Raw genomic sequence first — 226357 nt, forward strand, 5'->3', positions numbered from 1 at the left:
TCGGCATTTTCTGAAACGGGCCGTCGAATCCGTCGAGGCGAAGCGGCTTCTCGAGCGCATTGGCTTGCAGCTGTCCGCTTTGGGCCCCAATGCCGAGCTGCGCGAATACGTGATGGATGAATACCTGGTCCTGTACCTTGTGTCCGATGGCGATCCAGGTGATGCGGGCATTGTTCAGTTGTTGGCGATCAAGCACCACAGGCAGCTCGGCTTCGATTGGCCAACCCGCTAACCCATCATCGCCGCAGCCGCCTTGATCGCTTCGCGCACGCGCCCATAGGTGCCGCAGCGGCACACGTTCTCGATCGCGTCGATGTCCGCGTCGGTGGGGTTGCGGGTGCGCCGCAGCAGGTCGACCGCCGCCATGATCTGGCCTGGCTGGCAGAAGCCGCATTGCGGCACGTCGAGGTTCATCCAGGCCTGCTGCACCGGATGCAGCGTGTTGCCGTTGGCCAGGCCCTCGATGGTCGTGACCTGCCGGCCGCGCACGTCGGCGACCCGCGTGGAGCAGGTGGTGACCGCCTTGCCGTCCACGTGGCAGGTGCAGGCCTTGCACACGTTGATGCCGCAGCCGTACTTCGGGCCGGTGATGCCGAGCTTGTCGCGCAGCACCCAGAGCAGGGCCATGTCGTCAGGCGCCTCGACGTCGACGTTGCCGCCGTTCACCTTGAAAGATTGCACAGGCATGGCGGGCTCCTCAGTGGGGTACCGGCACGACGACCGGCGTGGGCAGCTTGCCCGGGGGGATGGGGGTGAAATCGACGGGGAAGTTCAGCGGAAAACTCCGCGGCTTCTTGCCGGTGGCGCGCGCATAGGCGTTGGCGATCGCGCCCGAGCTGGCCGACAGGCCCACCTCGCCCAGGCCGCCGATCGCCTCGCCGCTCGTGGGGGGCATGATGATGACCTTCACGTCCTTCGGGTAGTTCTTCATGCGCGCGAAGTGGTACTGCGAGTAGCTGCCTTCCAGCGGCAGGCCGTTCTGGATGTGCAGGCCGGCCGTCAGCACGATGGAGATCGACTCGCACAGGCCGCCCTGCATCTGCGCCTCGATGCCCGAGGGGTTGATGGGGGTGCCGACGTCGATCGCGATGGTGGCGCGGGTCACCTTGAGGTCGGTGGGCACGCGCGCGTCGAGCTCGACGATGCAGGCGGTGAAGGACTTCGACTCCTGGTGCACGCCCACGCCCTGTGCGAAGCCCGCCGGCATGGCCTTGCCCCATTGCGCCGCCTCGGCCACGGCCTTGAGCACCGCGCGTGCGCGCGGCAGGCGCAGGTATTCGAGGCGGAAGGCGACGGGGTCCTTGTGCAGCGCCCTGGCCATCTCGTCGACCAGGATCTCCTCCACCATGCGCGAGGGCTGGATGTGCACCGAGCGGTAGGAGCAGGTGTTGATGTCCATCGCGACCGGCGTCAGCAGCTTGGTGGTGACGCCGAAGTTGTACGGCGAGCTGACCATGGTCTTGAACATGACCTGCTCGATGGCGAAGTTGCCCACCGTCTGCGGAAATCCGTTGGGCAGCGCGATGGCCGCGGCGCCCAGCATCTCGCCGAAACCGTGGCGCGTATCGAGCCGCACGCCCGCGATGCGCTGCTCGAAGGAGATGACCTGGCCCAGCAGCATCGTGGCGCGCGCCCGATGGAACATGGGCGGCCGCACGCGGCCGTGGCGCATGTCGTCGGTGCGGTGGTACATCAGGCGGCAGGGCCGGCCCAGCGCCTTGGAGATCTGTACTGCTTGCAGCGTCGCGTCCCAGAACAGCCGCCGCCCGAAGGAGCCGCCGGAGGGCACCGCATGCACCTTGACCTTGTCCAGCGGCAGGCCCAGGTCGGCGGCCACCGCCTGCTGCGTGACGATCGGGCTCTGCAGGCCGGACCAGATCTCGGCGCGGTCGGCGCGCACGTCGGCAATGGCGCATTCTGTTTCCATCGGGCAGTGCGAGACCGCCGCGAACTCGAACTCGCCCTCGACCGTCAACGCGCCCAGCGGCGGCAGCAGGAAGGGCAGCAGCGCGGATTTGAGCTTCTGCTGGATGCTGGCGTTGGACTCGCCGGCGACCGGGCCCGCGGTCCAGGTGACGTCGAGCGCGTTCACCGCGGCCCAGGCCTGCCCGAAGGTCTCGGCCATCACCGCCACGCCGGGCGGCGTGGGCACGATGCCGTTGGTGGCGGGAATCGGCGCGATGCCCAGCACGCCGGGCATGCCCATCACCGCGGTCGTGTTGTTGATGCGCACGAACTGGCCGTTGATGGTGGGCGGCCGGCACACCATGGTCGGCTTCGCGTCGGGCACGGCCTGGTCGAGCGTGAACTTCTTGCGTCCGGTCACGATGTCCAGCGCGTCCAGCCGCGTCACGCGCTGGCCGACCACCGCGCTGGCGGAGCCCGCGGCCAGCCCGCCGATCAGCGGCATGCCCGCATGCAGCGAGCGCACGCTCGAGGAGCCTCCGGTGAGCTGGTTGTACATCAGCTCCGGGCTGGCGTCGGCGGAGCCCACCTCGATCGCGTTCAGCGGCAGGCCCAGCTTGTCGGCCAGCATCATCGCGGCGGCGGTGGCGATGCCCTGGCCCGACTCGAAGCGCGGCAGCTCCAGCCGGACGCGGCCGTTCGCAAGCTTGCTCACCTTGACCAGCGGCATGGTCGGCAGCGCCGTCACCGTCACCGCATCGCCGATGTCGACCAGGTCGGTCGTGTCGGGCGGGGTCATCGGCAGTATCGCGGCCCGGGCCGACGAAGGGGCCGCGAGGCCGCCGAGCCCCGCGGCGGCCGAGATCAGCGGCGCGGAGGCCGCATATCCCAGCAGGTCGCGCCGGCGCATGCCGGGCGGTTCGTCATGAGAGGGCGCAGGCGTGGGGCCCGCGCCGGATTCGGGATGTTCCATCCTTGTCTCCAGTCTTATGGTTGTGTGGCGAACGGGAGTCAATATGTCATGATCGCCGCGACAAAAATGTCTTTTCAAAGACATTACTTACGGATGTGTTCGCCGGCCTTCCCACGCAGGCCCCGGTGTGCACGGAGGAGCGAGCAAGCAACAGGCGAGCGAGGCAAGCACGTATGTCGTCGAAGGCCATGGAGACCATGCTCCGCGAGAGCTTGTGGGCGCAGACCCTGGCGGCCGAGGAACTCGACCGCGTGGTGCGCGAGTCGTACGAGCGCGAGGTGCCGGCCGGCGGTTTCGTGATGCGCCGCGGCGAGCCCGCGGACCTCTGGCTCGGCGTCATCGAGGGCCTGGTGAAGATGTCGCTCTCGCTGGCCGATGGCCGCGTCTCCACATTCACCGGCGTGACCTCCGGCGGCTGGGCCGGCGAAGGCTCGCTGCTGAAACCCGGCCCCTGGCGCTACGACGGCGTGGCCATGCGTCCGACGCGCGTGGCCTGCGTGCCGCGCCATACCTTCGAACGCCTGGTGTCGACGAACCTCGAGTTCGACCGGTTCCTGCTGTCGCACATCAATGCGCGCCTGAGCCTGTTCATCGGACTCATGGAGTTCGACCGCCTGCTGGGCCCCGACGCGCGCATTGCACGCTGCCTGGCCAGCCTGTTCGACCCGATCCTCTATCCGCAGGCGAGCAGCTTCGTACGCCTGACCCAGGACGAGATCGGCCTCCTGTCCGCGGTCTCGCGCCAGCGCGCCAACCGGGCGCTGCATGCGCTCGAGCGCGCAGGCCTGCTGCGGGTGGAGCACGGCGGCGTGGAGGTGATCGATCTTGAAGGCCTGCGCAACTACCTTGGTGAAGGGAGCTCCTAGCGCAGCCGGCGGTATCCGGGTTTATCCTCGTTTTTTGGTTATGGATCAAAACTACATTGGTTATCTTCAATAACCTTTGTGGCCGACGGTGCCGCCGGCCGAGGAGACCAGCATGGATCACATCGTGTCATCGTCCTGGCGGTCGGCATGGGCCGCGGTGGGTGCGGCCGCATTGCTCGCGGCCTGCGGCGGAGGTGGCGGCGGCGGGAGCGGCGGCTTTGCATTCCTGCCGATCGTTCCGGCCGCGCCGGCGGCACCGCCGCCTGCGCCACCCGCACCGCCGCCCGCGGCCTCGCGGGAGGCGAGGCCCGGCACGCTGCAGTCGTGCAGCGACCTCGCGAGCAAGGCCGCCTTCAATGGCACGGCCTACACCAGCATCACTTCCGTGGCGGCCGGCACCCTCACGGTGGCGGGCGTGGGCACACCCACGCCGGCGCACTGCCTGGTGCAGGGAAAGATGAACGAGCGCAGCAGCAGCGTCGACGGCCGCACCTATGCGATCGGCTTCGAGATGCGCCTGCCGGTCGACTGGAACGGGCGCTTCTTCTACCAGGCCAACGGCGGGCTCGACGGAAGCGTGGTGCCGGCCACGGGCGGCGTCGGGGGCGGGTCGCCCACGACCACGGCGCTGCACATGGGCTTTGCCGTGATCAGCTCCGATGCGGGCCACTCGGGCGCGCAGAACCCGGTCTTCGGCATCGATCCGCAGGCGCGCCTGGACTACGGCTACAACGCCGTCGCGCAGCTCACGCCGATGGCCAAGAACCTGATCGCCAAGGCCTATGGCCGCGCGGCCGACCGCTCCTACTTCGGCGGCTGCTCGAACGGCGGCCGCCATGCGATGGTGGCGGCCGCGCGCTCCGCCAACGATTACGACGGCATCCTGGCCGGCAATCCCGGCTTCAACCTGCCGAAGGCCGCGGTCGCGCAGCTCTACGGCGTGCAGCAGTACGTGCAGGTGACGACCGCCAACACGCCGGCCGGCAAGCCGGACCTGCAGACGGCCTTCACGCAGGCGGAGATGGACACGGTCGCCGGCGCCGTGCGGGCCAAGTGCGACGCGCTCGACGGCGCAACCGATGGCATCGTCGCGAACGTGCAGGCCTGCAAGACGGCCTTCAAGCTGGCCACCGACGTGCCCACCTGCAGCGGCGCGCGCGACGGCAGCTGCCTCACGGCGGCGCAGAAGACCGTGCTCGACAACGTCTTCGGCGGTGCGCGCAACACCGCGGGCGCCGCGCTCTACAACGGCTTTCCGTATGACGCGGGCATCAACGGCGCCGATTGGCGGCAATGGAAGTTCTCCAACTCGCAGAACCTGGACACGGCCGCGGTCGGCTTCGTGTTCAGCTCGCCGCCGCTGGGCACGAGCCGCCCCTCGGGCATCGACTTTGCGCTGGGCTTCAGCATGGACGCCGATGCGCCGGGCATCTTCGCGACCACGGCGCTCTACACCGAGTCGGCCATGTCCTTCATGACGCCGCCGAACCCGGGCAACCTCGCGGTGCTGCGCGACCGCGGCAGCAAGCTCATGGTCTACCACGGCACCAGCGACGCGGTGTTCTCGTCGGACGACACGACGCGCTGGTACGACGAACTGCGCGCGGCCAATGGCGGCGATGCCTCCGGCTTTGCGCGCTTCTTCCCGGTGCCCGGCATGAACCACTGCGGGCGAGGCCCGGCCACGGACCAGTTCGACATGCTGACGCCGCTGGTGGCCTGGGTGGAGAAGGGCAAGGCGCCGGATGCCGTGGTCGCCGCCGCGCGCGGTGCGGGGGCCAACGTGGTCAACACGGAACTGCCCGCCGGCTGGTCGGCCACCCGCACGCGGCCCCTGTGCCCGTACCCGAAGGTGGCGACCTACGTGGGCGGCGATCTCGAATCGGCTGCCAGCTTCGCCTGCAAGTAGGCGGGCCTACACGCGAAGCAACCCGCGAAAGCCCCTGGCCGCGTAGTACGACTGCGCGCCGTTGTGATAGACGAACACCCGGCCATAGCGCCGGTCGCCGAAGAGGGCGCCGCCGAGCGCCCGGATCTCCGGCGGTGCCTGGATCCAGCTCGAGGTCTTGAGGTCGAACTCGCCGAGCGCCTGCAGGTCCCGGTACTGTTCTTCGGTGAGAAGCTCGATGCCCATCGCGGCGGCCATCTCGACCGCGCCGCTCTTTGGCTTGTGTTCCTTGCGGGCGTCGAGCGCTTCGCGGTCGTAGCAGAGGCTGCGGCGGCCGCCGGGGGTCTCCACGGAACAATCGCAGAAGCTGAGGCGGCCGGTCTTCCTGTCCTGGCCGATGAGGTCGGGTTCCCCGCCCGTGGCCTCCATCTCGCGCAGCGACTTCAGCGCGCCGGGATGGGCCTCGAGCCTGGCTTGCACGTCGGCCCAGGCGATGGCCTTGTGCCGGTGCATGTTCTTCTCGAAGCGGGTCTTCAGGGCCTGGAGCAGCGCTTCCCGTTCTTGCGCCTTCATGGTTCTTGAATGAGTGCGTTGGGGTTGGTTGCAGGTCTGCCTTGCGCGTGACAGTTTGCCAGATGACATGCGCGGCCCGCGGGATTAAGCTTTTGCCCCGCGCAGGAAATCGCTTGCGATGGAGGTCTCGCCATGACCAGTCCAGCCCGTTCGTTGCTCCGCACTCCGGCACCGGGGAAAGAGATCGATCTTCCGGCCAGGATGGTGGGCGAGGGGTTCCAGATTGCCGCCCGCTCGCAGAAGACCTACGTCGCCACGGGCGCGCCCGTGGTCTTCTTCGACGTCCTCTCCGACAACGGCGAGCGCATCGGCATGGCCAATGCGATCCTCGAGCCGCGTTCCGAGGCCGTGGCGGGCATCGGGCATGTCTGCGTGACGCTGAGCGAGGCGCACGCTTCCGTGGAGCTGCTGACGCAGGTCGCCGATGTCCTGGTCGACTACGCCCTCGATTCGGGCCTGCGCGAAGTCATGATCGTGGTGCCGCAATCGCATGCAGATTCGGTCGAGGCGTGCTGCAGGCTCGACCCGGTCTCGTCCGGCGCAACGCACCTCGGGCACGGCGTCGAGGGGCAGGTCTACATGTATCGACGGTAGCGGGGCACCTGCGGGATTTCACCAAGGCCCTGCGGCGGCTGGCGCGGCGCATACTTGCCGCAGCGCCGCTCGCCGGCCCCTCCGGGGCTCCGGGCGACTGTCAGGAGGCACGCCTTGCAGCGAACCGACATTGCGAACCCGGCCTATTTCCACAAGGTCGTCGATTGCCAGTACGCCTGCCCGGCGCACACCCCCGTCCCCGAATACATCCGCATGATCGCGCAGCGCCGCTACGGCGACGCCTACATGGTCAACTGGGTGTCCAACGTCTTTCCCGGCATCCTGGGGCGCACCTGCGACCGGCCTTGCGAGCCGGCCTGCCGGCGCGGGCGGGTGGAGGAAAGTAACTCAAAGAATCCTGAGCCGGTGGCGATCTGCCGGCTCAAGCGCGTGGCGGCCGACATGAAGGAGGACGTGCGCGCGCGCATGCCCAAGCCCGCGCCCGGCAACGGCAAGCGCATCGCCTGCGTGGGCGCGGGGCCGGCCTCGCTCACCGTCGCGCGCGACCTGGCGCCGCTGGGCTACGAGGTGACGGTGTTCGACGAGGAGGCCAAGGCCGGCGGCTTCATCCGCACCCAGATCCCGCGCTTTCGGCTGCCGGAGTCGGTGATCGACGAGGAGACCGGCTACATCCTGGACCTGGGCGTCGAGTTCCGCGGCGGCGAGCGCATCGGCTCGATGAAGGCGCTGATGGCCGAGGGGTGGGACGCGATCTTCGTCGGCTGCGGTGCGCCGCGCGGGCGCGACCTGGACATTCCCGGGCGCCGGGAAGCGGCGGCCGCCATCCACATCGGCATCGACTGGCTCAATTCCGTGTCCTTCGGCCACGTGAGCCGCATCGGCCGGCGCGTGATCGTGCTGGGCGGCGGCAACACGGCGATGGACTGCTGCCGCTCGGCCCGGCGCCTGGGCGGCAGCGACGTGAAGGTGATCGTGCGCAGCGGCTTCGACGACATGAAGGCCTCGCCCTGGGAGAAGGAAGACGCGCAGCACGAAGGCATTCCGATCATCGACTTCCATGTGCCCAAGGCCTTTGTCCACGACGAGGGCCGGCTGCTGGGCATGACCTTCGAGCGGGTCCGCGCCGAGTACGACGCGCAGGGCCGCCGCACGCTGGTGCCCACCGGCGAGCCCGATGCCTGGTTCGAATGCGACGAGGTGCTGGTGGCGGTGGGTCAGGAGAACGCCTTTCCGTGGATCGAGCGCGACTGCGGCCTCGCCTTCGACACCTCGGGCCTGCCCGTGCTCGACAAGAACACCTTCCAGTCGACGGTGCCCCATGTGCTGTTCGGCGGCGATGCGGCCTTCGGCCCCAAGAACATCATCACGGCCGTGGCCCACGGCCACGAGGCGGCGGTGTCGATCGACCGGCTGCTGCGCGCCGAGCCGGTGTATGTGCGCCCGGCGCCCATGACCAACCTGGTGTCGCAGAAGATGGGCATCCACGAGTGGAGCTACGACAACGACACCTCCAACGACCTGCGCTACAAGGTGCCGTGGGCCAAGGCCGAGAAGGCGCTGGCCAGCATCGCGGTGGAGGTGGAACTGGGCTTCGACGCCGCCACCGCCTTCAAGGAGGCCGAGCGCTGCCTGAACTGCGATGTGCAGACGGTGTTCACCGAATCCGCCTGCATCGAATGCGATGCCTGCGTGGACATCTGCCCGATGGACTGCATCAGCTTCACCACCAACGGCGACGAGGCGGATCTGCGCCAGCGGCTCAAGGCGCCGGCGCTCAACCTGGCGCAGGACCTGTATGTTTCGGGCGGGCTCAAGACGGGCCGGGTGATGGTCAAGGACGAGGACGTCTGCCTGCACTGCGGCCTGTGCGCCGAGCGTTGCCCCACGGGCGCCTGGGACATGCAGAAGTTCCTGCTGAAGATGACACCTGCGGGGCAGGGGGCCACTGCATGAGCGCCATTCCACAAATTGAGGCGGTCAACGATTTCGTCATCAAGTTCGCCAACGTCAACGGCTCGGGATCGGCCTCGGCCAACGAGCTGTTCGCCAAGGCCATCCTGCGCATGGGCGTGCCGGTGAGCCCGCGCAACATCTTCCCGAGCAACATCCAGGGCCTGCCGACCTGGTACGAGGTGCGCGTGACCGAAGACGGCCACCTGGGCCGGCGCGGCGGCACCGACATGATGGTGGCGATGAACCCGCAGACCTGGGACGCCGACGTGGCCGAGCTGGAGCCCGGCGGCTACCTGTTCTACGACAGCACGCGGCCGCTGCCGCCCTCGAAGTTCCGCAGCGACGTCCGCGTGATCGGCATGCCGCTGACCGAGATCTGCAACGCCGTCTACCAGGACCCGCGGCAGCGCCAGCTGTTCAAGAACATCGTCTACGTGGGCGCGCTGGCCATCCTGCTGGGCATCGATCCGGAAGTGGTCGAGAAGCTGTTCGGCGAGCAGTACAAGGGCAAGGAAAAATTGCTCGCCTCCAACGTGCAGGCGCTGCACCTGGGCTGCGACTTCGCGCGCGAGAACCTCGAGCCGCTGGGCCTCAGGGTGCGGCGCGCCGACCGGGTGGGCGACCGCATCTTCGTGGACGGCAACAGCGCCGCGGCGCTGGGCTGCGTGTACGGCGGCGCCACGGTGGCGGCCTGGTATCCGATCACGCCGTCGTCCTCGGTGGCCGAGGCCTTCCAGAAGTACTGCGCCAAATTCCGCGTGGACCCGGCCACCGGGCAGCACCGCTTTGCCATCGTGCAGGCGGAGGACGAGCTGGCTTCCATCGGCATGGTGGTCGGCGCGGGCTGGAACGGCGCACGCGCCTTCACGGCGACCTCGGGGCCCGGCATCTCGCTGATGGCCGAGTTCATCGGCCTGGCCTACTTTGCCGAGATCCCGGTCACGCTCATCAACGTGCAGCGCGGCGGCCCATCGACGGGCATGCCCACGCGCACGCAGCAGGCCGACATCCTGGCCTGCGCCTATGCCTCGCACGGCGACACCAAGCACGTGCTGCTGTTTCCGGAAGACCCGCACGAGTGCTTCGAGCATGCGGCGGCGGCGCTGGACCTGGCCGACCGGCTGCAGACGCCGGTGTTCCTGATGACGGACCTGGACATCGGCATGAACCAGCGCCTGTGCGCGCCCTTTGCCTGGGACGACAGCCAGGCCTACGACCGCGGCAAGCTCATGAGCGCCGAGGAGCTCGAGGCCGGCCGCGACTTCGGCCGCTACAAGGACGTGGACGGCGACGGCATCCCCTGGCGTACGCTGCCGGGCACGCACCCGAGCAAGGGCAGCTACTTCACCCGCGGCACCACGCGCGATGCCTATGCCCGGTACTCGGAGCGCGGGCCGGACTACATCTACAACATGGAGCGGCTGCTGAAGAAGTTCGCGACCGCGGCCGCGCTGGTGCCGCAGCCGGTGCTGCGCCCGGCCGCCGAAAAGACCGACCTGGGCGTGATCTATTTCGGTTCGACCAGCCCGTCGATGCACGAGGCGCTGCAGGCACTGGAAGCACGCGGCATCCACCTCGATGCGCTGCGGCTGCGCGCCTTTCCGTTTCCGCAGAGCGTGGTGCAGTTCCTCGCGCAGCACCGGCAGGTGTTCGTGGTCGAGCAGAACCGCGATGCGCAGATGCGCAGCCTGCTGGTCAACGAGCTGGACATCGATCCCGCCCGGCTGGTGCGGGTGCTGCATTTCGACGGCACGCCCATCACGGCGCGCTTCATCGTCCAGGCCATCAGCACGCATGTGCAGGAGACGCAAGCCTCTGGCACGAAGGAATCGGCATGACCTACCTCGCCAAGCCCCGGCTGCACCATCCGACGCTGGCCACCAACAAGGTCGGCTACACGCGGCGCGACTACGAGGGCAAGATCTCCACGCTGTGCGCCGGCTGCGGACACGACTCCATCTCCGCCGCCATCATCGAGGCCTGCTGGGAGCTGGACATCGAGCCGCACCGCGTGGCCAAGCTCTCGGGCATCGGCTGCAGCTCCAAGACGCCGGACTACTTCCTGGGCGCCTCGCACGGCTTCAACACGGTGCACGGCCGCATGCCCAGCGTGCTGACCGGCGCCAACCTGGCCAACCGCGACCTGCTGTACCTGGGCGTCTCGGGCGACGGCGATTCGGCGTCCATCGGCCTGGGCCAGTTCGCCCACGCGATGCGGCGCGGCGTGCGCATGGCCTACATCGTGGAGAACAACGGCGTCTACGGCCTGACCAAGGGCCAGTTCTCGGCCACGGCCGACCAGGGCTCCAGGAGCAAGAAGGGCGTGGTCAACAGCGACAGCCCGGTGGACCTGGTGGCCATGGCGCTGCAGCTGGGCGCGAGCTACGTGGGGCGGGGCTTCTCGGGCAACAAGGCGCAGCTGGTGCCGCTCATCAAGGGGGCGATCAGCCACGGCGGCGCCGCCTTCATCGACGTGATCAGCCCCTGCGTCGCCTTCAACAACCACCCGGGCAGCACCAAGAGCTACGACTACGTGCGCGAGCACAACGAGGCGGTCAGCCGCATCGACTTCATCAGCGGGCGGGAAGAGATCACCGTCGACATGGCGCCGGGCGAAGTGATGGACGTGCGCCAGCACGACGGCACCCTGCTGCGCCTGCGCAGCCTGCATCCGGGCTACGACCCCGGCGACCGCCATGCCGCCATGGCCCACATGCAGCGGCACCAGGAGATGGGCGAGGTGGTGACCGGGCTGCTCTTCGTCGATCCGCTGGCCAGCGACCTGCACACGGCGCTCAACACCAGCGACCGGCCGCTCAATGCGCTGGGCCCGGCCGAGCTGTGCCCCGGCGCCGAGGCGCTCGCGCGGCTCAACGCGTCCTTGCGCTGAGCGGCGTCCGGCGGCACCATTGGGTTCCTTTCCGGAGGGCGCACCATGGCCGAGCGCACCGTTTTCCAATCCATCTCGCGCAAGCACGTGATCAGCCTGGGTCCGCAGGCCAGCGCGCGCGACGCCGCGTGCGTGATGACGCGCGCCAACTGCGGCAGCGTGCTCGTGCTGGAACTGCCCGACATCCTGCTGGGCATCCTGACCGAGCGCGACTTGATGACCCGCGTGCTGGCGCGGGGGCTCGACCCCGACCGAACGACGGTGCGCGAGGTCATGACGCCCAACCCGATCTGCGTGCCGCCCGAAACGCCGGTGTCCGACGCCGTGGTGCTGATGCTCGAACGGGGCTTTCGCCACCTGCCGCTGGTGGCGGGAACGAAGATCCTGGGCGTGTTCTCGGTGCGCGACGCGCTGCCGCGGGAGCTCGGCACGGCGGTCAGCCTGACGGAGTTCCGCGAGCAGGTGAACGACGCGCTGGGGTAAGGTGGAGGATGGCGTCCCGTCCGGATCAACCTCCTGCGGTGGTGTCGCCATCGAAAGCCTTCCCCACATGCTGAATCCCCTTCGTTCCGACTGCCAACTTGGACAACGGTTGGCGTCGCAGTACGGCATCGACGCCGTGCAGTCACTCGTGAGCAGGTCGCGCCGCGGCTGCGAGCTGGGCGTCGCCCGGATGCGCTATGAGTTGCCGCATCTGTTCGTGCTCGCGCCTCTCCCGCTCGAGAACGCATTCCTGCTCAGCGTGGAGATCAATCCGGGCGGCAGCCGGCGCATCGTCCGTGACGGCAAATCCCGGCAACTGGGCCTGCAGCAGGAGGGCGCCTTTCACATTGCCGATCTTTCGCAGCACGCCTCGGCCTACGTGAGCAGCCCGTTCCATTCGATGTTCTTCCACCTGCCGCGCGCAACCATCGATGCGTTCACCGAAGAAATGGAGATGCCGCGTGTCGATCGGCTGGACTGCGCCGCCGGCACGCTGGACCCGGTGGTCGCCCATCTGGGCCGGGCCATGCTGCCGGTGCTGATGCATCCGCAGGATGCGAGCCGGCTGTTCGTGGAACACCTGGCGCTGGCACTGAAGGCGCACGTGGTGCATGTCTACGGCGGCGCGGCCGGGCCGGCGCCCGTGCACACCCGAGGCCTCGCGCCGTGGCAAGAGCGCCGCGCCAAGGACTTTCTCGTGGCGCACCTCGCAGGGGACGTATCGCTGGGCGACGCGGCGCGCGAATGTGCGCTGTCGCGCAGCCACTTCAGCAAGGCGTTCAAGCAGACGACGGGGCAGACGCCGCATGCATGGCTTGTAGCGCAGCGCGTGCAAGCGGCGCGTCGGCTGCTGGGGCAGCCGCATCTTCCGATTGCCGAGATTGCCACGGCCTGCGGTTTTTCCGATCAGAGCCACCTGACGCGGGTTTTCACCGCGCACACAGGCACATCTCCGGCGCGGTGGCGGCGCCTGAACGCGGGCTGATTCGCGCGCCGGCCAAGGCCGGTCAGGCCGACCTTGGCAGCAGCGCCGGAACCAGCTGCCGGTTCAGCTGCTTCACCCACCACTGGAGCGCCTTTCCCTTGGCGCCGGTCTTCCATGCGAGCCAGAAGGCCTCGGGTGCGCGCGGCTCTTCGGTCTGCAGCTCGACGAGCGTGCCGCGCTTCAGGTCGCCCTCGATGCAGGCGCGCGGTAAGAATCCGTGTCCCAGGCCCGCGGCCTGGCAGGCGATCTTCGCGGCCATGCTTGGTACGGCGACGTGGTGCTGGCCGGCAAGCAGCCCCACGGTGCGGTCGGAAAGGGTGCGCGCGCTGTCGCTCACCACGATGGCGTTGCACTCCAGCAGGTCGCCGCGCTGCAGCGGCCGGCCCAGGCGCGTGAGCGGATGCGTGGGCGCCACGCAGAAAGCGAAGTCGAGGCTTCCCACCATCACCGCCTGGTAACCCCCGCCGGCCGGCCCTTCGCCCGCGGCCACGACGATGTCGGCGCGTCCTTCGCGCAATGCCTCCCAGCTGCCGGTGAGCGCCTCGCACCCGATGCGCAGCCGCGTGCCGCAGCGCAGCGCCTCGAACGCGCGAATGTCGTCGATCAGCGCCTGTGTGGGAATCAGCGAGTCGTGCACCAGCCGCAGCTCCGATTCGAACCCGGTGGCGATCTGCCGCATGCGCGACTCGAGGTCGCCGGCGGCGCCAAGCAGCCAGCGGCCTTCCTTGAGCATTTCTTCGCCGGCCGCGGTGAGCGTCACGCGCGGGCCGTTGCGCACGAACAGCAGCATGCCCAACTGCTCCTCGAGCTTGCCCACCGCGTACGAGATGGTGGAGGGCACCTTGTTCAGGCGCGCGGCGGCGCCTGCGAATGAGCCGTGGCGAGCGATGGCGTCCACGAGTTCGATGGCTTCGAGACTGAGCTTGAGCACGGCTGGTCCTTGGAAATGAATCATCGAAAAATTCGATGATTGACGGCTAAAAGTTTCGTCAACAGGCCTCGATGAAAGAAAGATGATTCAGCCATGCATCGGGGATTCTTCTCCGAAGCGATTGTGAATCACATCGAACCAAACGACCATCAAGGACCCCAATCATGTTGGAAATTCGCAGCGCCAATGACCGCGGACTTGCAGACTTCGGCTGGCTCAAGTCCCGCCACACCTTCTCTTTCGGCCACTACCACGACCCGGAGCAGGAAGGCTTCTCCGACCTGCTGGTGATCAACGACGACCGCGTGCATCCGGGCCGCGGCTTCGGCACCCATCCACACCGCGACATGGAAATCTTCTCGTACGTGCTCGACGGCGCGCTCGAGCACAAGGACTCGATGGGCACCGGCTCGGTCATCCGCCCGGGCGACGTTCAGATGATGAGCGCCGGTACCGGCGTGCGCCACAGCGAGTTCAATTCCTCCTCCACCGATCCGCTGCACTTCCTGCAGATCTGGATCGTGCCCAACGCCAAGGGCGTAGCGCCCCGCTACCAGCAAGTGCACTTCGCACCCGAGGAAAAGCGCGGCCGGCTGCGGCTGATCGTCTCGCCGGAGGGCGCCGGCGGCTCGCTTGCCGTGCACCAGGACGCCCGCGTCTACGCCGGCCTGTTCGACGGCGATGAAGCCGCCTCGCTCGCGCTCGGCCCCGATCGCCATGCCTATGTGCATGTGGCACGTGGCAGCGTGGAAGTGAACGGCCAGCGGCTGGGCGAGGGCGACGGCGCGCGGGCGCGCGGCGAGCAGCGGCTCGAGCTGGCGCGCGGCGAGGGCGCCGAGGTGCTGGTGTTCGACCTGCGCCCGAAAGAGTTGCCTTCCTTCTGACATTGCGCGTGCGCCCCTTGGCGGCGCGGACGCAAATGTCCAAACGGCCTCACTAATCGACAAGACATGCATCGGCGCTGAAACGACGATGCATGGCAACGCAAGACCCAATTTCTTTCACCAACTCACGGAGAGTCCCATGTCCATCAAAGCCACCCCCACCGCCGGCGCCAAGCTGCTCACCCCCACCGACCACACGCTGGTGATGATCGACTTCCAGTCGCAGATGGCCTTTGCCACGCACTCGATCGACGCGGTGAACCTGCGCAACAACGCGGCCCTCGTGGCCCATGCGGCGGCCGGCTTCAAGGTGTCGACCATCCTCACGACCGTGGCCGAGAAGAGTTTTTCGGGCCCGATGTTCAGCGAGATCACCGACGCCTTCCCGGGCCAGAAGATGCTCGACCGCACCTCGATGAACACCTGGGAAGACGCGGCCGTGATCGAGCGCATCAACGAGATCGGCAAGAAGCGCATCGTGCTCTCGGGCCTGTGGACCGGCGTGTGCATCGTCGGGCCGGCGCTGTCGGCCATCGACCAGGGCTTCGAGGTGTTCGTGATCGCCGACGCCTGCGGCGACGTCTCGGCCGAGGCGCACAACCGCGCGATGGACCGCATGGTGCAGGCCGGCGCGCAGCCGATGACCTCGCTGCAATACCTGCTCGAGCTGCAGCGCGACTGGGCCCGCACGGACACCTATGAAATGACCACCGGCATCGCAAAGAAGTTCGGCGGCGCCTACGGCCTGGGCGTAACCTACGCCAAGACCATGTTCGGCGCGCACGAAGGCTGATCGCCGCGGTGACCAAGATGAAGCCCTATGTCCTGTCGCTCGCGCTCGGCCTGCTGGTCGGCGTGATCTACGCACTGTTCCAGGTGCGTTCGCCGGCGCCGCCGGTCATCGCCCTGGTCGGGCTTCTCGGGATCCTGCTCGGCGAGCAGATCCCGCCGCTCATCAAGAGCGTGATCAAGCCCGAGGCGGCCGCCACCTCGTGGCTGCAGCACCAGGTCAAGCCGCATGTGTTCGGCGAACTGCCGCAGTGCGCCAAGGGCGAGGCCGGCGCCGCGGCCGGAAGGAAGGCATGAGCGATTCATTCGACGAACAGCGCCGGCGCCTTTGCCTCGGTACGCTTGGCGCCGCTCTTGCCGGTACGGCAATGGCCCAATCCAACCCCTCAAGGACACCCGACATGGCAGGCACCACCGCCCCCCACCTGATCCTGCACAACGGCCGCTTCACCACGCTGGACCGCGCCAACCCCGTGGCCGACGCCGTGGCCATCAAGGACGGCCGCTTCACCCGCGTGGGCCGCGCGCAGGACATCCTGCCGCTCGCGGACGGCGGCACCCGCGTGATCGACCTGCAAGGCAGGCGCGTGCTGCCGGGCCTCATCGACAACCACCTGCACATCATCCGCGGCGGCCTCAATTTCAACCTCGAACTGCGCTGGGACGGCGTGCGCAGCCTGGCCGATGCCATGGGCATGCTCAAGCGCCAGGTCGCGATCACGCCCGCGCCGCAGTGGGTGCGCGTGGTGGGCGGCTTCACGGAGCACCAGTTCGCCGAAAAGCGCCTGCCGACCATCGAGGAGCTCAACGCCGTGGCGCCCGACACGCCGGTGTTCCTGCTACACCTGTACGACCGCGCGCTGCTCAACGGCGCCGCGCTGCGCGCCGTCGGCTACACCAAGGACACGCCCGCGCCGCCCGGCGGCGAGATCGTGCGCGACGCAGCCGGCAACCCCACGGGCCTGCTGCTGGCCAAACCCAATGCGTCGATCCTCTATGCGACCCTGGCCAAGGGCCCGAAGCTGCCCTTCGAATACCAGCTCAATTCCACGCGCCACTTCATGCGCGAGCTCAACCGGCTGGGCGTGACCGGTGCCATCGACGCGGGCGGCGGCTTCCAGAATTTTCCCGAGGACTACCAGGTGATCCAGCAGCTGGCCGATGCCGGCCAGCTCACCATCCGCCTGGCCTACAACCTGTTCACGCAGAAGCCCAAGCAGGAGAAGGAAGACTTCCTCCACTGGACCGCCACCTCGAAGTACAAGCAGGGCGACGACTACTTCCGCCACAACGGCGCGGGCGAGATGCTGGTGTTCTCGGCCGCCGACTTCGAGGACTTCCGCCAGCCGCGCCCCGACATGGCGCCCGAGATGGAGGGCGATCTCGAAGAGGTGGTGCGCGTGCTGGTGCAGAACAAGTGGCCGTGGCGCCTGCATGCCACCTACGACGAGACCATCGACCGCGCGCTCGACGTGTTCGAGAAGGTGAACCGCGACACGCCGCTCGCCGGCCTGAACTGGTTCTTCGACCATTGCGAAACCATTTCGGAAAAATCGATCGACCGCATCGCCGCGCTGGGCGGCGGCATCGCGGTGCAGCACCGCATGGCCTACCAGGGCGAATACTTCGTCGAGCGCTACGGCGCCGGCGCGGCCGAGGCCACGCCGCCGGTCAAGCGCATGCTCGAGAAGGGCGTGAAGGTGTCGGCCGGCACCGATGCGACGCGCGTCGCCTCGTACAACCCGTGGGTGTCGCTGTCGTGGCTGGTCACGGGCAAGACGGTGGGCGGCATGCAGCTCTACCCGCAGCGCAACTGCCTGGACCGCGAGGCCGCGCTGCGCATGTGGACCGAGAACGTGACCTGGTTCTCCAACGAGGTCGGCAAGAAGGGCCGCATCGAAGCCGGCATGCTCGCCGACCTCGTGGTGCCCGACCGCGACTTCTTCGCCTGCCCGGAATCGGAGATTGCCGACACCACCGCGCTCCTGACCATGGTCGGCGGCAAGGTGGTCTATGGCGCCGGCCCGTTCGCAGCGCACGACGAAGGCGCGCCGCCGCCGGCCATGCCCGACTGGTCGCCGGTGCGCCGCTTCGGCGGCTACGCCGGCTGGGGCGATGCCGAGGGCGCGCCGCTGCAGAAGGCCATGCGCCACGCGGCCATGTCCTGCGCCTGCGCCAACGACTGCAACGTGCACGGCCACCAGCATGCGACGGCCTGGAGCAGCAAGCTGCCGATCGCCGACCTCAAGAGCTTCTGGGGCGCGCTCGGCTGCGCCTGCTGGGCGGTGTGATGCGCTGGACCATTTCACCCGCCGTGCGCTGGCTCGCCTTGCTGCTGCTGTGCGCGGCCTATCTTCAGGGCGGGCTCAACAAGGCCATGGACTTCAACGCGGCCATCGCCGAGATGAACCACTTCGGCCTCTCGCCCGCAGGGCCCCTGGCCGCCGCGGTGATCGTGCTGGAGCTCGGCGCGGCCGCGTTCATCCTCACGGGCTTTCATCGCTGGCTCGGCGCGCTGGCGCTCGCGGGCTTCACCTTGATGGCGACCTTCGTCGCGCTGCGCTTCTGGGAGATGCCGCAGCCCGAGCGCTTCATGGCGGCCAATTCCTTCTTCGAGCACCTGGGGCTGGTCGGCGGCTTCGTGCTGGTGGCCTGGCACGACCTGAAGGAGCGAGCGAATGGCTGATCTCGCAGGTGCCGCCGATGCCGCGAAGCCGAGCAGCAGCTTCGCACCGCTGCGCCAGCCGGTCTTTGCCGTGCTGTGGGCGGCCACCGTGCTCGGCAACATCGGCAGCTTCATGCGCGACGTGGCGAGCTCCTGGCTCGTGACCGACCTGTCGGCCAGCCCCACGGCGGTGGCGCTGATCCAGACCGCGGCCACGCTGCCGATCTTCCTGCTCGCGATTCCAGCCGGGGTGCTGTCCGACATCCTCGACCGCCGGCGTTTCCTGATCTTCGTGCAGCTAGTGCTGGCGGGCGTGAGCGGCACGCTGCTGGTGCTCTCGCACACCGGCGCGCTCACCGTCGAGTACCTGATCGCGCTGACCTTCGTCGGCGGCATCGGCGCCGCGCTCATGGGGCCGACCTGGCAGTCGATCGTGCCCGAGCTGGTGCCGCGCGCCGACCTCAAGAACGCGGTGGCGCTGAACTCGCTGGGCATCAATATTGCGCGCTCCATCGGGCCGGCCGCGGGCGGCCTGATCCTCGCGAGCTTCGGCGCCGCCCTGACCTATGGCGCCGACGTGCTCAGCTATGTGTTCGTGATCGCGGCGCTGCTGTGGTGGAAGCGTCCGGCGGCCGCCGACAGCGGGCTGTCGGAGAACTTCCTGGGCGCCTTCCGCGCCGGCCTGCGCTACACGCGCGCCAGCCGCGAGCTGCACCGCGTGCTGCTGCGCGCGGCGGTGTTCTTCCTGTTCGCCAGTTCGGTGTGGGCGCTGCTGCCGCTGGTGGCGCGACAGATGCTGGGCGGCAGTGCCGGCTTCTACGGCATCCTGCTGGGCGCCGTGGGTGCGGGCGCCATCGGCGGCGCGCTGGTGATGCCGCGGCTGCGCGCGGGCTTCAATGCCGACGGCATGCTGCTGCTGGCCTCGCTGCTGACCGCCGGCGTGATGGGCAGCCTGGTGTTCGCGCCGCCGCAGTGGCTCGCAGTGTTGTTGCTGCTGGTGCTGGGCCTGGGCTGGATCATCGCGCTCACCACGCTCAATGGCGTGGCGCAGTCGATCCTGCCGAACTGGGTGCGCGGGCGCGGCCTGGCCGTGTACCTCACGGTGTTCAACGGCGCAATGGCGGCCGGCAGCCTGGGCTGGGGCCTGGTGGCGCAGGAGATCGGCGTGCCGTACACGCTGGTGGCGGGCGCTGCCGGGCTGGTGGTCGTGGCCCTGCTGTTCCACCGTGCACGCCTGCCCACCGGCGATTCGGACCTGCAGGCCTCGAACCACTGGCCCGAGCCACTGGTGGCCGAGCCTGTCGCGCACGACCGCGGTCCCGTGATGGTGCAGGTCGAGTACCGCATCCGCAAGGAAGACCGCCCGGCGTTCCTGGACGCGATGAAGCGGCTGTCGCTCGAGCGCCGCCGCGACGGCGCCTACGCATGGGGCGTGACCGAGCACACCAGCGACCCCGAGCGCGTGATGGAGTGGTTCCTGGTCGAGTCCTGGGCCGAGCACCTGCGCCAGCACCACCGCGTGTCGCATGCCGACGCCGACCTGCAGAACGAAGCCGTGCGCTTTCACATCGGGCCCGGCAGGCCCGAGGTCCACCACTTCCTGTCTCTCTGATTTCCTTCTTCTCCCTTTCTTTTCATCAAACTGGAAAAACCATGACCACACTCACCCTGCGCGACGGCACCGAGCTCTACTACAAGGACTGGGGCTCGGGCCAGCCCATCCTCTTCAGCCACGGCTGGCCGCTGAGCGCCGACATGTGGGACGCCCAGATGCTGTTCTTCGCCGAACGCGGCTACCGCGCGATCGCCTTCGACCGGCGCGGCTTCGGCCGCTCCAGCCAGCCGTGGACCGGCTACGACTACGACACCTTCGCCGACGACATCGCGGAGCTGGTCGAGACGCTCGACCTCAAGGACGTGGTGCTCGTGGGCTTCTCGATGGGCGGCGGCGACGTGGCGCGCTACATCGCGCGCAAGGGCAGCGCACGCGTGGCGAAGCTCGCGCTCATCAGCGCCGTGACGCCGCTGTTCATGAAGACGCCCGACCATCCGGTGGGCCCGGATGCCTCGCTCTTCGCCGGCATCCGCGCCGGGCTGGCCGCGGACCGTCCGCAGTTCCTCGACGACTTCAGCACGCTCTTCTACGGCACCAACCGCCCCGGTGCGAAGGTCTCGCAAGGCATCTTCAAGCAGACGCTGCAGATCGCGCTGCAGGCCTCGGCCAAGGCCACCATCGACTGCGTGACCGCGTTCTCCGAAACCGACTTCCGCCCCGACATGGCGAAGATCGACGTGCCCACGCTCGTGATTCACGGCGGCGACGACCAGGTCGTGCCCCTGGAGGCCACGGGCAAGCTCGCGGCCGAGATGATCAAGGGCAGCCAGCTCAAGGTCTATGCCGGTGCGCCGCACGCCACCTGCACCACGCACAAGGACCAGGTGAACGCCGACCTGCTGGCGTTCATCCAGGCCTGAGCGTTCGGCGGACGCGGGCATGCAAGGCGCCTACGGCGATCTCCTGGGGCGGTACTTCGAGCTGCCTTGCGCGCCCGCCCTCGTCATGCTGCCGGCGCCGACGACGCCCTTCGTCGCCACGCGCATCACCTGCCTGCCCGACCAGCTGGGCATGAAGCAGGAGATCCCGCCGCAGGACGCCTTTGCCGTGACCCTGCACCTTGCCGGTGTGAGCCACCACGAGCTCTGGGTGCGGGGCCGGCCTTCGGTGGTGCGCGGCTATGCGCCCGGGGCGATCAGCATCGTCGACCTGCGCGACGAGGTGGCGAGCTACCTGGGCAGTCCGCTGGATGCCCTTCACTTCTACGTGCCGCGCGCGCTGGTGGATGCCGTGACCGATGCGGCGGGCCTGGCGCGCGTGAGCGGCATTGCCTGCATGCCGGGGCTGGTCGATCCAGTGATGGAAAACCTGGGTGCGGCGGTGCTGGCCTTGCTCGAGCGGCCGCAGCGCGCAAGCTCGGCGACGAGCGAGCACCTGGCGATCGCGATCTGTGCGCACCTGGTCCATCGCTTCGGAAGCACGGCCGACGGCGATGCGGCCGCGTCCTTGGCGCCGCGGCATTCGCGGTGCATGCACTGAACGCCACCCCTTTCCATTCGAGACCCTTCTCATGACCACGCCTTCTTCACCCTCCGTCCAAGACAACCCGTCCAAGCACCGTTTCGAATTCGAATCGCAAGGCGAGCGCGCGGTCGCGATCTACAGCCTGGCGGGCGACGTCATCACCTTCATCCACACGCTGGTGCCCGAGGCGCTGCAAGGCCAGGGCGTGGCCCGGCAGCTGGTACTCGCGGGCCTGGCTTCCGCGCGCGAACGGGGCCTGCGCGTCATTCCGCAATGCCCGGTGTTCGCGGCCTACATGCGCTCGCATCCCGAGACGCACGACCTGCTGGCCGACGAAGGCCGCGCGCTGCTGGGCCTCTGAGCCGGCCGGGCCGGAGCTTCTTCAGTGGTGGGGGCCGGGCACTTCGGCGGCCTCGCCCTCGTGGGTGGCGCGCTGGAGCAGCACGGCGCAGGCCGCCAGCACCGGCGGAACCACGAAGCACCAGACATTCAGCTGGCTGTAGATGAGCGCGGCGGCGGCGCAGCCCGTGGCGAACACCGCGACGCTGGCGGCCATGCGCCGCAGCCGGGCGCGCGCCACGGCGGCTTCTTCCGGCGCCAGGCCGCGCAGCAGGTCGGCGATGTCGATCATCACCTGCGTGGTCGTGCCGGTCATGAGCGTGGTCGGCGGGGCGCTGCCCAGATGCAGCCGGTGCACGGCGTTCTGGATCGCCATGGCCGACACCAGCGACATGCCGGTGAGCATCGCGAGGCCGCTGTCGCTGTCCTTGAACGGGCCGTAGCAGATGGCAAAGGCCGCGCCCGCCGCCAGCAGCAGCGTCTTGAGCACCAGCATCGTGCGCAGCACCGGCAAGCCCAGGGCGGGCAGCCCGTGGCCGAGCCATCGCGCGAGCACCACCACGGCGCAGAACACCGGCAGCGCCACCAGCTTGGTCAGCGCGCCCGAGGTGCCATGCACCAGCGCCGCGCCGATGGTCACGAAGTTGCCCGTGACATGGGCCGTGAACAGGCCCTGCAGCGCCAGGAAGCCGGCAGTGTCCACGAAGCCGCCGTTGAGGCTCATGAGCAGGGGGAGGGAGGGTTTCATGAAGTGACCTTCGCGTGAGGAGGAGGAAAGAGGCGGGAATGCGCGGCCCATGGTGCGTCATTTCGCACGCACCGTCTTGTCGGCTTGGCGGCTGCTTTGCACATTCGTGCGCACCCGGTGCATTCAAGGCGGGCGACTCTTGTTCAAGACACGGGCGAGCCGGCGCGGTACACATCCCGTCGAGACATCCCGCAGCAAGAATTCCAATGACCCACCCCCACAGCCGACCCCCGACCCTGACCACCGCGGGCGGCGCGCCCGTCGCGGACAGCCAGCACTCGATCACCGCGGGCCCGCGCGGGCCGATCCTGCGGCAGGACTACCAGATGAGCGAGAAGCTGGCCTACCTGGCGCGCGAACGCATTCCGGAACGGGTGCTGCATGCCAAGGGCGCGGCCGCCTTCGGCACGCTGCGCATCACGGGCGACGTCTCGCGCCACACGCGCGCACGGGTGCTGCAGCCGGGGCAGTGCACGCCCGTGCTGGTCCGCTTCTCTGGGCTGACGGGCGAGCAGGGCTGCGCGGACGCCGAGCGCGACCTGCGCGGCTTCGCCATCAAGGCGTACACCGAGGAAGGCAACTGGGACCTGGTCGGCAGCCACCTGCCGGTCGCCTGCATCCGCGATCCGCAGAAATTTCCCGACCTGGTGCGGGCGCTGAAGCGGCATCCGGTGCGGCATGTGCGCTCGCCCACGGCGATCTGGGATTTCTGGTCGCTGTCGCCCGAGAGCCTGCACCAGATCGTGATGCTGTTCTCCGACCGCGGCCTGCCGGCGGGCTTTCGCCACATGCACGGCTATGGCGCGCATGCCTTCGGGCTGGTCAACGCGGCCGGCGAGCGGGTCTGGATCAAGTTCCATCTGCGCACGCTGCAGGGCATCCGGTGCCTGACCAATGGGGAAGCCCGCGAGCTGATCGCCGACGACCGCGAAAGCGCGCAGCGCGATCTGTTCGACGCCATTGAACGAGGCGAGCTCCCGCGCTGGCTGCTGCAGGTCCAGCTGATGAGCGAGGCAGAGGCAGCGCAGTTGCCGTTCAACCCGTTCGATGCAACCAAGGTCTGGCCGCAGCGGGATTTTCCGCTCGTCGAAGTCGGCGTGGTCGAACTCGACGCGAACCCCGACAACTACTTTGCGCAGGTCGAGCAAGCCACCTTCAATCCCGCCAACATCGTGCCCGGCATCTGCTTCTCGCCCGACAAGCTGCTGCAGGGGCGGCTGCTGGCCTATGCCGACGCGCAGCGCTACCGCGTGGGGACGCACCACGAGGCCCTGCCGGTGAACCGGCCCCGGTCGCCGGTGCACACCTATCACGCCGACGGCGCGATGCGCCTGGACGTTCCCGCCCGCACCGATGCCTACTACGAGCCGAACTCGTTCGGAGGACCGCGCCCTGACCGCACGCTGGCCGAGCCGCCACTGCCCCTGGAAGGCGATGCCATGCGCTTCGATGACCGCCAAGGGCTTGGAGACCACGCACAGGCGGCGGCCCTGTACCGCAGCATGGACGAGGGCCAGAGACAGCGGCTGTTCGAGAACATCGCCAGCTCGATGGCGGGTGTGCCCGAGCTGATCCAGCGGCGCCAGGTCGCGCACTTCCGGCTCGTCGACGCCTCGCTGGGCGAGGGCGTGGCCGGCCGGCTCGGTCTCTAGCGCGGCTGAGGGCGATCCCTAGTTTTCAACCCGCATCCTGCGCCGCCAGATGCCTGGCGGGACCCCGGAATGCCGGGAGAAAACGCGGGTGAAGTGGCTTTGATCGGCAAAGCCGCAGGCCGCGGCAATCTCGGCGAGCGAGGTATCGACGTCCATGAGAAGTGCGCGCGCGTGCTCCAGCCGCTGCGCGATCAGCCATTGATGGGGTGTGTGGCCGGTGGTCTCGCGAAAGGCATGAATGAAATAGCTGCGTGAAAGCCCGCACGCGTCGGCGATCTCGGTGATGGAAATGCGGCCGTCGATCCTGTTGCGCAGCATCTCCTTGGCGCGTGCCTCGTGCGAGCGCGAGAGGATCCGATTCGTTCTCGGCTCGGTCGTGGCTGCGCCGCCGTAGGTTTCGACGAGATAGCTCGTCATGGCAACGCTCAGCTGTTCGACGAACAGCATGCTTGCGCGTGCGGGGTCCTCGAGTGCCGGCGCCAGGGCTTCTGCGAGATTGAGCAGCACCTCGTCCCGCACGCCGGCGACATGGGCGAGGCTGCCGACGCGCTTGCCCGGTTTTTCCTCGATGGCCCGTTCGAGGCTGGCCTGCGATATCTCGAGCAGCACGAAATCGAAAGGACGCTGGATGTCGGCACGATAACGTTCGGCGAAACCGCGAATGTAGATCGATCCCCTGTCGAAATCGTGGCACGAGGCATGCCGCCCGGCCACGATGCGCCGGCTGTGGCCATCGCGCATCGAGATGCCGAGCAGCACGCCGCGAGCGCTGGGCTCCGTCTCCACCTGGTGAAGTTGATGCGTATCCATCGTCTTGCGAAGGATTGCGACGCCGTTCGCACAGAGGCCCTGATCCCGTTGAAGGTGGCCGGACATGCACCCCAGCGTGTCTTTGGGGACAGGACCGAGGCGCTGTGACGGAGAAGCTTCCTGTACCGACGGGGACATATGCCTGCTTTGTGCGAAATTATTCATGCCGTGCGGCAGGCCGGGTGGGCCTTCAGGGTCGCGTTCTTGAATGGGGAAACCGCTGCGAGGACGCCGCAAAGCGGCCGATGCTACTCCTCGATTGTCCCGCCCGCAGATGGACCGCTCGCCGATCCCGGCGCCGCCTGCGCCAGGTGGCCGCCCACCGTCGAGAGCAGGCTGCGCAGCCAGCGATGCGCGCCCTGGTGCTGTGAGCGCTCGTGCCACAGCTGGTAGAAGCGCATGCGCGGAAATCCTTCGGGGGCCGCCACGCTCACCACCGGCAGGCTGCGCGTGAACTGCTCGGCAAAGTGGCGCGCGGTGGTGAACACGAGGTCGCTCTCGGCCACCAGGTAGGGCGCCATGGCGTAGTAGGGCACGAAGACGCGCGCATCGCGGGTTTGCCGCAGCCCGGCCAGGTGGCTGTCGACCACCGCGCGATGCGACTTGGCAAACGGCGTGGGCACCACGTGGGCGGCTGCCAGGTAGCGCTGCAGCGTCATCGCGCCTGGTGCGGCCAGCGGGTTGCCCGGACTCATCATGCAGACCAGCTCGTCCTCGATCAGCAGCGACAGGTGCATGCGCTCGGGCGGCAGCGGCCAGTTGCCGATCACGATGTCGAGCTCGCCCTGCGCCAGTGCGCGCTCGTAGTCGTAGCCGGGCGTCAGCGGATGGATCAGCAGGCGCGCCTGCGGCGCCTCGGCGCGAAAGCGCGCCACCACCTCGGCCATGAAGCTGGCGGCCAGGTAGTCCGGCGTGGCGATGGTGAAGGTCATGGTGCTGGCACCGGGCTCGAAGCGCTCCGGCCCGGCCAGCATGCGATCGATCTCGCCCAGCACCTCGCGTGCGCTCTCGCGCAACTGCAGCGCCCGCGCGGTGGGCACCATGCCGCCGCGCTCGCGCACCAGGATCGGATCGCCGAAGGCGTCGCGCAGGCGCCGCAGCGCTGCGCTGATGGCCGGCTGCGTCTGGTTCATGCGTACCGCGGCGCGCGAGACGCTGCGCTCAGCCACCAGTGCCGCCAGCACGCGCAGCAGGTGGATGTCGACAAGGTCCTGGCTTCTCGTCATTTGTCTTCTAGGGGTTCGACCGGATGGCGCGCCTTGCTGGGGCACGACCTATCGCGCTGGTTTATGCCGCACATTCCGCGCACCGTGCGCGCGCCGGGGCCATTGTGCCTACAGTGGCCCCGCAGGCGGCGTTCCCTTTTGGCGGAGCGGTCCGCAACGCCCCACATCCAGGACCGAGGAGATACGCATGACATCCACCGCAGCGGCAGCACCCGTTCGGCTTTCCGCCGCCCCGTCCGAACTGGACGGGGTCTACCGCAAGATCATCTGGCGGCTCATCCCCTTCCTGATGCTGCTGTGGGTGCTGGCCTGGATCGACCGGGTCAACATCGGGTTCATCAAGCTGACCATGCTCGACGAGCTCCAATGGAACGAGGCGATGTACGGCCTGGGCGCGGGCATCTTCTTCCTGGGCTACTTCTTCTTCGAGGTGCCCAGCAACCTGCTCCTGCAGCGCATCGGGGCCAAGAAGACCATCATGCGCATCACGATCGGCTGGGGCCTGACCTCGATCGCCACGATGTTCGTGAAGACGCCGGAGATGTTCTATTTCCTGCGCTTCGTGCTGGGGGTGTTCGAGGCCGGCTTCTACCCCGGCATCATCCTCTACCTGACCTACTGGTTCCCCAATGACCGGCGCGCCAAGGCCTTCGGCATGTTCATGTCGGCCTCGGCCTTCGCTGGCGTGATCGGCGGCCCGATGGCCGGCACCATCATGACCGGCATGCATGGCCTGAACGGCTGGTCGGGCTGGCAGTGGGTGCTGCTGCTGGAGGGCATTCCCTCGGTCGTCGCGGGCTTCGTCACCTATTTCTACCTGACCGACCGGCCCGAGCAGGCCCATTGGCTCACGGCACGCGAGCGCCAGCTGGTGCATGAAGACCTGGAGCGCGACGGCCGCTCGCTGGGCCAGCGCGAACACGGCATGCTGGCCTCGCTCAGGAGCGGGCGCATCTGGCTCCTGATCCTGATCTTCTTCTGCATCATCGCCGCCAATTCCTCGCTGACCTTCTACGGCCCCACGCTGGTCAAGGAAGTGGGTTTCACCAGCCCGGTGGCGGTGGGCTGGATCATGGCCGTGGCCTACCTGTGCGGCGCCGCCGGCATGATCTGGAACGGCTTCCACTCCGACAAGCAGCAGGAATCGCGCTGGCACTGCGGCCTGGCCGCTGCACTGGGCGCGGTGTCGCTGCTGGGTGTCGCGCTCTTCCTGGGGCACAGCGCGCTGGCGGTGCTGGTGGGCCTCACCTTGGCCATTGTCGGCACCATGAGCGCCATCCCGGTGTTCTGGCAGATGCCCAACCGCTTCCTGGCCGGCACCGCGGCGGCCGGCGGCGTGGCGCTGATCAACTCCATCGCCAACCTGGCCGGCTTCGGCGCACCCTGGATGCTGGGCCTGATCAAGACCTCCACGGGCAGCCTCTCGTCAGGCCTCTACGTGGTGGCGGCAATCGAGATCTGCGCCACCTTGCTGATCCTGGCCTGCGTGCCCGCCTACCGCAAGCAGCCGGCCGCCGCAGCAGCCGCCCCCGCACGTTGAGAACCAACCGATGACCCTCACCGCCACCCGCCTGAACCTGGCCGCGCTCAACGACATGGACCGCGACGCTTTCGTCGCCGCCGTCGGCCCGGCCTTCGAGAACGCCCCCTGGATCGCGCAGGCCGCCTGGACGCGCAGGCCCTTCGCCAGCATCGATGCGCTGCATGGCGCCATGCTCGACGTGGTTCGCCAAGCGCCCCAGGAGCACCGCCTCGCCTTCCTGCGCGGCCACCCGGAACTGGCCGGCCGCGAGGCCCGGGCCGGCACCATGACGGCCGAGTCCGTCGGCGAGCAGCGCAGCGCAGGCCTCGACGCGCTCAGCCGCGAAGAGCTGGGCGAGATGCAGCGCCTGAACCGCAGCTACCGCGAGCGCCATGGCTTTCCTTTCATCATCGCCGTGCGCCGCAATACCAAGGAGCAGATATTCGAGGCGCTGCGCATGCGTGCGGCGGCGAGCACAGAGGCCGAGCACCGTGCCGCGCTCGAGCAGATCGGCTTCATCACCCGCGGGCGCATCGACGCCCTGGTGGACGGCTGAGGCCTTGTCGCCAGCCCCCCTTCACAACGACAGGAGACAACCATGGCGAATCAAGTCGTATCCCATCCCGCGCGCAGGCAGTTCGCGCTCTCGGGCCTGGCCCTGGGCGCGGCGACGATCGCGTCGCGCGGGGCGCTGGCGCAACAGCCGAATGCCGCGCCGGCCGGCCCTGCCCGGGCCAGCGGTCCCATCGTGCTGCACGGCGTGAGCCCGCGCCTGACGGTGCACGCGCTGGACACCTTCCACGGCGCGGCCGCCACCGGCCTGCGCATCGACTTCTCCCGCCTGGAAGGTGGCAGCTACAAGCTGCTGCGCAGTACCGTCATGAACGCCAACGGCCGCTCCGACGATCCGCTGCTGATCGGCGAGAGCTACCAGGCGGGCGACTACGAGCTGCTGCTGCACGTGGACGACTACTTTGCCGGCAGGAAGGCCGTGCTGCCCATGCCGCCTTTCCTGACGAAGCTGCCGGTGCGCATCCGCGTCGCCAACGTTGCCGAGCGCATCCACCTGCCGATCCAGTTCGGCCCCTGGAGCTACACCTATTCGCGCGGAAGCTGAGCGCATCGCATTCACGACAGAGGACACGACATGACCGGCATCTCGACGCATGTGCTCGACATCACCAACGGCCGGCCCCTGGCGGGCCTGCAGGTGGAGCTCTACGACATGGCGACCCATCCGCCCACGCGGCTGAACAGCACCCGCACCAACGCCGACGGCCGCACCGATGCGCCCGTGCTCGCCGCCAAGGATGCGCGCACCGGCCACTTCGAACTGCGCTTCCACGTCGGCGATCGCTTCAAGGCCGCCGACGGGCTCTCGGACGTGGTGCCCGTGCGCTTTTCCATCTTCGACGCCGCGCAGCACTACCACGTGCCGATGCTGTGCGCACCCTGGTTCTTTTCAATGTATCGCGGCAGCTGATCGCCGCAGGAGTTCCGACCGATGTCTCAGCCCGATCCCAACGCAGAAAAATACATGCTTGACGCCATCCGCCTGGCCATGCGGAACGTGCGCGAGCGCAGGACCTGGCCCTTCGGTGCCGTGCTGGTGCGCGAAGGCAAGGTGCTGGCCCGGGCCGTCAACGAGGTCGACGCCCTGTGCGACCCCACGGCCCACGCCGAGATGCAGGCCGTGCGCATGGCGGCCAAGGCGCAGGGCGGCACGGACCTGTCGGGCAGCGTCGTGTACGCCAGCGGCTACCCGTGTCCCATGTGCCTGACGGCCATGTTCCTGGCCGGCGTGAAGGAGGTCTGCTACGCCTACTCCAACGAGGACGGCGAACCGCACGACCTCTCGGCCGAACGCGGCTACCTGGAGATCGCGCGGCCGATCGAGCTGCGCGAGATGCCCGTGCGATCGCTGCCCGTGCGCGACGAAGGCGAGGACCTGTACGACGCCTGGTCACGCGCGACGCGCTGACATGCTCGCGGCCGCCAAGGCCGAGGCGTTCCCGGGCTCGAGACTCGAGGCCGTGGGAGCTACCATCGCGTCGTCGTTCAAACGGCCGCTTCAAGGAGAGGTCCATGCGTTCCATCGCGAAAGTCACGAGCCAGCTCTTCAAGGTTCCCCTCGCTGAAGTCCTGACGGACGCCAAGCACGGCGCGCACACCCATTTCGAACTGGTGACTGCAACGGTGGTGCTTTCGGATGGCAGCCGGGGCACGGGCTACACCTACACCGGCGGCAAGGGAGGACATGCGATCAAGGCCATGATCGACCACGACCTGGCGCCCGCGATGATCGGCATGGACGCGGCGGATGTCGAAGGCATCCACGATTTCAGCCAGTGGCATGTGCACTATGTCGGCCGCGGCGGCATCGCGTCGTTCGCGATCTCCGCGATCGACATCGCGCTCTGGGACCTGCGCGGCAAGGCGGCAGGCCAGCCGCTCTGGCAACTGGCGGGCGGCGCTGCGGACACCTGCAACGCCTACTGCGGGGGCATCGACCTGGCGTTCCCGCTCGAGAAGCTGCTGGACAACGTGCGCGGCTATCTCGCCAAGGGTGCCGGCGGCGTCAAGATCAAGATCGGCCGCCCGAACCTCGATGAAGACATCGAGCGCATCCGCGCGGTGCGGCAGCTGATCGGCGACGGCATGGCCTTGATGGTGGATGCCAACTACGCGATGAGCGTGGACCAGGCCATCGCTGCGGCCGAGCGCATCAAGCCCTTCGATGTCCTGTGGTTCGAGGAGCCGACCATTCCGGACGACTACCGGGGCTATGCGCGCATCGCGGCCGCGACCGGCGTTCCGTTGGCAATGGGCGAGAACCTGCACACGATCCATGAATTCGATCATGCGTTCGAGCAGGCGCGGCTCTCCTTCATCCAGCCGGACGCCTCGAACTGCGGCGGCATCACGGGCTGGCTGAAGGTGGCCGAGCGCTCGCGCCGCCACGGGATCCCGGTGTGCTCGCATGGCATGCAGGAGTTGCATGTGAGCTTGCTGGCGGCGCAGCCGAACGCAGGCTGGCTGGAGATCCACAGTTTTCCGATCGACGAGTACACGATGCGGCCGCTGGTCCTTGAAAACCATCGCGCCGTGGCACCGGACGAGCCGGGCGTCGGGGTGGACTTCGACTGGGCGAAACTTGCGCCGTACCTGGTTGATCCGTCCCGGGGCTCTTCGTGAAAACTGCGGCGAGGCCGCGTACCAGCGCCACCCTCAGCTGCGGTACGGACGAATGTGATCCAGTTCGGATTCGATGACCCCGCGCACGACTTCCTTGAAGGCTGACACAAGCCGGGAATGAGGCGCATCGGGCGCAAGCAGGAGCGCAAGGCGCACGGTGATGGCAGGCTTGAAGGGCCGCACCTCGAAATCGAGATTGCGCTGCTCATCGAGCGCCGCCAGCGGATTGATCACGCTCACGCCCAGGCCCGCAGCGACCAGCGAGCAGACGGAGGCGCCCAGGTCGGACTCCAGCACCGTCCGGGTCTTGACGCCTGCGGCGGCCAATACCTGGTCGATGCGTTCCCTCGGGCCGCTGCCCAGCGGGAACGAGATGAAGGCTTCGCCGTCCAGGTCCGAGGCACGAACCTGCCTGGCCCGCGCCAGGCGATGTTCCCTGGGAAGCAGCGCGACGCAATCCATGCCCAGCAGCGTTTCGACGCGCATGCCGGGCGGATCATCGCCATACAGGATGGCGAGGCCCAGGTCGCACAGGCCCGAGCTCACCCAGGTGTCGACGGTCGCGGCCGCGCCGGAGTGGATCGTGACGAGCGTCTCGGGGTGCTCGCGCTTGAACCGGACGACCGCCTGGCTGAGGACGCCTCCGGCAATTCGCGCCATGGCGGCCACCGCCAGGCGGTCGCCGCCGAACGTCCGGATGTTCGATGCCGCGGACTCCAGGCCCTGCAGTCCGGCGAAGGCCTTCTCGACTTCCTGGAAGAAGCGTTTGCCTTCGAGCGAAGGCGCCAGGCGCGTGCCGCTGCGTTCGAAAAGCGCAAACCCGATGATCGCTTCCAGCTGCGAAACAAGGCGGCTCACCTGGGGCTGCGAGGTGTGAAGCCGCCGCGAGGCTTCGGTCATCGACCCCGTCTGCACGACCACCCGGAAGGCCTCGATGTGCTTCAAGGTCATGCGTCGGCTGCTCATATCAATATTGTATGGTGCACTGTTGAGTACGCATTTGCAGTATTGGTCGCCCAAAAGAATACTTGCGTCCATGCCTGACAGAACCCTGCACTTTGCCGACGCCGGACTGCCGCGCAGTCCATGCGCGGCTGGCGCCGTGGTGGACCTGCGCAGCGACACCGTGACGCTGCCGACCCCGTCGATGTACGCCCGCATGCAAACAGCCGCGCTGGGAGACGACGGCCTGGACGGCGACCCGACCGTGCGCGCGCTCGAGGCACTGGCGGCCAGCATGCTGGGCAAGGAATCTGCCCTGTATGTACCGACCGCCACGATGGGCAACCTCCTGGCCGTGCTGTCGCAGGCGGAGCGCCGGTCGCAGGTCGTGCTCGAGGAGTTCGCACACATGTTCGTTTCCGAGCGCGGCGGCGCGGTGTTCAGCGGCGTGACCTATACCGGCATTCCGGGCGTGGCTGGCGCAATGGACCTGGAGAGCCTGGCGCTGGTGCTGAAGTCGTCCGGCGAATTGCGCACGGATCTGGTCTGCATGGAAACGACGCACGGCAACGCGGGAGGAGCGGTGCTGCCGCTGGACCACATGCAGGCGGTCTGGAAGGCATCCAGCGAGGCCGGAGTGCGCGTCCACCTCGATGGCGCCCGGCTCTTCAATGCCGCCGTGGCGCTGAACGTCGATCCAGCCGCGATCGCGTGCTGCGCCGACACGGTGACCCTCTGCCTTTCCAAGGGCCTGAGCGCGCCTGCAGGCGCGGTGCTCGCCGGCCCGTCCGCCACCATGGCCAGCGCCAGACGGCTGCGCAAGATGCTCGGGGGCACGCAGCGCCAGATCGGCGTGGTTGCCGCCGCGGGACTGGACGCCCTGGAAACCATGCCCGGCCGGCTCGCGCAAGACCATGCTTTGGCGTCGTGCCTGAGCGAGGCATTGCGCGCCGTGTTGCCCGGCTCCGTCGGTATCAGCACGCCGCCCACCAACATCGTCTTCGTCGACGTGCCCGAGGCCGCAGCCGACAGTCTCGCCTGGGCGGAGGCACTCAAGGAATGCGATGTCCTGGTCCGCCCGTGGGGTCCGCGCCGGATCCGGCTCGTGACGCACCGCCATATCGACGCGGCCTGCGTGGATGCCGCCGCCACCGGATTCCGGCGTGCCGCGCAATCGCTGCTTGCCTGAATGCGTTCTCGCAAGGACGCGCCTCCCTTCGAACACATCGCGTACTACCAGGAGCCTTGACCATGCCTTCCATCTGCCGCCGGGACTTTGTCGCCTCTGCCTTCCTGATGGCCGCCGGCCTGGGGAGCGGCCGCGCATTTGCCAGCGGCTTTCCCAGCCGGCCCATCCGCCTGATCGTGCCGTACGGGCCCGGAGGCGGTTCCGATTTTGTCGCGCGCCTGATTGCCCAGAAACTGACCGAAACGGCGGGGTGGAATGTCGTCGTGGACAACAAGGCCGGGGCCTCGGGGCTGATCGGCACCGATGCCGCGGCCAAGAGCGCCGCGGACGGCTACACCTTGTTCCTTGCGGACGCCGCGCACGCCACCAATGCCGCGGTACAGCCCAAATTGCCCTTTGATCCGATCAAGGATTTCTCGCCGCTCACGCTCGTGGGCTCTTCGCCGCAACTGCTGGTGGCGCATCCGTCGCTTCCGGCCAACTCCCTGCGCGAACTGATCGCGCTGCCGCGTGCCCGAGTGCGCGAATACGGCGTCGGAACACCAGGGCAGGGGTCCGTGCCCCACCTGCTGTGCGAGACGCTCAAGCGCAAGACGGGCATGGAGCTGGTGCACGTGCCCTACAAGGGCGGCAGCGCCGCCTTGACCGATGCCGTCGGCGGGCAGGTTGCCATGGTGATCAATTCCGTGCCGGCTTGCATGCCGCACATCGAAGCGAAGAGGCTCAAGGTTCTTGCCATTGCCAGCGCGACGCGGCATCCGAAATTGCCGGACGTGCAGACCTTCTCCGAAAGCGTGCCGGGCATGGTGGGAGGCGCCTGGTATGGCGTGATGGCACCTGCCGGGGTGCCCGCGGATCTGCTGCAGCAGCTGAACGCGGCCGTCGACAAGGTGCTGGAACTGCCGGAAGTCAGGGCCCGGCTGGAAAGCTCGTTCGTGGATTCCATGCCCCGCGGGCCGCAGGCGTTCTCCAAGTACCTGAGCGAAGAAATCGCGCGCTGGAAATCGGTCGTGAAAGAGACGGGGGTCACGGTCAACAGTTGAGGCTCTTCGGGTGTTGCTTTGCTGCCCAAGGCGGCGGCAAGTGCATGGTGCTGTCAGCTTGCTGACATGCCAGCCTGCAGGTTCGGGGCCTGTGTTAGCACTTGACCTTAACTAAATTCGGTACTAGATCTACTCTTCAGGCACTCGAAGATCGCCATGCCGACCATCTCCAACATCAAGTCAATCTCATACCTGAAAAGCCATGCCGCTCAAATCTCCGAGGATCTGGAGATGAACGGCACGCCCTTCTTCATCACCCAGAATGGCGAGGCCTGCATGGTGATTGAAAGCGTCAAGCAGTTTCAGGAAAAAGAATCGCTGATCGCCGCCTTGAAGATCATTGCCTTGGGTGAGAAAGAGCGCATGAAGGGCAAAGGTATTTCCGCTGCCGAATCCCGTGCGCAACTGGCCGCAGCTCGCCAACGCCGCAAGTAGTGGCTATCTTCATTCTTCGCGATACCCAGGAGGACACTTTCGTCTATGCCGTTGCGGGACATCGGCAAGACTATCCAACGCTCTTGATGAAGCGCCTTCTGAGGATTTGAAGGGAATGGATTCGAGCTGCCTCCCGCGCAGCGATCATCAACAAGCCATGGCGATCACTGGCCTCTCGACTCCGAACTGGTCGCCGATAAAGAACCAGCTGGTCACCGGCCCTCTGCATACGCATCACGACAAGGCCAAGCGCGACTTGCTGGAGCGCAGGGCAAATCGAGGCCTGTAGACTTCGCCGCCATGTTTCGTCTACGGTTGTCGTTCGCCTTTGCGGTTCTTGTTGCACTGGTGTGCTGCCAGGCCGCCTTTGTCTACTGGGGCTCCAATCGCGTCAACGAATACGCCGCACACAGCCGGCTGACGAGCGACATTCTTTCCGAGCTCCTCGAGATTTCAGCCAACAAGCAAAGGCTGCGCGTGTGGGCCTCGCAGCGGCTCATGAATGCGGAGGCGACCTCGGCGGTGCGGGACCAGCTGCTCGAGCGGATGCGGACCGGCGCTGCGCGGCTGGACGCCATGTCCCGCCTGCACCTGGACTCGTGGCGGAAGCTGTCCTCGCGGGAGGACATCGCCGTGCCGCAAGAGGTTCTCCAGCTGGTCGAGATCAGCAAGCTGCTGGACGGCAACATCCTCGAGGTGCAGGCGCAGCTTCAGGACTTGCAGCCGCTGTCGCCCGGCGCGGAATTCCCGAATGTCTGGCGGCAGGTGGCGCAGGTCTTCGACATGACCCAGGGCCGCGACCTTCGCGAGCTGCTCAACGGTGCCATCGAAGGACAGCGCAAGGCGGTTCCCATTGCCCGTGCCGCAACCGAGCGGGGCCTGGACCGGCTGCGGCAGCAGGCGATTGCGATGGCGATCATCGCCCTTGTCGCAGCGGTGCTGTGGGCGCTGCATCTGCGCGGTCGCCTCAAGCGCCCCCTGGAGCTGCTGCTGCAAGGCACGCGGGCCCTGCAGTCCGGTTCGCTCGAGCACCGCATCGACCTTGCATCGGGCGACGAATTCGAAGTGGTGGCGCGCCATTTCAACCAGATGGCCGCGGAACTTCAGCAGCATCGCCAGCAGGCCGACGAAGCCCGCCGGCGCCTGGAAGACGCGGTCCAGGACCGGACGCGGGAATTGCAGTCGGCGCACGACACGCTCCAGCTCCTGGACCATCGGCGGCGGCAGCTCTTCGTCGACCTCAGCCATGAGCTGCGGACACCGGCGACGGCGATTCGCGGAGAGGCGGAGATCACGCTTCGCGGCGGCGACAAGCCGGCCGAGGAGTACCGCCATGCCCTGAAACGCATCGTCGGCACCGTTCAGCAGTTGACCAAGGTGATTGGCGATCTGCTCCTGATCGCGCGGGCCGAAGCCGACCAGCTGGTGATCCAGCCGTCCCCCTTGGATCTCTCGATGCTGCTGAGCGAGGTCGTGGAACAGGGCGAGGCCCTGGCGGCGCTGCATGGGGCCGCGCTGACCTGCGAGCCCGTGGTGGAAACGGTCATGGTTCGCGCAGACGGCGACCGGCTGCGCCAGGCGGTGATGATCGTCTTGGACAACGCCATCCGCTATTCCCGTCCGGACGGCAAGGTGCGTCTGGGCTGCCACGTTGCCGCAGACGAAGTCGCCATCGTGGTCCGCGACCACGGCATCGGCATCGGCGAAGACGAGTTGCCCCGGGTGTTCGAGCGCTTCGTCCGCGGCCAGCGGGCACGCGCGCACCGGGCGGATGGCAGCGGCATCGGCCTTTCCATCGCGCAGGCCATCGTCAAGGCTCATCGCGGGCACATCGAGATCCAGAGCTGGCCCGAGGAAGGGACTGAAGTTCGCATCGTTCTTGCACGCCTGCCGATCCACGAATTCGAGGCCAGTGCCCTGCAGCCATGAACAGAAGCATCCTGATTGTCGAAGACGATCCCCGTGTCGCCGATTTCCTGGTCCGCGGGCTGAAGGCGGAAGGCTTTGCGGTGACGCATGCCCGCACCGGTCCGCAGGGGCTGGAGCTGGCGCGCCGCGGAGACCTCGCGCTTTTGATCCTCGATCTGATGCTGCCGGGCATCAACGGCCTGGAGCTGTGCCAGACCTTCCGCGCCGAGGGCGGCCAGACGCCGGTGCTGATGCTGACCGCCATGAGCACGACCGAAGACAAGGTGAACGGCCTGCGCCTCGGCGCCGACGACTACCTGACCAAGCCCTTCGACTTCGAGGAACTGCTCGCGCGCATCGAGGCGCTGCTGCGCCGCGGCCGGGACCTCAGGCCGCGGGTCACGACCTTGCGGGTGGCCAACCTGGTGCTGGACCGCGAACGCATGCGCGTGGAGCGCGCGGGGCAGCCGATCACGCTGACGGCCAAGGAACTGGCATTTCTCGAGCTGCTCATGAGCGCACCCGGGCGGGTGTACAGCCGCGAACGCATCCTGGCCAATGTCTGGGGCACGCACGAGGATCCGCTCACCAATATCGTGGATGTCTACGTGCGGCGACTTCGCATGAAGATCGACGGCGACCACGCGGTGCAGCTGCTGCAGACCGTGCGCGGCCTCGGATACCGCATCAGCGAGACGGCGGGCTAGCCAGGCCGTTCATTCGGCGTTCATCTTGTGTTCGACACACGTTCATCGCCGCCGCGATGGATGTTCATTCGCCCCTCGAACAATGAGTCCTGTGTTTAACCACTTGCATGAATGGACTCTTCGATGATCCCGCGTTTTTCCAAGCTTCTTCCCGCTGCCGCTGTGTTGGCGCTTTGCATGTCGACCTCCGTGTTGGCACAGACGGCCGCGAGCGCAAGTTGTGTTCCCGCCAGCGAACCCCAGATCGAGGCACTGTTCGATCGCTGGAATGCCTCCCTCGCCACGCAGGATCCCGACAAGGTGGTGGCCAACTACGCTCCTGACGGCGTGCTGCTGGCCACGGTGTCGAACCAGCCGCGCACCAGTCCGGTCGAAATCCGCGACTACTTCGTCAAGTTCCTCAAGGGGGCGCCGCAAGGCAAGATCGATTCGCGCACGATCCGGGTCGGCTGCAATGTCGCGCAGGACATCGGCACCTACACCTTCAAGTTCAAGGACGGCAAGGCGGTGCACGCCCGCTACACCTATGTGTACGAATGGCTCAACGGCCAGTGGCTGATTGCGCACCATCACTCGTCGGCAATGCCCGAGAGCATTGCGGCGAAGTAAAAAGGGGGGCGCCCACGGTGGGGCGCGCGTCGTCGCTGCCGTGCTAAGCCGGCGCCGCGCCCTGGGTCGCCGTATAGACGGCATACAACGACTGGCTGGCCGCCATGAACAGGCGGTTGCGCTTGGGACCACCGAAGCAGATGTTGCCGCAGACCTCCGGCAGCCGGATGCGACCGATCAGCCGGCCTTGCGGCGTCCATACCGTGACGCCGTTGTAGCCCACGCTGCGGCCGGCGTTGCTGGAGCACCAGAGGTTGCCGTCGACGTCGGCACGCACGCCGTCGGGGCCGCACTTCACGCCATCGATCGTGAAGTTGCCAAAGAGCTTGCCGTTGTGGAGCTTGTTGTCGGTACCGACGTCGAACACGTACATGTCGCCCTTGCCGCCGGCGACGGTGTCGCCCGGCCCCTGCCCGGTGCTGACGACATAGAGCTTCTTGAAGTCGGGCGAGAAGCACAGGCCGTTCGGGTCCGGCACCAGGTCTTCGCCGGCGACCTGCGTGAGCGTTCCGCTCTTGTCGAGGCGGTAGACCGCAGTCGGCAGTTCGCGCTTGTAGAAGCCGATCTCCGGCGGCTGCCCGAGCCTGGGGTTCAGCCGGCCGGCCTTGTTCGCGGGTCCGCCCGCGGCATCGACCGTGCCCTCGTAGAGCTGGGCGCCGTAGGGCGGGTCGGTGAACCAGTAGCTGCCGTCGGGATGCGGGACGACGTCGTTGGGCGAGTTGAGCCGCTTGCCGTTGAAGCTCGACGCGAGGACGGTCACCGAGCCGTCGAGCTCGTAGCGCACCACGCGCCGCGTCAGATGCTCGCAGGACAGCTGCCTTCCCTGGTAGTCGAAGGAGTTGCCGTTGCTGTTGTTGGACGGCGAGCGGAACACGCTGACATGGCCGTCGTCCTCGCTCCATCGCAGTTGGCGATTGTTCGGGATGTCGCTCCAGACCAGAAAGCGGCCGACCGAATTCCATGCCGGTCCTTCGGACCACAACGCGCCGGTCCATAGCCGCTGGATCGGGGCGTTGGGCTGGCGCAGGCCATCGAACACCGGATCGACGGTGAGCACATCGGGATCGGTGAAGTAGGTGGTGGGAGCCCCGCGCGCACTGAAGTCGCGCGGCGGCTGGGTGATGGTGCTCTGCGGCGCCGCCGGGCCGCCCGCGGCGGCCTGTGCATGCGCCCATCGCGGCAGGACGATGGAGGCGCCTACCGCGGCGCCCACGCCGCGAAGAAGCCGGCGGCGTAGTACCGAACTGTTCACTACGAAATCGATTTTTTCCTGTGCCACAACCCACTCCATGAAACCGATGGAAGAAGCGTTGGAGAACGCGAGTTCGCAAAGCCGGTCGCATGCTACGAAAGGAGCGGGCATCGATCTGCTCGAACTCGATCGCCGCCGGCTCAAGCATGGCCACCGCGCAGAGGTCGAAAAGGTCACGAGCCTTGGCCTGATCGCCACGATGCCACATTTTCTTGGCGATGATCTCGGCGGACGTCTCCACACGAATCGGACGCCCATCGTACTCAGCAATCTCAAAGTTCGGCACGGTCAGCGGAGCGCCGACGACAACATCAATCTCTCCGTCCGGGAACTGAAGCTTGATGAACTCGGCGTTCTCCTCGTACTCGCTTGTGCAGCGTGCCGAAGTGATCGCGGTGCGCAAAATAGCTCAGAGGCGAGCGAGTTCCGCCACGGCGGCGGCGAAAGCCTGGGGCGCCTCCTGGGGCAGGTTGTGCCCGATCCCGCCGCTGACCACGCGATGTTCGTACCTGCCCGAGAACTTCCCGGCGTAGGCGCTCGCCTCAGGATGCGGTGCACCGTTGGCATCGCCTTCGAAAGTGATCGTGGGGACGGTGATGACCGGGGCCTTGGCGAGCCGGTTCTCCAGGTCGTCGTACTTCGATTCGCCTTCGGCCAGGCCGAGCCGCCAGCGGTAGTTGTGGATCACGACGGCGACATGGTCCGGGTTCTCCAGGGCAGCAGCGCTGCGGTCGAAGGTGGCATCGTCGAAGGCCCATCTGGGAGAAGCGATCTGCCAGATCAGTTTCGAGAAGTCGTGCCGGTTCTTCTCGTAGCCGGCACGGCCGCGCTCGGTGGCGAAGTAGTACTGGTACCACCACTGCAGTTCGGCTTTCGGTGGCAAAGGAGCCTTGCCCGACTCCCTGTTGCCGATCAGATAACCGCTGACGGAGACAAGGGCCTTGACGCGCTCCGGCCACAAGGCTGCGAGGATGCAGGCCGTCCGAGCGCCCCAATCGCAGCCGCCGACAGTGGCCTGCTGGATCTTCAGCGCATCCATCAACGCAATGATGTCAACGGCCAGCACCGCCTGTTGACCGTTGCGAGGCGTCTCGCTGGAAATGAATTGCGTCGTGCCATAGCCGCGCACATACGGGACGATGACTCTGTACCCCTGCGAGGCCAGGATCGGCGCAACCTCGGCATAGGTATGGATGTCGTAGGGCCAGCCATGCAAAAGCAGGATCGGTGCGCCGTTCGCAGGCCCCAGTTCCGCATAGCCGATGTTCAGCACGCCGGCCTCGATGCTCTTGAGTGGCTCGAGGCGCTTGAGCGGCCTCGACGCGGCGCGCGTCTGTGCGAAAGCTGGAACGCCTGCCGCGAACTGGGAGGTAACGACACCGATGGCCGCTTTCTCCAGAAATGAGCGGCGGGGCAATTTGTTTGGATCGGACATCGGGAAATCCTGGTGGGTGAAGAAGGGTTCTCCCCTGGATCGGGAGTGCGGTGTTGCGCAAGCTCAACGCGTGCGGCGGTCCGCGCGCACCAGTTCGAGCACCGCGTCCGCAAACGCCCCTGGCGCCTCTTGCGGCAGGTTGTGTCCCGCCCCCGGTATCACGCGGTGTGTGCGTGGCCCGGTGAACTTCGCCGCCTGGGCCGAACCGTCGGTCGGGCCATGGGCGCTGTCGTCGGAGCCGTCCAGTGTCACCGTCCGCACCGGTATCGCGGGCAGCGATGCAAGCCTGCGATCGATCTCGGCATAGGCGGGGTCTCCCTTGACTGCGCCGAATCGGTGGCGGAACGAATGGATGGAGACATCGACGTGGTCGGGGTTGTCGAACGATCCGGCGGTGCGCGCAAAGGTCGCGTCGTCGAAGCGCCAGGTCGGGGACCACTGCTTCCAGAAGAACCGGTTCATCTCGCGGCGGTACTTTGTGTAGCCGGCGCGCCCTCTCTCGGTCTGGAAGTAGAACTGCCACCAGAGCGGAATCTCGCTTTCGGGCAGCGCCGGAACCAATGCCGCGGACGGTTCCGTGAAGGCATAGCCGTTGCCCGACACCAAGCCCGCGCAGCGCTCGGGCCAGAGGGCGGCCACGGCGCTGGCCGCCTTGCCGCCCCAGTCGTATCCCGCCAGCACCGCACGCGGCAACGCCAATGCATCGAGCAGCGCCAGCAGGTCCGCGCCGAATGCCGCGAATTCGCCCGAACGCAGCGTGCCTGCATTCAGGAAGCGCGTGGGGCCGAAGCCGCGCAGATAGGGAACGATCACGCGGCAACCCGCGGACGCGAGGAGGGGGGCGACCTCCGCGTACGCCTCGATGTCATACGGGAAACCGTGAAGCAGCACCACCGCGGGGCCGTCTGCCGGGCCTGCTTCGCAGTAGGCGATGTTCAGGACGCCGGCATCGACGTTCTTCAAGCGGCCCAGTGCGAGGGCGGGGAATCCGATGCCCTTCGCGAATGCCACGCTGCCGCCCAGCGCCAGGCCCAGTCCAGCGATGCCCGCACCCGCCACCGCGCCGCGCAGCAGTCCGCGCCGCACGAAGTCCATGCGGTCGTCCATGCGGGTCGGGGTTACTGAATCCGTCATCTGAATCTTTCCGTGCGTGTGTGAGGATCTTGATAGCCGCTTCGATCGTAGGTTTGAGCAGGGAGGGCTACTAGCCACGTGCGGGGCTGCACCGTGTTGAGCGACGGACATCAATCGGTTCGATGGCGTGATCCGAGCCGCTGGTCGCGACCGCAAGACAGCCTTGGCCGGTATGTACTTTCCAGCGCCAAGGTTTGTCGTGCGCAGGACTGCCGACAGCGCAGCGATGCCCTAACATCGCCTCCCGCCGCCGATCCAGCAAGCCCTCGAGTACAAGAACCATGAAGAAGCTCATCGCCGCCGCCATCACACTCGCCACGGCGTTCGTCACGTCGCTCGCGGCACATGGGCAGGATGCCCCGCTGGATCCCGACACGGGCCTGCCGTTGTCGCCGCCTTTCGATTTCCCCGAGCGGGGACCGGCCGCACCATTCTGGGCGAAGCGCCTCACCGGTTACTTCAAGACATCCGACGGAATCAGGCTGCGCTACAGCGTGCTCCTGCCGAAGGCATCGGGCAGGTTCCCCGTCATCTTGAGCATCAACGGGTACGACGCCGGCTCGATCGGAGGAACGCCCTATCTCCAGTACAAGACATCGATGTCCATCGAACTCGACAGGCGGCTTGTCGACGCCGGCTATGCGGTGATGGGCGTCAACGCCGCGGGCAGCGGATGCTCCGCAGGCCCGCTGGAGTACACGCGGCCACAGCTCGGAAGACACGGCGCCGAGGCCGTCGAGTTCGCGGCGTCGCAAGCGTGGTCCAACGCCAAGGTCGGCATGGTCAACTGGTCGTACGGTGGTTCTTCCCAACTGGCGACGGCGCAGCACCGGCCGCCGCACCTTCGGGCCATCGTGCCCGGCATGGTGTTGACGGACTTCCGCGACGCCTTGATGCCCGGCGGCGTGCCGGCGCCCGGCTTCATCACGCCGCTGCGCGGCTCCATGCGCGCCTACTGGGAGAAGGTGGTCGCGCAGACGGCAAGGGAAGAGGGCGATGCCGCCTGCCTGGCGCAGATCCCGAAGAACCTCGCGGCCGAAGACACGAACTCCGTGATGCACCTGTTCCTGTCGCATCCCTTGCGGGACGAGGGCATGAAGAGCTTCGACCTGGCGCCGCATGCCGACCGCGTGCAGGTTCCCGTGCTGTCGCTCGAAGCGTTCCAGGACCAGGCCATCACGCCGCGCAGCGGCTACTACCAGTCCCGGCTCGATCCCGCCAGGCTGTGGTCGGTGCAGACCAACGGCCGGCACGACATGTACCTGGCCGCGGATTTCCAGGCGATGGCCGTGCGTTTTCTCGACCGCTTCGTCAAGGGAGAGAACAACGGATTCGAGCGTGACACACCACGCACCACCGTATGGATGGAAAGCTCCGAAGCAGGCGGCAACGCACTGGAGCGGCGCGTTTCCGCCAGGGCCCGCTGGGTGGTGCAAAGAGGCTCGATCCGCAGCGATGACCTGGCCGTCAAGGCGTTCCACCTGGGTGCGGGCCAGACCCTCGCCGATGCCCCTGGCTCCGGCGCTGCCGATAGCTTCGACTACCCGGGCGCCGGTGTGGCCGTCAACGACATTGCGGGAAGCAGCTTCTGGGGCCCGCTGCCTGGCGACTGGAAGACCACGGGCGTGGCCTACACATCGCCGCCATTGGATGAGGACATGATGGTCTACGGACCGGGCAGCGCCGACCTCTGGGTCACGGCCGGCGCCGGCGACGCCGACCTGCAGGTCACCGTCACGGAACTCCGGCCGGACGGGCAGGAGATCTATGTCCAGCGCGGCTGGCTGCGCTTGTCGAACCGCGCCCTGGACACGGCGCGCTCGACCCCGCTGTTGCCCGTTCGGCTCGAACGGCCGGAGCAGCCGATGCCGCTGCTGCCGGGCCGGCCGGTCCTCGCCCGCGTCGAGATCCACAAGATGGGCCACTACTTTCGCGCCGGCTCGCGGCTGCGGATCTGGATCGACACGCCCGCACAGACCGGTGGCCTGGTGTTCGACACCTTCACGCAGAAGCAGCGCGTCCATGTGCTGCACAACGCCAGGTACGACTCCGTGGTGCGGCTCGGCGTGCTGAAGGACGTGAAGGGACCTGCAGGCTATCCGGCGTGCGGCGAGACGATCCTGCAGCCGTGCCGGCCGGACCCGCTGGCCATTCGCTGAGCACGGACAGATGTCCATGCCCTACAACCCGGCGCTCGACGGCGTTCGCGCGCTGTCCATCCTCGCGGTCGTGCTGTTTCACTGCGAAGTCCCCGGTGCGCGCGGCGGCTTTATCGGGCTGGACGTTTTTTTCGTTCTTTCCGGCTATCTCATCACTTCGCTGCTGACGGCGGAATACCGTCATGGCGGCATCGAGATCGGCCGCTTCTATGCGCGCCGGGCGTTGCGCTTGTATCCGACGCTGCTGCTCATGGTTGCGGTCTACGTGGGGCTGGCCCCCATCCTCTGGCCGGCGGACGATCGCTGGCTGTCCGCCGTGCTCGCCGCACTCTACGTCTACGACTATGCGCTGGCCTTCCGGGAGCTGGCCTACACCATCGGCCACACATGGTCCCTCGGCGTGGAAGAAAAGTTCTACCTGCTGTGGCCTCTCGTGCTGCCGCTCTTTCTGCGAACGCGGCGTCCGGTCGGATGGCTGGTGTCGGCATTTTTGGCAGTGACTGCATGGCGGTATTTCGTGGCCATGAACTGGACCTGGCAGCAGGCGTATTTCCGTTTCGACACGCGAATGAGCGGCATCCTGCTCGGGGCCATTGCGGCACTGGCCCATTTCAAGGTGTCGAAGCACGCGCTCGCCATGGCTTGCATGGCGCTGCTGGTCCTGATCGCCCTGCCTTCGCTGCCGACGAGCGACCAGGTCCAGGCGGTCACGCTGCGCATCACATCGGCGGAGTTGTCGGCCTTCGTGCTGATCTGCTTTGCCGCAGAACATGGGCGAGCGGCATTCCTCGCGTCGCGGCCCATGGCCTACATCGGCAGGCTGTCCTATGGCATCTATCTCTGGCACTTCCCCTTGGCTTTGCTGCTGCGCAGTACGCAGCCGTTGTGGATCACGCTGAGCGCGACCCTTGCGTTCTCGTTCACGATGGCGGCGATCTGCCTGCATCTGGTGGACACGCCTCTGAAGAGATGGCGCCAGAAGGCATGGCCCTTCAGGCCAGCGCCATGCCACCGTCGACCTTCAGGTTGACGCCCGTGACGAACACGCTGTCGTCGCTCGCCAGGAACAGCGCCGCTTGCGCCAGGTCATTCGGCTGGCCCAGGCGACCCAACGGGATCGCTGCCGCCATGCGCTGGTCGAAATCAGGCCGTGCGGATTCCGTGATGCCCAGCTTTGCGAGGATCGGCGTGTCGACCGGGCCGGGGCTCAGCACGTTGACCCGGATGCGGCGGTCCTTGAGCTCGAGTGCCCAGTTGCGTGCAAAGGCCTCGATGGCGGCCTTGCTGCCGGCGTAGACCGCGTGGTTGTCCATCACCTTGCTGCCGGCGATCGAGCTCGTGAGGATGATCGAGCCGCCGTCGCGCATGAACGGCAGTGCCTTGGTCACGCCGAAGAACACCGCGCGTGTATTGGTGGCGAACTGCGCGTCGTAGTTGTCCACGGTCACGGCAGAGGACGGCTCGAGAATCGCCGTTCCCGCATTCGCCACATAGATGTCGATGGCGCCGAACCGTGCCTTCACCGCGGCGAGCAGGCGGTCGTGCATTGCAAGGTCGGCCACGTCGCCGACGAAGCCCATCGCGTCCGGACCGATGCGCGCCAATGCCGTGTCCACGGCGTCCTGGCGGCGTCCTACGACGACGACGCGGGCGCCTTCCGCCGCGAAAGCCTGGGCGCACGCCAGGCCGATGCCGCTGTTGCCTCCGGTGATCACCGCCACTTTGCCAGAGAGCTTTTGCATGATGCTTTTCCTTGTTCAACGAAGAGAGTAGCCTTCAATCTAGGTTGTTCACCTGCACTTCAGTAGTGGGCAAGAATGAAAACACTTGTGCCCCGGAGTCTTCAATGAATGTTCTCGACCAGGCGCCCGGATTGGTGGCCTTTGCCAGCGCCGTGGAGGCCGGCTCGTTCAGTGCGGCCGCGCGGACGCTGGGGACGTCGCCCTCGGCGGTCTCCAAGAGTGTGGCGCGGCTGGAGCAGCGCTTCGGCGTGCGGCTCTTCCAGCGCTCCACGCGGATGCTGTCGCTCACGCAGGAGGGCGCTGCGTACTACGAGCGCATCGCGCCGCTGCTGCGCGCGCTCGACCAGGCCGGCGACGCGATGCGGCCCGCCGGCATTGCGCAGGGCGTGCTGCGCATCACGGCGCCCGGAGACCTCGGGCGCATCCTGCTGGAGCCGGTGATCGGCAGGTTCCTGCCCAGGCACCCGGAGCTGAAGCTCGAGATGAGCCTTGCCGACCGCCATGTCGACCTGATCCGCGAGGGCTACGACATCGCCATTCGCGCGGGGCAGGTGGCCGACTCCGACCTCACGGCGCGGCGCCTTGCCGACCTGCCGCTCGTGCTGGTGGCGTCGCCCGTGTATCTGGCGCGCCGCGGCACGCCCGATTCGATCGAGGCCCTGCACAGCCACGCGCACGTGCGCTACATGCTGGGCGGCAAGGCGTTTCCGATCCGCTTTGCCGATGGCAGCGTGTTGAACCCGGCCGGCGTATTCGACACGGACAACAGCGTCGCGCTGCGCATCGCGGCACTTGGCGACCTGGGCATCGTGCAGATCCTGCGCCTGTTCGTGCAGGACGACATCGACGCCGGCCGGCTGGTGCCCGTGCTGCCGTCGCAGCCGTTGCCGCTCGTGACCGTCTCGGCCCTGCATGCCTTCGGGCGCCAGGCGCCGGCGCGTGCGCGGCTTTTCATCGAGTTCCTTGCGGCGGAACTCGAAGGGTTGTCCTGAGGCAGGGGCGCCTTAGAGACCCAGCGCCCTTGCCACGCCCGCCCCATAGGCCGCATCGGCCTTGGCGCAGTTGCCGATGTGGCGGCGCTTGATGAACCCGGGCGCATCGCCCATGGCGCGCGCCGTGTTGTCGAACAGCACCTGCTGCTGCGCCGGCGTCATCAGGCGGAACAGGTCGCCGGGCTGCTTGTAGTAGTCGGCATCGTCCTCGCGGAAATTCCAGAAGTCCGCATCGCCGCGCAGCTTGAGCGGCGGCTCGCGGTAGCCGGGCTGCTCCTGCCACTGGCCGAAGCTGTTGGGCTCGTAGTGCGGCGCGGCGCCGTAGTTGCCGTCCACCCGGATCGCGCCGTCGCGGTGGTTGCTGTGCACCGGGCAGCGCGCGGCGTTCACCGGGATCTGGTGGTGGTTCACGCCCAGGCGGTAGCGCTGCGCATCCGAATAGGCGAAGAGGCGCGCCTGCAGCATCTTGTCGGGCGACACGCCGATGCCGGGCACCAGGTTGCTGGGCGCGAACGCGCTCTGCTCCACGTCGGCGAAGAAGTTCGCGGGATTGCGGTTCAGCTCCATCACGCCCACCTCGATCAGCGGGTAGTCCTTCTTGGGCCAGACCTTGGTCAGGTCGAAGGGGTGGTAGGGCACCTTCTCTGCATCGGCTTCGGGCATCACCTGCACGGAGAGCGTCCACCTGGGGAAGTCGCCGCCCTCGATGGCTTCGAACAGGTCGCGCTGGTGGCTCTCGCGGTCGCCGCCGACCAGGGCCGCGGCCTCGGCATCGGTGAGGTTCTTGATGCCCTGCTGCGTCCGGAAGTGGAACTTGACCCAGAAGCGCTCGTCCTGCGCATTGACGAAGCTGTAGGTGTGCGAGCCGAAGCCGTGCATGTGGCGGTAGCTGGCCGGGATGCCGCGGTCGCTCATCACGATGGTGACCTGGTGCAGCGCCTCGGGCAGCAGCGTCCAGAAGTCCCAGTTGTTGGTGGCGCTGCGCAGGTTGGTGCGGGGGTCGCGCTTGACGGCCTTGTTCAGGTCCGGAAACTTGCGCGGGTCGCGCAGGAAGAACACGGGCGTGTTGTTGCCCACCAGGTCCCAGTTGCCTTCTTCCGTATAGAACTTGAGCGCGAAGCCGCGGATGTCGCGTTCGGCATCGGCCGCGCCGCGCTCGCCGGCCACCGTGGTGAAGCGCGCGAACATCTCGGTCTTCTTGCCCACGGCGCTGAAGAGCTTGGCGCGGGTGTACTGCGTGATGTCGTGCGTGACGGTGAAGCTGCCGAAGGCGCCGGAGCCCTTGGCGTGCATGCGGCGCTCCGGGATGACCTCGCGGTTGAAGTTGGCGAGCTTTTCGAGCAGCCACACGTCCTGCATCAGCAGCGGGCCGCGCGCGCCGGCCGTGAGGCTGTTCTGGTTGTCGGGCACGGGGGCGCCGAAGGCGGTGGTCAGGGAGGTTTTGCGCGGGGTGTCGGATGAATCGCTCATGGAGGGGCTTTCTCAACGCAGGGAAGGGGAGCGCCGATGGAGCGCGGCGCCGGTCTGTGAGTTCCTAGGCGGCGACTGCAACGATGCTCGTGATGCCGTTGCGGGCCATCTTCGCATAGGGACAAAATCTTTCCGTGCTGCGCACCAGTTCTTCGGCCACGCATTTCTCGACGTCGGGCAAATGGATCCGCACATCGGCGGTGAGCACGAAGAGTCCGTCGACGGGGTCGCGCCCGAAAACGACGGACGCCTCCACGGTGGCGTCATGAACCGGAATCTTCTTCTTCGCGGCCAGCAGGTTCAACGCCCCATGGAAGCATGCGGCATAGGCCGCCGCGAACAGCTGCTCCGGGTTGGTGCCGCCACCGCCGCCTCCCAGCGCGGCCGGAAGCCGAAGCTCCAGGTTCAGGTTGCCGTCGTCGGAGCGCGCCACGCCCGAGGCCCGTCCGTGCTCCGCTTCGCCGCCGCTCACCGTGACGACGGTCGAATAGATCGGCTCGAATTCCTGCCCCTTGTACCTGTCGAGCAGCGTGACGGGAGGCGGTTGCAGCGGGCTGGATTGCGCGGCTTGTGCTGCAGAAACTGGGGTTGTATCTCTCGGCGTGGGCATTCCGGGCTTCTGTTCAATGGTGTTGCGCAAGAGCACGCTCAGGCGGCAGGGGCTTCGAGTTCGAAAGCCGCACTGATGATGAGACCCAGCTCGTCGCCGATCATCGGGAGCGCGGCGGTCACGCCGTAGTCGCTGCGGCGGATGCGGCCCCGGATGTCGAAGCCGACCGTGTAGACCTGCTTTGCCGGATTCATGCCGGCGCCGACGAAGCTCACGTCGAATGTGGCGTTGCGCGTCACGCCGTGCAGGGCGAGGGCGCCGGCCACCTGGAATGAATTCGCAGCCAGGGAAAGCGGCGCGGCAAAGTCGAAGGAGACCAACGGAAACCGCTCGGCGTCCAGCCAGTCTCGGCTTTTGAGTTCGCCATCCAGGATGGGGCTCGTGGTCCTCACGTTGGCGACGGGCACGGACACCGCGAGCCGCGTGTCGCTGCCGTGTGCCGACAGCGGAATGTCGAGCGTGCCGCAAGGGCCCGTGAATTCGCCGAAATAGGTCGAGATGCCGAAGTGCGACACCCTGAACAGCACCTGCGAATGTGCGGGATCGACGACGTAGCGTCCGCGGCTGATGTCGGCCAGGTTCGTCGAGGCGAGTGTGGAGAGTACGGAGCTGTCGGGCATGGCGTCATCAGGATGGGAGAGGAGGGCCGTGGGGCAGGAACCCCCGGCCGCATCCCGATGTGGCCGAAGGTGGTCTTTGTGTCAGCGTGCCGGCTTGGGCAGCGCGAACCAGGCTTCGAAGCCGAGCGCGCCGATGCGCGGGTTGGGGCCCGGCACTAGCGTTTCGTCCTTCAGCTCCGCACCGAAGTAGCGCGCGTGCACGTCCTGGACGACCTTGCGCGGATCGCTGGTCTTGGCGAGAAAGCGCTGCACCAGGTCGGACAGGCGAACGCGCTCGGGGCCGGCAATCTCGACCACGCCATTCACCGGCTTGCCCAGGGTGTAGTCGGCCACGGCAGTTGCGACGTCGTCCGATGCGATCGGCTGCACGAAGGCCGGCGAGAGGCGCACGGTGTCGCCGTCGGTGCCCGACTGCGCAATGCCGCCGAGGAATTCGAAGAACTGCGTCGAATGGACGATGGTGTAGGGAATCTTCGATTCGCGGATCAGCTTTTCCTGCGCGATCTTGCCGCGGAAGTAGCCGCTTTCGGAGAGGCGGTCGGTGCCGACCACCGACAGCGCGACGTGGTGCTTCACGCCGGCCACGGCTTCCGCGGCCAGGAGGTTGCGCCCCGAGGTCTCGAAGAATTCGAGCACGGCCTTGTCCTCGAACGAAGGCGAGTTGGCCACGTCCAGCACCACCTGCGCGCCCTTGAGGGCCTCGGCCAGGCCTTCGCCGGTGATGGTGTTGACGCCCGATGCGGGCGATGCGGCAACGACCTCATGGCCGGCTTCGCGCAGCTTGCTGACGACCTTGGAGCCGATGAGGCCCGAGCCGCCGATGACGACGATCTTCATGGTGATTTCCTTTGGCCCGCAAGGGGCTGGTTGGTTGGCGAAGGTGGTTCCCGGCGGCGCGGATCAGGCGAGCTTTGCCTTGTCCAGGCCGAAGACCTTGTCCGAGGCGCCGGGCACGCTCTTGAAGCCGATGTTCAGGCGGCTCCATGCGTTGGTGGACATGATGAGGAAAGTGAGGTCGGAGATTTCCTTCTCCGACAGCTGCGTGCGCACGCGCTCGTAGATGTCGTCGGGCACGCCTTGCTCGGGCAGCCTGGTCAGCACCTCGGTCCAGGCCAGCGCCGCACGTTCGCGCGGAATGAACAGCGTCGATTCGCGCCATGCGGCCAGGTGGTACAGGCGCAGCTCGCGCTCGCCCTGGATCCTGGCCTGCTTGACGTGCATGTCCAGGCAGAACGCGCAGCCGTTGAGTTGCGAGGTGCGGATCGACACCAGGTTGCGGATCGGCTCTTCGATGGCGCCTTCCTTGATCGCGTTGAGGAACTCGACGAACTTCTTGAAGAGTTCGGGCGATTGCTCGACATAGTTGACACGTTGGGTCACGACTAACTCCTGGAATGGGTGGCGGATGCCTGGACTCGGAACGGCTGAGTCATCCGTCTTGCGAAGACCGCGCAGACAGGAGGTAGCGTAGGTTGGAGAAGGTGCCGCCGGTAGCCATGTGCGGGGCTTCACGGTGTTGCCCAACGCGCAACAATCCGGCCAGGGACTCGGCATGTTTCCGAAATGGCACCAGCCGAAGGCGAAATCCGGCGCGGCTGCGTCCTAGAATTTTTTGGACGCTTGCGGCAATGCGGCGTCCTCCATTCACTTTCGGAAAGTCCATCAAATGATCAAGCACATCACCGTCATGACGGCCGCCTTCCTGGCCGCGGCGAGCGTCTTCGCGCAATCGGCGGAGAACCAGGCCGTCACCGACAGCAAGCCCCAGGTGCGGGCCCAGGCCAGGGTGGCGGCCAAGGCGCCAGGCAGGGCCGCCGTGGCCTCGGGCGACACGGTCAAGACCGCCGAAGGCGGCGCAATCGGAACCGACACGGCCGCCATTGCCGGCGAGAAGCGCCACCAGACGCGCGATACGCGCAAGCCGAATCGCCGCAAGCCCGTTCCCGGCGGCACGCCCGAGTGAAGCTGCGAATCGCCTGAGGCCCATCGCAGGAAGCCCGCCAGTCACTCACTGGCGGGCTTCGTCGCATGGGACCTTCAGGGGGCACTGGCTGCCGCAAGGGCGCGGCCGCGGACCATGTCTTCGATTGCGCGCAGCACATCGGCCGGCTCTGCGCGCTTCCGGATGTCCTCCTCGATGTGGGCGAAACGGATGCGGCCATCCTCATCGATCACATAGGTCGCCGGAACCGGCAACACCCACAGGCCGTTGCCGTTCAGGACGGGAATGTCGGTGCCCACCGAGCCGTAGAAGCTGACGAGCTCGGGCGGGAGCGTGAAGGCCAGCTCGAAGCCGCTGGCGGCTTCGAGGTTGGAATCGCTGAGCACGGTGAACGTGAACTGGTTGTCCTCGGCCGTACGCATCGAATGGTCGGGCGTCTGCGGCGAGATCGCCAGGAGCGTGGCGCCGAGCCGCGCCAGGTCGTCCGCCCGCTGGTGCCAGGCCCGCAGCTGGAGGCTGCAGTAGCCGCACCAGCCGCCGCGGTAGAACACCAGCACGAGCGGGCCCTTGCGCCATTCGTCCGACAGTCGGACCAGGCGGCCGGCACCGTCCGGCAGGGTCGCGTCGGGCGCAAGGTCGCCGGCGCGCTTGGCACGGGCGGCGATGCCCGTGGCGTCGAACACCGCATCGGCGGCGCTGTCAGACGAGCTTGTGGTCGACATAGCACCATCTCCAGGATTCGCCGGGCTCCGCGGACTGAATGACCGCATGGCCGGTTTCGTGGAAGTGGCCGGTCGCGTGCTTTCCCTGCGAGGAGTCGCAACATCCGACGTGGCCGCAACTGAGGCACATGCGCAGGTGGACCCAGCGGCCGCCGGAACGCAGGCATTCCTCGCAACCTGTGGTGGTTGGCGTGACCGGGCGGACCTGCTCCAGGTGGGGGCAGCCGGCGGTCATGCGCACACCTTTGCATGCAAGGGGGTGAGGGGGGCGGAATTTTTCATGGCGTTTGCAGGTTGTGTATCTACAGATCGAGCCGGATCGCGCCATTGCTGACATAGCGCGAGAAATTCTGGAAGGGAATGGCCGCCTGGCCGCGGTAGTTTTCGTCCTGCCAGCTGAAGACCGTGTCCATCCGCGAGACCTCGATCTCCACGAGGCCCCGGCGCACTTCGAGCTCGGCGCCGTCGCCTTCGCTGTACTCCACCAGCCCGACCACTTCGGCGTTCAGCGTGGTGGCCAGGTTGTCGCGGATCCGTTCGTTCAGGCGCATCAATTGATCGGGCGCGCTGTGCGCGCGCTCGGTGCGTGGCGCCAGGCCTTCCTCCATCACGAGGGCCGCATGCACGCCCTCGTCGGCATGCATCCGGCGAACGAAGGCCGTCAGGTTTTCGAAGCCGTGCAGCCCGACCTTCGTGCCGATGGCCCAGCGCAGCATCACGAAGTGGTACGCGTCGGCAATGGAGCGCCGGCCCGTGAGCCATTCGCGGCCTTCGAGCTGCGCGTCGAGCCGCCCAAGGTACTCGCGCACGTGGCCGCGCGCCGTGGCGGCCAGCTGCGCCGCCAGGCCGTCGTCCGGCAGATAGCGCTCGGGAAAGAAGATCGGCCTGAACGCCTTGTGCACATCGGAGTTCAGGAAGCCGAGCCAGCGCATGACCTCCGCCCGCGCGCGCGGCGAACCGTCGCCCGCCAGCTGCAGCTGCGGATGCAGGTCCGCGAGGTAGCCGAGGATGGCGACGTTCTCGCTCAGCGTGAAGTCGCCGTGCACGAGCAGCGGCACCACGCCGGCCGGGTTGAGCGCCAGGTACTCCGGCATCTTGATGCTGCGGCGGTCCATGCGCACCGCCTCGTAGGGCTGGCCGGACCACTCGAGCACGATGTGGTCGGCCAGTGCGCTGGCTCCGGGCATGTAGAAGAGTTTCATGGCAGAGGTCCTGTGTACTTGTGCCGGCCCCCTGTTGCAGGAAGCAAGGGATGCCTTCCACCCGCCGCGTCGCTGTGTTGCTGGTCGGATTTACGCGGGGACACCGCGCCGACGTGAGTCTGTCCCGTGCACGAACGGGTGGAAAGTGCACGCCTCATTACAGCCGCCTCGGCGATCTGACACCCGTCATCTTCGTTGCGGCGGGTGGAATGCAACCGGTGGGTTATTTCACTGGAATGAAGAACTCGGCACCCTTGTTCTTCACGAGCATGACGACGAACTTCGCAGGCTTGGTCTTGCTCGCGTTGCGGCCGACGGTGTGGATGTCGTCGGGGCCTTCGTAGAAGGTGTCGCCGGCCTTCAGCGTCACTTCCGTGCCGCCCTTCACGCCCATCACGATCGAGCCTTCGAGCACGTAGACGTAGCTGTGGGCGTCGTGGCGATGCACCGGATCGACGGCGCCCGGCGGATAGTCCACCGTGATCATCAGCACTTCCTTGCCGGGGATGTCCTTCATCTCCTGGGTCATCAGCGGCGTCACCTTGGCGTCCTTGGGCGTGCCGTGCGAAGCGGCGTTCTGGGCCGTTGCTGCGCCCGCGGCGAACAGCAGTGTCAGTCCGATGCTTCTTGCAATCTTGATCATGGTCTTGCCTTCTTTGATGCGATGGATGAATCGTAGGATCGGGTGGCACGGCGCGGTAGGCCTGTGCGATGGATCACGGTGTTGTCCGCAAGGCACCAATCGCGCCTTGGCTGTGCAGCCCGCGTTCAGGCCGGTGGCTCGCCTTCCACGGGCTCGAAGCGCGCTCCGCCTTCGAGGGTGCGGTGAACGGGGCATCGCTGCGCCATGTCGAGCAGCTGTGTGCGTTGCGCCTCGGTGATGGCGCCGTCGATCGACACCCGCCGGCTGAAGACGTCGGGCGGGGAGATTGCCTTGTCCTTGCAGTGGTTGACCGCGGTGCGGATGCGCGTGACCGGCCAGCCCTTGCTGTCGGCGTAGTGGCGCAGCGTCATGGTCGTGCAGGCGGCGAGCGCGGACGACAGCAGGTTGTAGGGCGTCGGGCCCGAACCGAGCCCGCCCACCGTCTCGGGTTCGTCCGCGAGCCAGCGCGAGCCGCCCGAGCGCAGCGCGAGCTGGAATTTTCCGAGGCCCGTTTCTTCTGCCTCAGCGTCCGCCGCAACCGGGCGGCCGGCGGGCGGTTCGGGCAGGTAGCGGTCCGCCCAGGTTGCGATGAGGCGCGCGACCTGCTCGGCGTCCTCGCGCTTCGACAGCAGGTGGTCCGCATCGTCGAGCGAGACGAAGCTCTTGGGATGCCTCGCTGCCAGAAAGATGCGCGTGGCGTTCTCGATGTCGACCGTGTGGTCCTGCGGCGCATGGAGCAGCAGCAGCGGCCGGTGCAGGGCCGCGATGCGCGCCCCCGGGTCATGCGTGCGCAGGTCGTCCACGAAGGCCTTGCCGACCGCCATCGGCCGTCCGATCACCTGGACCAGCGCCTGTCCCTCGGTCTGGAGGCGCGCAAGACCCGCGGGGTCCAGCAGGTGCAGCACCTGCGCCACATCGAACGGCGCGGCAATGGTCGCGATGGCGTGCGCGCCCGCAATGCGGTCCGCCGCAGCGAGCATGGCGGAGCCGCCGAGGCTGTGGCCGATGAGCAGGCGGGGCGGCATGCCGGCGGCCTCCATGGCGCTGGCGGCCGACACCAGGTCCTGCACGTTCAGCGAGAAGCTCGCGTCGGCGAAATTCCCCTCGCTGCCGCCCAGCCCGGTGAAGTCGAAGCGCAGCACCCCGATCCCCACGCTGGCCAGCGTCCGCGCGATGCGCACGGCCGCGAGGTTGTTCTTGCCGCAGGTGAAGCAGTGCGCGAACAGCGCCCAACCCCGCGGGATGCCCTCCGGCATTTCGAGGCTGCCCGACAGGCGGTGTCCGTTCCGGTTGAGGAATTCGAAGGGGCGGGTAGGCACGGAGCGTGTTCCTGGCGCTCAGGCTTCGAGCGCGGTCGAGTCGCGCCAGCACAGCGCCGAGAGCACGGCGCCTTCGCCGTCGATCTCGAACTCTTCGGGCAGCGGCCCGTCGATGCGTTCCAGTTGCACGGCGTCCGCCAGCCGCTCGCGCAGGTCGCGCGCCCACCGGCTGCCATGGGCCATCCAGGCGGGGCTGATCTCGTCGCCGTCTGGCGAGGGTTCCAGCAGCACGATGACGCGCAGCATGGGCTCGTCCGCCGCGCGGATCGCCCACAGGCGCCGCACGGCGGGCTGTTCTGCGTACCAGCGGGCAAGTGCGCTCGACGTGGCGCAGCCCGGTGGGGTGGCTTCGAGGGAAGAGGCCAGCGAGAGTCTCATGGCGTACCCCGGCTTACTGCGGCATGCTGCGCTCGGCGTCCAGCGCGGCTTGCACGCCGGCGTCGGCGTCCATCATCCGGGCGAAGCGCGCGAGGTTGTCCAGGCCCTGCATGTCGACCTTCTTGGCCGCCGACCAGCGCGAGAGCACGAACAGGTACGGGTCCGCGATGGACCGTTCGCCAGTCAGCCAGTCGCGCCCCTCGAGCTGGCCGTCCAGCCGCGCGAGGTATTCGCGCACATGGCCGCGCGCGTTGTCCGCAAGGAGGGGCGCCATCGCCGCGTCTTTGAGGAAGCGCTGCGGCGTGAAGATCGGCTTGAACGCCTTGTGCACGTCCGAGTTGAGAAAGCCCAGCCAGCGCATGACCTCGGCGCGCGCTCGCGGCGAGCCGTCGCCCAGCAGGCGCGCCTCGGGGTACAGGTCGGCCAGGTAGCCGAGGATGGCGACGTTCTCGGTGAGCGAGAGATCGCCGTGCGCCAGCAGCGGCACCGTGCCGCCCGGATTGATGGCAAGGTAGTCGGGCGACTTGATGCTGTCCAGGCTCATGCGAACCGGCTCGTGGTCGGCGCCGATCCACTGGAGAACGATCAGGTCGGCGAGGGAGCAGGCGCCGGGCATGTGATAGAGCTTCATGAGAGATTCCGTTAGATCGATGCGACGATGCTAGGCAGGCGTGCGCAGCAGCGGTAGGCATGCGCCGGGGCGCACCGTGTTGCCGCGGGCGCACCAATCGCGGGGCGGCGCGCCGATGCATTGGTGCGCGCAGGGCAACACCGCGGTCACGCCCCGGCACCTGGCGCCGCCGGCAGGGCGCTCCTACGATCCCCGGTGAACCCGACACCTGGAGCACGCATGCCATCGACCGAACACGGCGAGTCCGACGGCGACGCCGGCCTCCTGCGCCATTCACTGGCCGATGTGCACGGCCCGGCCCACCGACAGCCCCAGCACGCACATCGCCAGGCACAGCACCAGGCAGGCCGCGAGCGGCATCGTCCAGTTGCCCGCGGCTTCGTGCAGGAAGCCGACCAAGGTCGGGCCGACAGCCGCCAGCAGGTAGCCGATGCATTGCGACATGCCCGAGAGCGACGCGGCGAGCTGCTGGCTGCCCGCGCGCAGTCCGACGAAGGCCAGGCTCAGGATCAATGCCGATCCCATGCCCATGCCGAAGGCGAAGATCCACAGCGGCGTCAAGGCGGGCAGGGCCAGCAGGCCCGCCAGGCCGCAGGCACTGAGTGCGGGCGACGCGAAGGCGATCCAGCGCTGGTCGGGCATCCGGTGCAGCAGCGGCATCAGCAGCAGCGCAGGCACGGCCCCCGCCAGCTGCATCCACCCATGCAGCGTGCCGGCGCGGGCGCTCGAGAAGCCGACCTCCTGGAGGATCGAAGGCAGCCAGGCAATCGCCGCGAAGTAGATGAAGCAGGTGAGGCCCAGGTACCCCGCCACCTGCCAGGCCAGCGAGGCCTTCCACACCGACGGCCCCCGCGCACCCGTGGCAAGGCCGGGCGCCGACACCGTGCGAAAGCGCAGTTGCGGCAACCACAGCAACGCAGCGACGAGCGGCAGCACGGCCACGGTGCCCAGCGAGGCGGGCCACCCGGCACCCAGCGCATGGTCCAGCGGCACGGCCACGGCCGATGCGATGCCGGCGGCGGCGATCATTGCCAGTGCATAGCAGGCCGTGAGCTTCGCCACATGGCGAGGAAAGTCCCTTTTGAGCAAGCTGGGCAGCAGCACGTTGGCGACGGCAATCGCCCCCCCGATCACGCAGGTGCCCGCGAAAAGTGCCGACACCGTGCCGGCCGAGCGCACGCCGATGCCGGCGACCAGCAGGGCCAGCGACGCGAAGAGCACGCGCTCCAGGCCGAACCGGTGCGCCAGTGGCGCCGCCAGCGGCGACACCAGGGCGAACGCGAGCAGCGGCAGGGTGGTCAGCAGGCCGGCTTGCGAGGCGTTGAGCGCAAAGCTTTCGCGCACGGGTTCGAGCAGGGGCCCGAGCGTGGTGATCGGTGCCCTGAGGCTGGCTGCGATGAGCAGGATGCCGGCGATGAGGAGCGCGGCGCGGGGTGAGGAATCTGCCGTTTGTGAGGAATGCATGGAGGTCCGAAGTAATGCGCAATGCCACCGATGAATCTAGTGTCGATGCGCGGATTCGAATGCCTGCAGGCCGACTGAATATGCGCAAATCCGGTCAAGATGAACGCCTGAGCACGCATCGCCAAGGCGCCTGGACCTTCGAATTCGACAAGATGGAGGCGCGCGTTGCCGCCGTGCGGATTCGCACCGAGGCGCTCGCGGAGGGATTGCCGGCGCACCAGCATCCGCAGGGGCAGCTGGCGATGGTGTTGCGCGGCACCGTGGCCTGCGAAGTGCCGGGTGCGCTGTGGATGGCACCGCTGCACGGTGGCTTGTGGATCCCCGGGGGCGTGCCCCACAGCCTGCGCGTTTCGGCGGAGGGGAATGTCTGCTTTCTGTTCGTGGAAGATGCCGCCGCGGCCATGCCGAAGACCTGCTGCTCGTTGAGCGTCAGCCCCTTGCTGCGCGAGCTCATTCTTTACCTGGCCGCCTTGCCCGAGGGCGCGCAGCGCGAGCCGCAGGCGCTGCGGCTGCATGCCGTGCTGCTGGACCAGCTGGCGCGCATGCCGACCGAAGCCATGCACCTGCCGGTGTCGGAGGAGCCGCGCCTGCGCCGCCTGATCGATGCGCTCATGCGCGACCCGGCGGACCGCACCACCGCAGCGCAGTGGGCCTCGCGCCTGGCCATGAGCGAGCGGACCCTGACCCGCCTCGTGCAGCTTGAAACGGGCATGTCCTTCGGCCGCTGGAGCCAGCGCCTGCGGCTGATCGTGGCGCTGCAGTGGCTCACGTCGGGCCTTTCGGTGCAGCAGGTGGCCCATGGCCTGGGCTACGACTCGGTGAGCGCCTTCATCGCCATGTTCAGGAAGGCCATGGGCCAGCCGCCCGCGCGCTATCTTGCGCGGCGCCGCTAGAACCTGCGCGCGTACCGCAGCTGAATGAAGTTCTCGCCGGGGTTCGGGTGCTTGATGCCGGCGTTCGAGAAATGCTCGAGGCGCAACGCGATCTCGTGCTGCCGTTGCGCGCCGAAGCTGCGGCCGACCGCCAGGTGGGTGCTGAAGTTGAAGCTCGTCGAAAAGCTCTTCTGCCGGGTCCTGTAGACCGACGAGGTGGCGGTCACCCCCACCCCGGTTTCGAAGAACCACGGCGAAGCGCCATCCGCGGGGCGATAGCGCAGCACGGGAATCAACGCGAACTGCGACAGGTGCGAAAGCCCTGCCCGGTCCGTCGACTGGATCTGCCAGTACGCGTAGGAGGCTTCCAGATAGCTGCGGAGCTCGCCCGGGCCCAGCTGCCATCGGTAGGGGAGGTCCCAGGTCAGCCCCGCGGTCAGCGTGCGGGTCCCGTGCGCCGAGCCGAACTGGGTGAAGAGAGAGGAGGGTGGGTGCAACGGCGTGTCGGCGCGCGCCACCTGCGAAATGCAGGCGCCGATGCCGAGAAGGACCAGGGCCGCGCCATGTCGCTTGCGGCGCAGTTGCGGCAGCCGGAGGTTGAGGCGGAAAGTTCGATCGGACATTTGATTTGCGGATGCATCGAGCGGCAAGGGCCTCGCGGCGGCGTCGAATGCATGAAAGGCTCAGAGGTTCAGGGGCGATGCATGCCGGCCGATGGCGAGGCCCGGCCCACGGTGAATGCAAGCGCGGCATCGACAGGCGCAGCCGCCGGCGCATCTGCGGGCGTTTCGAAGCGCCCGCCAAGGCGATTGCCCGCCGGGTCTTCGAGGGTGCCGCGCGCGATGAGCCGGTATTCGCCTGCGCGCCATGGGGCATGCGGCGTGAACGTCCAGGTGCGCTCGCCGTCTTTCAGCCGGGCTTGGCCACTCACGCGCCGGCCCTGCGGGTCCGCGATTGCGATGTAGTCGGCGTCCCGGCCATCGATGGCGCCATCCAGCGTCACGACGAGCGCCTGCCTCGATGCGGCGCGCACGGACGACAGGCGCCATGCCGACACCGCCGGACCGCTCGTGTCCGCGGGCCCGACGCGCCAGTGCTGGATGGGACGGCCGTCCAGCGTCAAGCTCACATCGTCCCCGTCGACCAGGATCGGCCCCAGGACCTCACGCGCGTTCAGGCCCGTCTTGACGCGGCCTGGATGCATCAGCACGGTCAGGATCCGGCCGTCGGGCGACCAGAGTTCCTGCTCGAGAAACGGTTGCACGAGCGGCTTTCCGTCGGGGCGCAGCAGCGCGAGCCTTGGCAGCACCGGGCCTTCGATCCGCGCCGCGAACTCGATGGACAGGCGCAGCAGGTTCGCCGGCACCTGGCCGGCGGACGGCTGGACGCGCACCCTTTGCGCAGCCGCGGTGGATGGCGTGGGTGGCGCGGCGTGCGAGGCGCCCAGCGCCACGGCGAGCGCCGCGGCGCCGCACAGTCGGCAAAGACGCACGGCTTACTCCGACGCCTTGATCAGGTCCGGGAAGCCTTCGTCCTTCAGCAGCATGTCCTGCCGCGGCTTGATGTTCTGCAGCTGGAAGTTGTCGCCCTTGAAGCTGTACTCCGCGAAGGCGTATTCCGAGACATGGTCGGTCAGCCGGAAGCTCAGTTCCTTGCCGATGGACACGAGCTGCAGCGCGTCCTTCTCGAGCCGGCGGCGCACGACCACGAACGATTTGTCGTCCAGGTTGTCCAGCCGCAGCGTGCCGGCCAGCGGCGCCTGCATCACCTCGACGCCCGCGAGCTGCCCGAAGGGCACCTGCTTGTCCATGCCGGGCCGCGAACCCGTGGCCTCCAGCTGCGACACGGGAATGACGTTGGACACGCGGTCGAAATTGGCCAGCAGCAGGAAGTCTTCGGTCTTGCCCTGCTCGGTGCGCGAGTAGGAGACCATGTCGGCCGGCGTGTTGCCGTAGCCGAGTTCGGCGACGGTCTTGCCGCGGATATGCGCACCGTCCTTCAGGTCGTCCAGCGGGATCGTCACGAGCGGCGTGCAGGTGTAGGCGGCCACCAGGTAGCTCTTGCCGCCCCAGCTCGCGAAGCTCATCGCACGGATCGGGGCGCGGGTCTCGATCAGGTTGTGGCCCGCGTGGTAAATCTCCACCGAGGTGATCGACTGCTTCGCGTCGAAGGGGTACTTCACGCGGCGCAGCGTCGAGGCGAAGTCCTGGTTGGAGAGGCCGGCCACGAAGAGTTCGCCTTCGCGCCACTTCATGTCGGTGACGGTGAAGCTGCGCTCGGGCGTCTCTTTCCAGAAGCTGTAGTCCGAGGTGGGCGCGTCGCGCAGCGCGACCGACGTCGAGGCCGCCGCCTTCAGGTCGACGCGGCGCGCCTTCTTGTCGCTGGTGACCAGGATGAGCGCCGGCGTCTTCGCGGCGCCGTAGCTCACAGCCACGTACACCTGCGCGGTGCCGGGCCGCACGACCATGTCCTCGACCCTGACCTTGGCGCCGCCCACCTGGGCCGAGAGCAGGCTCTCCAGGTCGAGGATGTTGAACGCCGTGCCCGCCGGCTGCTGCTGCGCCGCCGGCAGCGAGATCGCGTGGACGCGGGCGGCTTTCCAGTCGGCAACGAACAATACGTTGCCGGGGCCCGCGGCAAGGCGCGAGATGGACTTCACATCCGCCGCGGCGGCGTTGAGGGAAGCGCCGAGGCCGCAGGCCAGGGCGATGGTGATGGTGCGCAGACGCATGGGGGTTCCTTGAAGGGTGGGATGGACCCCATCGATCCTAGGAACGGCCGGCCCTCGGCGGTAGGCATGCGCGAGGGATCACGGCGTTGTCTGCAAGGCACCAATGCGTTCTCGGCCAGGCGCTCTTCAAAGGCTCGGCAGGGGCTTACCAGAGGCTCTCGAGCAGCGCGTCGAGCTTGAGGCTCGCGTTGTTGCCCAGGTCGGCCACTTCGTTGGGATAGTTCTTCTTCAGCAGCCGGGCCACCTCCGGCAGCTTTGCCTTGTCGAGGTCGAAGGCGCCGATGCGGTCCGGCAGGCCGAGCGCGCTGACCACGCCCGCGATCCGGTCGGCCAGCTGCGTGGCGGCATCCGCCTGCGCCGTGCGTGCACCGAAGATCTCGAGCTTGTCGCCGTAAAAATCTGCACAGGCGCGGATGACGGGCGCCAGGGTGATGCAGGAGGTCGCGCTGTGCGGCAGGCCGAAGGTGCCGCCCAGGATGTGGCCGATGCGGTGGCTGAGGCCGTAGATGACCGAGGCCGGCGAGAAGTAGCACTGCCAGGCCGCCAGCTGCAGCTGCAGCAGGTCGTCGGGCGTCACCAGCGCCTTGTCCAGCGCCTCGCGCGTCGCCATGGCGGGCGGCCACTTCTGCAGCACCTTCAGGAATCGCTCCAGGCCGCTGGCCGCCATGATCGCGTGCGGGTGCTCCTTCGTCACCTTGCGCATGCCCTCCACCGCATGGTCCATGCCCTTGATGGCGGAGGACAGCAGCAGCGCGCGCGGCGTGCCGGACACGAGCACGGGGTCGATCACCACCACCTTGGGCACCGTCTCGCGCACCGCGTAGCTGCGCTTGAATTTCTCCGGACCGTCCGTCTCGGTGATGCCGAAGTAGTGGGAGAACTCGGAGCCCGACAGCGTTGTCGGCAAGGCCGCGATGGGCAGGTAGCGCCCGGTCTTCTCATGGTGCAGGTGCGACACCGCCTTGGCCGCGTCGAGCACCGATCCGCCCCCCAGCGCCACGATCGACTCGGCCCCTGCGTGAAGGCAGGCGTCCAGGCCGCCTTGCACCGCCACGTCGGGCACGTGCGCCGGCAATTCCATGAAGCTGCCCACCGACTGCTTCAGGTTGGGCCGCACGCAATCCTGGTAGAGCTTTGTCAGCGGCTCGACGGTGAACGTCATCGGCCGATGGATGCCGTGGTCGCCGAGCCGTGCCACGGCGCCTTGCAGGATGTGCTGGCCCCAGAAAATGCCGTCTTGCGGCAAGCAATTCAAGTGATTCATCTCGATCGGCCTTGTGGAAGTCAGGGCCGACAAGATAGGTCCTCCACCCGCCGCTCACAAGCCGCTCTTTGCCAGACACAGCGTCCATGTCCGTGGACGACGCCGCTGCGCCCGGCGCACGCTTCACTCGAAGCTGCGGGGATGGTCGAATGCCGTGACCACCGGCATTTCCACAGCGAGAAAATCGACCAGCGAACGCACCGCGGGCAGCAGGCCGGTGCGAAACGGAATCAGCGCCGAGATGCGCGCATCGGCCGCCGACCAGTCGGGCAGCAGTTGCTGCAGGGTCCCGTCCCGGAGCTCCGACCTGCAGATGTAGCCCGGAAGCGCAGCGATGCCCAGGCTGGCGCAGGCCGCCTCCTTCAGCGCGACCATGTTGTTGCTCTGGAAGCGCGGGTCGATGGGCATGGCGAGCTCTTCGCCGTGCGGCCCTTTCAGCTGCCACTGCAACGGACCATTGCGCACCATCGCAACGCTCGCGTGCTGGCCAAGGTCCGCGGGGCTCTCGGGCACACCGCTTTGCGCGAGGTACCCCGGGCTTGCGAACAGGTACCAGGGAACATCGGCCAGCGCGCGCTGCACCAGCGTGGAGTTCTGGAGCGATCCCGTGTGCCCGCGTATCGCCAGATCGAAGCCTTCGCCCACCATGTCCACGTAGCGGTCGGTCGCGATCTCGACGATGCGCACCTTGGGATACCGGTTCAGGAAGACGGGAAGAATCTCGCGCAGCGCGAACTGCGCAATCTCCACGGCCGTGGTCAGCCGAATCACGCCGCTGGGTTCGGCCAGGCGCTGGCGCACCGCCTCCTCGGCCACGTCGGAGCTGTGCAGCATCGCGACCGCATACTGGTAGAACTCCTTGCCGATGTCGGTCATGCCGAACTGGCGGGACGTTCGGTTGAGCAGGCGCACGCCCAGGTAACTCTCGAGCTCCTGGACGCGATGGCTCAGCGTCGACTTCGGCAGGCGAAGCGCCGACCCGGCGGCCGTGAAGCCTCCGCGGTCGACGACTTGGACGAAATAGAAGACATCCTTCAGGTCCAGCATCGCAATCCTGGTGAGAGAGCAGGGAGGCCGCCCGGCATACGCAGCGACAGCGCTGCCGCCGAGGATAGCGCTGCGGCTCCCCGTTCGCTATCCCGGTCTCAGGCGGCTTCCGGCACCGGCTGCGCCACGCGCAGCGACCGCGCCACCGTGGCGACGCGCCGGCCCTGGTAGGTCGCGACGGCCAGGTCCTCGGCGCCGGGCATCACCGAATCGCGGTTGGAGACGTGGGTCGCACCGTAGGGCGTGCCCGCCGCGAACATGGCCGGATCGGCATAGCCGAGCGGCACGATGATCAGGCCCAGGTGCGCCATCGGGCCGTAGAGCGACAGCAGCGTCGCCTCGTTGCCGCCGTGCCTGGAAGAGGTCGAGCCGAACACCGAGCCGGCCTTGCCGTTGAGCTTGCCCTGGAACCAGAGGCCGCCGAGCGAATCGATGTAGGCCTTGAGCTCGGCGGCAATGGAGCCGAAGCGCGTCGGCGTGCCGAAGACGATGGCGTCGGCCCAATCGGCGTCCGCCTCGGTCGGGGCTTCGTACTTGGCGTTCATCTCGCTGGCCCGCTCGGACCACTCGGGCACCTGGCGCATGACCTCGGGTGCGACGAACTCCCGCGCGCGGCGAAGGCGCACTTCCGCGCCTTCGGCCATGGCGCCTTGGGCGACGGCCTTGGCAAGAAGCTCGGTGGAGCTGTTGCGGGAATAGAAAGCGATGAGGACCTTGGGTTTGGACATGGGTTGGCCTGTGTTGGAGAAAAAAAGGTGGAAGGTGTCTTGCGTGCCGTCAGACGGCAATGGGCTCCAGGCGCGCAAGCAGTTCGTCCTTGCGCTCGCGCAGCCATGGCGGCAGCTGGAACTCGGCGCCGAAGTGGCCGGGTTCTTCGTCGATGGCAAAGCCGATGTCGGTGGTGGCCGCCTCGAACATCACGCCGCCCGGCATCTTGAAATACATCGAGCGGAAGTAGTTGCGGTTGACCGATTCGGAGGTGTCGATGTGGCCCATCGACATCAGCTTCTCCTTGATCTGCATCTGCTGCTCGACGTTGTCCACCGCGAAGGCCACATGGTGGATCGTGCCCTCACCGTAGATCGACGAGCCCTGCAGGCGGTCCGGCTCGTGCACGAACTCGACGATGGTGCCGGGCTTGCCGTCGGCGGCTTCGAAGCGGTGGTGCGGGCCGGACTGGCCGGCATAGTGGAAGTCCAGCGCCTCCTTCATGAAGATGATGGATTCATCGACCTCGCGCAGCGACAGCGTGATGCTGTGCACGCCCCGGATCGCGAACTCCGCCGGAATGTCGTGCGCAATGCAGGGCGGACGCGTGTCGTTGCCGGAGGCCACCAGATCGAATTCGATGCCGCAGGGGTGCTGGAAGCGTTGGCGCTGCTCGCCGAAGCGCTCGACCACGGCCTTGTCGAAGACCACGCCGCGGGCGCCGAAGCGTTCGCGCCAGAAATCCAGCGACCCCGTGGGAACCGAGTAGTTGATGACCTTGATCTGGCCCGAGCCGCGGCGCCCCTTCACGCCTTTCTGCTTGAAGGGGAACGAGGTGACCAGCGTGCCGGCATCGCCCTGCGCATTGCCGTAGTAGAGGTGGTAGACCGGCTCGTCGCCGTCCAGCAGAACGGTTTTCTTGACCAGGCTCTGGCCCAGCAGCTTCACGTAGAAATCCACGTCTTCCTGTGCGCCGCTGACGCACGCGGTCAGGTGGTGAAAGCCTTTGATGATCGACATGTGAGTACCCTTGTATGGATGTGGTTGGTGGTTATTGGGCGAACGACGCGAATTGCTCGACCGGCGTTTTCTCCAGGGCCATGCGGTTCTCCGGCATGCCGTTGTTGGCCCAGCCCATCGACATGCCGGCAATCACCATCTCGTCCTGGGGAATGCCGAGTTCCGCGCGCAGCAAGTGGTGCTGCAGCGACCAGATCTGCTGCGGGCAGGTGTCCAGGCCCCGGCCCTTGGCGGCCAGCATGACGTTCTGCAGGAAGCAGCCGTAGCAGAGAAAGCTGGCCCATTCGAGGCGGCGGTCCATCGTGAAGATGATCCCGACCGGCGCATCGAAGAACAGGAACTGGCGCTCCACGTCGCGCAGGCGGCCGGCCTTGTCGCTGCGGTGCACGCCTTGCGCATCGCCGAGCTGGCCGCGGAAGGTGTTGAAGCGCGTGCCGTACGGTTCGTGCAGCGGCTGGGGAAAGAAGGGGTATTCCGGCGCCAGCGTGGCATGGTTGGCGCGGAACTCCGCCACGGCAGCCCGGGTGACGCGGTCGCGCGTTTCGCCGGTCACCACATAGCAGCGCCAGGGCTGCGTGTTGCTCGAGCTGGGCGCATGGCTCGCGGTCGACAGGATGTCTTTCACCGTGTCGATGGGAACGGGGCGATCGAGAAAGCCGCGCTTGCTGCGTCGATCCCGGATGAGGTTATCGATGAAAGGTGCCGCATTCATTTCCAGAATCTCCATCAGTAGGTTGGCTGACACGGTTGTCTCTTGAAGTCTTGTTATTGGGTTCACGCGATCTCGTGAACGCTGGGGAAATCGTAGGGAGGCGGCTGGCGCCTGAGAAGCCGTTGCTTCTTGCACGCACGGTCCGGAAATCGCGAACGATCGGGTGTTTCATTTCCCCTGCCGGGCCATGTGCGGGCACGCGGGCGGCGGGTCACCGATGAAGGTGCGCGCCGACCAGAGCTCGGGAAAAGGAATCTCGTCCATCGTGGGCACGAGCCACGCAACGCCTTCGGTGCCGAAGTAGGCCGGCCGCGCACCGAAGGTTCGCCGCGTCGCCATCAGGTGGCGGAATTTCCAGTTGCAGAAGCCCTCGGCGATGTCGGCCAGGGTCTCGCCGAGCTGCTGGAGCTCGATGTTCGCGTTGGGGTCGGCGTAGATCTGGCGCCAGACCTCTTCGACCTCCTTGCGGGGCGTGTAGGGCGCGGCCAGGTCGCGCGCCAGCAATTCGGCCGGCACGCCCAGCCCCCGGCGCCGGAGGAAGGCGAGCACGTCGTCGTACAGGCTGGGTTCGGCCAGCGCCTTGTTGAGCTGTTCCCAGCGATGGGGCTGGGGCTCGAAATGCTGCAGGTGCTCGGCCTGCTTGATGCCCAGCAGATAGACCATCTGCCGGTAGGTCCAGCCTTGCAGCGCCGTGTCCTTGCCGTGCGTGGCGACCGCGCGTGAAAGGATCGCGAGCAGGTCGTTCGGCGTCATCCAGTCGATCGAGCGCCAGATGGCGTCCAGCGGCGCATGGTGCGCAACGACGCGTTGCAACGTGCGCCAGGCCTGCGGGAGGTCGTCGGCCCGCAGGAACGCCTGGGCCGACTGGATCTCCTTGATGATGAGCATCCAGTAGAGCTCGGACACCTGCACATGCACGATCCAGGCGTGCTCGCCCGGGTGGTCGCTGACGGTACGCTGCAGCGAGTGCAAGGTGTCGGTCTGCATCCATGCGCTGTAGGGTGTCTGGCCGGACGCGGGGCGTTCGATGGCCGCAAGGGTGGGGGTGTTGCTCATGGTGTGCTCCTGGTGGTAGGGGGATGCGTCGATGTGCCGGTGTGCATGAGGCCTTCGATCTGCTGTGCGATCTGCAGCAGGGCGCCGTCGCGGCCAGGCTTCGCCACGATCTGCAGCCCGGCGGGCAGGCGGCCGTCGCGGGCGGCAAGGGGAATCGAGATGGCCGGGAACCCCGCGACGTTGAAAGGCGCCGTGTAGGTCATCAGCGCCTCGCGCACGGTGCCCGACCAATGGCCGATATCGATCGATGCCTGATTCACCTGCGGCGCGGTGCAGGGGCAGGTCGGCAGCACGAGGTAGTCGAGCTGCGACATGGCGCGATGCAGCCGGGCGGTGAAGTCGCGCCGCGCCTGCTGCGCGCGCGCGTAGTCGCCCAGCGTGATGCTCTTGGCGCGCTCGAGCCGCTCGATGGTTTCGCGGCCGTAGTGGGTAGCGATGCGATCGGCGGCGTTGCGGCGGAAGTGCTCGACGCCGCCCTCGGTGAGGACGATGTGCGCAAAGGCTTCGAAGACGCCGTCGAACGGTCCGGGCGCATCGACGGTCGTGCACGCAAGGAATTCTCCGAGCTTCGCAACCGCGGTGTCGAACGCGGACGCGACTTCGGCGCTCGGCGGCACGGGCGCGATCTCGCGCACCACCCCGAGGCGCGCAGATGGAGAAGCGGCGTGCTGCGGCATTTCGATGTGGAATGCGCCCGCCAGCAGCGCGACGTCGTCGACCGTCGCGCCAAGAAAGCCCGGGTGGTCCAGCGTCGGTGCCAGTGCAAAGATGCCGCGCGTGGGCAGTGCGCCGAAGCTCGGCTTGAAGCCGACGACCCCGCACAGCGCCGCCGGGATCCGCACCGATCCGCCGGTGTCCGTGCCAAGGCCGGCCGCCACGGCGCCACAGGCAATCGCCGCGGCCGCGCCGCCGCTGGAGCCGCCGGGAATGCGCGTGCGGTCCAGCGGGTTCAAGGTATCGCCGAAGGTGGCGCTGGCCGTGGTCACGCCCCATGCGAACTCATGCGTGGCCGTCTTGCCGACGGGAATGGCGCCGCGCTCGATCAGCGCGCGCACCACGTCGGCGTCGGCGTCCGGAAGGTGCCCCAGGTAGGCGGCCGAGCCGTAGCTGGTTTCGATGCCTTGGGTGTCGATCAGGTCCTTGACGCCGATGGCCAGCCCTTCCAGCGGCCGTTGCCGGCCTTGCGCATAGCGCCTGTCGCTTTCTGCCGCGGCGGCCAGCGCGCCGTCCCGGTCGATCGCGGCGAAGGCGCGCAGGTCGCGCTTGCTGGCCTGTGCGGCCTCGAGTGCCTGCTCGATCAGGGCCACGGCCGTGATGCGCCGGGCGGCCAGGGCGTCGAGCGCGTGGCGCAGGCTGGATGCGGAAGGGACCACGGGAGATGGCGGGCGATCGGCGTTCAAGGTTTTTCTCCGGGCTCGGAAAGCCATGGGGCGGCCGCACCCGCCATCACGGCGTGGCGGGTGAGGAAACGAGAGTGGAAGGCGCAGCGGCTTCGCTGCGCCGCGCGGGACCTCAGGCCGGAACTTCGGACCGGCAGTCCGCCATGGCATCCATGTAGCGGGAATGCGGCATCGAATCGAGCGACGCCTGGATCGCTTCCTTGCACAGGGAAGGCCGCCTGGCCAGCACATCGGCATAGCGCGCGACATGGGGAAGCGCATCCCACATCGACCCCAGGCCGAGATAGTTCAGGCGCACCAGGTTGACGCCCCAGAACGCATCGGCCAGGGAGAAGGCGTTTCCGTTCAGGCAGGCGAACGAACCTGCGGCCAGGTCGCGCTCCAGGCCGATCAGCAGTTGCCTCGTCTGCTCGCGCGCGGCGCGTTGGAAGGCCGGATCGCGGCACACTTTCTTGCCGCCGCTTTCCTTCACGATCTTGGCGCGGTAGGCCGCCACCAGCTCGGGCTCGCCGGCGTTGTCGGCAATCAGGCGCTCCAGCGCCATGACCTTGTAGTCGTAGACCGTCTGCATCGAAGCCTTGAGCGCTTCGGGCCGCAGATCCGCATCCGGATGAAAGCCGTAGAGCAGCGCGCCGTTCGCAATCCTGTCGACGATGCCGACCTGGCGCATCACCTCGGCGCGCGCATCGGGTGCATCGGGAACGAGCTGGACCGGCTCGTGCGATACGCTGTCGAGGTAGATGCAGATGCGCTGCGAATCGGCGAGCACGCGGCCGGTGTCGTAGTCGACGAGCAATGGCACCACGCAGGGATCGAAGCCTTCCGTTTCGACCGATGTCCGTCCGCTGTAGCCGCTGACGTATTCGCTGTGGAGCTCGCGCGCGGCAACCAGGCGCAGGCGGATGTAGGCGGGGCTGTAGTGTTCGGCCGCCACCAATCCGTCGCTTTCCATGGTGCTCAGGATCCGCATGTCGTTGGAGCGGTACGAGAACGCCTTCTCGTGCAGCACCGTGCGCACCTTCTGCGAGCACAGCGAGCTTGCCGCATGGAAGAGCTCGAAGCGGGGTTCCGAACGGCCGCCCACGATGGTGGCGCGGGCGGGGTCCGCCAGGGTGGCACGCGCGGCGGCGGCCATTTGGATCAGGGAGGCACGACTCGTCATCACATTCCTCATCTGCCTGCGCGGCAGGCACACCAGCCAACAATCAATGAGCGGTTTTGCGTTCGATCCGGTTCAGGAAGAACGTAGGCAAATCGTAGGGAGGCGAGGGGTGGTTGAGAAGGCGTCGGACCTTGTACGCACGGTCCCGGAATGCCGAACGATAAAGGGAGCGGCTCAGCGGCGGGCGGCCTGGCCGTCTTCGGGAATCAGCGGCACCCAGCCGCGCTGGCCGTGCACGCGCACCAGCCACTCGCGGATGCCGGCAAAGCGCGCCATGTCGTAGCCGCCCTGGCCGGCCAGCGAAACGTAGGCCGAGAGTGCGAGGTCGGCCACGGTGTAGTGATCGCCGACGAGCCATGCATGGCCGAGCAGCCACTGCTCCAGCTTTTCGAGGCCTGCGTACCCCTCGGCCTGGAGCCGCTCGATGTCCTGCTGCCTTTCATGCGCAAGGCCGTGCAAGTGGAGCACGCGCGGGACGGCAATGGCCTTCTGGAGGTCGGCCTGCTCGAAGAAGAGCCAGCCCGTGACTTCCGCTCGCGGATACGGATCGTCGGGAAGGTAGGGCGTGCCTTGGGCAAGATGCAGCAGGATCGCGCCCGATTCGACGATGGGGCGCCCATCGTCGAGCACGAGCACCGGCACGCGTGAGAAACGGCTGATCTGGCGAAACGCGGATTCGCGCGTCTCGCCTTTCTGCAGGTCGAGCGTGACGCGGTCGTACGCCAGGCCCAGCTGGCTCAGCAGGATGCGGATCTTCCACGAGTTGCCCGACAGGCGGCTGTCATAGAGACGCAGCATGGTTGACTCCGTCAAGTGGTGGCCCGCGAAGGCCGTCCGCGGATTTTCGCTGGAGAAAGCCGTTGCCGCTACCGAGGCGCCGGAAAGTTCAGCGCGGCTGCAGATGAAGGGCCAGGAAGGCTGCGGTCCTGCCGTTGGCCAGGGCCGCCGCTTCGGCGTCGTAGGCGATGCCGCGGTGCCGTGCAAAGGCGTGGCCGCGATCCGGGTAGCTGTAGACCTGCACCTGCGGGCGCCCCTTCAAGGCAGCCGATATCTCCCGTTGTGCGTCGGCCGGGATGTATTCGTCTTTTTCCGCGAGGTGAACGCTCAGCGGGCTGGCGATCTGGTCCGCTTCCCGGAGGTACTTGTCGGCGTTGCCGGGGTAGTAGGCCACCACTGCGTCGGGGCCCACGCGTGCGGCCGTGAGGAAGGCCAGCAGGCCGCCGAGGCAGTAGCCGACCACGCCGACTTTGCTCGTGGCGTCCGGCATGGCACGGGCGACCTGCAGGGCGGCGGCGATGTCGTTCACACCGGCATCGAGATCGAAGGCGTTGTACAGCGCCAGGGCCCGCGCGCGTTCCGCTTCCGTGCGGTCGGTGAGGTCGACGCCCGGCGCGATTCGCCAGAACAGGTCGGGGCAGATGGCCAGATAGCCTTGCGCCGCGAGTTCGTCGCAGGACTGGCGCATGTCGGCATTGACTCCGAAGACTTCGTGAATGACGACGATGGCTGGCGCGGGAAGTTTCTGCGGACGGGCGACGTACGCGGTGAAGCTGCCGCGGGTGGTGGTGATTTGCAGCGGGTCGTGCATTGCTTTTCCTTGGATGCCTGCTCAGGCGCTGAGCCAGAGCGCGACGTTGCGCACGTACTGCTTCGTGGAGCGAAGCGCTTCGGAGAAGCGGATGATTCCATCGCCGGCCGGTTCCGCCACGAAGGAAGGACAACCGGCCGAAGGGTCCCAGTTGTAGTCGGCGAAATGATGAAAGGTCGACTGCGCGATGGCCCGACCACCGTGCTCGGAGCGCTCGAACGCGACCGCGATGTTGTAGCGCCTGCCGGACACCGAGCTCTGCCCTTCCATGACGACGCGGCAACTCGAATCGCCGGGCGGTACGCCGACCGTGCCTTCATGCGGATGCGCGGGCAGGTACTGGATCACACCCGTGGCCGAGCGCCTGTCGCGCATCACCGGGTGAATGCTGCCGACCGATCGGATGCGCTGGTAGTCGCCGTTCGCGCCCGAGTGGTAGTTGGGCCACGAGATGGCTCCCGAGAACGGGTTGTCGACGCATTGGCGATTCGTATCGGGCTCGCAGTTGCGGCTGTGGAAGTGATGCGCGGCGCCGACGCCGCTCAGGTTGCATATCGAACTGCCCAAGTCCATGTGGTCGCGCGTGACCATGAGGCCGCCGCCGCGACGGCGGAATCGGCTGATGCTTGCGCAATCTTCCGGTGTCAGGCCGTCGCCGGTGTCGACGGCAAAGAGCCAGAGCTGGTCGAAGTCCGATTCATCCAGCGTCGACAGCACGGGGTCGGGAGCCGCGCGCGGCGCGCGGTCGCGGGCGGTCACCCGGAAGGCGGGCCGACCGTCGTCGTCCTGCAGCTGCGAGAGAAACGAACTCAGGCGACTGAAGCGCGCAATGTTCCAGTCGTCCGGGTCTCCTTCGATGGTGGTTTGCAGCAATAGATTCAGCATGGTGCAAGTTCGAGGTCGGTCAGTCGTGTGCGTGGTTCAGCTCTTGAGGAAGGTGAGCAGGTCCGCATTGATCTTGTCCTGCATCGTGGCGGTGAGCCCGTGCGGCGCACCGGGGTAGTAGATCGCCCTGGCGCCCTTGATCAGCTGCACGGACTTCTTCGCCGAGTCGTGGATGGGCACGATCTGGTCGTCCTCGCCGTGCATGACCAGGGTGGGCACATCGATCTTCTTCAGGTCTTCGGTGAAGTCGGTTTCGGAGAAGGCCTTGATGCACTCGTAGGAGTTCTTCTGCCCGCATTGCATGCTCCAGAGCCAGAACTGGTCCAGGATGCCCTGCGACACCTTCGCGCCCGGGCGGTTGGCGCCGAAGAACGGGATGGCGAACTCCTTGTAGAACTGCGAGCGGTCGCCGGCGACCCCGGCGCGAAGGCCGTCGAACACTTCGATCGCCAGGCCTTCGGGATTCGCCGCGGACTTGAGCATGACCGGCGGCACTGCGCCGATGAGCACAGCCTTGACCACGCGCTTGCTGCCGTGGCGCCCGATGTAGCGCGCCACCTCGCCGCCGCCGGTGGAGTGGCCGACCATCGTGACCTTCTTCAGGTCGAGCGCCTCAAACAGAACCGCGAGGTCGTCGGCATAGCCGTTCATGTCGTTGCCCGACGAAGACTGGCTCGAGCGGCCGTGCCCGCGTCGGTCGTGCGCGATGACGCGAAAGCCGTTGCGCGCCAGGAAGAGCATCTGTCCGTCCCATGCGTCGGCGTTGAGCGGCCAGCCGTGGGAGAAGGTGACGACGGGACCTTCGCCCCAGTCCTTGTAGTAGATCTGCGTGCCGTCGGGGGTGGTGATGGTGCTGCCAGTCCTCGAGGGGCTCGGAGTTTGGGTCGGCCGGATGCGGGTTGCTGCGCCGGCTGCGTCCTGCATGCCGAAAGCGAGGGTGCCGGTGGCGACGGCAGCGCCAGTCGCAATCAGGTGTCGGCGCGAAGGATTCTGTGTGGTCTTCATGGTTTCCTGCGGTTGAAATTGAAACGTCGGACCACGGTGCGCGAGCGCTGCGTCAGAGCCCGTGGAACGATTGAAATGCTAGGTTCGTCGAAGGCGAGGGGGTAGGCCTGCGCAGGGACTCACGCTGTTGTCGCCTCGGCACCAATCCCGGCGTCGGCGTGCAGCTTCGGGCTGAGGTCGGTGAGGCAGTCCAGGTCGGCGGCCCGGATCTTCGAGGTCATGAAGTCGATGAACACGCGCATGCGCGAAGGCAGGTGCTGCCGGCTCAGGTAGCAGATGTAGTGACCGCTGTCGTCGGGTGCGTACTGTGTCAGGCACGGGACCAGCGCACCCATTCTCAGCGCCTCGCAGGCTAGGTAGCCCGGCAGCTGGGCGATGCCGTGGCCGTCGAGCACGGCCTGCAGCACCAGGTCCGCGTCGTTGTAGGTGAGCTTGGCCTGTGGCACGAGCTTGCGTGGATGGCCCCCGACCTTGAACTCCCACTCGAAGATGCGACCGGATGAAAAGCGGAAGTTGATGCACTCGTGCTGGGCCAGGGCTTCCATGCTGTCGGGCAGTCCGTGGGCCGCTTGGTAGGCGGGGGAGGCGCACAGCAGCAGCTGCATCGGGATGATCTGCTTGGCGATGATCTGGGCGTCTTCCATGCGGCCGTTGCGAAACGCGATGTCGACACGGTCGGAGGTGAAGTCGGTCGGCTTGTCGTTCAGCAACAGGTCGATGGTGACCTCTGGGTAGGTCGCGCGAAATTCGCCCAGCAGGGGTGCGACGACCCGGCGGCCGAACCCGACTGCGGCGTTGATGCGCAGATGCCCGCGGGGCGGGCCTTGCCGCAGGTCACGCATTTCTTCCACGGCCTGGACGATCCGGTCGACCCCGGTGTGGCAATTGGCGTAGAAGAGGTCGCCTTCGCGCGTGAGCGTGGTGCTTCGCGTGGTGCGCAGGAAGAGCCGGACGTTCAGCTGGTCTTCCAGCTTCTGGACGCTGCGGCTCACGGCCGAGCGACCGATGCCCAGCCGGTCGGCGGCCCGTGCGAAGCTGCCTTCCGTGACGACGGCGATGAAGGCGACCACCCCGGCATAGCTGGTGGCGAAGCTGGAGGCCAGCGGATCCGCGCGTGGCGCGAGGGGGATGGAAGAGGGCGAAGGGAGGGCAGAGGTTGTCATGAGTCGGCTTCTCGGTTCGAGGGATCGGGAGTCCCGGATCCCCCATGAAAGCGAAGTGGTCACTCTGCGCGCAAAGCGGTGCCGGGGCCAGTTAAGCCCTGTCAATGTTTGTTATGGCCGGCTATCCGGCGCCGTACGCATGCGACGGATGCGGCCGTGGAGTCTTTCAGTTCCGGGAGAGTGCGCTGCGCAGTGCGCGGGCTTGCGCAAGGCCGGGGTGCTCGCCCCGAGGTGCCGCGCGCGCGCAGACCTCGTCCAGCAGGTCGAGGGCGTCCTTCGCCTTGCCCCGGCGAACCCACAGCTGGGAGGCGCTGATCGCCGCACGAAATTCCCATCCCAGCGCGCCTTGCTGCCTGGCGGTGCCGATGGCACGCAGGTAGAACGCCTCGGCTTCATCGTCGAGGCCGCGCTGCTCGCAACGCCGGCCCGCAGCGCGCCAGGTCTCGGCCGCGCTCCATTGGCCGTGCCCGGCACCGGCGCGCGCGATCGTCTCGTCGTCGATCCAGTCGGCGCAGAAGGTCACCAGCATTTCCTTGCGTGGCGCGTCGAAATCGTCGAGTTGCTGCGCGACTCGGCGAACATGGCGGTCCCGGTCGTCCGCGGTGCGCGCCTGCAGGCCCAGCGCATAGCAGTGTGCCCACTGGTGCCAGTACGCCAGCCCTCTGCGCTGGGCCTCGTCCAGCAGCATGCGAACCCATTTGCGCGCCAGTTCCAGCTCGCCCGACCAGAGGGCGACGGGGCATGTGCCGAACAGCGCGAAGCACAGAGACAGCGCATTGCCCCCGGCCTCGGCGAGAGCCACCGCTCGGGTGGCGGTAGCCATGGCCTTCGCCGCATCGCCCTGGAGCCAGAGCGTGCGGGCCAGCAAGGCATTCGATGCGACGGCGGCATCGACCTGGAACAAGTTGACGGGCGTCTGGCGCACGGTGCTGCCCACAAGGATCGCCGCCTGGGCGCCGGCACTCGCCGCAGAAAAATCCCCGCAGAAGTGACTCGCCAGCGCGGTCATTCGGTGCGCCAGGTTGAGCGCGGCGGGGTCGGGCGTCGATTGCGCGAATTCGAACAGCACCTGCGAGTGGTGCAACGCGGCCGCATACTCGCCGCGGATCGCATGCAGCACGCAGATGCCCCAGCGGGCCTGAAGCTCCAGCACGACCGAGCTGGCCGACATGGCGACAGCAAGCGCCCGATCGTAGGCGGCGCCCATTTCCGGTACCGGTCCCCGTGTGTGCCACAGCGCATTGCCCAGTGCGATCTGCAGCCAGGCCTCTGTCTCCGTGCCCGTGCCCGGCTGTTGCGCGAGGCACGCGAGCGCGGCGATGACCCGGTCACGGTACTCCTCGACCTGCGAGACGTGAAACCACAGGGGCGCCGAAGCGATGGTGAGCGCGGCGCCGGTCTCCCAATCGTCCTGCTGCGCCAGGCAGTCGTCCAACGCACTGCGCACGTCGTCCAGCCGGTGCGCGTAGCGCGCGTTCCAGGCCTGCACGGTGAGTTCGCCCGAATCCGAGGTCGCGGCGCCCATCAGCTCGCGCATGAAGAGCGCATGGCGCCGCCGCATTGCCGGGCCTTCATCGGTTTGCGCGAGAAGCGCGGCGGCGTAGCTTCGCGTCGTGTCGAGCAGCCGGTAGGGCGCGATGGCGTCGCTGTTGTCGAACGACACCAGCGACTTGTTCGCCAGCGAGATCAATGCATCGAACGCCACTTCGGAGTCCATGTCCGCCCGGGTGACGCTCAGCGCCGACTCGACATCGAAGCGCCCCCGGAAGACCGAGAGCCGCCGGAAGAGCCGCAGTTCCGCATCGTCCAGCAGCGCGATGCTCCAGTCCAGCGCCGCCGCGAGCGTGCTGTGCCGGGGCAGGACGGCCCTGCTGCCCGCGGAATAGAGCCGCATGTGGTCATTCAGCCGGAACGCAAGATCGCCGATCGGCTGCACGCCCAGGCGTGCAGCCACCAGTTCGATGGCGAGCGGGATGCCGTCCACCTGCCGGGCGACTGCGGCGAGCAGCCGGCCATCGGAATCCTCGAACGCGCGGGCACCCACGGCCTTCGCACGCTCGACCAGCAGTTCGACCGCCGGCGACGCCATGGCTTCGGCCAGGTCGGCACACTGCGCGTCGGGCACCGCGAGCGGCGACAGCCGCTCGACGTGTTCTCCCTCGATGCGAATGGCCTCCCGGCTGGTTGCGAGGACGCGCAGGTCGGGCAGGGCGCCGAGCAGTTCGGCGATGAGCGGCGCCAGTGCGTCCAGCATGTGCTCGCAGTTGTCGATCAGCAGGAGCACATCGCGGTCCGCCAGCCTCTGGAGGATGGCCCGCGTCGTGTCGGGGGTGTCCGGCGGCGCGCCGAGCGACCGGGCCACCGTGCTCGCCAGATGGGCCTGCGAGACCAGCGGCGAGAGATCGATGAAGGCCAATTGCATGGCCGTGCGTTCAGCATGGCAATCGGCCGCATGGATGGCGACACGGGTCTTCCCGATGCCGCCGGCGCCGACGATGGTGACCAGCCGGCGCGTGGCGAGCGCCGCCAGCACGCGCGCCATGTCGGCGTCGCGGCCCACAAGCCGGGTGAGGCGCTCCGGCAGCTTCGCGAACGCCAGGGCCGCCGCCCCCGGCCGATCCTCGGTCGGCATGCCGACCTGTTCGCGAAAAACCGTTCCATTGAACCGGTAGCCGCGCAGGGGAATGTTCGAAATCCATTCCTTGCAGTTGTCCCCGTCTTGCGGCTCCCCCAAGGCCTTGCGGAGCGCGGAGATGTGGACCCGCACACTGGACTCCTCGACCACCACCCCGGCCCAGACGGTGGCGAGCAGCTCGTCCTTGCCCACGACTTCGCCCACGCGCCTGAGCAGTTGCAGCAGCAGTTCGAACGAGCGGGAGCCCAGGCGCACGCTCTGCCCGAGTCTTTCGAGCCGGCGCTGGGCCTCCCAGACGATGAACGCGCCAAAGCGCCAGCGGACCTCGCTCGGCCCCTGCGACGCGCCGGCATGCGCCTGCGATGACGTGGAGCGCGCCGCGATGCCGTACATGTCACCCACTCGTCAGCCCTCGCAACGCCCGCGCCGCGGGCAGGCCCGTGCGGCGTCGGACGGCGACGACCCGCTTGCTCGCGTTGGGAAATGCCTCGAGCGCAGATTTTTTCATTCGATGATCCAGTCAAGAAGATGAAGGCCGCAGCCATTCGGGCCGCACGAGATACAAGACGGCCGGACGCCGGGTTTTGTGACAGGGGCCGCGATCCGGGCCTTGCATGGGCAGCAATCGCCGCCGTCGGCGATGTCGGGCGATTGCATGCGATGAGGGGTTGTTCAGGAACCCGGTCCGGGTGAACGAAGCGTCCTGAGATCACGAACGATGTGCCGCGGCCGGCCCTGGCCGATTGGTGTTCCGCCGGCAACACGGTGCGCCACCGCAGCGCCCTTCTGCGAGGAGATGCGGCTGCCTACGATCGGTGCCATCGCGAAGAACCAGAGAACAACATCGTTCATCACCGAGGCCCCCTGCCGCGATGAATCCGGGGTGGCCGCATCAAGAAGCACGGATTCCTCGTGGAGCTTTATCACACCAGGGGCGCGCAAGCCGCCCTTCAGACCCCGCACGACGTTCGAGCCGCTACGAGCTTGCGCTGTACGACCCGGGACCGGGCGCTGGCCGTCATCTCGCACGAACTCAGGCAGCCCCTGAATGTCATTCAGATGAACGCCTGCCTGCTGCAGCGCCTGCCCGCATCCGCGGAGCCCTCGCAACTGCAGGGCATCGCCCAGGCGATGCAGCGCGCCATCGAAAGCCAGAAGCGGCTCATCGACGACCTGCTCGATTTCTCGCGCCTGCGAACCGGCAAGCTGGCGCTGCGCCGCGCGGAGGTCGACTTCGGCGCACTCGCGCTGGACCTTGTCGCCGCATTCGGTGCGCGCTGGCCTTCGGGACGCTTGCGCGCCCAGATGCAGGCGGCCGATCCGTTGATCTGCCATGCCGACCCGGTGCGGCTGGAGCAGGTCGTGGGCAACCTGCTGGACAACGCGATGAAGTTCTCGCCCGCCGGCGCAGAGGTTCAGGTGCGCCTGTCCTCCGAGGATGGCTTTGCCCGGCTTGCGGTGGCGGACACCGGCTGCGGCATCGCGCGCGAGTTCCTGCCGCATGTCTTCGGCATGTTCTGCCAGGCCGGCACCGGGGAGGGTGGCTCGCGAGGTGGGCTGGGCATCGGCCTCGCGCTGGTCCACAGCCTTGCAGTCGCTCATGGAGGTTTCGTGAAGGCGACCTCCGCGGGGCTGGGACGCGGCGCCGAGTTCAACGTGTGGCTTCCTCTTCATCGACGCGCCTGACGGCGTGCCGCACATTGATGCCCGGCATGCAACACGGCAGTACCTCTTGCATGCCTACCGCAACCGAGATGCGAAACCTAGCATTCGAACCGTGCCGCGATGTTCGCGAACCGGAGCCCAGCCGTCCTGAGGCCAGGGCCATGGCGCCCTCGAGGAGTCACCATGACGCAGCGCATTCATCCCCTTGCGCAACCGGGCGCATCGCGCCGCACCCTCAAGGCACGCGCGCAGGCCGTGCAGGCAGCCGCGGACGCCGCGCCGCGAGGCGCGATCGACCGGGTCTGGAGCGCCGCATACATGAGCATCTCGCTGCTGGCCATCGTGGCCGCCTGCGCAATTGCGGGCGGTGAGGCGGCGAACGCGGAGCTCCGTTTTGCCACCGTGGCCACGAGTGCGCCGCCGCTCGTGCGATGCATCCCGCATGGCGCGCGAAATTTTCAAATCAGGCCATCCATTCAACAAAGGAAATCAGCATGAAAAATCTCTCCAGTCTTGCACGCGCATTCACAGCCATCGGCATCCTGGCGCTGCACCTGTCGGCACCTGCAGGCGCGGCCACATCGGGCGCGCCGGCAAAGCCCACTGTCGTGCTGGTCCACGGCGCCTTCGCCGAATCGGCCAGCTGGAACGAGGTGGTGCGCGACCTTCGTGCGCGCAGCTTTCCCGTTGTCGCGGCCGCCAATCCGCTGCGCGGCGTGAAGTCCGACGCGGACTATGTGGCTGCCCTCGTGGGGTCGATCCCCGGGCCGGTCGTGCTGGTCGGGCATTCGTACGGCGGCTTGGTGATTTCCGCTGCGGCGATTGGAAAGCCCAATGTCCAGGCCCTGGTCTTCGTGGCTGCGTTCGCCCCCGAAGTGGGCGAATCGGCGGCCGACCTGTCGGGCAAGTTTCCCGGCAGCACGCTCGGCTCGGCGCTGGCGGCGCCGGTGCTCCTGCCGGACGGCGCCAAGGACCTCTACATCCTGCAGGACAAGTTCGGCAAGCAATTCGCCGAAGACGTGCCGCCGGCGCTCGCCCGGTTAATGGCCGTGTCGCAGCGCCCCATCACAGAGGGCGCCCTGGGCGAAGCGTCGCCTGCCGCCGCCTGGAAGAACCTGCCCTCCTGGTTCATCTACGGCGACCGCGACAAGAACATTCCGGCTGCCGCGCAGGCCTTCATGGCCGAGCGTGCCAAGTCGATGAAGACGGTCGTGGTCAAGGGCGCTTCCCACGTGGTCATGATCTCGCGGCCGAAGCTGGTGGCCCTGCTGATCGTCGAAGCCGCTGACGCGGTCGCGGTCGCGACGGCAATGCCCTGAATGACTTCGGCGCGTCGGTCCCCAGGGGTGCCGTGGTGTTGTCCTTGGTGCATCCGGATCCTTAACAAGGCTTGACACGGTTTAACTGGCGACGCGATCGCCAACTGCACAGACTTCCACCCATGACTTCCAGAAGGACTTGAAGCCCATGACCGCGCCGACCCAGGCCAGGCCGATCCATGTGGCGGTCGCGCACCGCGACCCCTACGTGGCCGCCGGCATCGCATCGCTGCTGCGCTCCCGTGCCGGCTTCGTCGTTCAATCAGGCCTCACCGACGTCGATGGCGGCGGTGCCGTCGATGTGCTCGTCACGGACTACGCAACCGGCGTTCACAAGACGGCGAATGTCCCGCCCGGCCCGGGCGGCTCCGCGCCGGGATCCTTCCTCGTGGTCACGGACCAGAGCACCGGGTGGCAGATACGCCGCGCCGTGGATGCGGGCGTGCGCGGCTACCTTCTGCACGATTGTTCGGCCGAGGAACTGTCGGAGGCGGTGCGCTGCGTTGCAGAGGGACGCAGGTACCTGTCTTGTCCCGTGGCCGACCAGTTGCTAGACAACCTCTCGTCTGCCGTGCCAACCGCGCGCGAACTCGAAGTGCTCCGGCTTATGGCGCAGGGCCTGGCGAACAAGGACATCGGCCGGCGACTCGGCATCGGCGAAGGCACCGTCAAGGCCCATGTGAAGGCGATCCTGCGCAAGCTCCGGAAGCCGACGCGGGTTGCCGCGATCGGCGAAGCCTTTCGCTGCGGACTGCTTCTGGAGGCATCGCCATGACCGGTTCCCTCGATCTGTACGTGCGCGTATGCCATGGCGACCCGCTCGCCATGGCCGGTCTCGTCTCGCTCATCGGCGAGGAACCGGGTTTTCAGGTGCAGGCGGAGAACGAGCCCGGCGAGGGCATGGCGGATGTGGTCGTGGCTGACCATGCCTGCGCGCTGAACCTGCTCGCTTCGGCTTCGGCAGTGGATCAGCCGGGGGTGGCAGGCGGCTTTCGCATGCCGCGCGTCATCGTCTTGACGCGGCGGGACAAGGAGGGGGAGGTCATGCGGGCGATCGCCAGCGGGGCGCACGGCTATGTGCGCCAGGACGCGGATCCGGCCGAGCTGATGGATGCCATTCGCCACGTGGCTCGGGGGGGCTCTCTCTATCTATGCAAGGGCACGAAGGCGCTCATCAGGCACGGCAAGCCGTGCGTGGGCTTCACCGCCCGGGAGGAGGACGTGCTGCGCTACCTGGTGAAAGGCGATTGCAACAAGGGAATCGCCCGCGAGCTGGACATTTCCGCCAATACCGTCAAGGCACACGTCGCCCGGATCTGCGAGAAGCTGCACGTGGGCTCGAGGGCGCAAGTCGCCGCCAAGGCGACGCAGCGCGGGCTGGTCCGTGTCTGAGATTCGCCGGTGGCGCTTCGGCGCCTTCGCGCTGTGGGAGGCCGAGCCAAGGCTCGAGCGCGACGGGCAGCCGGTGCGGCTTGGATCGCGCGCCATCGGCCTGCTGGTCGCACTCTTGGAGCGCGCCGGCGAAGTGATCAGCAAGGACGAGCTCCTCGCGGCGGTCTGGCCGGACACGGTGGTCGAAGAGGCGAGCGTTCGAGTCCATATGTCGATCCTGCGCAAGGCCCTGGGTCCACCCGGAGCTCAGGACGGGTGCCTGGAATGGATTGCCAACATCCCACTGCGCGGCTATCGCTTCCTGGGGCGGGTGCACTGCGAGTTCTTGCCGTCCGCCATCGCCGTGCAGGTGGCTCATGCGTCGCTGCGGGATGCTCCCGCAGCGTTGCCCGCTCGCCTCGCCAAGCTCGTGGGGCGCGAGGTGGAGGTCGAGCGCCTGCTCGGCATGCTTGCGGCGAGCAGGCTCGTCACGGTCGCGGGGCCCGGCGGCGTGGGCAAGACCAGCGTTGCCATCTGCGTCGCAGCACGCTACCGGGAACGGCAGCAAGCCCAGCTTGGTTTCGTCGATCTCGCACCCCTGACATCGCAGGACCACGTGCTGACGACGATGGCGCGCGCCATCGGCGTGCGAGGCGGCGTGCCGGACATCGAGGAAGCCATCGTCCAGCGCCTCGAAGGCCAGGCGATGCTGCTGCTCGTGGACAACTGCGAGCATGTCATCGAGAGGCTGTCGCCGCTCCTGGGCAGGTTCCTGGCGGCGTTGCCCGGGCTGCAGGTTCTTGCAACCAGCCGCGAGGTGCTGCGCGTGGGAGGCGAGCATGTCTTTCGCCTGGCGCCCCTGGCGGTCCACCAGTCCCAGCCCGGCTCCCTGGCGCTTGCGTTGCGCTCGCCGGCGGTGCAGTTGCTCGTCGAGAGAGCCCAGGCCGCGGGCGCCCGCGGATTCGACGACGCGAGCAGCGGTCCGCTGACCAGGATCTGCCAACAGGTGGACGGAATCCCGCTGGCGATCGAGCTGGTCGCGGCCCGCCTGGGGGCCCAGCCCGTGAGCGAGCTGGCATTCAGGCTCGACGATCACATGCGCCTGCATTCGACGGCCAGGCGGGCTGCGCTGGCAAGACAACGCACGCTGGCTGCGACGCTGGACTGGAGCATTGGCCTGCTGGGCGCCGCCGAGCTGCTTCTGTTTCGCAGGTTGTCGGTGTTCCGCGCCTACTTCGGCGTCGCAGCGGCGCTGAGCGTGGCAGCCAGTGCGCTGGACCCCGACGTGGCGTCCGACGCGTTGCTGAGCCTGGCCAGCAAGTCGCTCGTCGTGTACGACACCGACCAGGCCGCGGACTCGCCCTACCGCCTGCTCGACACCACCCGCAGCTATGCGCATGCTCTGCTCGTGCGGGCGGGCGAGCGAGACGCGGTATCGAAAAGCCATGCCCTTTTCATGCTGGACCTCATGGGCCTTGCCACCGCGGACCTCGCTTTGCTGGACGCCGATGCCTGGACCCAGCGCTACCGCGGCTGCCTGGACGACGTTCGTGCAGCTCTGGATGCCTGCATCGGCCACCACGACGACATGACGATCGCGGGCGCGCTCACCGTCGCATCGGCGCCGCTCTGGTTCCGCTTGTCCGAGGTCAGCGAATACCGGGATCGCGTTCGCGCGGCGCTGGACCATGTCGATGTGCTGAAGGTACCCGACCGCCTGACGGCCGGACGGCTGGAGATCGCGCTCTACAACGCCTTGTGGCACACCGGCGGCACGGTGCCGGAGATGACACAGGCGTGCGAGCGGGCGCTGGATTGCGCATTGGAACTGAAGGTGAAGACACTCGAATTCCAGGCTCGGTGGGGCCTTTGCGCGCTGAACATCACGCGCGGCGCGTACACACCGGCGTTGCGGCATGCCGAGATCCTGAGAGAGTTTGCGAGCCACTCGACCAACGCCGTGACGCGCAACCTGTCGCACCGGATGCTGGCGCTCGCCAATCACTTCTGCGGCGCGTTCGCCGAGGCCAGGGTGCAGGCCGAAGCAGCGGCGGACGTGGACGACGCGACCCGGCGCAACCATGCCAACGCGTTCCAGCCCGACGCGCGCACCACCGCAATGGCCATTCTTGCCAGGACGCTGTGGATCCAGGGCGAGAGCCGTCTTGCCATGGCCACCGCCATCCGGTGCATGGAGGAGGCTGAGGCGCTGGGACACACGCTGTCGCTATGCGTTGCCCTCTTCTGGATCTGTCCGATGGCCATATGGGCCCTCGAACAACGGGCGGCCCGCGCCTGGATCGACACGATGCTGCAGCAGACCCGGTCCAAGGGCTTCGCCTACTGGCATGACTGGGCGCTTTGCTACGACGACGCCATGAAGATCGGCGAGGTCGACGACGCCGGCGCGCACATCGACGCCGTCGCGGCAAAGGTCCTGGCCATGGACGAGCCCCGCAGGGAGATGATGGTCACGTTCTGCGACCAGTGGGTGGATGATGACCTGGTTGCTCGCGCGACGCGGGGCGAAGGGCAGTGGAGTGCCGCCGAGGTTTGCCGCGCTGCCGGGCGGCGCAAGGAGCTGCGGGGCGACGATGCCGAAGCCGAGGCGCTTTATCTGCAGGCCCACGCCCTTGCGCGCTCGCAAGGCGCACTCGCCTGGGAACTGCGTGCAGCGGGTGCGCTGGAGGAACTGCGCGCCGGGGCAGCTCAGCGATGAACCGGCCGTGCGCCGGGCCGGCGGACCCGTGCCAGTGCGGCGCGCTTTTCCCAGGCGACGGCGCCTTGTTGCCTCGCAGTTTCCGTTGCCCGGAGGTAGAAAGCGTCCGCCTCGTCGGGTGCAGCGTTCTGCTCCGCGCGCCAGCCGGCAGCGCGCCAGACCTCGGCGGCGACCCAAGGACTCTCTCCGCGCGAGACGCGCTCGATCATCTCGTCGTCGACCCAGTCGATGCAGAAGGTCGCGAGCATCTCCCTGTGGGGTGCGTCATAGGTCGCGAGCTGGCCGGCCACTTCACGCACGTAAAGATCCCGGTCCGGCGCGATGCCCAACTGCAGGCCCTGGGAGAACCACTCGGCATAGCGCAGCCAGCCCACCAGGCCCTTGCGCCGCGCTTCGTCCGTCATCAAGTGAATCCATTGGGCGGCAAGCTCGAGTTCGCCGGCCCACAGCGCGACCGGGCAGGCACCATACAGCGCGGAACACAGGGAGACGGATTTTCCGGCCGCTTGCGCTCGGTCCACCGCGTCGCTGGCTTCTTCCAGGGCCCGGGCCGTTTCCCCTTGCACCCAGAGGGTTCGGCTCAGCATGGCTTTCGCCGCAACGATGGCGTTGACCCCCACCATGTTGGCCCGGGCATGGCCGAGGCCGCCACCAACGCGCACGGAAGCTTCGCTGTGCATCCTCGCCACATCGAAGTGGCCGCAAAAGTGGTTGGCCATCGCCATCACGCGGTGCGCGAGATTGAGTGCGGCGGGGTCGGACCAGGATCGCGCTGCCGCCATCAGCGTGTGCGCCTGGTCCAGCGCCGCCGAATACTCGCCGCGGAACATGTCGTGCGTGCACCGCCCCCAACGGGCTTGCAGTTCCAGTACGGGGATCTTGACGGCAAGCGCGCCGGCCAGGGCCTGGTCTGCGGCGGCACCCAACTCGGGTGTGGACCTGCCGGTGTGGAGCAGGGCGCTGACCAGCGCGGTGTTCAGCCAGGTCGCCGTTTCCGTGTCGCGCGTGGGTTGACGATCAACCAGCGCCAGCGCCGCGGAGACCCGGTCGCGATATTCGACGACCTGGGCCAGGTGAAACCACAACGGCGCGGAAGCCGTCACCAGCGAGGCGGCCATCTTCGCGTCGGGCTGCTGCGTCAGGCAGACTTCGAGCGCAAAGCGCACGTCGTCCAGGCGGTGTGCATAACGGCCGGCCCAGGCCTGCTCGGTCAGGTCGGAGAGTTCCGCCGCCGCTGCCTTCATGAGATCGCGCATGAGGACCGCATGGCGCCGCAGCAATGCCGGCCGTTCATCGCTCTGGGCGAGAAGCGCAGCTGCATAGCTTCGCGTCGTGTCCAGAAGCTTGTAGGGCGCGACAGCGTCGTTGCTGTCGAAGAAGACAAGCGACTTGTTGACCAGCGAGATCAGTGCGTCGAATGCCACCTCGGCGTCCATGCCGCCGGCGCTCACGCCTAGCGCGGCTTCCACATCGAAGCGCCCCCGAAACACCGACAACCAGCGAAAGAGCCGCAGCTCTGTATCGCTCAGAAGCGCGATGCTCCAGTCGAGCGCCGCGGCGAGCGTTCGGTGCCGTGCGAGCGCGGCGCGGCTGAAGGCATAGAGGCGCATGTGGTCGTCCAGCCTGCGCGCCAGATCGACGACCGGCTGCACGCCCAGGCGCGCGGCCACCAGTTCGATGGCCAGAGGGATGCCGTCGACCTGCCTGGTGATCTGGGCCAGCAGGGGGCCATGCGATTCATCGAACGCACCCGCACCCGCGGCCTTGGCGCGCTCGACGAGCAATTCCACGGAGGGCCAGTGCAGCGCCTGCGTGAGCGAGATCTGCTCGGCGTCCGGAATTGCGAGCGCCGGCAGCCGAAAGACGTACTCGCCCGTCACGCGCAGCGCCTCGCGGCTCGTCGCCAGGATGCGCAGGCCGGGCAGCACGGAAAGCAAGCCGGCGATCGGCAGCGCCAGGGAGTCCACCACATGCTCGCAGTTGTCGATCAACAGGAGCACAGCGCGCGCCATCAGGCGTTGCGTGATGGCGCCGACGATGTCGGGCAGGTCGGCGGGCACCCCCACGGCGCGCGCCAGGGTGCCGAGCACGTGGTCCTGGGAGATCAGCGACGACAGATCGACAAAGGCGATCTCCGCGCCGTGCCTGTGCTGATGGCTCTCCGCGGCGTGGATCGCGAGACGGGTCTTGCCGATGCCACCCGTGCCCACGATCGTGACCAGCCGGTGGGTATCGAGCGCTTCGAGAACGCTCGCCACATCGGCTTCGCGGCCGACGAGTTCGGTCAGCCGAACCGGCAGTGGGGTGAAACCGGGGTCGGCCAGCGGGGCTGCGGGCCTGGCCGGGATGCCGGGCGCCTCGCGCCGAACACGTCCATTGAAGCGATAGCCGCGCAGCGGAACATTGGAGATCCACTCCTTGCATTCGTCGCTCTCGCCGGGCTCGCCCAGCGCCTTGCGAAGCGTGGACATATGGACGCGCACGCTGGCCTCTTCGACGACGACGCCACCCCAGACCGTCGCGAGCAGGTCATCCTTGCCCACGAATTCGCCGGCCCGCTTGATCAGCTGCAGCAGCAGATCGAAAGAGCGTGGCCCCAGCCGCACGGGCTCGCCGGAGCGCTCGAACCGGCGCTGCGCCTCCCAGACAACGAACACGCCGAAGTACCACCGGACTTCGGCCGACGCCAGGTCAGATGGCTCCTCCGACTGCGCTTGCATGATGAGTCTGCGTACCGGCCGTCTCACGTCGCCGGGAGCTGGGCACGGGCGGCGCAAGGTTGTTGACCGGGCAGGCGGATCGGGTGGACGGTTTCCATGCGTTGAGACTTGAGTTTCTGGCCGAGATCGTAGCTCGGCATTGCGCGGCATCGGGCGCTAGTCCCTGCAGTCCATAAGTCATCGGGGCACGCAGCCGCCCGAAGCCACCAGTGGCGACCCGTTATCGCAGCGTCTTCAGGTACTTGACGAGTTCCGCAACTTCACCAGGATCGGGAACCCCCGCGAAGGGCATCCTGTTGCCCGGCACGGCTTGCTGCGGATCGCTCAGGAAGGCCGCCAGCGATTTGTCGTCCCAGGTGAGCTGTGCGTTCTTCATGGCTCGGCTGTAGCCGAACCCCGGCGACGAGCCGGCCTTTCGGCCCACCACGCCCGCAAGCGGCGGCCCGATGGCGGCTGCGCCTTGCGCCGCGTGGCATGCCGCGCATGTCGTCCAGGTCTTGGGCGGTGGCACGGCCGATTGGCCATGCGCCATGTTCAAGAAAGCCGCGGCGCAAGCGGCAAGAAGGCGTGTTCGCATGTCGGGCCCTCTCAAAGCATGCGCGGTTGCCTGGCGTAGCGCACCAGGTCGTCGCCCAGGCGCAGCGCCAGTGCCGCGAGCGGACCGGTCGGGTTGTAGCCCGCGTTGTGCGCGTACACGGATGCGCCGACCACGAAGAGGTTCTGCGCGTCCCAGTGCTGCAGGTGGGGCGAGACCACGCTCGTCGACGGGTCCGCGCCCATGACGGTGCCGCCGGTGGTGTGCGTCGTCTGGTACTGCCGTGCGTCGAAGTCGCCGCGCCGGGGTTGCGCAGCGCCGACCGTCGTGGCACCCATGGCGCGCGCGATGCCGGCGGCCTTGTTCGTGACGTATTCGCTCATGCGATGGTCGTTCTCGTGGAAGTTGAAGGTCATGCGCAACAGCGGCGAGCCATAGGCGTCGCGGTACGTCGGGTCGAGATCGAGGTAGTTCCGGCTGTGCGGGTAGTTGCTGCCGTGCACCGCGACGTTGAAGGCGTGCGCGTACCAGTCGGCGTTGGCCTGCTTCCAGGCCGATCCCCAGCGCGGCGTTCCGGCCGGATGGAGCCGGGCATTGATGGGGCGCCCGTTCGTCACGTTCGAGTAGATGTAGCCACCGCCGAAGAAGCCGAGCCCGGCATGGTCGAAGTTGTCGCCGTTGAACTCGTCCACCACCATCTGCGAGGCGCCCGAGGCCATGAACGGATTGATGAAGCGGTCCTTGAAGAACACCGGCACCGACGACATCACTTGGTAGCAGAAGTTCTTGCCGACCACGCCCTCGCCCGTCTTCGGGTCGTAGGGGCGCCCGATGCCGCTCGTGAGCAGCAGCTTGGTGTTGGTCATGGTGAAGCCCGACAGCACGACGACATCGGCCGGCTGCTCGTACATTTGCGCGGTCTGCAGATCGATGAACTGCACGGCCGTCACGCGCCTGGCGTGCTTGTCGTAGACGAGGCCGGTCACCTGCGAATGGAGCCGGATCTCGAAATTGCGCTGTTTCCGCAGCAAGGGGTACAGCAACACCGCCGGACTGGCCTTGGCGTTGGCTTCGCAGAAAAAGCGCTCGCAGTGGCCGCAGTACTGGCATGGCGCAAGGCTTGCGCCATCGGGGTTGGTGTAGGCGCGCGGTGAGTTGGCCGCGGGCAGCGGGAACGGCTTGTAGCCAAGGCTTTGCGCGGCGGCCTTGAAGATGCGGCCCGACTCGAGGATCTCGAGCGGCGGCTGCGGAAAGTCGCGTTGCCGGGGCGCCTCGAAAGGGTTGCCGCCGTCGATCAGCCGTCCGCCCACATTGCCGGCCTGCCCCGCGATGCCGAAGAGCTGCTCGAACAGGTCGTGGTAGGGCTCCATCTCGGCGTAGCTGATGCCCCAGTCTTGCACCATCATCTCGCGCGGAATCGCGGCTTTGCCGTAGCGGGACTCGAGGCGGGTGCGCAGGGCCGGGTCGTACTCGGCCCAACGCCAGGTCTGGCCGTTCCAGTGGTTCGCCGCACCGCCCATGCCTTCGCCCGGGAGGAAGGCTTCCATGCGGCGCACGGGCAACGCGCTCTCGCTGGTGGCGTGGCGCAGGGTGTAGGTTTCGTTGGCCCAGTTCTGCACCAGGCCGTTGCGCACGCCCCAACGCAATTCGTCGCGCTGGTTGGGCAGTGTGGCGGCTGCGCTGCCCGCGAGATCGCCGCCGCGCTCGAGCACCAGCACGTCGATGCCGGAGTCCATCATCTGCCGCGCCGCCAGGCCCGCGGTGAGGCCTCCGCCGACGAAGACGACGGCGCGTTTGGGAAGTTTGTGAGTCATGGGTGTGGGGCCTTCAGCTGAAGTCCTCGATCGATTGCGGCTTGGCTGCGCCGGGGAAGGGCAGGCCGCGGAACTGGACCACGTTGCGTCCGTGAAAAGCGGGCAGGCCGGGGAAGCCCACGGCGCGCCAGAAAGTCTTGTCGCGGTTGCCTCCGTACATCGGGTCGGCAAAGCAGGCCTGGACGAACAGCGGATAGAAGAAGTCGTTGAACCATGCGCCGAGCGCAAAGCGCTCGTCGTCCATCTGGCCAGCTGCGACCTCCTGCAGCAGGGCGTCGAGCGGGCCGGCCTCGAGCTGCTCGACGGCCTTGCCCGTGCGTTGCCGGGCCTCGCGACGCAGCACCGCGAGGCCGGCCTTGAAGTGCTGCTCGGGGGTGAGGGGCGACTGGTAGCCGTGCTGCGGTTTGCCGGGGCGCCAGGGGCCCTGCCGATAGAGCTGGTCGCCACGCCCCCAGCCGCCAGCGAGCTGACGATCGATGTAGAGATGCAAGCCGCAGTCGACACCGTTCGGTGTCATCGCATCGGCTGGGCACATCACGTTGACGAGGGCCTCGACGCAGGCGGCTTCCTGTGGGCCCAGCGACAGGTAGCCCGAGGGGTGGGCGTCGTCGGTGGGGCGGGCTGCGCTGCCCTGCTGCGCCGAAGCGAGCGGGCTGGCGAGGCCACCGAGCAGTGCGGGCGCCGCGAGTGCGGCGACGCTGGATGCGCCGCCGATCTGGCGCAGGAAGAGCCGCCGTGCGGGCGGTTCTTGGTCATTCAAGGACATGGGGGTCTTTCTTCGGGGGGCAGGGTTCGTGCAGGCGCGCCGCTCAGAAGGGCTCGTACTTCGCGGCACCCACTGTTTCTGTCGGCGTGATCGGCGTGAGGTCCAGGGGCTCTTGTGGCGCCGGATACGAAATATCGAGTGAGTGGAACGGGCTTGCGACCGGGGCCTCGGTGGTTGCGGCGGGAAGCGCGACAGCAATGGCCGGCTGGATCGCATAGATCGAGATCGAGGTCGCGAGACTGGTCAGCAGTGCCGCAAGAATGATTCTTTTCGTCATCAACTACTCCTGATAATTTGAGGGAGCCATCGAGCGGAAAAACCGTTGAAGGCGGATGAACAGCCAGGGCGTGCGATGAGAAAAGATGGTTCGCGCGTTCTGCATCTGTCGCACTCAAATCTAGGTTCCGGCCGGCCGGTGCGGTAGGCCTGTCGAGAGAAACGCCGCAGTGAGCCAACGGCATCAATGGCGGCGCGGCGTCGCTTCAGTACGAGCGAAAGCGCGGCCTGCAAGCGTATGGCTGCGCCACCGCGGCATGGCGGGAAGCAACTCGAAGTGGGAAGGGAAGGGAGGGGAGGGACTGCGAGGCGCAGCCATCAATGGCGAGGAAAGGCTGAGCTCCCGGCAACCATCACGCAGAAGCAGCAGGCAAGCAAGCAGCCCGCGGCAGCGCCACAGGCGGTGCCGCGGGCTGCAAAGGCTCAGGAGAGGTTCGCCTTGTCCAAGCCGAAGGCCTTGTCGGACGAGCCGGGCACGGTCTGGAACGCGACGTTCACGCGGTTCCATGCGTTGATGGCCATGACGCTGAAGCTCAGGTCCGAAAGCTCCTTTTCCGACAGCTGCGTGCGCACGCGCTCGTAGATGTCGTCGGGCACGCCGTGTTCGGGCAGCCTGGTCAGCACTTCGGTCCAGGCCAGCGCCGCACGCTCGCGCGGAACGAACAGCGTCGATTCGCGCCATGCGGCCAGGTGGTGAATGCGCAGCTCGCGTTCGCCATGGATCCTGGCCTCCTTGATGTGCATGTCCAGGCAGAACGCGCAGCCGTTGATCTGCGACGCGCGGATCGCGACAAGGTCCCGGATCGATTGTTCGATGGTGCCGCTGTCCACGAGCGTGCTGAACTCGATCAGCTTCTTGAAGAGCTCGGGCGATTGCTTGATGTAGTTGAGACGGTTGGTCATGTGTGCTCCGGCCTCAGTGCGGCTGAGGTACCCGTTCGCGGAGGCCGCGAGAGAGGAGAGAGGGGAAAAAAAGATCCTGGGCACCGGCGATGCGGTGCGCGTTCAGAAGTCCCAGATGATCGGAACCCAGCGAAAGATGTCGCCTTCCGCCGCCACCCGGCCGATGGAGGGGAAGGGCAGGTGGGCGGCCACCAGCAGTCCGCGGCTTTGCACCAGTTCGCGGAACAGGGCGAGGCGAACGCGGGTCGCCTCCTCGGGGTCGTGTTCGAAGCCGTTCTGCCAGTCGGGGTGGTCGAATGCGACCGGGAACATGGCATCGCCCGCGAACATCAGGCGCTCGTTGCCCGACACCAGGTCGACCACGCTGTGCCCCGGGGTGTGGCCGCCGGTACGGCGGACCACCACACCCGGCGCCACCTCGCGCCGCTCCTCGAAGATCTGCAGCCGGTCGCGGTATTCCTTGTAGAAGCTCTTGGCGGTCGAACGCAGCACCTCGGGCACCGGATTCGGCATCACCGTGCGGGAGAAGTCGGGCGACATCCAGAAGTCGACTTCGGCCTTGGCCACGTGGATGCGCACATCCGGACGCAGGCGTTCCTTGATGCCGGGAACGAGCAGCCCGCCCACATGGTCCATGTGCATGTGGGTGATGATCACGTCGGTGATGGACTCGAGCTCGATGCCGGCCGCAGCCAGCCGCTGGGGAAACTGCCCGGCCCTCGGAAAGCCCGGGAACTGCCCACCCAGGCCCGCGTCGATGAGGATGGTCTGGTCGCCGCTGCGGGCCACCATCACGTTCAGCGGCCAGTCGTACTTGTCGGGCGGCATGAACATCTGGCCGAGCCAGTTGGCCAGGTCCGCCGGATCGGCGTTGGTGGCCATCGTCGTGGTGGGCAGCGGCAAGGGGCCGTCGCTGACCACCATCGCGTCGATGTCGCCGATGCGCAGCGCGTAACGGGAGGGCACCAGGTCTTTGGGCTTCTCGCTCGTGGGTTGCAAGGTGTCATCAGTGAGGAACATGGCGGAATCTCCAAGAATGCGGCCCGGTTGCGCGGGCCAAACCAGCCGGGCGACTGGCAGCAAGTTGCCGTTCAACACCGAAGGGTTGTCGGGCTCGGATCACGGCTGAGTGCCGTATGCCATTGATCGTAGGGAGGCGGGGCGCGAGCCGGTAGGCCTGCAAAAGGACTCACGGTGGTGCCCGATATGCACCAAACGCGCGGGAGATCGAGGGGCGAGCCTCGCGTCGCAGGTCGCGCCCACACACCTCAACGCGTATCAACCGCGAATGAGGTCGGCCGCCGTGCGATCCCTTCGATCGCGCGCCTGGAGTTTCTTGCGTAGCCGCTTGATTGGCACATCGACCAGGTGCAGGCAGATAGCGGCCAGCGGGAACGACACGAGGATCACCTCACCCAGAAGCACCCACGGGGGCAGCGAGCGTTCGAAGTCGATGATGTCGATGAACAAGAAGTGCCAGAGGTAGATGCCGTAGGACAGGCGGCCGATGTAGATCATCGGCCGCGACGCCAGGAACGGCGTGTCGCGGTGCTCCGCGAGGTGGCAGACGAGCACGAAGGCCGCGAGCTCCGCGAGGGTGATCCGCAAGGTCACCCCCTCCGTGATGCGGACGAAGGGCAAGGACGGAAGAGCGACGGTCAGCGCGAGGCCGATGCAGGCGATGACGACGGTCGGCCGCGACATCTTCAGGCGGGCCAGCGCCGCGATGGCGCCCAGCACAATGCCGGTCACATGCGTGTCGAAGCTGAAGTACGCCTGCTTCCATCCCCAGTTCAAGGCTACGAAGTAACGCCACGCGGTCAGCACGGCGAACGCTGCCAGCAGCCACGCGACCGGACGGCGCGCCCGCAGCAGCAGCGGCAGCAGCAAGGGCCACAGCAGGTAGAACTTCTCCTCGACGCCCAGCGACCAGACGTGCCCGATGGTCGACGGCGGATTCCAGAAGGCGAGCGCGTAGTCCATCAGGTAGGTGCCCGTGAGCCCGGCGACCAACCATCTGTCGTCCTTCGGCCAGAGCCAGGGAGCGAGTGCGAGATAGACCAGCACCAGCAGCAGCAGCGTCGGGTAGAGCCTCAGCGCGCGCCGCGCGTAGAACCTGCCGATGTCGATGCCGCCGTGGCGGTGCTCCGCCAGGAGCAGCGTCGTGATCAGGTAGCCGGAGAGAACGAAGAACACGTCCAGGCCGGCGAACCCGCCGCCGGCGCCGGGGATGAGGCAGTGAAAGCAGACGACCAGGAGGATCGAGACCGCCCGAAGGCCATCGAGCGCGGGGTTGTACGGCATCGGTGCGGCCTCCGCTCAGGGACCGGCCACCGGATCCGGCCGGCACGGCTGCAGCATCACCTTTCCGCATTCTGGATAAGCCGGCGGGCCCTTCACGTCATTCAATACACCGAGGCGAACCAGCGAGTCGTACTTTGCGTTGTGCAATACGTGAACTCGCTGCTTCTGCGTGAAGGTGTCGAACACCAGGCCACCGGTCTGCGACGGCGTGTCGATCCAGATGCGCAGCCGCGAACCCTTGCGGAAGTAGTGGCCCATCTTGTTGATCTCGACGCGGGCGAAGACCAGCTGTCCGGGCAGCAGCGGCATCAGCTGGTCGGCGCGCTCGAGGTGGATCGGCAGCAGCGGTGTCGAGCGCTCGGTGTCGAGGGTGCGGTTCGACAGGCGCAGCCAGCCGCGCTGCACGTAGGTCTCCTGTCCGTCGGGTCGCAGTTCGGTGACGGTGACCTGGATGTCCGCATCCCCGCCGGTGGCGGCGACCCACAGGTCCGCGCTGCCCGGTCCATAGACCATCGTGTCATTTGCCAGCGGCGCCGACGTGTAGGCCAGGCTGGTCGTCTTCCAGTTGTCGGGCAAGGGCCCCCAGAAGGAGTTGGCGACGATGTCATTGACGGCGACGCCGGCACCCGGGTAATCGAAGCCATCGGCCGGGCCGGAACCGGCCTTGTCGGCGAGCACGCCGCCGGTGCCGAGATGGAACTCCTTGAGCAGCAGGTCGCTGGCGCGGATCGATGGCTTCTGCAGCACCCAGCGCGCTTGCGGGGAAGCCAGCCGATCGAGCGGAGCACCGTCTGTGTCGAAGGTTTCCATCCACACGGTCGTGCGCGGCGTGTCGCGCTCGAATCCATTGTCCGTTCCCTTGACGAAACGGTCGAGGAAACGCAAGGCCAGGGTCTGGAAGGCCGAGGCCAGGTACAGGTCGTGCCGGCCGTTCGACTGGACCAGCCACAGCTTGGTGCGATCGAGCTTCGTCTGGTAGTGCCCGCTGCGAGGCGTGATGGCCTGGTCCTGGAAAGCTTCGAGCGACAGCACCGGCACATTGACGCGATCGGCATGGCGGGCCAGGTCGAAGGTGTCGAGGTAGTCGTCGCGCAGCGGATGCGACACGAAGAGGTTCATCACCGAGTTCGTGTCCTCGGCCGCGAGGTTCTTCTGGATCTGCTTCAGGCAGTTCTCGTCGCCTTCTTCCTTTGCGGTCTGCGTGACCAGCTGGCTCCAGTAGGTGCGGAAGATCACGCGGAACGGTGTGAGGAACCCTGGCGCCGGCACGCCGCCGGGGCTCATCGCGTCGCGGTAGTCCGTCAACACCATGCCAGGCACGATGGCGCGCAGATGCGGTGGCCGGTTCTGCGCGGTTGCCAGTTGAGAAGACCCGCTGTAGGACGCACCGACCATGCCTACCTTGCCGTCGGACCAGGCCTGTGCGGCCGCAAACTCGACGGCTTCGGCGCCGTGCCGGCCGAGCTGCGGCCGGGTGTATTCGAGGCGGCCTTCGGAGCAGCCGGTGCCCGCGGTGCTGACGCCCATCACCGCGTAGCCGGCCTCGATGAGCCGCTTGTCGAAGGCCACGGACATCGAGGTCTGGTTCTTCAGGTAGGCCGAGCCGCCGATCGAGCCGGCGTCATAACCGTTGAGGGTCAGGGCCACGGGGAATTTGCCCGTCGCCTTGGGCAGCAGCGCGGTGTAGCGCAGCTTGACGCCGTCGGAGGTGGTGATGTCGCCGCTGATGCGCTTGGCCCAGAAGGGCGCAAGCTGTCCATCCGCGGGGAAGGCGAACCCCGGTGATGCCAGCAGGCCGGTCTCGGGGTCGAATTTGGGCTCTTGACCCTGCGCCGCGGCGCAAGCAACTGCGAACGCGAGTGCCGCTGCGAATGCTTTTTTTCATTGTTCGATGTCCTCAGGCGAGATGACGATTTTTTTCCCTGAGGGTCGCGGCGCATGGCGCGCCGTGCTGTTTCCCACAGGCCATCAACCGGGCGACGGACTCAGCGGATGCCCTGGCCCGCGAGGCTTTCCGGCGTCCAGTTGCCATCGGGCTCCAGTGTAGTTGGGAAGCGGATGCCGGACGCGCCGGGCCAGAGGTTCACGTAGTACGCCCCTTCCGCCAGGTCGTAGTGCCCGGCAGTGATCGAGACCGGAGCGGCCGCGTCATAAGCTTGGGTCAGGTAGGCGAAACCAGCGCGCCAAAGTTGGCCCTTGCCGTCGTACTGGTCGCTGGCCAGGACGTGCCAGCTGTCCTCGTCCACGTAGAAAGTGCGGCGGGAGTACACATGCCTGGCGCCCGGCTTGCGCGTGGCCTCGACCAACCACACGCGGTGCAGCTCCCAACGCACGACTTGCGGGTTGATGAACTTCGGCAGGAACACCTCGTCGGGCTTCGTGTTGTAGATGAAGCGGTAGGCGTTGTATGGAACGTAAAGCTCCTTCTTGCCGACGAGCTTCCAATCGAAGCGATCCATCTTGCCGTTGAAGAGGTAAACGTCGTCCTGGGTCGAGATGCCTCCCGTGCCGCCGTTGGGCGTGTCGTAGGCCATTTCCGGCGCCTGGCGCACGCGGCGCTGGCCGGGCAGATAAAGCCAGTAGCGCCGCTCATCGAACGAATAGTCGGCAGGCTCGTGATGAACGATCGCGTTCCCCACCTGATTCGGCGGAAACGTGAAAGCGAGACGTGAGCGGTAGTAGAGAGGCGATGCGGGCACGCGGGTGTCGTCGTGGTATGGAAAATCCATCAACCACGAGGCCTTCACCAGCGGCTGCACCGTGCCACCCCGGTTGGCGAAGTAGGAACTGAACTCCGGCATCGCGAGCGAGGCACCAAGGTAGCGCAGCAAGTGGTTCAGCATCACCTCGTTGCCATTGGCAGGAATCGGGAAGGGCACGCCGCCGCGCGCGCCGGTCGCACCCAGGCCGTCGTCGGTGAGCTTGGCACGCGTCGCGTTCGCCAACGTGTTGTCGAGCATGGCCTTCGGGAAAGCCACGGTCCGATGGGTCGGATAGACCTCGAGGCGGAAGTCGGGATGCGCCTTGAGCAGTGCCTTCGCACCTTCGCTCAGCCGCTCGGCGTGTCGGTCCATGTTCCCGGCATCGATCGAGAACAGCGGCTTCTCTTCGGCGAAGGGATCGGGCCGCAGGTTGCTGCTCTTGTCAAAGCTGGCCGGCACCGCCGTCAGTCCGCCGGTGTAGGTCGGGATCGTGCCTTCCTTGTTTCCGGCCTTCTGGGCGCCGGTGCCGGTAAGCTCGTTGCCGAGGCGCTTTGCCTCTTCGGGCGATACGGCCGCATGGGCCGAGGCGAAGCACAGGCACAACGCGCCCGCAGTGATCAGGGACTTCAATGGAGAGTTCACGGCTTGTTGTCTTCGCGGCAATGCTTCATAGCGACGTTTTGAAAGTGAAGAAGACGGCACCGCGGTCCTTCAGCAGGGCCGTGCCGCCGTTGGCCACCGAGGCCGCCCCCGTGGCGTCGGTGACGTACCTGCCGAAGTAGCCGACGTACTTCAGCTCAAGGCTGTGCCGGCCGGAAAGGTCGAGCGCGAGGCCTGCCGACCAGCTGCCGGCACCCTGGTTGCCGCCGCCGGTCACCGCCGAGTTGCCCCGCAGGCCGCGCGAGTAGCTGAGCGGCATCGACAGGTTGGCACCGGGCAGCACCTGGTACCAGGTCGGCGTCAGGTTGATCGCAAAGCCGATGGCCGTCTTGTCGACGCGGTCGATCTCGGTGTAGCCGTCGCGGCCCTTGAAGAGGCTTGCACCCTGTGTCACCGATGCCCATCGGTTCCAGGTCAGTTCGGTCGACCAACCGAGGGAGTCGAACAGCGGAGTCGGTCCGGTGGAGCCCATCGCGTTGAGCACCGCATGCCAGGTGTTGCCGCGCGCGCCGGGCACCTGGCCGGGCGCCGGGTAGCCCGCCGACGAGGCAACGGTGGCAACGTCGCTCGACAGCGGCATGTTGCGCCGATAGTTGAGGTCGAAGCCGACGCTTGCGCCCCCTATGTCCTTGGCCAGGCTGAAACCGTACAGCTTGATGTCGCTGGCAAAGGCCAACAGGTATTCGTTCGTGCCCGTATTGAGGATCACCTGCGGCAGGCGATCGGAGAAGTTGCGCACATAGAAGCCCATGGTGCCGTCGAGCCACTGCGGGCTCCAGCGCGTCGCCAAGCCCCAGTCGCCGCGGCCGCGCGGGGTGATGTCGCGGCCGCGCAAGACGCGCGTGTTGCCGAGGATCAGCGATTCCCCGCCGAATTGCATGGCGTCGCTGGCGCCGAGGTAGGTGCCTGCCTCCGCTCCCCGCGACTGTTCCCATTTCAGGAAGTACTGCGCCGCGAACGACAGCTCGGGCGTGGCCTGCACCGACGTCGACAGCTGCGTCAGCGGACGGAAGAGTTCCTTGGCCTCGATGCCCGGGCTCGACAAAGCCTTCGCGCCGTCGAGGGGTGACTGCGCATAACCCACGCCGTGGGTCGCGCCGCCGCCAAGCAGCGCCTCCCCCCAGGTCACCACATGGCGACCGGCGCGCGCGCTGACCGGTACACCCCCGAGATCGAAAGTACCGAACACGAAGGCATCGAGAAATTCGCCCGACGGGCCCGCGTAGTAGCGCTTGGCATAAGGGCTGAGGCCCGTCGCCGGCGTACCGTTCTTGAGATGGTTCGAGGTGCCGACGCTGGTGTTGTCGAAACCACCGCGGTAAGCCTGGTCGTACCAGCCGGATGCGCTCACGCGTGCGCCGAAACGCTTGCGGTAGACGAAGTCCATCTCGGACAGCAGGTCGACGCGGTTGTTGACGGTGCTGTTGCGGCCGAAATTCCGGTCGCCGTCGTCGGCGTTCTGGTTGAGCAGGATCGCCGGGGCCTGGCGTTCGACACGGCGGCCGAGGTTGTAGCGTGTCGTCAGGTCGACACGCAGTTCGATCTCCTCGTTGCCGGTGGCGATGCTGCCGGCCATCACACCGGGTGCGAATCCCGCGAAGAGAGCCGCCAGCGTGGCTGGCCGCTTCGGTCCGCGAAGGGGCGCACGCGCCTTTACATCGGTTCTTGTCATTCTTGCCTTCGATACTGCTGCGGGTCGCTTCAAGAGAATCCAAGCTTCGCTTGCGGCGGGCGCGCGTGCGCCAGCGCGGCATTCTCTTCGTCGGCAGGCGCTTTCGCAACTGTCGCCGAGCAGCCTGGCACGCTCCTGATACCGACCTGGGCGACCTGGTGGCTCGCGCCGCGCGAGGTGAAGGGCAGTGGAGTGTGACGAGCATTGGCGCCGTTCACCCGAAGTGAACGGCTTAACGGCCGGGCGTCTTCTGCAGAGGGCAGGCCGTCCCCAAGATTCCGGGATTCACATCCCGAGAGACAAACAATGAAGCGCCTGTTCACGATCGCGATGGCGGCCCTCGCCGCACTTCCCGCGTTCGCCGAGTGCCCCGACAAGTCGATCACCATCGTGGTGCCACTCGCTGCCGGAGGGCCGACCGACAAGGTGGCGCACGACTTCGCCGAAGCGATCCGCAAGCCGCTGGGCAATGTCGATGCGGCCATGGCCGAGGAGCCTCTATGCCACACTTTGCATTCCACCAAGTGATCAAGCCCGTGACACGTCGAATTGATTCCTACAGCATCAGGTTGTTCGTGGCGGCGGCGCGCGCCGGCTCCATCGTGCGTGCCGCTGCCGCGGAGAACATCGCACCTTCGGCCTTGAGCCGCAGGATCGCGGATCTGGAGCATGCATTCGGGACGCCGCTGCTCGTGCGCTCGCCGCGCGGCATCGCGCTGACCGACGCAGGCCGGCTGGTGCTGGCGCGGGGCGAACGCCTCGACGACGAGCTTCAGGCCTTGTTGCGCGAGGTGCAGAGCGAAGGCGGCGAAGTGCGGGGCAGGGTGCGCCTACATGCCAACATGTCTTCCGTGATCGGGTTCCTGCCCGAGCGCCTGCACCGCTTCATGGAGGCATACCCGGGCGTGGAGGTCGCGCTGCACGAGGAAGACACGCGCGACGTGCTGCGCGCCTGTCTGGACGACCGGGCCGATGTCGGCGTGGGCGTCGATGTCGCGGTGCCGGCGGGCATGGATGCCTGGCGCTTCGCCTCCGACCCCTTGCTCGTGGTGCTTCCCTCGGGGCATGAACTGGCGGACCTGGAGGCCATCACGTTCGCGCGTGCGCTCGAATTTCCTTTGGTGGGCGTTCACCAGGGCGGCGCGATGGACCGGTCCCTGAACGAACGCGCCGCAGCATTGGGCGGGCGCTTCAACCCGAAGGTGACGGTCAGCAGCTTCGACGCCGTCTGCCGCATGGTGGAGGCAGGCCTGGGCATCGCGGTGGTGCCTCGAAGTGCCGTGACGGCGTATGCGGGAGTCGACCGCTTTGCCCGGCGCCCGCTCGCGGAAGAATGGGCCGACCGCGTCCTGAACATCTACGCCCTGCGCAAGACGCCGCAGCCTCGCGCAGTGGCGGCGCTCATCGAGAGCCTGCAAGGGTAATCACCGATCTCGCGGATGGCGAGATCCCCTGTGCCGAGCGAGCGCTTTATGGCGCTGCGATGGCCGGCCAACATCGGGCCATGCCAGCCTCCTCGCCAGCCGCCGCCAGTGCAGAAAGCCTCCGGTTCGACCCGCGCATCCTCTTCCTGAGCTGTTCCCCACGCATGGTCGAGCTGGGTTTGCAGGGAGAACCCCTCGAACTCGCCGACGCGTCGCCGTTGCGTGACGATGTGTCGACCGACGAGATCACGCCGCTGCCGATCCTCACGCACTACGACGACAAGCTGGGGCGCTATCCCTACACCGGCTTCAAGGCGGGCGAGGCATTCCCCATCGGCACCGATGCCATCCGCGCGTCGGGCATCGAGGTCGTGGTCGCGGGCAGGCGCTATGGCAAGGGCTCGTCGCGCGAGCACAGCCCGACCGCCGAGAAGGCGGCCGGCGTGCGGCTGGTCGTCGCCGAAAGCTTCGAGCGCCTGTACCGGCAGAACGCCGACAACATCGGCCTGTTCACCTCGACCGACTTCGGCCTGGTCGCGCGCATCCGGGCGGGCGAGGCGATTCCGGTCGAAGACCTGGTGGCCGGCCGCGACGCGCTGGCCGCGGCGATTCTCAAGAGCGGCGGGCTGCTGCGCTTCGGCCAGCAGTTCATGCGCGACATCACGGTGCCGCCCGATGCGCAAGACGCGCGCCCGCGCACGCTGTTCGAGAAAATCGTGGCGCGCCATGCGCTTGCCACCGAGCTGACGCAGGCGCATCCCGCGCCGGGCGACGGTGCCTTCGTGCGCGCGGACCTGCGCTTCATCCACGAGTACTACACCGGCATGGCCGCGCACATGCTGCACGCCACCTTCGGCCGTTCGCTGGTGCTGCACGACGCCGGTTCCATCGTCGTCTTCGAAGACCACACGTCCTATGTCGCGGAGAGCCCCGCGCACGTACGTGGCGGCCTGGTGCCGAATGTGCATCGCTTGGTCGAGGCGCAGCGCGAGTTCGCTGCCGCCTATGGCTTGCGCTCGCACCGCACGCTGACGGAAGAACAGGCTGCGAAGGACGACGGCACCAACGTGGCCGGCATTTCGCACGCCATGGTGGCGGAACACTATGCGCTGCCGGGCCAACTGGTGGTGGGCACGGATTCACACACGCCGCACAGCGGCGCGCTGGGGTGCGTGGCCTTCGGCGTGGGAACCACGGACATAGCGAACGCCTTCGTGACGGGAGCGGTGCGGCTGACGGTGCCGCAGTCCCTGAAGATCGTGCTCGATGGCTTGCTGGTCCCGGGCGTGACCGCGAAAGACGTCGTGCTGCATCTGCTGGCGCTGCCCTTCGTGCGCGATGGTGGCGGTGTCGGCAAGGTGTTCGAGTTCACGGGCGAGGTGGTGCGGCGCATGACGACTGACGAGCGCGCCACGCTCACCAACATGACGGCGGAACTCGGCGGCTTCACCGGCCTGGTCACTCCCGATGCGGAGACCGTGCGCTTCCTGCGCGAGCGCCGCGGCATCGACTTCGAAGTCGAGCCCTGGATGCGCAGCGACGACGGCGCGGCCTACGCCAGAACGCTCCACGTCGACTGCACGCAGATTCCCCCCATGGTCGCGGCACCGGGCGATCCGGGCAACGGCCTGCCGCTCATGGCGCTCGGCGAGCGGGTGCGCATCGACATCGCCTACGGCGGCTCGTGCACGGCCGGCAAGCGCGAGGATTTCGACCACTACCACGCGGTGCTCCGGTGGGCGGCGGACCGCGGGCTCAAAGTGGCGCCCGGCGTGGAGCTGTATCTCCAGTTCGGAACCACCGCGGTGCGCGACCACTGCATTGCAGCGGGGTACATGGATGCGTTCGAACGCGTAGGCGCCCGCATGCTTCAGCCCTCCTGCGGCGCTTGCGGCAACTGCGGACCGGGTGGTTCGGTGCGCGCCGACCAGGTCACCGTGAGTGCCATCAACCGCAACTTCCCCGGCCGGGGCGGCCCCGGAAAGGTCTGGCTCGCCAGCCCGCCCACGGTGGCGGCCAGCGCGATTGCGGGCGAACTCGTTTCGTTCGCCGAGCTTCAGGCGCGCCATCCATGAATTCCAACAAAGCGAGAGAGACAAACCCATGCGTGCACATTCCCTCCGGGAAGCCATTTCCCTTTCTTTAGCGGCGGCGCTGCTTGCCACTTCATTGTTCGCCGCGGCGCAATCCTCGAATGCCGATCGGCCGATACGGATCGTCGTTCCGCTCGCCGCGGGGTCGACGGTCGATGCGGTCGCCCGCGCGGTCGCGCCGGCCTTCGGGCGCGCGACCGGCCATCCGGTCGTGGTGGAGAACGTCGTCGGCGCCGGCGGCATTCAGGGTACGGCCCAGATCGTGAAGGCACCCAAGGACGGGCTCACGCTCGGCATGGTGTCGTCCAACCATGTCATCAATCCAGGCATCTACAAGACGATTCCCTACGACAGCATGAAGGACATCACGCCCATCGCGGTACTGGCCACCGTGCCGGTCGTGCTGGTGGTGAACAACGCGCTTCCGGTGAAGAGCGTGAAGGAACTGCTGGCCTATGCGAAGGGCAATCCCGGCAAGCTCAACTACGGGTCCGCCGGCAACGGGAGCGTGCTCCACCTGGCGGGGGAACTGATGGTGAGCGAGACCGGCATCGACATGAAGCACGTGCCCTACCGCGGCACCGGACCGCTCATCACCGACCTGATGGGCGGCCAGGTGCAGCTCGCATTCGTTTCGATCTCGCAGGTCGCCCCGCAGATCAAGGCCGGGACGCTGCGCGCATTGGCGGTATCGACGCCGGCGCGTTCCGCGGCCTTGCCCGAGGTGCCGACGATGATGGAATCGGGCGTGCCCAGGTACAGCTTCGACGCGTGGATCGCGCTGATCGGTCCAGCCGGACTGCCCAAGCCGGTGGCCGACAGCTATGCCGCAGCGGTGCAAGAGGCCTTGGTGTCGCCCGAAGCAAGAAATGTCATTACCGGTCAAGGCCTCACGGTGCTGAACACCGGGCCTGACCTGGCGCCAGCCTTCTTGCAGTCCGAGTTGGTGAAGCACCAGAAGCTGGTGAAGCAGTCCGGCGCCACTCTGGACTGAGGTCGTGCCCGCATTCAGGATCGCGGCGCTGCCGGGCGAGGGCGTGGGCCAGCGCCTGCCTTGCGGCCGGAACGCGCATTGCTTGGCCTGCCGCAAGCGGCGCGAAGAGCGCGAGTTCTATCTGAAGCTCGTCGAGCAGCAGAAGTGGTCCAGCCGACAGCTCGAACGGCAATTCAAGCTTGCACTGTTCGAGCGGGCGATAGCGACGCCGCCAAAAGTCTCGGCAGCGCTGAGACAAACACACCCCGAAGCGAGCCGGCGGCCGATCTCGAATTCGACGTTGTGATCCTCGCGGGCGGCATCCATTCGCCCGCCAAGCGCGCCATCCAGTGGGCGGTGGAGCGCTTTCCAGGTAAGCCCGTGCTCTATGTGCCCGGCAACCACGAGTACTACGACGGCCGGCTGGACACGACCCTGGCCGAGGCACGCAGCGCGGCCGAAGGCAGCCACGTGTACCTCCTCGATGGCGACGAACGGGTGATCGACGGCGTGCGCTTCCTCGGCGCAACGCTGTGGACCGACTTCGCGCTCGCGATCGAGACACCCGAAGGTCCGGTCAGCGATGTGGCGTGGGCCATGAAGAAGGCGACCAACCTGCTGAACGACTACGCACTGATCCGGACGCTTGACGAGACGGCCGAACCCGGCACCTGGCGGGACAAGCAGGGCCGAAAGCTCCAGGCGGCGACACGCTGCGGATCCACCAGGCGCAGCGGGCATGGCTGCAAGCCAAGCTCGCTGAACCGTTCGCCGGGCCCACGGTGGTGGTGACGCACCATGCGCCGCACCGCGGCTCGCTTTCGCCGCGCTACGCCGACGACTGATGTCGGGCGCATTCGTGAACGAGCTTCCTGACACTTTCTTCGAGGTGGCCATGCTCTGGGTGCATGGCCACACGCATCAGAGCTTCGACTACCGAGTCCATGCGTGCCAAGTGGTCTGCAATCCGCGCGGGTACGTGAACTGGAGCGGCCGGATCGAGAACCAGGCGTTCGAGCCTGGCCTGATCATCGATGTGCCACCTCCTGAGGGCGACCAGCGACCATGAAGCTGCTCGCCCTGTCCACCCTCCATGCTGAGCAGCAGTGTGTCATGTGAGTTACCGTCCGGAGTTGTGCTCTGACGCGTCAACTGAAACTTGGTAGTGGCCGGACCGTCAAATATATGATGCGGCGGCTCTCTGATTCGCCGGATGAGGTGCGCTGTCGGTGGGGCGCGATGTATTGCTATCCGACAGGTGTCCATGATTCCGGACATTCGAGACAACGCCATGTCCATGGAACTGGACACAGGTGCCGCATTCTTCGTATTCTCCAGACCCTGCTCGGAGGCACCGCTCTTGACTGTGTCATGGGAGTAGGCGTGGCACGGGCTTTGCACTTGGTAGCTTGCCTATTCCAATAACGCAGACAACATCGAACAATCGGCCAGCCCCGCATGCCCGCTGTTGGTCCATCTGCGCAGTGATTCAGCTGCTCTTAGGCAGCGAAGGCATTCTTTCCAAGCACGACAACGGAGACTTGCATGAGACCACTCTGCGCGCGCGAAGCTCGCTCGCCTAACGGCCGAGCTCGCCGCCGGTTTCGGAAGCAGCGATGGACCGACCGGCCATGCCATCGTATTGGGCGAATTGATCGCCAACTCGCTCTTCTGCTGTTGCCAGACCTTGTGAGCCCCGGCGCGGGACGGGTCTTTAACGCGGCACGAGTTCCGGAATGGCCATCAGCAACAGCGTCGTAAGTCGCTACCTCGCGATCTCGCTCGTGGCGGGAATCGTGCCGACGCTCGCAGTGGGCCTGCTGTACGACCGGTATGCGCAGGCGCTGATCGACGAGTTGGTCGGCGAGCGGCTGTCGGTCCAGCTCACGGCAATGTCGAAGCGCCTGGAGTCGTTTCTCGACGCACGTCGCTATCAGGTGGAAACCCTGGCCAGCCACCCCGCCATGACCGCCTTGCTGCGAGCCGAAATCAACAACGCCAGCGAGGAGGCGCATGGGCTGCTGCAGCTGGAGGCAGACCTGCCGGACCTTTACGGCATCCTGCTGCTGGAAGACGGCGGCCGCCTGCGCCATTTCGTGCCCGGGCAGGCTGCCGCCGGTCCGCCCTACTGGAGCGAGCAACCGTTCTCGATTGCCTCGCTGCCGGTCACACGCTTCGGCAGCAATGAGGTGGTCGGGCCGGCCGCCCCGGGCGATGGCCTCGCCGGCTGGTTCCTGGTGCGCCATCCCCTGCCAGCTGCTGAGGGGCGGCACCGGGTCGACATTGCGCTGCACGTACGCTTCTCGTCGCTGACTGAACTGATGGGGGGGCCTTCGGTGGCCGGCATCGTCCAGCCAGTCCTGAAAACGCCGGCCGGCTATTTCAACGCCGTCGGCGTGCGCGTCACCCCCGCCGAGCGCATGATCGCGGGCCCGGAGGTGTTGCCCGGCTGGCAACCGATGTTGCAGATCGAGCCCTCGGCGCTGCTCAGCCGTTTCGAGAATGCGCGGCGTGTGCTGCTGGTGGTTGTGCTCGGCACCGCCAGCGTCCTGGTGTTCCTTTTCTACCAGCTCGCGCGCAACCTGCAGGGCCGCGTGGCACGGCTTGTGAGCGGGGTCGAAGCCATCGCGTCGGGCCAACTGAACCACCGCATCCAGGAGCAGGGGCGCGATGAAATCTCGGCTGTTTCGCGCGCCTTCAACACGATGGCTGAGGGCCTTTCCAACACGTTCGCGCGATTGGCACGCGCGCAGCGGCTCGCTTCGCTTGGCGAATTTGCCACCGGCATTGCGCATGAGGTGCGCAACCCGTTGTCCGCCATCAAGACGACGGTGCAGGCGCTCGCTCGGCGTGAGGCCGATCCGCGTCGGCACCAGCTTCTGCAGGACGTGGAGACCGAGGTCACCCGGCTCACCCGCGTGGTGAGCGACCTCTCGGATTTCGGCAAGCCGCGCCCTCCGGAGCCGGCTGTGACGCCGGTGCGCGAGGTTTTCCGCCGCGTCGATGGTTTGGTGAAGGCCGAACTGAAGGTGCAGCGGCTGTCACTCGCGATCCAGGGCGACTCCGAGTTGCGCCTGTGGGTCGACGCCGACCATCTGATCCAGATCATGCTGAACCTGGTGCTCAACGCGATCCAGGCCACGCCGCCGGGAGGCCTGATCACACTGCGTGCGGCGCGCGCCGGCGACGGGTTCGGCGTGCTCGAGGTCCGCGATACGGGTCGCGGGGTGCCGCCCGAGGCGCTCGCGAAGCTGAGCGACCCGTTCTTCACGACGCGACCGAAGGGCATGGGCCTGGGCCTCAGCATTTCCCGGCAATTGGCGGAGTTGAATAACTGCACTCTCACGATCGAGAGTGAGGTGGGCGCGGGCACGGTGGTTACGCTGCGCGTGCCGATGCCGCAAGAGGAGACATAGGTTTTGAAACAGGTGCTCGTGATCGACGACGAACCCGGCGTGCTGAAGGCACTGGTGTTCGCGCTGGAAGAGGAGGGATTTGGCGTCGCGACCGCGGTGGACGGCGCCGGCGGATTGGATGCTGCCTGCCGAGGCGCGCCCGACATCGTGTTGCTCGACGTGAACCTGCCGGACATGAGCGGGTTGGACGTGCTCGCGCGGCTTGCCACGGATCGACCCGGGCTGCCTGTGATCATGATCTCCGCAACGAGCGACACGCGGCTGGCAGTGAAGGCCGTGAAGGCCGGTGCAGCGGACTATGTGACCAAGCCGTTCGAGCTCGATGAATTGCTGTACACGATCCGCGGCGCGCTGCAAAAGGCGCGCATGGCCAGTGAGATCGATTACCGTCGGCAGGCATCGACCGCTCACGACGGCGTGATCGGTACCAGTACACAGGTTCGTGCGCTGGCGGCGACCATCAGCCGCATTGCGGCGAGCCAGGCCAAGCGCGTGCTGGTGCTGGGCGAGTCCGGCACCGGCAAGGCGCTGGTAGCGCGCGCCATCCACACGGCGAGCGCGCGCAGTGGAGGGCCCTTCGTCGAAGTGAACTGCGCCTCGCTGCCGGAGCAACTGATCGAGGCGGAGCTGTTCGGTGCGGAGAAGGGTTCCTACACTGGAGCGACGCAGCGGCGCGTGGGACTGGTCGCGCTGGCGGACGGCGGCACGCTGTTCCTGGACGAGATCGGTGAGCTGCCACTGGCGCTGCAGGCCAAGCTGCTGCACTTTCTGGAAGACGGTCAGTATCGCCCAGTGGGTGGCACCCGTGGCATGACCGCCGACGTCCGGGTAGTGGCCGCGACCAACCGCGACCTGGCCTCCGAGGCTTCGCGGGGCTGCTTCCGCGAAGACTTGTACTACCGCTTGAACGTACTGCCGATCGCGGTACCGGCCCTGCGGGAGCGCGACGACGACGTGCTGGTACTGGCAGATCATTTCGCCTCGCGCTATGCCAAGTCCGAACGCTGCGAGCCGATCCGTTTCTCGCCCGACGCGAGAGCCTGCCTGACAGCCTACACATGGCCCGGTAACGTGCGCGAACTGAAGAACCTCATCGAGCGTCTCACCATCCTCCATCCCGGCAGCGTGATCGAGCGCTCGCAACTGCCCACCGACCTGGATAGTGGGGAGGTCCGCTCGGCAGCCATCGAGCAGAAGCTGGCCGTGGAGGAGGAGAAGCTGCTGCGCGATGCCCTGGCCCGCGCGCAGGGCCATCGTGGCAGGACCGCGGAGCTGCTGGGGATTTCACGCCATGCGCTGCTGCGCCGGCTGCAGCGGCTCGGGATCGATGGGGAGGGCCGCCCGTGAGGATTCGCGATCTGCTTCGCTGCGCCGTCACGCTGGTCATGGCCTGCCTGGCTGCAGCCGGCGCCCACGCCCGCGTAGAACTGGGGGCACCTGCGGGGCAGGCCGACATCACCATTGGTTGCCTCTACCCGCTGGCGGGCCGGGCCGCGATCTACGGCCGCGACAGCATCGCGGCGATCAAGCTGGCGCTCGCCGAGCTGGATGCCGAGCCCATGCGCGACTGGCGCCCGCGCCTGCGAGTGATCGTGGAGGACGATCGCTCCAAAGCGGCCTATGGCGTTCGGCTGGCCAGCCAGTTCATCGATCACGACAAGGCGCAGTTCCTCTGCGGGGTGGTGAGCTCCGGTGTGGCGCAGGCGGTGAGCCGGCTGTCGCGGGCGCGCAAGGTGATCTTCGTCGGCACCGACCACGCCTCCTCGCGGCTCACGATCGAAGACTTTCACCGCTACTATTTTCGGGTTTCGAACGACACCTACACTTCGATGGCGGCGGGCGCGAAATACCTGGTCGAGCAGCAGCGCGAGCGTGGCTGGAAGCGGCTGGCATTCCTGGGACCGGATTACGACTATGGCCACGTCATGTGGGCCGACCTGCAACGCAGCCTGTCGGCCAGCGGCGCGAACTATGAGGTCGTTGCACAACTCTGGCCCAAGCTCTACGAGCCCGACTATTCGGCGTACCTGACGGCCCTGATGCGCTCGCGGCCGGACGTGATCGTCACTGGGCTTTGGGGAGGCGACTTCCTCGCTTTCCTTGCGCAGGCCCACTCCAGCGAACTGCTCGGCAAGATGCCCATGGCCAACTTTGATGCGGGCGGCAACTACGACGTGCTGATGGCGCTGGGTGACCAAGCGCCGCCCAATCTCGTGCTCTCGGCGCGCCATCACAACAACTGGCCCGACACGACGCGCAACCGGAAGTTCATGGCCGACTTTTTTGCGGCGGAGGGGCGCTATCCGACTTATGCGGCAGAGGGCGCTTACGCCGGGATCCTGGCCATTGCGCGCGCAGTAGGCAAGGCCGGCAAGCCATTCGATGTCGAGAAGGTGGTGGGAGCGCTGGAGGGGCTCTGCCTGGAATTGCCGGAGGATCCGCCCGGGTTTGCCTCATGCATCGACCGCGAAACGCACCAGATCGCGCAAGCACAGGCGATCGGAGAGGTTGTGGTCGACACCCGGTTTCCGCCGGCCCGGGTGATGTTGGGTCGGTGGCGGGTCTACCCTGCGGAGCAACTGCGGCCATCGCCGGAGTTGGTGCGTGAGCGCAGGCGGGCTGCCGGGGCACCGTAGACAACGCACCATCGCTTCCGCAAAGGCCGCGGGGCCGATCCGCATGTGCGGTTTCCGCGCGACCCGACCGCCGCAATGCGCGGAATCCGCGCAATACATCTCAGCGAATTAGGCCTAAGTCCTTGATCCGCAACGCTTTCGCGGTGTGGCACGCTCTTCGCAATATTCCTCGTGAGCAACACAACTCACAAGGAGACAACGTGACCCTGAAGTTCCCCCTCACGCACCTGGCTCGCAGCTTCGCGCTCGTCACCGCCGGCGCCGCCTTCGCGCTGCCGGCTGCCGCCGCCGACAACGGCAAGTTCCGCATCGGCGTGGCGACCTTCCTGTCGGGCGCCGCCGCGGGCCCTTTCGGAGTGCCCGCGGCCAATGCCGCCAAGCTCGTGGTCGACGCGCTGAACAAGGGGGCCCTGCCAGCGCCCTACAACACCAAAGGCATCAGTGGCGTCGAAGTCGAGATGGTGTTGATCGATGAGAACGGCGGCGCCACCAAGCAGGTGGAGGAATACCGCAACCTTGTGCAGCGCCAGAAGGTCGACGTGGTGATTGGCTACATCTCCTCGGGTGACTGCCTCGCGATTGCTCCGGTGGCCGAGGAGCTCAAGACCCCGACGGTTTTCTTCGACTGCGGGACCTCGCGCCTGTTCAGCGAGACGCTGAAGAACCCGAAATACGTGTTTCGCACCGGCCTTGACGCCGTGGTCGACAACGTGGCCGCTGCCCGTTACATCGTGGAGACGAAGCCGAACGTGAGATCGGTCGGCAGCATTCAGCAGAACTATGCCTGGGGCCAGGATGCCTGGGCTGACTTCAGCCTTGCTTTCAAGCAGCTCAAGCCGGACATCAAGTTCGTTTCCGAGCAGTGGCCGAAACTGGGGCAGGGCCAGTACGGCGCCGAGATTTCCGCGTTGTCCGTCAGCAACCCCGACCTGATCCACTCCAGCTTCTGGGGCGGCGACATGGAGGCGCTGGTGCTGCAAGGCGGCGCGCGGGGTCTGTTCGACAAGCGTGTGACGCTGCTGACGGCGGGCGAGACCGGCTTTGAGCATTTCAAGGACCAGGCGCCCAACGGCACGATCGTCGGCGGCCGCGGCCCGTTTGGCGCTTTCGCGCCGAAGAACGCGCTTTCCGACTGGCTGCGCACGACCTACAGCGCCGCGCACAAAGAGCAGCCGACCTACCCCGCCTTCAAGATGATGCAGGCGATCCTCGGCATGAAGGCGGCCGCGGAGAAGGTGGGCAAGCCCGGCACCATGCCGACGCAGGAGCAGGTGCTCGCGGGTCTCAAGGGCCTCACGTTCGAATCGCCCAGCGGCACGGTGCGTATGAGCCGCGCCGGTGGCCATCAGGCTGTACAGGGGGTGGCTTACGGCGAATACCACTATGACCCCAAGACCCGCAAGGCCAGCATCATCAATGTGAAGGACTATCCGGGCGACTGCCTGATGCCGCCCGATGGCACGAGCCCTGCCGACTGGATCAAGGCCGGCTTCCCCGGTGCCAAGTGCACACCGACACCGCCAAAGGAGCGCACGTCGTGAGCACCTTGCTGGCTATAGTTTTCGACGGCGCCATTTATGCCTCGTGGCTGTTCCTCGTGGCGGCCGGCCTGACGGTGATCTACGGGGTGATGCGCATCCTCAACATGGCACACGGCAGCTTCTACGCGATCGGCGCCTATTGCGCCGCCTCGCTCACGGGGTGGTACTTCTCCGGCGAGTCTGGGGCTAGTCCGTACTGGAGCTACCTGCTGCTGTTCGGATGTGCCATCGTCGGCGGCCTGGCTGTGGGCGTGCTGGTGGAGCAGGCGCTGCTGCGCCACCTGCGTGGCCGCGATGAGATCCTGATGGTGATCGTCACGTATGCGCTGCTGCTGATCCTGGAGGACGTGGTGAAGCTGGTGTGGGGCGTCAACCCATACCTGGCGTACCAGCCCTACCGTCTGCTCGGGCAGAGCTCGATCACGGATTCGCTGCGCTTCGCCAACTACGACCTCGCACTGGTGGCGATCTCGCTCGTGGTCGGCGCCGCTGCATGGTGGGCGCTCAACCGTACCGACAAGGGGCGCATGTTGCGAGCGGTGATCCACGACCGCGAGATCGCCACAGCAATGGGGGTGAACGTCAATCTGATGTTCGCCATCACCTTCGCGATCGGCTCCATGCTCGGTGCGCTTGCCGGGGCCCTCACTGCACCGGCCATTTCCGTCACACCGGGCATCGGTGTCGAGGTGATCGTGCTGGCGTTCGCCGTGGTGGTGGTGGGCGGCCTGGGCAGCATCGGCGGCGCCGCCGTCGGCGCAGTGCTGGTCGGTCTCGCCCGTTCCTTCGCTGTCCATCTGGCGCCGCAGATCGAGTTGTTCGTGATCTACGGCGTGATGTTCCTGGTACTCGCATTCCGGCCGCAGGGCCTCTTCGGCCAACTGCAGCCCCGAAAGATCTAAATGAAATTCAAGTCCGAACTTGGGCTGCCGCTGGCGGCCGGGTCGATTGCCGCCCTCGGCTGGGCGGGGCCCGACTGGTTGAGCTTCCTGCTCACCCTGGCCTTTGCCAAAGGCCTGGTGGTTCTCGGGGTGGTGCTGCAAATGCGCGCCGGCCTCGTCTCCTTCGGCCAGGCGCTGTACTACTGCATCGGCGGCTACGCTGCCGGCTTGGCCGCCAAGCACCTGGGCATCCAGGATGCCATCGTGCTGCTGGCGCTGGGCGTGGTGGCCTCGCTGATGATGGCCGCGCTGTGCGGCATCATGGTGGCGCGCTACCGCGACATCTTCTACGCCATGCTTTCGATGGCGTTGTCGATGATTGTCTACGGCATGCTGGTGAAGTCCAGCGCGCTCGGCTCCACCGACGGCTTCAACGTCGCGAACCCGAGCTACCTTGGCTTCCAGCCGGATCCGTCGCAGGCCAAACGCGTTGCCTTCCTGGTCACGTTGGCGATCGCGCTCGTTGCGGCCCTGGTCTGCCACCGCGTGTTGCGCTCGCGGTTTGGCAGGCTCTCGGAGGCAGTGCGCGAGAACGAGATCCGGGTTGACTTCCTCGGCATCTCGCCGTTCGGACTTGTCTACCTGAACTACTGCGGCGCGGCCGTGCTGTCGGCCCTCGGCGGCGGCCTGATTGCGATCGCCACGGGCCACGTGGATCCGGACATGGCGTTCTGGGCCACCTCTGGCGAGTTCGTCTTCATGGCCTTGCTCGGCGGAACGGCGCATGTGGCGGCGCCGTTCGTGGCAGCCATCGTGTTCTCCGCGGTGCGCACCTTCGCCATTCAGGAGGCGCCGCACCTGTGGCAGCTCACGCTGGCAGTGTCCTGCTGGCGCTGATCCTTTTCTTGCCCAAAGGCTTGTGGAGCCTGGTGTCCCGTAGGCGTGCCGCAGTGCCTGCGGAGATTCCGTCCGTGACGAAAGAGGTGTCCCCATGAGTGTGCTCGAAACGCGCCAGCTCACCCGCACCTTCGGTGCCGTGGTCGCTGCCAATTCGCTGGATGTGACCATCCAGCGCGGCGAGATCGTCGGAGTCATCGGCTCCAACGGCGCCGGAAAGACCACGTTCATCAACATGGTGACCGGGTACCTGCCGGCCACCTCGGGCGACATCCTGTACGAGGGCCGCTCTGTGCTCGGGATGAAGCCGCGCCAGATCACCCGCCTCGGACTGGCCCGATCGTTCCAAGTCGCGCAGTTGTTCCCCCAGCTCACCGTGCTGGACAACGTGCTGATGGCGCTGGCGGCCGCCCACGAAGCGCAGCCTTCCATGCTGCGGCACTTCGAAACTGCGGAGGCGGTGCGCGAGGCCCGCCGCATCCTGCAGGCCTTCGGCGTGGCGCACTACGCCGACAGCGAGGCCAGTGCCGTGCCGCAGGGCGCGCGCAAGCTGGTCGACATCGCGATGGCCCTGGTCTCGAAGCCGCGCATGCTGCTGCTGGACGAGCCCACCAGTGGCGTGAGCGCCGACGAGAAATTCCCCTTGATGGATGCCGTGATGGCCGCCGTGAGGCAAAGCGGCGTGACGGTGCTGTTCGTAGAGCACGATATGGAAGTGGTGGAGCGCTACGTTTCGCGCATCCTGGCGTTCTACAGCGGCGAGATCATCGCCGACGGGCCGCCGGCTGCGGTACTTGGCAACCCACGCGTGCAGGAGTTGGTGGTAGGCAAGCGGGCTTCGGCACGCGAGGAGGCACTCGCATGACTGAGCTTGCCCTCGACATCCAGGGATTGGACGTGGCCATCGCCGGCACGCCCATCCTGCGCAAGGTCACGCTGCAGTTGCCGCAAGGCAGCATGGCCGGGCTGATCGGCCGCAACGGCGCCGGCAAGACAACGCTGATGCGCGCGGTGATGGGACTGCTGCCCTCACGTTCGGCAACGCTGGCGTGCGCCGGCGAGTCGATGGCGCAGCTGCCAGCGCACACCCGCGCCGAGCACGGCATCAGCTACTTGCCGGAGGACCGGCGGCTGATTCCGTCGCTCACCGTCGAAGAAAACATCTTGCTGCCGGCTTGGGCCAACGGCCTGGGCGACGCAAGACGACGCCTTGCATGGATCTACGAGCTGATTCCCGAACTGCTCGAGCACCGCGAGCGCAAGGCGCTGCAGCTCAGCGGCGGCCAGCAGAAGCTGGTGGCGTTGGCGCGCGCGCTGATGCCGGGACGCAAGCTGCTGCTGCTGGACGAACCCTTCGAGGGCGTCGCGCCGGTGCTATCGCGGCGCCTGACAGAGGTGATCGCGAAGCTGCGCACCGAGGGCCTGACGGTCCTGCTGAGCGAATCGGATGACAAGCACTCGGCCGACTTGGTTGATCGCATCTTCCGTATCGAGCGCGGCGTCGTCCGCGAGAGTTCTGCAACCCACTAGAGGAGACTGTAATGTCGATATCCGCAATGACCCGCCTCGCTGCGGCGCTCGCCCTGGCGACGCTCGCTGCCGGTGCATCGGCGCACGAATGGTGCCGTTCGAAATACGGTCCGGCCGATGAGATCGGCGCGGCCAACCTGCTGAATCCTCAACTGGCGCTCGAGGCCGCTAAGCTGGTGAAGACGGGCAAGACCTACCGGCTGGGCGTCGAGACCAACTCCAAGACGCCAGCTTACGGCCCGCGCAGCTGGGCGCTGGCGATCAACCAGCCCGGGCAGGTCGGCGGCGTCGGCTTGGGCCCGACCAAGACCAACTACAACGACGACATCTACATGGGCTACGTCGGCACGGGCTCGCAGATCGATGGCCTCGGTCACATCGGCGTCGACAACGTCTACTACAACTGCCACAAGAACAGCGAGTTCGTACAGGCCAACGGCCTGAGCAAGCTGGGGGTCGAGAAGCTGCCGCCCTTCGTCACGCGCGGTGTCGTGCTGGACATGACGGCGTACTTCGGCCAGAACCCGGTTCCGGAGGGCACGACGTTCAACCGCAAAGAGATCGACGAGCAAGCGCGACGGCAGGGGGTCGAGATCCGAGAGGGCGACGTCGTGCTGTTCCACACCGGCTGGCTGCAGCTGGTGGGCAAGGACGACAAGCGCTTCATCTCCGTCGAACCGGGCCTGGGCAAAGACGGCGCCGAATACCTCGCAAGCAAGCAGGTGGTGGCGGTCGGCGCCGATACCTGGGGCCTGGAGGTGATCCCCGCCGAGAAGGGGGCAGGGGTGTTCGAGGTCCACCAGATCCTGATCCCAAAGCACGGCATCTACATCCTCGAGAACATCGACACCTCCGAACTGGTCAAGGACAAGGGCTGGGAGTTCATGTTCGTGCTCGGCGTGTCGCGCATGACCGGGGGCGTGCAGGGGATCATCAATCCAGTCGCCATCCGTTGAGCAGTCACTGGCACCATGCAACAAAAGTTGAGCGACAGCGGCCTGCTCAAGCAGCAGGCCTTCATCGGTGGCAGTGGATCGCAGCCGACGGCGGCATGCTGGAGGTGCGTAACCCGCCGGATGGCGGCGGGCCTGTATCACCGTTCCGCCCTGTTCGAGCCGCGACCCAGGCCAACGCGCCGACTGACTCAGATGGAGGCTGAACTGTGGCGCGACAGCCTGGCCGTACTGCTCAGCGAATCGGACGACAAGCATTCGCCAGACCTGCTGGGCCAAGTCTGGTGCACTGAACGCGGCGTGGCGCACGCTGCCTGACAAGAGAACCCATATGACCGGATTCAATTTCGAAACCACGCCGCGCATCGTCTGCGAGCAGGGTGGCTCTGGCCGCCTCGGCGAACTCGCCCGCGGGCTCGGCGTGCGCCATTTCTTCATCATCACCGACCAGCCCTTGCTGCAGGCTGGTCTGCTGGCACCCGCGCTGGAAAGCCTGAGGGCTGCGGGAATCGCCGCCACCGTTTATTCCGACGTGCTGCCCGATCCGCCCGAGGAGCGGGTACTCGCCGCCGTGCTGGCCGCCCGCGAAGCGGGCGCCGACGGCGTCGTGGGCTTCGGCGGCGGCAGTTCGATGGACACCGCCAAGCTCGTGGCCTTGCTGGCGCGGACGCCGGCGGCGCTGCATGACATCTACGGCATCGGCCTGGCGCAGGGGCCGCGCCTGCCGCTTGTGCAGGTGCCGACCACCGCCGGGACCGGCTCCGAAGTGACGCCAATCGCGATCGTCACCACCCCGACATCCGAGAAGAAGGGCGTGGTCTCTCCCATGCTCTACCCTGACTTCGCGCTGCTCGACAGCCACCTCACGTTGGGCCTGCCGCCCCGCCTGACGGCAATGACGGGAATCGATGCCATGGTGCACGCGATCGAGGCCTTCACCTCGCGCCACAAGAAGAACCCGGTGTCGGATGCGCTGGCACTCAAGGCTTTGGCGCTGCTGTATGCCAACCAGCGCAAGGTGCTCGAAGACCCGCGCAACGGCACGGCGCGCGAACACATGCTGCTTGGCTCGCTGCTGGCGGGTATGGCGTTCGCGAACGCGCCAGTGGCGGCGGTGCATGCGCTGGCGTATCCGCTGGGCGGCCATTTTCACGTGCCGCATGGCCTGTCGAACGCGCTGGTGCTGCGGCCGGTGCTGCGCTTCAACCTGGAACATGCGGCGCCGCTCTACGCGCAGCTCGGCGAAGCCATCGGCACGGCGCGGCCCGGCCAAGGTCCCATCGAAGGCGCCCGGGCGTTCGTCGATGCCATGGCGGCGCTGGTGGCTGTGATGCCGTTCGAGCAGAACCTGCGCTCTGTCGGCGTAGACCGCAGCGACCTGCCGATGCTGGCGGAGGACGCACTCAAGGTCCAGCGCCTGCTGGTTAACAACCCGCGCGACGTGGCGCTTGCCGACGCGCTCGCGCTCTACGAAGAGGCTTTCTGATGGTGCAGTTGAAAGATACGGCGTTGCTGAAGCGCCTGGCGTTCATCGGCGGCGAGTGGGTCGCCGCGCGGGACGGGGCATCGCACGAGGTGCGCAACCCGGCGAACGGCGAAACGATCGCGGCCGTTCCCGACATGGACGCCGCTGACACCGAACGCGCGATCGCCGCGGCCCAGGCCGCGCTGCCCGCCTGGCGGGCGCGGCCAGCGAAGGAGCGCAGCGCCTTGCTGCGCCGCTGGCACGATCTCGTGCTTGTGGCGGAACAGGACCTCGCGCTGCTCATGACGCTGGAGCAGGGCAAGTCGCTCGCCGAAGCGCTGGGCGAGGTGCGGTACGGCGCCTCGTTCATCGAATGGTTCGCGGAAGAGGGCAAGCGCGCCTACGGCGACCTGATTCCGGCACCGACCGCTGACCGTCGTCTGATGGTGATGAAGCAGGGTGTGGGTGTCACCGCGGCCATCACACCGTGGAACTTCCCCATCGCGATGATCACGCGCAAGGTTGCGCCTGCACTGGCCGCTGGTTGCACCTCGGTCGTGAAACCGGCAGAGGCGACGCCGTTGTCGGCCCTCGCGCTGGCCGAACTGGCGCAGCGTGCCGGCATTCCGGCCGGCGTGCTCAACGTTGTCACCACCGCGAGGCCGGCGCTTGTCGGAGGAGCGCTCACGGCCAGCCCGGTCGTGCGCAAGCTTTCGTTCACCGGCTCCACGCCCGTCGGCAAGCTGCTGATGGCCAAATGTGCCACCACCGTCAAGCGCGTTTCGATGGAATTGGGCGGCAACGCGCCTTTCATCGTGTTCGACGACGCCGACCTGGACCTCGCCGTGCAGGGCGCGATCGCTTCCAAGTACCGCAACGCGGGCCAGACCTGTGTCTGCGCCAACCGGTTCCTGGTGCATGAGGCCGTGTTCGATGCCTTCGCCGAGCGGCTGGTTCGTGCGGTGGAGCAGTTGAAGGTCGGCGCCGGCGTCGAGCCGGGGGTGCAAATCGGGCCGCTGATCGATGGCCGCGCGCTGGCCAAAGTCAGTCGCCTGGTCGACGAGGCGCGAAGCCAGGGCGCACGCGTGCTCGCGGGCGGTGTTGTGCACGCCTTGGGGGGCAACTTCTACATGCCGACGGTCCTGGCTGACGTAACGAGCGAGATGGCCGTGGTGCGCGAGGAGATCTTCGGGCCGGTCGCACCGTTGATGCGGTTCGCGAGCGACGATGAGGCGGTGCAGCTCGCCAATGACACGCCCTTCGGTCTCGCGGCCTACTTCTACACGCGCGACGTGCGCCGAGCCTGGCGTGTCGCCGAGCGGCTGGAGTACGGCATGGTCGGCGTCAACGAGGGTCTGATCTCCAACGAGGTAGCACCGTTTGGCGGCATCAAGGAGTCGGGAGTCGGGCGCGAGGGTTCGAAGTACGGACTCGACGAGTACCTCGAAACCAAGTACGTCTGCCACGGTGGGGTCTGAGCCGCGGCAGGTTCTCTCGAAAGAGTGCGTCGATCAGTCACAGGCGACACGAATGACCCCCGTCCGGAGACGAGCATTCTGTGCCGCGGCAGCCGCGGCGCCGTGGATCGTGGCTGCACGCGGCAGCGAACCAGGCGTCTATGACAACAAGGTGGTGTTCGGTCAGACCATCGGCTTTGACAGTGTCTGGGGCAGCCTCTACCGAAACTATACCGACGGGCTGCTCGCTTGCTTCGCGCAAGTGAATGCGCAAGGCGGCATGCATGGCCGCCAGCTCTCGGTGGTGCGCCGGGAGGACAACTACGTCATCGACAGGGCACTCGCGAACGTCCGTGCGTTCGGGCAGGGTGCGGATGTATTCGGACTCGCTTGCATCGGCGGCAGCGGCATCACGCTGGCCGCGATGCCGCTGCTCGAGGAGTATCGGCTGCCGGCGGTGGGGGCACTGACTGGCGCCGACGGCGCTCGGGTGTACAACCGCTACCTCTTCCACACCCGCACGGCCTATTCCAATGAGGTCGAGAACATGGTGGAGCATCTCTCGACGATCGGCATACGCCGCATGGCGGTGGTTTACCAGGACAACGCGTTCGGCATGAGCACTCTGGCCGCTGCACAGAAGGCGGCGCAGCGGTTCCAAGCGCAGTTGGTGGCGGACGTTCCGCACCCCGCGGAGAACTGGGAGGGCCGGGGCATGGCCGCGACGGTCGTGAAGGCTGCGCCCCAAGCCGTGCTGCTGTTCACGTCGCCGAGCACGGTGGCCGACTTGATGAAGCAGTACAGGGCGCAAGCACGGGCGGCGCTGCCTTCACCCTGGGTCCTCTCGGTCACATCGGTGCCCAAACTGTCCGAGCTGCTAGAGACCGACGTCCGCGGCATCGCGATCACGCAGGTGATGCCGCATCCACGCGGCCCGTCGCGCGCCGCGCGCAACTTCCGCTCTGTGATGGCCCGGCATGGCAGCGGGGACGCCCTGTCTTACGAAGCCCTGGAGGGCTTCATGACCGGCCGGGTGATTGTGGAAGGCTTACGGCGCGCCGGCCGCAATCTCACGCGCGAGGGCTACGTGCGTGCACTCGAAGGCTTCGAGCTCCAGAGCCTTGAAGAGCTCGACTACCGGTACACCGCCTCGAGCCACCTGGGCCCATCCTTTGTGGAAGTGACGCTGCTGGGCGCTGGCGGCACCGTGCTGCGCTAAGGGTGGGGCGAGGCGCTGACGAGATTGCGCCCGGCGATGCATTCGGTGCGGACGGGATTGTGCGAGATGCACATGCAGCGCTGCCTGTAGATCAGTCCGGCGGCCGTACAGACTGTGGCGAGTGCGGCGATTCGTTCACCGCTGCTGCCGTCCGCCTCTACCGACCAGATCGCGGGGGGCGGAACGATCAGCAACGTGTGTATGTCAGCAAGAAAACCCGAACCATGCCGGAACCCGGCGGCCGTGCTGGTGCAGGAAGCCACAACGGCGGCATCTTGCGCCCTTGCCGCGCGGCCCGATGGCACCCAGCCCCTTTGGGCTGAGCAGCCTACGGCAATCGCGCATCTCCGGCCAGGAAGCGTTCGACCAACGCAAACTGCTCCGGCGTGTTCAACGCAGGCGCGTGGCCGCATCCCTGGATCTCGACCACCACCGCGAGCGGTCCGCGCGTGCGCATCTGCTCCGCAGCATCCGGCAGCAAAAGGTCCGAGTGCGCGCCACGCAGGCAAAGCACGGGCAGATCGAGGCTGTCCCATGCTGGCCACAGCCCTTCCGGACTGCTTGACTGCAACTGCATCGAGATGGCCGGGTCGTAGTGCGGCGTGACGCGGCCGTCGGGCAACCGGCGCACCGAGGTTTCTGTGAGGCGTCGCCACTGCGCCTCAGAGAGGTGACCGTACGGCGCATAGACAGTGCGGAAGTACGCTTCGAGTTCGCTCACGTTGCCGAACGTCGGCGGTCGGCTGGCATAGGTGAGGATGCGCTGGACGGCCTCAGGAGCCGGACACGGGCCGATGTCGTTGATCACCATCCGGCGCAGCCGGCCTCTGAGCGACGTGGCGGCGGCCAGGATGCCGATCGCACCGCCCATCGAGGTGCCGAGCCAGTGGAAATGCGGCAGCCCAAGCTGGTCGACGAGCGAGGCGGCCAGCCGCACATAGAACGGCAACGTGTATTCATTCGCAGGGTCCGGGCTCCATTGCGACAGGCCGCGTCCGATCGTGTCGGGGCAGATCACACGGTAGCGTTGCGCCAGCTGCGCGGCGATGTCGTCCATGTCGCGGCCCGTACGAGCGAAGCCGTGCCAGGCGATCACCGCGTCGCTCGCAGCGTTCGGCCCGGCCCACTCGGTGTAATGCAGTTCGCGCCCTTCGCAGCGGAGGTAGTGCGATGTCGGCGTCATGGCTCGGATCTCCGCGACATGCGCAGCCGGCCAACGATGCCGCTCGGGAAATGGTACACGGACAGCACGAACAGGATCCCCAGCCACAGCAGCCAGCGGTCCGGTGATACGAACTGGGGCAGGAGCGGCAGCCCGCTCAGCACCGAACCGCCGAGCTTCAGTAAATCCTGCAGGTAGTTCTGCGCCAGCACGAACAGCGCCGCGCCCACCACCGCGCCGTACATCGTTCCCATGCCGCCGATCACGACGATGAGCAGCACGTCGAGCATGATCTCGAAGGACAGCGTGGTGTCCGGCCCGGTGTAGCGCAGCCACAGCGCGAGCAGCGCGCCGGCGAGCGTCGCGAACAACGCCGAGAGCACGTTTGACACGGTGCGGTACGCCACCGTGCGGAAGCCGAGCGCCTCCGCCCGGAAGTCGTTCTCTCGGATGGCCTGCAGCACGCGGCCGAAAGGCGAATTGACGATGCGCAGGAGGGCGAGGAAGCTCGCCGCGACCACGACGAGCAAGAGGTAATAGGTGAGCACGCGCCCGTCGACCGTCACGCCGAGCAGCGGCCGCTCGAAGAGTTCGAACGAGGGAGACAACCATTCGGGGGTGCGGAAGCTGACCCCGTCCTCACCGCCCGTGATGTGGCTCAGCTGCGAGGCCAGCGTCAGGAAGCCCGATGCAACCGCCAGCGTGATCATCGCGAAGAAGATCGCCTTCACCCGCAGGCTGAAGAGGCCAATGGCCAGTGACAGCAGCAGCGAGAGCAACAACGCCGCCCCGAGCCCGACGAGCATCGAACTCGCGCCGGCGCCGAGGCGGCTGCTGGCGATCGCCACGCCGTAGGCGCCAATGCCGAAGAACATGGTGTGCGCGAAACTCACCACACCGGTATAGCCGAGCAGCAAGTCGTAGCTCGCCACCAGCAGAATAAATACGAGCGCCTTGGCGGCGACGCCCAGCGCCTTGTGGCCGGGAAAGAGCAACGGCGCGAAAGTCAGCGCGAGGGCAATGAGCACCAGCGCGAGCGCAAGCAAGCGGCTGCGCGGCATGTCGTGGGAGAGCAGTCGGTTGATCATGGTGCTTGCGCTCAATGCTGCCCGACGGGATAGAGGCCGTTCGGCCGCCACAGCAGCACGGCCACCATCAGCGCGATGGTGGAGAAGAGGGCGAGCTTGGGCATCAGAAAGCCGGTGTAGTTGGCGACCAGGCCCACCATCAGGGCACCCACGAAGCAGCCGAACGTGGATCCGAGTCCACCGATGATGATGACGGTGAAGATCAGCACGTTCACCTGAGTGCCGATCTGCGGCACGACGCTCTGCTGGTACAGCGCCCAAAGCGCCCCACCCAGGCCCGCCAGTGCCGAACCGGCGGCGAATACGCCGATGAAGAGCCGCCGGATCCGGTAGCCCAGCGCCTCGACCATCTCGCGGTCCTGTACGCCGGCACGGACGAGCAGGCCCACCTTGGTGCGGGTCAGCACCCACAACATCGCCGCGAAGACGAGGCTGCCGACAGCGACCGCCAGCAGCCGGTACTTCTCGACCGACGCATCGCCGAACGAGAAAGAACCGCGCAGCGCCTGCGGCAGCGGCACGGCCAGCTGGTCGGGCCCCCAGAATACCTTGATCAGTTCCTCGCCGATGATCAGGCCGCCCATGGTGACCAGAATCTGCCTGAGCGGCATGCCGTAGACGGGGCGCACCAGCAGCCGCTCGAAGACGAGCCCGGAGACCGCCACGATTGCCGCGGCGGCGAGCATTGCGGCGAGCACTGCGGCAGCGTTCAGCCACAGCGATTCGCTGCCGACCCAGGCGCCCAGAGCCAGCATGGTAGTCATGGCGACATAAGCACCCAAGGCGATGAACACGCCGTGACCGAAGTTCAGGACATCCATCAGCCCGAACACCAGCGTGAGGCCGGACGCGACGAGGAAAATGATCATGCCCATCGCCAGGCCGGCGACGGTCAGCGTCACCCAGGTGCCGGGGTGGCCGACCGCAGGGAGCGCCAGGGCCGCCAGTGATGCAAGCAGGGCCAGAGGCCGCAGGTCGAAGCGCGCCTGCGGCACTGCGGCCGAAGGCGTGGGTAAAGTGGCGGTGGTCATTGGTGTACTCCTAAAGAAAGACCGAGCAGCCGCTGCTGCAGCGCTTCGTTGTCGGCCAGGTCGGACATCGCGCCCGTGTGCACGATGCGCCCGTTGTCCATCACGGCGACGTGGTCGCCAATGGCCTTGGCCATTGCGAAGTTCTGCTCCACGAGCAGCACCGTCGTGCGCTGCCGCTTCAGCTCGGCGAATGCAGCAATCAGGTTCTGAACCATCGCAGGCGCAAGCCCCTTGCTGGGCTCGTCGATCAGCAGCAGATCGCGCGGCTCGATGATCGCGCGCGCGATCGCGAGCATCTGCTTCTGGCCACCCGAGAGCTTTCCTGCCGGGTAAAGCCAGAACTTCTTCAGTGCGGCAAAGAGCGAAAGGACCCACTCCAGACGCGCTTTGTCCAACGCGTCGGCGGTGGCTGCCGCTCGCGCCGCGAGCAAGAGGTTCTCCTTGACCGTCAGGTCGGCGAAGATTCCCATGTTTTCCGGCACATAGGCAATGCCGAGCCGCGCGATCTCCGGTGTGGCCAGTGCCCCGATCGGCGCGCCGCGGAAGTGCAACGCGCCGCGCGAGGCACGCCAAAGTCCCAGGATCGTTCGCAGCGTGGTGGTCTTGCCGGCACCATTGCGGCCCAGGAGCATGGTGACTTCGCCCTCTTGCACCTCCAGGTTCACGCCGTGGAGGATGTGATAGGCACCGATGTGCGTGTGGACTTCCTTCAAATGCAGCAAGGCGGTCATGCGAGCTGCTCCTGTGGCACGACGCCGAGATAGGCTTGTTGAACGACGGCCGACGCCATCACGGCACTGGGCTCGCCTTGTGCCGCCAACTGTCCGTTGTGCAGGACGATGACGCGGTCGGCCAACTCGCGCACCACGTCCATCTTGTGTTCCACCAGCAGGACCGCGCAATCGCGTCGCTGCTTGAGCTGCCGCACGAGGTCCAGGATCACCGGTACTTCGTCCACGCTCATCCCCGCCGTCGGCTCGTCGAACATATAGACCTTGGGATCGAGGGCGATCAGGAGCGCGACCTCGAGCTTGCGCTGGTCGCCGTGGGCCAGCGTGCTGGCGAGCACGTTGGCCTTGTCGAGCAGACGCACCGTCTCAAGGAGGGACTGCGCCTCCTCGATCCAGGCACGCCTGTCCAGCCACACGCGCGCGAGGTCGAAGCCGCCGCCGTGGCGGCCCGACTCGCGCGCCTGCACTGCGAGTCGCACGTTCTCCTGCGCGGTGAGATGCGGGAACAGTTGTGTGAGTTGGAAAGCGCGGCCCAGCCCGCGCCGCGCGCGCAGCGGTGCGGGCAAGCGGCTCACGTCCTCGCCGTCCAGCCACACCTCGCCTTCGGTGGCCGGCAACTGGCCGGAGATCAGGTTGAAATAGGTCGTCTTGCCGGCGCCATTGGGGCCGACGATGGCGGTCAGCGTGCCCGGTGCGAAGCTGCAGGACACGGCGTTGACCGCCACGTGTCCGCCGAAGCGAATCGTTAGATTCTTGGTTTCAAGCATGGTTCTTCTATCAGGTCAGATCAAGGACAGGTACCGACCACGTAGTAGCCGGAACCGGTCCGCTTCAGCGTGGTGATGACCGTGCTGCTCCACAGGCCCAGGTTCTGCTGGGAACCGTAAGCAAAGGCATAGCCGTAGCTCGCATAGGCACGGGCGGCCATCGTGTGGGCAAAGTTGGAGGCCGTGTAGCAGCTGGCATCGCTGCGGGTGGTCGTCCCCGAAGCGGGTTCGGAGGCCGCGCCTTCGGCGCCGTTGGCATCGACGGCGCGCACAGTCCAGCTGTAGGTGGTGTCCGCAGACAGACCGCTGTCGTTGTAAGGGCTGGCTGCGACCGGCGAGGCGGTGACCAGGGCGCCGCCGCGGTAGACCCTGTAGCCGCTGGCGCCAGTGACCAGGGCCCAACCGATCGTCATGCTGCTGGCGCTTGCGTTCGAGGTGTTGACACCCACCGGCGCGGGCAGCGTGCCGCCGCCGCTTGCGCCTGCAGACACTTTGTCCACCATCGCCTTGATCGCGGACATCTGCGTGCCCGCCTTCTGCGCAAAGTTCGAACCGTACCAGCCGAGCCAGTCCCAGCAGCCGCCGGTGTTGGCGAGCCAGCCGCTGGCCGCCGTCGTGCGATAGGTGCCGTCGTTCTTGGTCTGCGGAAACAGCACGATGATGCTGTTGGTATCGGCCCAACGGGCATAGCCGGTGCTCTTGAGGTACTTGTCGCCGATAGTGGCGTAGTTCTGCGCGCAGCCATGCAGGACCACATGGAGCTTGCAGACGGCGCCTGCCCTGCAGTTGGCCGGTACATAGAGCCAGCCGTTGGCGGCCATGCCCGGATTGCTGTTGATGAATACGCTCTGGTCGAACTCGATATAGTTGCCCGCCGAGGGCGCATCGTTGCGCGCGTTCAGCGCGCCGTAGAACTTGCTAAGCGCCGCCTTGGCTCCGTCGAAGCCGCAGTTGCTGATGTAGGGTGAGGCCGAGTTGTTGCAAGCGCTGTTGCCCGTCGCATCGAAATCGGTTGGCATCACATGGGCGGTGTTGTCGCGCTTGATGTAGTCGAGGTTGGCCGCCGCCACGCCATTGTTCTGGTACAACGTTTTGACCGCGTTCATCTCGTTAGGGCCGACAGTCGTGTCACTGTTGCCTACCCACAGGAAAACCTTCTGGTTGGTGACATTGATCTTGTCGTCGATGCTCGTGCCGCTCCAGTTGTTGATGTCGGCCTGCATCGTGTTGATCATGCTGGCGCTGACCACGGCGTTGCTCATGCAGTTGCTGGCGGGATAGTGCCCACCGCAGCTGTACGGACCACCGGTGAACACGCCAACGCCCTTGAAGGTGGCCGAGAAGGCATAGCCCAGCTGGCTGGCCATGTAGCCACCCGAGGACATGCCGGAAACCGTGGTCTGGCTGGTGTCTACGTTGAAGGACGGGAGCGCGGCCACAACCGCTTGAGCCGGGGATGATGTAGCCAGGGCCGAGATGGCCATGGCCAAGCCAAGAAGCGCGTGAACTTTCATTGCAAGTCTCCTAACTATTTGTTTTTTGCCGATGCCGCATGCGCCTACGGGCCGGGCCCGTTCCTGCGAATGGGGTGGTTCAGAAGCGCCGGGGGCGCCTCTTGCAAAGCGCTTATCGCTGGTTGCGGATCGGGATGCTCATCTCTTCGGGCTTGATTTCCCGGATCAACTCCGGCACGCCCCAGGCGAACGCGGGGTCGTCCTTGATGCGCGTGTGGTACATCGGCTGCATTGCCTGGTGGTCTTCCTTGCGCAGCGAAATCGTGCCCTTGGGCGAATCGAAACTCATGCCCTCCATCGCGGCGATCAGCTTCCCGGTGCTGGTGTCGCCGTTGGTGCGCTTGAGTGCCTCGACCACCGCGACAGCGGCATTGAACCCGTCGGTCGTGAAGAAGTCCGGCGGAGCCTTGTAGCGGCTGTAGTGGTTGGACACCAACCAATCGTTGACCTTGTTCTTCGGCAGGCCGAAGTAGTAATAGCTTGCGCCTTCCATGCCAGCCAGCGGCTTGTAGGCCACCATTGCCTGGAGTGTGTTGCCGCCCGCCGCGATCTCGATGCCGTAGCGCTTGAGGTCCATGTCCGCGATCTTCAGGGGATTGCCCGCACCGGCCCAGTAGACGTAAATGATCTTGCGGCCGGGCTTGTCCTTGAGTGCCTGGATGATGCGCTGGGCGCCGGCAGTGAAGTCGGTGGTCGTCATCGGCAGGTATTCCTCTTGCACGATACGGGACTTCTTCAGCGCCTCCTTAAAGGCCTTGATGCCGTCGCGGCCGAATGCATAGTCTTGCGCCAGCGTGGCGATGTGGACGTTGTCTTTGTCCAGCGCAACGGCGTTGGCGATCGCGTCCTGCGAGCTGTTGCGCGCGGTGCGGAAGACGTATTTGTTCCAGCGCTCGCCGGTGATGGAGTCGGCAACCGCCGTCTCGACGAGGAAGACCTTCTTGAATTCTTCCGCCACCGGCAGCATGGCCAACGCGACGGCGGACGACGTGGCGCCGACCGCGATGTCGGCTTTGTCGTCGGAGTAGGCGGCGGCCAGCAAGTTCTTGCCCACGTCGGGCTTGCCTTGGTCGTCGCGCTCGATCACTACGAGCTTGCGGCCGGCCACGGCCATGGTGCCGCCAGTGGCGTATTCAAGGCCCAGTTGGAAGCCAGTCTGTGCCTGCTTGCCGTAGGCCTCCAGCGGCCCAGTGAGGCTGTGGATCTGCGCGATCCGGATTTCCTTTGGTGCCTGGGCGGAAGCTGGCGAAAAAAGGCTTGGCAGCAGCGCGGCGATGGCAACCGCGGCCACATGGCGGCGCGTGTTCGATGGCATGGAAGTCTCCTTGAGTTATGGTCAAACCGTTCGATGGATTGCAAGGCCTATGCCACCAGCTGAAAGTGCCGTGGCTGCGAGGGAGTGCATTCCAGCGCGACTCCAAGAGGCCGTCGTGCTGTCCTGAGCGGTTGACATACGGCCATGTCTGGGTGGTCGTGAAACCAGACAACTGTCTTGTTGGGCGGACGGTGGTGCGACTGTGTGGTCAACATGGCAAGCAGACGGCAGCCCGCGCTTACACTTGACGGACGCCATGACGCCCGATCTCGACTCCACTGACGCGCTCGACCCTGGCGGTGTGCTCCAGCTCGCCGCGCAGCGCATGTTTGCCACGTTTGCCGAAGCGGTGATGGGAATGATCGTGCTGGACCGAGAGCACCGCATCGTCTGGTTCAACGAGGGCTACCGACGCTTCATCGCGCTCGGGCCGTTCGCAGACTCCGGCGTCCTCGGCCGACGGATCGAGGAAGTCGTGCCCAACTCGCTCATGGGCAAGGTGATTGACACAGGCACACCTGTGGTCGTCGATCTGTTGACCAACCAGTATGGCGCCTTCCTCGTCAGCCGGCTGCCCCTGCGCAACGAGCAGGGCAACGTGATTGGCGGGGTGTCTCTGGTGCTCGCTGATCAGCCGGATGGGGCAATGCAGCCGCTGATCGGCAAGCTTGTCGATCTGCAGTGCGAACTCGAGGACACTCGGCGCCGACTGGCGGCCGAGCGGCGTCCGAAGTATTCCCTCGCAAGTTTCGTTGGCAGCAGTGCCGCGGTCGCAGAGGTGAAGCGCCAAGTGCGGCGCGTCGCTGTCACCGACACCACGGTGCTGCTTCTTGGCGAGACGGGCACGGGCAAGGAGCTTCTTGCGCATGCCGTGCACGCCGCGAGCCGGCGGTCCGCCGGTCGCTTCGTCAGTGTCAACATCGCCGCCATCCCAGACACGCTGCTAGAGGCCGAGTTCTTCGGCGTGGCGCCGGGGGCCTACACGGGTGCCGATCGCAAAGGGCGCGATGGCAAGTTCAAGTTGGCCGATGGCGGCACGCTGTTCCTCGACGAGATTGGCGACATGCCGATGGCACTGCAGAGCAAGCTGCTCCGGGTCTTGCAGGAGCAGGAGATCGAGCCTCTCGGCAGCAATCGCGTGGAGCGGGTCGATGTGCGCATCGTCTCCGCAACGAGCCGCGATCTCGAGGCGATGGTGGAGGACGGGCGTTTCCGCGCAGATCTCTACTACCGGCTCAACGTGATGCCGATCCGCCTGCCGCCGTTGCGCGAGCGGTTGGAAGACCTGCCGGACTTGGTGGACGCGTTGTCGGAAGACATCGCACGCCGGAGCGCGCTGGCACCGAGGGCGGTCGGACCCGATGCCATGGAGTTGTTGGCAAGCCGGCCGTGGCCGGGGAATGTGCGCGAGTTGCGCAACGTGCTGGAGCAGGCGTCGCTGATGACCGACGACCTCGTGCTCGAGGCAGCGCACTTCGTGCGGCTGCTTCAAGCGGCAGCCAAGCCGGGGCAGCCTGTGCCACGTGGACATGCTGGCGATGTCGTGCCGGGCAACGACTCCGCGCCTCCCGCCGTCTCCAGCGCATGCACTGGAGCAGCGGTCAAGCCGCTTCATCAGGCAATCGCGGAGGCGCAGGCTCAGAGCATTCATGTGGCCCTTGCCGCCACTAAGGGCAACAAGGCTGCCGCCGCGCGGCTGCTCGGCATCTCTCGTGCGGCGTTGTACGAGAAACTCGCGGCAGGGGGCGAGGCAGAAGGCACATGAACATTGCGCTGCAACTTTTCTTGCTCCTCGGTGGCCAATCTCGCCGGGTCTCGGTTGGCTCTTGGCTGGTAATTCGGGGCAGGCCATTGGCATTGGACGCGCCGAACTGATCCAACTCCGTGCTCGGGATTGCCAAGCACGTTTTCCCGTTTTGGACAGCGCCGCTTCCTCTTTCGAATATCGCCTGAGCCGACGCTTTTCCAGTATTTCCCTCAGACATTCGGTAAATGCTTCTGCCGGAGCTTATGCCGAGGTATATGGCCGCATGCATGGGCCAGTCGGAGCGGTGGCGCTGGTTCCGCACATGCTCGCCGCGTTCATTGCGCGGGATCGGGGGTTCAAGGCCTTCCGCAGCAGTGAACGTCGACGCGATACTTCGAGAGAGCGTCAGTTTCCTCCCGTCGAGACCGAAGCAACTTGAGTTTTGAATGCGAAGGACTACAGGTGTGGGAGGCGACCGCAATCTGTTTTGACGTGCCATGGCATGCAGGCCAGTTCCATTCACCCGGCGTGATCGAAAAAAGCCAGACGAAGGAACAGCTCAAAGACAAGGAGTGGGTGGATTGCATGCACGGCAAGATGCTGGCCCGTCGACAAGCCGGAGGAAATTTCCCATGTCGCACTGTTTCTCGCATCCGACGAAAGTTCATTCGTGACCAGCGTCGACATCAAGGTCGATGGTGTGACGTAATTCAGCCCATGATCTTCTGCACGCTGGAGCCCCGCAGCAACTCCGCGTCTCCACAACTCAGCGTGGCTTCCACGAAGACCAGAGTGGACGTCGCGCGTACAACGCGACCCCGTGCTTCAAGAAATTGCCCCTCGCGAGCCGCCGTGAGGAACTGTGTGTTGAGCTGAACCGTCACGCATGCGCGGCGGTCGACCGCTTCCCAGGCAACGGCGCTGACGACGTGGTCGAAGAGGGCGCAGAGCACGCCCCCGTGAACGAACCCGCCCGGGTTCAGATGGTCCGGCGTCGCGAGGATGCCGTAGGCCCATCCCTCTGCTTCCTTGCGGGTCCACAAGGGCCCCATGCGGTCCGCGAATCCGCGCAGCGCGCGCTGCCGCCAGCCGGCGTCCTGCAGCGCGGTGATCGCATCACCGGGAGCGCCCTGGGGCTCGGCGCCGGTCATGACAATGCCTTTGCCTCTCGCACCAGGTCCACCGTCAGCGACTTGGTGCGCTCGCTTGTCATCTGGTCCGCCACGCCGAGCGCGACCAGTGCGTGCGTCATGCGCTTCTGGGCGTCGAAGATCGGAACGGCAATCACCGTGATGCCGCTCATGTAATTGCCGCGGTCGATCGCGAATCCTTTGCGTTGCGCCGCACGCACTTCCTTCTTCCAGGTTTCAAGATCGGGAGGGTTCTCCCAGGCCAGGGTCTTGAAGCGGCGGGCCAACTCCGCATCCGACAGATCGGCGTAGGCAGAGACGAGCCGTCCCGTCGCGCTGGTGAGTGCGGGAAAGCGGCTGCCCACCTCCACATAGAGCCGAAAAGGGCCACGCGAGCGCGCCAGCGAAAGCACCACGAGGTCCTCGACCCCGGAGACCTTGACGCCGATCGTGGTGACGTTCCATGCCTCGGAGAGCCGATCGAGCGCGGCCTGGATGCGGGCCGGAAACGGATTGTTCTCGGCCACGCTGCGTGCCAGGGAGAGCACGCCGACGTCCAGGCTGTAGCGCTTCGTTCCCGGCTCGACCTTGACCATGCCTTCATCGACGAGCACACGCAGGATGTGCAGGCACGTGCTCGTCACCAGGTCGAGGCCTTCCGAAATCGATTTGAGCGTCAACGGCTCGGGGGATCTGGCCAGCAACTGGAGGATGGCCAGGGCGCGAGAAACCGCCGGCACGGGGCGTACGCGAGGCCCTTTGTTGGCAGGGGGAGGGACTGGAACAGCAGCAGGCATACGGTAGGAGGTCACGAGTTTTGCAAAGCATACGACGCTTTGCCGGATGCGCATTCCGCCTGAATCCACATGGCTTTCGCGGGGAGCACCCGATTCGTGATTGTCTATAGACAATTCATAGACGCTGTTGACAATTAATGGGCCGGCGCGCAAAGTCTCTTCATCAGCAAGCAAGACGAGAGACGGCAATGACGAACCTGACGCACTACACCTCCTACGCGGATGCGCAAGCCCACTGCAGCGCGGCGGGACTGTGGGAGCTTTTCGACGGCGATGCGCAGGTCATGAACATTGCGCACGAGTGCATCGATCGCCATGTCGATGCGGGCGAAGCCGTCGTGCTCGTCCGTGCGGCGGGCGACGACGAATCGATCAGCTTCCGGCAGATTTCCGAGGCCTCCTCGCGGTTCGCGCACTTTCTGGTCGAGGAGGGCGTCAAGGCGGGTGACCGCGTCGCCGTGATGCTCGAGCCGTCGCTGGCGTTCTACGTGGCGATCTTCGGCGCGATGAAGATGGGCGCCATCGCGGTCCCGATGTTCACGCTGTTCGGTCCGGACGGAATCCGCCTTCGGGTGCAGGACTGCAAGCCCCGCCTGGTCGTGACCAACGCCGAAAAGTCGGAAGTCGTTCCCGCCGGCGACGAGATGAAGGTGCTCGTGGCCGACGAGGCATTCCTCGATTCACTGGGCCGCTTCTCGTCCACCTTCGAGGTCCACACGCGAGCGGACGACCTTGCCATCTTTCAATACACCTCCGGGACCACGAGGGAGTTGCCCGATGCGGTCAAACACACGCATCGCGCCATCGTGACCCTGATGCTCGCGGCGCTGTATGGAACGGGCGTGAGGCCCGGCGATCGGTTCATGTGTCCGTCGTCGCCGGCGTGGGGCCACGGCCTCTGGCATGGGACTCTGGGGCCGCTCGCGATGGGTGTCACGATCGGCGCCTATGCCGGCAAGTTCAGTGGCGAGCGGCTGTTGCAGGCCCTGGAGGCGCATCGCTTCAACACCTTGTCGGCCGCGGCGACCCACTACCGGATGATGCGCAACTCGGGTGCGGCCGCGAAGCATCGCTACTTCCTCGAGAAGGTGTCCTTCACCGGCGAGCCGATCGACAGCGAAACCGCCGCATTCATCGAGGCGACCTTCGGCCACAAGGCCTGCAGCATGTACGGCACGACCGAGATCGGCGTGTGCCTTGTGTCCTACCCCGGCGCACCGGACTTTCCCGTCAAGGCGGGATCGCTCGGAAAGCCGATTCCGGGGCTTCGCGTCCAGGTGCAGGACGCTGACGGAAAGCCTTGCGCGCCCGGCGCGACCGGCGAACTGAAGCTCTGGCGCCGCGGCGAATGGGTGCCCACCAAGGACCTGGGCCGGGTCGACGAGGACGGCTACTTCTGGCACGGCGGCCGGGCCGACGACGTGATCATCTCGGCAGGCTGGACGATCGGCGCGGTCGAGGTCGAGGACGCCATCCTGAAGCACCCCGACGTCAAGGAGGCCGCGGCCATCGGCGTACCGGATGCGCTGCGCGGCCTGGTCGTCAAGGCGTTCGTCGTTTCGGATCGTCCCGCCGGAGAGAAATTCGTCGAGGAGATCCAGGACGCGGTCCGCACCCGCCTGAGCCAGCACGAATACCCGCGGCAGGTGAGCTTCGTCACGGAGCTGCCGAAGACGCCCGCCGGAAAGATCCACCGCAAAAAGCTGCGCGAGCAGGAAGCCGCCAGCGCCGCAACCAGTTCCTGACCCACCCCTTCATTCCATTCATTCAACAGGAGACGGCATGTCCACCACCACCGAAAGAACCTTCCCCAAGATCACCGAGAACGGCCTGGACGAGCTGCGCGAGCGCATCGGCCAGAAGATCGGCGCCACCGCCGAGCCGTGGTGCTATGAAGCGACGCGCGACAACATCCGGCACTACGCGCACGGCATCGGCGACGACAACCCGCTCTGGTGCGATCCCGACTACGCGGCAAAGTCGAAGTACGGCGGCATCATCGCGCTGCCGAGCTTCCTCTTCTCGACGAGCCGCATCGTTTCCGGTTATGTCGGCGGACTGCCGGGTGTGCATGCCATGTGGTCGGGCGCGGACTGGGAGTGGCACAAGCCCGTCCATCGCAACGACACGATCCGCACCGAGGCCTATCTCAAGGACCTGGTCGAGCATCAGACCAGGTTCGCCGGCCGCGCGGTCCAGCAGACCTACCACGTCGACTTCTTCAATCAGCATGGCGACAAGGTCGCCGAGGCGGACAGCTGGTGCTTCCGCACCGAGCGGGACCACGCCCGCGAGCAGGGAAGCAAGTACAAGGAGGTGCGTGCGAAAGCGCCGCGCCGCTACACGACCGAAGAAATCCAGGAGGCCTACAAACTCTACGCCAAGGAGGAGGTGCGGGGCAGCACGACGCGCTACTGGGAGGACGTGAAGGAGGGCGAGGCGCTGCCGACCATGTTCAAGGGACCGATGACCGTCACGGGCTTCATCGCGTATGCGCAGGGATGGGGCGGCCTGTACATCCGCGCGAACAAGCTGGCGTGGAAGCTGATCGACGCGCATCCGGGCGTGGGCATCACGAATCGCTTCGGCATTCCGGACGTGCCGGAGCGCGTGCACTGGGAAGAGGACTTCGCACTGGAAGTCGGCGCGCCCGGTGCCTACGACTACGGTCCCGAACGCACCTCGTGGCTCACGCACCACCTGACCAACTGGGCCGGCGACGACGGCTTCCTGCGCAAGGCGCACTGCAAGATCCGCCGCCACAACCCCGAGGGCGACATGCTGTTCATCAAGGGGCACGTCAAGCGCAAGTTCGTCGAGAACGGGCGCCACCTGGTGGAGATTTCGCAGGAAGCCCACAACCAGGACGACGAGCTTTCCGTGCTCGGCTCCGGCGTGGTCGAGCTGCCCACGCGCGGCTGAGCCATCGCACCCCGCACGGGGTGCCCATTGATTAGCAACCGGGATCGCCCCGGCGGCTGGCTCACGCCAGTTCACCGCGGCGGTGCCTCTCGAGATCGGCCATGCCAAATTCGTCCAAGCGAAGTGCCCCTGGGCACGGCGCGCTCGCCGGGCTGCGCGTCATCGACCTGTCGAGGGTCCTGGCTGGACCCTTGTGCACCCAGATCCTTTCGGACCATGGCGCCGAGGTGATCAAGATCGAACCGCCCTCGGGCGACGAGACGCGCACGCTCGGCCCGCCGTTCGACGAAGAAGGCGACGCGGCCTACTTCACGGCGGTGAACCGCGGCAAGCGCGGCATGGCCATGAACCTGGCCCACCCCGAAGGCCGCGAGACGCTGCTGCATCTGCTGCAGGATGCCGACGTGCTGGTGGAGAACTTCATCCCCGGCACCATGCAGCGGTGGGGTTTGGACTTCGAGGATGAGTTGAAGCCGCGCTTTCCCGGCCTGATCTACTGCTCGATCTCCGGTTTCGGCGCAGACGGTCCACTGGGCGGATTGCCGGGCTACGACGCGGTGCTGCAGGCGATGTGCGGCATCATGAGCGTCAACGGCGATCCGTCGTCGGGGCCGACGCGCATGGGCATTCCGATCGTCGATCACCTGACGGGCTACAGCGCCCTCACGGGCATCCTGCTGGCGCTGCACCACCGCGATCGAACGGGCTGCGGACAACGCGTGGAAGCCACGCTCTTCGACACCGCTCTGAGCTTGCTGGTGCCGCACGCGGCGAACTGGATGTACTCCGACCAGGTTCCGGGCTTGCTGGGCAGCGCGCATCCGAACATCGCTCCCTACGACAAGTTCCAGTGCCAGGACGGACTGGTCTTTCTCGGAATTCTCAACGACCGCCAGTTCGCGAAGTTCTGCAGCGTCGTGCAGCTCGACGAGCTGATCGACGACCCACGATTTGCGAGCAACGCCGCGAGGCTGCAACACCGCGATGAGCTGCGAAGCCGCATCGAGCTTGTACTTTCAGGATGGCCGAGAGAGTCGGTGTGCAGCACGCTCATGCGAAGCGGCGTGCCAGTAGGGCCGGTGCACACGGTGCTCGAGGCCTTCTCGCAACCGCACGCCGTGCACCGTGGCATGCAGGTGAAGCTCGAGGGTTACCAGGGCATCGGCGTTCCGGTTCGCCTCTCGCAAACACCCGGCCGGCCGACCGGGCCTCCCCCACGCTTCGGACAACACGCGCGAGAGGTCCTCGGTGAAGCGGGACTCGATGAAGGACACATCAACCACTTGCAGGAGACCGGCGTCTGCCCGTAAGCAGTGCCTCGAGACAGGGCGGACAGCCCGCACAACAATATCTGGAGACTATGTCATGAAGCGCATCACTGGAATCTTGCTGGCCCTGCTGGCGTTCTCGAGCCATTCTGCCTTGGCTCAGACCTATCCCACGAAGCCGATACGCATCGTCGTTCCGTACCAGGCCGGGCAGGGGACCGACGTCGCAACGCGCTATCTGGCCGAGCATCTCGGCCGTGCGCTGGGGCAGCCTCTGGTCGTGGAGAACCGTGCGGGCGCGGGCGGCAACATCGGCGCCGCGGAAGCCGCGCGGGCCGCCCCCGATGGCTACACCCTGCTCATGGGGACCAATGGCACGCATGTGCTGAATCAGTTCCTCTATCCCTCGATGCCATTCGATCCGGTCAAGGACTTCGAGCCGGTGGCATTGATCAGCACGTTCCCCATGGTGATTCTTGCGAACCCCAACGCGCCGTACAAGACCATGGCGGATCTGCTGGCCGATGCAAAGGCGCGGCCTGATGCAATCAATGTCGGGCTCCCGAGCACGACTTCGCGCCTGGTTCAGGAACTCATCCAGAAGCAAAGCGGCGCCCTGATGCGGGCGGTGCCGTACAAAGGCTCTGGCACTTCGATGACCGATCTCATGGGCGGACAGGTGCTGGTGGCCATCGATACGGCGAGCGCGGCGCGGCCCTTTGTTGCCACTGGCAAGCTGAAGGCATTGGCGGTGACCTCCCTCAAGGAGTCGGCGCTTCTGCCGGGTATCCAGCCCGCAACGGCCCAGGGGCTGGAGGGATTCCAGGTGGTCGCTTGGAACGGGCTCTATGCGCCTCGTGGGACGCCTGCCGCCATTGTTCAGAAGCTCAACGCAGAGATTGCAAAGATCCTGGCACTGCCCGAGGCGCGGCAGCGTCTCCTGGAACTCGGTCACGAAGCTGCGGGCGGCGCGCCCGACAGCCTGGACCGCTTCGCCCGCAGCGAGCGCGACAAGTGGGGTCCTCTGATCAAGAGTGCCGGGATGAAGCTCGAGTGAAGCTCGTGTTTGATTGACGAGGCAATGGGCCAGCTGATCACAAGGCACCCAAGCGGTGGATGACGATCGACAGGTATACCTTGCCGGTCGGATCCGGAACTCTGCTTTCAAACCAAAAGAAGCACTCGGGCAGAACTCGAGTCTTCCGGCCCTTTTGGTTGGTAGCGAGCGTCGTTTCTGGGTTGCGATTCGCCCTGCGCGATCCTCTTGCGTCCGGCGCTCTCGACGCCGCGTCCAGGGCTGGAGACAGCGGTGGCTGAGAGAGGTGCAAGCGCTCCGCGGCCGGCCCAGGTGCCGTTCCGCAGCAGCAACGAAGTAGGTCAAACGGCGCAGATCCATAGCGCACCTCGTCGCCGTCAAGAACATCGATATCCGCGCGCAGCAGTCCGATTCTTTGGCTGGCGCTCACGGAGGCCATAGGGCGGCCAACGCAGCCGCTGAAACTCTGTTCTTGAGAGACAAAAAGAAAACCGGTCTGCGCAAGCGGAGCGGCATGCCTCACGGGGGCATCGTTTCTACAGCAGTGCACGTTGGAGACGAGTCTTGCCGCATGATTTTCCCGACTCTCTTCGGCCTGGTAGCCGAGGATGGACTCGGCATCTGGGCAATGACCTTGTCCAAAGCATGGAGCTCGGCGTCGAACTGAATCCCGCGCGCCGCCAGATTCAACCGCTAAACCATCTCGCAGGACCTGTCACTAGCCATGGAAAGAACACCAGCACGAACATCACGATGAATTCCGCGAGCATGAAGGGGAGCACTCCTTTGGTGACTTCGTCCAGCTTCATCCGGCCGACTCCCGCCACCACATTCAGTACCGTACCCACCGGTGGCGTGATCAGGCCAATGGCATTGTTCATGATGAAGAGAACACCGAAGTAGATCGGGTCGATGCCCGCGGCCTTGATGACGGGCATCAGCACGGGCGTGAGAATGAGGACGGTAGGGATCATGTCCATCGCCGTTCCGACCAACATGACCAGCACCATGATGGCGATCAGCAGCATGGTCTGATTGCTCATGAAGGGCTTCAGCAGATCCACCGTCTGCGCCGGGATATCGGCGACGGTGATGAGCCAGGCCGACACCATGGCGGCCGCAGTCAGGAACATGATCACCGCCGTGGTTTTCGCGGCACTTGCGAACACCCCATACAGTTGCTTCAGCGAAAGTTCACGGTACACCAACGTCGACACCAGCAGCGCATATACGGCGGCAACGACAGCCGCCTCCGTCGGCGTGAAGACACCGAACTTCAAACCCACGATGACGATGATCGGCAGCACCAGCGCCCAGGTGGACTCCTTCAGCGCTTGAATGCGCTCTGGCCAGGTTGCCTTAGGCGGCGGAACAATGTCCTCCTTGCTGGCCACCAGATACCACGTGATGGCGATGCCCAGTCCCATCAGCAGTCCCGGCACGATGCCGGCCAGGAACAATTTGGAGATCGATACGTTGGCCGCAACGCCGAAGATCACAAAGCCAATGGATGGCGGAATGATCGGGGCGATGATGCCTGCGGATGCAATGAGCCCGCCTGCGCGGCCCTTGTCATGACCCGCCCGTACCATCATCGGGAGCAGCAGCGCAGCCAGCGCCGCGGTGTCTGCCACGGCCGAGCCCGACAGCGCCGCCATGATGCACGCGGCGACGATGGCCACGTAGCCAAGACCGCCGCGTCGATGACCGACGAGCTGGAGCGCCAGGTTGACGATGCGTCGGGAAAGACCCCCCACATTCATGATCTCGCCCGCAAGCATGAAGAAGGGAACGGCCAGCAGCGGGAACGAATCGGCGCCATTGATGACGTTCTGGGCCAGGATCTGCGCGTCGAAGATGCCCAGGTGCCACATCAGGGCCACGCCAGAGAGCAGCAGGGCGTAGGCGATCGGGACGCCCAGTGCCATCACGCCGAGCAGCGAGCCGATGAAGATGAAAATGGTCATGTCGTAGGTCTCCGCGCGGTCATTGCTTCTTGATGGTCTGATTCGGATCGAGGTGCAACGCTTCAAGCTGGGCCAGCTCTTCGCTTTCCTGGCTCATGCTCAGGTCAGCTTCAGTGGCGGTGCCCGAGACGATCAGCCAGAGCTGCATGAGCAGCAGGAGCGCGCTGCAGCCCGCGAAGACCAGACCGGATCCGTAGAAGAGTGCCATCGAGGCGCCCGACACGGGTGCCAGTACCTCGCGATTGATGACGACCTGGTCCCAACTGCCCGAGAACAACAGCCAGGTGGCATAAAGCATCATCACGTGCGCAACCACCGCGAACACCTTCTTCCCCACCAGCGGCAGGCGCGACACCAGCATGTCGGTTCCCAGATGCCCGTGCTCCTTCAGGGCAACGACAGCACCCAGGAAGACCATCCAGACGAACAGCCACCTCGAGACTTCTTCGCTCACTGCGATGCCCGAGTTCAGCGCGTATCGCAGCACGACATTGCCGAACACCAGGATCACCATCAGTGCAAGCAAGATGACCAACAGTGTTTCGAAGAGACGGCACAAAGTGTCGATGAGTCTGTTCACGATGGGGCTCCCGTCGATCACTTGCGCAGCTTGGCCAGTTCGGTGTGGGCTTCCTTGACCAGCGCTTCGCCCACCACACCGGCATACTTGTCGACGACCGGTTTGGCCTTCTCGCGCAGCTTGGCCCGTTCGGCCGGCGGCACGTCATTCACGACCATGCCGTTCTTGGCGAGCACCGCCAGTGCTTGGGAGGTGTACTCCGGAATCTTTTTTCGCTGGAACTCCTTCGCTTCCGTCGCGGCCTGGGTGATCAGCGCCCTTTCGTCGGCATTGAACCGATCCCAGCTCTTTCCGCTGACGAGCAGAACGATGTAGTTGTACATGTGCGCTGTCAGCGACATGTACTTCTGCACTTCGTACGCTTTCATGCTCGAGGCGATCAGCGCGGTATTGGTCATTCCGTCGATGGCCTTCTGCTCCATCGCGTTGTAAACCTCCGTGAAGGACATGGCCACCGGATTGGCGCCGAGTGCGCCCATCAGGTCGACGTACACAGGGCTTTGGATCACACGCAGCTTCAGCCCTTGGACGTCATCCGCCTTGTTGATGGGCCGTTTGCTGTTGTGGAGATGCCGGAACCCGAAGGCCGAGATCGGCATGCCGACCACGCCCTTGGCAGCGAGCTTGTCGAACATCTGCTTGCCCACGGGCCCATCGATGAGGCTCGACGCTTCCTTGTCGTTGTCGAGCAGGAACGGGAAATCGAGCAGGCCGAATTCCTTAACGACGCCGACGAGCGCATTGGTACCCATCACGCTCATGTCGATGGTGCCGCCCTGCAAGGAGGAGATCAACTGGACGTCACCTCCCAAGGTGCCGTTGGGGAACACCTTGATCTCGATCTTGCCGCCGCTCTTTTGCTTTACCAGTTCGACGAACTTGTCGACGCCGTTGAGGGCGCCCGTGTCGGCGGCCGTGACGAATGAAAGCTTGACCTTGTGCTCCCTGATCTGCGCTTGCGCATGGCTCGCTACCAGGACCAGGCCACAGGAAAGTGCGGCTGCGATCCCTTTGAGAATCGACCGCGTTGAACTCGTTTTTTGTGTACGAATGACCATCATTGTCTCCGGTGCGTTAAGTGCTTGGATTGATCTATGGATGCGGTACGGCCGGCACGCGCGGTGCGCAGGAATGCGCCTGGAAGAAGCCCGTCGTGTGCTTGGCCGCCGACTTGGCGCGCTCAAGCTTTGAGAGACCGGCTTCGGTCGCAACGGGTGTCTCGATGACCAGCTGGAGGCCGGCCGGGAGCAGATCGAGTATCTGTTGCAGCGGTATCGCGCCTTCGCCGAGATGCAGCCGGGAGCCGCGTGCTTCCGTGGCCAGCTTCTCCGGTGGCAAGGGCGCCGCCAGGCAGTCGGACAACTGCGCGTAGGCGATTCTTTCCACCGGTATCTGAAGCAGATCGGACGTCGCCGCACCGGCACGGAAGAAGTGCAGGACGTCCAAGATCAGGCCGGCATTCGCGCGTCCCGCCGCCTCGATCATCTCTAAAGCATCTCGCCAAGTCTGGATGTCCCGGTACATCATGAATTCGACGCCGACGGTGAGTCCAAATTGGGCGGCCTCGTCGCACAGGCGTCCGAACAGTTCGGTGCGCTGTTCTCGCGACAGGAAGGTCGCGTTGTCCGCGAACTCCGTGCCGATTGAAGAGATGTGCGTCGCGCCGAGTTCGGCCCCGAGTTCCAGCGCGGGCCTGAAGCGCTCCATATCGGTTTGCGGGGACAGAACGAAGGCCTCTACGTCGAAGACGCCGACACCTGTGTCCTTGCAAGCGGCCTTGATCTCTCGGATCACATCGGGCCGACCGATGACTTCATGCTGCAGCGGCTGTGCAGTCGCGGTCATGAGCAGCAAGCCGACCTTGCCGAAGCCCGCACCGGCTGCCGCGCGAATCAGTTCGACTGGCGGGGTGCGGCCGACCGTGAGGTTGGCCAGAGAGATGTCGCTAAGTTGGGCTTCTTTGATCATGGCTGATGGGAGCGTTGGGGGGACTGCGCGAGCCTGGCTCGTTCGGAGTGGCACCTGCGTATATCAATAGGTTGCTCGCCCGCCGGTCAGGTCGAAGGTGAAGCCGGTCGTGAAGCTGCAATCCGCGCTCGCGATCCACGCGACCATCGCCGCGAGCTCCTCGATCTCCATGAGCCGCCGCATCGGAATCTTCGCCTTGATCGATGCAATGAAGTCGGGCGTCATCTGCTTGAGCAGGTCGGTCTCGGCCATCGTCGGCGCCACGCAGTTGACCAGCACACCGGATTGCGCGAGCTCCTTCGAGATCGATTTCGTATAGGCAATCACGCCACCCTTGGCTGCGGCATAGGCGCTTCCATTCGGATTACCCTCTTTGCCGGCGACCGACGCGACGTTGACGATGCGGCCATAGCCGTTCGCGATCAAGTGCGGTATCGCCGTGCGACAGCAGTTGAAGACCCCGGTCAGGTCGATATCGAGCACGCGCTGCCACTGGTCGACGGGGTACTCCCACGTGGGGGCGATGGGGCCGTTGATGCCCGCGTTGTTGATCAGGATGTCGACGCGCCCGGCCGCCAACCGGGCCTCGTTGAACGCCTTCGCCACGGACGGCAGGTCGGCCACATTGACCTGCTGCATCAACAAAGGTTCGAAGCCGGCCTGGGATGTGGCGAAGTTCTCGAAATCCAGATCCCACAGGATGATCCTGCGTCCTTCCGAGGCCAATCGCTTGGCGATGCCGAGCCCGAGCCCGCGGGCGCCACCGGTGACGATGGCGGTCTGAATTGGATGATTTGTCGTGCTCACTGGCTGTTCCTGATGCTGTGTTGCGAAAATTCGAAGCCCGCTGCGTGGCGGCCCGCGATGTATCCGAAGGTCATGGCCGGGCCGAGATTGATGCCGCCGGATGGGTAGTGGCCGCCCATCACGCTGGCCATGTCCGTCCCCACGGCGTACAGGCCGGCGATCGGCCGGTCGCTTCGGTCGAGCACCTGGGCCGCGCCATTCGTCTTGAGGCCGGCGAAGGTTCCGAAACTGCCGGGCAGCACTTTCACGGCATAAAAGGGTCCTTGCTCGATCGGTGCCACGCACGGGTTCGGCCCCGCGTATCGCGGGTCCCCCTGCTTGCGGTTGTAGGGCGTGGAGCCACGGCCGAACTCCGGGTCGTCGCCCCGGCGCGCGTGCCGGTTGTAGCGACCAACGGTTTCGACCAGGCCCGCGGCGTCGATGCCGCAGCGCTCGGCAAGGTCCTCGAGGGTGTCGGCTCGCTGGAGATAGCCGCTTCGGATGGAAGGTCCGACAGGAATCGGGAATGGGCGTGCATGGCCGAGGCCATAGCGCCTCTGGAAGCGGTGATCGCAAATCAGCCACGACGCGACCTCCTGACCTTCGGGCGCTTTCGCGACCATGGCAGCGGTGTAGTCGTAGTAGCCATCGGCTTCGTTCACGAATCGTTTGCCATCCGACAGCACGCCAATCAGCCCAGGCTTGGCCCGATCAATGATGTGCGGGAAGTGCCCGACGCTGCCATCGCCATGTCGAACCCGTGAGACCGGCGCCCAGGCCACGGGTGAAGCGAGATCCGTCACCAGGCACCCGCCTGCCGATTCGCCGAGGCTGATGCCGTCACCGGCGCATCCTGTGGGCGGCAACGCGAGATGCTCTTCGCCGGTCGGTGTGCGAGGGAACAGCGACCTGCGGCGGTTCGCGTCATGGGGGAATCCGCCTGCCGCCAGGACCACGCCTTGGGCCGCGCGAATTTCGATATCGCCTCGTGCCGACGCCACGATGGCACCGCGCACTGCGCGGTCTCCACGATCAAGCGCTTTGCAGGCGCCAACTCGATGAGTGTCACGCCCAGTTTTTCGGCGGACTTCGCCAGCCGGCCGATGAGTGCGACGCCATTGACCAATTGCATCGCACGTCCATACAGCGCCAAGTCCATCAGGTGCCGGATGAAGCGCCTGCTCACGTGGAGCAGCGACTTCAGCGAGCGTGTCATGTTCAGGAAGGCCGCGAGGTCGGCGCCCGCCATGATCGGCATGCCCATGAACGAGGTTTCGCGCATTGTCTTGCGCAGGCGCTGCACGAATGGACCGAGTTCGCGGCCGTCGTATGGCGCGGCGATGACTTGGTGGCCTTGTGTGCCGGCGCCTGCCACGTTCCCGTGGATATCGGGAATGGCGTTCCCATCGACGAACTGCAGGTCGGTGTGTTCCTCGAAAAAGGCGACCATGCGCGGGCAGTTGTCGAGGAACGCATCGATCCGCGCAGCGTCATATCGCGCGCCCAGTTCATTCCGGAGATAGGTTCGCGGCTGCTGCGGGTCTTCATGGATACCAGCACGCTGGGCGAGTGGATTGCCAGGAACCCACATCCAACCACCCGACCACGCCGTGGCACCGCCGAAGACGGCTTCCTTTTCCACCACCACCACCTTGAGGCCATGCCACGCGGCTGTCACGGCTGCCGCCAAGCCTGACGCTCCGGAGCCGACCACGAGCAGGTCGCACTGCAGCGACGCGGCTTCGCCGCGCGTCTCGCTTGCCCTGGGCTCCGACATTCGTGTCTCCTGTTCTTGCAACGACCCACCGTCGTCGCGAGAGCAGAATTTAGTGATCCGGCGGCGAAATCTCGCCTATCCGCCACCTGCCGAAAGATAGGTTGGATGCCCCGTGGCGGGTAAACACCTACAGGAGCTTCGACTGGCGCGCCTTGGCAATTGCCTGGGCACGGTTGCGCACGCCGAGCTTCTCGAAGATCTGGCTGACGTGCCACTTGGCCGTACCCAACGTGATCACGAGCTGCGTCGCGATCTGTTGATTGGCAAGGCCTTGACTGACCAGGCGTAGCACCTCGAGCTGGGTCCCGGTGAGTCCTGCCGTATTCGCCTCGACAACGTCTTCGTCCGCCGGCTGGCGGAACTGTTCGAGCAGGCCGCTGACAAACGCTGGCGCAGCGCTGCTCACTTGGCGCAGCAGTCCGGCCAATGCGGCATCCCCGTCGAGGAAAGGGCGAACATAGCCGCCCGAAGCGGCCAACGACACGGCCCTCTCGAGATGTTCGAGCGTTGCGCCTCGGCCGCCGTTGGCGCGATGCCCCAACGCCTGTAGCACATGGACCGTGACGAGCAGGCCGGCTTGCCCTTGGCTGCGACATGACACCTCGACCGTGCCGAGTATGCGGAGCGCGGCAAGCGCATGGTTGCTCGCGAGCAGCAAGCGAGCGTGCAGGAGTTGTCCTTCGACCGATGACTCGACCGCGCCGCGAATCTCCTCGAAGGTCTGGTTCGCCGCGGCGACGTTGCCCTCGCGAAGCTGCAGGTCTGCGATGGCGATGCGCACCATGCGCTGGCGCCGTGGATTGCGCGAGCGATCCGCCAGATCCTGGGCCGCCGCCAATGCATTCCACGCCTGCTCGCGCGCACCGCGTGCATGGTGGACCTTGGCGAGAGCACACTCTCCGGCCAGCGTGTGGTACAGGTTGCCAAGCTGCCCGCACAGCGCGACACCCGCCTCAAGCAGCTCGACCGCCTCCTGCAATTCGTTTCGTTCATATGCCAGCATGCCCATCGGTATCAGGATGAGGCCGCTGATGGGCGCCTGCGCTTCGTCGGAAGGCGAACAGCGCTCCAGCGACGTGCGGCAGAGCAGCTGCGCTTCGCGCAGTTGGCCCTGTGCGCTCATCAACGGTGCGAGATGGGCCAGCGCGTCAAGCGCGGTCATGCGATGCCCGAAGGCCCATCCCAGCTCAAGCGCTTGCCGCAGCATTTCGGTGGCTGGCTTCGGCAGGCCGGTGCGAAGCAGACCCAACCCCTGGTAGAAAAGCGCCCAAACCCGGAAGAACGAGGTGCTGCTTCCCAACTGATCCAGCGCTTGGCGCGACAGCTCGATCGCGCGGGCCGGGTTGTCCGACGTGATCGCGAGAAAGGCCTGGAGTGCAAACAGGATGCCCTTGTGTTCCTGGGAGCTTTCCGCCACATTCGGCGCGCCAGTTAGAGCGTAGTACTCCTCGGCTTCTACGGTGCGGCCGCTCATGAACAGAAGCCACGCCTGATACCCGGCAAGGTCCTGATGCTGACGCACAAGGGATGCCGGCAGCATGTCGAGCCATGCCAGCAGCGTGGGCAACTCGCCACGGGCGAGCATGTCCTCCACGAGACTGCGAAAGAGCCGCACTGCATCCGCGTCGCTGCGGGCCGCGAGCGCGTGCTTGATCGCGTCCTTTCCCATCCCGTGAGATTCGAACCACGCGCTGGCTCGACGGTGCAACTCGATCCTCTCCGACTCGGCAAGGCCTTCGCGAAGAAAGTCCGCCAAGAGCTGGTGATACCGGAACCAGCGGCCCTGGTCATCCAGCCGCCGCAAGAAAAGGTTCGCGCGCTCCACCCGGACCAGCATTTGCCGGCTGTCGGTGCGCTCGGTAACCGCATCGCAAAGATCGGCAGAGAAGCGATCGAGGATGCAGGTTTTTCGCAGGAAGTCCTGCAGATCCTGAGGCTGCTGGCGCATGACCTCGGCTGCCAGGTAGTCGATCACATGCCTGTGCTCACCACTGAATGCAGCGGCGACCTGTGCCAGGTTCACCGCCCCGTGCGACTGCATGTGCCGCTGCAGCGATAGCGCAGCGATCTGAAGCCCCGCCACCCAGCCTTCGGTACGTGCTGCAAGCGTCCGAGCCGATTCGGCATCGAGTGTCAGCCCCATGCTCCGGGCGAAGAATGCCATCGCTTCGTCCGGCGTGAATCGCAACTGGTCGACTCCGACGTCGGCAACCCATTGCCGCGTACGCCATCGGGAAAGCGGCCATTGCGGATCCTTGCGAGTCGCGACGATCAGACGCAAATGCTCTGGCAGGTGCTCGACGAGAAACGTCAGCGCCGCATCGAGTTCTGGGTTGTCGATCGCTTGGTAGTCGTCGAGCACCAGTACCACTGGATGGTCCAGTTCGGTGAGATCGTCCAGCAACGATGCCATCCGGTCCTTCGGGCTCGGCGAGCCTGCCCCGGAGAGGGGGGCCGTCGCCGAGCATCCCACCTCGACGCTGGCACCTTGCAAGGCAGCTCTCAGATAGTCGAAGAAGCGCACCGGGTCGCTGTCGTCCTCGTCCAGGCCGAGCCACGCCACGGCAGGTCGATCCACGGCTTCGTTGACCCAGGTCGAAAGCAATGTGGTCTTGCCGAATCCCGCTGGAGCGCAGAGAAGCGTCAACGGCTGCTTCAGTGATCCGGCCATCAAATCAAGCAGGCGCGGACGCGACAAGCTCATCGGCTGCGCAGGCGGCAGTGCAAGCTTTGCCTTCAACAAGAGAGTTTGACCTGGGGTTCGCATTCCGTTTCGAAGTCCGGGCTCGCGCCATGGGCCTCGCCAACTGCGGCATTTGCACTTGGGCTGCGCAATCTGGCTTGACTGCGTGGGTATCGACCGTTGTACTTGAGCTTACAGCACGATTGCTCTACCAGGGCCCGCTTGGGAGGATGCTTGGTGGCCGCTCGGAGGAGATCGTGTGGCCGCGCACTTGGCAAGCGGCCGTACTGCAAAAGCGCATCCGCCGATGCCTACCTTGCGTCGGGACATTGGTCGAATCGGACCGAAGGGTAGAGCCCGCGGCGTGCAGGGTGGAGTTGGGGTACTGCGGAGCTTTGGAGGGACGGCAAGAACCTCTCGTTTGCAAGCGCTTCCTTATTCTGAATCAGGGACGCGGTCGTGGCAGTACAGATGAACGGCGAGATGGTCGATTGACCGGTACTTTTGCGCGCGTTGAAGATCAGCTTGACAGCATCGCCCCACTGAATCCTATGCTTCTGAACCGGCTGCTGAAGCGACGGCTGTCAGATGCTCCAGCAAGCTGGCGACCGAGCTGTTGACCGAACGGTCTCGCCTAACGCAGACGAGCATTTTTCTCTCCGCCCAATCTTCGGGAAGTGGCCGCACAACCAGCCCCATTCCTTCCCCCATGGTCCTTGCCGCTTGAAATGGCAAAAGTCCGATGCCAAGTCCGGCCTTAACCATTTTGCATACCGCCTCAAAGCTGCGAACCTGTATACGCAGCTGCAGCATCTTTTCCGCCACGACCGCTTGTTCAGCCAGCAGTCGCATCATGGAAGATCCACCCTCTAGAGCGATGATGTCATGATCGAGAACCTCCAGGAAACGAAAACCTTCCCTTAGGGCTAGCGCGTGACGAGCAGGCATCACGACTGCAAGTCGATCCGTTCGGTAGGGAAAAACATCTAGCCCTTCGACCCGAATTCCTTCCACAACGATGCCGATGTCAGCATCTGCCGCAAGCAGCGCCTTCACGATCTCAGCACTCCATCGCTCCTCGACCACCAGTCGAACATCGGGGTGAGCGCGAGCGTAGTCGGACAGATCATCCGGCAGTGACTCCGTCATCGCAGACGTGTTGGCCAATATGCGCAGGGCACCACGACGCCCCGCAGCAAAGTCGCTCATTTCTCCCTGCATCTGGTTCATTAAAACCAGCATGACTTTGGCATGAACCAGCAAGGCTGTGCCAGCCGGGGTGAGCTCCACCCCTCTTGGCGACCGCTCCAGCAAGGCTGTCTTGAATCGATGCTCCAACAATGCAATTCGTCGACTCGCCGCGGCTAACCCTATGTGATAAGCATCGGCAGCCTTGGTCAAGCTGCGTTGTTCAGCAGCGAGTACGAACAAGGCGATGGAGTCAATGTCTGGAAGCATGTTCGGAAATGAGGCGGTCGATCTCGAGAGAGGCAATATCGCCCAGGCCAGGAAAGCGGCGGGCAGAGTGCGTCCATCTCGGTTCCCACCGAGGTCTGAACGGCCACATCGGTGAACTCGAAGGACGCTTTGCCTGGGGTAGCGCGCGTGACTGCGCGTGGTTCATCAATGGCTGCACGCGGGCCATCGACAATCATTTCGTGGACTCCTGCTCCCTGGGGGAAAGTGTAGGAGTGAGGGTGAATGTCGACAAATGATCTGTTGCGACACATCCATGCGAAATTGGTATGGCCCGGCTTGGCGCCAGCACCGAGTCCTGTAACGATGCGGTGCCCACGGACAAGCCCATGACATGGCGCGAGAACAAATCGCCCGGCTCAGAAACATCAGCCCTCGTGAGTGCGGATCTCGGTGATGTTCGTGGCCCAGGATTGGTTGGAATCGCTGAAGATGAAGCGCGGCTGCAGTGGCCTGGGGCAACATCCGCCGGCTTGGCGCCACGACTTGATAGACCGAGGCCTCCTCGTGGCCTCAGGTTTGAGGCTCAGCGGTGCTGGAAACCCGGGCTATTCACGTCAACCCCGAAGCGACTCGAACAAAAGAGCGATAGCCACCGGAAAAATGGGTGGCTATCGCGACGGTGATGTCCGATCAAAGACGGTACACGCGCCGGGCGTTGTCGTGAAACAGCTTCCGCTGATCGGTCTCAGACATGCCTTCCACCAGTTCGAAGAAGGCCTCATAGATGCGATCGAAGCTCGAGTAGATCTTGTCGACCGGGAAATTCGACGCGAACATGCAGCGGTCAACCCCGAAAATTTCGATGGTCGCAAGGACGAATGGCCGGATGCTGGCAACCGTCCAGTCCGGATCGACCATTCCCAACCCCGAGATCTTGGCGTTGACATTCGGGTTTGCAGCAAGCGCCTGCATGCCGTCATGCCACGCTTGAATGCCAGCTGGATCACGGTCCAAAGGCATGCCGGTGTGGTTCAGTACGATGGTCGTCCCCTGATGGGCCCGCGCCACCTTCGCCGCATCTGGCATTTGGTGAGGATAGAGCTGAAGATCAAAGGAAAAGGAATACTTCTCCAGGAGATCAAAGCCGTGCAGCCACTTGGGATCCGTCAACAGATCGTTTCGTTCGACAAAGCTGTACTTTGAGTTCGGATGCCAGTTGAGGATTTGGCGAATCCCCCGCACTGCCTTGCTCTCGGCATGAGCTGCCAGGACCTCATCGACATTGTCGTCCTCGAGGTTGGCGTGCGCGACGATGGCGGTCGGAGATCCGGTTTCGTCCTTCATCTTTTGAAGCCACCGCGTCTCGGCCAGGATGTCTGACGAGAGCGCATCGAGATGCACGTCCTTCACAACGTTCCAACGCTTGGAGTCTTCCTTGTAGTCTGCAAGCGAATAGGATTTCATGATCGACCTCAGACTGCCAGCGATGGGCGCGACAGGCTCACCAGGTTGACAGAGCCAAGGATAGGAATAGTTCTCCAGGTCCCACAGGTGATGATGCGGGTCGATGATCGCCTTAGTTGCCACGTTCAACTCCTTTTATCTAGGTTGCCGAGAATGATCGTCAGCCGGCAACGTAGCCCCCATCGACCATCAGAATGTGCCCTGTGATGAAGGCAGCGTTGTCGCTCGCGAGGAAGATCAAAGCCTTGGCCACTTCGTCCGGCTCAGCCCAACGCTTCATGGGGTGGGCATCCTTCACGGCCTTCGCGCCGGCTTCCGGATCCGGCAGGCCAGCGAGGTAGCGGGTGAGGAAAGGCGTGTTGATCGCGCCCGGACCGACGGCATTTACACGAATGCCGTTACCGGCGTATTCCACCGCCAGCTGGCGGACAAACTGGAGGACGGCTCCCTTGGAAGCGCAGTAGGCGGCTTGTGACGGCAAGCCGACCACACTGGAGATCGAACCTGTCGCCGTGATGGAGCCCTTGCCTGCCTTGAGCATGTTCGGCAGCGCACGCTTAGCGCAAAGGAAGAATGACTTGGCGTTGCCAGTCATCACTGCGTCCCACTCTTCTTCCGAAGTTTCGTGCAGAGCCTTGCCGATCATATAGCCGGCGTTATTGATCAGCGACTCAATAGGGCCAAACTCGGCTTCGCCGGCGCTGAATATTTTCTCAACGTCGGCGCTCTTGGAGACATCACCCACCGTAGTCATTATCTTGGCATTCGGAAATTCCTTAGCCAATTCGTGCACGTTGTCGGCGATATCGGTCGCCACAACCTTCGCGCCCTCTTCGGTGAGTTGTTTGACGATTTCACGGCCGACACCGCCGGCGGCGCCGGTCACCAAAAAGACGCGATCTTTCAGTACGTTGTTCAATTTAGGTCTCCAAAGGTGAAATTAGGAGGCCGATCGTACTGATTGGCTTTAGCAACAGCTAGACGCAATTCGATTTGGTTGCCATAGGCGGATCCTATGTAGTATTTCCCCTCAGCGGCCGGCGGAAAAGGCTACCGTGCAGGAGCCGTTCTGCAAGTCAGCGATTTACTACGGCGTAGGGTAAACCATTAGGGCTGGCCATCGGTTGGGCTGCAAACGGAGGTGCCAGCTGCTCGGAGGAATGCCACTCGGCCAATTCAGAATGCCTATGGGTGTCAGTTGAAAAGTCGCATTGCGGCCCATTTGTGAGTGGCCATACCATGACAGCAGGAGACAGGGCGGGTTACTGGGAAGTGCGGCGCCAGCCTCTGACCAGAGATCGAGAAGCTGTGGCGGAGACAAGATTGCGCCACTTCTGTCTGTGTGCCAGGAAGCAATGAATTAGAACTGACCGGCTGACGGGCGGACTATTTCATTGCACTGGTTATAGTAACTTGGCAAGAATTAGCTATGAATATTACGGCAAATAGTCGAGGGACCGTGGATGCGGTCATCGTGGGCTCTGGTCCCAGCGGTGCAGTCGCTGCAATGCATCTGGCGAAAGCGGGAATGTCGGTGGTTTGCCTAGAACAAGGCGAGTACCCGAACTACACGTCGATTAATTTTGACGAGAGCACTTTCGAGTTGAAGCGTGACCAAGTATTCAACTGGAATCCAAATCGCCGAATGAACAGCGCAGACTATCCGATCAACGACACTGAATCCGACGTGGCCCCCTTTATGTGGAACGGTGTCGGTGGCAGTTCCGTGATCTATGCAGCCGCGTGGCACCGCTTTCAGCCCAGCAATTTTCGAGTCAAGACTTTGGACGGCGTAGCAGAAGACTGGCCGCTCACTTACGAGGATCTGGCTCCTTATTACACCCAAGCCGAGCTTCAGTTCTCCGTGTCCGGTGTCGGCGGAGATCCTTCGTATCCGCCTTTCGACCCACCTCTGCCGCCCATGCCGATGAGCGACTTGACCAAAAAGATGTTTGCAGCGCACAAGCGACTGGGTTGGCACATCTGGCCAGGTACCAATGCGATCGCCACCGTAAAGAACAACGGGTTGACCCCTTGTGTGCGCCGCGGCGCCTGCATGGCGCCGGCGTGCTTCGATGGTGCAAAGGCGTCGACGGACCGCACTCACTGGCCGACCAACATCAAGCTTGGCGTGAAGTTGATCCAGCGAGCTCGCGTTTCTCGCGTCGAGACAGACGCGCAGGGCATGGCCACTGGCGTTACTTACATTGACCGGGAAAGTGGCAAAGAACATTTCCAGTCCGCACGGATTGTCATTCTGGCCGCCAACGGAATCGGAACACCGCGCATCTTGCTCAACTCGCACAGCGCACGGTTCCAGACCGGTTTAGCAAACAGTTCGGACATGGTGGGCCGCAATCTGATGATGCATCCGCATGGGATGGTGATGGGCCTTTTCGACGACTTCTTCGACAGCTGGCAAGGCCCGACCGGTCAGCGCGCCTATTCGCAACAGTTCACGGAAACTCAGCCTGACGTCGGTTTCTATCGAGGGGCGAAGTGGCAGCTCATGGGTACGGGCGGGCCACTCAGCCAGATTGGTGTCTGGCCGTGGGGCAAGCCGGCCGGCTGGGGCGAAGAGTTCCACAAGACGGTTTCGCAACGCTTCGGCCACTCGGGCATGTGGTCGATCATCGGAGAAGACCTGCCGAACCCAGAAAATCGTGTGCTCCTTGATTCGACACTCAAAGACGCTGATGGCATTCCCGCCCCGAAGGTCGTCTACCGTTGCGACGAGAACTCGAAGAAGCTGGTCGCATGGCACGAAGAACACGCGGCAATGTCGTTCAAGGAAGCCGGAGCCTATGAGGTCGTCAAGGCTCCCGATTCGCGGGAAACCGGCTGGCACATCCTCGGGGCAGCACGCATGGGTACCGATCCGATGACCTCAGTCGTCGACGCTTGGAACCGTGCACACGATGTGCCCAACCTGTTCGTTGTCGATGGCAGTGTGATGCCGACTTCAGGTCCGGTGAATCCAACTGGCACCGTAGCGGCTCTGGCTTTGCGCGCAGCCGACGGTATCGTCAAGAACCGCCGCACCCAAGTGGTGTCGGGCCATAGCAAGTAAGGCAGGGGCACAGAATCATGCAGATCAACTACAAAGATATTGAAGCACAACTGTCTTGGATGTGCGATGCGATGATCCCAGGCAGTGCCGAACTCGACATGCCGTCGGCGAGCAAACTTGAATTGATCACTAAGCTGCTGCCGCGCGCGCTTGAGGCGCGACCCGACCTGGCCCCGAAGTTCTATGAGACTGTTGCGTCGCTCCCCGCCGAAACCCCCGCCGATCCGCTCAAGGTGATCAACGCAGTCCCTGTCGCACAGATGGAAATTGTCGGCCGCTTTATTGCCGGCGCCTACTTGACAGCCAGCGAGGTGACGACCGCGCTGCGTTTCCCCGGTTTCCAAGCGCTTTATGAGAACGTCGACTACGACGAGATCATGGAAGCGATCGAACCAATCATTGAACGAGGGCCCTGCTACGTGATCGTGTAGCGGGTACCCCCACTGCTTTGACCCTGGGGACCGGTTTCCCGGGCGATTGCGGTCTGTTTCTCGCTTTCTGGAAGCCGCCCACAGCGCGTCCGCGAAGCGGTCTTGAACGCCACACCTCGGCAGACCGAGTGCCCTGCCAAGCCATTGGCGGGCCGTTTCCCAATTGCGGTTCATGGCGCCACGAACGCATCGAACCCATCGAACTGCTCCTGCTCCTGCTCCTGCTCCTGCTCCTGCGTCAGCTACAAGGGGGCCGTGACGCCCGCTTCCTGCGGTGGTCAGGGTGCAGACCGTCGACGCCCGCCTACATCTCTTGCATCTGGCACCTCGCACCTGGCAACTTCTCAAAGCGGATCCACGGTTATGCAGTTCCTCCTGAATGGGGCTGACCAGAGTGGAGGTGCCAGTGCTTGACGGCGCATTCGGATCTTGCCCAACAAAACCGTCGCCGAATTTCGCGCAATCCGGCTGTTTGACAGAGGGCAGCTGCCTGTCGCGCTGAGCCGGACCTGCAAGCGCCGCGCAGTCTCGACCGGCCCGTCTTGCTCAGACGGCCGAGCGCCAGCGTTTGCTCGACCTCGACTAAGGAATTTCGCAACGCTCCACCGTCGTGGGCGGACGGTGCCCGCGCTAACCGCGGCCAGCGAGCGAGCAGCAATAGGTAAACCCAATTGTCGCCAGAAGCCGTTGCGGATTGTTCGCGACTATTCGGAGTGCCAAGATCGACTTGCGCAACGGGAGTCAACCCCGGAGGCGCGGAGCTGAAGGCTCTTTCATCAACAAGATTCTGCCGGCTTATGACCGGCGTACGGAGACAATTCATGAAGCACAACAAACGCCATTTTCTGAAACTGGCAGCGTTCGCCAGCGCCGCGATGTTCGCGACAACGCTCACCTCCACTGCTTTCGCAGCCGATCAAAAGTTTCGTATTGGCTACTCGCAGTTCTGGGGCACAAACAAATTTCTGCGTACGCAGGTCAAAGGTGCTCAAGCGGCGATGGCCGAGTGGAAGAAAAAGGGAGTCAATGTCGAACTGATCGTTACGAACGGTGGCGACACAGACACGACCAAGCAAGTGGCAGACCTGGAAGATCTTTCTGCACAGCACATTGACGGCCTGCTCATTTTTCCTGGCGACTCGGTGGTTCTGGCCGGCCCGGTAAAGAAATTGTTCAACGACAACAAGCTTCCCGTTGTCGTGACCGATATCGGGCTCAAATCGGGCGATTGGATTACCTACGTGGGTACCGAGAACGAGTTGGGCGGGCGCATGGCGGCAGACTATATGGCAACGCTGGTGCCAGCGGGTTCCAAAGTCATTGTTTTCGATCATGGTCCCGCGGTCCAAGTGATCATCGATCGCAATCGCGGCTTCGAAAAGCGCGCAGCCGAACTCGGGCTCAAAGTTCTTCCTCGCAAGGTCATGAAGCTGTCCCTCGAGGACGGTCGCAGAACCATGGAAGATACCCTGACTGAAATCCCCGATATTGCTGGCGTGTTTTTCCAAAATCACGCCCCGGCCATTGGTGCTGCGGCAACGCTTCAGGCAGAGAACAACAAGAAGGTGAAACTGGTTAATTTCGACACCGACCCGACTGCCTATCAGATGGTTCGCGATGGAAAAATTGCCGGTACGATTGTTCAGGATCCATATCAGATGGGCTATGTTGGCATGAACTCAATGCTCACGCATCTGACTGGCGGCAAGACCAAAAAGAACATCGAACTTGCGCCGAAGCTCATGACGCCCAAGAACTTCGCCGAATTCTCCAACGACCCACAAGTCCAAAAATGACCAGCATCGACGCGTAGACCAATATAGGTCCACGAGGTCATTATTCTTTGGAGAACTGTATGGGCGAACCGGTACTTGTCTGTAAGGACGTAAAGAAAACATTTGGAAGCATACGCGCCCTTAAGGCCGGAAATCTATCCCTACAAAAAGGGCAGGTGGTGGGGCTCGTCGGTGAAAATGGCGCGGGCAAGAGTACGATTTTGAAAATTCTTGCCGGCGTCCATAAACCCGACGAGCCAGGGTGCATCCTTTTAAACGGAAAACCCTACGAGCCCAACACCGCGTTTGAAGCCCTTCATCAAGGCGTAGTTACGGTCCACCAAGACATCAATCTGGTGGAAACCATGTCTGTTGCGGAGAATATTTTCCTGAACAACGAGCCCGTCGGCCCGTTGGGAACTCTGACTGCGAGGGAGATGAACCGCAAGGCGCAAAAATTAATCGATCAATACAAGATCGAAGTCAACGCCAGCATGCAGGTTGGCCGTCTTCCTAATGACCTAAAGAAGATGATCCAGATCGTGAAAGCGATGACATGGAATCCAAGCATTCTCCTGCTGGATGAACCGACGTCGTCGCTGACAGCGATGGAAGTTGATGTCGTTTTGAATCTGGTTGCGGGTCTTGCGCAGCACGGGGTAACGATCGTCTTCGTATCTCATTATTTGTCGGAGATTTTCAGGATCTGCGACCAGATCAGTGTGATGCGCGATGGGCACACAGTTGCCCTCTTCAACAAGGATGAGACCACCGTAGAGGAGGTGGTAACTCAGATGCTCGGTCACGAGCTCGTCAAGACGGCAGCCCGCAGTGCCCGGCATGTTGCGGAGAGGAAAGAAGTCTTGATGTCGGTGAAGGGGCTGCAAGTGCCTGGCCTGCTGAATGACATCAATTTCGATCTCCACAAGGGGGAGATTCTGGGCTTTACCGGCCTCACCGGTTCCGGTCTGACCGAACTTGCGAAAACTCTGTTCGGTGTCAATAAATTCAAGCCAAGCAGCGGCTCAATCACTATCGAGGGAAAGCAGCATACGTCTAGAAGCCCCGGGATATCCTTGAAAGAAGGGATGGCACTTCTCACCAATGATCGTCTCAGGGAGGGCATTCTTCCAGAGTTTTCACTGACCGAAAACATCACACTTCCGATCCTCAAGGAGTTCGGAAATGGTGTCGGGTTGCTGTCGAGATTCAAGCTCAATACGCTAGGCGAAAAATCTATCAGGAAGTTGCGAGTCTCGGCACCCAATGCGGGCGTTCCGATCAAGACACTTAGCGGCGGAAATCAGCAAAAGGTTTTGATTGCGAAATGGCTCGCGACAAAACCTAAAGTTTTCATGCTGGATGACCCGACCGTAGGCATCGATGTCGGGTCGAAAGACGAAATTCGGAAGATCATTGAGCAGATCGCCGCAGAGGGAGTGGGAGTCGCCATTTTTACGACGGAGATCCAGGATATCGAGCAGTTGTGCGACAGAGCATTTGTGATGTTTCGAGGCTCAATCGTCGACGAATTCAAAGGCGAGAGACTTGAGCACAACAGAATTCTTCAATCCTCGGTGAGCGGGAAAGCAGTACCATGAATACCAGCGCAGTCAATACAGTTACCACCTTGCATACGACGTCGAATCTGCAAGAGCGGCTTCGGTCCTCTTATGGCTTTATCCAGTCGCTTGCAGTTTTGTTTATTCTCGTTGCCGTGATGTCTTTCATTTCACCGCGCTTTGCAACGATCGTAAATTTTCAGAATCTCATGGCCCAAATGGCTCCCGCGATGATCGTCGCGGCCGGCATGGCAATCTGCATGATTAACGGAGAATTTGACATCAGCGTCGGCGCTGTGGTCGCACTCACCGCATCGATCGCAGGCACTTTGATGCCACAACTCGGCATCTTTCTGACGGTGGTCCTCGCTCTTCTGATCGGCCCGGCATTTGGGTTGTTTGCGGGATTCGTGGTCACTCGATTCGGCATCCCTTCGTTTATCACCACCTTGGGAACGATGATGATTGCGCGCAGCCTTGCCTTCGTGGTGACAGAGGGTCAAGTAGTGTCCGGGGTTCCCGATGCCTTCCGAGTAATTGGTTTGGCTCGCCCGCTCGGTGTTCCGCTGCCTTTTATTATCGCGATTCTTACTATTTTGGCCGGTTATGTGCTGCTGAACCATACAGCATTTGGCAAGAAGGTCTATGCGATCGGCTCCAACCGAAATGTTGCGATCCTTTCGGGCATCAACGTCAACAAGATCAAGATCTTCTGTTTGATGATTTGTGGCTTGACCGCGTCTTTCGCCAGCCTCGTCCTGCTTGCACGGATTGGCTCTATTCAAGCCGACACGGCGCGAGGTCTCGAGTTCGAGGTTATCGCGGCGGTGGTCATCGGGGGCGTTAGCTTGGCCGGCGGTCAGGGAAATATCCTGCGGGTGATCATCGGGGTGATCGTGATTGCCTTGACGCGCAATTTCTTGAACTTGGCAAGGATCGACATTTTTTGGCAGGAGTTCGCCACTGGTGCAATCATTCTTGCAGCCGTTTTGCTCGATGCACTCCAAAAGCGTATCGCAAGTTCTCGCTAGTACGCCGAGCGGATGTCCTGCCAAATCAGGGGTTTTTCTACTCATAGAAAAGCGCCGGCAGGGGAATAGATCAGTAGGTCCTGAAAAATGAAGATACTTGTTCCCGTGAAGCGGGTGGCCGACTTCAACGTGAAGGTCCGCGTCAAACAAGACGGCTCTGGCGTAGACCTGGCCAACGTGAAGATGTCGATGAATCCCTTCGACGAGATTGCGGTGGAAGAAGCAGTCCGACTGAAGGAAAGCGGGTGGGCCACGGAGATCGTGGTTGTCTCCATTGGCGTGAAGAAGGCACAGGACACGTTGCGAACGGCACTCGCTATGGGAGCGGACCGTGCAATCCTGATCGAAGCTGCTTCGGATGTGCATACCGACATTGAGCCGCTGGCCGTCGCCAAGCTTCTCGCATGTGTAGTTCGGGAGGAGCAGCCAGGCCTTGTGTTGACCGGTAAGCAGGCAATCGATAACGACATGAACGCCACCGGTCAAATGCTTGCGGCTTTGCTCGGTTGGGCGCAAGCAACCTTCGCATCAAGAATTTCGATCGAAGGGACCAACGCCAAGGTCACCCGTGAGGTGGATGGAGGCCTGCAGATCGTCAACGTCAATCTCCCCGCCATCATCACGGCCGATCTTCGGCTGAACGAGCCGCGTTATGCCTCACTATCGAACGTGATGAAGGCCAAATCGAAGGAGCTGGCGATCAGGACGCCGGCCGACTATGGCGTCGATGTGACGCCACGCTTGGCGGTCGTGAGGACGGCCGAGCCGCAAGGTCGCAAACCGGGCCTCAAAGTGGCATCCGTTGACGAATTGATCATGAAGTTGAAATCAGAAGGCGTGCTCTGAGATGACCGTTCTTGTTATTGCTGACGTCAGTCGCAGTTCTCTGGCGACCGACTCCCTCGCCAAGACAATTACCGCGGTCAAGGGGTTGGGCGAGGTGCATATTCTGATTGCAGGCGATGACTGCGAGGCTGCCGCGGCCGAAGCATCGGGACTCACAGGTGTTGCCAATGTGCTGATCGCGGCCAATCCTGCCTATGCCCACGGCATGGCGGAAGCGACTGCGGCGCTGGTCGTCTCACTGTCCATTGGGTATTCGCACATCTGCGGCGCATCCACGGCCTTCTGCAAGAGCGTGCTGCCGCGCGTGGCTGCGCTCTTGGACGTGATGGTGATTTCCGATGTGATCAGTGTCATTGATGGTTCGACTTTCGAACGCCCCATCTACGCGGGGAATGCCATTCAGACCGTTGTTGCCGCTGGCAATGCGCCAAAGGTCTTCACGGTACGCACCGCCGGATTCGCTCCAGTTCAAGCAGGCGGCGCGGCTTCGCTCCAAGCGGTATCTGGCGCCACCGGTGACGCGCTCTCTGTTTGGGTGGAGGACAAGGTGGCGACTTCGGATCGTCCAGAACTCACCTCGGCCAATATCGTTGTGTCTGGCGGGCGTGGCCTTGGGTCTGAAGCGAACTTTGCGCTTGTCGAAGGACTGGCTGACAAAATGGGTGCGGCGGTAGGGGCTTCGCGCGCTGCAGTGGACAGTGGCTTTGCTCCGAACGATCTACAGGTGGGCCAAACCGGCAAGATTGTCGCTCCACAGCTCTACATTGCTGTCGGTATCTCCGGTGCTATCCAGCATCTAGCAGGAATGAGGGACTCTAAGGTGATTGTTGCCATCAACAGTGATCCGGATGCACCCATCTTCCAGGTCGCCGACTATGGGCTGGTGGCCAACCTGTTTGAGGCGATACCGGAGCTTGAGTCCAAACTCTGATCCTCGCGCGCAGGGTATGAGGTCACCTCGGCCCGTGACAGCTTCGACGCTTTGCGTCTGGCCGATCCCCAACTAAGCACAAGGAACCAAGACCCATGAGCAAAGCCGTCCGCATCGACCGCAATGGCGGTCCCGAGGAACTGAAGATCGTCGAGGTCGAAGTCGGCGATCCGGGGCCCGACGAAATACGCATCCGCCACCATGCAGTGGGCCTCAACTTCCTTGACACCTACCAGCGCAGTGGGCTCTACCCATTCCCCATGCCATTGCAACTCGGCATGGAAGCGTCCGGAATCGTCGAGGCGGTGGGGGAGGGCGTCTCTCACCTCCAGGCCGGCGACCGCGCCGCGTATGCGAGCCAGCCGCCCGGCGCGTACTGCGAAGCGCGCGTGATGCCGGCCAAGCTCGTTTGCAAGCTGCCGGACGCGATCTCGTTCGAGACCGGCGCTGCGATGATGCTTAAGGGTCTCACAGCGCAGTACCTGCTGAAGAAGACATTACCCGTCGGAGGCCTGCAGCCCGGCGACTTTGTCCTGTTCCATGCTGCCGCAGGTGGCGTGGGTCTGATCGCATGCCAATGGGCCAAGGCTATGGGTCTCCAGCTCATCGGCACCGCTGGCAGCGATGCCAAGTGCCAGACAGCTCTTGCGCATGGCGCCGCGCATGCCATCAACTACGGCAATGAGAACTTCGCTGAGCGCGTGAAAGAGATCACCGGTGCAAAGGGCGTGAGGGTGGCCTATGACTCCGTCGGCAAAGACACCTTTGAAGGCTCGCTGGCCTGCCTGCAGCCCTTCGGCCTGCTCGCCGTCTTCGGCAACGGCTCAGGTCCGGTGCCGGCCTTCAATCTCGGAATGTTGGCAAAAGGTTCGTACTACGTGACCCGGCCGACCTTGTTCTCGCATGCCTCTGGCCGTGAGAACGTGCAAGCTATGGCCGATGATTTGTTTGAAGTGGTGCAGAGCGGCGCCGTCAAAATCCCGATCGGCCAGCGCTATGCCTTGACCGACGTGCAGCAGGCGCACCGCGACCTGGAAGCCCGCAAAACCACGGGCTGCACCATCCTGACCTTGTAGAAATGTCGCGGCACCGGCACAGTCCGTGTAGTTGTCTCGATGAAGCGTCTCACGCCACCATCCGCAAGACGTCTATCACGGTGCCGTCGCGATACTCAACGACGCCAACGATTCGCCCGTCTGCAGGTGCAGACGGCACCACCGGGGCCAAGCGGGCGGCCTCTGCGCACAAGGTATCGATCGACTTCAGCATGAGCCCCGCACCGCGGAGGCGATGCTCGAGTTCACCGCGCCGTGGGTTGACGGCAATACCGAATTCGGTCACAACGACGTCAACGGTCTCCCCGGGTGTCGTAATACATCGCACCTTTTGGACCACCTTGGGACCGCCCCGAGCGGTCAGGCGGGTCGTAACGATCGACAGTTTGGAGCCTGCTGCCGTGTCCGCATGCCCTCCTGACCCACCCAATATATTCCCTGAGCTCCCGGTCGTCACGTTCACGTTGAAGTTCCGGTCGATCTCCGCTGCCCCGAGGATCATCGCATCCAGCCGATTGGCAACGGCGCCTCGATTGTTGGGGTTCGCATACATCGACGCCGACATCGCCAGGTGCCGGCTATCGTCCCGGTACGACTGAACGGCCTTCAGGTCAAAGCACTGCACATCGAAAAGGTTTCGGAACAGGCCTTGTTCCAGCATGTCCACGAGATAGCCTGTTACTCCGCCCGCAGCGAAGCTTCCTCGCACACCACGCCGGCGCATAGACTTTCCCACCTCAGCGGCGACAGCCAGGGAGACCCCGCCTGCCCCTGTTTGGAACGAGAAGTCGTCCACGAGGTAGCCCGATGCTTCGATGACTGATGAGGCTTGCCTCGCGATCTCCAGGCCGACCGGGTCCGTCGTCGGACGCGTCGTACCCGAAAGAATTCCGTTGGGATCCCCAATGGAGTCCACGTCGACCACAAAGTCGACGAACTCCTGGGTTATATCAATCGAACCGCATGGATATGCAACGAGCTGATCGGTCACCGCAATCACGCAGCTTGCGTATTGCGCGTCGACGACCGCATAGCCCAATGGACCACATGCCGCTCTTCCTTGGGTTCCACTGAGATTGCCGTAGTCATCGGCTGCTGGGGCCGCGATGAATGCCACATCGATGTGCAACTCGCCCGACTCGATGGCGCGGGCGCGCCCCCCATGGGTTTGCATGACAACTGGCGTGCGAAGAATCCCGCTCGAGATTGCATCAGCGACCGGTCCGGTCATGTACGCCGTGTAGATGCGCGAGACGATGCCTCGCTGAATGTGGTCCACCAGTGGCGCATGGACCGCGAACAGCGAACTTGCAGCCACGGTGAGATCGCGCAGTCCCATTGCCGCGGCCTCGGCGATCACGATATTGAGGACCGCGTCGCCGTTTCGAAGGTGATGATGGAACGAGATCGTATCCCCGCTCTTCAGCCCGGCAGCTCGAATCGCTTCGCGCAAGTTTGGCAAGACCTTCGACGCTCCCCCTCCTTCGGCTTTTCGAAACCGAACAGCAGTGCGCGAGACGTCGGTACGCTCTACGCGCGCACCGCGGAACGGGCGTGCAGCACCATAGCCTTCTATGTGGACGAGTCCCTCCGATGGCGAGCTATGGTTCATGGGTTGCGTTTGCTCCTTTGCTCTCACCATCCTGCCTCAGGGTGGGAAGCGCTGGAAGTTGAAGTTCGTCAAGCCTCCCTTGTTTGAACCGAAGATAGGCCAAGTGCCCTAGGCCCCTGGGTTTTCCCTGACTTCGATGATCTGAAAGCCGATGTTGTCGAGAAACTGATATTCGGGCGAACGATCGATCCCTAGCATTCATGGCTTTGCGCGTTCCCTCCGGTGAGCCTTCTCGACACCGCAGCGAACTCGAAACTCTCAAAGGAAGCCAAGTGAATCAAGTGGTCCTGCAAACCAACACCGCGCTGTCTACCAATCCTGCGAATGGCGAGGTGTTCGCGAAATACCCTTATGAGTCGGCGACAAGCCTTGAACGCTCATTGACCACAGCGACTCAGGGCTACAAAACGTGGTCGAGCATGGCCGTTTCAGCGCGATTGGGGGTACTGAGGCGCATGGCGGAAATCTTGCGCCGCGATGTTGAGGCCTTGGGCATGATGGCGACGAAAGAGATGGGCAAACCCATCGTGCAGGCGCGTGCAGAGGTGGAAAAATGCGCGATCCTGTGCGACTGGTATGCGGAGAATGGCGCTGACCTTCTCGCCGACAAGCCGACCAGTGTCGGTGAACAGGCCTACGTGTCGTTCTTGCCGCTTGGCCCCGTGCTTGCCATCATGCCGTGGAACTTTCCGTACTGGCAGATCCTGCGGGGGGCCGTACCCATCTTGCTTGGCGGCAACGCCTACGTGCTCAAACACGCGCCGAATGTGATGGGCTGCGCTTATCTCACAGAGGCGGCCTGGCTCGAGGCGGGGCTCCCGAAGGGCGCGTTCTCCGTCGTCAATATCACCAACGATTTGGTCTCCAAGGCGATCGTAGACAATCGCATCGCTGCCGTTGCCGTGACGGGCAGCGTGCGTGCGGGCTCCGCTATCGCTTCACAGGCCGGAGCGGCGCTGAAGAAGACCGTGCTCGAGCTTGGAGGGTCGGATCCCTTTATCGTGCTCGCCGATGCCGATCTCGAAGAGGCTGTCAAAGCGGCCGTAGTGGGCCGCTTCCAGAATAGCGGTCAGATCTGCATCGCCGCCAAACGAATCATCCTTGACGCTCCGATCGCTGAGGAGTTCACCGAGCGTTTTGTCCAAGCCGTGGCGGCGCTTCGCGTCGGTGATCCGCAGAGCGAGGATACCTACATCGGCCCCATGGCGCGCCACGATCTGCGTGACGAACTGGATACCCAGGTGCAGCGAAGCGTCGAAGCAGGGGCGCGGGTTCTCCTCGGTGCATCGAAGATCCCAGGCGATGGAAACTTCTATGCCCCCACCGTGCTCGGAAACGTCAAGCCCGGCATGGCAACGTTCGACCAAGAGACGTTTGGTCCGGCTGCATCGCTGATCGTGGCTAAGGGAGTCGACGAAGCAATCGACCTTGCCAACAATAGCGAGTTTGGTCTCAGCGGCGCGATCTGGACACGGAACAAGGGACTTGCCAGAGACCTGGCACGGCGCGTCGAGACTGGCGGACTCTTCGTCAACGGCTTCTCGGCTTCCGACCCTCGAGTTCCGATCGGCGGCGTGAAGAAGAGCGGTTACGGTCGAGAGCTTTCGCATTTCGGCGTTCAGGAATTCATGAACGCGCAGACCGTCTGGTTTGATCGGAAGTGAGACAGACCCCTCCACCAACGATGGAGGGAACCCAAAGAACGCCGTTGAAGGCCGCCTGTCCGCGGCCTCACCGCAATGGATCACGGACGCGATGACCGGCTCGATCGCGATGGTTGACACAACCTCGACCACATTCCGCCTTTCGCCGCGGTCCGTCCCCCACGGCTACTGTGCAAATTGACGCGCCCAACCGTCGTGCAATGTGCAGCAATGCTCCTGGGCGAAGGTAAGCGCGCGGCGAAGTCATCTTGATTGCCTGAGACTTGGAAGGCATCGTGTCCGCGATGATGTGGACACGATAGATGGTGTGGTTAAGCGGGCAACCCGTCGCAAGCACAGCGCGCAATTCAAGGCGGAAGTCCTGGAGGCGTGCCGGCAACCTGATGCGTCTGCCGCAGCGATCGCGAGGCTGTACAACCTGAACGCGAACGTGGTGCACAGGTGGCGCGCCGACGATCGCAAGGCAGCGGCACCGAAGGCGGCGGAAGTTCCGGCTTTACCGACCCCAGCCTTCATCGCTCTCGATGTGCAGCCCGAGGCCGAAGTGTCGGCTCGCGACATCCGTATCGAACTGAAGAGAGGTGGCGCCACTGCAGTGGTGCACTGGCCGGTGGAGTCGGCCTCGTCGTGCGCAGCCTGGCTGCGCGAGTGGCTGCGTTGATCCGCATCGACGCCGTGTGGTTGGCCACCGAGCCGATCGACATGCGCGCTGGCACAGAGACCGCGCTGGCGCGTGTCGTGAAGGTGTTCGGCGCCGCACGTCCGCACCATGCCTACCTGTTCGCCAACCGACGGGCCAACCGCATGAAGGTCCTCGTGCACGATGGCATCGGCATCTGGCTGTGCGCGCGTCGGCTGAACCAGGGCCGATTCCTCTGGGCCAACGCGAGCCTGGGCGCGCAGATGGCGGTGACGCGCGAGCAGCTCGATGCGCTCGTGCTCGGATTGCCATGGCAGCGCATCGGGGCAGCGGGCGTCATCACCGTCGTGTGATCGCGCACGGCCCTGCAATTGCGGCAAACGCCGATGACAGTCGCGCAATCACGCGGCACCCTACGTGCTCATGGTGGATGCCGAACAACTGAAGGGCCTCAGTGCAGAGCAACTGCACGAGGTGACCCTCCGGCTCATCAAGGACTGCACAGAGCAGCAAAGCCAGCTTGAGGCCAAGGATCGCTCGATCGAGACGCTCACGCGCGAGGTCACGTTCAAGACCACCAAGGTCGATCAGCTGACCCACGAGCTCGCGCAGTACAAGCGCCTGCGCTTCGGCAAGAGCAGCGAGAAGCTCGATGCGGCGCAGGCCAGCCTGCTGGATGAAACGCTCGATGCCGACCTAGCTGCCATCGAAGAGGAGCTGAAGCAGCTTCGCCCGCCACCCAAGACCGACAACAAGCAGCAGCCGCGTCGTGCGGCGCTACCGGCAGACCTGCCGCGCGTCGATGTCCATCACGAACCCGAGTCGACCACCTGCACATGCGGCTGCGCGCTCAAGCGCATCGGCGAGGACGTGGCCGAGAAGCTCGACTACGTTCCCGGCGTGTTCACCGTCGAGCGGCATGTCCGCGGCAAGTGGGCCTGCGCGAAGTGCCAGACGCTGATCCAGGCGCCGGTGCCCGCCCACGTGATCGACAAGGGCATCCCCACGGCCAGCCTCCTGGCGCAGGTGATGGTGGCCAAGTACGCCGACCACCTACCGCTCTACCGGCAGGAAGCGATCTTCGGACGCGCCGGCTTGGCCATTCCCCGTTCAACGCTCGGGGCCTGGGTCGGCGCATGCGGTGTGCGCCTGCAGCCGCTGGTCGATGCACTCAAGGACGCCATCCTCGCTCACCGCGTGCTGCACGCCGACGAGACCCCCGTGGCCATGCTCAAGCCCGGGACCGGCAAGACGCACCGCGCTTACCTGTGGGCCTACACACCCGGCGCCTTCGAAGGCATGAAGGCAGTGGTCTACGACTTCGCCGACAGCCGGGCCGGACAGCACGCGCAGGAATTCCTGGGCGAATGGCGCGGCGCACTCGTGTGTGATAACTACTCGGGCTACAAGGCCTTGCTGGCCAAGGGTATCGTCGAGCTGCACACGGCCAACAAGAGCCAGATCGCCGAGGCTGGCATCCAATACTTCGCTCGGCTCTACGAGATCGAGCGTAAGGTAAAGGACTTGGGTTCGGATGAGCGGCAGCGGATCCGGCAAGCGCGAGGCCGGCCGATCGCAGAGGCGCTGCATGCCTGGATGATCGCCCAGCGGCTGAAGGTTCCGGAAGGATCAGGGACAGCCAAAGCACTGAACTACAGCCTGAAACGTTGGGCTACGCTGACGCGCTATCTGGACGACGGGAGCCTGCCTGCTGACAACAATTGGGTGGAGAACCAGATCCGTCCGATCGCCGTCGGCCGGGGCAACTGGTTGTTTGCTGGAAGCCTGCGCGCGGGACAGCGCGCCGCAGCCGTCATGAGCCTGATCCAGTCAGCCAGGCTCAACGGCCATGATCCCTATCTCTACTTGAGAGATGTGCTGAGCCGCCTTCCCACTTGCCGAATGAGCGCGCTCGAGACCTTGCTGCCGCACCGCTGGCGCGCGAGTGAAGCGGTGTCAGTCTTGGCCGGTACAGGTGCACGCACTGTTGCATCCACGATTGCCTGATGGCGTGGCGACGAATGCGCTGAACAAGAGCGCTGCCGACGCCTCGGCTTCGTGCGGGGCGGTGATCTGCAGTTCGATGGCATCGCTGTCCTCGTGCAGCCGAAACTGCAGGAACGCGCAGCACTCTCGCTCCAACGCCACGAGCTCCCGCAGTTCCCTTGAAGCTGATCGCGCATAGCGAACTGTCAATGTTCGCCCATCTTGACGCTGGTGGAGCAGGCTGCGGCGGGCGAGGCTGGCAATCCGTTCCTGCCGAGCATTCAATTCGCTTGGCCGCAGCGAGCAGGCAATCGGTGGGGTCGATTCGCCGCTCATGATCCTGCCGCCTTGTTGGTAGTGGTCGCGCAGCCGCAGCCTCCGGTGGAGCTTGTAGCGGTCGGCGCGGCTGCGCAACTCGTAGCCGCGCGACGCGATCTCCACCTCCAAAGGCCCACCCCAGCCAGGAGGGCCAGGCCTGCGACGGCAATCTGGGCCGTCGGGTCTCCCAAGACCCAACCGGCCACACCGGCTGCAGACAAACCGCTCACCAGCGTCAGCGCGATAGGAATGGAGCAGCACGCCGCGCAGGCGCCGGCCAGTCCGAGTACGGCCAGGATAGGCTTCTTCATCGTCTTCCTCTCAAGCAATGCCGGGAACATTCCCGTACACTGACTCTAGAACCTCAAGTAACTTGAGATGCAAGGATCAGGACATGAATCCCGTACAGATTGAGCGGCCATTGAGCATCGGAGCACTGGCCGAGCGCACCGGCTTCGCGGTGTCGGCGCTGCGGTACTACGAAGAGGTGGGATTGATCCCCCCGGCCACGCGGCGCCCGAGCGGCCACCGCGTGTATGACGAGAAGGTGCAGGAGGTGCTGACGCTGATCCGTCATTGCCGAGACTTCGGCTTCTCCATCGAAGAGACGCGCGCGCTGGTGGTGTTGTCCACGAGCGACGAGCGCGACTGCGTCGAGGCGCGCGACCTCGCACAGGCGCATCTGGACACCGTGCGGGTCAAACTCAAGGAACTGCAGAACCTGGAGCGTAGCCTCGCCAAGTTCGTGCGGTCCTGTTCCGACGAGTGCGTCGGCGGTCCGGCACCCAAGTGCACCATCTTGAAGGACTTGAGTCTGCGCGATTCGCGCACGGCCAAGCCAGCGGGCTGCTGCGGTTAGGCCGTCCGCGGCTGAAAGGCGATGAGCGCCATGCCGGCCAGGCTCACGGCGACGCCGGCCACATCCCACGTGCTGGGCCGAACGCCGTCCACGCCCCACAGCCAAGCCAACGCCACGGCGATGTACACGCCTCCATACGCCGCGTAGACACGGCCGGCGGCCGCAGGGTGCAACGTGAGCAGCCACGCGAAGAGACCGAGAGAGAACGCGGCCGGTACGAGCAGCCAGGCCGACCCTCCCTTGTTCAGCCACAGGTATGGCAAGTAGCAGCCAACAATCTCGGCAAGCGCGGTGATGACGAACAGCAGGACGGTCTTCAAATGAGGCACCTTGGAGGCAACTTGATCCTCCGAATTACAGCATTCCACCAGCCCATCGTTCCAGTCCGCGGGTTCGCCGCGGCGAGTCAGTGGCATCTACCTCGAATGTCACATGGGGCGGGAAACCGAAGTGAATGAGGCTGATCGACTCTAGGTTCCGCCGAGTGCCCCAGGTGCCTGACTCGAGCGGGGCGGAGCACGCTCATGGAGGCGAGCGCAGCAGGCCGAACTCCTGAAGCGCCGGCACCAGATTCCGCGTACTTCCCCTGGAAGCAAGCTTGCAAAGTGCGAACCGCTGCAGGTCGTTCAGGCCCGCCCAGGCCGTCTCGGGGACCTGCGCAACGCCAACCGAGCGCAACGCTGCGCGTACCGGTTCGGGCACCGGCATGTCGTGCCGCCAGGCTGAGTCATCGATCGGGGCGGCGTTCGGACAAACGCCGCCCGACTCCTTGATCGTGAGTTCGATGAACCTTCGCAGGCGCCGCACGTCGACTTGATCGACGCACCTTGCATCGAGAACAGTCCGCCGTGCCTCGGCCGACAAGGTTCGCCACTGCGTCAGCGACAACTTCAGCCCACACAGGTCCATCTTGAAGCGGACGCTCATGGGCATGCAGTCGAGCGCGGCTTCGAAGCTTCGCTCGAAGGCAAAGAACTTCAGTTGAGCATCAGCCTGCAGGTCGATCGCCGTCAATACGCCTTCGGCAATGGCGCGCGGTCGCTCGCCCAGGCTGGTGACCTGGGTGTTCGCGCGTGGATCCACTTCGACGAGTTTCTGGCGCGCGGAAACAGTCACGCCGTCATGGCAGAGTCCACGGAGCACGCCGCTCAGCGGTGCGGCGATCGGCAGGTCGTTCAGACGGCCGACCTCCTGTCCTTGGTCGACGGGGGAACCGATCGCCAAGCGTGTGCGCCAGTGGCCCCCTTGCGGCGCGTAGATGAAGCGTTCGCGGCCGACACCTCCCAGGGGGCGCGGCTCACCGCTCAGATCCCTGGTTGGCCCATCACGCACCACCTTCCCCAGGTCGTCGCCCCACGCCGTCTCGATGGCGATGTTGCAGTTGGCATGGGTATCGAATCCAGGGCCCAGGCCAATCACGACAGGGGCCAGCGGCCGCTGGTCCTCGATGAGGGCCCGTTTGCGCATCCGGGCGTCGATCAACACGTCGGGCTTGTACTTGGCCAGCAGGGCGTCGAGCGGCGCATCGCACACGGGCAACTGCTCGTCGACCGCTTCGATGGCATGCAGCGCTTCGAGATCGTGGGCGTGCCGCGCCACGACGCCATCCAAGGTCGAGCGGCCGTCGAACAGCGCATCGGCAAAAGACATTCTGCGGCGCAGGTGTGCGGGCGCAGGGTCGTCGTGAACAATGACCCTGGCACCCCGCATGTACAGTGCATGAGCGACCGCCGAGCCCACATCGCCACTTCCGCGCACCACGACAACCTGAGCAACCTGAAACTCGCTCACGGGTGCGCCTTCTGCATACGAACATGCCAAAACGCCGTGTTACCCCTGAGCCGAACATCCGCCTTCAGATCGCTCATGGCGTGGCCATCGGACCGGGCAAGGCTGACTTGCTGGAGCGCATCGCGGAGCTGGGCTCCATCAGCCAGGCCGGAAATGCGATGGGAATGAGCTATCGGACGGCGTGGGCGTTGGTGGGCAGCATGAATGAAGACTTCCTGGAGCCCTTGGTCGCGGTGACACGCGGTGGCGCGACCGGCGGCGGCGCCAGCCTGACGCCAGCAGGCAAGGATGTGCTGGCGTGCTATCGGAAGATGGAACGCCTCGCGCTCAAGGCGATCGCCAAGGAGGTGGTGCATCTGCAGGCTCTGCTCCGAGCTTGACCCGGGCGAGACAGGGCAGGCATCGGGCTCAATATGTTATTAAAAACATATCGTAGGCCAAAACAGTTCCGGGGTCACCAACCTGCTTCGGTGCATGACACGGGCGGCTAGCCATAGCAAGATGTCTTCCCCGGCCGCTTACGGGCGAAGCACGGATCGACACTGCGCTCGTTAGCAGCGAGTGCCCCAAGGACCTCCACAGAGCGTGTCGCCTTTGGTTCTTTCCCCGGAGCGCTTGAGCATCAGCCGACTAGAGCCGGGCAGGCTCTGTCTCCTGGATAAATGGCTCAGATGCTGGGGGTTTGACCCGAGTGGCCAGCCATTCACCGTCCTGAATGAGCTTCCAGGAAACGTTGGTTATAGCCTCCGCCATCTTCACAGATGCCCTTGTCACGACCTGCAAGGGGTTTCTTGCCACAAACACCCCCCTCCGAAAAATCGGCTTCACAATCCGCGCCGCCGACATTTGCCCTCGCTTGAGCTCTTCAGAAATGGCGGCGTGGGCCAACATGGAATACCCATGTCCATCCCGGACGAGTGATTTAATCAGTGTCAGGGAGTCGATCTCGAAGCGAACGTTGATTTTTCCTTCCAGACGCTTGATCTTTTGATCCACGAGCCGTCTTAACCCATGATGGGCTGTTGGAAGTATCAAAGGAAAGCGATTCAGCTCGAGAATATCGATGGAATCAATTGCCAGACCGTCGTTGTCAACATCACCAAAGGCACCGGACTCTCCAACGAGAAACAGCTCCTCTACAGCTATCTGCTGCAAAGAGAGATGACAGCAATCCTGCGCGCTATAGAGCGCTCCTACATCGAGCTCGCCCCGAGTCAACCATTCACGGATGTGCCCAGACATTGCTTCCACGAGCGTCAGCTTGGCTCCCGGAGCAACTCTCTGAAACTCACTCACGAGACGTGATCCGATGAGGGTGGCCAATGAACTCGGAAGCCCAACCGTCACCTCGCAGCGCTCAAAGGTGTCCTCAAGCCTGATCTCGTCACGGACGCGCCGCATGTCTGAGAGAATTTTCAAGGCATGTTCGCGGAACACTTGACCTGTCTCTGTCATGACCACGCCACGCGACGTTCGCATGAACAGCTTTGTGCCAAGCTCCTCTTCCAGTCGCAGCAGCATCTGGCTTAGGGAGGGCTGAGCAATATCGAGCTTGTCCGCCGCACTGGTTACCGATCCCATCTCCGAGGTCACCAGAAAGTATTTTAATTGTCGTTCGTCCATCGGAATCCCTGTGTTGGACTGGTACGCCCGGGGTGACCCATCTGAAAATTCTTGCGCAGTGGAACGCGGTCGCGTGGAGAAGGTGCCGAGGACGCAGTTGGTGGCGGAACTCGTGAGGCCACTTAGATTGCTTCTGCGACACGCAGCGCTGCGATGTCATTGGCGCTTCGACCAAGTGACTTCAATATCGCCTCCGTGTGCTCTCCAATCGCGGGCACCGCGCCCATGCAGTACTCAAAAGCACTTTGCCTGCCGGGTGGCAGCAAGGCAGGTATCGGACCTGCGGGTGAGCCAACGTCACGCCAACGATCGCGAGCTGCGAGTTGCGGGTGAGCCCACAAGCCGGCCATGTCGTTCATGCGCGCGTTGGCGATTTGTGCGGCATCGAGGCGCTCGAGGACCTCCGAAGTGTTCAAAGCGCTAAAGACCTCCACGATCATCGACCGGAGCGTCTCGCGGTTGCTATTTCGCTTTGCATTTGCGTCGAAGCGAGCATCGCTCGCGAGGGCGGTTGACAAAAGCACCCGTTCGCAGAACACCCGCCACTCGCGCTCGTTCTGGAGGCCAAGCATCACCGTGCCGCCATCCCCAACGGGAAACGGGCCGTATGGATAGATAGTGGCGTGAGAGGCCGCGCTCCGTGGGGGAGGGGTGGCTCCGTCGTATGCGTAGTACATCGGGAACCCCATCCATTCGGCCAGGGATTCCAGCATTGATACGTCAATATGCGATCCCTTCCCTGTTTTGCCGCGCTGCAGGAGAGCGGCGAGGATCGCGGTGTAGGCGTACATGCCTGCGGCAATATCCGCGATCGAGTTCCCAGATTTGCAGGGTGCTTCCGGCGTTCCAGTGACCGAGAGAAACCCCGCCTCACTCTGGATCAACAAGTCATATGCCTTCTTGTCCCTGTAGGGGCCGTCTGCCCCATAGCCCGAAATGTCGCAGACGATAAGCGCCGGATGCCGCGCCTGCAGAGCTTCACCGCCGAGTCCCATTCGTGCGGCAGCCCCTGGCGCAAGGTTCTGAATCAGAACGTCGGCGCCGGCGATGAGCTCCAGAAGGATCGCGAGCGCTGTTGGTTGCTTCAGATCGAGTGTCAAGCTCTCCTTGGACCGATTCACCCAAACGAAATGTGAAGCTTCTCCATCAACGCGCTGGTCATAAGCACGTGCGAAATCGCCGACGCCAGGGCGCTCGATCTTGATCACACGGGCGCCGAGGTCTGCCAATTGCCGCGTGCAATAGGGCGCAGCGATTGCGTGTTCTAGCGAGATAACGGTTATTCCATCCAGGGGACGCGTCATGCTGAAGAGCCTTTCGTCGATACAAGCGGCGCGCAGCGTGCACCGCTTGGTGATCGCATTCTGCGAAGGGGGCGGACGCTCGGCCATCGGGATTTGGGCAAGCGGGACTTGCCAAGAATCGAGGTTCGGAGTAACCCGTGCTTGCAGAATTCGAAGCCGGTCTTCGCGAAAGTGGAATTCCGCGCCAGTGCGCGTCATGAAATCATCCGGCGATGACAACAAGACTATCGCCAACCACCGCACCACCTGCCGCAGCGGCCCGCTCTTTCCTTTTTGTGCCCGGCGACCGTCCTGATCGCTTTGACAAGGCTTGGGCAAGCGCGGCCGACGAGGTTATCCTCGATCTCGAGGATGCCGTCGGTGTCGAACGCAAGGTTCACGCGCGCGCTGCCGTCAGTGCTTGGCTCATTCCTTCGAGACCTGTCTTCGTGCGGATCAACGCTGTGGAGACCGCCTGGTACGAGGACGATTTGGAACTTCTGACGAATCCCGGCGTCCTGGGGCTGATGGTGCCAAAGGCTGAAGTTCTGGATTCGGGACTCGTCTCGGCTTGCGCGACTCATGGCAAGCGGCTTCTGCCGATCGTCGAGACCGCTGTAGGTTTTCAGCGAGCGAGCTTGCTAGCAACGACCCGTTGTGTCGAACGCCTGGCGTTCGGTACGTTGGACTTTCAGGTCGACATGGGTCTCACCGGGGATGACGACGCACTTCTATACTTTCGTTCACGGCTGGTCCTCGAGTCGCGTCTCGCGGGCATACAGGCGCCCTTGGATGGCGTCACGCCCGCAATCGGCGACGTCGCGGTCTTGAGCGCCGACGCGGCGCGGTCAAAGCGGATCGGCTTTGGAGGCAAGCTGTGTATCCACCCCTCGCAGCTGGATGAAGTGAACCGGTGCTTCGCGCCCAGTGCCGCTGACATCAAATGGGCTGAAGAGGTTGTTCAGGCCATCGCAAAGTCACATGGCGCAGCGATCGCGATCGACGGAAAGATGGTGGACCGCCCCGTCATTCTGAGGGCCGAGCGAATCCTGGGCAGTGCTCGGCGCTTGCCGCGTGTTCGCTAGGTCGGCCGAAACCTTCGCATCGGTAAGCACCTCCAGCAGCCGCGCGAGGGAACTCGAGCGCGGACGGTCCTTTTTGATGCAAGTCAGCATTTGCCGGACCGCCCATTCATCAGTGAGTGGGCGGACCGTCAAACCCATGCTTTGGCTCATGACACTCGCTGCCTGATACGGAAGCAGGCCTACACCCAATCCTGACTGAACTACGCGGCAGACAACCTCGAAGCCCCGCACTTGCACGCGCAGTCGCAACCCTTTCTCAAAGTGAACCGCCTGCTCAGCGAGCAAGCGCATCATGGATGACCCGCTTTCGAGCGCAATCAGGTCGTAGTCGAGCACGTCGACGAAATCTACTGCTTCGTTCGAGGCAAGCGGGTGATCCTGCGGAACGATCACCGCTAGCCGATCGGTGCGATAGGGGAAGACTTCGAGACCGTCAGTTGCCACCCCTTCCACGATGATGCCAACGTCTGCTTCACCAGCCAAGAGCGCGGCAACGATTTGAGCGCTCCAGCGCTCTTCCAGGATCAACAGCACATCCGGATTGAGCTTCGCGAATCGCGCAAGATCGCCAGGCACAAACTCCGTCATTGTCGAAGTGTTCGCCCATACCCGGAGGTGACCCCGCCGCCCAGCTCCATGGTCATCCATATCTGCCTGCATCTGGTTCAGTTGGAGAAGCATCGCCTTCGCGTGACCCAACAGAGTCGCGCCTGCGGGGGTCAGCTCGACACCCTTTGGTGAGCGTTCGAACAATGAGCACTTGAGACGATGCTCCAGCAGGGAGATCCGGCGACTGGCCGCGGCCAACCCCATGTGCGAGGACTCCGCCGCTCGCGTCAAGCTGCGAAGTTCAGCCGCTTTGACGAAGAGGGCGAGCGAATCTATGTCGGGAAGCATAAATTTCGGGTCGAACTAAGGTCGCGTGTGTGTACGTGAGGGCTTCGAGCTACGCAGCGAAGGTGAGCTGTTCTGGGAAGGCGACGACCTTGAATTTGCATTGGCCGATAGTCCTTCCGCATGTCCCGTTCTAGGCAGCGATGCGGAATGCGTGCTTCGCACGGTTGATGCCCGCTAGGCTTCGATGCGGATGGGTTCAGGCTATTCAACATGCAGCTTGATCTGCTTGGCCACCGCGCCATAGGTAGCGAGTTCAGATTGGATCTGGAAATTCATCTCCTCCGACGAGCCGCCAACCGGTTCGGCGCCCATCTCGAGCAACTGTTTACGCACACCGGGAGATCTCACCGTTCTTTGGATCTCTTCGGTGATCTTCTGAATGATTGCAGGCGGAGTACCGGAAGGAGCCAAGAGCCCAAACCAAGTCCCGGCGTTGAAACCCGGAATGACCGTTTCGGCTAGCGCGGGAACATTTTTCAATGCGGTGGATCGTTCTGAAGTGGTCACCGCCAGCGCACGGGTCTTTCCGGCTTTGATCTGAGGCAGCGCCGAGGTGACGGTATCGAACATCACCTGAATCTGACCCCCGACGAGATCAGCCACTGCCGGTGCACTTCCCTTGTAGGGCACGTGAACCAGATCAACATCTGTCTTCAGTTTGAACATCTCACCCAGCATGTGATGTGCGGTCCCGGCACCGGCTGTTCCATAGTTCAACTTGCCCGGTTGCGACTTTGCCAATGCAACAAACTCTTGAATTGTCTGAGCAGGGACGTTGGCGTTAACGACGACCACATTCGGAACCATCGCGATCACGCTAATGGGGGCGAAATCTCTACCGAAGTGATACGGTAGCTTTGTATATACGTTCTGTGCGATCGTGTGATGTGCAGCGCCCATCAGCAGGGTATAACCATCCGCCGGCGACTTGGCGACCATGTCAGCACCGATCGTCGCGCCTCCCCCGGCCTTGTTCTCAATCAGGACAGGTTGACCCCACGCGGTCGACATCTGCTGTCCAACGATGCGCGCGAGGATGTCTGTGGTCCCGCCAGGTGGGAACGGAACGACGATCTTGATCGGCCGGCTTGGGTATGGCTGGGCTGACTGCGCCAGGGCTGTGAGGGGTGCCCCAACAATGCACACCAGGGCGATCGTTTGCAACAGTCTCTTCATTTTGGTCTCCTTCAATTTTCACTTGCGGACAGATCCATTCAGCTGCCGGAGATGAAGTGGCAGCCCCCTGCGTGCAAGGCTGCATCGATCCATTCGCGGTCAACATCACCGTTTTGGACGGCTAGCAACGTCGCGGATTCCTTGCGGCTCAGCGCCTCGGCTGCCTGCAGAACGGCGGGGACGTCGTTCCGGGGTATGGCTACCACCCCATCGGCATCTGCGACGACGATGTCTCCGGCTCGCACCTGCATACCGGCGACAGAGATGCATACGTTGATCTCACCAGGTCCAATGCGGCTGGGCCCGCGAAGACACACGGCAGTTGAGTAGACGGGCAATGATTGGTCTCGCAGGAACCGCAGATCCCGGACTGCACCATCGATCACAAAGCCCGCGATACCCCTCTTTGTGGCCAGCGTGACCATGATCTCGCCAACGAGGGCTTGTTCAGTGAACCCTCCACCATCGACCACGATGACATCGCCCGGGCGTGCCAGGTCGATTGCCTTCTGAACCATCAGGTGGTCCCCCGACTTTGTTCGGACCGTGAGCGCGCATCCGACGAGCCGTGTTCCGTCGTGTCGCCCAACTAGATGTGACCCCGCTGCCTGCGGCTTTCCCACGCAATCTGCCAGCTGGGAGGCCTCGTAACGACTTAGTTGATCGACCGTTCGAGCATCCAATACGGTCGGCATTGGATGGATTGCGAAGCAAGCGCCCATCACATCACCCGCTCGCCGAATTTCCGAATTGCGCTTTCCGACAAGGTGAGGCCCAGCCCAGGCTGCTCTTTGAGCTTGAGGCGGCCGTTGACAATTTTCGGCGCGTCTTCGAACAGCTCAGCCTGTAGAGGGTCGCGTTCGGGATCGGTGAAAGCCTCCACGATGTAGCCAGCGGGACTGGCCGCGACGATATGCGCGTGAATAAAGCAATCATGGTGAGGCGCTACCTGCACGTGATTCAGCTCACACAGGCCTGCCAGCTTTCTGCCTTCGGTGAACCCACCCATCATGGTGCAGTCGAACTGCAGAATTTGGATTGCGTGTTCTTCCAGCATGGCGCGACAGCCATAGCTGGTGACCTCGCTTTCTCCGCCAGACAACGGGATTCGAGTCTTCTGAGCCAGCAACTTAAGACCCCTGCGGTCATCCTCCCATCGAATTGGCTCTTCAAGCCATCGAGGATTCAAGGGCTCCAGCAACCTGGCGCCTTCGATCGCCGTTGCCAAATCCCAGGCACGATTCGGGTCGACCATGAAAAGCGCTTCAGAACCGATCGCCTGTCGCATCACAGCCATGCGTTCGATGTCTTCGCCCAGAGGCAGGCCACCGGCCTTTACCTTGAAGCCCGTGTGGCCCTGCTCCTTGAGCATCAAGACTTCGTCGCGCAGTTCTTGGTTATCCTTGCCATCCCGGTAGTAGCCACAGGTCACGTATGCGGGAACTTCATCGCGGTATCCACCAAAAATCCGGAACAAGGGCATCTTCGCGGCTTTGCCCACGATGTCCCAACAGGCGATATCCACGGCCGCGCTGATGCGGACCAGCGCCTCGCGAGACCATCCCTTCTCGTTGGCGGTCTTGCTTGTCGTCAGTCGAAAAATCTTTTGATACAGCCGCTCCGGGGCCAGCGCGTCCTCGCCAAGGATCTGATCGGCGATCCCCGTTTTGAAGGCCTTGATCGCATGGTCGATGGGGGTGTAGCTGGTGGCGAGGCCGAAGCCATCGATTCCCTCATCGGTATAGAGCCTTACCAGAATCTCATTGGCGGTAGGCACGATGAAGTGGCTGGTCCAATGAGGGCGCTCCTGAGGAGGTGCTCGGAGTGCAAACACTTCGATTCGATTGATCTTCATGGTTCCACTCTAGTGCCCACCTCCTCAAGCCCCAAGCGACATCTACCGAAACGAGCATTCGGCACAGCCGAACGCTGGGTGGCAAAATGCCTGCATGCACTACGACCTCGTCGATCTACGGGTATTCTTGGCCGTACTGGATGAGGGAAATTTGTCCCGCGGGGCGGTTCGCTGCAACTTGGCCCCATCCTCAGTCAGCGCCCGAATCCGGACGCTTGAGGAGGCGGTGGGCACGCGACTGCTGCAGCGCAACGCAAGAGGTGTCAGTTCCACGCCAGCCGGCGTAGTCCTGGCAGAGCACGCACGGCGTCTGCTTGCGCAATTGGAGCAGATGCACGCAGACCTGTCGCCGTTTGCGCAGGGTGTCACGGGGCGCGTGATCCTCTTCGCGAACACCAACGCCATTAACTCATTCTTGCCAGATGATCTGGCCCATTTTTTCAACGAGCATCCTTCGGTGCGGGTGAGCTTGGAAGAGAGAAACAGTGGGACTATCGTGGCGGCGTTGGTTGAGGGAAGGGCCGACGTGGGGGTGATGGCCGTGGAGGAGAAGCACCCCCTTCTTGAGTACCTTCCCTATCGAGTGGACGAACTCGTCCTTGCAGTTCCGCGCGGCCACGCGCTAAGCAGGAAACGCGCGGTTCGCTTTTCCGAATGCCTTGAGTTTCCCTTCATCAGCCTTTTGCAAGGCGCTGCACTGCATACATTTCTCGTCCGACACGCCGGAGACATCGGTGGCAGATTGGATCTCCGCGTTCAATTGGCAGGCTACGAAGCCATTTGCAAGCTTGTCGGCAGTGGTGCCGGAATCGGCCTTGTGCCACGCTCTGCGGTATCCGACGATGCCGAAGACCGGGTGAAGTTGATTACCTTAGCCGAGCCTTGGGCCCATCGTGAGCTGAACGTGGGCCTGCGCAAGGTGCGGGAGCCGAATTTTTATCGCGACGAGCTAGTAGCGTGCCTGTCGAGGCAACGCAAACCCTGACGCCGTTGGGACCTTGCCGCGGTCTGCGGAGGGGGGCGGGGCACCAAGTCCCATTGGCCACCGCGGTTTGTGGTCGGTGCACAACCTCATCCACTTTGTCGACTGCCTTGGTGAGCGCAAGTGTGGAGGAGAGTTGGCTCCGGACGCATCGGCACGCCAAAACTTGCGACCAAGCGGGGCAGGGTTTCTACTGAGTTCGATATTCCGAAAGTCTCTGTTGTCCAGAAACTGATGTTCGGATTCGTCCGCTGTGCCTAGTATTCCGACCTCGAGTGACGCATCGAGCAAGTAGGCATGAACCGGAGGGCTGACGTCTTGTGATTCGCTGATTGCAGAGCGTCCTCTCAGTTCTATTTTTCGCATGCCCTACATCGGCAAGCACCGGAGTTTTCAATGCAACCCAACTGTGTCAAACGCCTCGGACTCGTAGTCAAGAAGGCAAGCATGTCACACGAAGAATTTGTTCAGCACTGGTTCCACGTTCATGCCGAACTGTGCAAGAAGCTACCCAACATGCGTCGGTATTCGGTGAATCTCGTTGATCGTGAACGCTTTCCGGAATTCGGCTATGACGGCTTTTCGGAACTGTGGTTCGACTCCGAAGCGGCGCTCGTGGCTTCGTTGGCGAGCCCAGAAGGAAAGACGCTGCTCGCCGACCTGCCGAATTTCACCGAGCGCATCTATCCCATTCTCAGTCACGAGTACCACCAAATCTGGGGCTGATTGATGTGGCGGGGGGATGCCTCCGCTGGTGATATCTCGTTCGCCTGACGCAACGTCAGCCTAGCCTCATGGCGAAGGCGCATCGACTCTGCGGCTCCGATGAGCTCGAATCCCGCACTTCGTCCTCATTTCTCCATCTTCGTAATTGCCTTGGAATAACCAATGACCAGCATCCCTTCGACCATGACGGCTCTCCTAGCCAAAGGGTTCTCGCTCGACGCCCTTGAACTGGCCGAGAGACCTGTGCCCCAACCTAGGCGCGGCGAGATCCTGATCCGCGTTCGCGCTGTCAGTCTCAACTATCGTGATCTGGCGGTGCTGACGGGAACCTACATTCCCAATTTGCCGCTGCCTTTCGTGCCTGCGTCGGACGCCTGCGGCACGGTCGTGGCGATTGGTGAGGAGGTCAACCGGTTCGCCGTGGGGGACCGGGTGACGCCGATCTACACCCAGGGGTGGCACGACGGGTTACCCACTCCGCAACAGCGATCTTCTCGCACTTTGGGTGCGCCCCTGGACGGTGTGCTGCAGACCTACATCGTGGTTCCGGCAGACGACGCGGTCAGGGCTCCTGACCTGCTTTCCGACCAAGAGGCATCGACCTTGCCCATAGCCGGCTTGACCGCATGGTCCGCACTTGCCGAAGGCAATGTGAAGTCGGGCGACACCGTTCTCGTTCAGGGAAGCGGAGGCGTTGCCTTGTTCGCGCTTCAATTTGCCAAGGCTGCAGGTGCGACCGTCATCGCGACATCGTCTAGCGATGCAAAGCTTGAGAAGATGAAACTGCTTGGCGCTGATATCGGGATCAACTACAGGACGACTCCCGAGTGGGAACATGCGGTGAAAGAGATCACCGGCGGGAGAGGTGCCGATCTCATCGTTGAGACGGGCGGCGCGACCCTGTCGCAATCACTAACCGCCACTGCATTTGGCGGGTTCGTAGCGGTGGTGGGCTTTGTAGCTGGCTACAACGCAACCATCCAGCTACGACAACTCATCGGCCCTGTTGTGCGGGTGCAAGGAATCGCAGTCGGTTCGCGAGCGCGCTTCGAGGCTATGAACAGGGCGATTGCTGCGAACAACATCCGACCGGTCATCGACAGCACCAGAGACATCTCCGACGCGGTCGCCGCGTTCAAGCACATGCAAAGTGGATCGCACTTTGGCAAGGTTGTCGTCACGCTATAGCCGCGCGCAAAACCCTACTTGAGACTCAGGAAGCGCGGGACGCTGAGCTTAGATTTTGCTGCCCTTGCCGCCGCTATCTCACATGACGCTTCCCCGGAGCGCGGGGCGCGCTCGTTTCGCTGGCTCATGTTCCCATCCTTTGATCCGTGGCGCTCAAAAGATGGTCCGTTGATCGAGCGCGTTTGGCGTTCTGTCACTCTAAGCGAGCCTTTACCAGTAGTCAGAACGCATCATGAAGTTAGGTGTCCCCACAGAGACGACGGCCGGCGAAACCCGTGTGGCCGTGACACCCGAGACGGTGAAGAAACTTGTCGCCTCCGGGCACACCGTGCGCGTGCAGTCCGGGGCCGGCATTGCAGCCAGCGTCACCGATGCCGCCTACGAGGCCGCCGGTGCCGAGGTCGTCAACATGAACGCCGCCTTCGCGGCCGACATGGTGCTCAAGGTGCGCACCCCCACCGATGCCGAAACCGCGCTCATGAAGCCCGGCACCGTGGTCATCGGCATGCTCAACCCCTTCGATGCGGCCGGCCTGCAGCGCCTGGCCACGGCCGGCCTCACCGCCTTCGCGCTCGAAGCCGCACCGCGCACCACCCGCGCCCAGAGCATGGACGTGCTCTCCTCGCAGGCCAACATCGCGGGCTACAAGGCCGTGATCATCGCGGCCGACAAGTACCAGCGCTTCTTCCCGATGCTCATGACCGCCGCCGGCACCGTGAAGGCCGCGCGCGTGGTCATCCTGGGCGTCGGCGTAGCGGGCCTGCAGGCCATTGCCACCGCCAAGCGCCTGGGGGCCGTCATCGAGGCTTCCGACGTGCGACCGAGCGTCAAGGAGCAGATCGAGTCGCTCGGCGGCAAGTTCATCGAGGTGTCCTACGACACCGACGAAGAAAAGGAAGCCGCGGTCGGCGTCGGCGGCTACGCCAAGCCCATGCCCCCCAGTTGGCTCGCGCGCCAGCAGGTCGAGGTGGCCAAGCGCGTGGCGCTGGCCGACATCGTCATCAGCACCGCGCTCATTCCCGGACGCGCCGCGCCCACCCTCATCACCGAGGACATGGTCAAGGCCATGAAGCCGGGCTCGGTGATCGTCGACATCGCGGCCGGCAAGGGCGCGGGCGTGAACGGAGAGATGACGGGCGGCAACTGCCCGCTGTCGGAAGCCGACAAGACGGTGATCAAGCACGGCGTGACCATCGTCGGCGAGACCAACCTGCCGGCGCTGGTGGCGGCCGATGCGTCGGCGCTTTATGCGCGCAACGTGCTCGACTTCCTCAAGCTGATCGTCACCAAGGAGGGCGGCCTGAAGATCGACCTCGAAGACGACATCGTCGCCGCCTGCCGCGTCGCGCACGACGGCCAGGTCACGAAGAAATAAGCCACCCCGGCACCCCCGCGAGGAGAAGAATCCATGGATCCCGTTTCCCACACCGTCATCAATCTCATCATCTTCGTGCTGGCCATCTACGTGGGCTACCACGTGGTGTGGACCGTCACGCCCGCGCTGCACACGCCGCTGATGGCCGTGACCAACGCGATCTCGGCCATCGTGGTCGTGGGCGCCATGCTGGCGGCCGCGCTCACCGAAACCCCGCTGGGCAAGACCATGGGCGTGCTCGCGGTGGCGCTGGCGGCGGTGAACATCTTCGGCGGCTTCCTGGTCACGCGGCGCATGCTCGAGATGTTCAAGAAGAAAGAGAAGAAGGCCGCACCCAAGGCCGAAGCGGGAGCCTCGCAATGAGCATGAACGTCGTCACGCTGCTGTACCTGGTTGCCAGCGTCTGCTTCATCCAGGCCCTGAAGGGCCTGAGCCACCCCACCACCTCGATCCGCGGCAACCTCTTCGGCATGGCCGGCATGGCCATCGCGGTGGTCACCACCGGTGCGCTGATCTACAAGCTGGCCGGCGGCCAGCTCACGGGCCTGGCCTGGGTGCTGCTGGGGCTGGTGGCCGGCGGCGGCTACGGCGCCTACCGCGCCAAGACGGTCGAGATGACCAAGATGCCCGAGCTGGTGGCCTTCTTCCACAGCATGATCGGCCTGGCGGCGGTGTTCATCGCGGTGGCGGCCGTGGTCGAACCCGCGGCCATGCTCGAGGGCATCGCCAAGGGCGCGCCCATTCCCGCCGGCAACCGGCTCGAGCTGTTCCTGGGCGCGGCCATCGGCGCCATCACCTTCAGCGGCTCGGTGATCGCCTTCGGCAAGCTGTCGGGCACCTACAAGTTCCGGCTGTTCCAGGGTGCGCCGGTGCAGTTCAAGGGCCAGCACATGCTGAACCTCGTGCTCGGCCTGGCGATGATCGGCCTGGGGCTGGTGTTCATGGCCACCGAAAGCTGGCCGGCCTTCTTCGCGATGCTGGCGCTGGCCTTCGTGATGGGCGTGCTCATCATCATCCCGATCGGCGGCGCCGACATGCCGGTGGTGGTGTCGATGCTCAACAGCTACTCGGGCTGGGCGGCCGCGGGCATCGGCTTCTCCTTGAACAACGCGATGCTGATCGTGGCCGGCTCGCTGGTGGGCTCGTCGGGCGCGATCCTGAGCTACATCATGTGCAAGGCCATGAACCGCTCGTTCTTCAACGTGATCCTGGGCGGCTTCGGCGGCGAGGCGGTCAGCGCGGCCGGCGGCGCCAAGGAGCAGCGGCCGGTCAAGAGCGGCAGCGCCGACGACGCGGCCTTCGTGCTGGGCAATGCCGAGACGGTGGTGATCGTGCCGGGCTACGGCCTGGCGGTGGCGCGCGCCCAGCATGCGGTGAAGGAACTCGCCGAGAAGCTCACGCACAAGGGCATCACCGTGAAGTACGCGATCCACCCGGTGGCCGGGCGCATGCCGGGCCACATGAACGTGCTGCTGGCCGAGGCCGAGGTGCCCTACGACCAGGTGTTCGAGATGGAGGACATCAACGGCGAGTTCGGCCAGGCCGACGTGGCGATCATCCTGGGCGCCAACGACGTGGTGAACCCGGCGGCGCTCACCAAGGGCAGCCCGATCTACGGCATGCCCATTCTCGAAGCCTACAAGGCCAAGACGGTGATCGTGAACAAGCGCTCCATGGCGGCGGGCTATGCCGGCCTGGACAACGAGCTGTTCTACATGGACAAGACGATGATGGTCTTTGGCGATGCCAAGAAGGTCGTTGAGGACATGGGTAAGGCTGTTGAGTAACACGAACTTCAATGCTTCTCGACGGTGTTCAATAACACTTCCCGAGCAAGGTCCTCGCACAAATGTGGCAACAGCCCCGCATCGTTTTTTTAGCACTAGGGAACTGACATGAAGAACATTGGAATGATCGGCATCGGTTTGATGGGGCATGGCGTCGCCCAGAACATCCTCAAGCACGGTTATGCCCTGACGGTGCTCGAACACTCCGGCAACCAGCCTTTGGACCAGCTGAAGGCGGCGGGGGCGACGACGCAGACCAGCGCCGCGAAACTGGCAGCGGCCTCGGAAGTCGTCATCCTCTGCGTGACGGGTACGCCGCAGGTGGAAGCGGTATTGCTAGGCGACGGGGGCGTGTTGCAGGGGCTTCGCCAAGAAACGGTAATCATTGACTGTTCGACGGCCGTGCCCTCGTCCACCGAGCGGATTGCGGAGGCGGTGAAGGCCGCCGGGGGTCTATTCCTTGACGCGCCAATGACCCGAACACCGAAGGAGGCTGCCGAGGGTCGGCTCAATCTGCTGGTCGGTGGAGATGAGGATTTGTTCAATCAGTGCCGTCCACTGCTGGCGACGTTCGCCGAAAACATCAACCATGCAGGGCCGATCGGCGCGGGTCATCGCATGAAGCTGCTTCATAACTACGTTTCTCTCGGATTCGTTGCTCTCCTGTGCGAAGCCGCCGCTTGTGCTCAGCGCTCCGGTATCGCATCCGAAGTATTCGTGGACATCTTGGCGAAGGGCGGAGGGGGAGGGGCGGCATTGGAACGCCTGAGGCCATACCTCGCCTCTGGCGATTCGTCAGGATTGCGTTTCGCCATGTCGAACGCCAAAAAGGACCTGGGGTACTACAACACAATGGCCAACGACACCGGGGCAGTAAGCCTCATCGCTGAGGCTATCCATCAAACCTTTGCTCAAGCGCTTGATGAAGGTGGCTCGAATGCGATGGTGTTGGACCTAGTGCCACTGCTAGCGGCGGCGACCGGGTCCACGCCGCAGGTTAAAGGCCATCCTTAAATCGCACTCACAGCAGGCCGAGAATCAGCGCACGCGGGCCTGGTGAATGAGTGCTTGATGCCCAAGGATGGGCAAGTTTTGGCAAACTCGCCCGTCTCCCGAACCTTTCGGCGTGAACAACCTATTGAGGCATCACACCTAGTCGATCCGGATGTCGAGTCGCTTGACCAGTGCGCCGTACACCTGTCGCTCTTCGCTCTGCAGCTTGCGCAATCCGTCGCCGGAGGTGGGATCAGGCTTAGCGCCTTGCACACGCAGTACGTCGACAAACGCCTTGTCCTGCATGGCCTTGTGCACGGCACTCGTCAGTTCGTTCAACTTTGCAGCAGATGTGCCGGCCGGCGCATACAGCGCTTGCCAGAGCGCCATCGACAGGTCGATGCCCAGCTCCTTGAGTGTAGGAACCTGCGGCAACAGGTCCAGGCGAGTGGCCGTTGCACTCGCCAGAATCCTGGCCCGGCCATCCTTGGATGCGGCGTCGGCGGCGCCCGCAGGGACGAACATCATGTCCACCTGTTTGCTGAGCACAGCTTGCACGGCGGGTGCTTGGCCCGAAAAAGGCACGTGGAGCAGTTCAAGGCCCACGGCCGTTGCCAGCCGTTCCATGGCGAGATGGACGATGCTGCCCACGCCCCAGCTGGCATAGCTGATGCCGCCGGGCCGGCTCTTGGCCAGCCGGGTTAAATCCGCGACATTGCGGATCTGGTCCAGTGATTGGCCCACCATCAGCACGATGGGAATATGGGAGACCAAACTCACCGGGCGCAAATCGATTTCGGGGTTGTAAGGCAGTTTGCGGTAGATGAACTGAATAATCGACTGCGTATCGACGATGGCCAGAAGCAAGGTGTTGCCGTCAGGGGCCGAGCGAGCGACATAACCGGCACCGATGCTGCCGCCCGCACCAGGTCTGTTCTCCACAATTACGTTTTGGTGCAGCAGGTCGCCCAGTGGTTTAGCCAAGGCTCGTGCCAATACGTCATTAACCCCGCCCGCGTTAAAAGGCGAAACGATCTTGAGCGCTTGGTTGGCGCGCGCCAAGATCCAGGGTGTGGCACTCATGCAGCCGATGGCCGATGCGCATGCCGTTTTGAGAGCGGTTCTCCGGGGGATAGACATGAAAACTCCTAAAGCAGAACGGGTTGAGATTCCCATCACGCATGCGAGAAGCATGCAAGCCGGCACCCGTAAACTTGCACGGTGGCTTGCATAAAAACCCAGCCCCAGCGCGCGTCTGGACACCGACCGGCTGCAAAGCGGCCTTGAGAGTCGCAGGCAACTCGCCGGTCACCTTTTGGGGGGTTGCGAGAAGGCCGAAGGCAAATCCGGCATACTCATCGAAGCGTATCAGCGGCCGTCCACCGCGATGCAGCCCTGCGGCCGAGGTGCGTGTGTTGGCGGCCGTGATGGCCGAGTGCTGAAGTGCGCCCTCCGCCGGGCGAATACGGTACTTGATCAGGTGCTGCGGCTGAGCATCACGCTACTTCTTTGGCGTGCCAGCACCTGCGCTTCAGACTGTCCGACTAGCGCCTGATAGGCGGCAGGGGCAGTGGCACCTTCGGTACTGATCAGCAGCACGCGCGCATCGGGCCCCAGCCCAACCGTGGCAGCTTGTGCCGCGTGGCTTCGGAGTTCGACGAGGCCTGCCAGGCCCGCTGCGCCTGACTCACCAGAAACCACAGGGAGATCCAGTGCATTGCCGATCGCCAGGAGCCGCATCGCAGCGACCGCATCATCATCGGTGATGGTCATGAAGTAGTCAGCCCCGGACACAAGAAATCTCCACGCAAGTGGAGATGCTTCGCCGCAGGCCAGGCCAGCCATGACCGAGTCGACCGAGCCCGTTGCCTTGGACGCAACGCCGCGCAACGCACTTTGAAAAAGACAGTCGGCCTGCACCGGCTCAACGATGATCACGGTGGGGCGACGCGCCCCGTAGGACTCCCAAAAGTAGCTCAAGATTCCTGCCGCGAGTCCGCCAACGCCACCTTGAAGAAAGACATGCGTGAACGGCACCGCCTGGTCGCTCCCTGATGCTTCAACAATTTCGGCGGCGACGGTGCCGTACCCTTGCATGACGTCCCGCGGCACCTCTTCGTAGCCGTCGTATGAAGTGTCTGAAACAACATGCCAATCGTTGGCGTTGGCGAGACGAGCAGCTTCCTCGACAGAAGCGTCGTAGTTCCCCTGGACGCGCATCACCTTGGCGCCAAACTTGGCGATCGCCTGCTCCCGTTCCTCGCTCACATTCGCATGGAGGACGATCACACAACGGCAGCCCATGGTCTGCGCTGCCGCCGCAAGGCCTTTGCCGTGATTGCCATCTGTCGCGCTGATCACCGTAAAGGCTTCCAGCAACGATCTGTAGCCGCCGTTGAAAAGCAGCTTCGGATCCAGGTTGTGATCCGGCCACAAGCGAAGGATCAGCCGGGCCAATGCGATCGGCGCCCCAAGCGCCTTGAAACTCCCGAGATCGGATCGGACGGACTCATCCTTCAGATAAAGCTTTCCGATCCCGAGGCTGCGAGCCAGGCCATTGAGTTCGTACAACGGCGTGGACCCCGGATTCAAACTGTTCCATGACGAGATCCAGTCGCGGCTTTCCTGGGCCTTGGCGATGGACATCACCGAATGGAGTTCACTGGGATAGGCGCTGCGCGTGGCGCGCTCATTGGCAATCAGCATCTTGGATTCCGTTGGTTGGATTTCGCCCCCTTGGCTTGAACGCCAGGAGTTCATGAATCCTAGGACCGCTTCTTGTGTTGCTTGGCGCGATCTGGACAGCAAAAACAGGACAACGAACCAGATTCAGGGAGAACAATGGAAGGCTGTTGCGTGCCCGGGCGCTCCTCGCCTTGGCCATTGCGGCGCAGATAATGGATGTCATGCACCTCGATAACTACGACGTCAAGATCTTGGGCTTGCTCCAGAGGGACAGCAAGATTTCCCAGCGCGAACTGTCGGAGGCCGTCAATCTGTCTCCATCGGCGGTCAATCGTCGAATTGCAGCTCTCGAATCTGCGGGGGTGATCGCCGGCACCGTGTGTATCGTTGATCCTTCGTCCGTCGGACATCCCATCACGATCGTCGTTGAAGTCAAGCTCGAGAGCGAGAGGCTTGACTTACTCGACGAGGTGAAGACACGTTTTGCCGACTGTCCGCAGGTACAGCAGGTTTACTACGTCACGGGGGAGTACGACTTCGTTCTGGTGATGGTCGTCAAGGACATGACGGAGTACGAGCAACTCACCCGCGACCTCTTCTTCAGCTCTGGGAACGTCAAGGGGTTCAGGACCTATGTCGCCATGCAGCGTGTCAAGGTCACGCTGAACGTTCCTCTCGCTGAGCAATGACCGAAACAGTGCGCTGAGTCGTTTTTATAACGGGCCTGCTGCTCCAGGACAGTGCCTAGCACCATACGTGCAAATTACCGGGCCACAACGCGTCGATCTTCCGCAACCACAAGGGGGATCGGTGATTTTCTCCGCCCTGTGCCCACCAGAATTCTCCTCACCGATGGCGGCGATGGGCGTAAAACCTAATTCATCACACCGGGGGCCCACAAAGTTCAGCAGACTGACCATTTAGAGGAACAAGCTCATGACCATCAATCGCCGCCAAATTTTGAAGGGTGTGGCAGGAGCCGGGGGTGCAGCCATTGCGCCGTCGTTCCTCGCAGTACCGGCACTGGCCCAAAGTCTCAAGGGCACCGGTGAGGTCGTCGTGTACGACGGCGGCGGATCGTGGGGGGAGGCCAAGCGAGTGGCGCTTTTCGACCCCTTCGAGAAGGAGACCGGCATCAAGGTCATCGCGCAGCCGCGTACTGACCTGGGCGCTGTTCGCGCCAGCGCGCTGGCCGGGTCCCCGCGGTACGACGTGACCATCTTGACGGGCGGCAATACCACGGCCTTCGAGCGCGAGAACCTCCTGGTTCCGATCGACTACGGGTACTTCAACAAGGCCGATCTGGATGCCTTCAACCCCGTTGCTACAGGCAAGTTCACCGTCCCTCACATCATCTACTCCCTGCTGATTGCGTACGATCCCGCGAAGTTCGGCAGCAACTCGATCTCTTCCTGGGCCGATGTGTGGGACACGAAGAAGTTTCCGGGCGGGCGCACCCTGTGTACGGGGACACGCGGGCCGGACGGTGCTGTCTTCGAGGCGGCTCTGCTGGCAGACGGTGTGGACCCCGCCAAGATCTATCCGATCGATTGGGATCGCGCATTCAAGAGCCTTTCCCGCATCAAGCCCGAGATCGTGAAATGGTGGAACAGCGGTGCCGAGGGCCCTCAGCTGCTGATCGACAAGCAGGTGACCGCCGGCAGCGGATGGAACGGGCGAATCTACGCTGCCAACGAGAAGAGCCAGAAGATTGGCTTCACCTGGAACCAAGGCATCCTGCAATACGACAGCTGGGTGGTTCTCAAAGGTTCCAAGAACGTTGACAACGCGAACAAGCTGCTCGCTTTCATGTCGCGCGCAGAGGTGCAGGCGAACTTCTCCAAGCACATTCTGTACGCGCCGCCGAACTCGCGCGCCTACGACTTCATCCCTGCGGAACGCGCAAAGATGCTGCCGACGTACGCCGAATTCAAAAAGCAGCAGATCGTTCAGGACTACGCCTTCTGGAACGCGCTGGGCAAGAACGGTCGCCCCAACAACCTCACCGCGGTGGCGGAATGGGAGCGGTGGCTGGTCGGTGCGCGCTGAACGGTCCATCTGGCGCATCGAATCGTCGGTTGCACACGGCTCTAGAGCCATTCGGAAGTTCTCATGAAGCTTGGTTGGAAAAGCGCACGCCATAGCCGTGCGCCAATGATCCTGCTCTTGGTCGTGCCGGCATTGGCGATATTCGCGGCGGGATATCTCTTTCCGGTAGCCCAACTGGTACTCAAGAGCTTTCGCAACGAGAGCACTTGGTCGCTGCTGCACTACCAGGAGATCGCGAGCTCAGGGGTTTTTGTCTGGGTCCTGTTTCAGACGCTGCTGCTGGCGGTCGTGGTGACACTGGCCTGCCTGATCCTGGCCTATCCGCTCGCATATTCAATCTCTCGGTGCCCTCCATGGCTCGCAAGCCTCCTCTTGGTGCTGGTCACTCTCCCATACCTGACCAGTATCTTGATCCGGACATACGCATGGACCGTCCTGCTGAGTCCTGCCGGCCTGATCAACCAGTTGCTGCTGTACCTTGGGATCGTTTCGGAACCGCTGCGCCTGGTCTTCAACAAGATCGGCGTGTATATCGGAATGATCCAGGTGCAACTGCCACTGATGGTGTTTCCGCTGTATGCCGCACTCGCTCGTTTCGACCGGAAGCTGAGCATCGCCGCCCAAAGCTTGGGAAGTTCGCCGGCAGATGCCTTCCTGCGCATCACGCTCCCCAGTTCCATGCCCGGTATTGTCAGCGGCTGCACCCTCGTGTTTCTCTCCTGCCTGGGCTTTTACATCACCCCCGCACTTCTTGGCGGTCCGAACGATTACATGATTGCGCAGGGCATCACCATCCGAGTCCTGACCCTCGGTGAGTTCGAGGCTGCTGCCGCCCAGGCGACAGTCTTGCTCGCGATGGTTGCAACGGTCTTCGTGATCTTCCGCACCAAGGTTGCGACGGAGCTGGAGGACGAATCGCAGTCCAGCCAAGCGGCGAAGAAGGTTCGAGATCTTTCCGCAACTGCGCGTATACCTGCGCCTCTCGAAAAAGGCCTTCAGCGCGCGCTTGAGGTGATCTCTTCGGTTCGTTCACCGCTGCTCGTACTGCTGTCGGCATTCACGCTCACCCTGCTTGTCCTTCCGTTTGTGGTGGTGATCCCGCTTGCGTTCAGCGACGCCGCCTACTTGAGCTTTCCACCGCCCGGTTACTCGCTGCGATGGTTCACCAAGTTCTTCAGCAACTCCCAATGGCTGAGCGCGCTTTCGTTCAGCGGCCGTACGGCGCTCCTGGCCTCGCTTCTGGCCATCACGATCGGCGTACCCATCGCATTTGCACTCGTGCGGTTTCGCTTCGTTGGCCGGGTTCCGCTCTATCTTCTGCTGATTTCTCCGATGATCGTTCCTCACGTGGTCATGGCGGTGGCCTTCTTCTTCAGCTTTGCACAGACCCCGCTCATCGGCACAGCGACTGCATTCGTGCTTGCGTACACCATCATCGCAACGCCGTACGTGGTCGTCATCCTGATCGCAGGCCTCAAGAAGTTCGATCGGAGCCTGGAACAGGCAGCAATCAGCCTCGGCGGGCATCCGCTCACCGCGTTGCGTACCGTGACACTCCCGCTGCTGCTTCCCTCGCTGGCCAGTGCGCTCGTATTCGCGTTCATCACGGGATTCGACGACGTGGTCTACGGCCTGTTTGTGAGCGGTCCATCCTCAACGCCCCTGCCGATCCGCATGTGGGATGACATCCGCCTCGAAATCAGTCCGCAGATCGCCGTCGTAGCCGTGCTCTTTCTGGCGAGCCTGGCGGCGCTCGTCGCGGTCAAGACGTTTGTGTCAGCGGCTCTCCACCATCGCTCGCATCGGAAGGACATCTGAACATGAGCAGCATTGGACTCTTTGCTTTCTCCGTCGAGGAGTACCGTCGGCGCCTCTGCATGGTGCAAGACGTGATGCGCGCTCGTCATCTCGACTGGGCGATCCTGGACGAGCCCGAGACCATGGGCTGGCTCTCCGGCTACGCCGTCGGAGAGAACCTGTGGCGCGCGTGCCTCGTTCCGGTGGTCGGTGACCCCTTTCTCCTGATCCGAAAACTCGACAGGGCGCCAGCACGTGCGAAGAGCTGGCTGCAAGACTTCGTCGCTTTCTCTGACTGGGAGGAGCCTGTCTCGGTTTTGGCCGCCGCGCTGAGGTCCCGGGGGGCACACGCGCGAATCGGTGTCGACTTCCAGTCCCACTCCTTCACCCGTCAGCGGCAAGACCTCCTCGCGCACGCCCTTCCAGAGTCTATTTTTTGCGACCTGGAACGGGCAGTGTGGGACGCGCGCCGATGCAAGTCGAACGAAGAGGTCGAACACCTTCGTGTGGCTGCGAACTTGCTGGATCGCGCAGTCTTGAAAGTGGCCGATGCCATTCGGCCAGACGCCTCGCAGCGAGACGTTGCCGCCGTTGCCGCCGCCGAGTATTACCGGCTTGGTTTCGACGATGGTTTCGTTGGCTACGTGACGGCTGGTTCGGACTGGGATTGTCTGCACAGCTCAATGAGTGACGAGCCGATCGGAGACGGGGCGCTGGTTCACGTCGAGCTTCTGCCGAAACTCAAGGGCTACTCGGTGCGGATCATGCGCACCGTGGCCGTGGGGCGGGCTACCGACGACCAGAAGTCAACCTTCGCGGCCCTCTGTGCGCTTCAGGATGAGCAGTTCAGAGCCATGCGCCCTGGCGCAGTAGCAGCCGATGTCGACGCCATCGTGCGGCAGGGCGTCCTGTCGGCGGGCCTGAGACCCGACTATGAAAACATCACGGGCTATACCTTGGGATTTTCGGCATCCTCGTCTCAGCGTGTGAGCGATCTCTACAGGTCTTTCGTGCCGACCGCCACTTGGCTGCTCGAGAATGGCATGGTGTTCCACATGTACACCTCCGCTCGCGGCCTGGCCGTCAGCGAGACGGTCCTGGTGACCGAATCCGGCGCCGAGCGATTGACTCGCACGCCCCGCAAGATTTTTGAAACTGGGGTGAAAGCATGATGACTGGCCGCATGGAATCGGTTCGCGACATTCCCGAGGCCCAAGCGGGGAGGCGAAGCGCGGGGGTCAGCGTTGCGAATGTCTCGAAGTCATATGGAGCGTTCAAGGCGCTCGACGACGTCTCGCTCACTGTCGAACCAGGGGAGTTCGTCGCGCTTCTCGGGCCCAGTGGTTCCGGCAAGTCGACCTTGCTCATGATGATCGCGGGTTTCGAAACACCGAGCTCGGGCGACCTTCTGGTGAAAGGTGTACGCGTCAACGACCAGCCTGCATACAAACGCGGCTTCGGAGTGGTGTTCCAGCGCTATGCACTGTTTCCACACATGACGGTCGCTGAAAATGTGGCGTACCCACTCTTCCGCCGCGGATTGAGGGGCAAGGAGGTTGAGGCAGAGGTGGCCAAGGCACTGGACCTGGTGGCGCTCGGAAGCCTGAGGAACAGGCTTCCAGCCCAACTGTCCGGTGGACAGCAGCAGCGGGTGGCTCTCGCGCGCGCCCTGGTATTCAAGCCGCCGCTCTTGCTCATGGACGAGCCACTGGGGGCGCTGGATCGCAAGCTGCGCCAGCAATTGCAGCTGGAGATCAAGCAGATCCACCGGCAGATCGGGAGCACGATCATCTTCGTGACCCATGACCAGGAAGAAGCGCTGTCGATGGCAGATCGGGTCGCGGTTCTCGAAGGAGGCCGTTTGCAGCAATTTGGATCTCCCCGCGATCTCTATGAGAGCCCGGCGAGCGCATTCGTGGCGGACTTCATCGGGGAAACCAGCTTCCTGCCCGTGGTGTTGTCGCTGGCTGGGACGGACGTCAACGCAGAGATCGCCTCGCTGCGAATTCGCAGGTCGATACCCGTTGAACGGGTCCTCACCCGTTCAACCTCTGGCCGCCTTGCAATTCGCCCAGAGAACGTGCAACTGCGACTGTCGGAGGATGGTCCTGCTCGCGTGGTTGAATCCGCGTACGCCGGGACGACCCAGGTGGTGCTCGTCGAGGTCGGTGACGTTCGGCTTCTCTCCCGCTCGCAGATGACGCCGGACAGGCACTTGTTTCATGCGGGACAACGCGTTGAAGTCGATCTCGACACGGCGCACGCGATGGTCTATCCGATCGAATAGGGGCCGACCTGAAATGCATCATCCCAACCACTCCACTCGAGAATCGGCGATTTCAGCGGCGCTGGAAACGTTCGACTCGGGCCGATTCCTCGCCGACTTGAATCGCCGTGTCTCGTACCGCACCGAAAGCCAGGTCGAAAGCAGCGCCTCGCAACTTCACGCGTATTTGCGGGATGAGATTGCCCCGACCCTGGGTCGCCTTGGCTTCACATCCCGGATCGTCGCCAACCCGGCGGGCGTCGACGCTCCGGTTCTTCTGGCAGAACGGATCGAAGGGGAGAGCCTCCCGACAGTCGTCACTTACGCGCACGGAGACGTTGTCCGTGGCTACGACGACCAATGGCGAAAAGGTCTTGAGCCTTGGAAGGTGGTCGTCGAAGGAGATCGCTGGTATGGACGCGGCACCGCCGACAACAAGGGGCAGCATTCGATCAACATCGCTGCACTTGAATCGGTGATCGCGGCACGCGAGGGAGAAGTGGGCTTCAACATCAAGCTGATTTTCGAAACCGGCGAGGAGATCGACTCGCCCGGGCTTGGTGCCCTTTGCGCAGCCGAGAAGGACTTTCTGGCGGGGGATCTTTTCCTGGCGTCCGACGGGCCCCGCGTTGCCGCGGACAGGCCGACCGTTTTTCTCGGTTCGCGCGGCGAGCTCAACTTCCAGCTCGAGGTCAATCTTCGGGACGGCGCACATCACTCCGGCAACTGGGGAGGCGCGCTACGCAACCCCGCCGTCGTTCTGGCGCATGCGATTGCGACGCTCATCGACAAGGATGGCCGCATTCTTGTGAAAGGGCTACTTCCTCCTCCCGTCTCTCCCGATGTGCGCGCCGCGATTTCGGATCTCGTGCTCGGAGGAGACGAGCACGCCCCCGCGGTAGACCCATCTTGGGGCGAGCCTGGGATGACCCCCGCCGAAAGGGTCTGGGCATGGAACGCGTTGGAGGTGATCGCGTTCAAGGCGGGCAACCCTGACGCACCCGTCGGTGCGATCCCACCAACGGCACGGGCGCACTGCCAATTGAGGTACGTCGTCGGCACCGACTGGGAAAACGCGCACCGGCACATCGAAGAGCACCTTGCCGCCAATGGGATCTCGTCCGTGAAGGTAACAGTGCAGCCCGCCGGAACCGCAACTCGCCTGGATCTGAATGATCCCTGGGTCGAATGGACACTTCGCTCCATCGAAGCGACCACGGGGAAGAAGCCTGCACTGCTGCCGAATATTGGCGGCACCGTTCCCAATGCTATCTTTGCTGAAACTCTTGACCTACCTACGGTATGGGTTCCCCATTCGTATGCTGCGTGCTCGCAGCATGCGCCGAACGAACACCTGTTGGGCTCGGTGGCGCGTGAGGCCTTGGCTGTGATGGCCGGAATTTGGTGGGATCTTGGAGACGACGGGGCCAACGTAGCTGCGTCGCGCAAATACCGAATTGAGGCTTAGGTTCCAGCGTCCGCTGTTTTAGCGTCCGGTAGAAGCCTTTCAATCTGGACCGAATGGGCCGCGCTTCGTGTTCCGCTTAATGGCTGCATCGATCCATCGGCGTCCCGCGCTCTCGCGATGATGCTCACCGGGCCGGCGGTTCGCGGCAGCGCAAGCGTCGCCGCGAACTGCTGCCATTCGAATTCCCGGCGCGGCCGGACCTCGGCCTCGTGCCAAGTTTCCCCATCATCAGCGCTGAGCGCCACGCCACCGATGCCGTTGTTGCTCCAGGCCCAGCCCTTGACTTCCACCGCATCTGTGGAGACGGTGTCGCCGGGTGCCGGATGGGTGATCATCGAATTAGGCTCGACAGCCCACACCGGTTCTCGATCGACTTTGCCTTCGTGCTCGCTGTCGCGGTTGTACCAAAGGGTCGTGAAGGGGGAGTCCGCACGCTGGCCTTGGACCGACAGCCGGCAGAGCCACTTCGTCATGTTGGTGCCGAACCAGCCTGGCACCACCAGGCGAACCGGGCCGCCCCGCTCGCGGGTCAGCGGTGCGCCATTCATCTCGTATGCCACGAGCACTTCGCGAGAAAGCGCTTTCGAGATCGGCAGATCCTTGCGATACCGATTCATGCTTCGGCCGCCGAACTCGCCGCTGTCCAGGCCGTCTGACCAGACATGGGTGGCACCCGTATCGAGCTGCGCGTGCTTGAGCAGCACGGCCAGCGGCACACCGGTCCAGCGGACGTTGCCTACGCGCCAGAGGTTGCCATCGGCCGGTACCAGCGGGCTGCCAAAGCACTCGTGAAAGGCGGTGACGGAGACGGAAGGCAGCCGCCTGAGATCGTCCAGCCCGATCGAGAAGGGCCTGCGGACGAGCCCGTCCACCTGCAGCCGCCAGCGGTTGACGTCGACTTCGACGGAGCCCATGTGGATGGTCTCGAAGAGCTGCGCATCGGAGGTGATGAAGTCGCGCAGCGCCGCAGGGGCGGGTGGCGGCTTCAGATGGAATCCGGGAGACCGGCCAATGATGACTGATCGCTCCGCGCCTTCAGGCAGCGGTGGCAGGAAATCGAGGCTATTCATCCAGGACCCCGGCAGTTATCTCATCGTCGAGCAGCCGCGGAAACTGCGGATCTGACGGTCCTGACCACGCGACCGGCTCATGGCGGCGGCGTTCGACACCCAGAGAGAAGACGTCGAATCGGTTGTAGTAGCCCACCACGTCATGGAACTGCTTCGGCTCGATGCACTTGTTCAGGTCGAACTCGGCGTAGGCGATCCCTTCTTCGTTCTGGAGCGTGTCGCCGATCTGCGTGCCGGTGGGGTCCACGAACATCGATGCGGCACGCGGCGTGCCGTCGACCACCTCTGCCACGCCCGGATCGCGATCCACCAGGAAGTCACGCATTGCCTTGTCCATGAAGCTCGCGCAGATGATCCCGAACGCCTTGGCTTCGAACGAGTGGGCGGACGCCCGGATGCGGTTCGCCGCCACGTTGTCGAAGTTTCCGCCGCCCGAGGGCTTCCGCGTGGGCCACATCGGCGGCCAGCTGGAGATATGAATCTGCTCTGCCTGCGCCATGAGCGAAAAGCGCGCGAGCGGGTTGGTGTTCTCGCCGCAGATCAAGCCGCCGATGCGTCCGAAGCGGGTCTCGGCGACGCGAAGTCCCTGTCCGTCGCCTGCCGCCCAGACCAGCTTCTCGTAGAAGGTCGGCACCAACTTGCGATGATGGTTGAGCAACTCGCCCGACTCGCCGATCAGGATGTTCGAGTTCCAGATGCAGCCGGCGCTCACGGTGCTGCGTTCACTGATGCCCATCGACACGCACACGCCAAAGCGCTTGGCGGCTGCGGCAATCAAGGCCACCTCGGGCCCCGGCACGTAGACGCTGTTCTCGACCATGGCCTCGAACAGATCGTGGTTGTAGATGGGCGCCCACAGGGCTGCCCACACCGGGAACGCCGGGATATACGTCTCCGGGAACGCGATCACCTGCGCGCCATGAAGGGCGGCCTCCTTGATGATGGACACGGCCTTTTCGGTCGTGGCGGTCTTGTCGAGCAGCACCGGCGCTGCGTGGGCGGCGGCAACCTTCACCCGGGGCAATGAACTCATGTCAGGTACTCGCTGTGCGTTGCTGAGGCCCACAGGATAGTTGCCGGTACAGCCGCACAGATGCTCGAAAAACGCAACAAGAGGTGCGTTTTTGCGGGCTCCACGGGGCCATGCAGGATATGTGCACAGCAGGTTGTGAATTTCCCGGCGGCTATTTGCACGGAACATGCTCACCATTGCCATGTCGCGGACCTGATCCGTTCAACCCAGCCTGGAGGGCCCATGGACCCATCGCACGAGTATGTTCGCCTTTCCCGCATCGGCCTCTGTGCATGCGGCAGTACCCACGGTGACGATGAGGAGTGCCTTGCGGAGAATCCGCCTGCGAATGCCGGCGACGCGCTGGCCGGCGCCATGGCCCAGGGCATGCTGCACGGCCTCTTTCCCGAGCGCGGCCTGCGGCGGGCATTCGTCAAGACGCTGGGGAGGGCAGGGGCGCTGGCCGCACTCACGGCACTCACGCCCCTGACCCAGCTTGCCGCCGTCGCGCAGGAGCGCAGCAGCAAGGGCGTGCCGGAGAAAAAGCGGCTCGCTGTCGGCTTCCTGCCCATCACCTGCGCAACGCCGCTGATCTATGCGGAGCAACTCGGACTCTTCCCGCGCGAGGGGCTGGAACTGAGCCTGCAGAAAGTCGCCGGAATCGCACTGATCCGCGACAAGATGGTCAACGGCGAACTGGACATCTCCCAGCAGGTGATGCCCGTTGCGCTGGCCATGTCCGCCGGCATCGGCGGCGCTCCCATTCCCACCCGTGTGATGACGGTGCTCAACCAGAACGGCAACTCGCTGGTCCTTGCGATGAAGCACAAGGACAACCGTGACCCGAAGAACTGGAAGGGCTTCAGGTTCGCCGTGCCGTTCGAGCAGTCCCATCAGATGCTCCAGCTGCGGCACTATCTCGCATCGGCAGGGCTGGACGCGGACCGCGACGTGTCCTACCGCGTCGTTCCTCCGTCCGAGTACGTCTCCAACCTGCGCGTGGGCAACATCGACGGTTTCTTCGGCGGCGAGCCAGGCGGCCAGCGTGCCGTGTACGAAGGGGCGGGTTTCATTCACCTGGTCTCGAGCGAGATCTGGCCGGAACATCCTTGTTGCTCGGTGACGGCAACCGAGGCCTGGATCAAGGCCCATCCGAACAGCTTCATGGCCGCCTACCGCGCGATCATCGCGGCGAGCCTGCATGTGTCCGAGCCTGCCAATCGCGCGGGGATGGCCAAGATCCTTGCCCAGCCGCAGTATCTCAATCAACCCGAAACGGTCGTGGACCAGGTTCTCACCGGTAGGTATGCCGACGGCCTTGGCAACGTGAAGACGCTGCCGCGTCGCATCGACTTTCAGCCCTTTCCTCACTACTCGAGCGCGGTCTGGCTCCTGACCCAGATGCGCCGATGGAACATGATCAAGGAGGACCTGGACTACAAGGGGCTTGCTCGCCAGGTCATGCTGGCCACCGATGCAAAGCGCCTCATCGAGGAGCGCGGCGGCAGGGCACCGGAGGTCGGGTTCCGCAAGGAAACCATCTTGGGCAAGAGCTTCGACTCCGAGCATCCCGCCGAATATCTGAAATCGCTGGGCAGGGCCTGACCATGCAGGGCGCGATCTCGACCTCACGCTCCTGGCTGGCCACCTTGGCGATCGGCCTGCTCTTGCTGGCCGTCTGGCAGGCACTCGCCTCCACCGGCGGCGGCAGCGCGCCGGCCGAGCTTTCGGACTACGACAAGCTGATGGGCAAGAGCCCCGGCGCATCCGTGGAGCGCTCGGCCATTCCGACCCCAGTCGACGTGTTCAAGCGCGCCGGCGAACTGTTTGCGGATCCATTCCGCCGCAACGGCGAGAACGACCTCGGCATTGCCTGGCACCTGCTCGATTCGCTCAGGCGCGTGTTCAGCGGCTACGCGATGGCCGTGCTGGTCGGTGTCCCCTTGGGCTTCTTGCTGGGACTGGTGCCATGGCTGGGCCAGGCGCTGAATCCTTTCATCCAGCTGCTGCGGCCCGTCTCGCCCATGGCCTGGATGCCGCTCGCGCTCTACACGCTGAAGGACAGCGGCGCCTCGGCGATCTTCATCATCTTCATCTGTTCGATCTGGCCCATCCTGATCAACACCCTGTACAGCACCGCGAGCGTGCGCCAGGACTGGACCAACGTCGGCCGCGTCATCGGACTCACGCCGCTGGAGCGGGCGCGCAAGATCGTCTTTCCGGCGGCGGTTCCCATGATCCTCACGGGCATGCGCATCTCGATCGGCATCGCGTGGCTGGTGATCGTGGCGGCGGAAATGGTGGTGGGCCAGAGCGGCATCGGCTTCTTCGTGTGGAACGAATGGAACAACCTGCAGATCTCCAGCATCATCGTCGCCATCGTGATGATCGGCATTGTCGGCCTGGTGCTCGACCAGTTGCTCGGCGCATTGATGAAGCAGCTGAGCTTCCGCGAATGAAAGGGCAGACGATGTTGCGGCCAACTTTCCCGACCGTTTCGACGGCCTCGACCGCCGCGCCTGGATTCCTGCGCGTTTGCGGTGTGCGGCAGACCTTCAGCACGCCCAAGGGCGACTTTCCTGCGCTCAGCGAGATCAACCTGGAGATCCGCAGAGGCGAGTTCGTCGCCCTGATCGGCCATTCTGGTTGCGGCAAATCGACGTTGCTCAATCTTCTCGCGGGACTGGCATCGCCGACCGCGGGAACCGTCTCCTGCGATGGGGAGGTGATCCGTGGGCCAGGACCTCGGCGGGCGATGGTGTTCCAGAACCATTCTCTCCTGCCCTGGCTCAGCTGCTTCGACAACGTGCGCATGGCGGTGCGCAGCGTGTTTCGTGCCGAGTCTGCGTCCGCGATCGACCGTCGCACCGAGGCGGCGCTCGAGATGGTCGGCCTGGCGCAGGCTGCCCACAAGAAGCCCAGCGAAATCTCCGGCGGCATGAAGCAGCGCGTCGGCATCGCCAGGGCGCTGTCGATGGAACCGCAGGTCCTGCTGATGGACGAACCCTTCGGCGCGCTTGACGCGCTCACGCGCGCCAAGTTGCAGGACGAGCTGCTCGGCATCGTCGAGAAAACCGAAAGCACCGTCGTCATGGTCACGCACGACGTGGACGAGGCGGTGCTCCTTGCAGACCGCATCGTCATGATGACCAACGGTCCCGCGGCGCGGATCGGGGAGATCCTGGACGTTCCCATCGGGCGCCCGCGCGATCGCGTCAGCCTGGCGACCGATCCGACCTATGCGGAGTGCAGGCGCGCACTGATGGACTTCCTCTACCGGCGCCAGGCGCACGTCGAGCAGCCGACGGGCTGAGTTCGCCCTGGCAATCTTCCACGGCACTGTGCCCGGACTGAGAAGCGGCCATGCTCGGCTGCGCTTTCCCTTGTGTTGCCCATCTCGATGTGAAATGCTATCCAGAAACCACCGGCCACCCGGGCCGATGGAGCAGGATTGCATACGACAACGCACGAGAAGGCCGCATGACGACCAAGAAGGTACCCCTCGCCAACCTCGATTGGGACGATGTGCGCCTGTTCCTGCATATCAACCGCACGGGGAGTCTTTCTCAGGCGGCCCGGCAGCTTCACATCGATCATTCCACGGTCAGCCGCCGGCTCTCTCAGTTGGAGCTTTGCTTGGGCGGCCCACTCTTCGAACGTCACCGCGCCGGACTCAAACCCACCGAGCTGGCGCATGTCCTCGCGCTGCAGGCCGAGAACATGGAGCGGGCCGTGTTGTCGCTGCAAGAGGAACTCGGCGGAACCGACAGGGAGCCTTCAGGCAGCGTGCGTATGGCCATGATGGAAGGGATTGGCACCACCTTCGTGGCCCGCCATCTCGCGCCGCTACTGCGGACGTACCCCCGGCTGCGGTTGGAATTGGTGACGTCTTCCTCCATCGTCAACGTGAGCCGCAGGGAAGCCGATGTCTTCGTCAGTTTTTTCAAACCGATCGGCCAGGGCCTGGCGTGCGAGCCAGCGGGCTCGTTCGCGTTGTACCTGTACGGTTCGCCGAACTATCTCGAAAAACACGGAGTGCCCGCGAGTCTGTCCGATCTGCCCAAGCACCAGTTCGTCGGATACCTCGACGATCTGATCCAGCTCGACGCGGTCCGCTGGCTCGATGAGCTAGTCGCAAGGCCCCCGATGAGCTTCCAGTCCAACAGCATGCTCGCGCAGATGGCCGCCGCGGCGTCCGGCCTCGGTCTGGTGCTGCTTCCCAAGTTCTCCGTGGTGAAGGAGGACACGCTGGTTCCGGTGCTTGCCAACACGGCGAAGGTGACGCGGACGCTCTGGGTGAGCGTGCACCATGACCTCCAATACTCGGCTCGCATTCGCGCTGTCACCGAGTACCTTCATCGGCTCTTCGAGTCGAAGCAGGAATGGCTCAACGGCCCCGCGGATGCGCAGCCGCGCGGCTAGCGTGGTGAGATAGAAGCCTGTTGCAAGCGTTCCTCGCTTGCAACGGTGCCTTCCGCAATCACTGCGGTGGTGCCAATGCAGCACGACCATCAATGACATCGACTAGGTTGAGCGCAGCCACGGTTGTCACGCTTTTGTAGTTCTGCTGGACAGAATGCTTGCCGCTATTTTAGAATTACCCTAGACTTTCGGCCATCGACACACAAGAGACATGCGCATGAAGCGATACCAGCTGTTCATCAACAACGAATGGATCAACCCGGCCGCCGGTGCCTGGTTCGAATCGACCGAGCCCTACTCGGGAAAAGCATGGGCCGAGGTTCCGAGGGGAGGGGTGGCGGATGTCGAACTCGCGGTACGCGCTGCGCATGACGCGCTTGAAGCACCCGCTTGGCGCGACCTAACGGCCACGCAGCGGGGCGCATTGCTGCGCAAGCTTGCCGACCTGGTGAGCCAGAACATCAATGTTCTTGCGGAAACCGAGCAGCGCGACAACGGCAAGCTCATCGCAGAGGTCAGCGGGCAGGTCCAGAACGTCGCGCAATGGTTCCACTACTACGCCGGCCTGGCCGACAAGGTCCAAGGCGCGGTGGTGCCGATCAACAAGACCGGCGTCTTCAATTACGTCAAGCACGAACCGCTGGGCGTGGTTGCGGCGATCACACCGTGGAACTCTCCACTCGCCCTGACGGTGTGGAAGATCGCCCCGGCGCTTGCAGCGGGCAACACCATGGTGATCAAGCCTTCGGAATACACGTCGAGCTCGCTGCTGGAACTGGCTGCCTTGGTCAAATTGGCAGGGTTCCCGCCGGGCGTTTTCAACGTCATCACCGGCTTCGGCGCTGAAGTCGGCGAGCCGCTCGTGAGCCACCCCCTGGTGGCCAAGGTGGCCTTCACCGGCGGCGACGCCGCCGGCCAGAAGATCAACGAGATCGCCGCGAAGGATTTCAAGAAGGTCACGCTCGAACTCGGAGGCAAGTCCGCCAATATCGTCTTCGATGACGCGGACCTGGACCAGGCCGTGATGGGCGCGGTGGCCGGCATCTTCGGTGCGGCCGGGCAGACCTGCATGGCCGGCTCGCGGCTGCTGGTGCAGCGTGGCATTCACGACCGCTTCGTTGCGATGCTCATCGACCTCGCCAGCAAAGCCATCGTGGGCGATCCGGCAAAGATGGAAACCCAGGTCGGGCCCATCGCTACCAAGGCGCAGTTCCAGAAGATCCTGGGCTACATCGAGATCGCCAAGGACGGCGGCGCCAAGTGCGTGCTCGGCGGCCATGCACTCACCGGCGAAGGCTACGGACAGGGCCAGTTCGTGGCGCCCACCATCTTTACGGGCGTCACCAACGACATGCGCATTGCGCAGGAAGAAGTCTTCGGACCCGTGCTGTCGGTGATTCCTTTCGACGACGAGGCAGACGCGCTGCGCATCGCCAACGACACCCAGTTCGGCCTCGCGGCGGGCGTATGGACGCAGAGCCTGCATCGTGCGTTCCACATGTCGGACCGGTTGAAGGCCGGCACAGTGTGGGTCAACAACTACCGCGCCACCAGTTTCACCACGCCCTTCGGAGGCTACAAGCGCAGCGGCATCGGACGCGAGGGCGGCGTGGACGCGATCAAGGAGTACCTGCAAAGCAAGAGCGTCTGGATTACCACGCAACCGTCACGCACCAACGCGTTCGTGCTCGGCTGACCCCAACCCGGCGCCTGCGCGCCACTCCCGGAGACAACATGAATTCAAAGATGGAAACCGACCTGCTGATCGTCGGCTGCGGCGTCGCGGGCCTCTCGGCCGCGGTCACTGCCCTGGAAGCGGGCCTCAAGGTCATCAACCTCGAGCGCTCGGAGGAAGAGCACTTCGGCGGCAACTCGCGCTGGACCGAAGCCTACATGCGCATGAAGAACGATTCGGAAATCTCCGACGACTTCGAAGAGCATTTCGCCCACAACGCGGGCTGGAACATCGATCCCAACGTGCTCAACGCATTGACGGACGACGCGGCGCTTCAGCCGGCATTCGCAAAGGCGCATTCGCTGCCCGATCCGGAAGTGATCTCGGCCTTTGCGCAGTCGGTGCCGTCGACGCTGGCGTGGCTGAAAGGATTGGGAATGAAGTTCGGCCCCCAGCCAATCTATCTGTTGACGCAGAACACCACGCGCATCGCGGCAATGGGCGGAGGATTGGCGCTGATAGAAACCCTGCGCGCGAAGGCACTCGCGCTGGGTGGCGAGATTCGCTATCGGACCACTGCGATCGACCTGGTGCGCGGGGAGGAGGGCGCGGTGAACGGCGTCGCCACGGTCCGTCCCGACGGCGTGCGCGAGGTGCTGCGCGCCAAGAAGGTGCTGCTCGCCAGCGGCGGCTTCCAGGGCAACCCCGAGATGATGACCCGCTACGTAGGAGTTCGCAGCAAGCACATCCGCCCTGTGGCCATCGGCGGCTACTACAACAAGGGCGAAGGCATTCGCATGGCGCTGGATGCCGGCGCGGCGCCCGCCGGCGAGTACGGTTCGTACCACGCGGAGCCGGTGGACCCACGCTCGAAGATGGCCGAAGCCGTGGTCTTCATCTATCCCTACGGCATTCTGGTCGACAAGCATGGGCACCGTTTCACCGACGAGGCCCCTGGCACGGTCGACGCGCACTACGACAACATCTCACGCTGCATTGCCGATCAACCCGACGGCATCAGCTACGTGATTTTCGACGCAAAGGTCGAGGACATCCCGCGCTGGCGAACCAGCATCCGCTCCGACCAGCCCTCCATCAGCGCTCCCACACTGGAGGCACTGGCCGCCCAGATCGGCATGCCCGCGGACAGCCTTGCGCGCACCGTGCGCGAGTTCAATGCGGCCTGCCCGCAAGGTGAGGGCGACTTCGATCCGCTGCACGTCGACCACCGCGCCACCACTGGCCTTGCGGTGCGCAAGAGCCACTGGGCACGGCCGATCGACAAGGGCCCGTTCCAGGCCTACCCGATCATTTCCACCAACTGCTTCACCTTCGGGGGACTCAAGGTCAACAGCGACGCGCAGGTGCTCGACCAGGACGGCCGGGTGATGGCTGGCCTGTATGCCGCAGGGGAAACCATGGGCATCTATCACCAGGTCTACACGGGCTCGACTTCGGTGCTGCGAGGCCTGGTCTTCGGCCGCCGCGTGGGCCAGCACGCCGCGGCCGCGGCGGCGCAGCCGGCCTGAGCCGCAAGAGCGGCACGCACATCCCCTACAAAAAACCACCGGAGACAAACCATGGACCGTCGTTCCTTTCTCACCGTCGCGGGCAGCGCCGCGACCGGCTCCCTGATGCTGCCGCGCTTCGCCATTGCACAGGCCAGGCCTTTCAGCTACTACAGCGTCAACGCCTTCTCGGGCAACTTCGCCACCAGCGGCAAGTACAGCGATCTCGGCGTGCGCGCGGCTGTCACGGCCTTCGGCAACGGGCTGGGGCGTCCGATCGACTACCGCAAGATCGACAGTGAAGGCAACCCCGCCATCGCGGTGCGCAAGGTGCAGCAAGCCATCGATCAGGACAAGGCGCGCCACTTCGGCGGCGCCGCGCTGTCGAACGAGGCTCTGGCCATCATGAAGGAGATCGACAAGAACAAGGGCGTCTACTTCACCTATGTCGGTGCCGACGAGGTCACCGGCAAGGACTGCAATCGGTCCACGTTCCGCTGGGGCCTGCCGACCTACGGCGCGGTCAACACGGTGATGCGGCCCCTGATCCAGCAGAACCCGAAGTGGAAGAAGGTCTACACCATCACCGGCCAATACGTGTTCGGCGAGGCGCTGCTGCGCAACGCGAAGGCAGTGATGCAGGAAACGAAGCTGGAACACGTGGGCAACAGCTATCACTCCTTGGCCGAGAAGGAGTTCTCGGGCTACCTCGGCAACGCCATGGGCTCCGGCGCCGACGTGCTGCTGGTGCTGAACTTCGGTGCCAACACGCTCGACCTGCTGCGCCAGGCCGCGACCTTCGGGCTCAAGCAGCGCATGGCGGTGGTGGTCGCGTGGTTCTCCGGGCTCGACACCTTCCAGGCGCTCGGCGCCGACGTGACCGACGGCATGTACTTCGGACTGCAGTACTGGCATACGCTGGACACCCCCGCGAACAAGGATTTCGTGCGGGTCTACAGGGGCGAGTTCAAGGAAAATCCGCGCTTCTACTCGGCCGCCGACTACCAGGTCGCCACGCTGATGTTCGACGCCGCCAAGCGCGCCGGCAGCGATGAGCCCGCAGCGATCGTGAAGGCGCTGGAAGGCCACAGCTACCAGGGCCTCACCGGCGACGAGCAGATCCGCCCTTTCGACCACCAGGTGTCCAAGAACTACCTGCTGGTGCGCGGCAAGAAGAAGGCGGCGATGAAAGACGCGGACGACTACGCCGACATCCTGTCCTCGTCTCGCGCGCTGGTTCCCCAAGGCGAATCAGATTGCAAGCTGGTGTGAGCGGGCCATGAACATCTATCTGTTCCAGGCGCTCAATGGGCTCGGGGTCGGCATGGTCTACTTCCTGCTGTCCGTGGGCCTGAGCATCATCTTCGGCCTGCTTGGCTTCGTGAACTTCGCGCATGGTGCGCTGTTCCTCATCGGCGCCTACACCGCAATGTTCGTCACTGCACAGACCGGCAGCTTCCTGCTCGGCCTTGCGGCATCGTTCGCGGCCGTGGCCGTCATCGGCGTGGTTGCGGAGCGCTGGCTGCTGCGGCGCACCTATCGGATGCCGCACGAGTCGCAGATCCTCATCACGGTCGGCCTGACATTCATCCTCACCGAGGGGGTGGTGATGATCTTCGGGCCAGAGTCGCAGCAGGTGCCCATGCCCGACATGCTCGCCGGTGTGTTGATGCTTGGCCCCTATCCGGTGCCGGTCTACCGCATCTTCATCTTCGGAGTCTGTGCGGTGGTCGGGCTGGGGCTGTGGTTTCTCTTCGAACGCACGCTGTTCGGCGCGCGGGTGCGTGCAGGCAACGAGTCGTCCGAGATGCTCAACCTGCTCGGCATCAGGGTCAGCCGGGTCTATGCCCTGACCTTTGCGCTGGGAACCGGCCTTGCGGGGCTGGCGGGCGGTCTCGCCGCACCGCTGCGCGGCGCCGATCCCTCGATGGGCGCGGAGGCGATCGTGATCGCGTTCGTCGTCGTCGTCCTCGGCGGCATCGGCAGTTTCAGCGGGCCACTGGTGGGTGGGCTGATCATCGGCGTCACGCAAAGCATGATGAGCGCGATCTGGCCCGAGGGCGCGCGTCTGGCCATTTTCATCGTCATGGCGGGCATCCTCCTCGTCATGCCCAAGGGGTTGTTCGGCCGTGCTTGAAAAGATCAAACATTCTTCCGGGCTGTTCTGCCTGGCGCTGGCCGTCTTCGCGTTGGCCATGCCGCTGGTGATGGGCTCGACGGCCACGGCCGGCGTGGTGCTGGTGTTTGCAATCGCGGCGGCCGCCTGCAACCTGTTGCTGGGCTACGCCGGCCTCCTGAGCTTCGCGCAAGGCAGCTTCTTCGGCGTGGGCTCCTATGCCGTCGGCATCGTGCTGAAGGCGGCACCGGGCGCGGGCATGGCGGCGCTGCTCGTGTGCGTCATGGCCGGGATGGTTGTGGCATTGGCCATCGGCATGCTGAGCATCCGCCAGCGAGGCATCTATTTCGTGATGATCACGCTCGCGATGGCGCAGCTCGCCTACTTTGCCGCGCTGTCGTTCCCGCAGCTCACCGGCGGCGAAAATGGATTGCTCGACATTCCGCGCCCCGCCACGGGCCTTGAGGGCATCGTCGGCGAAGGCGCTGGCCAGTACGCGTTGATCGCCGTGGTTTTCGTGCTCGCGATCGCGTTCTTGCGGCTCGTGGTGCGTTCGCCGTTCGGCCGCGCGCTCGACGCGGTGCGCGAGAACGAGGTGCGCGCGCAGACCGCCGGCTACGACGTCCAGAAGCTCAAGCTGCTGGCTTTCTGCGTTTCCGGGGGCCTCACTGCGCTGGCCGGAGCGCTCTATGCGCTGCAGCTGCGCTCGGCGCCGCTGTCCAACATCGATCTCATGACGTCCGAGACCATCCTCATCATGGCCATCCTTGGCGGGCGCCGGTCGCTCCTTGGGGCAGCCTTCGGTGCGCTCGCCATGACCTTGATGGCCGAGCAGTTATCGCAGTGGTGGCCGCGCTGGCAGATGATCGTCGGCTTGGTGCTGATTGCCGTGGTGCTGTTCGCGCCCCGCGGGCTCGGCGGTGCCTGGGCGCATTGGCGGGACCGCCGCAGCGCCCCGGCAGGAGATCGCGCATGACCACAGCAGGCAACCCTTTTCTCTGTGCCCGTGGGCTGGGGCTCGACTACGGTCGCTTCACCGCAGTCGGAAAGATCGATCTTGAGCTGGGCACGACCGGCCTGCACTCGCTGATCGGCCCGAACGGCGCGGGCAAGACCTCTTTCTTCAACATCGTGAGCGGCCGCCTGCCGGCCAGCCGCGGCAGTCTCATGTTCGAGGGACAGGACATCACGCGTTCCGGTGCGCACCGGAGGGCGCGCCTCGGCATGGCCCGCAGTTTCCAGGTGACGAGCCTGTTCGGCGAAAGCAGCGTGCTGCACAACCTACAGATGGCGGCAATGGGCGTCGCCCCGTCGCGGTCCTACAGGTTCTGGAGCAACTGGGCGCGCGAGACGCAAAGGCTCGACGTCGCCACGGAGGTCTTGCGCGAACTGGAGCTGACCCGCCATGCTGCGACGCCGGTCGCTTCACTCGCGCATGGCATGCAGCGCGTGGTGGAAATCGGCATGTGCCTTGCGGCCCGGCCGCGCCTGCTGCTGCTGGACGAGCCGCTGGCCGGACTCGGCCTTGCGGACGTGCCCCGCATCACCGAACTGTTGCAGCGGCTCAAGGCCCGCTACGCGGTGCTGCTGGTGGAGCACAACATGCGCGTGGTCATGGGGATCAGTGATCGCATCACCGTCATGTTCCAGGGCAACGTCATCGCGGAAGGTGCCCCGGCAGCCATCCGCGAGAACGCCCAGGTGCGGCGGGTCTACTTGGGGAGCCAATCATGAACGAGGCCATTCTGGTGCTGGAGAACGTGAATGCGTCCTACGGCAAGAGTCATGTGCTGCATGGTGTGTCGATGCATGTGAACGCGGGCGAGATCGTGAGCGTGCTCGGGCGCAACGGCATGGGCAAGACGACGACGATGCGCACGGTTGTCGGGCTGCTGCGCGCGCATGGCGGCTCGGTGCGCTTCGAAGGCGTCGACCTCGTGGGCATGGCGGTCGACGAAATCGCGCGCCGCGGCATCTCGCTGGTGCCCGCACACCGTGGCATCTTCACCTTGTTGTCGGTGCAGGAGAACCTGCAGATCGCCCAGAGAAAGCACGCGCGGTGGACGCTGGAGCGCGTCTATGACGAGTTTCCGCGTCTGCGCGAGCGTCGCCGCAACCTCGGCGGTGCGCTTTCCGGCGGCGAGCAGCAGATGCTCGCCATTGCACGGGCGCTGGTCCAGGGGCCCAAATTGCTGCTGCTCGACGAACCGACGGAAGGCCTCGCACCGGTGATCGTGGACGAACTCACGGAGCTGATTCGTGGTGTCGGCGCATCGGGCATCCCGATCGTGCTGGTGGAGCAGAGCTTTGCGGTGTGCCGCACGCTCGCCCGGCGACACTATATCCTCGAGGAGGGTGTTGTCGTCTACGAGGGCCGCACGGAAGACCTCGATGCCGATGCGTCGGTGCTCGAACGCTTCCTGGGTCTGGACGTGGACGCGCATTGAGAGTGGTCAACGTGCGTGTGGTGTCCAGGAGGTCCGCGCTAAACTCGATTGATCTTCTTCTGAGTGGCATTCGATGGCTGATGATTCCGGGGTGAGCGCGGTGGAACGCGCGTTGAGCCTGCTCGACGCTTTCAACGAACTGGACTATGCGTTGACGCTCGCCGATCTTGCGCGGCGCACGGGGCTCTACAAGAGCACGATCCTGCGGCTGGCGGAATCCCTGCAACGCACGGGCTATCTCAAGCGCTTGGCAGACGGCTCTTTTCAATTGGGTGCCGCGCCACTGCGGCTTGGCGCGATCTACCAGAGGCAATGCCGCACCTCGGAGCACGTCCCCGAGGTGCTGCGCGAAGTGGTCGAAGCCACCTACGAGTGCGCATCGTTCTATATCAGGGACGGTGAGCACGCGGTGTGTCTCCATCGGGTCGACTCGGCCCGCATGATCCGCGATGCGATCCGCGAAGGCGACCGCTTGCCAATCGACAAGGGCGCCGCCCCCCAGGTGCTTTTGGCTTTCGGCGAGAAAAAGACCGGAAAGAAGTTCGACCGCATCCGCGCCGAGATGTCTTGTGCCTCGTTCGGTGAATACGACGCGGAGATCGCGGCCTTGTCGGTGCCGGTGCTGAGCGTGAATCGGCAGCTGGTCGGCGCGCTGACGATTTCCGGCCCGCGCTATCGATTCGAGAACGTCGACCAGGCGCCGATGCTTCAGGCGCTTTTCGCCGGGGCGCGCAAACTGACTGACCTTTTCGGTGGCGACGCCAAGTGGTTCGATACCGCGTCCTAGCTGGGCAATGCCGCGGGTCTGCATTGTCCTTGCCACATCGCCGCAACCCGATGTGCGATTTTTCCCAGAGCGCCGACGCGGCGGCGGCTTCATGTTCCGATACATTGAAGCTCCTGATCCTGCAGAAGAGTTCCCGCCATGTCTCAAGACATCAGCACCCGACTGATCCACCACGGCTACGTTCCACCGGCCGGCTACCAGGCGGTTTCCCCGGGGGTGTTCAAGGGGTCCACGGTGTTGTTCCCCAACGCGGCAACGGTGCGCGAACGTGCCAAGGCATTCGGCCACCGCGACGGGTACAGCTACGGCCTCTACGGCACGCCGACGACGTACACCCTTGAACAGCGCCTGTGCACGCTCGAAGGGGGCCGGCACTGCCTGCTCTGCCCGAGCGGGCAGGCGGCCATTGCCTTGGTCAACCTCGGCCTGCTGTCGAGCGGCGACGAGGTGCTTCTGCCCACCAATGTCTATGGGCCCTCGCTGCGCCATGCACGCGCGACGCTCTCGCAGATGGGCATCACCCATCAGTGCTACGACCCCTTGGACGTCGCCGATCTGCAGGCCAAGCTCAGCGTGCGTGCCAAGCTCGTCTGGGTCGAGGCGCCAGGATCGATCACCATGGAATTTCCGGACCTGCGCGCACTGGTGGCGACGGCCAAGAACGCCGGTGCAATCGTCGCGCTCGACAACACCTGGGGGGCGGGCATCGCGTTCGCGCCGTTCGAGATGGGCGTGGACATCAGCGTTCACGCGCTGACCAAGTACCCTTCAGGCGGTGCCGATGTCTTGATGGGCTCGATCATCACCAACGACGACAAGCTGCATGACAAGCTCCGCGTCGCCTACCTGGACCTTGGCATGGGCGTGGGTGCCAACGATGCTGAGCTGGTGCTGCGGGGCTTGGCGTCCATCAAGGCTCGTTACGACCTGCACGACGCCACGGCTCGGGCACTCGCCTCATGGTTGGCCAGGCAAAAGGGGATCAGCCGGGTCCTGCACCCGGCGCTGGAATCCTGTCCAGGGCATGAACACTGGGCGACACACTGCAGTGCGGCCGCTGGGCTCTTTTCGGTGCTCATCGACGAGTCCCATAGCCCCGCACAAGTCGATGCCTTCTGTGACCGTCTTCAATTGTTCGGGATCGGTCTGTCCTGGGGCGGTCCCATGAGTCTGGTCATGCCCTATGACATGGGAAGCATCCGCAGCGGCAAGCAGAGCTATGCGGGACATCTGCTGCGCTTCTCGATCGGCCTGGAGAGCGTTGACGATCTGCAGGAAGATCTGGCACAGGCCTTGTCCTGGGCGCTGGCCGCATAGCCACGCAGACGCAAAGCCGGAAGCACGATTGACCAAACTGCGTAGCAGTCGGAGGTGTCGAGCGCCAGCGACTAGGCCGTCATGCCGCCCATTGAAAGACCGACGAAGTGCACCGGCCCCACCGCCTTGCCCTTGCTGCACAAGATTGAGTCGGGGCATGACGCGTTCAAGCAAAGGGCGATCAGTCGAGCGTGGCGCCGGATATTTTTACCCGTTCAGCCTGCACCTTGAAGTCTTGGGCCAGGAAGCTTTTGTACTCGGCGGGCGTCGAGCCGATAGCCACATACGAATAGGCGTCGATCTGAGTTTTTCGGAATTCCTGATCCATCAGAATCTTGCGAACGTCGCTGGCGATTTTTTCCACTACGGCCGAGGGGGTTCCTGCGGGTGCCACGAGCCCGATGTTGAAGGCGCCGTTGATGTCCTTGACGCCCGCCTCCTTGAACGTTGGCACGTCTGGCAAGGCAACACTCCGGCTGTCGCCGGAAATAGCGAGCGCCTTCATCTTGCCCGCTTTGACGTGTTGCTCGACGACTGACACACCGAGGATCGCCGAATCCACTTGGCCCGAAATGATGTCCGGGATCAGGGGCGCTGCGCCTTTGTAGGGCACGTGCACCATTTCCAGATTCTCTTGTTTGGCAAACATTGCCAAGGGCAAATGGACAATGCCGCCGGCACCGGAAGAGCCGTAGCTCATTGGCTTGTCTTTGGCGTTATGTGCCAGTTGCACGAACTCTTTCAGGGTATGGGCCTTTGAGTTTTGCGGTACCAAAAACACCATTGGCACGGTGATCAACCGCGAAATGGGCGCAAAGTCTTTTTCAGCGTTGTAGGGCAATTTCTTGTACAGATGCGGATTCATGGTCAGCGCCGCCTCCGTTGCCGCAAACAAGGTGTAGCCATCGGGCGGGCTCTTGGCCACGAGCTCGGCGCCAATGATTTCATTGGCGCCTGTTTTGTTGAGAACCAGTACTGGCTGGCCCCACTCCTTTGTGAGCCTGATGCCCAATGAACGAGACAGGTTGTCCACAGGGCCGCCCGGGGAGTAAGGAACCACGATGGTCACGGGCTTCGAAGGGAAAGTCTGGGCAACCACGCCCTGCGAAGCGGCAACGACGACAAGGGAAAGTGCAAGTTGTACGAGATTTTTCATGGCAATTGTGCAAAAACGAGACCAGATACAGAAGCAAGACGATGGGCCAATTTGTGGTCGCTCGAATGTGGCGACTGGCACGATGCACTTTCTTAGGAAGCGCATGAAGATACTCCCCTATTAACGGACTGCGTAGAACGATATGCGCTTCCAATCCGAGGCGATAGGACAAATGCGCTCATGAAATTGGATGATTGCGACATCATCGGCTACGGCGGCCGAGCCTTTATATCCTCACGGCCCTGCAATCCTATCGGCTCCATGGCAATCGGCCGAAAATCACGCTATTGGTCGAACCGATAACCTGCGGTTTTGGAGAGTTAGCGGTGAGTTCTAGCTGCGTAGAGGCGAGTATCGATCAATATTCCAGATTAATAGCCGAGGATTCTCTTCATGAAACTGTATTGGTCATCGACGTCTCCATTCGTCAGAAAAGTCATCGTAAGTGCCCACGAACTGGGGCTGAAGGACAAGTTGGAAACGATCCCGACTCGCGTCGCACCAAATAAGCCCGACTTGGCTTTGTTGCCATACAACCCGCTTGGGCAACTTCCAACGCTCGTTCTGGATGACGGGACCGCGCTTTACGATAGCCTCGTAATCATCGAGCACCTCGAACACATCGCAGGGGGCGCCAAGCTTATTCCGTCATCGCCCGAAGCGCGAATTGAAGAGCTTCGGCTGCATGCGTTGTGCAATGGATTCCTCGACCTGCTGGTGCAATGGCGCATCGAATCCATGAAAGATACCAAGCAGATTGCGCTTATCAATGCATTCAACTTGAAGTCGAGCATGATCTGGGCGAGATTGGAAGCGACAGCCGAGCGAATTGGGCAACGGCCTTTTGGATTGTCGTCAATTACGCTTGCTATCGTTGCCGAATACGCCGATTTTCGGTTTCCGAGGCTCGGCTGGCGAGAAAAATATCCGGTGCTCTCCAGCTGGCATCAATCGATACAGTCACGGCCCTCTCTGGCCGCCAGCAAATTTTTCGATAGCTCCAAGCCTCAGTAAGAAGTAGTCTTGCAAGCTGCGGCTTGCGGTTTCGACGACTACCACCATCAAATTAGGATACAAAATGTCAAAATTCGAGCGCAAACTGATCCCGACACATGAAGGACAGGTCGAACTTCTGGTCGAAGGTACGGGCCCGCGTATTGTCTTGCTGCCCTCGCTGGCCAGAGGTGCGACTGACTTCGACGAAATTGCACCCATCATTGCAGCGGCTGGATTTCGCGTATTGCGACCTCAGCCTCGCGGCATAGGCGAAAGTACGGGGCCGACCGAAGGCATCACGTTGATCGATCTTGCCGCTGATGTTGTTGCTGCGATCGAGGCTGACTGCGCACCAGGCAAGCCTGAAGTATTGTGTGTGGTAGGCCACGCATTCGGCAATTGGGTCGCACGGGTTCTCGCCCATCATTGGCCGTCGATGACAAAATCAGTCGCACTGCTCGCGGCTATTATTGGCAGCACCATATCGCCCGAGCTCTTGATTTCTGTTAATGTCGTCTCCGACAATTCCAAGTCAGATGCAGATCGCCTGTTTTATCTGGAGCGCGACTTCTTCGCTCCAGGGCATGATGCCTCTGTTTGGTTGAGCGGATGGCATACAGAAGTCTCTAAATTCCAGCTTGCGGCGACGAATGCAACGGCCGACAGCAGCTGGACTGAAGTAGGCAAGAATTTGCCGGTGCTTTATGTTGCACCCGAATTTGACAAGATCGCACCCGTACCCGACGAAGACTTCTTGCGAGATCGCGTAGGCCACCTGACGACCATGGAAATCATTCATGGTTCCGGCCACGCTCTTCTTCCTGAGAAGGTTTCTGAAGCTGCGGCTGTACTTGTCTCATTCGCGCAGTCGATCATGCGCGGCGAAGGCGGTACAGCCAAATCTGCCTAAGCTTCACAGCTGCATTTCAAAGAGCCAGCATTTTCGCGGCTGAAGAATTTTACGGGCCTCGCTTTTCACGCGGGGCCCTTTCCCGCCGCTCAATTTTTTCCAGGAGAATTCCATGAGCATTCAACGCATCGAACCGGGCGCCCGCATGAGCAACGCCGTCGTCCACGGTAACACCGTCTACCTCGCCGGCCGGGTCGGCGAAGGCGAGAGTGTCACCGACCAGTGCAAGAGCGCACTTGCCCAAGTCGACCAATTGCTCGCTGCCACCGGCAGCCACAAGTCGAAGATCCTGCAGACGATCATCTATCTTTCGGATATGGCGAACTTCGGCGAAATGAACGCCGTCTGGGAAGCCTGGATCGATCCGGCCAACCCCCCGGCCCGTGCCACCAGCGAAGCCAAGCTCACCACGCCGAAATACAAGGTCGAGTTCATCGTCACGGCGGCGATCTGATCGCTTCGATATCGAGCGGAAAAAAAGCCGGCCTATCGCTCTGATGGGCCGGCAATCGGAACCGATGCGGTGTCGTTTAGGTGGGCGAGAACGCAAAAGCAAGAAGCTGCTTACCGGGCAGCTGTTAGAGACGGGCCGTTGCCAAATGGATTTCTGTCTCTGTCAAGGCGGCATCGGGACGGGTCCTGCTTGGAGAACCACCCACCGAGTGCGCCAGATTTGTGTAAACAGACTTCCTCGATTTCGATAAGTCTAGATCTTGATCGCTCTTGACAATTCTTTCGTAGAGTGAAGCCCATTGCGGCGACATGACATCATCCACGCTCACCTTTGATTGGCGCGCCTGTGAGGGAGTCATGTCAAATTGAGTGCGAAAACACCGATTGAAGTGAGAGCTATCGGAGAAGCCGGTGATTGTCGCGATCTCGGTTATTGACTTGGGGCTGTTCAAAAGAAGCCAATATCCGTAAGCGAGTCTGAGTTGTCGGCAATATTGCTGGACCGGCTGCTTCATTTCCTGCTGGAAAAGCCGTTCTATCTGCCGCTTGGAAATCCCCAAGGATGATGCGAGAGACTCGATCTTCATTGGCTCCTGTCCAAGATTTCTCTCGATGATCTTGAGCGCCCGAAGTACTCTCGGATCGCGTGGATCTTCTCTTGCTTCAAGATTCTGCTCCGCGTCGGTAGAGGAGGCCGAAAGCTCCTGCGGCGCCGGAATCTCGGCGCCGATAGCGGAATAATGACGTTCCAGCAGCCATGATCCGAGTTCCAGAGCCGCCAGCCCTCCGGCACAGCTAACTCGCCTGCCGCTCACCATCAAGTTAACGCCTGGGATCTGCTGCACTTCGGCAAAGCGGGTATCACGGTCGGCGCCGCGATACCAATCGGTCGCGCAGGGCAATTTATCGAAAAATCCGGCCTCGATCAGTACAAACAGCCCCGAACCAGTTCCGACAAGAGTCGCGCCATACCGATCGGCGTTCGTTAGTGCTTCCAGAATCGATCTGCGGTCCTCGATCGGAGCTGCAGTCTTGCCACCTATGACGAAGACGTAGTTGCAATCGCGAGCCGCGTGCAGGGGCGCTGTCGGGGGTACTTGAACACCGCAGGTTGTCTGGGCCGGCTTTTGTCCCAGAACTACATATTCAAAGTCCACGCCGACCGCAGCTGCCGGGTCGGTGCAATGCTTCAAGATATAAACCAGGGCAGAGTACGAAAACATCGTGAAGCCCGGAAGGAGGATGAAGCCGACCTTCACTCGTCGCCGTGCCGGCTTGGCAGTGTCGGCCTTCGCACCTGGAACCGGCATCATCATGGAATCTCCTGCCACAAGATCGCGCATCGTAGCAGTCACAGTATGTTCGCGCGCAATCGGATGCTCATGGCACTTGTCCCATAGAAGGTAAGCGGATAGTCGTACTTCACGGCTGCGCCAGCGGCTTGCGATCGGTGGCCGCTCACCGGTCTTGCCGGGGTCCAGAGTTCTCTCCTGCGCCTTCATCCGGCAGCATTCCGCCGCATGCTGGGCGAGTCGCGGATTTCGGCGCGCTCAGCGTCGCGGCAGCGCCGGCGCTGCCGCCGGGAGGTCCCAGAACAGGCCCGTCATCAGCTGCAGCGCCTCGCGTGCCACCGGTGCCAGCAGGTGCTCGTCGGGTGCGTGCTGCTGGCAGGCCGCGTAGCTGTGCGGCACCCACACGGTGGGCAGGCCCAGGATGTCGGCAAACACATCGTTGGGCAGGCTGCCGCCCAGGTTGGGCAGCAGCACGGGCTTCTTGCCGGTGCTCTGCTCGATGCTGGCCAGCGTGAAGCGCACCCAGGCGTTGTCCGGGTCCAGCCGGGTGGCGTGCATGACTTCGGGTTCGCTGACTTCGATGCCTTCGAAGCCATGCGTCGACAGGTGCTGCTGCACGACGTCGCGCAGCTGGCTCACGTCGGTGCCGACGACAAAGCGCATGTGCATGAAGGCCTGTGCTGTGGGCGGGATGGCGTTGACCGGGAAGTCCGGGTTGCCGGTCTTGTAGGCCAGCACTTCCAGTGTGTTCCAGGCAATCACCCGTTCGGCCGGAGTCAGGCCGGGCTCACCCCAGCCGGGGTCGACTTCCGGGTCGCCGGCGTCGCCACCAAAGCGCAGGCCTTGCAATGCGGCGCGTACGTTGGCCGGAATGGGCGGCGGGCGCAGGCCCTCGACGCGGATCACGCCATGGGCGTCCACCATGCTGGCAATGGCGTTGGCAAGCACCGTGCCGGGGTTGCGCAGCAGGCCGCCCCAGTTGCCGCTGTGGTGGCCGCCGCCGCCGCGCAGGTTCAGCGTCAGGCTGAAGTTCGCCACGCCGCGCGACCCCAGGAAGACGGTAGGCTGGTCTCGGCCTACGCGCGGGCCGTCGCTGGCGATCAGCACATCGGCGGCCAGCAGTTCCTGGTGCGCAGAGCAGAACGCGGCCAAGCCCGGCGAGCCGGTCTCTTCGCCGGTTTCCAGCAGCCACTTGATGTTGAAGCCCAGCTGCCCGCGCAGCCCCAGAACGGTGGCTAGCGCGGCGATGTTGATGCTGTGCTGGCCCTTGTTGTCCGCCGTGCCCCGTCCATAAAGGCGTTCACCGTCCACCGCCAGCGTCCACGGTCCCTGGCCGCAGGTCCAACTCTTGTCCTGACCGCGGATGACGTCGCCGTGGCCATACATCAGCACCGTGGGCAGGTCATCGCCTTCATGGCGGCTGGCCACCAGGAACGGGCCGTAAGCGGGCTCGGGGTTGGGGTGGATGCTGAAGCTGAAGCCCAGCCTGGCCAATGAAGGGCCGATCTCGTCCTGCAGGTAGGCGGCCAGCGCCGGTCCGGAATCAGCCTCCTGGCTGGCGGTGCGGAAGGCGACTCGTCGCGACAGGTCGCGCACGAAGTCGCCACTGTCGAAGTGATCGGCAGCGCGGCCCAGTGCGGCGTTGCGTGTCATGTGGCCTCCCGCATCGCAGTGGAGTTGACGCACTTTGCTAGGAAACGCATGAAGATACTTTCGTGTACGGACTGCTCAGAACGATATCGCGCCCCCAACCCGTGCAATAGGACAAATGCGCGCTCGAATTTGGATGATTGCGACGTCGTCGGATGCGACGGCGGAGTTTTCATCTTCTCACGGCTTCGAAATTCTATTAATTCCAACACATCCGGGAAAAATGCCATCCAATTTGATCCACCGCTATGAGCGCAATTTTGAGGCCTGAAGCCTAATTAATCGTTGACTGGCAGCGATGATCCTAATAAGCTTCGATTTAGCAGGAGAGCGGGCCGCGGAAGCGGCTCCACCGAAGGCGCAAACTCCCATAAACGCTCAGGTCGGCTCACGCGATGGGCCTGTACTGCATCAATTGTCAAAGCCGTCTGGAGAGCCATCACGCCATTGGAATGTGAGCGTGATGCACCGAAGGAGCAAACCCGCTGCGGGCGTAGCGGGTGAATCTCTCAGGTACCGAGGACAGGGGGAGCGGCAACTTGGACGCATGGTCCGGTTGCTTTCTTTTCGAGCTTCCGTTTCCATTTGCGTTCGAGCGCTGCAACCTCAAGGGTTCTCGAAATGCGTGTGATCGTTCTTGGCGCCGGCTTGCTCGGCGTGACCTCGGCTTACTACCTCCAGCAACTCGGCCACGAAGTGACCGTGATCGACCGGCAGGCCACGCCGGCGGCCGAAACCAGCTTTGCCAACGGCGGGCAGATCTCGGTGAGCCATGCCGAACCCTGGGCCAACCCCAGCGCACCGCTCAAGGTGCTCCAATGGCTGGGCAAGGAAGATGCGCCGCTGCTCTTTCGCATCCGCGCGGACATGCGCCAGTGGCTCTGGGGCCTTCAATTCCTGCGTGAATGCACCCCGGCGCGCACGCGCCACAACATCGAGCAGATCGTGCGCCTGGGCACCTACAGCCGCGACACGCTGCAGCAGCTGCGCGCCGACACCGGCCTCCAATACGACCAGCGCACTCAAGGCATCCTGCACTTCTACACGACGCAGAAAGAGTTCGACGGGGCCCTCGCGCCGGCCGAGCAGATGCGCGCCCTGGGTTGCGAGCGCCAAGTGATCTCGGCCGACGAGGCGGTGAGGATCGAGCCCGCGCTGGCCCACATCCGCCCCAAGCTGGCCGGCGCCACCTACACGGCCGAGGACGAATCGGGCGACGCCAACCGCTTCGCGCGCGAGCTGGTCGCACTGGCGAGGGCGGCGGGTGTGAAGTTCCTCATGAGCCACACCATCACTGCGCTGCGTGAAGCGGGCGGCTGCATCGACCATGTCGAAGCCACTGACGACGAAGGTCGCTTCCAGCGCATCCGCGGCGATGCCTTCGTGCTGGCGATGGGCTCGCTGAGCCCGATCGTTGCCGCGCCGCTGGGCATCCGGCTGCCGATCTATCCGGCCAAGGGCTATTCGGTGACCTTGCCGGTAAAAGACGCCTCGAAGGCGCACCAGGTCTCGCTGACCGACGACGAATACAAGCTCGTGTTCTCGCGCTACACCTCGCCGGGGGGCGAAGGGAGCGACCGCCTGCGCATCGCCGGCACGGCCGAGTTCAACGGCTACGACCGCGACCTGAACCGGCTGCGCTGCGAGGCCATCGTGCGGCGGGTCGAAGAGCTCTTCCCGGGTGCCGGCGACACCGCGCAGGCGCAGTTCTGGACCGGCCTGCGTCCGGCGACGCCGAGCAATGTGCCGCTGATCGGCAAGACGAAGCTGCCGAACCTGTATCTGAACACCGGCCACGGCACACTGGGCTGGACGCACGCCTGCGGCTCGGGCAAGTCGATCGCGCGCATCGTGAGCGGGCTTGCGCCTGAGGTGGATTTCGCGTTCACCGGGTTGAAGCATGGGACACGAGGCAAAGCATTGGTGTCGCCAGTAGTTGGTGGGCCATCTGCTTAGCGAGTTGCCATGGCCTGGCACCGAAGGGAAATTCAAACGAGGGCGCAGAGCGCCCTGGTCGGCGGTGGTATGAAGGATCGGCTGTGTCGATTTCTTCAACGCGCCGCATCCTTTATTCACCAGTTGATCGTTCGCTCGGGAACAATGGAAGAAGCAGCCTGGATGCAGCCACCCGATGTGTACTCAGGGCGTGCCGAGCCGCCGAACGAAGCACATCAACGCCGTCGGAGTTAAGTTAGTGCCACTCGTATCTGACCACTGGAGCAACGCATGATCGTCGAACGCATCTGGACCGGCAACGCCTATCGCAACTACAACTACCTGATTGTTTGCCCTGAGACCGGCGAGGCTCTCGCCATCGATCCCCTGGACCACCAGAAATGCCTGGCGGCCGCAAAGGACAAGGGCTGGCAGATCACGCAAATCCTCAATACTCACGAGCATCACGACCACACTGGCGGCAATGAGGCCGTCGTCGCGGCGACGGGCGCCAAGGTGATTGCGCACCACCGCTCGGGCTCTCGCATTGCTGGCATGGATCGCGGCGTGAAGGCCGGCGACGTGATCAAGGTCGGCAAGACCGTCGAGCTCGAATGCATGGACACGCCCGGCCACACGATGTGCCACATCTGCCTGCGCTCTCACACCGAGAGGCCGGCACTGTTCTCCGGCGACACGCTGTTCAACGCCGGCGCGGGCAACTGCCACAACGGCGGCAATGTGGAATCCATGTACACCACCTTCGTGGAGCAACTCGCCAAGCTGCCCGACGACACCCGCGTCTACCCGGGCCACGACTACATCGAAAACAATCTGCGTTTCACGCTCGCGCGCGAGCCCGACAACGCTGCCGCCAAGGCGCTGCTGCCCGGCGTGGCAGGGCATGACCCGGCCAAGGCCCGCGTCACGACGCTCCGCGAAGAGAAAGAGATCAACACCTTCCTGCGCCTGTCGAGCCCGAGTGTCATTGCGGCGCTTCGCGAGGCCTTTCCCGATCTGCCCGAGAAGCCGGATCCGAAGACCGTGTTCGTCAAGCTTCGCGAGCTGCGCAATACATGGTGAGCCGCGGCCAGCACTACTTCGCCCGCCGCGGACCGGACAGCGCGCACCGATCGATCAGCTGCCCCGGACTCAGCCGAGGTCGGCTTTGGCCACGCGGCAAACCGACAGCAGCGCGAGCAGGTTGGGATCGCGCTCGCGCGTGCGCAGGAAATTGAGCGCGATGGTCTGGCGCATCAAATACCTGGGCTGCAGCGGGATCAACTGCACCTTCTGCGGCATGACGCCGCGCACCCGCCCCGGCAGCAGCGTGTAGCCCACGCCACCGCTCACCAGGTTCATCAGCGAGAAGATGTCGTCGGTCTTCATCACCACGTTGGGCGTGAAGCCGGCGATGCGGAAGGTCTCGACAAACCCGCGGTAGGTAACGAAGCCTTCGCTCAGGCTCACGAAGCGCTCGCCCGCGCAGCTGCTCAGGTCGATTTCCTTTTGCCCGGAGTAGGGGGAGCCCACCGGAGCGGCAAACTGGATGTCGTCTTCGAACAGCGGCTCCGATTCGACGTCCGACACGTCATCCGGGATCGCCATCAGTGCGGCGTCGATCGCGCCGTCCCGCAGCTTCTGCAGCAGGTGGGCGTTGGACCCGAGCATGAGTTCGGTGTGCAGATCGGGTTTGCGCAGCTTCATGCCCATGATCAGCTGCGGCACCGTGCGGCTCGTCAGCGAAAAGAGAGAGCCGATGCGAATCCGGTCCGCCGAGTAGCCCGCGACTTCCCGCGTGGCGCGTATGCCCTGGGCCATGGTGCGAAGCACCTCGCGTGCCACCTCTGCCAGCGCATGCGCGGCTTCGGTCGGGTGCAGGTTGCGGCCCTCGTGCCGAAACAGCGCGCAGCGCAGGCCGGTTTCCAGCGAATGCAAAGCGCGGTGCACGCTCACGGCGCTGATCTCGAGCTTTTCCGCCGCGCGAGCCAGATTGCCGGTCTCCATGAAGGCCAGCAGGATCTCGAGCTTGCGGAAGGTGATCTCTTCGTCGACGTGGGGGAGCATGGGCGCCCATTCATCGGCGAACGAGGCATTTCGGTGGGCAGGCCCACGCAGCGCTCGCCGGAAAAAAATGACTTCTCGATCTTAGCGCTTCACTGCATGAGCGCAGACTCCGGAGTCACTGGCCCGGCGCTGGGGGCACGCATGAAGGCGGGCTGCACACATACGATTCAAGCGGCTTGTCGTTGGGATCGGCCCATGCGGCCCGTGTCGCGGCACTGGCAGGGACGTTCAGCTTGACGTTCTTCGGTGGAATGGGCTGCATGAACCAGCGGTCATACATCTTGGCCAGCTCTCCTGTCTTGATCAGTTCGCGAATGGTGTTGTCGACCACCTTCTTGAATGCCGGATCGTCCCTGCGCAGCATGATCGCGATCGGCTCGATGCTGATTGGCTCGCCGACGATGCGGTAGTCGGCCGGGCTTCTCGAGGTGGCAATATTGCCGGCCAGCACCTGGCTGTCCATCACGAAGGCGTCCGCGCGGCCTGACTCCAGAAGCAGGAAGCTGTCTGCCATATCTTTGCCGGACAACACGTCCTTGAACTTGAGTTCTGCAGTGCGGTTGTGCTTGCGCAACAGTTGAACGGACGTCGTGCCTGTCGTGGTGACGATCACCTTGCCCCCCAGTTGCGAAAGCGATTCAATGCCGGAGTTGGCCTTGACCGCAACGCGCACCTCTTCGACGTAGGTAGTGACCGCAAAGGCAACTTCCTTTTGACGGGTGAGATTGTTGGTGGTCGAGCCGCACTCAAGGTCTACTGTGCCGTTCAGCACGAGTGGAATGCGATTTTGCGAGGTCACTGGCTGGTAACGAACGTCGAGCTTCGTGCCAAGCGTGCGTTCCAGGTTAGAGACGATGCGGTGGCAAACGTCCACTTGAAAGCCTGCGTACTTGCCGTCGCCAATCATGTACGAAAGGGCGCCCGAAGACTCGCGCACACCCAGGGTGATGGTGCCCGAAGCCTTGACTTTGGCGACCGTATCGACTGTCTGGGCAAACACGCCTGCCGCTGTCATCGCAGTGAATGCGACGGCCAATAGTTGCTTCTTCATTCTGAAATCCTAGGAGATGGAACGTGGTGAATGTCGACTACTCGACGGTGACGGAGATGGAGAAAACCGCATTGCGCACACCATGTTCGGGCTGACCGAGGCCGGTGCTGTCGAACGCGCGGCAACGCAGTTGGTAGGTGCCCAAAGATGGCGGCGTCCACTCGAACTCGAATCGCTGCCATGCATGGTCTTTGCGCGCATCAAGCTGTGCGTCTGCCCAGCTTGCGCCCGCGTCGGTGCTGACTTCGACCCGCGTGATCGCATCGGCGCCCCACGCCCAACCGACGATCTTCTGTTTGCCGGGGGGCAGACGTGCCTGCTCCGCTGGCTGGACCATCACCGCGTGAGGTGCCACCCTCCAGACGGGAGAAAGCTGCTCCAGGCCGTCTTTGACGACGCGGTCGTTGTACATGACTGTCGTGAAGTAACCCGGAGATCTCGTGTCGCTCAGCGCGAGTCGTACCAACCATTTGGTTGAGTTCGTTCCGTAGAAGCCGGGCACGACGAGGCGCACCGGCCCTCCATGCTTGTCGCTGAGCGGCTCCGAGTTCATGTGCGTCGCGAGCATCGCCTCGCCATGCAGCTCCGAAACCGGCATGTCCTTGACATAGGCAGGAATATCGACGCCGTGGTAGTCACCCTTGTCGGCGCCGTAGGACCAGACGAACCGCGCGTCAGGCGCCACGCACGCCCGTTTCAGCACCTCGGACAAACGCACGCCGCGCCAGACAACGTTCGCCACACGGCGCACCGGCACCGTGGGGTGCAACGGATGCCCCGCGCATTCATGAACCGCACAGATCTCGGTCTGCGGCATGGCTTCGAGGTCGGCCAGAGAGAGCGACAACTCATGCTCCACCAACCCGCCAATAGCAAGTCGCCAGCTTGCCCTATCGATCTCGGGCATGGCCATGTGGCGCAGAAAGAAGACATGCTCCAGCGGGGTGACAAAGTCGGTCAACCGCGCGAGGGCAGGTTGCTGCAGGTTCGGCAGGTCGACGCCGGTGGACCAATACGCGCTCATGACAACATCGCGCCAGCGCTCGCGGCGCTGTCGCCTGACGGCTGTCCACGTAGCTGAGCAAATGCGCGAACAGGGAAGGCCGCCGCGTCGCGCGCCTTCAGCGGAATCGAGAAGAAGTCGAAAGACGCGCCATGCAGCTTTTCAAGCTGGGTCAGGTTCTCCACGATCAGGATGTCCTTCTCAAGAAACCATGTGTGGGCCGGGCGCTCCATGTCCTTGGTCGAATCGGCGTTCGAGCAGTCGACGCCGAACAGTGCAATGCCTGCGTCGCACAGGCGTGTCAGCACGTCCCGCGAGACGAAAGGGTGCGCACGGTATGCATCGCTTCCCCAGTGGCGGTCCCATCCGAAATTGAACAAAACCGCTTTGCTTGCGATGTCGTCCGGGATCCGCAGGTCTGCCAGGCCCAGTGCCTGTTCCGGAGCTGCATGGCGCGCATCGATCACAACGCCTTCGAGAACGAGGCGGTCGAGCTCGATAGAGGCAATATCGGCCGCACCCTCGAAGCGGTGGCGTGGTGCATCCATCTTGGTTCCCACCGAGGTCTGAAAAGCCACATCGGTGATCTCGAAGGATGCCTTGCCCTCGTAATGCGCGCATGACTGAGCGTGGGTCATGAACGGGCGCATGCGAGCCGTGAGTTCCACCGGCTCGCCGGCATCATTCTTGAAGCGCACGCCGGGCATCTGGTCGTGAAACACATGAGAGAGATCGACAATCATTTCGTGGACTCCTGTTCCTTGAGGAAAGTGTAGGAGTGAGGATGAATGTCGACAAATGATCTATTGCGGCACCTCCATGTGAAATTGGTATATGTAAGCAGCGGCGTGGAATCGCCACGCGTACTTCAGCCTTTCATTGCCTTGAAGTGAGCCTTCAGACGCTCCACGAAATCGGTGGTGAGCTTCGACGGCGCGACGTTGGGCGCGTAGGCCATGTGTGTCTGCACTGCGATGGCCGGCGCAAAGGGCGCGGCATGGACGAGGTTCGCGAACACCGAAGCCGCATAGGTGCTCACCAAGCCGATGCCGGCGCTTTCTGCCGCGAGCGTGCATATCGTCGCTGAGTAGTTGGTCTCGATGATCGACGGCGGCACGACGCCATGCTTTGTCATGAGCTGCTGCAGCATCTGATGTTGCGCGTCGTCCGCGTGGTGGGCGAGCAGAGGGTAGTGCGCCAAATCGCGCACATGCACACTCGACTTGCCCGCCAGCGGGTGCTTCTTGTGCATGACGCAGACCGATCGGTCCTGGTGCATCAGCACGGGCTCCAGGCCGGTCGTGCGGATGTCGCTGGTCGACAGCGCGATGTCGTACATGCCGCTGAGCAAGCCGTCGCGCATGAGATGCGTTCCGATGGTGTGCAGTGTGACGTGCACGCTCGGGTAGTCGAGTTTGAAACCGTAGACCACCGAAGGCAGCACGGCCAAGCCCAGGACCGGCGTGCACGCAATGCGCAGCAGCCCCACGCCGGAGTGCTTCAGCGACGCGATGGTCTGTTCGACCTTTTCAAGGCCGAGGAAGTGCCGCTGCACCGCGTCGAACAGTTCCTTTGCTTCTGGTGTCGGCAGCAGCCGCCCGCGCTGGATCTCGAACAACCGAATCCCACTGGCCGACTGCAATTGAGCCAGGGTGCGGCTGATCGCCGGCTGTGTGGTGTGCAAGATTTGCGCGGCGGCCGTGGTGGTGCCGCTGAGCATGACGGCGCGAAAGGCTTCGATCTGGCGGGAATTCAAAGGGCGGCCCATGACAACTCCGGTGGGATGGCGATGCGTCGAATGTATGTGAAATGCGAATAGAGGTGTGGCGACAAATCATTTGTGGATATAGGCCGAGATTTCTAGACTTCCTCACATGTTCACCGCCTCTTCTCCGTCCTCTGGGGCCGTTGCCTCCACTGCCATTGACTGTGTGCGCGGCATCAGGTCCGGCCAGTGGACTTCCGAGCAGGTCGTGCGAGCAAGCCTTGAAAGAGCAATGGCTCGAGAAGAGGAGCTCCATGCCTGGGCCTGCCTCGGTGTGGAGGAGGCCATGGAGGAAGCGCGCCAACGAGATCGGCAGCCGACTCGCGGGCTGTTGCACGGTCTTCCTATCGGCATCAAGGATTTGTCGGACACCCAGGCGCTACCAACGGCGTATGGGTCGCCGGCCTATGCGGGCCATCGTCCGTTCATGGACGCCGCGTGCGTGGCCCTGGCGCGCGCGGCGGGCGCAGTGATTCTTGGCAAGACGGCTACCGTGGAGTTCGGTGCGACGCGCCCCTGTGCGACGACAAATCCGCACAACAAGCTGCACACGCCCGGAGGGTCTTCAGCCGGTTCGGCGGCTGCTGTTGCTGACGGCCAGATTCTGCTGGCCACTGGCACGCAGACAGGGGGGTCGATCATCCGTCCGGCGGCGTTCTGCGGCGCGGTCGGTTTCAAACCGACCTTCGGTTCGCTCTCGCCCGCGGGCACCAAAGGCTATTCGTGGTCGCTCGATACGGTGGGCGCCTTTGCAACCTGTGTGGCTGATGTCGCCTTGTTTTTCGACGTGCTGCGAGGACGGAAGGAATCGGCACCGCTGTCATGTGCTGGCCTCGCACCACGCATCGGCTTTTTCCCTGGTCCGTTCGCCGACCGGGCGGACCCTGCCGCTGTGGCGGTGCTGGACCAGGTGGCCACTCAATGCAGCCGCGCCGGGGCGACGGTTCGCAGCCTCGGATGCCCGGTCGGATTCGAGCTGTCCCTCGGCTGGCATCGCACCATCTCCCGTTACGAAATGGGACGATCGCTGCTGCCTGAGAGATGCAGCGCTCAAGCTCAGCAACTCGGCCCGATATTGCTGTCGGAAATCGAGCGCGGAGGGGATGTCGACGACGAAAGCTACCTGCTCGCAAAGGCCTCCGGAGTCGACCTGGCCCTCACTGTCGAGGCGCTGATGGCCGATCACGATGTGCTGCTGACGCTCGCCACTCCAGGTGAGGCGCCCTACGGACTCGAGTCGAGTGGCGACGCGACCTTCAATCTGAGTTGGTCGTTGATCGGACTGCCTTGTATCTCGCTGCCCATAGCCCGGGGGCCGCTTGGCCTGCCCCTGTCCATCCAACTCGTCGGTGCGCGGCATGGTGACCGGCAGCTGCTTGAAGCTGCGCACTGGATCGAGCGAATTGCCTCTCTCCATCAACTCCAGGAATCTTGAATGAACTTTCCTCAAATCCGCAACTTCGCGCACACTCGCAGCCACGAATCTCCTGCCCCCATCTGGCAAACCGAAGCCGTGCGGGCCGGCGCGTTCATTTTTACGTCGGCCGTGCTGGCCACCGACTGGGTTCATGCGATCGCACCTGAAGCCGCCATCGATGCCCAGTTCCCGTATTTCGATTCGGCGGCCGAACGCCAGACCGACTACATCTTGCGCACGCTCTCGCAAACGCTGCAGCAAGCCGGCAGCTCGCTCGACCGTGTGATCAAGGCCCATGTATTCCTGCTCGACAGCACGGACTTTCCCGGTTTCGACCGGGTGTGGAAGCGCTACTTTCCCAATCCGCCGACACGCACCACCGTCGGGGCTGCTGGGCTGCTGATTCCCGGCGCGCGACTGGAGATTGCGCTGATTGCCGTTGCATCCGATGCCGACATTCCGATTCGGCCCGCAGTTTCCGATGCACCCCGTCCGCTGACCAAGAAAGTCGAAGCGATGCGAGCGGGCGACTTTGTGTTCACCTCGGGTCAACTGGCCCACAATGCCGTGGCTGGTGTGCCGCCCGAAGCTGCAGGCCCGGATGGGCAGGTGGACCTCGCCAAACAGACCGTCTATACCCTGCAAAACATGACCCGTTCGCTGGCTGCCGCCGGGGCCAAGCCCACGGATGTCATCAAGGGCCAGGCGCTCTTGCTCGACACCAGCAACGAAGATGAGTTCCTTGGCGCCTGGCGCGAGACCTTCCCGCGCAAACCCGCACTCGCGGTGACGGGGATCGGCTCACTGCTTGTGACAGGGACGATCATTGAGATCGACCTCACCGCGTACACCGGCGATGCACTGCGACTGCCCACGGAAACTGGCTCGCGAGGCCCCGAAGCCATCGGCTGCGGCGAGTTGGTATTTTCCGCCGGCATCTTCCCGGGTTTCGACACCGGTGAGATGCCACCGGAGTGTGTGGTGCATGCCGCATATCCGCACTATGCATCGTCCATCCAGCTGCAGACCGAATGGGTGTTGGCCCGTCTGGACGCAGCGCTGCGCAAGGTCGGCAGTGACCTCGCACACGTTGCGAAGGCGCAAGTCTTCCTGACGGACCTTAGCGACTTTGCCATCTTCGATGACGTGTGGCGCGCGCACTTTCAATCGGCGCCGGCGCGCTCGGTCGTCAAGGCTTCACCACTGCCCGTGCAGGGCGCAAAAATCGCAATCGAGGTAATTGCCTTGACGGCATAAGAGACAAGACCTCCGGCCCAAGTTGCGCCGGAGGTCTTGTCTCAGAAGGACGGTGGAAACACCGTCTTGTGCTTGCTTCAGCGGGGTAGTCCGGGATCGAGGATGTATATCCGGCGTTCGCCATCGTGTATCGAGTCGATGCACACCTGACGGCCGTCACGGCTCCAGCGCGGATGCAGGTCGCAGCGATTCTCCTTGCTCAGATCCGGGCTGGTGTAGAAATGCCCGATATCGATCCGCTGGCCGGTCTGCATATCGTAGATAAACAAGGCGCGCTGGTGGGTGCGGGCGTCCGGGTAAGTGTCGCTCAGCAGCCATCGCGTGCTCACCGGCGAAAAGCTCATGTGACCGTTCTCGGTCAGCACATCCTTGCCGATCACCTGCACGTCGCCGCCGGGCGCGTCGGTGTACAGGTGATAGTGAATTTCGCCCAGGTGCGGCCCCCATACGACGATGTGCGTGTTGTCTTGCCAAA

The 226357-nt window shown here is 64.6% G+C and carries 209 protein-coding genes, 4 pseudogenes and 2 riboswitches (2 of these 215 only partly in view); of the genes and pseudogenes, 117 read left to right on the forward strand and 96 right to left on the reverse strand.

Features of this window, described 5'->3' with window-relative positions:
* Window positions 1-232 carry the 3' portion of a type II toxin-antitoxin system RelE/ParE family toxin gene (locus ACAM58_RS28065; RefSeq protein WP_062364805.1) on the forward strand. It extends 185 nt beyond the left edge of the window, so 232 of the gene's 417 nt are visible here — the last part of the coding sequence; its start codon lies beyond the left edge, outside the window; it ends in the stop codon at window positions 230-232.
* On the opposite strand, the gene ACAM58_RS28070 is transcribed toward ACAM58_RS28065, so the two are convergent.
* Both ACAM58_RS28070 and ACAM58_RS28075 read right to left on the reverse strand, forming a co-directional pair.
* A complete protein-coding gene (locus tag ACAM58_RS28070; RefSeq protein WP_062364804.1) occupies window positions 229-687 on the reverse strand; it encodes a (2Fe-2S)-binding protein in 459 nt (152 codons plus the stop codon). The two genes, ACAM58_RS28065 and ACAM58_RS28070, sit on opposite strands and share 4 nt — an antisense overlap.
* Window positions 688-697: 10 nt before the next feature.
* On the reverse strand, window positions 698-2878 hold the full coding sequence (locus tag ACAM58_RS28075) for a xanthine dehydrogenase family protein molybdopterin-binding subunit (RefSeq protein ID WP_062364803.1): 2181 nt from the start codon (window positions 2876-2878) through the stop codon (window positions 698-700).
* Window positions 2879-3051: 173 nt separating this feature from the next.
* Between ACAM58_RS28075 and ACAM58_RS28080 the strand changes: the two genes are divergently transcribed.
* Entirely contained in the window at window positions 3052-3744 is a 693-nt protein-coding gene (locus tag ACAM58_RS28080) for a Crp/Fnr family transcriptional regulator (protein ID WP_081247562.1), read from the forward strand.
* 112 nt (window positions 3745-3856) lie between these two features.
* Window positions 3857-5653 (forward strand): tannase/feruloyl esterase family alpha/beta hydrolase, encoded by a 1797-nt coding sequence (locus ACAM58_RS28085; RefSeq protein ID WP_062365378.1) that lies wholly within the window; start codon window positions 3857-3859, stop codon window positions 5651-5653.
* Between the two features lie 6 nt (window positions 5654-5659).
* Here ACAM58_RS28085 and ACAM58_RS28090 read toward each other — a convergent pair whose 3' ends face one another.
* Complete coding sequence (locus ACAM58_RS28090) at window positions 5660-6205, reverse strand: DUF4256 domain-containing protein (protein ID WP_062364802.1); 546 nt, start codon at window positions 6203-6205, stop codon at window positions 5660-5662.
* A 132-nt stretch (window positions 6206-6337) separates the two neighbouring features.
* Between ACAM58_RS28090 and ACAM58_RS28095 the strand changes: the two genes are divergently transcribed.
* The 6 genes from ACAM58_RS28095 to ACAM58_RS28120 all read left to right on the forward strand — a co-directional run bounded on the left by ACAM58_RS28095 (window position 6338) and on the right by ACAM58_RS28120 (window position 13071).
* Window positions 6338-6799, forward strand: a complete 462-nt coding sequence (locus ACAM58_RS28095) for a hypothetical protein (RefSeq protein ID WP_062364801.1) — start codon at window positions 6338-6340, stop codon at window positions 6797-6799.
* 114 nt (window positions 6800-6913) lie between these two features.
* Window positions 6914-8713 carry an FAD-dependent oxidoreductase gene (locus ACAM58_RS28100; RefSeq protein WP_062364800.1) on the forward strand — a complete coding sequence of 600 codons (1800 nt, stop codon included), beginning with the start codon at window positions 6914-6916 and terminating at the stop codon, window positions 8711-8713.
* Window positions 8710-10551, forward strand: a complete 1842-nt coding sequence (locus ACAM58_RS28105; RefSeq protein WP_062364799.1) for a 2-oxoacid:acceptor oxidoreductase subunit alpha — start codon at window positions 8710-8712, stop codon at window positions 10549-10551. Before ACAM58_RS28100 ends, ACAM58_RS28105 begins: the two co-directional genes overlap by 4 nt.
* Window positions 10548-11603, forward strand: coding sequence for a 2-oxoacid:ferredoxin oxidoreductase subunit beta (locus tag ACAM58_RS28110; protein ID WP_018907134.1), 1056 nt, complete (start codon window positions 10548-10550; stop codon window positions 11601-11603). Before ACAM58_RS28105 ends, ACAM58_RS28110 begins: the two co-directional genes overlap by 4 nt.
* Window positions 11604-11648: 45 nt before the next feature.
* On the forward strand, window positions 11649-12086 hold the full coding sequence (locus ACAM58_RS28115; RefSeq protein WP_015865532.1) for a CBS domain-containing protein: 438 nt from the start codon (window positions 11649-11651) through the stop codon (window positions 12084-12086).
* A gap of 1 nt (window position 12087) precedes the next feature.
* A complete protein-coding gene (locus ACAM58_RS28120) occupies window positions 12088-13071 on the forward strand; it encodes an AraC family transcriptional regulator (RefSeq protein WP_230537980.1) in 984 nt (327 codons plus the stop codon).
* Window positions 13072-13093: 22 nt separating this feature from the next.
* On the opposite strand, the gene ACAM58_RS28125 is transcribed toward ACAM58_RS28120, so the two are convergent.
* Window positions 13094-14002, reverse strand: coding sequence for a LysR family transcriptional regulator (locus ACAM58_RS28125; RefSeq protein WP_018907132.1), 909 nt, complete (start codon window positions 14000-14002; stop codon window positions 13094-13096).
* 164 nt (window positions 14003-14166) lie between these two features.
* Between ACAM58_RS28125 and ACAM58_RS28130 the strand changes: the two genes are divergently transcribed.
* The 9 genes from ACAM58_RS28130 (at window position 14167) to ACAM58_RS28170 (ending at window position 21780) form a co-directional block, all read left to right on the forward strand.
* Window positions 14167-14886: a pirin family protein gene (locus ACAM58_RS28130; protein WP_062364798.1), complete on the forward strand. Its 720-nt coding sequence runs from the start codon at window positions 14167-14169 to the stop codon at window positions 14884-14886.
* Between the two features lie 139 nt (window positions 14887-15025).
* Window positions 15026-15679: a hydrolase gene (locus tag ACAM58_RS28135; RefSeq protein WP_015865528.1), complete on the forward strand. Its 654-nt coding sequence runs from the start codon at window positions 15026-15028 to the stop codon at window positions 15677-15679.
* A gap of 17 nt (window positions 15680-15696) precedes the next feature.
* The gene (locus ACAM58_RS28140) at window positions 15697-15972 is read left to right on the forward strand and encodes a DUF1427 family protein (RefSeq protein ID WP_015865527.1); all 276 of its coding nucleotides are present in this window, start codon (window positions 15697-15699) and stop codon (window positions 15970-15972) included.
* Between the two features lie 71 nt (window positions 15973-16043).
* Window positions 16044-17966: an amidohydrolase gene (locus ACAM58_RS28145; protein ID WP_081247561.1), complete on the forward strand. Its 1923-nt coding sequence runs from the start codon at window positions 16044-16046 to the stop codon at window positions 17964-17966.
* Window positions 17966-18361, forward strand: coding sequence for a DoxX family protein (locus ACAM58_RS28150; RefSeq protein WP_015865525.1), 396 nt, complete (start codon window positions 17966-17968; stop codon window positions 18359-18361). The genes ACAM58_RS28145 and ACAM58_RS28150 overlap by 1 nt, the downstream gene beginning before the upstream one ends.
* The gene (locus tag ACAM58_RS28155; protein WP_062364796.1) at window positions 18354-19952 is read left to right on the forward strand and encodes an MFS transporter; all 1599 of its coding nucleotides are present in this window, start codon (window positions 18354-18356) and stop codon (window positions 19950-19952) included. Before ACAM58_RS28150 ends, ACAM58_RS28155 begins: the two co-directional genes overlap by 8 nt.
* 41 nt (window positions 19953-19993) lie before the next feature.
* Entirely contained in the window at window positions 19994-20815 is an 822-nt protein-coding gene (locus ACAM58_RS28160) for an alpha/beta fold hydrolase (protein WP_028253947.1), read from the forward strand.
* A gap of 19 nt (window positions 20816-20834) precedes the next feature.
* Entirely contained in the window at window positions 20835-21434 is a 600-nt protein-coding gene (locus ACAM58_RS28165; RefSeq protein WP_028253948.1) for a hypothetical protein, read from the forward strand.
* Window positions 21435-21465: 31 nt separating this feature from the next.
* Window positions 21466-21780: a GNAT family N-acetyltransferase gene (locus ACAM58_RS28170; RefSeq protein WP_062364795.1), complete on the forward strand. Its 315-nt coding sequence runs from the start codon at window positions 21466-21468 to the stop codon at window positions 21778-21780.
* A 21-nt stretch (window positions 21781-21801) separates the two neighbouring features.
* On the opposite strand, the gene ACAM58_RS28175 is transcribed toward ACAM58_RS28170, so the two are convergent.
* Window positions 21802-22506, reverse strand: a complete 705-nt coding sequence (locus ACAM58_RS28175; protein WP_369664990.1) for a YoaK family protein — start codon at window positions 22504-22506, stop codon at window positions 21802-21804.
* Between the two features lie 206 nt (window positions 22507-22712).
* Here ACAM58_RS28175 and ACAM58_RS28180 point away from each other — a divergent pair, with 206 nt between their 5' ends.
* Window positions 22713-24158 (forward strand): catalase, encoded by a 1446-nt coding sequence (locus ACAM58_RS28180; protein WP_369664991.1) that lies wholly within the window; start codon window positions 22713-22715, stop codon window positions 24156-24158.
* A gap of 18 nt (window positions 24159-24176) precedes the next feature.
* On the opposite strand, the gene ACAM58_RS28185 is transcribed toward ACAM58_RS28180, so the two are convergent.
* Together ACAM58_RS28185 and ACAM58_RS28190 are read right to left on the reverse strand one after the other, a co-directional pair.
* Window positions 24177-25034, reverse strand: a complete 858-nt coding sequence (locus tag ACAM58_RS28185; protein ID WP_081247560.1) for an AraC family transcriptional regulator — start codon at window positions 25032-25034, stop codon at window positions 24177-24179.
* Between the two features lie 182 nt (window positions 25035-25216).
* The gene (locus ACAM58_RS28190) at window positions 25217-26194 is read right to left on the reverse strand and encodes a LysR substrate-binding domain-containing protein (protein ID WP_015865518.1); all 978 of its coding nucleotides are present in this window, start codon (window positions 26192-26194) and stop codon (window positions 25217-25219) included.
* Between the two features lie 187 nt (window positions 26195-26381).
* Between ACAM58_RS28190 and ACAM58_RS28195 the strand changes: the two genes are divergently transcribed.
* The 6 genes from ACAM58_RS28195 (at window position 26382) to ACAM58_RS28220 (ending at window position 30911) form a co-directional block, all read left to right on the forward strand.
* A complete protein-coding gene (locus ACAM58_RS28195) occupies window positions 26382-27734 on the forward strand; it encodes an MFS transporter (RefSeq protein WP_015865517.1) in 1353 nt (450 codons plus the stop codon).
* Between the two features lie 10 nt (window positions 27735-27744).
* Window positions 27745-28272 carry a 2-oxo-4-hydroxy-4-carboxy-5-ureidoimidazoline decarboxylase gene (gene uraD / locus ACAM58_RS28200; protein ID WP_062364794.1) on the forward strand — a complete coding sequence of 176 codons (528 nt, stop codon included), beginning with the start codon at window positions 27745-27747 and terminating at the stop codon, window positions 28270-28272.
* Window positions 28273-28314: 42 nt separating this feature from the next.
* Entirely contained in the window at window positions 28315-28833 is a 519-nt protein-coding gene (locus tag ACAM58_RS28205) for a hydroxyisourate hydrolase (RefSeq protein ID WP_062364793.1), read from the forward strand.
* 30 nt (window positions 28834-28863) lie between these two features.
* On the forward strand, window positions 28864-29199 hold the full coding sequence (uraH, locus tag ACAM58_RS28210) for a hydroxyisourate hydrolase (protein ID WP_062364792.1): 336 nt from the start codon (window positions 28864-28866) through the stop codon (window positions 29197-29199).
* A 21-nt stretch (window positions 29200-29220) separates the two neighbouring features.
* On the forward strand, window positions 29221-29697 hold the full coding sequence (locus ACAM58_RS28215) for a nucleoside deaminase (protein WP_015865513.1): 477 nt from the start codon (window positions 29221-29223) through the stop codon (window positions 29695-29697).
* 104 nt (window positions 29698-29801) lie between these two features.
* Window positions 29802-30911, forward strand: a complete 1110-nt coding sequence (locus tag ACAM58_RS28220; protein WP_369664992.1) for a mandelate racemase/muconate lactonizing enzyme family protein — start codon at window positions 29802-29804, stop codon at window positions 30909-30911.
* Window positions 30912-30944: 33 nt separating this feature from the next.
* Here the strand turns inward: ACAM58_RS28220 and ACAM58_RS28225 are convergent, their stop codons facing one another.
* On the reverse strand, window positions 30945-31862 hold the full coding sequence (locus tag ACAM58_RS28225) for a LysR substrate-binding domain-containing protein (RefSeq protein WP_369665101.1): 918 nt from the start codon (window positions 31860-31862) through the stop codon (window positions 30945-30947).
* An 85-nt stretch (window positions 31863-31947) separates the two neighbouring features.
* Between ACAM58_RS28225 and ACAM58_RS28230 the strand changes: the two genes are divergently transcribed.
* From ACAM58_RS28230 to ACAM58_RS28255, 6 genes are all read left to right on the forward strand, one after another.
* The gene (locus ACAM58_RS28230) at window positions 31948-33042 is read left to right on the forward strand and encodes a low specificity L-threonine aldolase (protein ID WP_028253951.1); all 1095 of its coding nucleotides are present in this window, start codon (window positions 31948-31950) and stop codon (window positions 33040-33042) included.
* A 62-nt stretch (window positions 33043-33104) separates the two neighbouring features.
* The gene (locus ACAM58_RS28235; RefSeq protein ID WP_369664993.1) at window positions 33105-34085 is read left to right on the forward strand and encodes a tripartite tricarboxylate transporter substrate binding protein; all 981 of its coding nucleotides are present in this window, start codon (window positions 33105-33107) and stop codon (window positions 34083-34085) included.
* Between the two features lie 156 nt (window positions 34086-34241).
* Complete coding sequence (locus ACAM58_RS28240) at window positions 34242-34520, forward strand: type II toxin-antitoxin system Phd/YefM family antitoxin (RefSeq protein WP_015865508.1); 279 nt, start codon at window positions 34242-34244, stop codon at window positions 34518-34520.
* 300 nt (window positions 34521-34820) lie between these two features.
* The gene (locus ACAM58_RS28245) at window positions 34821-36449 is read left to right on the forward strand and encodes a cell wall metabolism sensor histidine kinase WalK (RefSeq protein WP_015865506.1); all 1629 of its coding nucleotides are present in this window, start codon (window positions 34821-34823) and stop codon (window positions 36447-36449) included.
* The gene (locus ACAM58_RS28250) at window positions 36446-37135 is read left to right on the forward strand and encodes a response regulator transcription factor (protein ID WP_062364790.1); all 690 of its coding nucleotides are present in this window, start codon (window positions 36446-36448) and stop codon (window positions 37133-37135) included. The genes ACAM58_RS28245 and ACAM58_RS28250 overlap by 4 nt, the downstream gene beginning before the upstream one ends.
* Before the next feature lie 177 nt (window positions 37136-37312).
* On the forward strand, window positions 37313-37744 hold the full coding sequence (locus ACAM58_RS28255; RefSeq protein ID WP_369664994.1) for an SgcJ/EcaC family oxidoreductase: 432 nt from the start codon (window positions 37313-37315) through the stop codon (window positions 37742-37744).
* Between the two features lie 43 nt (window positions 37745-37787).
* Here ACAM58_RS28255 and ACAM58_RS28260 read toward each other — a convergent pair whose 3' ends face one another.
* The 4 genes and pseudogenes from ACAM58_RS28260 to ACAM58_RS28275 all read right to left on the reverse strand — a co-directional run bounded on the left by ACAM58_RS28260 (window position 37788) and on the right by ACAM58_RS28275 (window position 41565).
* The gene (locus ACAM58_RS28260; protein WP_369664995.1) at window positions 37788-39035 is read right to left on the reverse strand and encodes an SMP-30/gluconolactonase/LRE family protein; all 1248 of its coding nucleotides are present in this window, start codon (window positions 39033-39035) and stop codon (window positions 37788-37790) included.
* A 139-nt stretch (window positions 39036-39174) separates the two neighbouring features.
* Window positions 39175-39399, reverse strand: a pseudogene (locus tag ACAM58_RS28265) (nucleotidyl transferase AbiEii/AbiGii toxin family protein); the annotation flags it as partial.
* Between the two features lie 6 nt (window positions 39400-39405).
* On the reverse strand, window positions 39406-40431 hold the full coding sequence (locus ACAM58_RS28270) for an alpha/beta fold hydrolase (RefSeq protein ID WP_062364789.1): 1026 nt from the start codon (window positions 40429-40431) through the stop codon (window positions 39406-39408).
* Window positions 40432-40494: 63 nt separating this feature from the next.
* A complete protein-coding gene (locus ACAM58_RS28275) occupies window positions 40495-41565 on the reverse strand; it encodes an alpha/beta fold hydrolase (protein WP_081247559.1) in 1071 nt (356 codons plus the stop codon).
* 281 nt (window positions 41566-41846) lie between these two features.
* On the opposite strand from ACAM58_RS28275, the gene ACAM58_RS28280 reads away from it, so the two are divergent.
* Both ACAM58_RS28280 and ACAM58_RS28285 read left to right on the forward strand, forming a co-directional pair.
* Window positions 41847-43724, forward strand: coding sequence for a CocE/NonD family hydrolase (locus ACAM58_RS28280; protein ID WP_369664996.1), 1878 nt, complete (start codon window positions 41847-41849; stop codon window positions 43722-43724).
* A gap of 16 nt (window positions 43725-43740) precedes the next feature.
* Window positions 43741-44754 (forward strand): acyltransferase, encoded by a 1014-nt coding sequence (locus ACAM58_RS28285; protein ID WP_230537781.1) that lies wholly within the window; start codon window positions 43741-43743, stop codon window positions 44752-44754.
* Here the strand turns inward: ACAM58_RS28285 and ACAM58_RS28290 are convergent.
* Window positions 44717-45466, reverse strand: a complete 750-nt coding sequence (locus tag ACAM58_RS28290) for an SDR family NAD(P)-dependent oxidoreductase (RefSeq protein ID WP_015865498.1) — start codon at window positions 45464-45466, stop codon at window positions 44717-44719. The two genes, ACAM58_RS28285 and ACAM58_RS28290, sit on opposite strands and share 38 nt — an antisense overlap.
* A 104-nt stretch (window positions 45467-45570) precedes the next feature.
* On the opposite strand from ACAM58_RS28290, the gene ACAM58_RS28295 reads away from it, so the two are divergent.
* The gene (locus tag ACAM58_RS28295) at window positions 45571-46458 is read left to right on the forward strand and encodes a LysR family transcriptional regulator (RefSeq protein WP_018904431.1); all 888 of its coding nucleotides are present in this window, start codon (window positions 45571-45573) and stop codon (window positions 46456-46458) included.
* 12 nt (window positions 46459-46470) lie between these two features.
* Here the strand turns inward: ACAM58_RS28295 and ACAM58_RS28300 are convergent, their stop codons facing one another.
* The 5 genes from ACAM58_RS28300 to ACAM58_RS28320 all read right to left on the reverse strand — a co-directional run bounded on the left by ACAM58_RS28300 (window position 46471) and on the right by ACAM58_RS28320 (window position 50538).
* Window positions 46471-47928, reverse strand: coding sequence for a catalase (locus ACAM58_RS28300; RefSeq protein ID WP_062364787.1), 1458 nt, complete (start codon window positions 47926-47928; stop codon window positions 46471-46473).
* Between the two features lie 64 nt (window positions 47929-47992).
* The gene (locus ACAM58_RS28305; protein WP_062364786.1) at window positions 47993-48538 is read right to left on the reverse strand and encodes an Ohr family peroxiredoxin; all 546 of its coding nucleotides are present in this window, start codon (window positions 48536-48538) and stop codon (window positions 47993-47995) included.
* Between the two features lie 38 nt (window positions 48539-48576).
* The gene (locus tag ACAM58_RS28310; protein ID WP_015865494.1) at window positions 48577-49158 is read right to left on the reverse strand and encodes a YceI family protein; all 582 of its coding nucleotides are present in this window, start codon (window positions 49156-49158) and stop codon (window positions 48577-48579) included.
* An 81-nt stretch (window positions 49159-49239) separates the two neighbouring features.
* Window positions 49240-49995, reverse strand: coding sequence for an SDR family oxidoreductase (locus tag ACAM58_RS28315; protein ID WP_018904426.1), 756 nt, complete (start codon window positions 49993-49995; stop codon window positions 49240-49242).
* Window positions 49996-50058: 63 nt separating this feature from the next.
* A complete protein-coding gene (locus tag ACAM58_RS28320; RefSeq protein ID WP_062364785.1) occupies window positions 50059-50538 on the reverse strand; it encodes a carboxymuconolactone decarboxylase family protein in 480 nt (159 codons plus the stop codon).
* Window positions 50539-50824: 286 nt separating this feature from the next.
* On the opposite strand from ACAM58_RS28320, the gene ACAM58_RS28325 reads away from it, so the two are divergent.
* Window positions 50825-51121, forward strand: a complete 297-nt coding sequence (locus tag ACAM58_RS28325; RefSeq protein WP_062364784.1) for a hypothetical protein — start codon at window positions 50825-50827, stop codon at window positions 51119-51121.
* A gap of 74 nt (window positions 51122-51195) precedes the next feature.
* Here the strand turns inward: ACAM58_RS28325 and ACAM58_RS28330 are convergent, their stop codons facing one another.
* From ACAM58_RS28330 to ACAM58_RS28365, 8 genes and pseudogenes are all read right to left on the reverse strand, one after another.
* Window positions 51196-51822, reverse strand: a complete 627-nt coding sequence (locus tag ACAM58_RS28330; protein ID WP_015865490.1) for a peroxiredoxin-like family protein — start codon at window positions 51820-51822, stop codon at window positions 51196-51198.
* Window positions 51800-52057, reverse strand: coding sequence for a UBP-type zinc finger domain-containing protein (locus ACAM58_RS28335; RefSeq protein ID WP_015865489.1), 258 nt, complete (start codon window positions 52055-52057; stop codon window positions 51800-51802). Before ACAM58_RS28335 ends, ACAM58_RS28330 begins: the two co-directional genes overlap by 23 nt.
* Before the next feature lie 355 nt (window positions 52058-52412).
* Window positions 52413-53024, reverse strand: a pseudogene (locus tag ACAM58_RS28340) (glutathione S-transferase family protein); the annotation flags it as partial.
* Window positions 53025-53247: 223 nt separating this feature from the next.
* Window positions 53248-53667, reverse strand: coding sequence for a cupin domain-containing protein (locus tag ACAM58_RS28345; protein ID WP_062364782.1), 420 nt, complete (start codon window positions 53665-53667; stop codon window positions 53248-53250).
* A 125-nt stretch (window positions 53668-53792) separates the two neighbouring features.
* Window positions 53793-54986 (reverse strand): bifunctional alpha/beta hydrolase/OsmC family protein, encoded by a 1194-nt coding sequence (locus ACAM58_RS28350; protein WP_062364781.1) that lies wholly within the window; start codon window positions 54984-54986, stop codon window positions 53793-53795.
* Between the two features lie 18 nt (window positions 54987-55004).
* Complete coding sequence (locus tag ACAM58_RS28355) at window positions 55005-55364, reverse strand: hypothetical protein (protein WP_062364780.1); 360 nt, start codon at window positions 55362-55364, stop codon at window positions 55005-55007.
* Window positions 55365-55377: 13 nt separating this feature from the next.
* Window positions 55378-55995 carry a glutathione S-transferase family protein gene (locus tag ACAM58_RS28360; RefSeq protein ID WP_062364779.1) on the reverse strand — a complete coding sequence of 206 codons (618 nt, stop codon included), beginning with the start codon at window positions 55993-55995 and terminating at the stop codon, window positions 55378-55380.
* A 273-nt stretch (window positions 55996-56268) separates the two neighbouring features.
* A complete protein-coding gene (locus ACAM58_RS28365; RefSeq protein ID WP_062364778.1) occupies window positions 56269-57459 on the reverse strand; it encodes an MFS transporter in 1191 nt (396 codons plus the stop codon).
* A gap of 80 nt (window positions 57460-57539) precedes the next feature.
* Between ACAM58_RS28365 and ACAM58_RS28370 the strand changes: the two genes are divergently transcribed.
* A complete protein-coding gene (locus ACAM58_RS28370) occupies window positions 57540-58352 on the forward strand; it encodes a helix-turn-helix domain-containing protein (protein ID WP_062364777.1) in 813 nt (270 codons plus the stop codon).
* Here the strand turns inward: ACAM58_RS28370 and ACAM58_RS28375 are convergent.
* The 17 genes from ACAM58_RS28375 to ACAM58_RS28455 all read right to left on the reverse strand — a co-directional run bounded on the left by ACAM58_RS28375 (window position 58349) and on the right by ACAM58_RS28455 (window position 77100).
* On the reverse strand, window positions 58349-58954 hold the full coding sequence (locus ACAM58_RS28375) for an acyloxyacyl hydrolase (RefSeq protein WP_062364776.1): 606 nt from the start codon (window positions 58952-58954) through the stop codon (window positions 58349-58351). The two genes, ACAM58_RS28370 and ACAM58_RS28375, sit on opposite strands and share 4 nt — an antisense overlap.
* Window positions 58955-59022: 68 nt before the next feature.
* Window positions 59023-59823 (reverse strand): hypothetical protein, encoded by an 801-nt coding sequence (locus ACAM58_RS28380; RefSeq protein WP_062364775.1) that lies wholly within the window; start codon window positions 59821-59823, stop codon window positions 59023-59025.
* A 3-nt stretch (window positions 59824-59826) separates the two neighbouring features.
* On the reverse strand, window positions 59827-61062 hold the full coding sequence (locus tag ACAM58_RS28385) for a hypothetical protein (protein ID WP_062364774.1): 1236 nt from the start codon (window positions 61060-61062) through the stop codon (window positions 59827-59829).
* 145 nt (window positions 61063-61207) lie between these two features.
* A complete protein-coding gene (locus ACAM58_RS28390) occupies window positions 61208-62326 on the reverse strand; it encodes an iron-containing alcohol dehydrogenase (RefSeq protein WP_062364773.1) in 1119 nt (372 codons plus the stop codon).
* Between the two features lie 123 nt (window positions 62327-62449).
* Entirely contained in the window at window positions 62450-63373 is a 924-nt protein-coding gene (locus ACAM58_RS28395) for a LysR substrate-binding domain-containing protein (RefSeq protein ID WP_015865477.1), read from the reverse strand.
* 98 nt (window positions 63374-63471) lie between these two features.
* Window positions 63472-64101 carry an NAD(P)H:quinone oxidoreductase gene (gene wrbA / locus ACAM58_RS28400; protein ID WP_015865476.1) on the reverse strand — a complete coding sequence of 210 codons (630 nt, stop codon included), beginning with the start codon at window positions 64099-64101 and terminating at the stop codon, window positions 63472-63474.
* A 49-nt stretch (window positions 64102-64150) separates the two neighbouring features.
* Entirely contained in the window at window positions 64151-65101 is a 951-nt protein-coding gene (locus ACAM58_RS28405) for a ring-cleaving dioxygenase (RefSeq protein ID WP_062364772.1), read from the reverse strand.
* 31 nt (window positions 65102-65132) lie between these two features.
* A complete protein-coding gene (locus ACAM58_RS28410) occupies window positions 65133-65813 on the reverse strand; it encodes a nitroreductase (protein ID WP_062365376.1) in 681 nt (226 codons plus the stop codon).
* 168 nt (window positions 65814-65981) lie between these two features.
* Window positions 65982-66869: a tryptophan 2,3-dioxygenase gene (locus ACAM58_RS28415; protein WP_015865473.1), complete on the reverse strand. Its 888-nt coding sequence runs from the start codon at window positions 66867-66869 to the stop codon at window positions 65982-65984.
* Window positions 66866-68269, reverse strand: a complete 1404-nt coding sequence (locus ACAM58_RS28420) for an amidase (RefSeq protein WP_062364771.1) — start codon at window positions 68267-68269, stop codon at window positions 66866-66868. The genes ACAM58_RS28415 and ACAM58_RS28420 overlap by 4 nt, the downstream gene beginning before the upstream one ends.
* 112 nt (window positions 68270-68381) lie before the next feature.
* Window positions 68382-69404: a glutathione S-transferase family protein gene (locus tag ACAM58_RS28425; RefSeq protein WP_018904414.1), complete on the reverse strand. Its 1023-nt coding sequence runs from the start codon at window positions 69402-69404 to the stop codon at window positions 68382-68384.
* A gap of 201 nt (window positions 69405-69605) precedes the next feature.
* Window positions 69606-70229 carry a glutathione S-transferase family protein gene (locus ACAM58_RS28430; RefSeq protein WP_015865470.1) on the reverse strand — a complete coding sequence of 208 codons (624 nt, stop codon included), beginning with the start codon at window positions 70227-70229 and terminating at the stop codon, window positions 69606-69608.
* 88 nt (window positions 70230-70317) lie between these two features.
* On the reverse strand, window positions 70318-71019 hold the full coding sequence (locus ACAM58_RS28435; protein ID WP_062364770.1) for a dienelactone hydrolase family protein: 702 nt from the start codon (window positions 71017-71019) through the stop codon (window positions 70318-70320).
* A gap of 21 nt (window positions 71020-71040) precedes the next feature.
* A complete protein-coding gene (locus ACAM58_RS28440; protein WP_015865468.1) occupies window positions 71041-71904 on the reverse strand; it encodes a hypothetical protein in 864 nt (287 codons plus the stop codon).
* A 36-nt stretch (window positions 71905-71940) separates the two neighbouring features.
* The gene (locus ACAM58_RS28445) at window positions 71941-72909 is read right to left on the reverse strand and encodes an alpha/beta fold hydrolase (RefSeq protein ID WP_015865467.1); all 969 of its coding nucleotides are present in this window, start codon (window positions 72907-72909) and stop codon (window positions 71941-71943) included.
* 119 nt (window positions 72910-73028) lie between these two features.
* Window positions 73029-74072, reverse strand: coding sequence for a LysR family transcriptional regulator (locus ACAM58_RS28450; RefSeq protein WP_062364769.1), 1044 nt, complete (start codon window positions 74070-74072; stop codon window positions 73029-73031).
* Window positions 74073-74238: 166 nt separating this feature from the next.
* The gene (locus tag ACAM58_RS28455) at window positions 74239-77100 is read right to left on the reverse strand and encodes a winged helix-turn-helix domain-containing protein (protein ID WP_062364768.1); all 2862 of its coding nucleotides are present in this window, start codon (window positions 77098-77100) and stop codon (window positions 74239-74241) included.
* A gap of 666 nt (window positions 77101-77766) precedes the next feature.
* Here ACAM58_RS28455 and ACAM58_RS28460 point away from each other — a divergent pair.
* From ACAM58_RS28460 to ACAM58_RS28485, 6 genes are all read left to right on the forward strand, one after another.
* On the forward strand, window positions 77767-78393 hold the full coding sequence (locus ACAM58_RS28460; RefSeq protein WP_062364767.1) for a sensor histidine kinase KdpD: 627 nt from the start codon (window positions 77767-77769) through the stop codon (window positions 78391-78393).
* A 162-nt stretch (window positions 78394-78555) separates the two neighbouring features.
* Window positions 78556-78870 (forward strand): hypothetical protein, encoded by a 315-nt coding sequence (locus tag ACAM58_RS28465; protein WP_015865464.1) that lies wholly within the window; start codon window positions 78556-78558, stop codon window positions 78868-78870.
* On the forward strand, window positions 78867-79691 hold the full coding sequence (locus ACAM58_RS28470) for an alpha/beta fold hydrolase (RefSeq protein WP_369664997.1): 825 nt from the start codon (window positions 78867-78869) through the stop codon (window positions 79689-79691). Before ACAM58_RS28465 ends, ACAM58_RS28470 begins: the two co-directional genes overlap by 4 nt.
* A gap of 148 nt (window positions 79692-79839) precedes the next feature.
* Window positions 79840-80466: a response regulator transcription factor gene (locus ACAM58_RS28475; RefSeq protein ID WP_015865462.1), complete on the forward strand. Its 627-nt coding sequence runs from the start codon at window positions 79840-79842 to the stop codon at window positions 80464-80466.
* Window positions 80463-81083 (forward strand): response regulator transcription factor, encoded by a 621-nt coding sequence (locus ACAM58_RS28480; protein ID WP_018904407.1) that lies wholly within the window; start codon window positions 80463-80465, stop codon window positions 81081-81083. The genes ACAM58_RS28475 and ACAM58_RS28480 overlap by 4 nt, the downstream gene beginning before the upstream one ends.
* Window positions 81076-83781 (forward strand): winged helix-turn-helix domain-containing protein, encoded by a 2706-nt coding sequence (locus ACAM58_RS28485; RefSeq protein WP_018904406.1) that lies wholly within the window; start codon window positions 81076-81078, stop codon window positions 83779-83781. The genes ACAM58_RS28480 and ACAM58_RS28485 overlap by 8 nt, the downstream gene beginning before the upstream one ends.
* Here the strand turns inward: ACAM58_RS28485 and ACAM58_RS28490 are convergent.
* The 11 genes from ACAM58_RS28490 to ACAM58_RS28540 form a co-directional block, all read right to left on the reverse strand.
* Window positions 83772-86501, reverse strand: a complete 2730-nt coding sequence (locus ACAM58_RS28490) for a winged helix-turn-helix domain-containing protein (protein WP_062364766.1) — start codon at window positions 86499-86501, stop codon at window positions 83772-83774. The two genes, ACAM58_RS28485 and ACAM58_RS28490, sit on opposite strands and share 10 nt — an antisense overlap.
* A 220-nt stretch (window positions 86502-86721) precedes the next feature.
* Entirely contained in the window at window positions 86722-87078 is a 357-nt protein-coding gene (locus ACAM58_RS28495; protein WP_026283980.1) for a cytochrome c family protein, read from the reverse strand.
* A gap of 11 nt (window positions 87079-87089) precedes the next feature.
* Complete coding sequence (locus ACAM58_RS28500; RefSeq protein WP_018904403.1) at window positions 87090-88850, reverse strand: GMC family oxidoreductase; 1761 nt, start codon at window positions 88848-88850, stop codon at window positions 87090-87092.
* Window positions 88851-88863: 13 nt separating this feature from the next.
* Window positions 88864-89616 (reverse strand): gluconate 2-dehydrogenase subunit 3 family protein, encoded by a 753-nt coding sequence (locus ACAM58_RS28505; RefSeq protein ID WP_015865457.1) that lies wholly within the window; start codon window positions 89614-89616, stop codon window positions 88864-88866.
* 43 nt (window positions 89617-89659) lie between these two features.
* Complete coding sequence (locus ACAM58_RS28510) at window positions 89660-89893, reverse strand: hypothetical protein (protein ID WP_015865456.1); 234 nt, start codon at window positions 89891-89893, stop codon at window positions 89660-89662.
* Window positions 89894-90315: 422 nt separating this feature from the next.
* Window positions 90316-90795: a carboxymuconolactone decarboxylase family protein gene (locus ACAM58_RS28515; protein WP_015865455.1), complete on the reverse strand. Its 480-nt coding sequence runs from the start codon at window positions 90793-90795 to the stop codon at window positions 90316-90318.
* A gap of 102 nt (window positions 90796-90897) precedes the next feature.
* On the reverse strand, window positions 90898-91815 hold the full coding sequence (locus ACAM58_RS28520) for an MBL fold metallo-hydrolase (protein WP_062364765.1): 918 nt from the start codon (window positions 91813-91815) through the stop codon (window positions 90898-90900).
* Window positions 91816-92073: 258 nt separating this feature from the next.
* Window positions 92074-93099, reverse strand: a complete 1026-nt coding sequence (locus ACAM58_RS28525; RefSeq protein ID WP_062364764.1) for an acyltransferase — start codon at window positions 93097-93099, stop codon at window positions 92074-92076.
* A 15-nt stretch (window positions 93100-93114) separates the two neighbouring features.
* Window positions 93115-94893, reverse strand: a complete 1779-nt coding sequence (locus tag ACAM58_RS28530; protein WP_369665102.1) for a CocE/NonD family hydrolase — start codon at window positions 94891-94893, stop codon at window positions 93115-93117.
* Window positions 94894-95084: 191 nt separating this feature from the next.
* The gene (locus ACAM58_RS28535; protein ID WP_244883536.1) at window positions 95085-96443 is read right to left on the reverse strand and encodes a DUF1329 domain-containing protein; all 1359 of its coding nucleotides are present in this window, start codon (window positions 96441-96443) and stop codon (window positions 95085-95087) included.
* 25 nt (window positions 96444-96468) lie between these two features.
* Entirely contained in the window at window positions 96469-98037 is a 1569-nt protein-coding gene (locus ACAM58_RS28540) for a DUF1302 domain-containing protein (protein ID WP_081247555.1), read from the reverse strand.
* A 402-nt stretch (window positions 98038-98439) separates the two neighbouring features.
* On the opposite strand from ACAM58_RS28540, the pseudogene ACAM58_RS28545 reads away from it, so the two are divergent.
* From ACAM58_RS28545 to ACAM58_RS28640, 20 genes and pseudogenes are all read left to right on the forward strand, one after another.
* Window positions 98440-98601, forward strand: a pseudogene (locus ACAM58_RS28545) (tripartite tricarboxylate transporter substrate binding protein BugD); the annotation flags it as partial.
* A 32-nt stretch (window positions 98602-98633) separates the two neighbouring features.
* Window positions 98634-99557 carry a LysR substrate-binding domain-containing protein gene (locus ACAM58_RS28550; RefSeq protein ID WP_049808440.1) on the forward strand — a complete coding sequence of 308 codons (924 nt, stop codon included), beginning with the start codon at window positions 98634-98636 and terminating at the stop codon, window positions 99555-99557.
* A 164-nt stretch (window positions 99558-99721) separates the two neighbouring features.
* Window positions 99722-101632, forward strand: a complete 1911-nt coding sequence (locus tag ACAM58_RS28555) for an aconitase family protein (RefSeq protein WP_307595012.1) — start codon at window positions 99722-99724, stop codon at window positions 101630-101632.
* Between the two features lie 28 nt (window positions 101633-101660).
* Window positions 101661-102644 (forward strand): tripartite tricarboxylate transporter substrate binding protein, encoded by a 984-nt coding sequence (locus ACAM58_RS28560; protein ID WP_026283978.1) that lies wholly within the window; start codon window positions 101661-101663, stop codon window positions 102642-102644.
* A gap of 4 nt (window positions 102645-102648) precedes the next feature.
* Window positions 102649-102930: a DUF1016 family protein gene (locus tag ACAM58_RS28565; protein WP_155247827.1), complete on the forward strand. Its 282-nt coding sequence runs from the start codon at window positions 102649-102651 to the stop codon at window positions 102928-102930.
* Complete coding sequence (locus ACAM58_RS28570; protein WP_230537777.1) at window positions 102927-103415, forward strand: hypothetical protein; 489 nt, start codon at window positions 102927-102929, stop codon at window positions 103413-103415. The genes ACAM58_RS28565 and ACAM58_RS28570 overlap by 4 nt, the downstream gene beginning before the upstream one ends.
* A gap of 52 nt (window positions 103416-103467) precedes the next feature.
* Window positions 103468-103692, forward strand: coding sequence for a hypothetical protein (locus ACAM58_RS28575; RefSeq protein ID WP_230537776.1), 225 nt, complete (start codon window positions 103468-103470; stop codon window positions 103690-103692).
* A 667-nt stretch (window positions 103693-104359) separates the two neighbouring features.
* Window positions 104360-106039 carry an ATP-binding protein gene (locus ACAM58_RS28580; protein WP_062364762.1) on the forward strand — a complete coding sequence of 560 codons (1680 nt, stop codon included), beginning with the start codon at window positions 104360-104362 and terminating at the stop codon, window positions 106037-106039.
* Window positions 106040-106042: 3 nt separating this feature from the next.
* The gene (locus ACAM58_RS28585; protein ID WP_369664998.1) at window positions 106043-107386 is read left to right on the forward strand and encodes a sigma-54-dependent transcriptional regulator; all 1344 of its coding nucleotides are present in this window, start codon (window positions 106043-106045) and stop codon (window positions 107384-107386) included.
* The gene (locus ACAM58_RS28590; protein WP_244883534.1) at window positions 107383-108675 is read left to right on the forward strand and encodes an ABC transporter substrate-binding protein; all 1293 of its coding nucleotides are present in this window, start codon (window positions 107383-107385) and stop codon (window positions 108673-108675) included. The genes ACAM58_RS28585 and ACAM58_RS28590 overlap by 4 nt, the downstream gene beginning before the upstream one ends.
* Before the next feature lie 200 nt (window positions 108676-108875).
* Complete coding sequence (locus tag ACAM58_RS28595) at window positions 108876-110216, forward strand: ABC transporter substrate-binding protein (protein WP_307594900.1); 1341 nt, start codon at window positions 108876-108878, stop codon at window positions 110214-110216.
* Window positions 110213-111118, forward strand: coding sequence for a branched-chain amino acid ABC transporter permease (locus tag ACAM58_RS28600; protein ID WP_062364760.1), 906 nt, complete (start codon window positions 110213-110215; stop codon window positions 111116-111118). Before ACAM58_RS28595 ends, ACAM58_RS28600 begins: the two co-directional genes overlap by 4 nt.
* Window positions 111119-111994 (forward strand): branched-chain amino acid ABC transporter permease, encoded by an 876-nt coding sequence (locus ACAM58_RS28605; protein WP_369664999.1) that lies wholly within the window; start codon window positions 111119-111121, stop codon window positions 111992-111994.
* Window positions 111995-112088: 94 nt separating this feature from the next.
* A complete protein-coding gene (locus tag ACAM58_RS28610; protein ID WP_062364758.1) occupies window positions 112089-112859 on the forward strand; it encodes an ABC transporter ATP-binding protein in 771 nt (256 codons plus the stop codon).
* Window positions 112856-113524: an ATP-binding cassette domain-containing protein gene (locus tag ACAM58_RS28615; RefSeq protein ID WP_062364757.1), complete on the forward strand. Its 669-nt coding sequence runs from the start codon at window positions 112856-112858 to the stop codon at window positions 113522-113524. The genes ACAM58_RS28610 and ACAM58_RS28615 overlap by 4 nt, the downstream gene beginning before the upstream one ends.
* A gap of 26 nt (window positions 113525-113550) precedes the next feature.
* Window positions 113551-114480, forward strand: a complete 930-nt coding sequence (locus ACAM58_RS28620; protein WP_081247553.1) for a cyclase family protein — start codon at window positions 113551-113553, stop codon at window positions 114478-114480.
* Between the two features lie 15 nt (window positions 114481-114495).
* The gene (locus tag ACAM58_RS28625; protein WP_062364755.1) at window positions 114496-114795 is read left to right on the forward strand and encodes a hypothetical protein; all 300 of its coding nucleotides are present in this window, start codon (window positions 114496-114498) and stop codon (window positions 114793-114795) included.
* A gap of 13 nt (window positions 114796-114808) precedes the next feature.
* Window positions 114809-115963 carry an iron-containing alcohol dehydrogenase gene (locus tag ACAM58_RS28630; protein ID WP_062364754.1) on the forward strand — a complete coding sequence of 385 codons (1155 nt, stop codon included), beginning with the start codon at window positions 114809-114811 and terminating at the stop codon, window positions 115961-115963.
* Complete coding sequence (locus ACAM58_RS28635; protein ID WP_169804839.1) at window positions 115963-117420, forward strand: NAD-dependent succinate-semialdehyde dehydrogenase; 1458 nt, start codon at window positions 115963-115965, stop codon at window positions 117418-117420. The genes ACAM58_RS28630 and ACAM58_RS28635 overlap by 1 nt, the downstream gene beginning before the upstream one ends.
* 52 nt (window positions 117421-117472) lie before the next feature.
* Complete coding sequence (locus ACAM58_RS28640; RefSeq protein WP_369665000.1) at window positions 117473-118618, forward strand: ABC transporter substrate-binding protein; 1146 nt, start codon at window positions 117473-117475, stop codon at window positions 118616-118618.
* A 328-nt stretch (window positions 118619-118946) separates the two neighbouring features.
* Here the strand turns inward: ACAM58_RS28640 and ACAM58_RS28645 are convergent, their stop codons facing one another.
* The 7 genes from ACAM58_RS28645 to ACAM58_RS28675 all read right to left on the reverse strand — a co-directional run bounded on the left by ACAM58_RS28645 (window position 118947) and on the right by ACAM58_RS28675 (window position 126226).
* The gene (locus ACAM58_RS28645; RefSeq protein ID WP_062364752.1) at window positions 118947-119801 is read right to left on the reverse strand and encodes an alpha/beta fold hydrolase; all 855 of its coding nucleotides are present in this window, start codon (window positions 119799-119801) and stop codon (window positions 118947-118949) included.
* Window positions 119798-120868, reverse strand: coding sequence for a branched-chain amino acid ABC transporter permease (locus tag ACAM58_RS28650; RefSeq protein WP_369665001.1), 1071 nt, complete (start codon window positions 120866-120868; stop codon window positions 119798-119800). The genes ACAM58_RS28645 and ACAM58_RS28650 overlap by 4 nt, the downstream gene beginning before the upstream one ends.
* Before the next feature lie 11 nt (window positions 120869-120879).
* Entirely contained in the window at window positions 120880-121899 is a 1020-nt protein-coding gene (locus ACAM58_RS28655) for a branched-chain amino acid ABC transporter permease (protein WP_062364750.1), read from the reverse strand.
* Entirely contained in the window at window positions 121896-122630 is a 735-nt protein-coding gene (locus tag ACAM58_RS28660; RefSeq protein ID WP_062364749.1) for an ABC transporter ATP-binding protein, read from the reverse strand. Before ACAM58_RS28660 ends, ACAM58_RS28655 begins: the two co-directional genes overlap by 4 nt.
* Window positions 122627-123397 (reverse strand): ABC transporter ATP-binding protein, encoded by a 771-nt coding sequence (locus ACAM58_RS28665; protein ID WP_062364748.1) that lies wholly within the window; start codon window positions 123395-123397, stop codon window positions 122627-122629. The genes ACAM58_RS28660 and ACAM58_RS28665 overlap by 4 nt, the downstream gene beginning before the upstream one ends.
* Window positions 123398-123417: 20 nt before the next feature.
* Entirely contained in the window at window positions 123418-124911 is a 1494-nt protein-coding gene (locus ACAM58_RS28670) for a PHB depolymerase family esterase (protein ID WP_062364747.1), read from the reverse strand.
* Between the two features lie 112 nt (window positions 124912-125023).
* Window positions 125024-126226, reverse strand: a complete 1203-nt coding sequence (locus ACAM58_RS28675; RefSeq protein ID WP_062364746.1) for a substrate-binding domain-containing protein — start codon at window positions 126224-126226, stop codon at window positions 125024-125026.
* A 256-nt stretch (window positions 126227-126482) separates the two neighbouring features.
* Here ACAM58_RS28675 and ACAM58_RS28680 point away from each other — a divergent pair, with 256 nt between their 5' ends.
* From ACAM58_RS28680 to ACAM58_RS28690, 3 genes are all read left to right on the forward strand, one after another.
* Window positions 126483-127991 (forward strand): sigma-54-dependent Fis family transcriptional regulator, encoded by a 1509-nt coding sequence (locus ACAM58_RS28680; RefSeq protein ID WP_062365371.1) that lies wholly within the window; start codon window positions 126483-126485, stop codon window positions 127989-127991.
* A complete protein-coding gene (locus ACAM58_RS28685) occupies window positions 127876-128412 on the forward strand; it encodes a DUF2274 domain-containing protein (RefSeq protein WP_081247550.1) in 537 nt (178 codons plus the stop codon). The genes ACAM58_RS28680 and ACAM58_RS28685 overlap by 116 nt, the downstream gene beginning before the upstream one ends.
* Window positions 128413-128553: 141 nt before the next feature.
* Window positions 128554-128682, forward strand: a complete 129-nt coding sequence (locus tag ACAM58_RS28690; protein WP_155736615.1) for an SDR family oxidoreductase — start codon at window positions 128554-128556, stop codon at window positions 128680-128682.
* A 1-nt stretch (window position 128683) separates the two neighbouring features.
* Here ACAM58_RS28690 and ACAM58_RS28695 read toward each other — a convergent pair whose 3' ends face one another.
* On the reverse strand, window positions 128684-129124 hold the full coding sequence (locus ACAM58_RS28695; protein ID WP_369665002.1) for a PaaI family thioesterase: 441 nt from the start codon (window positions 129122-129124) through the stop codon (window positions 128684-128686).
* A complete protein-coding gene (locus ACAM58_RS28700) occupies window positions 129121-129843 on the reverse strand; it encodes an IclR family transcriptional regulator (protein WP_259347611.1) in 723 nt (240 codons plus the stop codon). Before ACAM58_RS28700 ends, ACAM58_RS28695 begins: the two co-directional genes overlap by 4 nt.
* Before the next feature lie 245 nt (window positions 129844-130088).
* Here ACAM58_RS28700 and ACAM58_RS28705 point away from each other — a divergent pair, with 245 nt between their 5' ends.
* The 4 genes from ACAM58_RS28705 (at window position 130089) to ACAM58_RS28720 (ending at window position 135147) form a co-directional block, all read left to right on the forward strand.
* The gene (locus ACAM58_RS28705) at window positions 130089-131645 is read left to right on the forward strand and encodes an acyl-CoA synthetase (RefSeq protein WP_369665103.1); all 1557 of its coding nucleotides are present in this window, start codon (window positions 130089-130091) and stop codon (window positions 131643-131645) included.
* Between the two features lie 37 nt (window positions 131646-131682).
* Window positions 131683-132822, forward strand: coding sequence for a MaoC family dehydratase N-terminal domain-containing protein (locus ACAM58_RS28710; RefSeq protein ID WP_369665003.1), 1140 nt, complete (start codon window positions 131683-131685; stop codon window positions 132820-132822).
* A 101-nt stretch (window positions 132823-132923) separates the two neighbouring features.
* Window positions 132924-134132: a CaiB/BaiF CoA transferase family protein gene (locus ACAM58_RS28715; RefSeq protein WP_369665004.1), complete on the forward strand. Its 1209-nt coding sequence runs from the start codon at window positions 132924-132926 to the stop codon at window positions 134130-134132.
* 55 nt (window positions 134133-134187) lie between these two features.
* A complete protein-coding gene (locus ACAM58_RS28720; RefSeq protein WP_369665005.1) occupies window positions 134188-135147 on the forward strand; it encodes a Bug family tripartite tricarboxylate transporter substrate binding protein in 960 nt (319 codons plus the stop codon).
* Between the two features lie 665 nt (window positions 135148-135812).
* On the opposite strand, the gene ACAM58_RS28725 is transcribed toward ACAM58_RS28720, so the two are convergent.
* The 10 genes and pseudogenes from ACAM58_RS28725 to ACAM58_RS28770 form a co-directional block, all read right to left on the reverse strand.
* Window positions 135813-137093: a TRAP transporter large permease subunit gene (locus ACAM58_RS28725; RefSeq protein WP_062364735.1), complete on the reverse strand. Its 1281-nt coding sequence runs from the start codon at window positions 137091-137093 to the stop codon at window positions 135813-135815.
* Window positions 137094-137112: 19 nt separating this feature from the next.
* Window positions 137113-137673, reverse strand: a complete 561-nt coding sequence (locus ACAM58_RS28730) for a TRAP transporter small permease (protein ID WP_062365370.1) — start codon at window positions 137671-137673, stop codon at window positions 137113-137115.
* A 17-nt stretch (window positions 137674-137690) separates the two neighbouring features.
* Window positions 137691-138734 carry a DctP family TRAP transporter solute-binding subunit gene (locus tag ACAM58_RS28735; RefSeq protein ID WP_369665006.1) on the reverse strand — a complete coding sequence of 348 codons (1044 nt, stop codon included), beginning with the start codon at window positions 138732-138734 and terminating at the stop codon, window positions 137691-137693.
* 31 nt (window positions 138735-138765) lie between these two features.
* Window positions 138766-139641 carry a sugar phosphate isomerase/epimerase family protein gene (locus ACAM58_RS28740; protein WP_369665007.1) on the reverse strand — a complete coding sequence of 292 codons (876 nt, stop codon included), beginning with the start codon at window positions 139639-139641 and terminating at the stop codon, window positions 138766-138768.
* A gap of 63 nt (window positions 139642-139704) precedes the next feature.
* Window positions 139705-140448 (reverse strand): SDR family NAD(P)-dependent oxidoreductase, encoded by a 744-nt coding sequence (locus ACAM58_RS28745; protein ID WP_369665008.1) that lies wholly within the window; start codon window positions 140446-140448, stop codon window positions 139705-139707.
* Window positions 140445-142204 (reverse strand): annotated as a pseudogene (locus ACAM58_RS28750) (FAD-dependent oxidoreductase). Before ACAM58_RS28750 ends, ACAM58_RS28745 begins: the two are co-directional and overlap by 4 nt.
* A 127-nt stretch (window positions 142205-142331) precedes the next feature.
* Entirely contained in the window at window positions 142332-144947 is a 2616-nt protein-coding gene (locus ACAM58_RS28755) for a LuxR C-terminal-related transcriptional regulator (RefSeq protein ID WP_369665009.1), read from the reverse strand.
* A gap of 489 nt (window positions 144948-145436) precedes the next feature.
* Entirely contained in the window at window positions 145437-146345 is a 909-nt protein-coding gene (locus tag ACAM58_RS28760) for a LysR family transcriptional regulator (RefSeq protein ID WP_369665010.1), read from the reverse strand.
* A 651-nt stretch (window positions 146346-146996) separates the two neighbouring features.
* Complete coding sequence (locus ACAM58_RS28765; protein ID WP_369665011.1) at window positions 146997-147893, reverse strand: amidohydrolase; 897 nt, start codon at window positions 147891-147893, stop codon at window positions 146997-146999.
* A 37-nt stretch (window positions 147894-147930) separates the two neighbouring features.
* Window positions 147931-148689: an SDR family NAD(P)-dependent oxidoreductase gene (locus tag ACAM58_RS28770; RefSeq protein ID WP_369665012.1), complete on the reverse strand. Its 759-nt coding sequence runs from the start codon at window positions 148687-148689 to the stop codon at window positions 147931-147933.
* Window positions 148690-149199: 510 nt separating this feature from the next.
* Between ACAM58_RS28770 and ACAM58_RS28775 the strand changes: the two genes are divergently transcribed.
* From ACAM58_RS28775 to ACAM58_RS28810, 8 genes are all read left to right on the forward strand, one after another.
* Entirely contained in the window at window positions 149200-150840 is a 1641-nt protein-coding gene (locus ACAM58_RS28775) for a GMC family oxidoreductase (RefSeq protein WP_369665013.1), read from the forward strand.
* Between the two features lie 17 nt (window positions 150841-150857).
* Window positions 150858-151271 carry a hypothetical protein gene (locus ACAM58_RS28780; protein ID WP_369665014.1) on the forward strand — a complete coding sequence of 138 codons (414 nt, stop codon included), beginning with the start codon at window positions 150858-150860 and terminating at the stop codon, window positions 151269-151271.
* An 821-nt stretch (window positions 151272-152092) separates the two neighbouring features.
* Window positions 152093-153067 (forward strand): substrate-binding domain-containing protein, encoded by a 975-nt coding sequence (locus ACAM58_RS28785; protein ID WP_369665015.1) that lies wholly within the window; start codon window positions 152093-152095, stop codon window positions 153065-153067.
* 59 nt (window positions 153068-153126) lie between these two features.
* The gene (locus ACAM58_RS28790) at window positions 153127-154647 is read left to right on the forward strand and encodes a sugar ABC transporter ATP-binding protein (RefSeq protein ID WP_369665016.1); all 1521 of its coding nucleotides are present in this window, start codon (window positions 153127-153129) and stop codon (window positions 154645-154647) included.
* Window positions 154644-155639: an ABC transporter permease gene (locus ACAM58_RS28795; RefSeq protein ID WP_093081993.1), complete on the forward strand. Its 996-nt coding sequence runs from the start codon at window positions 154644-154646 to the stop codon at window positions 155637-155639. Before ACAM58_RS28790 ends, ACAM58_RS28795 begins: the two co-directional genes overlap by 4 nt.
* Before the next feature lie 87 nt (window positions 155640-155726).
* Window positions 155727-156485, forward strand: coding sequence for an electron transfer flavoprotein subunit beta/FixA family protein (locus ACAM58_RS28800; RefSeq protein WP_093081996.1), 759 nt, complete (start codon window positions 155727-155729; stop codon window positions 156483-156485).
* Window position 156486: 1 nt separating this feature from the next.
* The gene (locus ACAM58_RS28805) at window positions 156487-157416 is read left to right on the forward strand and encodes an electron transfer flavoprotein subunit alpha/FixB family protein (protein WP_369665017.1); all 930 of its coding nucleotides are present in this window, start codon (window positions 156487-156489) and stop codon (window positions 157414-157416) included.
* 95 nt (window positions 157417-157511) lie between these two features.
* Complete coding sequence (locus ACAM58_RS28810) at window positions 157512-158492, forward strand: quinone oxidoreductase (RefSeq protein WP_369665018.1); 981 nt, start codon at window positions 157512-157514, stop codon at window positions 158490-158492.
* Between the two features lie 49 nt (window positions 158493-158541).
* On the opposite strand, the gene citF is transcribed toward ACAM58_RS28810, so the two are convergent.
* Window positions 158542-160083: a citrate lyase subunit alpha gene (citF, locus tag ACAM58_RS28815; protein ID WP_093082005.1), complete on the reverse strand. Its 1542-nt coding sequence runs from the start codon at window positions 160081-160083 to the stop codon at window positions 158542-158544.
* Window positions 160084-160355: 272 nt separating this feature from the next.
* Between citF and ACAM58_RS28820 the strand changes: the two genes are divergently transcribed.
* The 4 genes from ACAM58_RS28820 (at window position 160356) to ACAM58_RS28835 (ending at window position 164394) form a co-directional block, all read left to right on the forward strand.
* Window positions 160356-161747 (forward strand): NAD-dependent succinate-semialdehyde dehydrogenase, encoded by a 1392-nt coding sequence (locus ACAM58_RS28820; RefSeq protein ID WP_369665019.1) that lies wholly within the window; start codon window positions 160356-160358, stop codon window positions 161745-161747.
* A 289-nt stretch (window positions 161748-162036) separates the two neighbouring features.
* Window positions 162037-162408 carry a transposase gene (locus ACAM58_RS28825; protein ID WP_369665020.1) on the forward strand — a complete coding sequence of 124 codons (372 nt, stop codon included), beginning with the start codon at window positions 162037-162039 and terminating at the stop codon, window positions 162406-162408.
* Complete coding sequence (tnpB, locus tag ACAM58_RS28830; RefSeq protein WP_369665021.1) at window positions 162396-162740, forward strand: IS66 family insertion sequence element accessory protein TnpB; 345 nt, start codon at window positions 162396-162398, stop codon at window positions 162738-162740. Before ACAM58_RS28825 ends, tnpB begins: the two co-directional genes overlap by 13 nt.
* A gap of 70 nt (window positions 162741-162810) precedes the next feature.
* Complete coding sequence (locus tag ACAM58_RS28835) at window positions 162811-164394, forward strand: IS66 family transposase (protein WP_369665104.1); 1584 nt, start codon at window positions 162811-162813, stop codon at window positions 164392-164394.
* On the opposite strand, the gene ACAM58_RS28840 is transcribed toward ACAM58_RS28835, so the two are convergent.
* A complete protein-coding gene (locus ACAM58_RS28840; protein ID WP_369665022.1) occupies window positions 164344-164820 on the reverse strand; it encodes a hypothetical protein in 477 nt (158 codons plus the stop codon). The two genes, ACAM58_RS28835 and ACAM58_RS28840, sit on opposite strands and share 51 nt — an antisense overlap.
* Window positions 164821-165085: 265 nt before the next feature.
* Between ACAM58_RS28840 and ACAM58_RS28845 the strand changes: the two genes are divergently transcribed.
* A complete protein-coding gene (locus tag ACAM58_RS28845) occupies window positions 165086-165550 on the forward strand; it encodes a MerR family transcriptional regulator (protein WP_369665023.1) in 465 nt (154 codons plus the stop codon).
* Here ACAM58_RS28845 and ACAM58_RS28850 read toward each other — a convergent pair.
* Together ACAM58_RS28850 and ACAM58_RS28855 are read right to left on the reverse strand one after the other, a co-directional pair.
* Complete coding sequence (locus ACAM58_RS28850) at window positions 165547-165879, reverse strand: YnfA family protein (RefSeq protein WP_369665105.1); 333 nt, start codon at window positions 165877-165879, stop codon at window positions 165547-165549. The genes ACAM58_RS28845 and ACAM58_RS28850 overlap by 4 nt on opposite strands.
* Before the next feature lie 193 nt (window positions 165880-166072).
* Window positions 166073-167341, reverse strand: a complete 1269-nt coding sequence (locus ACAM58_RS28855) for a nitrate reductase associated protein (RefSeq protein WP_369665024.1) — start codon at window positions 167339-167341, stop codon at window positions 166073-166075.
* A 23-nt stretch (window positions 167342-167364) separates the two neighbouring features.
* Between ACAM58_RS28855 and ACAM58_RS28860 the strand changes: the two genes are divergently transcribed.
* Window positions 167365-167721: a winged helix-turn-helix domain-containing protein gene (locus ACAM58_RS28860; protein ID WP_369665025.1), complete on the forward strand. Its 357-nt coding sequence runs from the start codon at window positions 167365-167367 to the stop codon at window positions 167719-167721.
* Between the two features lie 250 nt (window positions 167722-167971).
* Here the strand turns inward: ACAM58_RS28860 and ACAM58_RS28865 are convergent, their stop codons facing one another.
* Together ACAM58_RS28865 and ACAM58_RS28870 are read right to left on the reverse strand one after the other, a co-directional pair.
* Entirely contained in the window at window positions 167972-168964 is a 993-nt protein-coding gene (locus ACAM58_RS28865) for a LysR substrate-binding domain-containing protein (protein WP_093082010.1), read from the reverse strand.
* 122 nt (window positions 168965-169086) lie between these two features.
* On the reverse strand, window positions 169087-170268 hold the full coding sequence (locus tag ACAM58_RS28870) for a CaiB/BaiF CoA-transferase family protein (RefSeq protein WP_093082033.1): 1182 nt from the start codon (window positions 170266-170268) through the stop codon (window positions 169087-169089).
* A gap of 212 nt (window positions 170269-170480) precedes the next feature.
* Here ACAM58_RS28870 and ACAM58_RS28875 point away from each other — a divergent pair, with 212 nt between their 5' ends.
* Window positions 170481-171332, forward strand: a complete 852-nt coding sequence (locus ACAM58_RS28875) for a CoA ester lyase (protein WP_369665026.1) — start codon at window positions 170481-170483, stop codon at window positions 171330-171332.
* Here ACAM58_RS28875 and ACAM58_RS28880 read toward each other — a convergent pair.
* The 4 genes from ACAM58_RS28880 to ACAM58_RS28895 form a co-directional block, all read right to left on the reverse strand.
* Complete coding sequence (locus tag ACAM58_RS28880; RefSeq protein WP_369665027.1) at window positions 171225-172229, reverse strand: LysR family transcriptional regulator; 1005 nt, start codon at window positions 172227-172229, stop codon at window positions 171225-171227. The two genes, ACAM58_RS28875 and ACAM58_RS28880, sit on opposite strands and share 108 nt — an antisense overlap.
* A 201-nt stretch (window positions 172230-172430) precedes the next feature.
* The gene (locus ACAM58_RS28885) at window positions 172431-173405 is read right to left on the reverse strand and encodes a tripartite tricarboxylate transporter substrate binding protein (protein ID WP_093082018.1); all 975 of its coding nucleotides are present in this window, start codon (window positions 173403-173405) and stop codon (window positions 172431-172433) included.
* 38 nt (window positions 173406-173443) lie between these two features.
* Window positions 173444-174127, reverse strand: coding sequence for a hypothetical protein (locus ACAM58_RS28890; protein ID WP_093082020.1), 684 nt, complete (start codon window positions 174125-174127; stop codon window positions 173444-173446).
* On the reverse strand, window positions 174127-175260 hold the full coding sequence (locus ACAM58_RS28895) for a mandelate racemase/muconate lactonizing enzyme family protein (protein ID WP_369665028.1): 1134 nt from the start codon (window positions 175258-175260) through the stop codon (window positions 174127-174129). Before ACAM58_RS28895 ends, ACAM58_RS28890 begins: the two co-directional genes overlap by 1 nt.
* Before the next feature lie 94 nt (window positions 175261-175354).
* Here ACAM58_RS28895 and ACAM58_RS28900 point away from each other — a divergent pair, with 94 nt between their 5' ends.
* From ACAM58_RS28900 to ACAM58_RS28930, 7 genes are all read left to right on the forward strand, one after another.
* Window positions 175355-176245, forward strand: coding sequence for a LysR substrate-binding domain-containing protein (locus ACAM58_RS28900; protein ID WP_093082025.1), 891 nt, complete (start codon window positions 175355-175357; stop codon window positions 176243-176245).
* 393 nt (window positions 176246-176638) lie between these two features.
* Window positions 176639-176968 (forward strand): EthD family reductase, encoded by a 330-nt coding sequence (locus ACAM58_RS28905; protein ID WP_093082028.1) that lies wholly within the window; start codon window positions 176639-176641, stop codon window positions 176966-176968.
* A 162-nt stretch (window positions 176969-177130) separates the two neighbouring features.
* Window positions 177131-178156, forward strand: a complete 1026-nt coding sequence (locus ACAM58_RS28910; RefSeq protein ID WP_369665029.1) for an NAD(P)-dependent alcohol dehydrogenase — start codon at window positions 177131-177133, stop codon at window positions 178154-178156.
* 232 nt (window positions 178157-178388) lie between these two features.
* The gene (locus ACAM58_RS28915) at window positions 178389-179531 is read left to right on the forward strand and encodes a Re/Si-specific NAD(P)(+) transhydrogenase subunit alpha (protein ID WP_369665030.1); all 1143 of its coding nucleotides are present in this window, start codon (window positions 178389-178391) and stop codon (window positions 179529-179531) included.
* A 33-nt stretch (window positions 179532-179564) separates the two neighbouring features.
* Window positions 179565-179894, forward strand: a complete 330-nt coding sequence (locus tag ACAM58_RS28920) for an NAD(P) transhydrogenase subunit alpha (RefSeq protein WP_012745555.1) — start codon at window positions 179565-179567, stop codon at window positions 179892-179894.
* Window positions 179891-181318: an NAD(P)(+) transhydrogenase (Re/Si-specific) subunit beta gene (locus ACAM58_RS28925; RefSeq protein WP_369665031.1), complete on the forward strand. Its 1428-nt coding sequence runs from the start codon at window positions 179891-179893 to the stop codon at window positions 181316-181318. The genes ACAM58_RS28920 and ACAM58_RS28925 overlap by 4 nt, the downstream gene beginning before the upstream one ends.
* 108 nt (window positions 181319-181426) lie before the next feature.
* Window positions 181427-182332: an NAD(P)-dependent oxidoreductase gene (locus ACAM58_RS28930; protein ID WP_369665032.1), complete on the forward strand. Its 906-nt coding sequence runs from the start codon at window positions 181427-181429 to the stop codon at window positions 182330-182332.
* Window positions 182333-182470: 138 nt separating this feature from the next.
* On the opposite strand, the gene ACAM58_RS28935 is transcribed toward ACAM58_RS28930, so the two are convergent.
* Both ACAM58_RS28935 and ACAM58_RS28940 read right to left on the reverse strand, forming a co-directional pair.
* A complete protein-coding gene (locus ACAM58_RS28935; RefSeq protein ID WP_369665033.1) occupies window positions 182471-183394 on the reverse strand; it encodes a Bug family tripartite tricarboxylate transporter substrate binding protein in 924 nt (307 codons plus the stop codon).
* Between the two features lie 393 nt (window positions 183395-183787).
* A complete protein-coding gene (locus tag ACAM58_RS28940; protein WP_369665034.1) occupies window positions 183788-185017 on the reverse strand; it encodes a diaminopropionate ammonia-lyase in 1230 nt (409 codons plus the stop codon).
* A gap of 200 nt (window positions 185018-185217) precedes the next feature.
* Between ACAM58_RS28940 and ACAM58_RS28945 the strand changes: the two genes are divergently transcribed.
* From ACAM58_RS28945 to ACAM58_RS28970, 6 genes are all read left to right on the forward strand, one after another.
* On the forward strand, window positions 185218-185685 hold the full coding sequence (locus tag ACAM58_RS28945; protein WP_369665106.1) for an Lrp/AsnC family transcriptional regulator: 468 nt from the start codon (window positions 185218-185220) through the stop codon (window positions 185683-185685).
* Window positions 185686-185932: 247 nt separating this feature from the next.
* On the forward strand, window positions 185933-187045 hold the full coding sequence (locus tag ACAM58_RS28950) for an ABC transporter substrate-binding protein (RefSeq protein WP_369665035.1): 1113 nt from the start codon (window positions 185933-185935) through the stop codon (window positions 187043-187045).
* Window positions 187046-187108: 63 nt separating this feature from the next.
* The gene (locus ACAM58_RS28955; RefSeq protein ID WP_369665036.1) at window positions 187109-188863 is read left to right on the forward strand and encodes an ABC transporter permease subunit; all 1755 of its coding nucleotides are present in this window, start codon (window positions 187109-187111) and stop codon (window positions 188861-188863) included.
* 2 nt (window positions 188864-188865) lie between these two features.
* The gene (locus tag ACAM58_RS28960; RefSeq protein WP_369665037.1) at window positions 188866-190014 is read left to right on the forward strand and encodes a M24 family metallopeptidase; all 1149 of its coding nucleotides are present in this window, start codon (window positions 188866-188868) and stop codon (window positions 190012-190014) included.
* Window positions 190011-191129, forward strand: a complete 1119-nt coding sequence (locus tag ACAM58_RS28965; RefSeq protein WP_369665038.1) for an ABC transporter ATP-binding protein — start codon at window positions 190011-190013, stop codon at window positions 191127-191129. Before ACAM58_RS28960 ends, ACAM58_RS28965 begins: the two co-directional genes overlap by 4 nt.
* Before the next feature lie 13 nt (window positions 191130-191142).
* Window positions 191143-192576, forward strand: a complete 1434-nt coding sequence (locus ACAM58_RS28970) for a M20 family metallopeptidase (protein WP_369665039.1) — start codon at window positions 191143-191145, stop codon at window positions 192574-192576.
* Here the strand turns inward: ACAM58_RS28970 and ACAM58_RS28975 are convergent.
* Window positions 192573-193646, reverse strand: coding sequence for a molybdopterin-dependent oxidoreductase (locus ACAM58_RS28975; RefSeq protein ID WP_369665040.1), 1074 nt, complete (start codon window positions 193644-193646; stop codon window positions 192573-192575). The genes ACAM58_RS28970 and ACAM58_RS28975 overlap by 4 nt on opposite strands.
* The gene (locus ACAM58_RS28980; protein WP_369665041.1) at window positions 193639-194679 is read right to left on the reverse strand and encodes a carbon-nitrogen hydrolase family protein; all 1041 of its coding nucleotides are present in this window, start codon (window positions 194677-194679) and stop codon (window positions 193639-193641) included. The genes ACAM58_RS28975 and ACAM58_RS28980 overlap by 8 nt, the downstream gene beginning before the upstream one ends.
* 222 nt (window positions 194680-194901) lie before the next feature.
* Between ACAM58_RS28980 and ACAM58_RS28985 the strand changes: the two genes are divergently transcribed.
* The 13 genes from ACAM58_RS28985 to ACAM58_RS29045 all read left to right on the forward strand — a co-directional run bounded on the left by ACAM58_RS28985 (window position 194902) and on the right by ACAM58_RS29045 (window position 208930).
* Window positions 194902-196263, forward strand: a complete 1362-nt coding sequence (locus ACAM58_RS28985) for a CmpA/NrtA family ABC transporter substrate-binding protein (RefSeq protein WP_369665042.1) — start codon at window positions 194902-194904, stop codon at window positions 196261-196263.
* 2 nt (window positions 196264-196265) lie between these two features.
* Window positions 196266-197117, forward strand: a complete 852-nt coding sequence (ntrB, locus tag ACAM58_RS28990; RefSeq protein WP_369665043.1) for a nitrate ABC transporter permease — start codon at window positions 196266-196268, stop codon at window positions 197115-197117.
* 11 nt (window positions 197118-197128) lie between these two features.
* Window positions 197129-197971, forward strand: a complete 843-nt coding sequence (locus tag ACAM58_RS28995; protein WP_369665107.1) for an ABC transporter ATP-binding protein — start codon at window positions 197129-197131, stop codon at window positions 197969-197971.
* 167 nt (window positions 197972-198138) lie between these two features.
* Window positions 198139-199080: a LysR family transcriptional regulator gene (locus ACAM58_RS29000; RefSeq protein WP_369665044.1), complete on the forward strand. Its 942-nt coding sequence runs from the start codon at window positions 198139-198141 to the stop codon at window positions 199078-199080.
* A gap of 217 nt (window positions 199081-199297) precedes the next feature.
* On the forward strand, window positions 199298-200776 hold the full coding sequence (locus tag ACAM58_RS29005; RefSeq protein WP_369665108.1) for an aldehyde dehydrogenase: 1479 nt from the start codon (window positions 199298-199300) through the stop codon (window positions 200774-200776).
* A gap of 38 nt (window positions 200777-200814) precedes the next feature.
* Window positions 200815-202284 (forward strand): FAD-dependent oxidoreductase, encoded by a 1470-nt coding sequence (locus ACAM58_RS29010; protein ID WP_369665045.1) that lies wholly within the window; start codon window positions 200815-200817, stop codon window positions 202282-202284.
* Window positions 202285-202335: 51 nt separating this feature from the next.
* Window positions 202336-203535: an ABC transporter substrate-binding protein gene (locus ACAM58_RS29015; RefSeq protein ID WP_369665046.1), complete on the forward strand. Its 1200-nt coding sequence runs from the start codon at window positions 202336-202338 to the stop codon at window positions 203533-203535.
* A gap of 7 nt (window positions 203536-203542) precedes the next feature.
* The gene (locus ACAM58_RS29020; protein WP_369665047.1) at window positions 203543-204400 is read left to right on the forward strand and encodes a branched-chain amino acid ABC transporter permease; all 858 of its coding nucleotides are present in this window, start codon (window positions 203543-203545) and stop codon (window positions 204398-204400) included.
* On the forward strand, window positions 204393-205355 hold the full coding sequence (locus tag ACAM58_RS29025) for a branched-chain amino acid ABC transporter permease (RefSeq protein ID WP_369665048.1): 963 nt from the start codon (window positions 204393-204395) through the stop codon (window positions 205353-205355). Before ACAM58_RS29020 ends, ACAM58_RS29025 begins: the two co-directional genes overlap by 8 nt.
* Window positions 205352-206113 (forward strand): ABC transporter ATP-binding protein, encoded by a 762-nt coding sequence (locus ACAM58_RS29030; protein ID WP_369665049.1) that lies wholly within the window; start codon window positions 205352-205354, stop codon window positions 206111-206113. The genes ACAM58_RS29025 and ACAM58_RS29030 overlap by 4 nt, the downstream gene beginning before the upstream one ends.
* Before the next feature lie 8 nt (window positions 206114-206121).
* Window positions 206122-206826 carry an ABC transporter ATP-binding protein gene (locus ACAM58_RS29035; RefSeq protein WP_369665109.1) on the forward strand — a complete coding sequence of 235 codons (705 nt, stop codon included), beginning with the start codon at window positions 206122-206124 and terminating at the stop codon, window positions 206824-206826.
* A gap of 73 nt (window positions 206827-206899) precedes the next feature.
* Complete coding sequence (locus ACAM58_RS29040) at window positions 206900-207613, forward strand: IclR family transcriptional regulator (RefSeq protein ID WP_369665050.1); 714 nt, start codon at window positions 206900-206902, stop codon at window positions 207611-207613.
* 138 nt (window positions 207614-207751) lie between these two features.
* Complete coding sequence (locus tag ACAM58_RS29045) at window positions 207752-208930, forward strand: PLP-dependent transferase (RefSeq protein ID WP_369665051.1); 1179 nt, start codon at window positions 207752-207754, stop codon at window positions 208928-208930.
* Between the two features lie 181 nt (window positions 208931-209111).
* On the opposite strand, the gene ACAM58_RS29050 is transcribed toward ACAM58_RS29045, so the two are convergent.
* Complete coding sequence (locus ACAM58_RS29050; RefSeq protein ID WP_369665052.1) at window positions 209112-210086, reverse strand: Bug family tripartite tricarboxylate transporter substrate binding protein; 975 nt, start codon at window positions 210084-210086, stop codon at window positions 209112-209114.
* Between the two features lie 393 nt (window positions 210087-210479).
* Here ACAM58_RS29050 and ACAM58_RS29055 point away from each other — a divergent pair, with 393 nt between their 5' ends.
* From ACAM58_RS29055 to ACAM58_RS29065, 3 genes are all read left to right on the forward strand, one after another.
* Window positions 210480-211100, forward strand: a complete 621-nt coding sequence (locus tag ACAM58_RS29055; protein WP_369665053.1) for a glutathione S-transferase family protein — start codon at window positions 210480-210482, stop codon at window positions 211098-211100.
* 64 nt (window positions 211101-211164) lie between these two features.
* The gene (locus ACAM58_RS29060) at window positions 211165-211992 is read left to right on the forward strand and encodes an alpha/beta fold hydrolase (protein WP_369665054.1); all 828 of its coding nucleotides are present in this window, start codon (window positions 211165-211167) and stop codon (window positions 211990-211992) included.
* A gap of 112 nt (window positions 211993-212104) precedes the next feature.
* Window positions 212105-212446, forward strand: a complete 342-nt coding sequence (locus ACAM58_RS29065) for a RidA family protein (protein WP_369665055.1) — start codon at window positions 212105-212107, stop codon at window positions 212444-212446.
* Between the two features lie 124 nt (window positions 212447-212570).
* Here ACAM58_RS29065 and ACAM58_RS29070 read toward each other — a convergent pair whose 3' ends face one another.
* Together ACAM58_RS29070 and ACAM58_RS29075 are read right to left on the reverse strand one after the other, a co-directional pair.
* The gene (locus ACAM58_RS29070; protein ID WP_369665056.1) at window positions 212571-213761 is read right to left on the reverse strand and encodes a GlxA family transcriptional regulator; all 1191 of its coding nucleotides are present in this window, start codon (window positions 213759-213761) and stop codon (window positions 212571-212573) included.
* A gap of 234 nt (window positions 213762-213995) precedes the next feature.
* Window positions 213996-215390, reverse strand: coding sequence for a M20 family metallopeptidase (locus tag ACAM58_RS29075; protein ID WP_369665057.1), 1395 nt, complete (start codon window positions 215388-215390; stop codon window positions 213996-213998).
* A gap of 310 nt (window positions 215391-215700) precedes the next feature.
* Window positions 215701-215790: riboswitch (glycine riboswitch) on the forward strand.
* 15 nt (window positions 215791-215805) lie between these two features.
* Window positions 215806-215923, forward strand: a riboswitch (glycine riboswitch).
* An 85-nt stretch (window positions 215924-216008) separates the two neighbouring features.
* On the opposite strand from ACAM58_RS29075, the gene ACAM58_RS29080 reads away from it, so the two are divergent.
* Both ACAM58_RS29080 and ACAM58_RS29085 read left to right on the forward strand, forming a co-directional pair.
* Complete coding sequence (locus ACAM58_RS29080) at window positions 216009-217343, forward strand: D-amino acid dehydrogenase (protein WP_369665058.1); 1335 nt, start codon at window positions 216009-216011, stop codon at window positions 217341-217343.
* 270 nt (window positions 217344-217613) lie between these two features.
* Window positions 217614-218405: a hydroxyacylglutathione hydrolase gene (locus ACAM58_RS29085; protein ID WP_369665059.1), complete on the forward strand. Its 792-nt coding sequence runs from the start codon at window positions 217614-217616 to the stop codon at window positions 218403-218405.
* 69 nt (window positions 218406-218474) lie between these two features.
* Here the strand turns inward: ACAM58_RS29085 and ACAM58_RS29090 are convergent, their stop codons facing one another.
* The 5 genes from ACAM58_RS29090 to ACAM58_RS29110 form a co-directional block, all read right to left on the reverse strand.
* Window positions 218475-219389 carry a LysR family transcriptional regulator gene (locus tag ACAM58_RS29090; RefSeq protein ID WP_369665060.1) on the reverse strand — a complete coding sequence of 305 codons (915 nt, stop codon included), beginning with the start codon at window positions 219387-219389 and terminating at the stop codon, window positions 218475-218477.
* A gap of 115 nt (window positions 219390-219504) precedes the next feature.
* Window positions 219505-220440, reverse strand: a complete 936-nt coding sequence (locus ACAM58_RS29095) for a transporter substrate-binding domain-containing protein (protein ID WP_369665061.1) — start codon at window positions 220438-220440, stop codon at window positions 219505-219507.
* 37 nt (window positions 220441-220477) lie between these two features.
* Entirely contained in the window at window positions 220478-221464 is a 987-nt protein-coding gene (locus tag ACAM58_RS29100; protein ID WP_369665062.1) for a molybdopterin-dependent oxidoreductase, read from the reverse strand.
* Entirely contained in the window at window positions 221461-222186 is a 726-nt protein-coding gene (locus ACAM58_RS29105) for a cyclase family protein (protein WP_369665063.1), read from the reverse strand. Before ACAM58_RS29105 ends, ACAM58_RS29100 begins: the two co-directional genes overlap by 4 nt.
* Before the next feature lie 125 nt (window positions 222187-222311).
* Complete coding sequence (locus tag ACAM58_RS29110; RefSeq protein WP_369665064.1) at window positions 222312-223211, reverse strand: LysR family transcriptional regulator; 900 nt, start codon at window positions 223209-223211, stop codon at window positions 222312-222314.
* 106 nt (window positions 223212-223317) lie between these two features.
* Here ACAM58_RS29110 and ACAM58_RS29115 point away from each other — a divergent pair, with 106 nt between their 5' ends.
* Window positions 223318-224643 (forward strand): amidase, encoded by a 1326-nt coding sequence (locus tag ACAM58_RS29115; protein WP_369665065.1) that lies wholly within the window; start codon window positions 223318-223320, stop codon window positions 224641-224643.
* Window positions 224644-225882 carry a RidA family protein gene (locus ACAM58_RS29120; protein ID WP_369665066.1) on the forward strand — a complete coding sequence of 413 codons (1239 nt, stop codon included), beginning with the start codon at window positions 224644-224646 and terminating at the stop codon, window positions 225880-225882.
* A 77-nt stretch (window positions 225883-225959) separates the two neighbouring features.
* Here the strand turns inward: ACAM58_RS29120 and ACAM58_RS29125 are convergent, their stop codons facing one another.
* Window positions 225960-226357, reverse strand: partial view of a hypothetical protein gene (locus ACAM58_RS29125; RefSeq protein ID WP_369665067.1) — the end only. 880 nt of this gene lie beyond the right edge of the window; the window shows 398 of its 1278 coding nt (coding positions 881-1278); the start codon falls outside the window, past its right edge; its stop codon occupies window positions 225960-225962.

The organism is Variovorax sp. V116, from assembly GCF_041154435.1.
Lineage (GTDB): Bacteria > Pseudomonadota > Gammaproteobacteria > Burkholderiales > Burkholderiaceae_C > Variovorax > Variovorax paradoxus.

Excerpts from the sequence above, each read along its gene's own strand:
- ACAM58_RS28145 (WP_081247561.1), top strand. The coding sequence starts at position 16,044 with ATGGCCCAATCCAACCCCTCAAGGACACCCGACATGGCAGGCACCACC.
- uraD (WP_062364794.1), top strand. The coding sequence starts at position 27,745 with ATGACCCTCACCGCCACCCGCCTGAACCTGGCCGCGCTCAACGACATG.
- ACAM58_RS28130 (WP_062364798.1), top strand. The coding sequence starts at position 14,167 with ATGTTGGAAATTCGCAGCGCCAATGACCGCGGACTTGCAGACTTCGGC.
- ACAM58_RS28540 (WP_081247555.1), bottom strand. The coding sequence starts at position 98,037 with ATGGCCGGCAGCATCGCCACCGGCAACGAGGAGATCGAACTGCGTGTC.
- ACAM58_RS28555 (WP_307595012.1), top strand. The coding sequence starts at position 99,722 with ATGGTCGAGCTGGGTTTGCAGGGAGAACCCCTCGAACTCGCCGACGCG.
- ACAM58_RS28620 (WP_081247553.1), top strand. The coding sequence starts at position 113,551 with ATGACCCGCCTCGCTGCGGCGCTCGCCCTGGCGACGCTCGCTGCCGGT.
- ACAM58_RS28510 (WP_015865456.1), bottom strand. The coding sequence starts at position 89,893 with ATGACGAAAAGAATCATTCTTGCGGCACTGCTGACCAGTCTCGCGACC.
- ACAM58_RS28070 (WP_062364804.1), bottom strand. The coding sequence starts at position 687 with ATGCCTGTGCAATCTTTCAAGGTGAACGGCGGCAACGTCGACGTCGAG.
- ACAM58_RS28740 (WP_369665007.1), bottom strand. The coding sequence starts at position 139,641 with ATGATCAAAGAAGCCCAACTTAGCGACATCTCTCTGGCCAACCTCACG.
- ACAM58_RS28445 (WP_015865467.1), bottom strand. The coding sequence starts at position 72,909 with ATGAAGACCACACAGAATCCTTCGCGCCGACACCTGATTGCGACTGGC.
- ACAM58_RS28310 (WP_015865494.1), bottom strand. The coding sequence starts at position 49,158 with ATGCCCGACAGCTCCGTACTCTCCACACTCGCCTCGACGAACCTGGCC.
- ACAM58_RS28295 (WP_018904431.1), top strand. The coding sequence starts at position 45,571 with ATGAATGTTCTCGACCAGGCGCCCGGATTGGTGGCCTTTGCCAGCGCC.
- ACAM58_RS28235 (WP_369664993.1), top strand. The coding sequence starts at position 33,105 with ATGCCTTCCATCTGCCGCCGGGACTTTGTCGCCTCTGCCTTCCTGATG.
- ACAM58_RS28085 (WP_062365378.1), top strand. The coding sequence starts at position 3,857 with ATGGATCACATCGTGTCATCGTCCTGGCGGTCGGCATGGGCCGCGGTG.
- ACAM58_RS28135 (WP_015865528.1), top strand. The coding sequence starts at position 15,026 with ATGTCCATCAAAGCCACCCCCACCGCCGGCGCCAAGCTGCTCACCCCC.
- ACAM58_RS28695 (WP_369665002.1), bottom strand. The coding sequence starts at position 129,124 with ATGACCGGCGCCGAGCCCCAGGGCGCTCCCGGTGATGCGATCACCGCG.
- ACAM58_RS28315 (WP_018904426.1), bottom strand. The coding sequence starts at position 49,995 with ATGAAGATCGTCGTCATCGGCGGCTCGGGCCTCATCGGCTCCAAGGTC.
- ACAM58_RS28970 (WP_369665039.1), top strand. The coding sequence starts at position 191,143 with ATGCATCATCCCAACCACTCCACTCGAGAATCGGCGATTTCAGCGGCG.
- ACAM58_RS28450 (WP_062364769.1), bottom strand. The coding sequence starts at position 74,072 with ATGACAACCTCTGCCCTCCCTTCGCCCTCTTCCATCCCCCTCGCGCCA.
- ACAM58_RS28550 (WP_049808440.1), top strand. The coding sequence starts at position 98,634 with ATGCCACACTTTGCATTCCACCAAGTGATCAAGCCCGTGACACGTCGA.
- ACAM58_RS28165 (WP_028253948.1), top strand. The coding sequence starts at position 20,835 with ATGCAAGGCGCCTACGGCGATCTCCTGGGGCGGTACTTCGAGCTGCCT.
- ACAM58_RS28435 (WP_062364770.1), bottom strand. The coding sequence starts at position 71,019 with ATGCACGACCCGCTGCAAATCACCACCACCCGCGGCAGCTTCACCGCG.
- ACAM58_RS28800 (WP_093081996.1), top strand. The coding sequence starts at position 155,727 with ATGAAGATACTTGTTCCCGTGAAGCGGGTGGCCGACTTCAACGTGAAG.
- ACAM58_RS28580 (WP_062364762.1), top strand. The coding sequence starts at position 104,360 with ATGGCCATCAGCAACAGCGTCGTAAGTCGCTACCTCGCGATCTCGCTC.
- ACAM58_RS29090 (WP_369665060.1), bottom strand. The coding sequence starts at position 219,389 with ATGCTCCCCCACGTCGACGAAGAGATCACCTTCCGCAAGCTCGAGATC.
- ACAM58_RS28385 (WP_062364774.1), bottom strand. The coding sequence starts at position 61,062 with ATGCGTCTGCGCACCATCACCATCGCCCTGGCCTGCGGCCTCGGCGCT.
- ACAM58_RS28275 (WP_081247559.1), bottom strand. The coding sequence starts at position 41,565 with ATGACGGATTCAGTAACCCCGACCCGCATGGACGACCGCATGGACTTC.
- ACAM58_RS28760 (WP_369665010.1), bottom strand. The coding sequence starts at position 146,345 with ATGCTTCCAGACATTGACTCCATCGCCTTGTTCGTACTCGCTGCTGAA.
- ACAM58_RS28220 (WP_369664992.1), top strand. The coding sequence starts at position 29,802 with ATGCGTTCCATCGCGAAAGTCACGAGCCAGCTCTTCAAGGTTCCCCTC.
- ACAM58_RS28520 (WP_062364765.1), bottom strand. The coding sequence starts at position 91,815 with ATGTTCCTCACTGATGACACCTTGCAACCCACGAGCGAGAAGCCCAAA.
- wrbA (WP_015865476.1), bottom strand. The coding sequence starts at position 64,101 with ATGTCCAAACCCAAGGTCCTCATCGCTTTCTATTCCCGCAACAGCTCC.
- ACAM58_RS28270 (WP_062364789.1), bottom strand. The coding sequence starts at position 40,431 with ATGTCCGATCCAAACAAATTGCCCCGCCGCTCATTTCTGGAGAAAGCG.
- ACAM58_RS29045 (WP_369665051.1), top strand. The coding sequence starts at position 207,752 with ATGTCTCAAGACATCAGCACCCGACTGATCCACCACGGCTACGTTCCA.
- ACAM58_RS28255 (WP_369664994.1), top strand. The coding sequence starts at position 37,313 with ATGTCGACCTCCGTGTTGGCACAGACGGCCGCGAGCGCAAGTTGTGTT.
- ACAM58_RS28415 (WP_015865473.1), bottom strand. The coding sequence starts at position 66,869 with ATGAGCAACACCCCCACCCTTGCGGCCATCGAACGCCCCGCGTCCGGC.
- ACAM58_RS28500 (WP_018904403.1), bottom strand. The coding sequence starts at position 88,850 with ATGACTCACAAACTTCCCAAACGCGCCGTCGTCTTCGTCGGCGGAGGC.
- ACAM58_RS28940 (WP_369665034.1), bottom strand. The coding sequence starts at position 185,017 with ATGCTGATTGCCAATGAGCGCGCCACGCGCAGCGCCTATCCCAGTGAA.
- ACAM58_RS28905 (WP_093082028.1), top strand. The coding sequence starts at position 176,639 with ATGCAACCCAACTGTGTCAAACGCCTCGGACTCGTAGTCAAGAAGGCA.
- ACAM58_RS28650 (WP_369665001.1), bottom strand. The coding sequence starts at position 120,868 with ATGATCAACCGACTGCTCTCCCACGACATGCCGCGCAGCCGCTTGCTT.
- ACAM58_RS28865 (WP_093082010.1), bottom strand. The coding sequence starts at position 168,964 with ATGGACGAACGACAATTAAAATACTTTCTGGTGACCTCGGAGATGGGA.
- ACAM58_RS28955 (WP_369665036.1), top strand. The coding sequence starts at position 187,109 with ATGAAGCTTGGTTGGAAAAGCGCACGCCATAGCCGTGCGCCAATGATC.
- ACAM58_RS28280 (WP_369664996.1), top strand. The coding sequence starts at position 41,847 with ATGAAGAAGCTCATCGCCGCCGCCATCACACTCGCCACGGCGTTCGTC.
- ACAM58_RS29000 (WP_369665044.1), top strand. The coding sequence starts at position 198,139 with ATGACGACCAAGAAGGTACCCCTCGCCAACCTCGATTGGGACGATGTG.
- ACAM58_RS28205 (WP_062364793.1), top strand. The coding sequence starts at position 28,315 with ATGGCGAATCAAGTCGTATCCCATCCCGCGCGCAGGCAGTTCGCGCTC.
- ACAM58_RS28300 (WP_062364787.1), bottom strand. The coding sequence starts at position 47,928 with ATGAGCGATTCATCCGACACCCCGCGCAAAACCTCCCTGACCACCGCC.
- ACAM58_RS28775 (WP_369665013.1), top strand. The coding sequence starts at position 149,200 with ATGAATATTACGGCAAATAGTCGAGGGACCGTGGATGCGGTCATCGTG.
- ACAM58_RS28630 (WP_062364754.1), top strand. The coding sequence starts at position 114,809 with ATGACCGGATTCAATTTCGAAACCACGCCGCGCATCGTCTGCGAGCAG.
- ACAM58_RS28410 (WP_062365376.1), bottom strand. The coding sequence starts at position 65,813 with ATGAATGCGGCACCTTTCATCGATAACCTCATCCGGGATCGACGCAGC.
- ACAM58_RS29030 (WP_369665049.1), top strand. The coding sequence starts at position 205,352 with ATGACCACAGCAGGCAACCCTTTTCTCTGTGCCCGTGGGCTGGGGCTC.
- ACAM58_RS28720 (WP_369665005.1), top strand. The coding sequence starts at position 134,188 with ATGAAGCGCATCACTGGAATCTTGCTGGCCCTGCTGGCGTTCTCGAGC.
- ACAM58_RS28250 (WP_062364790.1), top strand. The coding sequence starts at position 36,446 with ATGAACAGAAGCATCCTGATTGTCGAAGACGATCCCCGTGTCGCCGAT.
- ACAM58_RS28725 (WP_062364735.1), bottom strand. The coding sequence starts at position 137,093 with ATGACCATTTTCATCTTCATCGGCTCGCTGCTCGGCGTGATGGCACTG.
- ACAM58_RS28910 (WP_369665029.1), top strand. The coding sequence starts at position 177,131 with ATGACCAGCATCCCTTCGACCATGACGGCTCTCCTAGCCAAAGGGTTC.
- ACAM58_RS29050 (WP_369665052.1), bottom strand. The coding sequence starts at position 210,086 with ATGAAAAATCTCGTACAACTTGCACTTTCCCTTGTCGTCGTTGCCGCT.
- ACAM58_RS29060 (WP_369665054.1), top strand. The coding sequence starts at position 211,165 with ATGTCAAAATTCGAGCGCAAACTGATCCCGACACATGAAGGACAGGTC.
- ACAM58_RS29015 (WP_369665046.1), top strand. The coding sequence starts at position 202,336 with ATGGACCGTCGTTCCTTTCTCACCGTCGCGGGCAGCGCCGCGACCGGC.
- ACAM58_RS28995 (WP_369665107.1), top strand. The coding sequence starts at position 197,129 with ATGTTGCGGCCAACTTTCCCGACCGTTTCGACGGCCTCGACCGCCGCG.
- ACAM58_RS29055 (WP_369665053.1), top strand. The coding sequence starts at position 210,480 with ATGAAACTGTATTGGTCATCGACGTCTCCATTCGTCAGAAAAGTCATC.
- ACAM58_RS28460 (WP_062364767.1), top strand. The coding sequence starts at position 77,767 with ATGAACGCCTGCCTGCTGCAGCGCCTGCCCGCATCCGCGGAGCCCTCG.
- ACAM58_RS28405 (WP_062364772.1), bottom strand. The coding sequence starts at position 65,101 with ATGTCGATCATCAAAGGCTTTCACCACCTGACCGCGTGCGTCAGCGGC.
- ACAM58_RS29065 (WP_369665055.1), top strand. The coding sequence starts at position 212,105 with ATGAGCATTCAACGCATCGAACCGGGCGCCCGCATGAGCAACGCCGTC.
- ACAM58_RS28160 (WP_028253947.1), top strand. The coding sequence starts at position 19,994 with ATGACCACACTCACCCTGCGCGACGGCACCGAGCTCTACTACAAGGAC.
- ACAM58_RS28455 (WP_062364768.1), bottom strand. The coding sequence starts at position 77,100 with ATGTACGGCATCGCGGCGCGCTCCACGTCATCGCAGGCGCATGCCGGC.
- ACAM58_RS28625 (WP_062364755.1), top strand. The coding sequence starts at position 114,496 with ATGCAACAAAAGTTGAGCGACAGCGGCCTGCTCAAGCAGCAGGCCTTC.
- ACAM58_RS28505 (WP_015865457.1), bottom strand. The coding sequence starts at position 89,616 with ATGTCCTTGAATGACCAAGAACCGCCCGCACGGCGGCTCTTCCTGCGC.
- ACAM58_RS28335 (WP_015865489.1), bottom strand. The coding sequence starts at position 52,057 with ATGACCGCCGGCTGCCCCCACCTGGAGCAGGTCCGCCCGGTCACGCCA.
- ACAM58_RS28390 (WP_062364773.1), bottom strand. The coding sequence starts at position 62,326 with ATGAATCACTTGAATTGCTTGCCGCAAGACGGCATTTTCTGGGGCCAG.
- ACAM58_RS28470 (WP_369664997.1), top strand. The coding sequence starts at position 78,867 with ATGAAAAATCTCTCCAGTCTTGCACGCGCATTCACAGCCATCGGCATC.
- ACAM58_RS29005 (WP_369665108.1), top strand. The coding sequence starts at position 199,298 with ATGAAGCGATACCAGCTGTTCATCAACAACGAATGGATCAACCCGGCC.
- ACAM58_RS29100 (WP_369665062.1), bottom strand. The coding sequence starts at position 221,464 with ATGAGCGCGTATTGGTCCACCGGCGTCGACCTGCCGAACCTGCAGCAA.
- ACAM58_RS28525 (WP_062364764.1), bottom strand. The coding sequence starts at position 93,099 with ATGCCGTACAACCCCGCGCTCGATGGCCTTCGGGCGGTCTCGATCCTC.
- ACAM58_RS29105 (WP_369665063.1), bottom strand. The coding sequence starts at position 222,186 with ATGATTGTCGATCTCTCTCATGTGTTTCACGACCAGATGCCCGGCGTG.
- ACAM58_RS28105 (WP_062364799.1), top strand. The coding sequence starts at position 8,710 with ATGAGCGCCATTCCACAAATTGAGGCGGTCAACGATTTCGTCATCAAG.
- ACAM58_RS28075 (WP_062364803.1), bottom strand. The coding sequence starts at position 2,878 with ATGGAACATCCCGAATCCGGCGCGGGCCCCACGCCTGCGCCCTCTCAT.
- ACAM58_RS28495 (WP_026283980.1), bottom strand. The coding sequence starts at position 87,078 with ATGCGAACACGCCTTCTTGCCGCTTGCGCCGCGGCTTTCTTGAACATG.
- ACAM58_RS29110 (WP_369665064.1), bottom strand. The coding sequence starts at position 223,211 with ATGGGCCGCCCTTTGAATTCCCGCCAGATCGAAGCCTTTCGCGCCGTC.
- ACAM58_RS28395 (WP_015865477.1), bottom strand. The coding sequence starts at position 63,373 with ATGCTGGACCTGAAGGATGTCTTCTATTTCGTCCAAGTCGTCGACCGC.
- ACAM58_RS28225 (WP_369665101.1), bottom strand. The coding sequence starts at position 31,862 with ATGACCTTGAAGCACATCGAGGCCTTCCGGGTGGTCGTGCAGACGGGG.
- ACAM58_RS28900 (WP_093082025.1), top strand. The coding sequence starts at position 175,355 with ATGCACTACGACCTCGTCGATCTACGGGTATTCTTGGCCGTACTGGAT.
- ACAM58_RS29010 (WP_369665045.1), top strand. The coding sequence starts at position 200,815 with ATGAATTCAAAGATGGAAACCGACCTGCTGATCGTCGGCTGCGGCGTC.
- ACAM58_RS28330 (WP_015865490.1), bottom strand. The coding sequence starts at position 51,822 with ATGTCGACCACAAGCTCGTCTGACAGCGCCGCCGATGCGGTGTTCGAC.
- ACAM58_RS28950 (WP_369665035.1), top strand. The coding sequence starts at position 185,933 with ATGACCATCAATCGCCGCCAAATTTTGAAGGGTGTGGCAGGAGCCGGG.
- ACAM58_RS28985 (WP_369665042.1), top strand. The coding sequence starts at position 194,902 with ATGGACCCATCGCACGAGTATGTTCGCCTTTCCCGCATCGGCCTCTGT.
- ACAM58_RS29070 (WP_369665056.1), bottom strand. The coding sequence starts at position 213,761 with ATGATGATGCCGGTTCCAGGTGCGAAGGCCGACACTGCCAAGCCGGCA.
- ACAM58_RS28115 (WP_015865532.1), top strand. The coding sequence starts at position 11,649 with ATGGCCGAGCGCACCGTTTTCCAATCCATCTCGCGCAAGCACGTGATC.
- ACAM58_RS28685 (WP_081247550.1), top strand. The coding sequence starts at position 127,876 with ATGTGGCCCTTGCCGCCACTAAGGGCAACAAGGCTGCCGCCGCGCGGC.
- ACAM58_RS28610 (WP_062364758.1), top strand. The coding sequence starts at position 112,089 with ATGAGTGTGCTCGAAACGCGCCAGCTCACCCGCACCTTCGGTGCCGTG.
- ACAM58_RS28195 (WP_015865517.1), top strand. The coding sequence starts at position 26,382 with ATGACATCCACCGCAGCGGCAGCACCCGTTCGGCTTTCCGCCGCCCCG.
- ACAM58_RS28285 (WP_230537781.1), top strand. The coding sequence starts at position 43,741 with ATGCCCTACAACCCGGCGCTCGACGGCGTTCGCGCGCTGTCCATCCTC.
- ACAM58_RS28425 (WP_018904414.1), bottom strand. The coding sequence starts at position 69,404 with ATGGCCGCCGCCGCGCGTGCCACCCTGGCGGACCCCGCCCGCGCCACC.
- ACAM58_RS28785 (WP_369665015.1), top strand. The coding sequence starts at position 152,093 with ATGAAGCACAACAAACGCCATTTTCTGAAACTGGCAGCGTTCGCCAGC.
- ACAM58_RS28975 (WP_369665040.1), bottom strand. The coding sequence starts at position 193,646 with ATGAATAGCCTCGATTTCCTGCCACCGCTGCCTGAAGGCGCGGAGCGA.
- ACAM58_RS28670 (WP_062364747.1), bottom strand. The coding sequence starts at position 124,911 with ATGAAAGTTCACGCGCTTCTTGGCTTGGCCATGGCCATCTCGGCCCTG.
- ACAM58_RS28710 (WP_369665003.1), top strand. The coding sequence starts at position 131,683 with ATGTCCACCACCACCGAAAGAACCTTCCCCAAGATCACCGAGAACGGC.
- ACAM58_RS28875 (WP_369665026.1), top strand. The coding sequence starts at position 170,481 with ATGACAACAAGACTATCGCCAACCACCGCACCACCTGCCGCAGCGGCC.
- ntrB (WP_369665043.1), top strand. The coding sequence starts at position 196,266 with ATGCAGGGCGCGATCTCGACCTCACGCTCCTGGCTGGCCACCTTGGCG.
- ACAM58_RS28655 (WP_062364750.1), bottom strand. The coding sequence starts at position 121,899 with ATGACCACCGCCACTTTACCCACGCCTTCGGCCGCAGTGCCGCAGGCG.
- ACAM58_RS28515 (WP_015865455.1), bottom strand. The coding sequence starts at position 90,795 with ATGACCAACCGTCTCAACTACATCAAGCAATCGCCCGAGCTCTTCAAG.
- ACAM58_RS28170 (WP_062364795.1), top strand. The coding sequence starts at position 21,466 with ATGACCACGCCTTCTTCACCCTCCGTCCAAGACAACCCGTCCAAGCAC.
- ACAM58_RS28925 (WP_369665031.1), top strand. The coding sequence starts at position 179,891 with ATGAGCATGAACGTCGTCACGCTGCTGTACCTGGTTGCCAGCGTCTGC.
- ACAM58_RS28560 (WP_026283978.1), top strand. The coding sequence starts at position 101,661 with ATGCGTGCACATTCCCTCCGGGAAGCCATTTCCCTTTCTTTAGCGGCG.
- ACAM58_RS28230 (WP_028253951.1), top strand. The coding sequence starts at position 31,948 with ATGCCTGACAGAACCCTGCACTTTGCCGACGCCGGACTGCCGCGCAGT.
- ACAM58_RS29040 (WP_369665050.1), top strand. The coding sequence starts at position 206,900 with ATGGCTGATGATTCCGGGGTGAGCGCGGTGGAACGCGCGTTGAGCCTG.
- citF (WP_093082005.1), bottom strand. The coding sequence starts at position 160,083 with ATGAACCATAGCTCGCCATCGGAGGGACTCGTCCACATAGAAGGCTAT.
- ACAM58_RS28480 (WP_018904407.1), top strand. The coding sequence starts at position 80,463 with ATGACCGGTTCCCTCGATCTGTACGTGCGCGTATGCCATGGCGACCCG.
- ACAM58_RS28370 (WP_062364777.1), top strand. The coding sequence starts at position 57,540 with ATGCGCAAATCCGGTCAAGATGAACGCCTGAGCACGCATCGCCAAGGC.
- ACAM58_RS28885 (WP_093082018.1), bottom strand. The coding sequence starts at position 173,405 with ATGAAGAGACTGTTGCAAACGATCGCCCTGGTGTGCATTGTTGGGGCA.
- ACAM58_RS28675 (WP_062364746.1), bottom strand. The coding sequence starts at position 126,226 with ATGCCATCGAACACGCGCCGCCATGTGGCCGCGGTTGCCATCGCCGCG.
- ACAM58_RS28110 (WP_018907134.1), top strand. The coding sequence starts at position 10,548 with ATGACCTACCTCGCCAAGCCCCGGCTGCACCATCCGACGCTGGCCACC.
- ACAM58_RS28155 (WP_062364796.1), top strand. The coding sequence starts at position 18,354 with ATGGCTGATCTCGCAGGTGCCGCCGATGCCGCGAAGCCGAGCAGCAGC.
- ACAM58_RS28640 (WP_369665000.1), top strand. The coding sequence starts at position 117,473 with ATGACCCCCGTCCGGAGACGAGCATTCTGTGCCGCGGCAGCCGCGGCG.
- ACAM58_RS28185 (WP_081247560.1), bottom strand. The coding sequence starts at position 25,034 with ATGTCCGGCCACCTTCAACGGGATCAGGGCCTCTGTGCGAACGGCGTC.
- ACAM58_RS28360 (WP_062364779.1), bottom strand. The coding sequence starts at position 55,995 with ATGAAGCTCTATCACATGCCCGGCGCCTGCTCCCTCGCCGACCTGATC.
- ACAM58_RS28575 (WP_230537776.1), top strand. The coding sequence starts at position 103,468 with ATGTCGGGCGCATTCGTGAACGAGCTTCCTGACACTTTCTTCGAGGTG.
- ACAM58_RS29095 (WP_369665061.1), bottom strand. The coding sequence starts at position 220,440 with ATGAAGAAGCAACTATTGGCCGTCGCATTCACTGCGATGACAGCGGCA.
- ACAM58_RS28440 (WP_015865468.1), bottom strand. The coding sequence starts at position 71,904 with ATGCTGAATCTATTGCTGCAAACCACCATCGAAGGAGACCCGGACGAC.
- ACAM58_RS28355 (WP_062364780.1), bottom strand. The coding sequence starts at position 55,364 with ATGAGACTCTCGCTGGCCTCTTCCCTCGAAGCCACCCCACCGGGCTGC.
- ACAM58_RS28140 (WP_015865527.1), top strand. The coding sequence starts at position 15,697 with ATGAAGCCCTATGTCCTGTCGCTCGCGCTCGGCCTGCTGGTCGGCGTG.
- ACAM58_RS28095 (WP_062364801.1), top strand. The coding sequence starts at position 6,338 with ATGACCAGTCCAGCCCGTTCGTTGCTCCGCACTCCGGCACCGGGGAAA.
- ACAM58_RS28705 (WP_369665103.1), top strand. The coding sequence starts at position 130,089 with ATGACGAACCTGACGCACTACACCTCCTACGCGGATGCGCAAGCCCAC.
- ACAM58_RS28475 (WP_015865462.1), top strand. The coding sequence starts at position 79,840 with ATGACCGCGCCGACCCAGGCCAGGCCGATCCATGTGGCGGTCGCGCAC.
- ACAM58_RS28345 (WP_062364782.1), bottom strand. The coding sequence starts at position 53,667 with ATGATCAAGATTGCAAGAAGCATCGGACTGACACTGCTGTTCGCCGCG.
- ACAM58_RS28895 (WP_369665028.1), bottom strand. The coding sequence starts at position 175,260 with ATGAAGATCAATCGAATCGAAGTGTTTGCACTCCGAGCACCTCCTCAG.
- ACAM58_RS28465 (WP_015865464.1), top strand. The coding sequence starts at position 78,556 with ATGACGCAGCGCATTCATCCCCTTGCGCAACCGGGCGCATCGCGCCGC.
- ACAM58_RS28965 (WP_369665038.1), top strand. The coding sequence starts at position 190,011 with ATGATGACTGGCCGCATGGAATCGGTTCGCGACATTCCCGAGGCCCAA.
- ACAM58_RS28890 (WP_093082020.1), bottom strand. The coding sequence starts at position 174,127 with ATGGGCGCTTGCTTCGCAATCCATCCAATGCCGACCGTATTGGATGCT.
- ACAM58_RS29115 (WP_369665065.1), top strand. The coding sequence starts at position 223,318 with ATGTTCACCGCCTCTTCTCCGTCCTCTGGGGCCGTTGCCTCCACTGCC.
- ACAM58_RS29075 (WP_369665057.1), bottom strand. The coding sequence starts at position 215,390 with ATGACACGCAACGCCGCACTGGGCCGCGCTGCCGATCACTTCGACAGT.
- ACAM58_RS28180 (WP_369664991.1), top strand. The coding sequence starts at position 22,713 with ATGACCCACCCCCACAGCCGACCCCCGACCCTGACCACCGCGGGCGGC.
- ACAM58_RS28915 (WP_369665030.1), top strand. The coding sequence starts at position 178,389 with ATGAAGTTAGGTGTCCCCACAGAGACGACGGCCGGCGAAACCCGTGTG.
- ACAM58_RS28245 (WP_015865506.1), top strand. The coding sequence starts at position 34,821 with ATGTTTCGTCTACGGTTGTCGTTCGCCTTTGCGGTTCTTGTTGCACTG.
- ACAM58_RS28980 (WP_369665041.1), bottom strand. The coding sequence starts at position 194,679 with ATGAGTTCATTGCCCCGGGTGAAGGTTGCCGCCGCCCACGCAGCGCCG.
- ACAM58_RS28665 (WP_062364748.1), bottom strand. The coding sequence starts at position 123,397 with ATGCTTGAAACCAAGAATCTAACGATTCGCTTCGGCGGACACGTGGCG.
- ACAM58_RS28880 (WP_369665027.1), bottom strand. The coding sequence starts at position 172,229 with ATGCTTCCCGACATAGATTCGCTCGCCCTCTTCGTCAAAGCGGCTGAA.
- ACAM58_RS28810 (WP_369665018.1), top strand. The coding sequence starts at position 157,512 with ATGAGCAAAGCCGTCCGCATCGACCGCAATGGCGGTCCCGAGGAACTG.
- ACAM58_RS28605 (WP_369664999.1), top strand. The coding sequence starts at position 111,119 with ATGAAATTCAAGTCCGAACTTGGGCTGCCGCTGGCGGCCGGGTCGATT.
- ACAM58_RS28920 (WP_012745555.1), top strand. The coding sequence starts at position 179,565 with ATGGATCCCGTTTCCCACACCGTCATCAATCTCATCATCTTCGTGCTG.
- ACAM58_RS29020 (WP_369665047.1), top strand. The coding sequence starts at position 203,543 with ATGAACATCTATCTGTTCCAGGCGCTCAATGGGCTCGGGGTCGGCATG.
- ACAM58_RS28795 (WP_093081993.1), top strand. The coding sequence starts at position 154,644 with ATGAATACCAGCGCAGTCAATACAGTTACCACCTTGCATACGACGTCG.
- ACAM58_RS28215 (WP_015865513.1), top strand. The coding sequence starts at position 29,221 with ATGTCTCAGCCCGATCCCAACGCAGAAAAATACATGCTTGACGCCATC.
- ACAM58_RS28290 (WP_015865498.1), bottom strand. The coding sequence starts at position 45,466 with ATGCAAAAGCTCTCTGGCAAAGTGGCGGTGATCACCGGAGGCAACAGC.
- ACAM58_RS28860 (WP_369665025.1), top strand. The coding sequence starts at position 167,365 with ATGCCAAAACGCCGTGTTACCCCTGAGCCGAACATCCGCCTTCAGATC.
- ACAM58_RS28150 (WP_015865525.1), top strand. The coding sequence starts at position 17,966 with ATGCGCTGGACCATTTCACCCGCCGTGCGCTGGCTCGCCTTGCTGCTG.
- ACAM58_RS28490 (WP_062364766.1), bottom strand. The coding sequence starts at position 86,501 with ATGCAAGCGCAGTCGGAGGAGCCATCTGACCTGGCGTCGGCCGAAGTC.
- ACAM58_RS28660 (WP_062364749.1), bottom strand. The coding sequence starts at position 122,630 with ATGACCGCCTTGCTGCATTTGAAGGAAGTCCACACGCACATCGGTGCC.
- ACAM58_RS28805 (WP_369665017.1), top strand. The coding sequence starts at position 156,487 with ATGACCGTTCTTGTTATTGCTGACGTCAGTCGCAGTTCTCTGGCGACC.
- ACAM58_RS28780 (WP_369665014.1), top strand. The coding sequence starts at position 150,858 with ATGCAGATCAACTACAAAGATATTGAAGCACAACTGTCTTGGATGTGC.
- ACAM58_RS28680 (WP_062365371.1), top strand. The coding sequence starts at position 126,483 with ATGACGCCCGATCTCGACTCCACTGACGCGCTCGACCCTGGCGGTGTG.
- ACAM58_RS28715 (WP_369665004.1), top strand. The coding sequence starts at position 132,924 with ATGCCAAATTCGTCCAAGCGAAGTGCCCCTGGGCACGGCGCGCTCGCC.
- ACAM58_RS28325 (WP_062364784.1), top strand. The coding sequence starts at position 50,825 with ATGATCAAGCACATCACCGTCATGACGGCCGCCTTCCTGGCCGCGGCG.
- ACAM58_RS28430 (WP_015865470.1), bottom strand. The coding sequence starts at position 70,229 with ATGCTGCGTCTCTATGACAGCCGCCTGTCGGGCAACTCGTGGAAGATC.
- ACAM58_RS29120 (WP_369665066.1), top strand. The coding sequence starts at position 224,644 with ATGAACTTTCCTCAAATCCGCAACTTCGCGCACACTCGCAGCCACGAA.
- ACAM58_RS28305 (WP_062364786.1), bottom strand. The coding sequence starts at position 48,538 with ATGCCCACGCCGAGAGATACAACCCCAGTTTCTGCAGCACAAGCCGCG.
- ACAM58_RS28090 (WP_062364802.1), bottom strand. The coding sequence starts at position 6,205 with ATGAAGGCGCAAGAACGGGAAGCGCTGCTCCAGGCCCTGAAGACCCGC.
- ACAM58_RS28870 (WP_093082033.1), bottom strand. The coding sequence starts at position 170,268 with ATGACGCGTCCCCTGGATGGAATAACCGTTATCTCGCTAGAACACGCA.
- ACAM58_RS28930 (WP_369665032.1), top strand. The coding sequence starts at position 181,427 with ATGAAGAACATTGGAATGATCGGCATCGGTTTGATGGGGCATGGCGTC.
- ACAM58_RS28240 (WP_015865508.1), top strand. The coding sequence starts at position 34,242 with ATGCCGACCATCTCCAACATCAAGTCAATCTCATACCTGAAAAGCCAT.
- ACAM58_RS28960 (WP_369665037.1), top strand. The coding sequence starts at position 188,866 with ATGAGCAGCATTGGACTCTTTGCTTTCTCCGTCGAGGAGTACCGTCGG.
- ACAM58_RS29080 (WP_369665058.1), top strand. The coding sequence starts at position 216,009 with ATGCGTGTGATCGTTCTTGGCGCCGGCTTGCTCGGCGTGACCTCGGCT.
- ACAM58_RS28845 (WP_369665023.1), top strand. The coding sequence starts at position 165,086 with ATGAATCCCGTACAGATTGAGCGGCCATTGAGCATCGGAGCACTGGCC.
- ACAM58_RS28735 (WP_369665006.1), bottom strand. The coding sequence starts at position 138,734 with ATGATGGTCATTCGTACACAAAAAACGAGTTCAACGCGGTCGATTCTC.
- ACAM58_RS28365 (WP_062364778.1), bottom strand. The coding sequence starts at position 57,459 with ATGCATTCCTCACAAACGGCAGATTCCTCACCCCGCGCCGCGCTCCTC.
- ACAM58_RS28615 (WP_062364757.1), top strand. The coding sequence starts at position 112,856 with ATGACTGAGCTTGCCCTCGACATCCAGGGATTGGACGTGGCCATCGCC.
- ACAM58_RS28945 (WP_369665106.1), top strand. The coding sequence starts at position 185,218 with ATGCACCTCGATAACTACGACGTCAAGATCTTGGGCTTGCTCCAGAGG.
- ACAM58_RS28260 (WP_369664995.1), bottom strand. The coding sequence starts at position 39,035 with ATGGAGTGGGTTGTGGCACAGGAAAAAATCGATTTCGTAGTGAACAGT.
- ACAM58_RS28935 (WP_369665033.1), bottom strand. The coding sequence starts at position 183,394 with ATGAGTGCCACACCCTGGATCTTGGCGCGCGCCAACCAAGCGCTCAAG.
- ACAM58_RS28080 (WP_081247562.1), top strand. The coding sequence starts at position 3,052 with ATGTCGTCGAAGGCCATGGAGACCATGCTCCGCGAGAGCTTGTGGGCG.
- ACAM58_RS28190 (WP_015865518.1), bottom strand. The coding sequence starts at position 26,194 with ATGACGAGAAGCCAGGACCTTGTCGACATCCACCTGCTGCGCGTGCTG.
- ACAM58_RS28175 (WP_369664990.1), bottom strand. The coding sequence starts at position 22,506 with ATGAAACCCTCCCTCCCCCTGCTCATGAGCCTCAACGGCGGCTTCGTG.
- ACAM58_RS29085 (WP_369665059.1), top strand. The coding sequence starts at position 217,614 with ATGATCGTCGAACGCATCTGGACCGGCAACGCCTATCGCAACTACAAC.
- ACAM58_RS28635 (WP_169804839.1), top strand. The coding sequence starts at position 115,963 with ATGGTGCAGTTGAAAGATACGGCGTTGCTGAAGCGCCTGGCGTTCATC.
- ACAM58_RS28645 (WP_062364752.1), bottom strand. The coding sequence starts at position 119,801 with ATGACGCCGACATCGCACTACCTCCGCTGCGAAGGGCGCGAACTGCAT.
- ACAM58_RS28790 (WP_369665016.1), top strand. The coding sequence starts at position 153,127 with ATGGGCGAACCGGTACTTGTCTGTAAGGACGTAAAGAAAACATTTGGA.
- ACAM58_RS28835 (WP_369665104.1), top strand. The coding sequence starts at position 162,811 with ATGGTGGATGCCGAACAACTGAAGGGCCTCAGTGCAGAGCAACTGCAC.
- ACAM58_RS28375 (WP_062364776.1), bottom strand. The coding sequence starts at position 58,954 with ATGTCCGATCGAACTTTCCGCCTCAACCTCCGGCTGCCGCAACTGCGC.
- uraH (WP_062364792.1), top strand. The coding sequence starts at position 28,864 with ATGACCGGCATCTCGACGCATGTGCTCGACATCACCAACGGCCGGCCC.